This is a genomic window from Paenibacillus xylanexedens, assembly GCF_001908275.1.
Taxonomy (GTDB): Bacteria; Bacillota; Bacilli; order Paenibacillales; family Paenibacillaceae; genus Paenibacillus; species Paenibacillus xylanexedens_A.
The window spans coordinates 5,248,106-5,478,791 of record NZ_CP018620.1 but is presented as its reverse complement, the minus strand read 5'-3'; the positions used below and the strand labels follow the sequence as shown (position 1 = coordinate 5,478,791).

The 230,686-nt window shown below is 45.8% G+C and carries 195 protein-coding genes and 1 pseudogene (2 of these 196 cut by a window edge); 159 read left to right on the top strand and 37 right to left on the bottom strand.

The window, feature by feature from the left end; all coding sequences use genetic code 11:
* Both BS614_RS23880 and ptsP read left to right on the top strand, forming a co-directional pair.
* A protein-coding gene (locus BS614_RS23880; protein ID WP_074095787.1) for a glucose PTS transporter subunit IIA crosses the window boundary here: on the top strand, nt 1-1,596 show its 3' portion. Its footprint begins 285 nt before the window's first position; 1,596 of the gene's 1,881 nt are visible here — the last part of the coding sequence; the start codon falls outside the window, past its left edge; the stop codon is at nt 1,594-1,596.
* Nucleotides 1,593-3,353, top strand: a complete 1,761-nt coding sequence (gene ptsP, locus BS614_RS23875) for a phosphoenolpyruvate--protein phosphotransferase (RefSeq protein ID WP_036614699.1) — start codon at nt 1,593-1,595, stop codon at nt 3,351-3,353. The genes BS614_RS23880 and ptsP overlap by 4 nt, the downstream gene beginning before the upstream one ends.
* A 120-nt stretch (nt 3,354-3,473) precedes the next feature.
* On the opposite strand, the gene BS614_RS23870 is transcribed toward ptsP, so the two are convergent.
* Complete coding sequence (locus BS614_RS23870; protein WP_036674874.1) at nt 3,474-3,998, bottom strand: type 1 glutamine amidotransferase domain-containing protein; 525 nt, start codon at nt 3,996-3,998, stop codon at nt 3,474-3,476.
* Between the two features lie 276 nt (nt 3,999-4,274).
* Between BS614_RS23870 and BS614_RS23865 the strand changes: the two genes are divergently transcribed.
* The 4 genes from BS614_RS23865 (at nt 4,275) to BS614_RS23850 (ending at nt 7,080) form a co-directional block, all read left to right on the top strand.
* Entirely contained in the window at nt 4,275-4,688 is a 414-nt protein-coding gene (locus tag BS614_RS23865; RefSeq protein ID WP_084174710.1) for a hypothetical protein, read from the top strand.
* Between the two features lie 122 nt (nt 4,689-4,810).
* A complete protein-coding gene (ytxJ, locus tag BS614_RS23860) occupies nt 4,811-5,158 on the top strand; it encodes a bacillithiol system redox-active protein YtxJ (RefSeq protein WP_074095785.1) in 348 nt (115 codons plus the stop codon).
* A gap of 92 nt (nt 5,159-5,250) precedes the next feature.
* Nucleotides 5,251-6,264 (top strand): catabolite control protein A, encoded by a 1,014-nt coding sequence (ccpA, locus tag BS614_RS23855; RefSeq protein WP_036614690.1) that lies wholly within the window; start codon nt 5,251-5,253, stop codon nt 6,262-6,264.
* 120 nt (nt 6,265-6,384) lie between these two features.
* Nucleotides 6,385-7,080: a 5'-methylthioadenosine/adenosylhomocysteine nucleosidase gene (locus BS614_RS23850; RefSeq protein WP_074095784.1), complete on the top strand. Its 696-nt coding sequence runs from the start codon at nt 6,385-6,387 to the stop codon at nt 7,078-7,080.
* A gap of 136 nt (nt 7,081-7,216) precedes the next feature.
* On the opposite strand, the gene BS614_RS23845 is transcribed toward BS614_RS23850, so the two are convergent.
* Nucleotides 7,217-7,849: a GNAT family N-acetyltransferase gene (locus tag BS614_RS23845; protein ID WP_074095783.1), complete on the bottom strand. Its 633-nt coding sequence runs from the start codon at nt 7,847-7,849 to the stop codon at nt 7,217-7,219.
* A 296-nt stretch (nt 7,850-8,145) separates the two neighbouring features.
* Between BS614_RS23845 and acsA the strand changes: the two genes are divergently transcribed.
* Complete coding sequence (gene acsA, locus BS614_RS23840) at nt 8,146-9,870, top strand: acetate--CoA ligase (RefSeq protein WP_074095782.1); 1,725 nt, start codon at nt 8,146-8,148, stop codon at nt 9,868-9,870.
* Between the two features lie 238 nt (nt 9,871-10,108).
* Here the strand turns inward: acsA and BS614_RS23835 are convergent, their stop codons facing one another.
* The 3 genes from BS614_RS23835 to rpsD all read right to left on the bottom strand — a co-directional run bounded on the left by BS614_RS23835 (nt 10,109) and on the right by rpsD (nt 16,327).
* Complete coding sequence (locus tag BS614_RS23835) at nt 10,109-13,204, bottom strand: transglycosylase domain-containing protein (RefSeq protein ID WP_074095781.1); 3,096 nt, start codon at nt 13,202-13,204, stop codon at nt 10,109-10,111.
* A 229-nt stretch (nt 13,205-13,433) separates the two neighbouring features.
* Nucleotides 13,434-15,539, bottom strand: coding sequence for a methyl-accepting chemotaxis protein (locus BS614_RS23830; RefSeq protein ID WP_074095780.1), 2,106 nt, complete (start codon nt 15,537-15,539; stop codon nt 13,434-13,436).
* A 188-nt stretch (nt 15,540-15,727) separates the two neighbouring features.
* Nucleotides 15,728-16,327: a 30S ribosomal protein S4 gene (gene rpsD, locus BS614_RS23825; RefSeq protein ID WP_017687421.1), complete on the bottom strand. Its 600-nt coding sequence runs from the start codon at nt 16,325-16,327 to the stop codon at nt 15,728-15,730.
* 465 nt (nt 16,328-16,792) lie between these two features.
* Here rpsD and BS614_RS23820 point away from each other — a divergent pair, with 465 nt between their 5' ends.
* The 5 genes from BS614_RS23820 (at nt 16,793) to BS614_RS23800 (ending at nt 21,862) form a co-directional block, all read left to right on the top strand.
* Nucleotides 16,793-18,784 carry a sensor domain-containing diguanylate cyclase gene (locus BS614_RS23820; protein ID WP_074095779.1) on the top strand — a complete coding sequence of 664 codons (1,992 nt, stop codon included), beginning with the start codon at nt 16,793-16,795 and terminating at the stop codon, nt 18,782-18,784.
* 100 nt (nt 18,785-18,884) lie between these two features.
* Nucleotides 18,885-19,775: a hypothetical protein gene (locus BS614_RS23815; RefSeq protein ID WP_074095778.1), complete on the top strand. Its 891-nt coding sequence runs from the start codon at nt 18,885-18,887 to the stop codon at nt 19,773-19,775.
* Between the two features lie 111 nt (nt 19,776-19,886).
* The gene (locus tag BS614_RS23810) at nt 19,887-21,002 is read left to right on the top strand and encodes an aminopeptidase (RefSeq protein ID WP_074095777.1); all 1,116 of its coding nucleotides are present in this window, start codon (nt 19,887-19,889) and stop codon (nt 21,000-21,002) included.
* A gap of 96 nt (nt 21,003-21,098) precedes the next feature.
* Nucleotides 21,099-21,344 carry an HPr family phosphocarrier protein gene (locus tag BS614_RS23805; protein WP_036614658.1) on the top strand — a complete coding sequence of 82 codons (246 nt, stop codon included), beginning with the start codon at nt 21,099-21,101 and terminating at the stop codon, nt 21,342-21,344.
* A gap of 224 nt (nt 21,345-21,568) precedes the next feature.
* Nucleotides 21,569-21,862, top strand: coding sequence for an Fpa/YlaN family protein (locus BS614_RS23800; protein ID WP_017687426.1), 294 nt, complete (start codon nt 21,569-21,571; stop codon nt 21,860-21,862).
* A 378-nt stretch (nt 21,863-22,240) separates the two neighbouring features.
* Here the strand turns inward: BS614_RS23800 and cax are convergent, their stop codons facing one another.
* On the bottom strand, nt 22,241-23,311 hold the full coding sequence (gene cax, locus BS614_RS23795) for a calcium/proton exchanger (RefSeq protein WP_074095776.1): 1,071 nt from the start codon (nt 23,309-23,311) through the stop codon (nt 22,241-22,243).
* A gap of 183 nt (nt 23,312-23,494) precedes the next feature.
* Between cax and BS614_RS23790 the strand changes: the two genes are divergently transcribed.
* Nucleotides 23,495-23,857, top strand: a complete 363-nt coding sequence (locus tag BS614_RS23790; protein WP_017687428.1) for an Asp23/Gls24 family envelope stress response protein — start codon at nt 23,495-23,497, stop codon at nt 23,855-23,857.
* Between the two features lie 129 nt (nt 23,858-23,986).
* On the opposite strand, the gene ftsW is transcribed toward BS614_RS23790, so the two are convergent.
* Nucleotides 23,987-25,276, bottom strand: coding sequence for a putative lipid II flippase FtsW (gene ftsW, locus BS614_RS23785; RefSeq protein WP_074095775.1), 1,290 nt, complete (start codon nt 25,274-25,276; stop codon nt 23,987-23,989).
* Between the two features lie 13 nt (nt 25,277-25,289).
* On the bottom strand, nt 25,290-25,637 hold the full coding sequence (locus BS614_RS23780; protein ID WP_074095774.1) for a YugN family protein: 348 nt from the start codon (nt 25,635-25,637) through the stop codon (nt 25,290-25,292).
* Nucleotides 25,638-25,847: 210 nt separating this feature from the next.
* On the opposite strand from BS614_RS23780, the gene BS614_RS23775 reads away from it, so the two are divergent.
* The 8 genes from BS614_RS23775 to BS614_RS23740 all read left to right on the top strand — a co-directional run bounded on the left by BS614_RS23775 (nt 25,848) and on the right by BS614_RS23740 (nt 34,141).
* Nucleotides 25,848-27,017, top strand: coding sequence for a M20 family metallopeptidase (locus BS614_RS23775; RefSeq protein WP_074095773.1), 1,170 nt, complete (start codon nt 25,848-25,850; stop codon nt 27,015-27,017).
* Between the two features lie 194 nt (nt 27,018-27,211).
* Nucleotides 27,212-28,906, top strand: a complete 1,695-nt coding sequence (locus tag BS614_RS23770) for a DNA repair helicase XPB (RefSeq protein ID WP_074095772.1) — start codon at nt 27,212-27,214, stop codon at nt 28,904-28,906.
* A 36-nt stretch (nt 28,907-28,942) separates the two neighbouring features.
* The gene (locus tag BS614_RS23765) at nt 28,943-30,661 is read left to right on the top strand and encodes a helicase-associated domain-containing protein (RefSeq protein ID WP_074095771.1); all 1,719 of its coding nucleotides are present in this window, start codon (nt 28,943-28,945) and stop codon (nt 30,659-30,661) included.
* Nucleotides 30,662-30,813: 152 nt separating this feature from the next.
* Nucleotides 30,814-31,251, top strand: a complete 438-nt coding sequence (locus BS614_RS23760) for a YlbF/YmcA family competence regulator (RefSeq protein WP_036614642.1) — start codon at nt 30,814-30,816, stop codon at nt 31,249-31,251.
* A gap of 30 nt (nt 31,252-31,281) precedes the next feature.
* Nucleotides 31,282-31,545 (top strand): YlbG family protein, encoded by a 264-nt coding sequence (locus BS614_RS23755; protein ID WP_026080981.1) that lies wholly within the window; start codon nt 31,282-31,284, stop codon nt 31,543-31,545.
* A 165-nt stretch (nt 31,546-31,710) separates the two neighbouring features.
* Nucleotides 31,711-32,148: a hypothetical protein gene (locus BS614_RS23750; RefSeq protein WP_017687436.1), complete on the top strand. Its 438-nt coding sequence runs from the start codon at nt 31,711-31,713 to the stop codon at nt 32,146-32,148.
* Between the two features lie 132 nt (nt 32,149-32,280).
* Entirely contained in the window at nt 32,281-33,204 is a 924-nt protein-coding gene (locus tag BS614_RS23745) for a selenium metabolism-associated LysR family transcriptional regulator (RefSeq protein WP_036614641.1), read from the top strand.
* A gap of 67 nt (nt 33,205-33,271) precedes the next feature.
* Complete coding sequence (locus BS614_RS23740) at nt 33,272-34,141, top strand: PHP domain-containing protein (protein WP_074095770.1); 870 nt, start codon at nt 33,272-33,274, stop codon at nt 34,139-34,141.
* Between the two features lie 142 nt (nt 34,142-34,283).
* Here BS614_RS23740 and BS614_RS23735 read toward each other — a convergent pair whose 3' ends face one another.
* Nucleotides 34,284-34,730: a GNAT family N-acetyltransferase gene (locus tag BS614_RS23735; protein WP_074095769.1), complete on the bottom strand. Its 447-nt coding sequence runs from the start codon at nt 34,728-34,730 to the stop codon at nt 34,284-34,286.
* Nucleotides 34,731-35,109: 379 nt separating this feature from the next.
* Complete coding sequence (locus tag BS614_RS23730; protein ID WP_074095768.1) at nt 35,110-36,882, bottom strand: Rqc2 family fibronectin-binding protein; 1,773 nt, start codon at nt 36,880-36,882, stop codon at nt 35,110-35,112.
* Nucleotides 36,883-37,237: 355 nt separating this feature from the next.
* Here BS614_RS23730 and BS614_RS23725 point away from each other — a divergent pair, with 355 nt between their 5' ends.
* From BS614_RS23725 to spoVM, 19 genes are all read left to right on the top strand, one after another.
* Nucleotides 37,238-40,096 carry a cation-translocating P-type ATPase gene (locus BS614_RS23725; protein ID WP_074095767.1) on the top strand — a complete coding sequence of 953 codons (2,859 nt, stop codon included), beginning with the start codon at nt 37,238-37,240 and terminating at the stop codon, nt 40,094-40,096.
* Nucleotides 40,097-40,278: 182 nt separating this feature from the next.
* Complete coding sequence (gene dapF, locus BS614_RS23720) at nt 40,279-41,112, top strand: diaminopimelate epimerase (RefSeq protein WP_036614947.1); 834 nt, start codon at nt 40,279-40,281, stop codon at nt 41,110-41,112.
* Nucleotides 41,113-41,326: 214 nt separating this feature from the next.
* The gene (locus tag BS614_RS23715) at nt 41,327-43,216 is read left to right on the top strand and encodes a bifunctional homocysteine S-methyltransferase/methylenetetrahydrofolate reductase (protein ID WP_074095766.1); all 1,890 of its coding nucleotides are present in this window, start codon (nt 41,327-41,329) and stop codon (nt 43,214-43,216) included.
* A gap of 19 nt (nt 43,217-43,235) precedes the next feature.
* On the top strand, nt 43,236-44,135 hold the full coding sequence (locus BS614_RS23710) for a YicC/YloC family endoribonuclease (protein WP_074095765.1): 900 nt from the start codon (nt 43,236-43,238) through the stop codon (nt 44,133-44,135).
* 51 nt (nt 44,136-44,186) lie between these two features.
* Nucleotides 44,187-44,447 carry an extracellular matrix/biofilm regulator RemA gene (gene remA, locus BS614_RS23705; RefSeq protein ID WP_006209218.1) on the top strand — a complete coding sequence of 87 codons (261 nt, stop codon included), beginning with the start codon at nt 44,187-44,189 and terminating at the stop codon, nt 44,445-44,447.
* A gap of 13 nt (nt 44,448-44,460) precedes the next feature.
* Nucleotides 44,461-45,033 (top strand): guanylate kinase, encoded by a 573-nt coding sequence (gmk, locus tag BS614_RS23700; protein WP_017687445.1) that lies wholly within the window; start codon nt 44,461-44,463, stop codon nt 45,031-45,033.
* 157 nt (nt 45,034-45,190) lie between these two features.
* Nucleotides 45,191-45,403, top strand: coding sequence for a DNA-directed RNA polymerase subunit omega (gene rpoZ / locus BS614_RS23695; RefSeq protein WP_036614619.1), 213 nt, complete (start codon nt 45,191-45,193; stop codon nt 45,401-45,403).
* Nucleotides 45,404-45,541: 138 nt separating this feature from the next.
* Nucleotides 45,542-46,777, top strand: a complete 1,236-nt coding sequence (gene coaBC / locus BS614_RS23690; RefSeq protein ID WP_074095764.1) for a bifunctional phosphopantothenoylcysteine decarboxylase/phosphopantothenate--cysteine ligase CoaBC — start codon at nt 45,542-45,544, stop codon at nt 46,775-46,777.
* A gap of 3 nt (nt 46,778-46,780) precedes the next feature.
* Complete coding sequence (priA, locus tag BS614_RS23685) at nt 46,781-49,330, top strand: primosomal protein N' (RefSeq protein WP_074095763.1); 2,550 nt, start codon at nt 46,781-46,783, stop codon at nt 49,328-49,330.
* A 115-nt stretch (nt 49,331-49,445) separates the two neighbouring features.
* On the top strand, nt 49,446-49,934 hold the full coding sequence (def, locus tag BS614_RS23680; protein ID WP_017687449.1) for a peptide deformylase: 489 nt from the start codon (nt 49,446-49,448) through the stop codon (nt 49,932-49,934).
* A gap of 12 nt (nt 49,935-49,946) precedes the next feature.
* Complete coding sequence (gene fmt / locus BS614_RS23675; RefSeq protein WP_074095762.1) at nt 49,947-50,900, top strand: methionyl-tRNA formyltransferase; 954 nt, start codon at nt 49,947-49,949, stop codon at nt 50,898-50,900.
* A complete protein-coding gene (gene rsmB, locus BS614_RS23670) occupies nt 50,897-52,375 on the top strand; it encodes a 16S rRNA (cytosine(967)-C(5))-methyltransferase RsmB (protein WP_074095761.1) in 1,479 nt (492 codons plus the stop codon). Before fmt ends, rsmB begins: the two co-directional genes overlap by 4 nt.
* Nucleotides 52,376-52,627: 252 nt before the next feature.
* Nucleotides 52,628-53,668 carry a dual-specificity RNA methyltransferase RlmN gene (gene rlmN / locus BS614_RS23665; RefSeq protein ID WP_036614609.1) on the top strand — a complete coding sequence of 347 codons (1,041 nt, stop codon included), beginning with the start codon at nt 52,628-52,630 and terminating at the stop codon, nt 53,666-53,668.
* Nucleotides 53,669-53,675: 7 nt separating this feature from the next.
* Nucleotides 53,676-54,452 carry a Stp1/IreP family PP2C-type Ser/Thr phosphatase gene (locus BS614_RS23660; RefSeq protein ID WP_036614606.1) on the top strand — a complete coding sequence of 259 codons (777 nt, stop codon included), beginning with the start codon at nt 53,676-53,678 and terminating at the stop codon, nt 54,450-54,452.
* A complete protein-coding gene (pknB, locus tag BS614_RS23655) occupies nt 54,449-56,659 on the top strand; it encodes a Stk1 family PASTA domain-containing Ser/Thr kinase (RefSeq protein WP_074095760.1) in 2,211 nt (736 codons plus the stop codon). Before BS614_RS23660 ends, pknB begins: the two co-directional genes overlap by 4 nt.
* A 61-nt stretch (nt 56,660-56,720) precedes the next feature.
* Entirely contained in the window at nt 56,721-57,629 is a 909-nt protein-coding gene (rsgA, locus tag BS614_RS23650; protein ID WP_047843681.1) for a ribosome small subunit-dependent GTPase A, read from the top strand.
* A gap of 1 nt (nt 57,630) precedes the next feature.
* The gene (rpe, locus tag BS614_RS23645; RefSeq protein WP_017687456.1) at nt 57,631-58,290 is read left to right on the top strand and encodes a ribulose-phosphate 3-epimerase; all 660 of its coding nucleotides are present in this window, start codon (nt 57,631-57,633) and stop codon (nt 58,288-58,290) included.
* A gap of 3 nt (nt 58,291-58,293) precedes the next feature.
* Nucleotides 58,294-58,545, top strand: a complete 252-nt coding sequence (locus BS614_RS23640; protein ID WP_047843680.1) for a hypothetical protein — start codon at nt 58,294-58,296, stop codon at nt 58,543-58,545.
* Between the two features lie 167 nt (nt 58,546-58,712).
* Nucleotides 58,713-58,793, top strand: coding sequence for a stage V sporulation protein SpoVM (gene spoVM, locus BS614_RS23635; protein ID WP_017687458.1), 81 nt, complete (start codon nt 58,713-58,715; stop codon nt 58,791-58,793).
* 194 nt (nt 58,794-58,987) lie between these two features.
* Here the strand turns inward: spoVM and rpmB are convergent, their stop codons facing one another.
* Nucleotides 58,988-59,176 carry a 50S ribosomal protein L28 gene (gene rpmB / locus BS614_RS23630; RefSeq protein WP_017687459.1) on the bottom strand — a complete coding sequence of 63 codons (189 nt, stop codon included), beginning with the start codon at nt 59,174-59,176 and terminating at the stop codon, nt 58,988-58,990.
* A 637-nt stretch (nt 59,177-59,813) separates the two neighbouring features.
* On the opposite strand from rpmB, the gene BS614_RS23625 reads away from it, so the two are divergent.
* From BS614_RS23625 to glsA, 9 genes are all read left to right on the top strand, one after another.
* A complete protein-coding gene (locus tag BS614_RS23625; RefSeq protein WP_074095759.1) occupies nt 59,814-61,625 on the top strand; it encodes a DAK2 domain-containing protein in 1,812 nt (603 codons plus the stop codon).
* Nucleotides 61,626-61,701: 76 nt separating this feature from the next.
* Nucleotides 61,702-62,565 (top strand): DegV family protein, encoded by an 864-nt coding sequence (locus BS614_RS23620; RefSeq protein ID WP_074095758.1) that lies wholly within the window; start codon nt 61,702-61,704, stop codon nt 62,563-62,565.
* A gap of 10 nt (nt 62,566-62,575) precedes the next feature.
* Nucleotides 62,576-64,621: an ATP-dependent DNA helicase RecG gene (gene recG / locus BS614_RS23615; RefSeq protein ID WP_074095757.1), complete on the top strand. Its 2,046-nt coding sequence runs from the start codon at nt 62,576-62,578 to the stop codon at nt 64,619-64,621.
* Between the two features lie 115 nt (nt 64,622-64,736).
* Nucleotides 64,737-65,024, top strand: a complete 288-nt coding sequence (locus BS614_RS23610; RefSeq protein WP_036614589.1) for a stage VI sporulation protein F — start codon at nt 64,737-64,739, stop codon at nt 65,022-65,024.
* 944 nt (nt 65,025-65,968) lie between these two features.
* Nucleotides 65,969-67,621, top strand: a complete 1,653-nt coding sequence (locus BS614_RS23600; protein WP_074096974.1) for a sensor histidine kinase — start codon at nt 65,969-65,971, stop codon at nt 67,619-67,621.
* Between the two features lie 10 nt (nt 67,622-67,631).
* A complete protein-coding gene (locus BS614_RS23595; RefSeq protein ID WP_074095755.1) occupies nt 67,632-68,432 on the top strand; it encodes a LytR/AlgR family response regulator transcription factor in 801 nt (266 codons plus the stop codon).
* A 180-nt stretch (nt 68,433-68,612) separates the two neighbouring features.
* Entirely contained in the window at nt 68,613-69,848 is a 1,236-nt protein-coding gene (locus BS614_RS23590) for an L-lactate MFS transporter (RefSeq protein ID WP_074096973.1), read from the top strand.
* 260 nt (nt 69,849-70,108) lie between these two features.
* Entirely contained in the window at nt 70,109-70,591 is a 483-nt protein-coding gene (locus BS614_RS23585) for a GNAT family N-acetyltransferase (RefSeq protein WP_074095754.1), read from the top strand.
* A 142-nt stretch (nt 70,592-70,733) separates the two neighbouring features.
* Nucleotides 70,734-71,675 (top strand): glutaminase A, encoded by a 942-nt coding sequence (glsA, locus tag BS614_RS23580; RefSeq protein ID WP_036614565.1) that lies wholly within the window; start codon nt 70,734-70,736, stop codon nt 71,673-71,675.
* Nucleotides 71,676-71,890: 215 nt separating this feature from the next.
* On the opposite strand, the gene BS614_RS23575 is transcribed toward glsA, so the two are convergent.
* Both BS614_RS23575 and BS614_RS23570 read right to left on the bottom strand, forming a co-directional pair.
* A complete protein-coding gene (locus BS614_RS23575; RefSeq protein WP_074095753.1) occupies nt 71,891-72,232 on the bottom strand; it encodes a YolD-like family protein in 342 nt (113 codons plus the stop codon).
* Nucleotides 72,229-73,473 (bottom strand): DNA polymerase IV, encoded by a 1,245-nt coding sequence (locus tag BS614_RS23570; protein WP_017687476.1) that lies wholly within the window; start codon nt 73,471-73,473, stop codon nt 72,229-72,231. Before BS614_RS23570 ends, BS614_RS23575 begins: the two co-directional genes overlap by 4 nt.
* Before the next feature lie 857 nt (nt 73,474-74,330).
* Here BS614_RS23570 and BS614_RS23565 point away from each other — a divergent pair.
* The 6 genes from BS614_RS23565 to BS614_RS23540 all read left to right on the top strand — a co-directional run bounded on the left by BS614_RS23565 (nt 74,331) and on the right by BS614_RS23540 (nt 82,743).
* Nucleotides 74,331-76,550 (top strand): hypothetical protein, encoded by a 2,220-nt coding sequence (locus BS614_RS23565; protein ID WP_074095752.1) that lies wholly within the window; start codon nt 74,331-74,333, stop codon nt 76,548-76,550.
* Between the two features lie 26 nt (nt 76,551-76,576).
* Nucleotides 76,577-77,785, top strand: a complete 1,209-nt coding sequence (locus BS614_RS23560; protein WP_074095751.1) for a HEAT repeat domain-containing protein — start codon at nt 76,577-76,579, stop codon at nt 77,783-77,785.
* Between the two features lie 22 nt (nt 77,786-77,807).
* Entirely contained in the window at nt 77,808-79,208 is a 1,401-nt protein-coding gene (locus tag BS614_RS23555; RefSeq protein WP_210436946.1) for a glycosyltransferase family 2 protein, read from the top strand.
* A 276-nt stretch (nt 79,209-79,484) separates the two neighbouring features.
* Complete coding sequence (locus tag BS614_RS23550) at nt 79,485-80,288, top strand: response regulator transcription factor (RefSeq protein ID WP_074095750.1); 804 nt, start codon at nt 79,485-79,487, stop codon at nt 80,286-80,288.
* Nucleotides 80,289-80,443: 155 nt separating this feature from the next.
* Nucleotides 80,444-81,811 carry a nucleotide sugar dehydrogenase gene (locus BS614_RS23545; RefSeq protein WP_047843665.1) on the top strand — a complete coding sequence of 456 codons (1,368 nt, stop codon included), beginning with the start codon at nt 80,444-80,446 and terminating at the stop codon, nt 81,809-81,811.
* Nucleotides 81,812-81,819: 8 nt separating this feature from the next.
* On the top strand, nt 81,820-82,743 hold the full coding sequence (locus BS614_RS23540) for a hypothetical protein (protein WP_074095749.1): 924 nt from the start codon (nt 81,820-81,822) through the stop codon (nt 82,741-82,743).
* A gap of 257 nt (nt 82,744-83,000) precedes the next feature.
* On the opposite strand, the gene BS614_RS23535 is transcribed toward BS614_RS23540, so the two are convergent.
* On the bottom strand, nt 83,001-83,873 hold the full coding sequence (locus BS614_RS23535; protein WP_084174708.1) for a helix-turn-helix transcriptional regulator: 873 nt from the start codon (nt 83,871-83,873) through the stop codon (nt 83,001-83,003).
* Nucleotides 83,874-84,557: 684 nt separating this feature from the next.
* Here BS614_RS23535 and BS614_RS23530 point away from each other — a divergent pair.
* The 16 genes and pseudogenes from BS614_RS23530 to BS614_RS23455 all read left to right on the top strand — a co-directional run bounded on the left by BS614_RS23530 (nt 84,558) and on the right by BS614_RS23455 (nt 106,288).
* On the top strand, nt 84,558-85,742 hold the full coding sequence (locus tag BS614_RS23530) for an LLM class flavin-dependent oxidoreductase (RefSeq protein WP_074096970.1): 1,185 nt from the start codon (nt 84,558-84,560) through the stop codon (nt 85,740-85,742).
* Nucleotides 85,743-85,993: 251 nt separating this feature from the next.
* Nucleotides 85,994-87,268 (top strand): ABC transporter substrate-binding protein, encoded by a 1,275-nt coding sequence (locus BS614_RS23525; protein WP_074095748.1) that lies wholly within the window; start codon nt 85,994-85,996, stop codon nt 87,266-87,268.
* 3 nt (nt 87,269-87,271) lie between these two features.
* On the top strand, nt 87,272-88,144 hold the full coding sequence (locus BS614_RS23520; protein ID WP_017687487.1) for a carbohydrate ABC transporter permease: 873 nt from the start codon (nt 87,272-87,274) through the stop codon (nt 88,142-88,144).
* 49 nt (nt 88,145-88,193) lie between these two features.
* Nucleotides 88,194-89,009, top strand: coding sequence for a carbohydrate ABC transporter permease (locus BS614_RS23515; protein ID WP_036674932.1), 816 nt, complete (start codon nt 88,194-88,196; stop codon nt 89,007-89,009).
* A gap of 113 nt (nt 89,010-89,122) precedes the next feature.
* Nucleotides 89,123-90,340: an MFS transporter gene (locus BS614_RS23510; RefSeq protein ID WP_074095747.1), complete on the top strand. Its 1,218-nt coding sequence runs from the start codon at nt 89,123-89,125 to the stop codon at nt 90,338-90,340.
* Between the two features lie 509 nt (nt 90,341-90,849).
* Nucleotides 90,850-91,506, top strand: coding sequence for a cell wall hydrolase (locus BS614_RS23505; protein ID WP_074096969.1), 657 nt, complete (start codon nt 90,850-90,852; stop codon nt 91,504-91,506).
* Between the two features lie 230 nt (nt 91,507-91,736).
* Entirely contained in the window at nt 91,737-92,411 is a 675-nt protein-coding gene (locus BS614_RS23500) for a hypothetical protein (RefSeq protein WP_074095746.1), read from the top strand.
* Between the two features lie 179 nt (nt 92,412-92,590).
* Nucleotides 92,591-92,950: a hypothetical protein gene (locus tag BS614_RS23495; RefSeq protein ID WP_074095745.1), complete on the top strand. Its 360-nt coding sequence runs from the start codon at nt 92,591-92,593 to the stop codon at nt 92,948-92,950.
* Between the two features lie 62 nt (nt 92,951-93,012).
* Entirely contained in the window at nt 93,013-93,297 is a 285-nt protein-coding gene (locus BS614_RS23490) for a DUF3139 domain-containing protein (protein ID WP_074095744.1), read from the top strand.
* 118 nt (nt 93,298-93,415) lie between these two features.
* A pseudogene (gene yaaA, locus BS614_RS32630) lies at nt 93,416-94,167 on the top strand (peroxide stress protein YaaA).
* A gap of 395 nt (nt 94,168-94,562) precedes the next feature.
* On the top strand, nt 94,563-95,441 hold the full coding sequence (locus tag BS614_RS23480) for a prohibitin family protein (protein ID WP_084174706.1): 879 nt from the start codon (nt 94,563-94,565) through the stop codon (nt 95,439-95,441).
* Nucleotides 95,442-95,656: 215 nt separating this feature from the next.
* Nucleotides 95,657-96,409 carry a peroxide stress protein YaaA gene (yaaA, locus tag BS614_RS23475; RefSeq protein ID WP_074095742.1) on the top strand — a complete coding sequence of 251 codons (753 nt, stop codon included), beginning with the start codon at nt 95,657-95,659 and terminating at the stop codon, nt 96,407-96,409.
* A gap of 365 nt (nt 96,410-96,774) precedes the next feature.
* Complete coding sequence (locus tag BS614_RS23470; RefSeq protein WP_074095741.1) at nt 96,775-100,071, top strand: RHS repeat domain-containing protein; 3,297 nt, start codon at nt 96,775-96,777, stop codon at nt 100,069-100,071.
* Between the two features lie 31 nt (nt 100,072-100,102).
* Nucleotides 100,103-104,884, top strand: a complete 4,782-nt coding sequence (locus BS614_RS23465; protein WP_074095740.1) for an RHS repeat-associated core domain-containing protein — start codon at nt 100,103-100,105, stop codon at nt 104,882-104,884.
* Between the two features lie 26 nt (nt 104,885-104,910).
* Entirely contained in the window at nt 104,911-105,405 is a 495-nt protein-coding gene (locus BS614_RS23460; RefSeq protein ID WP_074095739.1) for a hypothetical protein, read from the top strand.
* Between the two features lie 289 nt (nt 105,406-105,694).
* Nucleotides 105,695-106,288: a hypothetical protein gene (locus BS614_RS23455; protein WP_074095738.1), complete on the top strand. Its 594-nt coding sequence runs from the start codon at nt 105,695-105,697 to the stop codon at nt 106,286-106,288.
* Nucleotides 106,289-106,836: 548 nt separating this feature from the next.
* Here the strand turns inward: BS614_RS23455 and BS614_RS23450 are convergent.
* Nucleotides 106,837-107,139, bottom strand: coding sequence for a hypothetical protein (locus BS614_RS23450; protein ID WP_074095737.1), 303 nt, complete (start codon nt 107,137-107,139; stop codon nt 106,837-106,839).
* A 120-nt stretch (nt 107,140-107,259) separates the two neighbouring features.
* Entirely contained in the window at nt 107,260-107,826 is a 567-nt protein-coding gene (locus BS614_RS23445) for a DUF4879 domain-containing protein (protein ID WP_074095736.1), read from the bottom strand.
* Between the two features lie 651 nt (nt 107,827-108,477).
* Here BS614_RS23445 and BS614_RS23440 point away from each other — a divergent pair.
* The 9 genes from BS614_RS23440 (at nt 108,478) to BS614_RS23400 (ending at nt 119,067) form a co-directional block, all read left to right on the top strand.
* The gene (locus BS614_RS23440) at nt 108,478-109,659 is read left to right on the top strand and encodes a WXG100 family type VII secretion target (protein ID WP_074095735.1); all 1,182 of its coding nucleotides are present in this window, start codon (nt 108,478-108,480) and stop codon (nt 109,657-109,659) included.
* A 19-nt stretch (nt 109,660-109,678) separates the two neighbouring features.
* Entirely contained in the window at nt 109,679-110,134 is a 456-nt protein-coding gene (locus tag BS614_RS23435; RefSeq protein ID WP_074095734.1) for a hypothetical protein, read from the top strand.
* A 330-nt stretch (nt 110,135-110,464) separates the two neighbouring features.
* A complete protein-coding gene (locus tag BS614_RS23430) occupies nt 110,465-110,716 on the top strand; it encodes a hypothetical protein (protein ID WP_074095733.1) in 252 nt (83 codons plus the stop codon).
* Nucleotides 110,717-111,458: 742 nt separating this feature from the next.
* Nucleotides 111,459-112,898, top strand: a complete 1,440-nt coding sequence (locus BS614_RS23425) for an ATP-binding protein (protein WP_074095732.1) — start codon at nt 111,459-111,461, stop codon at nt 112,896-112,898.
* A gap of 22 nt (nt 112,899-112,920) precedes the next feature.
* Complete coding sequence (locus BS614_RS31615; protein ID WP_157116186.1) at nt 112,921-113,082, top strand: hypothetical protein; 162 nt, start codon at nt 112,921-112,923, stop codon at nt 113,080-113,082.
* Between the two features lie 500 nt (nt 113,083-113,582).
* Complete coding sequence (locus tag BS614_RS23420; protein WP_074095731.1) at nt 113,583-114,530, top strand: hypothetical protein; 948 nt, start codon at nt 113,583-113,585, stop codon at nt 114,528-114,530.
* 1,174 nt (nt 114,531-115,704) lie between these two features.
* On the top strand, nt 115,705-116,778 hold the full coding sequence (locus BS614_RS23410; RefSeq protein WP_167544415.1) for a dsDNA nuclease domain-containing protein: 1,074 nt from the start codon (nt 115,705-115,707) through the stop codon (nt 116,776-116,778).
* Nucleotides 116,759-118,462 (top strand): hypothetical protein, encoded by a 1,704-nt coding sequence (locus BS614_RS23405; protein WP_074095729.1) that lies wholly within the window; start codon nt 116,759-116,761, stop codon nt 118,460-118,462. The genes BS614_RS23410 and BS614_RS23405 overlap by 20 nt, the downstream gene beginning before the upstream one ends.
* A gap of 323 nt (nt 118,463-118,785) precedes the next feature.
* A complete protein-coding gene (locus tag BS614_RS23400; protein WP_084174705.1) occupies nt 118,786-119,067 on the top strand; it encodes a DUF6809 family protein in 282 nt (93 codons plus the stop codon).
* A 132-nt stretch (nt 119,068-119,199) separates the two neighbouring features.
* Here BS614_RS23400 and BS614_RS23395 read toward each other — a convergent pair whose 3' ends face one another.
* Together BS614_RS23395 and BS614_RS23390 are read right to left on the bottom strand one after the other, a co-directional pair.
* On the bottom strand, nt 119,200-120,561 hold the full coding sequence (locus tag BS614_RS23395) for a right-handed parallel beta-helix repeat-containing protein (protein WP_084174703.1): 1,362 nt from the start codon (nt 120,559-120,561) through the stop codon (nt 119,200-119,202).
* Between the two features lie 555 nt (nt 120,562-121,116).
* Nucleotides 121,117-122,709 (bottom strand): catalase, encoded by a 1,593-nt coding sequence (locus tag BS614_RS23390; RefSeq protein ID WP_074095728.1) that lies wholly within the window; start codon nt 122,707-122,709, stop codon nt 121,117-121,119.
* A 206-nt stretch (nt 122,710-122,915) separates the two neighbouring features.
* Between BS614_RS23390 and BS614_RS23385 the strand changes: the two genes are divergently transcribed.
* Both BS614_RS23385 and BS614_RS23380 read left to right on the top strand, forming a co-directional pair.
* Nucleotides 122,916-124,880 carry an ATP-dependent DNA helicase gene (locus BS614_RS23385; protein ID WP_244898183.1) on the top strand — a complete coding sequence of 655 codons (1,965 nt, stop codon included), beginning with the start codon at nt 122,916-122,918 and terminating at the stop codon, nt 124,878-124,880.
* Between the two features lie 315 nt (nt 124,881-125,195).
* Nucleotides 125,196-126,314 carry an IS110 family RNA-guided transposase gene (locus BS614_RS23380; RefSeq protein WP_074092643.1) on the top strand — a complete coding sequence of 373 codons (1,119 nt, stop codon included), beginning with the start codon at nt 125,196-125,198 and terminating at the stop codon, nt 126,312-126,314.
* A 593-nt stretch (nt 126,315-126,907) separates the two neighbouring features.
* On the opposite strand, the gene cysK is transcribed toward BS614_RS23380, so the two are convergent.
* Together cysK and BS614_RS23370 are read right to left on the bottom strand one after the other, a co-directional pair.
* Complete coding sequence (gene cysK / locus BS614_RS23375; RefSeq protein WP_074095726.1) at nt 126,908-127,864, bottom strand: cysteine synthase A; 957 nt, start codon at nt 127,862-127,864, stop codon at nt 126,908-126,910.
* A gap of 133 nt (nt 127,865-127,997) precedes the next feature.
* Entirely contained in the window at nt 127,998-128,387 is a 390-nt protein-coding gene (locus BS614_RS23370) for a YhjD family protein (protein ID WP_074095725.1), read from the bottom strand.
* Nucleotides 128,388-128,839: 452 nt separating this feature from the next.
* Here BS614_RS23370 and BS614_RS23365 point away from each other — a divergent pair, with 452 nt between their 5' ends.
* On the top strand, nt 128,840-132,424 hold the full coding sequence (locus BS614_RS23365) for an S-layer homology domain-containing protein (protein ID WP_074095724.1): 3,585 nt from the start codon (nt 128,840-128,842) through the stop codon (nt 132,422-132,424).
* Nucleotides 132,425-132,965: 541 nt separating this feature from the next.
* On the opposite strand, the gene BS614_RS23360 is transcribed toward BS614_RS23365, so the two are convergent.
* On the bottom strand, nt 132,966-133,199 hold the full coding sequence (locus BS614_RS23360; RefSeq protein WP_017687536.1) for a hypothetical protein: 234 nt from the start codon (nt 133,197-133,199) through the stop codon (nt 132,966-132,968).
* Entirely contained in the window at nt 133,196-134,233 is a 1,038-nt protein-coding gene (locus tag BS614_RS23355; protein WP_051447360.1) for a nucleotide-binding protein, read from the bottom strand. The genes BS614_RS23360 and BS614_RS23355 overlap by 4 nt, the downstream gene beginning before the upstream one ends.
* A 950-nt stretch (nt 134,234-135,183) precedes the next feature.
* On the opposite strand from BS614_RS23355, the gene BS614_RS23350 reads away from it, so the two are divergent.
* Nucleotides 135,184-135,918 carry a YitT family protein gene (locus BS614_RS23350; protein WP_017687538.1) on the top strand — a complete coding sequence of 245 codons (735 nt, stop codon included), beginning with the start codon at nt 135,184-135,186 and terminating at the stop codon, nt 135,916-135,918.
* A 125-nt stretch (nt 135,919-136,043) separates the two neighbouring features.
* Here the strand turns inward: BS614_RS23350 and BS614_RS23345 are convergent, their stop codons facing one another.
* The gene (locus BS614_RS23345; protein ID WP_074095723.1) at nt 136,044-136,514 is read right to left on the bottom strand and encodes a DUF2188 domain-containing protein; all 471 of its coding nucleotides are present in this window, start codon (nt 136,512-136,514) and stop codon (nt 136,044-136,046) included.
* 427 nt (nt 136,515-136,941) lie between these two features.
* On the opposite strand from BS614_RS23345, the gene BS614_RS23340 reads away from it, so the two are divergent.
* Complete coding sequence (locus tag BS614_RS23340; protein ID WP_074095722.1) at nt 136,942-137,742, top strand: lipid II flippase Amj family protein; 801 nt, start codon at nt 136,942-136,944, stop codon at nt 137,740-137,742.
* 59 nt (nt 137,743-137,801) lie between these two features.
* On the opposite strand, the gene msrA is transcribed toward BS614_RS23340, so the two are convergent.
* Both msrA and BS614_RS23330 read right to left on the bottom strand, forming a co-directional pair.
* Nucleotides 137,802-138,764, bottom strand: a complete 963-nt coding sequence (msrA, locus tag BS614_RS23335) for a peptide-methionine (S)-S-oxide reductase MsrA (protein ID WP_036614455.1) — start codon at nt 138,762-138,764, stop codon at nt 137,802-137,804.
* A 180-nt stretch (nt 138,765-138,944) separates the two neighbouring features.
* Nucleotides 138,945-139,556 carry a TVP38/TMEM64 family protein gene (locus BS614_RS23330; RefSeq protein WP_074095721.1) on the bottom strand — a complete coding sequence of 204 codons (612 nt, stop codon included), beginning with the start codon at nt 139,554-139,556 and terminating at the stop codon, nt 138,945-138,947.
* A gap of 199 nt (nt 139,557-139,755) precedes the next feature.
* On the opposite strand from BS614_RS23330, the gene BS614_RS23325 reads away from it, so the two are divergent.
* Both BS614_RS23325 and BS614_RS23320 read left to right on the top strand, forming a co-directional pair.
* Nucleotides 139,756-140,694, top strand: coding sequence for a Gfo/Idh/MocA family protein (locus BS614_RS23325; protein ID WP_074095720.1), 939 nt, complete (start codon nt 139,756-139,758; stop codon nt 140,692-140,694).
* A gap of 32 nt (nt 140,695-140,726) precedes the next feature.
* Nucleotides 140,727-141,041: a hypothetical protein gene (locus BS614_RS23320; RefSeq protein ID WP_036614451.1), complete on the top strand. Its 315-nt coding sequence runs from the start codon at nt 140,727-140,729 to the stop codon at nt 141,039-141,041.
* A 25-nt stretch (nt 141,042-141,066) separates the two neighbouring features.
* Here BS614_RS23320 and BS614_RS23315 read toward each other — a convergent pair whose 3' ends face one another.
* On the bottom strand, nt 141,067-141,885 hold the full coding sequence (locus tag BS614_RS23315) for an AraC family transcriptional regulator (protein ID WP_017687546.1): 819 nt from the start codon (nt 141,883-141,885) through the stop codon (nt 141,067-141,069).
* Between the two features lie 190 nt (nt 141,886-142,075).
* On the opposite strand from BS614_RS23315, the gene BS614_RS23310 reads away from it, so the two are divergent.
* From BS614_RS23310 to BS614_RS23285, 6 genes are all read left to right on the top strand, one after another.
* Nucleotides 142,076-143,188 carry a Gfo/Idh/MocA family protein gene (locus tag BS614_RS23310; RefSeq protein WP_074095719.1) on the top strand — a complete coding sequence of 371 codons (1,113 nt, stop codon included), beginning with the start codon at nt 142,076-142,078 and terminating at the stop codon, nt 143,186-143,188.
* 200 nt (nt 143,189-143,388) lie between these two features.
* Nucleotides 143,389-144,357: a sugar phosphate isomerase/epimerase family protein gene (locus BS614_RS23305; RefSeq protein ID WP_074095718.1), complete on the top strand. Its 969-nt coding sequence runs from the start codon at nt 143,389-143,391 to the stop codon at nt 144,355-144,357.
* A 24-nt stretch (nt 144,358-144,381) separates the two neighbouring features.
* Entirely contained in the window at nt 144,382-145,110 is a 729-nt protein-coding gene (locus tag BS614_RS23300; protein ID WP_017687549.1) for a ThuA domain-containing protein, read from the top strand.
* A gap of 331 nt (nt 145,111-145,441) precedes the next feature.
* A complete protein-coding gene (locus tag BS614_RS23295) occupies nt 145,442-145,738 on the top strand; it encodes a winged helix-turn-helix transcriptional regulator (protein WP_074096966.1) in 297 nt (98 codons plus the stop codon).
* A gap of 195 nt (nt 145,739-145,933) precedes the next feature.
* Nucleotides 145,934-146,665 (top strand): hypothetical protein, encoded by a 732-nt coding sequence (locus BS614_RS23290; protein WP_074095717.1) that lies wholly within the window; start codon nt 145,934-145,936, stop codon nt 146,663-146,665.
* Between the two features lie 197 nt (nt 146,666-146,862).
* Nucleotides 146,863-147,576 (top strand): hypothetical protein, encoded by a 714-nt coding sequence (locus tag BS614_RS23285; protein WP_017687552.1) that lies wholly within the window; start codon nt 146,863-146,865, stop codon nt 147,574-147,576.
* A gap of 89 nt (nt 147,577-147,665) precedes the next feature.
* Here the strand turns inward: BS614_RS23285 and BS614_RS23280 are convergent, their stop codons facing one another.
* Entirely contained in the window at nt 147,666-148,382 is a 717-nt protein-coding gene (locus tag BS614_RS23280; protein ID WP_036614443.1) for a Crp/Fnr family transcriptional regulator, read from the bottom strand.
* A gap of 430 nt (nt 148,383-148,812) precedes the next feature.
* Here BS614_RS23280 and adhE point away from each other — a divergent pair, with 430 nt between their 5' ends.
* The 17 genes from adhE (at nt 148,813) to BS614_RS23195 (ending at nt 174,216) form a co-directional block, all read left to right on the top strand.
* The gene (gene adhE / locus BS614_RS23275) at nt 148,813-151,425 is read left to right on the top strand and encodes a bifunctional acetaldehyde-CoA/alcohol dehydrogenase (protein ID WP_074095716.1); all 2,613 of its coding nucleotides are present in this window, start codon (nt 148,813-148,815) and stop codon (nt 151,423-151,425) included.
* A gap of 1,281 nt (nt 151,426-152,706) precedes the next feature.
* Nucleotides 152,707-154,965: a formate C-acetyltransferase gene (gene pflB / locus BS614_RS23270; protein WP_074095715.1), complete on the top strand. Its 2,259-nt coding sequence runs from the start codon at nt 152,707-152,709 to the stop codon at nt 154,963-154,965.
* A gap of 89 nt (nt 154,966-155,054) precedes the next feature.
* Complete coding sequence (gene pflA / locus BS614_RS23265; RefSeq protein WP_074095714.1) at nt 155,055-155,807, top strand: pyruvate formate-lyase-activating protein; 753 nt, start codon at nt 155,055-155,057, stop codon at nt 155,805-155,807.
* A 219-nt stretch (nt 155,808-156,026) separates the two neighbouring features.
* Nucleotides 156,027-157,394, top strand: coding sequence for an extracellular solute-binding protein (locus tag BS614_RS23260; protein WP_074095713.1), 1,368 nt, complete (start codon nt 156,027-156,029; stop codon nt 157,392-157,394).
* 51 nt (nt 157,395-157,445) lie between these two features.
* The gene (locus tag BS614_RS23255) at nt 157,446-158,330 is read left to right on the top strand and encodes a carbohydrate ABC transporter permease (protein ID WP_074095712.1); all 885 of its coding nucleotides are present in this window, start codon (nt 157,446-157,448) and stop codon (nt 158,328-158,330) included.
* Nucleotides 158,330-159,160 (top strand): carbohydrate ABC transporter permease, encoded by an 831-nt coding sequence (locus tag BS614_RS23250; RefSeq protein ID WP_036614430.1) that lies wholly within the window; start codon nt 158,330-158,332, stop codon nt 159,158-159,160. The genes BS614_RS23255 and BS614_RS23250 overlap by 1 nt, the downstream gene beginning before the upstream one ends.
* A gap of 32 nt (nt 159,161-159,192) precedes the next feature.
* The gene (locus BS614_RS23245) at nt 159,193-161,028 is read left to right on the top strand and encodes a cache domain-containing sensor histidine kinase (protein ID WP_074095711.1); all 1,836 of its coding nucleotides are present in this window, start codon (nt 159,193-159,195) and stop codon (nt 161,026-161,028) included.
* Complete coding sequence (locus tag BS614_RS23240) at nt 161,025-162,656, top strand: response regulator transcription factor (RefSeq protein ID WP_074095710.1); 1,632 nt, start codon at nt 161,025-161,027, stop codon at nt 162,654-162,656. Before BS614_RS23245 ends, BS614_RS23240 begins: the two co-directional genes overlap by 4 nt.
* A gap of 28 nt (nt 162,657-162,684) precedes the next feature.
* The gene (gene nagZ / locus BS614_RS23235; RefSeq protein WP_074095709.1) at nt 162,685-164,322 is read left to right on the top strand and encodes a beta-N-acetylhexosaminidase; all 1,638 of its coding nucleotides are present in this window, start codon (nt 162,685-162,687) and stop codon (nt 164,320-164,322) included.
* 275 nt (nt 164,323-164,597) lie between these two features.
* On the top strand, nt 164,598-166,850 hold the full coding sequence (locus BS614_RS23230; RefSeq protein WP_074095708.1) for a stalk domain-containing protein: 2,253 nt from the start codon (nt 164,598-164,600) through the stop codon (nt 166,848-166,850).
* Nucleotides 166,851-167,188: 338 nt separating this feature from the next.
* Nucleotides 167,189-167,653, top strand: coding sequence for a Fur family transcriptional regulator (locus BS614_RS23225; protein ID WP_074095707.1), 465 nt, complete (start codon nt 167,189-167,191; stop codon nt 167,651-167,653).
* A 2-nt stretch (nt 167,654-167,655) separates the two neighbouring features.
* Complete coding sequence (yidD, locus tag BS614_RS23220; RefSeq protein WP_017687565.1) at nt 167,656-167,907, top strand: membrane protein insertion efficiency factor YidD; 252 nt, start codon at nt 167,656-167,658, stop codon at nt 167,905-167,907.
* Between the two features lie 499 nt (nt 167,908-168,406).
* Nucleotides 168,407-170,431: a methionine--tRNA ligase gene (metG, locus tag BS614_RS23215; RefSeq protein WP_244898182.1), complete on the top strand. Its 2,025-nt coding sequence runs from the start codon at nt 168,407-168,409 to the stop codon at nt 170,429-170,431.
* Nucleotides 170,432-170,668: 237 nt separating this feature from the next.
* The gene (locus BS614_RS23210; RefSeq protein ID WP_084174699.1) at nt 170,669-171,739 is read left to right on the top strand and encodes a metal ABC transporter solute-binding protein, Zn/Mn family; all 1,071 of its coding nucleotides are present in this window, start codon (nt 170,669-170,671) and stop codon (nt 171,737-171,739) included.
* 99 nt (nt 171,740-171,838) lie between these two features.
* The gene (locus tag BS614_RS23205; RefSeq protein ID WP_074096964.1) at nt 171,839-172,597 is read left to right on the top strand and encodes a metal ABC transporter ATP-binding protein; all 759 of its coding nucleotides are present in this window, start codon (nt 171,839-171,841) and stop codon (nt 172,595-172,597) included.
* 52 nt (nt 172,598-172,649) lie between these two features.
* Nucleotides 172,650-173,453, top strand: coding sequence for a metal ABC transporter permease (locus BS614_RS23200; protein ID WP_017687569.1), 804 nt, complete (start codon nt 172,650-172,652; stop codon nt 173,451-173,453).
* A gap of 49 nt (nt 173,454-173,502) precedes the next feature.
* Nucleotides 173,503-174,216 (top strand): cytochrome c biogenesis CcdA family protein, encoded by a 714-nt coding sequence (locus tag BS614_RS23195; RefSeq protein WP_074095704.1) that lies wholly within the window; start codon nt 173,503-173,505, stop codon nt 174,214-174,216.
* Nucleotides 174,217-174,361: 145 nt separating this feature from the next.
* Here the strand turns inward: BS614_RS23195 and splB are convergent, their stop codons facing one another.
* A complete protein-coding gene (gene splB, locus BS614_RS23190) occupies nt 174,362-175,432 on the bottom strand; it encodes a spore photoproduct lyase (RefSeq protein ID WP_074095703.1) in 1,071 nt (356 codons plus the stop codon).
* Nucleotides 175,433-175,624: 192 nt separating this feature from the next.
* On the opposite strand from splB, the gene mntR reads away from it, so the two are divergent.
* The 3 genes from mntR to BS614_RS23175 all read left to right on the top strand — a co-directional run bounded on the left by mntR (nt 175,625) and on the right by BS614_RS23175 (nt 178,968).
* Entirely contained in the window at nt 175,625-176,053 is a 429-nt protein-coding gene (gene mntR, locus BS614_RS23185) for a transcriptional regulator MntR (RefSeq protein WP_036614415.1), read from the top strand.
* Nucleotides 176,054-176,264: 211 nt separating this feature from the next.
* Nucleotides 176,265-177,875, top strand: a complete 1,611-nt coding sequence (locus BS614_RS23180) for a family 10 glycosylhydrolase (RefSeq protein WP_074095702.1) — start codon at nt 176,265-176,267, stop codon at nt 177,873-177,875.
* A gap of 91 nt (nt 177,876-177,966) precedes the next feature.
* Entirely contained in the window at nt 177,967-178,968 is a 1,002-nt protein-coding gene (locus BS614_RS23175; protein WP_074095701.1) for a patatin-like phospholipase family protein, read from the top strand.
* 61 nt (nt 178,969-179,029) lie between these two features.
* Here BS614_RS23175 and BS614_RS23170 read toward each other — a convergent pair whose 3' ends face one another.
* Both BS614_RS23170 and BS614_RS23165 read right to left on the bottom strand, forming a co-directional pair.
* The gene (locus tag BS614_RS23170; RefSeq protein WP_074095700.1) at nt 179,030-179,362 is read right to left on the bottom strand and encodes a hypothetical protein; all 333 of its coding nucleotides are present in this window, start codon (nt 179,360-179,362) and stop codon (nt 179,030-179,032) included.
* A 5-nt stretch (nt 179,363-179,367) separates the two neighbouring features.
* A complete protein-coding gene (locus BS614_RS23165; protein ID WP_074095699.1) occupies nt 179,368-180,360 on the bottom strand; it encodes a DUF1385 domain-containing protein in 993 nt (330 codons plus the stop codon).
* A gap of 213 nt (nt 180,361-180,573) precedes the next feature.
* Between BS614_RS23165 and BS614_RS23160 the strand changes: the two genes are divergently transcribed.
* From BS614_RS23160 to BS614_RS23140, 5 genes are all read left to right on the top strand, one after another.
* Nucleotides 180,574-181,152, top strand: coding sequence for a YqhR family membrane protein (locus BS614_RS23160; RefSeq protein WP_074095698.1), 579 nt, complete (start codon nt 180,574-180,576; stop codon nt 181,150-181,152).
* Between the two features lie 76 nt (nt 181,153-181,228).
* Nucleotides 181,229-181,672 (top strand): type II 3-dehydroquinate dehydratase, encoded by a 444-nt coding sequence (gene aroQ / locus BS614_RS23155; protein WP_036614400.1) that lies wholly within the window; start codon nt 181,229-181,231, stop codon nt 181,670-181,672.
* Nucleotides 181,673-181,711: 39 nt separating this feature from the next.
* Nucleotides 181,712-182,785 (top strand): M24 family metallopeptidase, encoded by a 1,074-nt coding sequence (locus BS614_RS23150; RefSeq protein ID WP_074095697.1) that lies wholly within the window; start codon nt 181,712-181,714, stop codon nt 182,783-182,785.
* Between the two features lie 312 nt (nt 182,786-183,097).
* Nucleotides 183,098-183,655, top strand: coding sequence for an elongation factor P (gene efp / locus BS614_RS23145; protein ID WP_017687580.1), 558 nt, complete (start codon nt 183,098-183,100; stop codon nt 183,653-183,655).
* 190 nt (nt 183,656-183,845) lie between these two features.
* A complete protein-coding gene (locus BS614_RS23140; protein WP_047843625.1) occupies nt 183,846-185,099 on the top strand; it encodes an aspartate kinase in 1,254 nt (417 codons plus the stop codon).
* Between the two features lie 87 nt (nt 185,100-185,186).
* Here BS614_RS23140 and BS614_RS23135 read toward each other — a convergent pair whose 3' ends face one another.
* Nucleotides 185,187-185,936, bottom strand: coding sequence for a 2-phosphosulfolactate phosphatase (locus tag BS614_RS23135; protein ID WP_047843624.1), 750 nt, complete (start codon nt 185,934-185,936; stop codon nt 185,187-185,189).
* A 263-nt stretch (nt 185,937-186,199) separates the two neighbouring features.
* Between BS614_RS23135 and spoIIIAA the strand changes: the two genes are divergently transcribed.
* The 26 genes from spoIIIAA (at nt 186,200) to BS614_RS23005 (ending at nt 209,549) form a co-directional block, all read left to right on the top strand.
* Complete coding sequence (gene spoIIIAA, locus BS614_RS23130) at nt 186,200-187,204, top strand: stage III sporulation protein AA (protein WP_036674989.1); 1,005 nt, start codon at nt 186,200-186,202, stop codon at nt 187,202-187,204.
* Nucleotides 187,197-187,715 carry a stage III sporulation protein SpoIIIAB gene (gene spoIIIAB, locus BS614_RS23125; protein WP_036614389.1) on the top strand — a complete coding sequence of 173 codons (519 nt, stop codon included), beginning with the start codon at nt 187,197-187,199 and terminating at the stop codon, nt 187,713-187,715. Before spoIIIAA ends, spoIIIAB begins: the two co-directional genes overlap by 8 nt.
* 29 nt (nt 187,716-187,744) lie before the next feature.
* Complete coding sequence (gene spoIIIAC, locus BS614_RS23120; RefSeq protein ID WP_017687585.1) at nt 187,745-187,948, top strand: stage III sporulation protein AC; 204 nt, start codon at nt 187,745-187,747, stop codon at nt 187,946-187,948.
* A gap of 31 nt (nt 187,949-187,979) precedes the next feature.
* Complete coding sequence (gene spoIIIAD / locus BS614_RS23115; RefSeq protein WP_017687586.1) at nt 187,980-188,369, top strand: stage III sporulation protein AD; 390 nt, start codon at nt 187,980-187,982, stop codon at nt 188,367-188,369.
* A 68-nt stretch (nt 188,370-188,437) separates the two neighbouring features.
* Complete coding sequence (spoIIIAE, locus tag BS614_RS23110) at nt 188,438-189,580, top strand: stage III sporulation protein AE (RefSeq protein ID WP_397376270.1); 1,143 nt, start codon at nt 188,438-188,440, stop codon at nt 189,578-189,580.
* A gap of 30 nt (nt 189,581-189,610) precedes the next feature.
* Nucleotides 189,611-190,441 carry a stage III sporulation protein AF gene (spoIIIAF, locus tag BS614_RS23105; protein ID WP_074095696.1) on the top strand — a complete coding sequence of 277 codons (831 nt, stop codon included), beginning with the start codon at nt 189,611-189,613 and terminating at the stop codon, nt 190,439-190,441.
* Between the two features lie 15 nt (nt 190,442-190,456).
* Nucleotides 190,457-191,095: a stage III sporulation protein AG gene (gene spoIIIAG / locus BS614_RS23100; RefSeq protein ID WP_036614381.1), complete on the top strand. Its 639-nt coding sequence runs from the start codon at nt 190,457-190,459 to the stop codon at nt 191,093-191,095.
* A gap of 66 nt (nt 191,096-191,161) precedes the next feature.
* Nucleotides 191,162-191,992: a SpoIIIAH-like family protein gene (locus BS614_RS23095; protein ID WP_074095695.1), complete on the top strand. Its 831-nt coding sequence runs from the start codon at nt 191,162-191,164 to the stop codon at nt 191,990-191,992.
* A gap of 139 nt (nt 191,993-192,131) precedes the next feature.
* Nucleotides 192,132-192,596 (top strand): acetyl-CoA carboxylase biotin carboxyl carrier protein, encoded by a 465-nt coding sequence (accB, locus tag BS614_RS23090; protein WP_074096963.1) that lies wholly within the window; start codon nt 192,132-192,134, stop codon nt 192,594-192,596.
* Nucleotides 192,597-192,651: 55 nt separating this feature from the next.
* Nucleotides 192,652-193,995, top strand: a complete 1,344-nt coding sequence (gene accC / locus BS614_RS23085) for an acetyl-CoA carboxylase biotin carboxylase subunit (RefSeq protein ID WP_036614375.1) — start codon at nt 192,652-192,654, stop codon at nt 193,993-193,995.
* 217 nt (nt 193,996-194,212) lie between these two features.
* On the top strand, nt 194,213-194,623 hold the full coding sequence (locus BS614_RS23080) for an Asp23/Gls24 family envelope stress response protein (RefSeq protein WP_017687593.1): 411 nt from the start codon (nt 194,213-194,215) through the stop codon (nt 194,621-194,623).
* A gap of 146 nt (nt 194,624-194,769) precedes the next feature.
* Nucleotides 194,770-195,309 (top strand): alkaline shock response membrane anchor protein AmaP, encoded by a 540-nt coding sequence (gene amaP, locus BS614_RS23075; RefSeq protein ID WP_017687594.1) that lies wholly within the window; start codon nt 194,770-194,772, stop codon nt 195,307-195,309.
* Between the two features lie 14 nt (nt 195,310-195,323).
* Entirely contained in the window at nt 195,324-195,557 is a 234-nt protein-coding gene (locus BS614_RS23070; RefSeq protein WP_017687595.1) for a DUF2273 domain-containing protein, read from the top strand.
* Between the two features lie 222 nt (nt 195,558-195,779).
* Entirely contained in the window at nt 195,780-196,232 is a 453-nt protein-coding gene (gene nusB / locus BS614_RS23065; RefSeq protein WP_017687596.1) for a transcription antitermination factor NusB, read from the top strand.
* Between the two features lie 117 nt (nt 196,233-196,349).
* Nucleotides 196,350-197,207: a bifunctional methylenetetrahydrofolate dehydrogenase/methenyltetrahydrofolate cyclohydrolase FolD gene (folD, locus tag BS614_RS23060; RefSeq protein ID WP_017687597.1), complete on the top strand. Its 858-nt coding sequence runs from the start codon at nt 196,350-196,352 to the stop codon at nt 197,205-197,207.
* Between the two features lie 61 nt (nt 197,208-197,268).
* Nucleotides 197,269-198,582 (top strand): exodeoxyribonuclease VII large subunit, encoded by a 1,314-nt coding sequence (xseA, locus tag BS614_RS23055; protein WP_244898358.1) that lies wholly within the window; start codon nt 197,269-197,271, stop codon nt 198,580-198,582.
* Nucleotides 198,572-198,829, top strand: coding sequence for an exodeoxyribonuclease VII small subunit (xseB, locus tag BS614_RS23050; protein ID WP_017687599.1), 258 nt, complete (start codon nt 198,572-198,574; stop codon nt 198,827-198,829). The genes xseA and xseB overlap by 11 nt, the downstream gene beginning before the upstream one ends.
* Nucleotides 198,822-199,727 carry a polyprenyl synthetase family protein gene (locus tag BS614_RS23045; protein ID WP_074095693.1) on the top strand — a complete coding sequence of 302 codons (906 nt, stop codon included), beginning with the start codon at nt 198,822-198,824 and terminating at the stop codon, nt 199,725-199,727. Before xseB ends, BS614_RS23045 begins: the two co-directional genes overlap by 8 nt.
* Nucleotides 199,728-200,009: 282 nt before the next feature.
* Nucleotides 200,010-201,917 carry a 1-deoxy-D-xylulose-5-phosphate synthase gene (gene dxs, locus BS614_RS23040; protein WP_036614362.1) on the top strand — a complete coding sequence of 636 codons (1,908 nt, stop codon included), beginning with the start codon at nt 200,010-200,012 and terminating at the stop codon, nt 201,915-201,917.
* A gap of 22 nt (nt 201,918-201,939) precedes the next feature.
* The gene (locus tag BS614_RS23035; protein ID WP_074095692.1) at nt 201,940-202,785 is read left to right on the top strand and encodes a TlyA family RNA methyltransferase; all 846 of its coding nucleotides are present in this window, start codon (nt 201,940-201,942) and stop codon (nt 202,783-202,785) included.
* Between the two features lie 84 nt (nt 202,786-202,869).
* Nucleotides 202,870-203,355, top strand: coding sequence for a hypothetical protein (locus tag BS614_RS23030; protein ID WP_074095691.1), 486 nt, complete (start codon nt 202,870-202,872; stop codon nt 203,353-203,355).
* 84 nt (nt 203,356-203,439) lie between these two features.
* Complete coding sequence (ahrC, locus tag BS614_RS23025) at nt 203,440-203,889, top strand: transcriptional regulator AhrC/ArgR (protein WP_017687604.1); 450 nt, start codon at nt 203,440-203,442, stop codon at nt 203,887-203,889.
* 277 nt (nt 203,890-204,166) lie between these two features.
* Nucleotides 204,167-205,885: a DNA repair protein RecN gene (gene recN, locus BS614_RS23020; RefSeq protein ID WP_074095690.1), complete on the top strand. Its 1,719-nt coding sequence runs from the start codon at nt 204,167-204,169 to the stop codon at nt 205,883-205,885.
* 120 nt (nt 205,886-206,005) lie between these two features.
* Complete coding sequence (gene spoIVB / locus BS614_RS23015; RefSeq protein ID WP_036675010.1) at nt 206,006-207,334, top strand: SpoIVB peptidase; 1,329 nt, start codon at nt 206,006-206,008, stop codon at nt 207,332-207,334.
* A 195-nt stretch (nt 207,335-207,529) separates the two neighbouring features.
* Nucleotides 207,530-208,336 (top strand): sporulation transcription factor Spo0A, encoded by an 807-nt coding sequence (spo0A, locus tag BS614_RS23010; protein ID WP_017687607.1) that lies wholly within the window; start codon nt 207,530-207,532, stop codon nt 208,334-208,336.
* 568 nt (nt 208,337-208,904) lie between these two features.
* Nucleotides 208,905-209,549 carry a diguanylate cyclase domain-containing protein gene (locus BS614_RS23005; RefSeq protein ID WP_244898357.1) on the top strand — a complete coding sequence of 215 codons (645 nt, stop codon included), beginning with the start codon at nt 208,905-208,907 and terminating at the stop codon, nt 209,547-209,549.
* Nucleotides 209,550-210,018: 469 nt separating this feature from the next.
* On the opposite strand, the gene BS614_RS23000 is transcribed toward BS614_RS23005, so the two are convergent.
* On the bottom strand, nt 210,019-210,831 hold the full coding sequence (locus BS614_RS23000; RefSeq protein ID WP_074095689.1) for a FlxA-like family protein: 813 nt from the start codon (nt 210,829-210,831) through the stop codon (nt 210,019-210,021).
* Between the two features lie 204 nt (nt 210,832-211,035).
* Between BS614_RS23000 and BS614_RS22995 the strand changes: the two genes are divergently transcribed.
* The 5 genes from BS614_RS22995 (at nt 211,036) to BS614_RS22975 (ending at nt 218,227) form a co-directional block, all read left to right on the top strand.
* On the top strand, nt 211,036-212,997 hold the full coding sequence (locus tag BS614_RS22995; RefSeq protein ID WP_167544414.1) for an AraC family transcriptional regulator: 1,962 nt from the start codon (nt 211,036-211,038) through the stop codon (nt 212,995-212,997).
* Nucleotides 212,998-213,184: 187 nt separating this feature from the next.
* The gene (locus BS614_RS22990; protein WP_074095687.1) at nt 213,185-215,158 is read left to right on the top strand and encodes an AraC family transcriptional regulator; all 1,974 of its coding nucleotides are present in this window, start codon (nt 213,185-213,187) and stop codon (nt 215,156-215,158) included.
* Nucleotides 215,159-215,317: 159 nt separating this feature from the next.
* Nucleotides 215,318-216,355, top strand: a complete 1,038-nt coding sequence (locus tag BS614_RS22985; protein ID WP_074095686.1) for an NAD(P)/FAD-dependent oxidoreductase — start codon at nt 215,318-215,320, stop codon at nt 216,353-216,355.
* A 210-nt stretch (nt 216,356-216,565) separates the two neighbouring features.
* Nucleotides 216,566-217,216: a hypothetical protein gene (locus BS614_RS22980; RefSeq protein ID WP_074095685.1), complete on the top strand. Its 651-nt coding sequence runs from the start codon at nt 216,566-216,568 to the stop codon at nt 217,214-217,216.
* A 534-nt stretch (nt 217,217-217,750) separates the two neighbouring features.
* The gene (locus BS614_RS22975) at nt 217,751-218,227 is read left to right on the top strand and encodes a hypothetical protein (RefSeq protein ID WP_017687614.1); all 477 of its coding nucleotides are present in this window, start codon (nt 217,751-217,753) and stop codon (nt 218,225-218,227) included.
* 117 nt (nt 218,228-218,344) lie between these two features.
* Here BS614_RS22975 and BS614_RS22970 read toward each other — a convergent pair whose 3' ends face one another.
* A complete protein-coding gene (locus BS614_RS22970; protein ID WP_017687615.1) occupies nt 218,345-218,944 on the bottom strand; it encodes a thymidine kinase in 600 nt (199 codons plus the stop codon).
* 176 nt (nt 218,945-219,120) lie between these two features.
* Here BS614_RS22970 and BS614_RS22965 point away from each other — a divergent pair, with 176 nt between their 5' ends.
* Complete coding sequence (locus tag BS614_RS22965; RefSeq protein ID WP_074095684.1) at nt 219,121-219,333, top strand: hypothetical protein; 213 nt, start codon at nt 219,121-219,123, stop codon at nt 219,331-219,333.
* A gap of 8 nt (nt 219,334-219,341) precedes the next feature.
* Here the strand turns inward: BS614_RS22965 and BS614_RS22960 are convergent, their stop codons facing one another.
* Both BS614_RS22960 and BS614_RS22955 read right to left on the bottom strand, forming a co-directional pair.
* Nucleotides 219,342-219,689, bottom strand: coding sequence for a potassium channel family protein (locus tag BS614_RS22960; RefSeq protein ID WP_062835249.1), 348 nt, complete (start codon nt 219,687-219,689; stop codon nt 219,342-219,344).
* Nucleotides 219,690-219,752: 63 nt separating this feature from the next.
* Nucleotides 219,753-220,070 carry a DUF2627 domain-containing protein gene (locus tag BS614_RS22955; protein WP_017687618.1) on the bottom strand — a complete coding sequence of 106 codons (318 nt, stop codon included), beginning with the start codon at nt 220,068-220,070 and terminating at the stop codon, nt 219,753-219,755.
* Between the two features lie 224 nt (nt 220,071-220,294).
* On the opposite strand from BS614_RS22955, the gene lpdA reads away from it, so the two are divergent.
* The 5 genes from lpdA (at nt 220,295) to lipB (ending at nt 226,176) form a co-directional block, all read left to right on the top strand.
* Nucleotides 220,295-221,719 (top strand): dihydrolipoyl dehydrogenase, encoded by a 1,425-nt coding sequence (lpdA, locus tag BS614_RS22950; protein WP_074095683.1) that lies wholly within the window; start codon nt 220,295-220,297, stop codon nt 221,717-221,719.
* Nucleotides 221,720-221,858: 139 nt separating this feature from the next.
* A complete protein-coding gene (locus BS614_RS22945) occupies nt 221,859-222,887 on the top strand; it encodes a thiamine pyrophosphate-dependent dehydrogenase E1 component subunit alpha (protein ID WP_036607878.1) in 1,029 nt (342 codons plus the stop codon).
* A gap of 2 nt (nt 222,888-222,889) precedes the next feature.
* Nucleotides 222,890-223,876 carry an alpha-ketoacid dehydrogenase subunit beta gene (locus BS614_RS22940; protein ID WP_017687621.1) on the top strand — a complete coding sequence of 329 codons (987 nt, stop codon included), beginning with the start codon at nt 222,890-222,892 and terminating at the stop codon, nt 223,874-223,876.
* Between the two features lie 47 nt (nt 223,877-223,923).
* Nucleotides 223,924-225,357 carry a dihydrolipoamide acetyltransferase family protein gene (locus BS614_RS22935; RefSeq protein WP_074095682.1) on the top strand — a complete coding sequence of 478 codons (1,434 nt, stop codon included), beginning with the start codon at nt 223,924-223,926 and terminating at the stop codon, nt 225,355-225,357.
* Nucleotides 225,358-225,468: 111 nt separating this feature from the next.
* Nucleotides 225,469-226,176: a lipoyl(octanoyl) transferase LipB gene (lipB, locus tag BS614_RS22930; RefSeq protein ID WP_074095681.1), complete on the top strand. Its 708-nt coding sequence runs from the start codon at nt 225,469-225,471 to the stop codon at nt 226,174-226,176.
* Between the two features lie 26 nt (nt 226,177-226,202).
* On the opposite strand, the gene prli42 is transcribed toward lipB, so the two are convergent.
* A complete protein-coding gene (gene prli42, locus BS614_RS31610; protein ID WP_017687624.1) occupies nt 226,203-226,304 on the bottom strand; it encodes a stressosome-associated protein Prli42 in 102 nt (33 codons plus the stop codon).
* A gap of 305 nt (nt 226,305-226,609) precedes the next feature.
* On the opposite strand from prli42, the gene BS614_RS22925 reads away from it, so the two are divergent.
* Complete coding sequence (locus BS614_RS22925) at nt 226,610-227,743, top strand: M20/M25/M40 family metallo-hydrolase (RefSeq protein WP_074095680.1); 1,134 nt, start codon at nt 226,610-226,612, stop codon at nt 227,741-227,743.
* A gap of 156 nt (nt 227,744-227,899) precedes the next feature.
* Here BS614_RS22925 and BS614_RS31605 read toward each other — a convergent pair whose 3' ends face one another.
* Nucleotides 227,900-228,034 carry a Z-ring formation inhibitor MciZ gene (locus BS614_RS31605; protein ID WP_100527202.1) on the bottom strand — a complete coding sequence of 45 codons (135 nt, stop codon included), beginning with the start codon at nt 228,032-228,034 and terminating at the stop codon, nt 227,900-227,902.
* 122 nt (nt 228,035-228,156) lie between these two features.
* On the opposite strand from BS614_RS31605, the gene BS614_RS22920 reads away from it, so the two are divergent.
* The 3 genes from BS614_RS22920 to spoIIM form a co-directional block, all read left to right on the top strand.
* The gene (locus BS614_RS22920; protein WP_051447058.1) at nt 228,157-228,750 is read left to right on the top strand and encodes an NUDIX domain-containing protein; all 594 of its coding nucleotides are present in this window, start codon (nt 228,157-228,159) and stop codon (nt 228,748-228,750) included.
* A 2-nt stretch (nt 228,751-228,752) separates the two neighbouring features.
* Nucleotides 228,753-229,973, top strand: coding sequence for an endonuclease Q family protein (locus BS614_RS22915; protein ID WP_074095679.1), 1,221 nt, complete (start codon nt 228,753-228,755; stop codon nt 229,971-229,973).
* 161 nt (nt 229,974-230,134) lie between these two features.
* Nucleotides 230,135-230,686, top strand: partial view of a stage II sporulation protein M gene (spoIIM, locus tag BS614_RS22910; RefSeq protein WP_074095678.1) — the 5' portion only. Its footprint extends 78 nt past the window's final position; 552 of the gene's 630 nt are visible here — the first part of the coding sequence; it begins with the start codon at nt 230,135-230,137; its stop codon lies beyond the right edge, outside the window.

Sequence of the window (230,686 nt, the reverse complement as noted above, 5' to 3'; positions counted from 1 at the left end):
GGGGATGGCACCGTTCAGCCTGCTTCCTTAATCGGAATCATACTCGGCGCGCTTGCCGGTGGGATGCATAATCGGTTTAAAAGCATTAAACTGCCTGAAATTTTACAATTTTTTGGAGGTTCAAGGTTTGTTTTGCTCATCGTCGGACTCTGTTCGGCATTGTTCTCCTGTTTTATGTTATGGCTCGCTCCGATCCTACAGCATGGATTGAACGGCATTGCTACCTGGGAATACAGTCTCGGGGGGTTTGGACTGTTCATCTACGGAGTGTTATACAGGGTGCTGGTTGCTTTTGGGCTTCATCACCTGCTTAACAATGTGTTTTGGTTCCAGTTAGGGACGTTTGAAACGCCTGATGGTAACATTGTGCAAGGGGATTTGCCCCGATTTTTTGCAGGTGATCCAACAGCAGGATTCTTTATGGCGGGTTTGTTTCCCATCATGATGTTTGCCATTCCGGCAATAGCCTTTGCTATTATTCAGGAAGCCAGGGAAGATCTGAAACCAAAAATCAAGAAAACTTTTCTGACATCGGCACTCGTTTGTTTTCTAACCGGGGTATCGGAACAGATTGAGTTTGCTTTTTTGTTCGCGGCACCTTATCTGTTCATCGTGCATGCAGTGATGTCCGGCGTTGCCATGTGGATTAGTTACTGGCTTGATATCCGGCATGGATTTTCTTACTCCGCAGGTATTATTGATTACATACTCAATTTCCATCTATCGGAGAATGCTTGGAAGCTCATTCCGATTGGCATACTATATGGACTGGTTTACTACTTTCTGTTCCGATGGGCGATTCGTACATTCAAGATTCCAACACCAGGACGTGAAGAGGGCTCCATGCTGGAAGATTGGGTAGGTAACATTCCTTATCAGGCACCTTTAATCCTCGAAGCATTGGGCGGGAAGAGTAACATTGTACAGGTTGAAGCATGTATTACACGTCTTCGTCTGACTGTGCATGATGACCGCTTGATCGACACGGGTGCCATGAAGAGTATGGGGTCTGCTGGACTGATCAAGCTGGGTGGCGGTAACGTACAGGTGGTATTCGGGACCTACTCGGAATTGATTCGGGAAGAAATCGCGAAGCTGCTGGAAAGAGACCTGCAACAGGTTCTGTTCTGTGCCCCTGTTCAGGGCAAAATGCTCCCGATTGAAGAGGTGCCGGATCAGATCTTTGCAGCCAAGCTTGTCGGTGATGGTGTAGCCTTTGTTCCGGAAAAGGGAGAGCTGGTCTCACCCGTGTACGGAACGATTATGCACTTGTACCCGACCATGCATGCCTTGGGTTTATCTACCCGTGAGGGGCTTGAAGTGTTACTGCATATCGGCATCGATACCTCTCAGTTGAAAGGCCATTTTGAAGCTTTTGTTCAGGAGGGCGATACGGTGGAGCCAGGGCAGTTGTTGATCAAGTTTGATCTGGCAGTACTCCGCGAGCAAGCGGCGTCACTGACAACACCAATGGTAATTACGAATCCGGATCGTGTAAAATCATGGAGTTTTGCTCCATTTAAGCAAGTTAAGAAAGGTCAGGCATCCGTTATGTCCGTGGTGCTCTATGACAGGAACGTTGGAGGGGTAGAATGAAGATACAAGGCATCAACGGAGCTGCAGGCATTGCCATCGGCAAAGCATTTGTCCTGCCCAGTTGGGAATGGGATCTGCCGGATCAGAAGATGGATTCGGTGGATCTTGCCCAAGAGTTCGAACGGCTGTATGAGGGCATACGGACATCAAAGGATGAGATCGAATATATCAAAAATGAGTTCAAGGAAGTCGTTGGTCCAGAGGAGTCCAGTATCTTTGATGCACATCTGGCGATCCTCGAAGATCCGGTATTCATGAACGAAATTCGCGGCATTATCGAACGTCAGTACAAGGCGGCAGAAGTGGCGGTCAAAGAAGCCATTGACCACTTTGTCACGATGTTTGACTTGCTGGAAGACGAGTATATGAAGGAGCGGGCCATTGACATCAAGGATGTGGGTAACCGTCTGCTCAAGCATTTGCTCGGTGCACCGGAGATTACACTTCCTTCGGATACCCAGCCGTATGTACTCGTTGCCAAAGAATTATCGCCATCTCAACTGGCGCATCTGAATCCCACTCATGTACTAGGCATTGTAACCTTGATTGGCGGGAAAACATCACATTCTGCGATTATGGCTCGTGCCCTTGGCATTCCTCTCGTTTCCGGTCTGGAAGCGAGTCTTGGCATGCCGGTAGAGACAGGGGATATGCTTGTTGTGGATGGTGACAATGGCTTGGTATTTACGGACCCGGATCGCAAGACCATTGAACGGTATACCATGCTTCGCAGCAAGCAACTGAAGAAAAAGGAACAACTTCAAGTCCTTGCTACCGTGGATGCCGTAACCAAAGATGGGGCCGTTTTGCACTTGGCTTCCAATATCAGTTCGGTGAAGGAATTGGACCTTGCTTTGAAACAAGGAGCCAAAGGGGTAGGCTTGTTCCGAACAGAATTCTTGTATATGGACCGTGCTACGTTCCCGGGTGAGCAAGAACAGTATGAGGTGTACCGTCTTGTGGCAGAGAAAACAGCAGGACAATCCGTTGTTATTCGTACACTGGATATCGGTGGTGACAAGCAACTCGATTATTTTGAATTGCCGGAGGAAGATAATCCGTTTCTGGGTTACCGTGCCATTCGGATTAGTCTCGACCGCAAGGATCTGTTCAAAACACAGCTTACAGCCATTCTGCGCGCCAGCGCTGCCGGAAATGTCAAAATCATGTACCCGATGATCTCTTCGGTGGAAGAACTTCAGCAGGCCAATGAGATTCTTCGTGAGGCGATGTCTGATCTGGACGAGCGCGGATTATCATACGACCCTCACATTCAGGTGGGAATCATGATTGAAGTTCCTGCAGCGGTGATGATTGCTGACCTTCTGGCTGAGGAAGCGGATTTCTTCAGTATTGGTACGAATGATCTGGTTCAATATGTACTGGCAGTAGATCGAATGAATGAGCAGATCGCTCATATGTATCACCCCTATCATCCGGCTGTTCTGAGGATGCTTCGTGCCACAGCGGATGCGGCTCACACGGCCGGAATTGATGTTAGTGTGTGTGGTGAGATGGCAGGGGACGAACGTGCCATTCCGCTTTGGTTGGAGCTTGGCATCCGCCACTTGAGTATGTCTCCACAATCCCTGTTACGTGTGAAGCACAGAGTGTTGAACACAACAGCATCGGCTGCCAAAGAAGAAGCGCGAAAGTGCTTCGCCCTACGGACCAGCGGAGATATTGAGGAGCGACTGCAAGTTTTTAATGACTCCACGGGAAGTCCGGATGAACAAAGTGGTTCGAACGCATCGTAATTGGGGAAACTGGATATAAATACCTTTAATTTAATATATTTACATTTGTGATAATTATTTATTGGAGTACTTGTTATATAAAACAACCCCACTGTGCATGAGAGCACAATGGGGTTATTTTTACTTGTCAGCGAGTGCATCACAGAATGCCTTGCCATAAGGGGGAAGGTCAGGCGGACGACGTGCTGAGATGATATGTCCATCAACAACAACGGCTTCATCTTTCCAGATAGCACCTGCATTTTCCATGTCATCCCGAATGCCTGGTGTAGAGGTTACTGTAACTCCGTCCAGAATTTTGGCAGAAATCAGTACCCAGCCCGCATGACAGATCTGTCCAATCGGTTTCCGATCTGCATTCATTTCCTTCACAAGCTCCAGTACCTTGGGATAACGACGCAGCTTGTCCGGCGCCCAGCCGCCTGGCACGAGAATGCCATCGTAATCTGAACTGTCAAGTTCATCGAAACTGTATTCGGCTTCAGCAGGCACACCATATTTGCCAATATAGGTTTTTCCTTTTTTCTCTCCAGCAAGATGCACTTCTGCACCTTCTTCACGAACCCGATGTACAGGGTACCACAATTCCAAATCCTCGAATTCTTCATCGACCAGAGCGATGACTTTTTTACCAGTTAATCTCATGTCCATCTCTCCTTTTTGCGGTGATTAGGTCTGTTGCGTCTTTAATTGTAACAGATTCTCCAAGGGACTTCATGGAAGTGCATATTCAGTTTGGAGGAAGCGATTACAAGTCAGTGACTGCCTGCATTCGACAACCTTCATCTGGAGGGAGTGGTAATTTGTGCAACCTTTCGTTAATAGCAGGATTTGAGCCGAAATAGGTCGAATGGTACTTATATAGAGTACAGAACGAATGAGGTGATGGTGGTGCGCAAGTCGTGCAGATGTGGACATGTAATGGAGTTGGAATTAAGAACAGTGGTATACGCCAAAAAAGTGGAGATTCGAAACGTACCCGTATTTGCGTGTACAGACTGTGTATCATACGAAGTGCTTCCGCCGGTCAAGCCGGACTTAACAGAATGCATAAGCACATTGGGTGAACAGCCCGTGAAGCAAGACGTATCTTTTGGTGAACGTAATGAACTGGCAGACCTGTTTCATGAGTTACTGCTGGCCTGGCCGGATGCGACCGATCGGGAGATGGAATATCGAATGCAGCAAGCAGTGGAGGAGCGTATCAATCTGCTGCTGGACATTATGGGTTACGCAACGAAGTCTGGTGATGCAGCGTGGATTGAGACCACGGAGCGTAGATTAAGTCAATTATCCGGATTTGTGTGGCAGGAGTACTTCTCAAATGCTGTCTAATTTTGACGTGTAAAATGCTTGTTTTCATGAAAATTGGCTTTTTCGCGCACTTTTTGTTAAGATATCGAAGAGTGAAAACGCTCAACATAGCGGTATTCCTGGTAAAGGGGGATGTATATCTAATGGCTGACATGACTAAAATGACAAGTATTGAACAGCTAAACTCCGCAGTGGAGGCTACCAAGGATCAACCCTTGCTTCTGTTTAAGCATAGCACGCGCTGTCCGATCAGCTCGAACGCTTATCAGGAGATGAACGATTATTTGCTTAACAATGCCAATGAACAAGTGAAATATGGCATCATCTATGTTGTGGAAGATCGCCCGGTATCGAATGAAGCAGCAGAAAAGCTGGGTGTTAAGCACGAATCTCCACAGGCAATCCTGATCAAAAAGGGAATTCCTGTATGGCATACTTCCCATTCAGATATTACTAGAACCACACTTACGAATGTTTTGAGTGAGTCCTAAAGCCTATTTTAATTGATTAATGCAAAAATTTGTCGTAATATAAATCTTAATGAAAATGGTATGAAAATTTACTGGTAATGGAGAGAAGTACTGTGACGGTAACCATTTATGATGTGGCACGTGAAGCTGGAGTGTCTATGGCAACGGTATCACGGGTAGTTAACAATAACCCTAATGTCAAACCGCAAACGCGGAAAAAAGTATATGAAGCCATCGAACGGTTGGGATATCGTCCGAATGCGGTAGCCAGAGGTCTGGCAAGCAAGAAAACAACCACGGTCGGGGTTGTTATTCCGGATATTTCGAACTCAACCTTCGCGGAGATTGCCCGCGGAATTGAAGATATTGCGAATATGTATCACTACAATATTATTTTGTGTAATGCAGATAAGAAGAAAGAAAAAGAAATTCGTGTTATTAACACGTTGCTCGAAAAGCAAGTAGACGGACTGCTCTTCATGGGTGGAACAGTAACGGACGAACACATTCAGGCGTTCCAGTCTGCGGCTGTGCCGATCGTACTTTGTGCAACAAGTGATGAGAAGGGCACATTTCCTTCAGTGGATATTGATCATGAGGCGGCTGCGTTTGACGCGGTAAACACCCTGATTCGTCATGGACACAAGGAAATTGCGATGATCAGTGGTACACTGCAAGATCCGGCGAATGGATATGCCCGTTTCCAAGGATACAAAAAAGCACTGGAAGCAGCGGGGATTGAATACCAGGAGGATCTTGTTCGAATTGGTAACTATCGATATGAATCCGGTGTGGAAGCAATGAAATATTTCCTTGGACTCAAGAAAAAACCATCAGCTATCTTTGCTGCTACAGATGAAATGGCCATTGGTGCCATTCACAGCATTCAGGATGACGGTCTGAAAGTACCGGATGACTTCTCCATTATTAGTGTGGATAACATCCGTATGGCTTCCATGGTGCGTCCTCAGTTGACAACAGTGGCTCAGCCAATGTACGACCTTGGCGCAGTAGCGATGCGTTTGCTGACCAAGTTGATGAAGAAAGAAAATGTGGAGAACCCACGGGTTATTTTGCCGCATGAAACGATTCTTCGTCTGTCTGTAAGTCACGCAGATGTAGTTTAATCGGGATTATATACAGTAAGGGAGAAGTCATTCTCTCTACATAGTGGATATGCGAAAGCTCCGGAGACGGAGCTTTTGTGCTGAATTAGTTTAAAAATGAAAAACAGGGGGTATCGGAAGATGCGTGAAACGATTGGGATTATCGGAGCGATGGATGAGGAAGTCGAGCTTTTGCTGGCAGGTATGAAGCAGCTTGAGACGGTCAAACAAACCGGCATTACATACGTTGCAGGTGAGTGGCTTGGCAAGCAAATTGTCGTGTGCAAATCTGGCGTAGGTAAAGTAAATGCAGCGGTTACGACGCAGATCTTGATTGATCGTTTTCAGGTTAATCGGATTATCTTCACAGGTGTTGCGGGTGCAGTTAACCCGGAGTTGAACATTGGGGATATGGTTATATCGTCTGTATGTGTTCAGCACGACATGGATGTAACGCCACTGGGGTTCGCACGCGGGGTTATTCCTTACCAGGAGACATCTGCATTCCCTGCCGAGGCTTCGCTTATTACACTGGCTGAAGAAGCGTGTAAAGCACAGGGAGCCAATTACCTGATCGGTAAAGTGTTATCTGGAGACCAATTTATTGCAAATAAAGATACAGTTAACATGTTATATACTGAGATGGACGGTGCATGTGCGGAGATGGAAGGGGCTGCAGTTGCTCAGGTCTGTTACATGAATCGAGTACCGTTTGTTGTCCTGCGTGGGATGTCAGATAAAGCGGATGGTTCGGCGCATGTTAACTTTGCTGAATTTACCGTGGAATCTTCGCAGCGTTCACATCGTATTGTGGAGCATATGTTAGAAAATATGTAATGACATAAGCTTATATTGCAATACCCATCCGAAATCCATGAAAAACCGCCTTCGATTAGCTGTTCCATGAGGTATGGAGCAACGCTGCGAGAGGCGGTTTTTGTTATGTATATCGTTTTTCGAACAGATCATCGAATTAGTACATGAACCGATGGCGGAAGCGTACCCGATCAAACTGTTCTTCCGATGTGATGGGCACCTGACTTCCGATACGTACCATCAAACAGTTCGCAGGATGTGAACAGATTTCGGGGTCGTCTGTTGCATACCAGGTCATGTCGATCGTTTCCATCAGCCTCTCCATCATTTTGCGATAATCCCATACGTTTAGTCCGCTGCCCTTCAGATCCCAATGCCAATAATATTCTGTGGTGAAAATAATGTAGTTCTCCATGTATTTATCTTCCAAAGCGGTAAGTAACATCTCACGTCCAATGCCAAGCGAGCGATAGTCGTCCGCAACCTCGATTGCCCCAAGCTCTATCAGATCAGTCATATTGCCCTCGGACCAGCGTTCACAATCATCCGCATAGTGAAAGGTTACATAGCCGATAATCGTTTCATTTTCATGTGCAATGATAATTCGCCCTTCAGGCAATGCTGCGATCTCGGCCAGAGCTTCTTGCTGCTCCGTTGGGCGCCGAAAGGCATCCAGATCCGGATGGAAGGCAAGACGGGTTATCTCCTCGGCCTGCACGGGGCCTTCAACAGTAATTCGGTGGCCGTACTTGAAGATGGAACGCATATGATGTTCTTTGATATGTTCCATGGTTCATGCTCCTCTCTTTCCTACTTATAGAGGTTGTTCCAAAAAGAACGCTATAGCAAAAATCCAAAAAATTGAAAAGCCATAGACGACAATTGAAAAGATTTGCTATAATTGCGTAGACAAAAAATGTTCACAATTCAATACAGTATAGTTAACATCTGTTTGGCCGAGCAAGTACATGATGAGAAGTTCTCTCTACTAATGTAAGCGCTAACTGGAAGTTCAGTCAACACAAAGGCAATGAGAAGTGACCCCTAACGGGAATCGAAATGTCGAGTTGAAGGAGGCTGGCAAGCATGAGTCAAGCACATGGTGAGATGCTGCAAACGGTTGTGTCTGAATCTAATCTGGGCGATTACACGGAGGCGAGAAGCCGGTTCGATTGGGAATCGGTGGAAAGGCACTTTACGTGGCACGCCAGCGGAAAAGTAAACATGGCGCATGAAGCGATTGATCGTCATGTACTGGAAGGAAGGGGCGGAAAAACCGCTTTATTGTATAGCGATGCTTCACGTGAAGAGTCCTATACTTTTGCTGATCTGAGTGAACAGTCGAGTCGGTTCGGGAACGTTCTCCGCAAATATGGCATAGCCAAAGGGGAACGAGTGTTTATTTTTATGCCTCGAAGTCCTGAGCTGTATTTTAGTCTCCTGGGTATATTGAAAGCTGGAGCCATCGCGGGCCCGTTGTTCGAAGCTTTTATGGAAACGGCTGTGAAGGATCGGCTGGAGGATAGCGGAGCAGTAGCGCTCGTCACCACTCCGGAATTGCTAAAACGCATCAAACGTTCCGAATTGCCCGAGCTCAAACATATATTTATTGTGGGTGGGGGCGCGCAGACTGAGGAGGGACTCATCGATTTTGATGCAGAGATGTCTGCCGCTTCGGATGAGATGGAAGTAGAGTGGCTGAATCGTGAGGATGGTTTGCTTATTCATTATACCTCAGGCTCTACGGGTAAACCCAAAGGGGTGTACCATGTTCAAAATGCCATGATTCAGCACTATTATACAGGTAAGGTTGTTCTGGATTTACGTGAGGATGATGTATACTGGTGCACTGCTGACCCTGGTTGGGTGACGGGCACCTCTTACGGTATCTTTGCTCCATGGCTCAACGGAGTAACCAATGTGATACGGGGTGGTCGTTTCAGTCCTCAAGATTGGTACAGCACCATCCAGAAGAACAAAGTCACGGTCTGGTACAGTGCGCCAACGGCCTTCCGTATGCTGATGGGAGCGGGAGAAGAGACCATTGCCCAGCATGATCTGAGCAGTCTGCGTCATGTCATGTCTGTCGGTGAACCGCTCAATCCGGAGGTTGTTCGTTGGGGGTGGAAAGCCTATGGTCAGCGGATTCATGATACATGGTGGATGACGGAAACAGGTGCACAGCTGATCTGTAACTATCCCGGAATGCCGATTAAGCCTGGCTCCATGGGACGTCCGTTGCCTGGAATCGATGCAGCGATTATTGATGATCGCGGGCAGGAATTACCGCCGTACAGTATGGGTAATCTGGCCATACGGGCACCTTGGCCATCCATGATGGCGAAGATCTGGAATAACCCGGTGAAATACGAGGAGTATTTCAGGCTTACGGGCTGGTATGTATCCGGTGACTCCGCTTATATGGATGAAGAAGGATATTTCTGGTTCCAGGGACGTATTGATGATGTGATTAATTCGTCAGGCGAGCGTATCGGCCCCTTTGAGGTCGAGAGCAAGCTTGTGGAGCATCCTGCGGTAGCAGAGGCGGGTGTAATCGGTAAGCCGGATGTGACACGTGGGGAGATCATCAAGGCCTTTGTGGCGCTTCGTGAAGGATATGAGGCGACACCGGAGCTGAAAGAAGAGATCTATCGTTTTGTCAAAGAGGGCCTGTCTGCCCACGCTGCTCCGCGTGAGATTGAGTTCAAGGATAAACTGCCCAAGACACGTTCCGGCAAGATCATGCGCCGTGTGCTGAAGGCCTGGGAGCTTGATCTGCCAACAGGAGATCTATCCACCATTGAAGACTAACGCGACAGTGCTAGGATCATCAATGTGTTGGTATCGATGGTGATACGAATGACTGTGGGGAGAAGTTAATACTCTACGAAGCCAAATACAGTGACTCTACCCATTAAAATGGATTGTAAAAGCCTGCTTTATGCCAATGGCATGAAGCAGGCTTTTTGGCTGCTGTAAATACAAATAAAAAGCCGCACACTCAGATACAGTCTGAGGATGCGGCTTGTTTTGGAACGCTATGCCTGAATCAGGGTAGAAAATGTATGGCTGCAGAAGGTTCGGATTCACCCGCACTGTTGCTGGCAGATACCTTGAACCATCCACTGGTCGATGCGGGTACTCCATAATCCATGGTATTTCCCGCTGTTGTTCCGATTTTGGTATAAGGAGCCGAGCCTGTTTCACTGTAATATACAGTATAACTATCTGCGTTTGGACTGGACGCCCATTGAATACGCAGTCCTTGAGTGAGGGCAGATACGCTGACTTGACCAGGTGTGCCTGGGGCTGTCGTTGTTGTATTATCGGTCTGCGTTTCTCCCGGCGTAACGACTGTACCTGGAACTTCAATCGGTTCATCAATCTCTTCTTCCACAGGAGGAGCTACACCAGCACTATTTACTGTAGCGCTAGGAGCAGACTCTCTGCCGGCAACATCCACTGCCGTTACATAGAAGGCGAAGTTACCGCCTTGCGCTGCATATGCAGAGAATGATCTGGATTCACCAGTCAGGACAACCTGACCCTGGTTCTGGAATCCTCCACCGTTTACAGAACGGTACAGACGATAACCCACGACATCATTTTCAGGTGTGGCATTAAATGTAATGACAGCTCTGTCACCCGAGGTTGAGATGCGTACGTTGCCTGGTGCATCAGGAGCTTTGCCGTTATCTGTCCTTGGATCAATCTGTGTTGGCATGTCTGCACCAGCATCTTCAGGAAGATAATAAGCAAGTGACTCATGTCGACTCATACGTGAGAATGCATTTTGCAATTCTTTGATGAGATCCGAGATTGGTTTTTTACGCTTGATTACTGTTTTTTCCTTCAACATGTCCGAAGGTGTTCCGTCACGCGGAATATAGTTTACACCATTGTAAGTAATGTACCTGGCTTTGGCTACACCGTCATCGCTATCCTTCGGCACAAACTTGCTGTTGAAAATATCCGTAACAAATTTGTCAGTCATGGATGTTGGCAACTTGCCACTGTATGCAGACACCGTGCGCGTTTCGATGCCAGACGGTTTTTTGAATGAATCCGTAACGAACAGATCTTTTTGCGTATCGATCACTTCGTTCAGGATTTTCGACCACAGTTGCTGCGCACGTTTTCTCTGTGATTTACTTTCCAGCGTATTCACTGGCTGTTTGTATCCAACCCACACGCCAAGTGTGACATCTGGGGTATAACCTTCAAACCAGACATCTGCGTAGTTTTGAGTGGAACCTGTTTTACCTACGATTGGCACACTCTTGGAATATTTGTAATTTTCACGTACTTTATCTGCCGTTCCTTCTGTAATAACGGTCCGCAGCATATCGGTCATCAGGTATGCTGTCTGCTCCGAGAAGGCTTGGACAGGTTCAGTATCATGTTTATAAACGATGTTTCCTTTGGAATCTACAATTTTGCTAATCATGTAAGAATCGTTATATACACCATTATTGGCGATAGCACCATAGGCACTGGTTAATTCTTCAACGGTTACACCGTATTGGAGACCACCGAGAACACCGGTCTGAGCCTGATAGTCTTCCTTCTGAATGGTGGTAATCCCCAGTTTTTTGGCGAAGGTCCAAGCCTTCTCGATCCCTACTTCTTCATTAAACAACTTCAGAGCCGGTATATTAAGAGAATAATTCAGTGCTCTGCGCGCAGTGACCAGTCCCTGATACCGGTTGTTGGCATTCTTGGCAATGTGGTAGCCGCTCGGACCATTTTTGAGAATGATCGGTGAGTCATCAATAATTGAAGCTGGCTGAACAAGACCTTCATCTAGCGCAGGAAGATAAGCGGCTATAGGTTTCATCGTTGAACCTGGCTGACGTATCATCTGCGTTGCGTAGTTCATCTGTTCATCCTGGAAATCCCGGCCCTCAATCATACCCAGAATAGCACCGGTTTTGTGATTAATCAGCATGGCAGCAGTTTGTTCTTTTCCTTTGACAGGATCATCTACTGAGAAATTGCTGTCATCTTCCGCAATGGTACGCATCGTTTTGTAGATACTTTTGTTGATGGTCGTGTATATACGATATCCACCTGTCCGCAGTTGCGTCTGAGCTTCCTCTAATAATGCACTGCTTTCCTTCTGAGGTGTGTCTGCATCCGTAGCTTTGTCTGTAGATTCAGCTGTGTCGGAATTCATCTGTTTCATCAAAATCTGTGCAGCTTGTCGTTCCGTTTCCATCATAAGATATGGATAAGTGTTGTAAGCCTTGATGGTCTTCGGAGCGAGTGAGCTTTTGATATCAAAAGCTAGAGCTTCGTCATGCTCGGACTGATTGATTTTGCCCAGTTCAAGCATACGGCGTAATACCAGATGCTGACGGTTGATTGCGCGGTCAAAATTTTCCTCTACAAAATCGCCTTTACCGTTAAAGGCAGAGTAAGAGGAGGGGAGTTGTGGCAATCCAGCAAGATAAGCAGCCTGAGCGATGTTGATTTTTTCTAGATCGTTAATATTGAACAATCCTTTGGCGGCCGCTTTGATTCCGTAAACGTTGTATCCGCTGGAACCATTACCAAAAGGAACTTTGTTCAGATAGGCTGTCATAATCTCGTCTTTGGTCAGGAAACGTTCGAGTCGGAGTGAGAGCAAGATTTCTTTCACTTTCCGATCTTCCGTGCGATCCAGATTCAAAAACACACGACGCGCCAATTGCTGAGTCAGTGTACTACCGCCGGTTTGTACTGATTCTTTCAGCACTTTTTGTTTCACGGCACGTAGTGTCCCGCTCATGTCTACACCTTTATGTTCGTAAAAATGATTGTCTTCAATCGAAATGACAGCATCAATAACCTTTTGTGGGATCTGGTCCGTAGTGACCGGACGCCTGTCTTCTTCCGTACGTAATTGACCGATCGGACTGCCGTCGGCAAAGTAAGCAAAGCCTGTGATGGAGTTTTCGCTGACTTTTTGTTCAATCAGGGCCCTTGAACGGACAGGCTCGTCTTTCACAATGGAACTGACGTATCCCATCAAAGCACCGCCTACAAATAGTGCCCCCATAAATCCAAGGACAACCATCCATTTGACGAAACTTCCCAGTCTGCGGGCAAAGCTGCGTTTGCGTACAGGCTGTTCATCGGGCTTTTTCTTATTAACATCAACCATTCAGTGTCTTCCTCCTTTTAACAGCACTTATTATAGCATAAAAAGGCGGGTTTGCATGCCTGAGAAATACAAGTAATGGTCGAAATTTGCCATTCTGCCATGCATTATGCTATATATCATGCGATATTGAAGCACATTTCATGAGTTGTAAGCCAAAATAAGCAGGCCACCTCCATGCTGAGGTGCATAGGGTGACCTGAATGATTAGTCGTATTGGAGGTCTTCTACATTAGGTTTTGAAGCGTTGAATCAGCTCTAATAGTTCCTGGGTAAGATTAGCCAGTGAGGCAGATGCCGCCGTAATCTCTTCCATGGATGCGAGTTGTTCTTCAGAGGCAGAGGCAACACGAGTTGCGTGATCTGCTGTCTCATGACCAATGGTTTTGAGTTGCACTAACGTGGCATCAACCTGTTGTGATCCAGCTGACATCTGCTGCGCAATGGCTGAGACATGCTCAATCTGCTCATTAACATCTGAAATCTGTGATGAAATCGAGAGGAATAGTTCACCACTCTCATTAATCACTTCCGCTATATGGCTCACCTCGGCATTCCCATGTTCCATATTTCCAACGAGAGAAAGGACCTCTTGCTGAACGCTATGAATTAACTCTGCAATCTGCGCTGCTGATACTCTGGATTGTTCAGCCAGATTACGAATCTCGGAAGCAACAACACCGAATCCGCGCCCGTGTTCACCTGCTCGCGATGCTTCAATGGAAGCATTAAGGGCAAGTAGGTTGGTTTGACGGCTAACTTCCGTGATCATGCCTGTAATATGGCCAATCTCTTCCGAACGTTGGCGGAAATTCTCCAGTGCGGTCATCGACGTCTGCACAGAAGAAGTGGCACTATCGACCATACGCATGGCGGACTGAATCTTATCAGTTCCGATGGTTGTTCGTTCGGCCACAGTTCGCGATGAATCGGATACATCGGAGGCGGCCTTTGCAATTCTTCCGATCCCTGCAGATATTTCATTCATGGAACGGGAGGACTCTTGCAGCTCCTGCACCTGTTTACCTGCTTTATCTGCAAGTTCGACTCCTGTTAATGCAATCAGTTCGGCTGCTTTACCTGTTTCTTCGGCACCTGCGGTCAACTGTTGAGAGGTGGAGCCGACAGATAAAGCATGTTCGGATATAACCGATATGGTATGACGCAGGGTATCCATCATCTGATTCATATGACCCGCCATGATGCCAAATTCATCTTTGGATCGTACAGGTAACTTTTGTGTCAAATCTCCGCCAGCCAGCTGTCCAGCGACGATATTGACTTGATTCAACTGTCTAACAATGGAGACGATGGTGTAGGTAACCACACCTGCAAGCAGAAGAACTGCCAGTGCGGCAATCAGTATGGACCAGTTCAAGCTGTCATAAAAGGGTTGAAGGATATGGCTCTTTGGCAGCGCCGATACAAGGTACCAGTTTGAATCTGTTCCTTGTAACTTGGCAGGCTCGGCAATAAACAGTTCTTCCCCTACTTCAGGGTCTGTAGCGTAAAACTGAGACTCACCAGATTGTATACGCTGAATGATCGTCTTCATCTCAGATGGAATTACGGCTCCTTCATGAGCCAGTTCCGGTTTGGAGCCGTGTGCAGCAATCTGTCCTTCACTAGTAATAAGCATGGCATAACCTTGATCCGGATTAAGTGATGCTATATTTTGCTGAAAACGATCAATGGTAAAGTCGGCCCCAACAATGCCCAAGAATTTTTTGTTTTCATCTAATAGAGGGAGGACAATCGAAACGAGTAGTGTTTCTTTTCCGCCAACCGTGTAGGTAACAGGCTCGGACCAATAGATGGATTTGGTTTTCTTTGGCTGCTGATAGTAAGTACTAGTTTCACCGCTTCCCTCATAAGTGGGCATAGGCTCAAAATGCAGGGAGTTGCCATCACGTATAACGTATGGAACGAATCGACCCGTAGCATCATCATATTCTTTTTTGTTGATGTGCTCCGCATCGTTTCCATCAAAGGCATTTGGTTCCCAGCCCGTATAAAAGCCAAAAACTTTCTCGTCCTTCTTCAGATATTGTTCAAGGAGTCTGACGACTTCTTCACGGTTGAGTGATCCGTTCTGAGCTGCATCCAATAACGTGGTACTCATGGTGTCCAACGTGTTTTTCACCTGATTAATGTCAGTCATAAACTCATTCGTAGCCCGGTTTGCTGCCTGTCCAGCAACGGTTTCGCCGTACTGGAGGCTTTTGTCGTAAATGGATTTGGTATTAAATGCAATCAGGGCTCCAATACAACAGAGTAATACGATCCCGAGTAAAAGTCCAAGCTTAACAGCGAGCTTGCGATTGCGAAAAAAATGCATGTTTTAATCCCCCTCGATGTCATTCTTGTGATGTATATATGGATGTGTGCTTCTCCTGAAGGGAGTCTATATTTTATATCGTTATTTACGTTCCTATAATGAAGATAATTAAAAAAAAGCATAGAAAAACAGCTGTCGAGAAAATCTCGACAGCTGTTTGGGTTGAAACTTTAATGTGATTGCAACGATTAACGGTTGTAGAACTCGACGATTTGTTTTTCATCGATGTCTTGGGACAATTCAGCACGCTCAGGCAAGCGGATGAATTTACCTTCTACAGCTGCTTCGTTGTATTCAACGTATGCTGGAAGATGCGAACGGCCTTCCAAAGCTTCTTTAATGGAAGAAAGAGCGCGGCTCTTCTCACGCAAGCCGATTACATCACCAGTGCTTACTTGGTAAGAAGCGATATCGACTTTTTTGCCGTTTACAGTTACGTGACCGTGTGCTACCAACTGACGCGCTCCAGCGCGGGAGTTAGCAAACCCAAGGCGGTAAACGAGGTTGTCAAGGCGGCACTCAAGCAAGAACATGAAGTTCTCACCGGCAATACCTTGCATTTTTTGAGCTTTAGAGAACAGTGTGCGGAATTGCTTCTCGCCCAAACCGTACATGTGGCGCAATTTTTGTTTTTCTTGCAATTGCATACCGTAGTTGCTGATTTTTCTGCGTTGGTTAGCTCCGTGCTGACCTGGAGGGAAAGGACGTTTCAATTCTTTGCCTGTTCCGCTAAGGGAAATGCCGAGGCGACGGCTCAATTTAAATTTAGGACCAGTGTAACGTGCCATGTTTAAAGTAGCTCCTTTTTAGTTAAAGTTCATATTAGGGCTCTGTTTGCGCTCCAATTTGTTGATGCGGGCTTGGCCTCGCATAGAACGATCAGGAAAGTTCAGCCGCTGTCCTGAAAGCAACAAAAAGAATGAGGGTGACACAACCGGTAATGCCCAAATTTAAAGACCCATTAGTAGTCTTCATCAACAATTTATATTACAGTTTAAGAGAAACAAAGTCAAGCGTAGAATAAAAGCAAAAAAACGTCTAAATTTGTCGATAGGTCATTGGGCCTAAAATAATGGGACAATTTTCTGAAATATGGATGCAAAAAAGCTTTAAACAGAGTAAAATAGATTGTATCTTAACTTTAAATCATCTTTATGTAACAAGGTTATCGCAACGAATTTGCAGGTTTGCGATAACGTCTGCAGATTAATGCATCCTGGTGGATGCAAAAACGGTGCAAAGGAGCGCCTGACATGTTAGAACATCTAAGAAGTTTACCTGCCAGCTTGAATTCACGAAGTTCGGGCGATTCCGCATCTTTTGCCGCTCCTCATTCTCATGAAGAGCATGTGTTGTGGATGCAAAAAATGGATATCACACCTTTTGATTTTTCATATTTAGGTAGCTTGCTAGAGCAGGCATACAGTGACTGGAACTCCAAAGTGGGTTCAAGGCTGGCCAGAACATCAACCTTTTACAGCGTGTGGAACACGGAAGGTGATTGCATAGGATACGATAGCGATCATGAAGCTGATTCGGGCGTAAATGCACGCAGGCTGGTATTGGAATGTTTGGATAAGAGACAGGTCCTGTCCCTTAAAGGGACAAGCGAACACGGAGAATATCTTATAATAACACATCCCTTATTCTCCAGAACTAACAAGGATATGTTTGCCGTATTCACTGCTGTGATCTATGAATCCAATGGATATGAAACGTCTGAAGCTGTGGTTCAATCTGAGGCATTGCATTATCACACCTGCTTTTACCGAAGATTCGAATACATATTTATGACGGACCTGTTACATGCTCATGAACAAACAGCCCGTGAGGAACACCGGAGGTCCATCCTCTTTCAGATTGTTCAGCGAATGCATGACAAAATGGATGTCGAGGCCATATTGGATGAGGTATTTGACAGTATGGACTACTTGTACCCGGCGACTTATATCAAATTGTATATGTCTCAGGATCAGAGCAACTCTGATCCACGGATTAAACCGTTGCTTGTCCACGAGCGAGGAGAAGATATTTGTGTGCGTTCATTTATGGAAGGTAAGCTGATCGTTGCTCGCTCACATGATGCAGAGAACCGCATTGTAGATGTAGGGATTCCGCTGAAAGGCAAACAAGGCATATACGGTGTGTTCCATATCGAAATGAATGAAGAGATTATGGAAGAATCGGACTTGCAATTGATTACGATGATGGTAGACACTGCAGGAACGGCCTTTGAGAACGCCAAGTTGCATGAACAATCCAATATGTTAATTCAGGAACTTCGTTTAATTAATGATCTTACACAGCGGTTGAACAAGAGTCTGCATCTTTCGGAGATTTATCAACTATCCGAGCAAGAGTTAAAGGAAATATTCCAGGCCGAAACGTGTTGCATTCTTCAACTCAATGACAGTACCAATGACTTCGAAGTCATGTCATCTAACGTGAAAGATGTTTTTCACCAATCCTTTTCTGTAGACTACGGTATCGCAGGTTTGATCTATCGAACAGAGGAACCGCTTATTATAGTCAATTATGCGCAATATGATAAAGTGTCCTCCTTTTTCATGGAAGATACGGGATCCATGTCACTGATTGCATCACCGATCCGAGTCAATGGTGAAGTGAAGGGTGCCATTTTGCTGGGACACAGTAGAGAGCACTACTTTTCTTATGATAACTATAGGCTCTTGCAGATGTTATCCATTCATATCGGGCTTGCCCTGTCAAATGCCACGCTGCATGCCGAGGTTCGGCGCTTGGCTAATCTGGATATGTTGACAGGTCTGTACGTGAGGCATTATCTGGATAGTGTGATTCACGAGCGACAGGCTCATGAATTCTGTGGCTCCCTCATTGTGGTGGATATTGATCAGTTCAAACAGGTGAATGATACGTTCGGACACCAGACGGGGGATCAAGTATTGAAGCAAGTGAGTGAGATCGTTACCAGCTCTGTTCGCTCGGAGGATGTATGTGCCAGATGGGGTGGAGAAGAACTGGCGATCTATATGCCACAGGTGAGTGTAAGGCAGGCGTTAGATTATGCGGAAGTGATTCGAAAGAGAGTCGCAGAAGAGACCAGACCACCCGTTACGGTATCCAGTGGCATCGCAGAGTGGAATTGGATGGATGAAAAGGTCAGTGTAGAGTCCTTGTTTTATCGGGCTGATATGGCTTTGTACAGCGCCAAGAATGGTGGTCGGAACAGAATCGTTGTAGAGGAACAGGAAGTAACACGTTAAGAGAGAACAATTCCAATTGCGGAGTCGTTCTCTTTTTTTTGTGCATCGCAGATCAAGATGTGTATAGAAGAAGTATAAGCGTATACGGGCGGGGCAATCTATGGAGAAAGTTCATGGAAGGGTGAAGATAGACATGTTTAACCGCCATTCGGTACGTACATTATGGTTATTTGTGAGCATCGTGATTATTGGTGTTCCGGGTTGTGGATTAATCCAGCGAGATCAAACGCCTGAAGAGGTCTTTTCCTTGGCTTTATCGGGGATAGCGGGAAAAGAAACGTTGAGTTTTGAAGGAGAGGCAGGACTTCGACGGGAGAACAGTGGGCTGTTCGAAAATCAGTTCAAATTCGAAGGCAAGCTGGAGAATCATGATCGTCTGACCCTTCAGACTCGATTACCTGGAGAAGTAACTGCTGTGGGGACAGGCATTCAAGCAACTGCCGTAAAAAATAATGGACAGCCCAGTGGGTTTAGCGCCTCTTTCGAGCGGAAACAAGGGCAATGGATGGCATTGTCAGCGCAGCATGAGCCGCTGCGTGGGTCTCTTTCTCGTTTTAATCCAATTGCCCAATTGGAGAAGATCGATGGGATGCACAAAACCATTCAATCGGAGTATGGAGCTGGTCGTCGAACCAGAACATTACGGATTGAACTTGCACCGGAAGACGCCAAATCATGGGCTGTAACCCAGCTAAACGACGAGATGAACGCCATTCGGGCAGAATATATGCATAAGGCAGCTACGGTGAAAGGAGCGCGTAAGGAGAAGCTTGAGAAGGATCTGGAGAAAGTTTGGAAACAGGGCGAAACAACGATGCAACAGATGATGAAACAAGCGAGCGTGCAGACGGTATATCATCTCACGGTAGATCGGAAGAGCAGTCTGCCTCTTCGCTTATCCTCTGAAAGTCAGATGAGTTACACAGACAACAACCGTAAAAGTAACAAAGAAGCCCTTGTCACCGATGTTAACTTCAAGTCATATCAATAAACGAAGTGAAGGACTGCCTGCTGACGGGATGACTGTTCGCGTGCTACAATAGTATCGTAATTTACCGTTGTTCAATTCAAGTATGGCAGATGACAGGAGGATTTTACCAAGATGAAAGACCCAAGAATTCAAAAGCTTGCAGCAAACCTGGTGGGCTATTCAGTAGATGTACAGCCTGGTGAAAATGTATTGGTTGAGATGATTGGATCGGAACGTGATCTGATTAACGCTATTATTGAAGAGGTAGGCAAAAAAGGTGGTAACGTCTTTGTACAGTTGACTGATAAAACCGTACAGCGTGCGATGTTGAAAAATGCCACAGAAGAAATGATGAAAACATGGGCAGAGATTGATCTGAACCGTATGAAACAGATGGATTGTTATATCGGTATTCGTGCGGGAGAAAATGTGAATGATCTGTCCGATGTGCCGGAAGAAAAAATGAAAATGTACAATTCATTGTACTCCCACCCGGTACATAGTGAACAACGTGTCAAACATACGAAATGGGTTGTACTTCGTTACCCTAACGCAAGTATGGCGCAACTCGCCAATACAAGTACAGAAGCGTTTGAAGATTTCTACTTCGACGTATGTAACCTGGATTACGCCAAAATGGACAAAGCGCAGGACTCGCTCGCTAACCTGATGAAGCGGACGGACAAAGTTCGTATCACCGGACCAGGAACAGAGCTGAGCTTCTCCATTAAAGATATCGGTGCAGAGAAATGTTCTGGCCAAAAGAATATCCCGGATGGCGAAGTGTACAGTGCCCCTGTGCGTAATTCCGTGAACGGAACGATTAGTTATAACTCGCCAACCCTGTACAATGGAGTGACTTTTGAAAATATCAAGTTCACGTTCAAGGATGGCAAAATCGTCGAAGCGACAAGCAACGATACAGAGCGTTTGAATGAAATCCTGAATTCGGATGAGGGTGCTCGTCATATAGGTGAATTCGCGATTGGATTTAACCCGCATATACTGCATCCGATGAAAGATATCCTGTTCGATGAAAAAATCGCAGGCAGCTTGCACTTTACGCCAGGTCAGGCGTATGAAGAAACTGACAATGGCAACCGCTCGTCCATCCACTGGGATCTCGTATTGATCCAGCGTCCGGATTATGGCGGCGGGGAGATTTATTTTGACGATGTGCTGATTCGTAAAGACGGTATCTTTGTCATTCCTGAGCTGGAATGCCTGAATCCGGACCATTTGAAGTAGGAACAGGATTTTGCTGTTGCTAGGAAAGCGGATTCACGGTATCATGTAGTGGTAATTAATAGATGATACCAATAGTAAAAAGACGGAGGGATTCCTATGTCGAGTAATAACGCGGCTGTAGTAGAAATTGCTCAAACAGCAGGCAAGTTTACTTCTTCAATCGTGCTTCATTCGGAGAACAAGTATATCGATGTGAAAAGTATTCTCGGATTGTTTACAACGCTGATCAGCACGCACAGCTATGAACTGCATGTTCATGGTCCAGATGCAGTTGAAGCAAAAGCAGCCATGTCAGAAGTATTTGCCAAGCATGGACTGAATGTAAGCATCGCATCTGAGTAATAGCTCTCAAGAAGCACCTTTGCCTTTTTGGCAGGGGTGTTTTTTGGCATGGAATGATCTGAATACTCGTCTGGACGTGGCTGGAACAGGTGGATTAAGCTTCAACAAAAGGCTTAACTTTGCGGGCTTATTTTGGTCAGGTTCTTGTATTAGCTCTTCATTTCGTCTAATATTAGAGGTAGAACGTCTTTACGCGATTTTTGGGACATAGGGGGGAAAAATGCATGACTTCATCTGATCTGCAGGACCAGCTGAATTTGAAAGCGATCAGTCTTCTTCAAGAAGATGCAGATAAAATACAGAAGCTTATTGAAGTACAGATGGAGAATCTGGCTACCCGCTACTGCCCTCTCTATGAGGAAGTATTGGATACACAGATGTATGGGTTCTCCAAAGAAGTTGATTTTGCTGTTCGTGCAGGGCTCCTTCCAGAAGGTGCAGGTAAGCAGCTGGTTAGCGCGCTTGAGCGGAATTTGGCAATTTTATATGAAGCCTTGAACAAGAAGAATGAGCAATAGCCTGCAAATGCGCGGGTCAGAATAGAAGGCATGCAGGCGTTTATGCATGCTTTTTTTGTGCGTCTGAACGGGGGATGGAGATACAAGCCAGCCGGAGGGCTCATACAAGCAAAGAGACAGCACCGAATGTAAATTCGGGCTGCCTCTTGTGGCTTGTATATTTTAGTGTTATATAAATTTAACTAAACATTTACACAAAACGGAGAGGACAGAAATAACCTGAAGAAGCGGAGCGTTCGCCTTTATCCCCGGATTTACCCCTTTATAAAAGGAATCAAAAAAATCAGGGGATAACAGCGATCGGAAGGTTGTTCTGTCATCGGAGTGTCCAGTGTAAATATTCTTTAGTTTAACTTATATAGCTTGGTGAGGGCCTGGTTACACCAGGAAGAAGGATACACCGAGTATGATATATACCACGAGCAGGAGTAAACCTTCGTACCAATTCGTTGAACCATCTTGGGTAATGGACTTCGCAATAAATACGGATACGCCGATGGCGACCAGTTCAATCGTTGTGAATACGATATCCATGGTTCTGCCTGTGAAGTAGCTGACAAAAATCAGTACAGGAGCAACGAAGAGTGCGATCTGCAAGCTGCTGCCAACCGCAATTTCAACGGCGGCTCCAATTTTATTTTTCATGGCAAGCATGATGGCTGCACTGTGTTCGGCTGCATTACCGATGATGGCGACAAGGAATGCACCGACAAACAGTTCGCTAAGTCCAAATTCCGAAGTGAAGACTTCGAGCGTGCCCACCAGCCATTCACTGACGAAGGCAACCATGACTGTTGCGAGCACCAGATAGAGAATTGATTTTTTCTTGGACCATGCCGGAGCATGCTCATGAGGTAGCTCTTCATCGCGATCCTCAGTGACGTCTGCGAGGTAGTTCTTATGTGTCACCATGGAGAATAGCAACCACGCAATATACGCGAGGATGAGCAATCCGGCCACGATGAGACTAAGTGTATTTGTGTCTTTCTGTGTAATGGAATGTGTGTTGAGAAAGACTGCCGGAATAAACAGGGCAATGATGGCAACAATCATCAGGGAACCATTCAGACCTGCAAGTGAAACATTATAATTCTGAATTTTGAACTTGAGTCCTCCGGCAAAAATACTTAACCCGAGCACTAACAGCAGATTTCCGATGATGGAACCTGTCAGACTAGCTTTGACCATGTCGAAGAGTCCCTCTTTGACGAGGAAAATGGCGATGATCAATTCGGCAGCATTGCCGAAGGTGGCATTCAAGAATCCACCCAGCCGCTGTCCGGCGTAGTGGGCCACATTTTCGGTGGCTTTGCCTAAAAAACCGGCCACAAAAATAACCGAAATGGCTGATATCACGAACTGTAGAATCGAATCCCATTTCATGTAGTGGGCGATGGCACTGAGTGCAAAGAACGCAATCAGCAAAATGGATGAAATCCGGTTTCTCACAACAAACACCTCGGTTATAAATTATTTTGTTTTGAATAACACTGTAAATCGCTTATGAGATTATTTTCATATTTCAATATAACCAAATGGTGGTAGGTTGTAAACGCATCTTTTTGAGTTTAATTTGCTTTTTGGGGTGGAAAGGATTTAAAATACGAGTAACGAAGTGAAGGAGGATGTGGCATGGCAGAACAACTTCAACTGGAGAGCGGAAACATCCGGATTGCCGATGACGTGGTTGCAAAAATTGCCGGAATGGCTGCAATGGAAACACCCGGAATTGCCGCAATGTCTGGAGGATTGTCAGAGGGCTGGGCGAAGCGACTCAGCGGTAAAAACGTACAGAAAGGCGTGAGCGTTGAGGTCGGCCAGCTGGAAGCAGCCATTGACCTGCGCATCATCGTCCTGTACGAAACCCCGATTCATGAAGTTTCCCGTATGCTTCAGCAGAATGTAAGAGAAGCGGTAGAGACCATGACCGGATTACGCGTGGTTGAAGTCAATGTAAAGGTAGAAGGCGTATCTTTCAAAGGCGACGATCTGTAGAAATCGCAATCCGCAATGGAGGACAGAGCGATATTGACCTGTTCTTCATCTTGATAGACAGAATAGTAACGAGTACACAGAAAAAGGCTGCGCATCCATTGGGTGCACAGCCTTTTTTGAGTTGCTTTTTTACCGAATCCGACGGATGGACTCCCGTGAACGAAGAGCAGGAGAGGTACGAGTCTGTGTCTGTACAGTCACTGACTTCGTTTTCTCTTCCTTGATCACGTCCAGATTGTTAGTACGTGAGATACTGAGCAGAATGCCCATGGCAACCATCATCACAAAGAGTGAGGTACCCCCATAACTGATAAATGGAAGCGTGACCCCCGTCACCGGAATGGTCTGAGTTACACCACCAATGTTGATAAATGCCTGAATCGCGATCAGTCCCATGATACCTATGCCGACCAGTGTTCCGAATGGATCGGGACAGCGAAGAGAGACAATGATTCCGCGCCAGATGAAGTACAGGTAAACTAGCAGGAATAATGCACTTCCGATGAATCCGAGTTCTTCCCCGATTACGGAGAAAATAAAGTCATTATACGCGTTTGGCAAATAATGCAGCTTCATCGTACCTTGTCCAATCCCGGAACCTGTCATGCCGCCATCACCAATGGCAACAAGAGAACGGTAGAGGTTAAGACTTCCGCCATTAATATCGGACATTGGATCAAGGAAAGCCTGAATACGTCCGATCTTGTAGTTCTGCTCCGCAGTGACTGCTGTTGTAGCAGTCGTTGTGTCGGAAGGAGACATGGAAGAAAACAGGGAATTCGCTCCGAACGCCAGTGCCCCACCGAGTACAACCAGGAGAATTGAACCCAGGATATGTTTCATACTGGCTCCACCGGCATAGATCAAGAGACCACAGGTGGACACCAGAATGAAGGTGGTACCGAAGTCTGGTTGCAGCATAATCAGCCCTGCGATGAATCCGACGATAAACAGGACGGGAAAATACCCTGTCTTGAAAACCCTGAAGCCTTCACCTTTTTTGGTGATCAGTGCAGAGAGGTATAGAATGATAGCAATTTTTGCGAATTCCGCAGGCTGAAGACTGAAACCAAAAATGTGAATCCAGCTTCGTGCACCGTTCAATACTGCACCTGAGATCAAAACAATCACCAGCATGACCGTAGTGAGCAGGAAAAAGGGTGCATAGAGCTTTTTGTACTTGTTGAAACGGATATTCATGGCAAAAAACATGCCAAATAGACCGATAATCGCCCACATAAGTTGTTTTTTCGTGAAGTAAAGGGCATCATTGTTAAATTTATCGCTTGCGATTGCAATGCTGGAACTGGAGCTGAATACCATCACCAGTCCAAAGCCCACCAACAATAAAGTGAGGATTAGCAGTTGAAAATCCGGCGTGCCTCTCTTCGTTTTCGTTTGGGCCGTTTGTTGTTTCATCGTTTGGCCCAGCCTATGCTTCCAGCAGTTCTTTAAGCTGCTGTAATTTTTCGGCTGCCAGCTTCACGACTGGTTGCGGAACGGAAGAGTCATAATCCAGGCCGTGAGGGAAAGTGGCTTTGCCAAGGTATACTGCTTCAACAGCAAGAACGGTATCCGGTTTTTCCAATTTGCCTTCCACAGCGCGGGTATTAATGCGTACAAAGTATTCTGAGTTGGTTTGTTCATCTTCAATTTTGTAGTCATATGTAGCACGGTAATATTCCCATTGCCACCGGACAAATCCGACTTTCTCGGCGCTCTCATCCAGGTATGCCAAGTCGCTCTTCAAGCCATCCAAGCCTGTATTCTCAAAAATCATAAGCGTTTGATCCTCCTCATAAGCTTCCGAGTATAATTTCTCGAGTATTTCTCTAGTTCATGATAGTATGTTTCCCCTTCCCGTGCAAGCTTTCCAAAGGCGTTTCGTATCGGTTTTCTTCCAATTCTGCTACAATATACAGCAATAGGTTTGAAGAGGTAGGTTCGGGCTTGATCCAAGTCCCGTTTAAGATTGAAAGGGTGGAGAGACATGACTAATAATGTATGGTGGGAAGATCTGCAGATCCACATGGTGGAATGGCGGCGTCACCTTCATCGCAATCCTGAGGTTTCCTTTCATGAGGAGAAGACATCCTCTTTTGTAGCGGATATGTTGGAGAGTTTTGGTGTTGAAGTGAGGCGTCATGTTGGTGGTCACGGGGTCATCGGTACCATTCGTGGGGACAAGTCGGGTCCTGTCGTCATGCTGCGAGCTGATATGGATGCACTTCCAATTCAGGATGAAAAGAATATCGAGTATGCATCACAACAAGTAGGAGCGATGCATGCATGCGGCCACGATGGTCATATCTCAATCTTGCTCGGTACGGCATTGTATTTCAGCCGTCACAAGCAGGAGATCCAAGGAGAGATTCGTTTTTTGTTCCAGCCAGCAGAAGAACTGCTTCCGGGCGGCGCAGTTCAGGTCATTGCGGATGGTGCGCTTGAAGGCGTGGATGTCATATACGGCATTCATCTGTGGACCCCGCTACCTGTAGGTGTTGTTGCCAGTAAAGCAGGACCGATGATGGCGGCGGCGGACGATTTTTACATTGAGATCAAAGGCAAAGGTGGACATGGCGGGATGCCACAATCCACGATAGATAGTCTTATCGCGGGTTCTGCGCTTGTGATGCAGCTTCAGACCGTTGTTAGTCGTTCGGTTGATCCATTGCAACCGGCGGTGCTGACCATTGGTACAATGCAGGCGGGCTCGGCTCAGAATGTAATTGCAGAGCAATGCAAAATGAGCGGTACGGTAAGAACGTTTGATGAAGAGACCCGAAACGGGATGAAAGAGCGCGTGCTTACCATGGTAGCCCAGACAGGGGCAGCGTATGGGGCAGAGACGCAAGTGAAATATATTATGGGATATCCGCCTGTGGTGAATGATGAACAGGAGACAGCACGTTTCTTCAGAGAAGCTACAGAACTATTTGGGGCAGAACGAGTGCAAGCTTCCCCGATGCTGATGCCAGCGGAAGATTTTGCCTATTATCTGCAGAAGGTTCCAGGGTGCTTTATGTTTGTTGGAGCAGGCAACCCGGATAAAAATGCGATCTATCCGCATCATCATCCGATGTTTGATTTTGATGAAGACGCGATGCAGACTGCCGTGAGATTATTTATCGCAATGGCCAAGGGTTACACAGCCGAATGACTTTATAGCTAGTTGGGCATCCTGTTCATACCGAGGTATGGGCAGGATGTTTTTTTTGTGGATTTTTATAGATGTTGTCCAAAAAGTCCACTTATCGGTACTGAAAACCAAACTTTTTGAATTCGCAATTATACAGGTTCATTTTCGGAAGCTGCCGGAACTGAACTTTTTTTGTGATAGGAGGAATGCTCCAAATGGAAGAAACAGAACATACGGTAAGGACAGATGCTTGTATCGTTCAGCGAGATTTTACAGTTTTGCTGGAAGTTGGTCACCCCGGATTTGAAAGAGCAAGAGAGCAGCTTGGGATGTATTCAGAACTGGTTAAGACACCGGCAGCGTTTCATACCTACCGAATCACTCCGTTATCGCTCTGGAATGCGGCTGCGCTGGGATGGAATGCAGATCAGGTCATCGCAAGTTTGGAGCTGGTATCCCGCTGGAACGTGCCTGCTGCACTGATACAGGATGTTCGGAGAATCATGGATCAGTATGGCAAATTAAAGCTGCATTCCGAAGCAGATCACACCAGAATGCGCCTTTACAGTGAGGATGAGCGGTTGCTGGATGAATTAAGTGGATTGAAAACAATAGCTGCCTTTCGCATGGAACGTAAGGACGCTCATGAACTTCTGCTCCCAGGAGAACAGCGAGGGTTATTAAAAAGGGAATTAACACGATTGGGTTACCCCGTACTTGATTACGTGGGATATCGGGAGGGAACCAAGCTTTCATTTGATTGGCGGTCTAATGATCCGGGTGACCACTCTGAGCGGTTTGCGCTGCGTTCTTACCAGAGAGAGGCTGTGGATGCATTCGAAGGCAGTGAGGGCATGGGAGGAAGCGGTTTACTCGTACTTCCTTGCGGGGCAGGAAAAACAGTCATTGGCATGGCCGTGCTGGAGCGGCTTCAATGTGAATGCCTTATTTTGACGTCTAATACAACGTCTGTGCGACAGTGGATTCAGGAAATTCAAGACAAAACCACGATTACCAGCGAACAGATCGGTGAGTATTCTGGTCAGAAAAAACAGGTGAAACCTGTGACTGTAGCTACATATCAGATTCTTACACACCGGAAATCAAAGGATGCTGATTTTACCCACATCAAACTGCTCAGTGAGCGGCAATGGGGGCTGATCATATATGATGAAGTACATTTGCTGCCAGCACCAGTGTTTCGTGCAACTGCGGATATTCAAGCTACGCGAAGGCTGGGATTAACGGCTACATTGGTTCGAGAGGATGGCTGTGAACAGGATGTTTTCTCGCTGATTGGTCCGAAGCTCTATGATATGCCGTGGAAACAACTGGAGCAGCAAGGGTGGATTGCGGATGTACAATGCCAGGAGATACGTATCCCATTTTCCTCGGAACTAAGATCGAATTATCTGCAAGCAGAGGTTAAGCACCAATTTCGATTGGCTGCCGAGAATCCGGCGAAGGTACGTGTAGTCAAGCGTTTGCTGGAACGTCATCGGGATTTGCCTGCGTTAGTGATTGGACAATATCTGGATCAACTTGAGTTGATTGCCCGGGAAATTGAAGCACCTTTGATCTCGGGAACCATGTCACAGCAAGAGCGAATCAAGTGGTTTGCCGCTTTTCGACGTGGAGAGATTAAAACAATTGTGGTATCCAAGGTTGCTAATTTTGCAGTGGATTTGCCCGATGCTGCTGTTGCGCTTGAGATATCCGGGAGTTTCGGGTCAAGGCAGGAAGAGGCACAACGTTTGGGGAGAATTCTGAGACCAAAAGATGGAGAAAACAAAGCATATTTTTATGCGTTGGTATCAGAGGATAGTAAGGAACAGGAGTTTGCATTAAACCGTCAGATGTTCTTGGTGGAGCAGGGATATGAATATGCCATCGTTCATGAGAACGAATAGTCCATTTATACTCGCGAAAAGAGGAGGGATTGGGATATGTCTTCATTTGAACCAATAGATGAGCCTGTGATACTGAACCTTGATTCATGGTCAAAGCTTACTTTGGTGGAACAAAAAGTGCTTGGTGCAATTTTTCACAAACATGCCGGTCAGTCTTTTTCCTCCCTCCTGCCGCGAGAACAGTGGGCCATCGAAGGACTAAGTGTCGCAGAAGCCAATTCTTCATTCGCCAACCTTAGGCAGCAAAGATGGATTGAATCTGTATATAAAAGTTGGGGGGAGCGATTATTCTATATTCCTGCTTCGCTGTTGGAGACATTGACGATTGCTTACGCACAAAGAGTGGGTATGACCGTTAAACAGATGGTACAGCATGCTCATGTAATACAGGAAGGAAAGCCGGATACTGCTGCGGAGCTTCTTCATCTGATCGCGTGGATTGAAAGAGAAGGACTTCCTTTGACAGGGAAGGGCACCATACATAAGAAAAGTGTTCAAAAATTAAGTGTGATCACGGTATTATCTTCGACAGACTTTGAAGGTCTGGGCATCAGATATAAACATTCGGATTTGTATCCGACCCACGTAGCAATCCTTCTCGATCTACTGCTCAGTCTGAATCTGGTTCAGAAGTCAGATGGCCAAATTCAGATTGTAGAACATCGATTACAAAAATGGTTGAAGCTCTCGTGGAGACAGATGCATCGGGAAATATATCAAGCGTGTATGGAAAGATACGGAGAAGCTGAACCTGCGTTGCAGCATTTCCGTTATCAATTGGCAGTGTTTGCTCCAGAAAAAAATATATGGTGCCATATAGAGAATTCGGAGTTGAAACCACGGGTCAGGGGCTGGCTCTGCGCACTGGCTGGCTGGGGTTATGGTGAAGTAGGAGAAGATCAGTCGGGAGAGCTGGTATTCCGCTGGCTGATCGAACCGCAGAGCCTGTTAAATCGTGAACAAGAGATGGCAAGTGAAACGGAGCCTTGTGGATTTTACATGCAACCTGATTTCGAAATGTTGGTACCGCCCGAAGCAGGGCCTGATGTGATCTGGATGCTGGAGCAATGCGCAGAACGGGTGACGCGTGATCGAATGTCCATCTACCGTCTGACAAGAGAACGATTCATTTCTGCCCTAGCCAGAGGGTATGAATTACATGAAGTGATGGAGTTTCTGGATCAATATGCGCTGACAGGCATACCGGAGAATGTACGGATTGCATTAGCAGATTGGGGCAAGGAGACGGGTGCTACACCGTTGACTGTAGAGCGGAACAGGGAGGTAGTGGAGGTAAGTACAGGCTCCGCAGATGATCCGAATTTATTAGAAAAAGATATGTTGAGCGATGTATATTCTTCTTTCTACACTCCCGATAATCTAGGTCTGGTTGATGTCTCTGCTTCTCTGCATGGGTTGGAGCGTGATCATTCTGTCATTGAGAAGAAGTTCTCTCTGTTGGGATTTGAGGAGATACCGGAGACCTGGTACAAGGAGTGGCGTCGATATCATAGTTCAACCGCCCGACAGATTGCTGCCAAAGCCATTGAGTGGCAGACCAAGCTGGGGATACAACAGGAAAATCGTACGCAATACCTCATTCCACATCAGGTAGAGGGTCATGAACAATGGACTTTAAGCGGTTGGTGCATGTTGGATTCAAGTGAAAATACATCAGAGACGGAATGGCGTACATTCTCCCCGTCAGAGTGGGATACAATGCGTCTTATCCTGCCAGATGATGTCATAACCTGACTATTTCACGTGAATATCAGGTTGAAAGGCGAATTTTAGAGTTCCCCCTATTTCTAATTGCAGGAAAAACTCTTCTTAACTATTCATGGATATGCTATGATGAGGTAGTCTACGTTAAGTAGAACTTTATATATAGATAGGATGAATATTTCATGAGCGTAGCGGAAATGAACACGGTCGATATGGCCCAAGTGTTAACGGGCGCATATGAACTGGGCGACATGATTAACCAATCTGCCGAAGTATCGGATTATTTATATTGGAAGCAGCAAGTCGAGACTACCCCTGAGATTCAGATGGGGATTCGGAAGCTGAATGCCAAGAAGGAATTGTTTGAAGAAACACAGCGTTTCGGTCATTTTCACCCGGATTATCATGCAGCAAAAGACCAGGTGAAGGCTCTGGAACAGGAGTTGGAAAATTTCGAGGCGGTAATCCGCTTCAAACAGGCAGAGAAGTCCCTGGATGATATGTTATTTCAGATGTCAGAGACCATTGCATTTGCAGTGTCAACGACCATTAAGGTACCGAGTAATGACCCGAATCCAAAGGGCGGCTGCGGTAGTGGCGGCAAGTGTGGTTGCAGTTAAGTCATCATTATAGAAGGGCGGGGAACGATGATGTTTGCGGAAAGGACAGGATTCATTATTTGGGTCAGTGATTTGAAGGCTGCCCGTAATCTCGAAAAATATGGCACCGTGCATTATATTTCCCGCCGTATGCATTATGTAGTCATGTATGTTAATGCAGAACGGGCAGATGATACGATGAAAAATGTGAAGCGACTTTCCTATGTGCGCAAGATCGAACGCTCGTATCGTAATGAGATCAAAACCGAGTATGCCAGCAAAACGATGGACAAAACGAGCTTTTACGGAATATAGACGAGAAACTGGAGGGACCCTTTGGGGTCGCTCTTTTCTTGAATTATACACAAATTGGCTATTGTGAAAAAAAGTTAAACTTACGCCTTGAGGTTGCGGGACTAATGTTGTAATATATTTGGTAATAAATAGATAGAAAGTCCTATCTGGTGGAGAGTGATTCCCATGCGTGATAAGGTGATGCAACGTTGGAGCACCTACGAGCCGTTTTTCGTGGCTCTTGGAGACAAGAAAGTGGCCGACATCGTCATTACCCATCATGCCAAGATGCGGTATGCAGACCGTATTGAGCCTGCACGTAGTGATGATGACCATATTGCGGCGTGGTTATGGGAGTGTCTGAAGCAGGACCGTATAACACCATACTACCGTAATGAACAGGACGTCTACCTGATTGATGAGGATCTGGTGGTGGTCGCCGAATTTTCCGAACTTGAAGGAGAATATGATATTGCGGGCAACCCGCTGCACAAAATGATTGTGGTTACGTTTCTGGGACGTATGTCGGAGACCATTGAGTTGAGGGACCTGAAATCATATTATTCATGGTTAAGACATTCAAGAAGAATGACGCTGGTCAAAAATAGCCGCAAGCATAAGTAAGCCTGAGTAGATTCAATATGTTGAAATCATAGATTCAAGTATTATCGCATGCAGACAAGCTGCATGCTTTTTTTGTTGCCAAGCGGGAAATCGGCTACAATGTAGAGAGTGTAATCGAAGAGGGGCGAAGATATGAATTTTCACCAATTGCATATTTTTTATACGGTAGCAGAGAAAGGGAGTTTCTCGGCTGCGGCACAAGCATTACATATGACTCAACCGGCAGTAACGATGCAGATTCAATCATTGGAGGACTATTTTGGCACCAAGTTACTGCATCGTTCCACCAAAAAAATAGAATTATCCGAGGCTGGCCGGACTTTATTACCTCATGCGAAACGGAGTGTAGAGCTGGTCAGACAGACGGACGAAGCGATGTCGGCGTTTACCCAGATGTTACAGGGCAGACTCCAGCTGGGAGCCAGCTTAACAATCGGGGAATATGTGCTTCCACGCATGCTCGGACCATTTGCACTTCAGTATCCCGATATTTCAATTGTCATGAAAGTGATGAATACAACGCAAATTATGGATGATATATTGAAGCACCAGCTTAATTTTGGTCTGATTGAAGCGCCAGTGCACCACCCGGACATGATTGTGGAGCCTGTCATGCAGGACGAGCTGAAACTGATTGTACCTGCCGGACATGATTTGGCTAAGCGTAGCAAAGTGAATATTGAGGATGTAATGAATTATCCTTTTGTGCTGCGTGAGAAGGGCTCGGGTACTCGTCAGGTGATGGAAGACCAATTGCAAAAGAAAAAGATTGATCCACAGGATATGAATGTGGTGATGGAACTTGGCAGTACAGGAGCGGTAAAATCGGCCGTGGAGGCAGGGGTAGGTATTACGATGTTATCTCCTTCTTCGGTGCAGCATGAACTGGCTCTGGGACTTGTTCATATTGTGGATATCCGTGGACTCGAATTCAAAAGGCAGTTCTATGCCATCCATCTAAAATCGTCCTTGTTGCCCTTGTCAGCAGTCGCTTTCCTGAATTATCTGCGTCAGCAGGAGCAGCCTAAGTCGGTACATAAGACGGGGAAGGCATAATCGTTGGCAACATCAATGGTAGATAAGATTGAATCATAATCAATTTTAAACAAAGGAGCTGTTGATCATGGATCAGCGCCAAGGACGCTGTGATCTTCATACGCATAGTCAGGCTTCCGATGGAATGCAGCCACCTGCTGATAATGTGAAGCTTGCCAAACAAAAAGGGCTATCTGCGGTTGCCCTAACAGACCATGATACAGTAGCCGGTGTAGCGGAAGCACAACAAGCGGGAAAAGAGTACGATATTGATGTTGTTGCCGGAGTGGAGATCAGCACCCGGGCTGGCGGGAAAGATATTCATGTGCTGGGCTATTACGTTAATACGGAGAATGAGATATTCCTGCAACGGTTGGCCGGATTACGAGAAGCGCGAGATGAGCGAAATCATCTGATTATCGCCAAGCTGCAGGAACTCGGGCTTGATATAAGCTGGCAGGAGGTACTGGATGAGCTGGGACGACCGTTAGAGCCGGATGAGAGTATTGGAAGACCTCATATGGCCGATGTGCTGGTGAAGAAGGGATATGCGGTCGACATGCGGGATGCTTTTGATCAGTATCTTGCTGAAGGCAAGCCAGGCTTTGTATCTGTACCCCGCGTTGCACCAGAGGATGCTTGCGAGTGGATCAGAGCCGCAGGTGGAGCCGCTGTAATTGCCCATCCGGGTCTCTATAATGATGATGAATTGGTGCGACGTATCATCGAAGACTCTCGTCCAGATGGCATTGAGGTGTTTCATTCGGACCATGGCCCAGAAGAGGAACGCAGGTATGGTAAGCTGGCCAAGGAATACGACCTCATTGAAACAGGTGGATCTGATTATCATGGCAAACGGCAAGGTGTTGTTTTCCACGGAGATCTTGGTAGCAAGACCGTAACGGTTGATGTGTTGGAAAGGTTGAAGGCAGCTGCTTCACAGCAAAAGGGAGAGTAAGCGAGACGTTGCAACGCTCTATCTGACTATAATAAATTCTGTATTACTGGATACATTTAAGATCGAAGGAGTAAAGGACATGCAAGCATGATAGGGCTGAACCTTCATGTTTGCATGTCCCTTTTTTTGTTCTGAAAATAGTCTATGTAATGGAATAGTTTACCCAAGCGCCACGTGTAGCCCCAAGACGTTCGAATAATTGCTGTGCCCGCTCATTGGTCACTGCTGTGATCCAAGACATATATGCACATCCATGGTTACGCGTATACTGCTGACAGTGTGCAAATAATTTAGCTTCTGCTTCGCCCTCTCTGAATGTTTCCGTAACAAATAGGTCATTCATGATGGCGACACGTTCTGCTTTCATCGTGCTGTATGTAAAGAACAGGGTGGAAAATCCGATAAGCTTCCCGTCCTCTTCTGCCACGAATTGAGCACCGATCTGCTGATTAAGCAGGTTGTTGATCAAAAGCTGGATGGATTGATCACCAGGCCAAGGGTTGTTGTAGAATCCCACAACATAGTCATGCATTAATGCCATCAAGGGTTTCAGATCATCAGGTTGAGTTTCTCTAATATGTATGGTCATGGTACACTTCCTTTAACTATAAATTTTATTCATCACAATTGAATCATTATACATATAAATGAATTAATATTCAAAGAGAAAGCTAAATAAGCTGAGCTTCACATATCATTCAAACATGTAGTGCAACCACAAAAATCCCCTGAACCGTTAATGGTCAGGGGATTTTTCTATTGTTACTATTACATCTATATAAGTTGAACTAATCATTTATTCGTTAACGGAGAGGACAGAAAAAACCTGAAAAAGCGGAGCGTTCGCCTTTATCCCCGGATTTACCCTTGAAAAAGGGGATCAGAAAAATCTGGGGATAACAGCGATTGGAAGGTTGTTCTGTCATCGTAGTGTCAGTGTAAATAATCTTTAGTTCAACTTATATATACTATCCATTTTTAATCGTGGATGGCAGACTCTTGATCAATTCATCATTTGGCGTGACAAACAACGTCTTCTGATGATCATAGATCACAAAACCAGGCTTCGCACCACTTGGTTTGCGCACATGACGGATAAACGTGTAATCCACAGGCACACTGCTGGACTCCTTGGCTTGGCTGAAGTAGGCAGCAAGCTGAGCTGCTTCTTCCAATGTAGCTTCACCAAAGTCTGTACTGCGAATAACGACATGTGAACCTGGAATGTCTTTGGTATGCAGCCAGGTGTCGTTGGAAGAAGCAAGACGGTTGGTCACATACTCATTTTGCAGGTTGTTTTTGCCCACAAGAATATCAATCCCCTCGGAGGAGGTGAACTGGTGTACGGTTGGACGGTCACTTTTCTTCTTCTTTTTACCCTTTTTATTACGGTCACGAAGGTATCCTTGCTGTACAAGCTCGTCCCGTATTTCCTCAATATCGTTCATCGATGCAATGGAGAGCTGCTGTAACAGGTTATCGAGATAGTCGATCTCGTCTTTGGTTTTGCCAAGCTGCTCATGAATGACAGCCAGACTGTTCTTATATTTGTTATAACGCTTGAAATAACGTTGTGCGTTGTCAGACGGTGTGAGCAGTGGATCAAGCTGAATGGTAATGTTGGCTTGGTCTTCATCGTAGAAGTTCACAAGCTCCACGCTCTTGTCCCCTTTGTGAACCTGATGCAGGGAGGCAAACAGCAACTCACCCCATAGTCTGAACTTGTCCGCATCGTCCGCTTCCAGCAGATCCTTGTTCAGGTTGTCCAGCTTTTTGATGTTTTTGCTTCGCTCATTCTGCAGAAAACGGAGCAGATCACTTACTCTCTGTTTAACCGTGTCCCGTTCTGCCTTGTCTCCGTAGTAATCCTCCATGCACTTGCTCATCGTGTCATAGGTTTTCTCCAAGTCCTGAATGCTCTGAAGATGAACGGCCGAGAAAATCATTTTGCCTTTGGCGTTCATTCCGGTTACAGGTGTGTAGATATGATCTCTGACAGGCCCCATCACGGCTTCAAAAGCGTTCCAGAGTGCACCAGCCTCAACTCGGCTTTCACCCTCAACCACAGCTTGAGTACTCACTGTGCCTTCAGCAGCAATTCCACGAGCAGCAATCTCTCCCGCAATTAACGGGCTAAGACCGCTAAAGGAGTTCACAAGCCAGCGTGATGCATCTTCTTCAGCGGCATGATAGCTGTCCTCGAATGCTGTACGACTCACTTCGAGCGGATTACTTTTATGTTGCTCGGGTGGGGCAGTATACGCGAATCCAGGCATGATTACCCGGTAGCTACTGATGGAAGGAGTCACATGATGAATGCCATCCAGAATCGTTCCTGTAACAGGATCAAGCAAAATAATATTACTGTGACGCCCCATCAATTCAATGATGATCCGTTTAACCGAAACATCCCCCAGTTCGTCGCGCTGGCGCACATTGATGTGGATAATACGCTCCATGCCAATCTGACGGATCTCCTCAATGATTGCACCTTCACAGTGCTTACGGAGCAACATGCAGAACATGGGTGCTTCCGTAGGGTTAAGGAATGTCTTTTCCGTATAATGCACACGGGGATAGGTTGGGCTTGCCGAAACAAGCAATTTACTATTTCCGCGCTGAGCACGCAGGGTGAGAACTACGTCATGGCCATTCGGCTGATGGATTTTGCTGATACGTCCACCAATGCAGCCTTGCAGTTCATGAACAATGGCCCGTGTTACAATGCCGTCCAATGCCATTTTTTCCACTTCCTCTCTCTATCGAGCATCTGCATTTATCATGCCAAATGCTTCATCTATATAACTGAAACGTGCAACCAGGTATGTAAAAAACAAGGACTGGCTACAGATTCTTCGTTGCTTGCCTGTTGAACGCTGGAATTGGTACTGCGCAGAACATCGCAGACTTTTATTTTAGCCTATTCTGTCCATCAGGGAAAGGATTCACCTTCCGGGTGCTAATCACAGACCTGTCCGAATACATATAGAGCAGGTAGTTTGTCCGGCATAGTGTACAGCCTGTCGACCAGCGCGCCGGTGAGTCATGTGAGCTTATTTTGCAGATGAAATACAGACTGGGAGGGAAACTTGAAGCATGGAACATACCAAGTGGCATCAACTTAGTGATGAAGAGCTTCGTAACACTCTTGGCGTCAGCCCGCAGGAAGGATTGACGGATGAAGCTGTAGCAGAGAAGAGGAAAGTGGTCGGTTCGAATGAGCTGAGCGAGGGGAAACGCATTTCTCCAATTACATTGCTCTTGAATCAGTTCAAGGATTTTATGGTGCTGGTGTTGATGGGAGCAACGTTGGTATCCGGATTACTGGGTGAGTATCTGGATGCGGTAACGATTGTGGCTATTATCGTACTGAATGCTATTCTGGGGTTTGTACAGGAATTCCGGGCTGAACGATCTCTTCGTGCATTGAAACAGTTGTCTGCACCTCTTGCCAAAGTGCTTCGTTCAGGCCAGGAAGTACACCTTGCCGCCAAACAACTTGTCCCCGGGGATATTATCATGGTGGAGAGTGGGGACCGCATACCCGCTGATGTGCGCTGGCTGCAAACGAACAGTCTGGATGTCGAGGAGTCGGCACTTACCGGGGAATCGGTTCCTGTAAGCAAACATTGCCTTCCGATTGCGGACGAGGACGTTCCGCTGGGTGATCAGAAGAATATTGGTTTTATGGGTACCATGGTCACTCGTGGCACAGCCAAAGGTGTGGTTATCCGTACGGGGATGAAGACCGAGATGGGCAAAATTGCCGATCTAATCCAGAATACGGAGGAGCAAGAAACACCGTTACAGCACAGGCTGGAGCAATTGGGCAAAATTCTGATTTTTGTCGCATTGGGATTAACCATTATGGTTGTCGTCGCAGGGATATTGCACGGACAACCAGCCGTTGGCATGTTTCTGGCAGGGGTCAGCCTCGCGGTGGCTGCCATACCGGAGGGTCTGCCGGCAATTGTAACCATTGCACTTGCACTAGGCGTACAGCGTATGATCAAACGTAAAGCCATTGTACGCAAACTGCCTTCTGTCGAGACCCTTGGTTGTGCATCCGTAATCTGTTCGGATAAGACTGGCACGCTCACCCAGAACAAGATGACGGTAACGGATGTGTGGCTGGAGGGACGCAGCATCAAGGTTACCGGGGATGGTTATGCACCTGAAGGTCAGATGCTGGAGAACGGTCGTACGGTGGAACTGAAGAGTGACCAGTCCCTGCGCAGAATGCTTCAGATCAGCGCGCTTTGCAACAATGCGAGTATTGTGGAAAGTGCTGCAAGCGAGGTGGGGAGCAAGAAAAAGGGCAAGGATAACAAAAAGGACGTCAAGAAAAATACGAAAAAAGGTGATCTCCAAGAAGAAACCGTTCAACGAGACAATGTATTCTGGGAGCTGAAAGGCGATCCGACGGAAGGGGCACTCGTCATACTGGCCTCCAAAATGGGGCTTACTCCTGCCGGACTCAAAGAGTTGTATGCCCGCCAGCAGGAATTCCCGTTTGATTCGGAGCGTAAACGCATGTCGGTCCTGGTTCATCATCAGGGAGGCCGAATGATCTATACCAAAGGTGCACCGGATGTGTTGATCGGACACTGTAGTTATATTTTGTGGGAAGGCAAGGTTGTACCTTTCACTGGAACACTGCGACAGAAAGTAATGGCTGCAAATGAGAGCATGGCCGGAGCAGCACTACGTGTCCTCGGAATGGCCTACCGTGAAGTGCGGCCGGAAGAAAAAGTGGCTGACGAACACGCCGCCGAAAGTCAGCTTGTTTTCGTAGGACTTGCAGGTATGATTGATCCGCCGCGTCGTGAAGTGCGAGATGCGATTGCCACATGCCGCAAGGCGGGGATTCGAACTGTCATGATCACAGGTGATCATGGAACAACGGCAGAAGCCATTGCTCATCAGTTGGGGATTCTTCCCCGCGGAGGGGCTTCGTTAAGTGGTCAGCAACTGGCAGGCATGACAGACGATCAACTGGATAAACAGGTAGAGGGCATATACGTGTTCTCAAGGGTATCTCCGGAACACAAGCTTCGCATCGTGAAATCGTTACAGCGCAAAGGGCATGTCGTCGCCATGACGGGTGATGGAGTTAATGATGCTCCAGCCATTAAAGCAGCAGACATCGGGATCGCGATGGGCATTACGGGTACAGATGTCACGAAGGAAGCTTCGGCGCTCATTCTGAGTGATGATAACTTCTCAACCATTGTGGCTGCCATTGAAGAAGGCCGTAATATTTATGAGAACATTCGCAAGTTTATCCGTTATTTGCTGGCATCAAACGTGGGCGAAATATTGACAATGTTCTTTGCAATGATGATGGGCCTACCGCTACCACTCGTGCCTATTCAGATTCTGTGGGTTAACCTGGTGACGGATGGTTTGCCTGCAATGGCGCTCGGGGTAGATCAGCCTGAGAAAGATTTGATGGAACACAAACCCCGTGGAGCCAAGGAAAATATTTTTGCGCGGAGACTGGGTTGGAAAATCGTTAGCCGGGGTGTGTTGATTGGATTATGCACACTCGGAGCGTTCTGGCTTACCCTTCAGGCTGCACCGGATAATCCGGGGCAACTGATCAAGGCACAGTCGGTGGCATTCGCGACACTCGTTTTGGCGCAACTCATTCATGTCTTTGATTGCCGTAGTTCGCGGTCGATCTTCCACCGGAATCCACTACAGAACAAATATCTGGTTCTTGCTGTGATTTCATCGGTTGTACTGATGCTGGTTGTCATGTACGTTGAACCCTTGCAGCCGATCTTCAAAACCGTACCGCTTGGTTTGCGTGAGTGGGCGATCTGTATCGTTGCTGCGGGCATTCCCACGTTCCTTATGGGCGCAGGCAGCGTCTGGGGTGGTCGTCGTAACCGCCGCCGTATGGGTGGTTCTGGCCGCTTCGTACCGAAAAGTACAAAGTTTTCAGCATAAAATCAATACCTTTTCCTTACCTATTTCGTTATGCTATCCTCAAAATGATTCAAAGCGGCAGCTTTGGCATTTTGCAGGATAGCTTTTTTGTGTAAATGCTGAATATGAATTTCTATGGTAATCCTGTAGAAGAGCAAGAATATAGCTTTGGCAGCAGACTGCCAAAAGGAGTGGGCAAGATTATGGAATTTACGAAAATGCATGGACTTGGTAACGATTTTATCGTTGTATTTGGTGAAAAGGAGCTTCCGGCAGATGCTGCAGAATTGGCTGTGAAATGGTGCAACCGGTTCTTTGGTATCGGTGCGGACGGCCTGGTTTATATACTGCCTTCAGAAAAGGCAGACTTTCAGATGCGTATCATGAATTCGGACGGTTCGGAAGCAGAGCAGTGCGGTAATGCCATTCGCTGTGTATCCAAATACGTATACGATCATGGTCACGTGAACCAGGAGCAGATCACCATTGAAACGATTGGTGCAGGGGTACAACCTGTAAGTCTCAACATTCGTGATGGTAAAGTGGAAACGGTTCGTGTTGACATGGGTGAGCCGATCCTGAACGGCCTTCAAGTGCCTACAACGGTGGATGCCAACCCAGTGGTTGATCACTACATTGAAGCGAATGGACATGCGTTCAAATTCACTGCCGTATCCATGGGTAATCCACATGCGGTTATCTATGTAGATGACGCTGTGAATTTTGACCTCACGACTTGGGGCCCACTTCTTGAAGTGCATCCGATGTTTCCGAAAAAAATCAATGTGGAATTCGCCACAGTTCGTGACCGTGGATATGTGGACATGCGTGTATGGGAACGCGGAGCGGGTCCAACACTAGCTTGTGGAACCGGAGCTTGTGCAACACTGGTATCCTCTGTCCTGAATGGACATACAGATCGTACAGCAGTCATCAGCCTCAAGGGTGGGGATCTCCACATTGAGTGGAATGAAGCTGACAATCATGTGTACATGACTGGACCTGCTGAAGTTGTTTTTAAGGGAATCACTTCATAAAAAGTGAAAGGTTTAACCAAAGGGGCCTGCGGGCCTCTTTTTTTGTCAAAAAGGATAGGTCGTGTCTCCTGTACAGAGACATATTGGGGGCTGTATGGCAAGAAAGTCCATATGAGCTGGATACTCATTAAAAACCTGTGTTTTTCTTCGTTTTTTAGCGTTTTTTGTGTTACATTAGTATGTAAATGATCACAGCTAGGCGGGGGGAAATAGGATGAAGGCGGATTTGCGCAAAGTTATGCAGGAACGGGTTCTCGTTGGAGATGGGGCCATGGGAACATTTCTGTACCAAATGGGGTTCCCGGTGGGGATTTCATATGAAGAATTAAACTTGATTTCACCTGAAGTAGTGGCGGATGTACATCGCCGTTATCGGGATGCAGGTACAGAAATATTTGAAACAAATACGTATTCTGCCAATTACGACAAGTTGTCCAAGTTCGGTCTGGAGTCCAAGGTGGAGGACGTGAACCGTGCCGGCGTACGCATCGCCAAAGAGGTAGCTGGAGATACCGGTTATGTGCTTGGTGCAGTTGGTTCCATTCGAGGTGGCAAGCGGACAAACGTGTCAACGAGTGAACTGAAACGCTTTTATCAACAACAGATCTCTGCACTGCTAGATGAAGGCGTGGATGGCATTTTGCTTGAGACCTTCTATGATATCGAGGAAATGGATATTGCCCTTTTGCAAGCGCGCAAGCTAAGTGATCTGCCCGTAATTGGACAGTTCGCGGTAGAGGATGTAGGACACACACTGGACGGATATACAATGCCTGAAGCCTTCCGTATTATGCGGGAGCAGGGTGCGGACGTCATTGGTTTTAACTGTCGCTCAGGTCCAAACGGGATTATGCGTGCCATGGAAACCGTCTCCGGACGTATTGGTATTCCAATGTCCGTCTACCCGAACGCGGGTGCCGCAGATTATGTGGATGGTCAGTTCCGTTATGGTGCGACTCCGGAGTACTTTGGTCAGACGGCAGTGCAATTTGCTGAACTGGGCGCTCGTATTATCGGCGGTTGCTGTGGTACGACACCTGATCATATTACCGCTATGAAAGAGGCGCTTGCTGACTATGTGCCTTCGCCCATTCTGGAGCCTGATCCGTCAGAATCCAAACCGCGTATTGTGTTGCATGAACATGTGGATGAGCGTTCCGGACGTGGCGGACAGCCTACGATCGTTGATCTGGTCAAGCATCGTCACACCGTTATCGTTGAACTTGACCCGCCACGTGACTTGGACATTGCCAAGTTCATGAAAGGTGCCGAGACACTGAAAGCAGCCGGAGCCGATGCCCTGACACTGGCCGATAATTCACTCGCGGTTACACGCATGAGCAACATGGCGCTGGGTCACCTCGTTCAGGATCGCACGGGCCTTCGTCCACTGGTGCATATTGCCTGCCGTGACCGGAATCTGATTGGAACGCAGTCCCACATGATGGGATTTGATGCTTTGAGTATTAATCATGTACTGGCTGTAACAGGAGATCCTGCAAGATTTGGCGATCTGCCTGGTTCGAGCTCGGTATACGATCTGACTTCTTTTGAAATCATACGCATGATCAAACAGTTGAACGATGGAGTGGCTTTCTCAGGTAAACCGCTGAAGCAAAAAGCTGGTTTTGTCATCGGAGCGGCATTTAATCCTAATGTGAAATATTTGGAGAAAGCTGTACAACGTCTGGAGAAGAAAATTGCCTCTGGCGCTGATTACATCATGACACAACCGATCTATGATCCTGAGTTGATTGTAGCAATGCACGAAGCGACCAAACATCTGGATGTGCCCATTTTTGTAGGTGTAATGCCGCTGGCGAGTGGACGGAATGCAGAGTATCTGCACAACGAGGTTCCCGGAATTCAGCTCTCGGATGAAGTGCGTTCCCGTATGGCCGGTCTGGAAGGCGAAGAAGGCCGTGCGATGGGAGTAAAAATTGCCAAAGAACTGCTGGACGTAGCAACAGCGCATTTCAAAGGCATCTATCTCATGACACCGTTTATGTTCTACGGCATGACTGCCGAACTGACTCAATACGTATGGGAGAAGTCGGAGCATCAATGTCCTACTTGTTTCAACCCTAATAATCAATTACAATAGTAAAACGGATGTGATGCCGATGTCATTCAGTATGACCGGATACGGTCAATCCGCCTTTCATTTTGGCGGCTATAAGGTACAATTAGAGATCAAATCTGTTAATCATCGTTATTGCGAAGTGATGATGCGTCTGCCAAGAGAGTGGACGTATTATGAAGACGGTTTGAGGAAGATCGTACAGAGTCGTTTGAAACGTGGGCGGATTGATGTTTATGTAATGAAAGAAAAAGAGGAAGACCAGGCTCTTCCCGCTGTTCTGAATGAACAGACGGTCAGGGCCTATCTGCAGGCTGCAGAGCAACTGGAGACCCAATATGGATTGCAGGGCAAACCAAGTATTGTGGATATGCTTGGGCTGCCGGACGTCATGGTTCATTCGGATGGGACAAGTTCCATTCCCGAAGAGCAGAAGGACGAATGGGAGCGAGTTCTGCAGGAAGGATTGAAAGAGGCTCTGTCCAGCCTTGAACAGATGCGCGCTCGCGAGGGTCTTCATCTGGCCAGTGATCTGGAACGGCGGATTTCCCGTCTGGAGTCACTGCATACCGAGATGCTTAATCTTGCACCAACTGTAGTAAGTGATTATCGCAACAAGCTAAGACAAAGGCTTACGGAAATGCAGGAAGAAGGCTCTTTCCCTTTTGATGAGCATAAATTGGGTATGGAAATTGCAATGTTTGCCGATCGTTCTAACATAGAAGAGGAGCTTACGCGTCTACAGAGTCACTTTGGACAGAGCAGGGAACTGCTGAAGAATGATGAGCCCGTAGGTCGTAAGTTGGACTTTCTAATTCAAGAGATGAATCGGGAAGTCAATACGATTGGATCAAAAGCCAACCATTTGGCTCTGGTGAATCGTGTTGTCGAGATGAAGGCGGAGCTGGAGAAGATTCGTGAGCAAGCTGCGAATATCGAATGAACGGCCACATTTCGGCAAAAGAGTCGCATGTATAGGGGGAAGAACCTGATTATGGCAATCAAACTCATTAACATTGGATTCGGTAACATCGTATCGGCGAACCGGATTATATCCATCGTGAGTCCGGAATCGGCGCCGATCAAGAGAATTATACAAGAGGCAAGAGATCGTCACATGCTGATTGATGCAACGTACGGAAGACGTACTCGTGCCGTAATTATTACGGATAGCGATCATGTCATTTTGTCTGCAGTTCAGCCTGAGACGGTCGCCCATCGTCTTTCTTCGAAAGATGATGATAACGACGAATAAAATGGAGTGTAATATGTCTAAGGGATTACTGGTAGTGTTGTCCGGCCCATCTGGGGTCGGGAAGGGTACTGTATGCAGCGCTTTGCGCAAACGGGTGCCGGAATTGATCTATTCTGTATCGGCGACAACCCGTCAGCCTCGTCTTGGTGAAGAACATGGTGTGAACTATTTCTTCAGAAGTCATGAAGAGTTCCAGAACATGATTGCTGAAGATCAATTGTTGGAACATGCGGAGTATGTTGGTAATTATTACGGAACACCGCGTGATTTTGTAGAGAAAACGATTAACGAAGGCCGCGACATCATTCTGGAGATTGAGGTTCAAGGCGCGTTAAAAGTGAAAGAGAAATTCCCGGAAGGGATCTTTGTTTTCCTGCTTCCTCCTTCATTGGACGAGCTGAAAGATCGCATTCAGGGCCGTGGTACCGAAAGCCAAGCGACCATTGATCACCGGATGTCCGTGGCGGTTGATGAGATCAGTCTGCTGGAGCAGTATGATTACGCTGTTGTTAATGATGAAATTGATTTGGCGTGCAAGAGAATAGAAAGCATCATAATCGCCGAACATTGTAAGATCAATAAATAATCCCTTTTGCCGCTGCAGAATGCGATATAAGTGGGGCAGTTGTCATATCATATACTGAAGCACTCCTTCTCGGAATGCCCGGGTGTGAAGACATGCCACATCAGTTCTGTCAGGCGGCAACTTGTGATTATACTAATGCGAAGAGGTGTTTGTTAATATGCTGTATCCTTCTATTGATGAAATGATGAACAAAGTCGACAGCAAGTATTCCCTTGTTGTTGCTGCTTCCCGCCGGGCTAGACAGCTACGTGAAGGTGAAAAAACGGATTTAAGAGGTGCGAGATCCCATAAGCAAGTTGGCGTTGCACTGGAAGAAATCTATGGAGACCTGCTCGTTGTCATCAAAGGACAGGACGAAGAAGAAGAGTAAGCCGCCTGCGGCTGCTCTTCAACTGCATACGGCGCAAGCCGGATTAATTGACAACCGCGAGGTTGTTATTTTTTTACGAATAAGCATATTTTAACGGAATCTTACTTAGACGTCGTATAAATATCGGGGGAAATAAACATGTTGAACGGTAAAAAAATCGTGCTTGGTGTGACTGGCGGCATAGCCGCTTACAAAGCGGCAACATTATGCAGCAGACTGGTGCAAAAGGGAGCGGATGTTCATGTGATCATGACAGCTTCTGCTACACAGTTTATTACCGAATTGACGCTGCAAACGTTGACCCGAAACACCGTATATACCGATACATTTGATGAGCGTGAACCAGCAGTCGTATCTCATATTCATCTGGCCGATCTGGCGGATCTTGTTCTGGTTGCTCCGGCAACAGCCAATGTCATTGCCAAGATGGCGCATGGCATGGCAGATGATATGCTCTCAACGACTCTTCTTGCCACGACAGCCCCTGTCATGATTGCTCCAGCGATGAATGTACATATGTATGATCATCCAGCTGTAAAGCATAATATGAACCTGCTTGTTGAACGGGGCGCCATGATGATTGAACCGGGTGAAGGTCTGCTTGCGTGTGGATATGTGGGCAAGGGACGTCTGGAAGAACCGGAGAGCATTGTGGATGTGGTAGAACGTTTCTTTGAACAGCGAGAGTCTGCAGGCATTAGTCGGCAGGGACAAGCTCCATTGTTACAAGGCAAGAAGGTTGTTGTTACGGCTGGAGGTACGATTGAGCGCATTGATCCAGTACGATACATTACGAACGATTCATCTGGCAAAATGGGATTTGCCATAGCCGCAGCTGCGCGTGATCTGGGGGCAGATGTGAAATTGGTTATGGGCAGTACCCAATCCAAGCCACCGGAGAACGTGGAGTTGATCCCTGTACAGTCTGCACAGGATATGTATGAAGCGGTAACACGCGAGTGGGACGATGCTGATATCGTGGTTAAGGCGGCGGCAGTTGCCGATTATCGTCCAAAGGAAGTTTATACCGAGAAGATCAAGAAGAAAGGCGACACGCTGTCGCTCGAACTTATTAAAAATATAGATATTCTTGAAACACTGGGCAAACAGAAAACCCATCAGTTTTTGATTGGTTTTGCTGCGGAGACTCAGTCAGTTGAGATGTATGCACGTGAGAAATTGGAACGGAAAAACTGTGATCTGATCGTAGCCAATGATGTAACCCGCACGGGTGCAGGATTTGGAACAGACACCAACGCGGTACATATCTATGACCGGGAAGGTTTGGTGGAGGAGCTTCCAGTGATGGCCAAGGACGATGTGGCTCATCGGTTGCTCCGGATTGCGGCGGAGCGCATTGCCGGGAGGAATTAGGATATGGAGATTGCCAAGGTCATAGTCGATGTTCCCGTGAAGGAAACAGATCGGCCGTTTGATTACCTGGTACCTGAATCGATGAGAGAATGGATCGAGATTGGCAGCCGGGTGGGTGTGCCTTTTGGTCATCGGACGGTGCAGGGATTCGTGATTGATCTTGTGCCGCGTACCGGAGAGGAAACATTCAAGCTTAAGCAGATTCAGGAGTTACTGGACATTGTTCCCCCGTTGTCAAAGGATTTGGTTGAGTTGGCCGAATGGATGAGTGGACGTTATGCCAGTAACCGGATTTTGTCATTGCAGGTCATGGTGCCGACGGCATTGAAAGGGAAAGCAGAGCGATACATCTCGCTGGGAGATGCACTTGATGGACAGATGGCGGGAGCACAACCGGATGATGAGATGTTATTTGTTTGGGGAGAAGAGTCTACGACCGAGAAAGTACAGCAGGATATCATCCGCTTTGTCAAAAGTCGGGGTCAGGTACCGCTGCAACAACTGAGTCGAAAATATCCCAATCATGCTGCACTAATTAAGAAATTATTGCTTGGTGGCGTGCTGCTGGAAAGTCAGGCCATCAAGGACAAGTTAAATAAAAAAACGATGAAGTCCGTTGATCTGGCTGTAGATATTGCTGCTGCTCAGGAAGCACTTGCTTCATTCCCGGCGAAAGCACAGCGGCAGAAGGAGATTCTGGCTTTTTTGCTGGAAATGAAAGAACTGCTGCCCATGCCGATGAAAGAAGTGTTATCTACACTACAGGTATCGGCTGCGACGATTAAAGGGCTTGAGGAAAAGGGATTAATCGTAACCGAGGACGTTGAGGTCTTTCGTGACCCTTACCAGGGCAGGAAGTTTAAAGCGACTGAACCGCTGGTTCTGACTGAAGAGCAAAAACTTGTCTACGACAATATCAATGGCCGATTGCAGGAACAACGCCATGGAGTGTTTTTGTTACATGGTGTTACGGGAAGTGGCAAGACGGAAGTCTATCTTCAAACCATTCAACAATGCATCGAGCAGGATCGGCAGGCTATCGTTCTGGTGCCCGAGATTGCACTCACACCACAGATGGTAGAGCGCTTCAAAGGGCGCTTCGGTGACCAAGTTGCTGTTATGCACAGTCGTCTGTCTGGCGGTGAACGTTATGATGAATGGCGCAAGATTCGTGAGGGTCAGGTGAAGGTTGCGATTGGGGCGCGTTCAGCCGTATTTGCTCCATTCAGTCGGCTTGGGTTGATTATTATGGATGAAGAACACGAGACTTCCTACAAACAGGAGGAAACTCCGAAATATCATGCTCGTGATGTGGCGGTAAAAAGAGCACAGCAGCACCAGGCCGTGGTTGTTCTGGGTTCAGCGACACCTTCGCTGGAAAGTTATTACGCGGCACGCTCGCAGAGTAATGATGATTTTGCACCACTCTTGCTGGAGATGCCAACACGGGCACTGGGGAACAAACTACCCGAAGTGCGGATCGTTGACATGCGTGAAGAGTTGAAGGATGGCAACCGCTCCATGTTCAGCAGGGCTTTGCACAAAGGGCTGGAGGAGCGCTTGGAACGTGGTGAACAGACGGTGCTTCTGCTGAATCGCCGTGGATATTCGACCTTTGTCATGTGCCGAAGTTGTGGATATGTGGCAGGTTGTCCCGAATGTGATATTTCATTGACGTACCATCAGCGCTCGAATAATCTCCGTTGTCATTACTGCGGGTATGCGGAAGCGGCTCCGGAGGTGTGTCCGGATTGTGGAAGTGAGCATATTCGATACTTTGGTACAGGTACACAGCGAGTCGAGGAAGAGCTTGCCAAGCTCTTTCCGGGTATTCGGGTCATACGAATGGATGTGGATACAACAACGGAAAAAGGGGCTCACGAGAAGCTGCTGAAACAGTTTCGTGAGAAAAAGGCGGATGTATTGCTGGGCACCCAGATGGTTGCGAAGGGACTTGATTTCCCTGATGTGACTCTGGTTGGCGTGATAACAGCGGATTCAGCATTGAATTTGCCTGATTTTCGTGCTGCCGAAAAAACGTTTCAGTTACTAACTCAGGTAGCAGGCCGAGCGGGTCGGCACCAATTGCCTGGTGAAGTGTTTGTTCAGTCCTATACGCCGGAGCACTACTCCATTGGCCATGCGAGTCAGCATGACTATGTGTCGTTTGTACGTGAGGAATTGCTGCACCGTCGCAATTTGCAATATCCGCCATACTGTCGCCTGATTCTGGTGACCTTTTCGCATGAGCAACTTCCGGTATTGATTCGTCTTGCCGAGAACTATACGCGAATACTGAAAGAGAAGGCTAATGCGGCTGGATGGCTCGGCAGTCTGGATCGATTCAGCAATGATGCCTTTGATGTACTGGGGCCGGTAGCGTCTCCGATTCCTCGGATCAAGAATAGATACAGATTCCAATGTATGATAAAATGGCGGGGGGATGTAGACGCCATAGGACTCGCTCTGGCTACGGCCCGGCGCATGGACGATGATGTTCAGGCGCAAAAATTGCTTATTAGTCTGGATGTAGACCCGCAAATGTTAATGTAAGCATTTTGCAGCAATGCGGATGTAAACAAGCGGTATAAACATAGATTAAAATGAATACCCCAAAATACAGATATCGTCCTGAAATTATGATGAGGATTAGGAAGGTGCTTACAACATGTCGATTCGCATTATCGTGCAAGAACCAGATGAGGTGCTCCACAAGAGAGCCAAAGAAGTAACCAAAATTACACCAAATGTACAAAAATTGCTGGATGATATGGCTGATACCATGTACGATGCAGAAGGTGTGGGTCTTGCTGCGCCGCAGGTCGGTATTTTGAAACGTCTGATTGTTATCGACGCAGGTGATGAGCAAGGGCTGATCAAGATGATTAACCCGGAGATCATTGCGAGTGAGGGAGAACAATTTGGACCGGAAGGTTGTCTGAGTATCCCTGGAATTAATGGTGATGTTCGCCGTTTCGAGACCGTTACGGTTAAAGGTCTGGATCGTGAAGGTAAAGAGCTGATTATTACGGGTAGTGGCTTGCTGTCCCGTGCATTCCAGCATGAGATTGATCATCTGGATGGCGTACTCTTTACGGATGTCGCCGAGAAAGTGTACGAAATTGCAGCCGATCAAACGGGACCGCGTCGTAATTAAGGAGTGATCGATTTGAATATTGTTTTTATGGGAACACCTGAATTTGCAGTTCCTTCTCTCGATATGCTGATGGCAGAGGGATACAATGTGGTGGGTGTGGTGACTCAGCCTGACAAACCACAAGGACGCAAAAAAGTACTTACGCCAACACCGGTTAAGGCCGCGGCAGAACGCCACGGTCTGCCGGTGTTTCAACCTGTTAAATTGCGTGATCCGGAAGCGGTAGCCCGCTTGGCTGAATGGAAGCCGGATCTGATCGTAACCGCGGCCTTTGGACAGATTCTGCCCAAAGCCGTGCTGGATATGCCTGTTCGCGGTTGTGTGAACGTGCACGGCTCTCTTTTACCGAAATATCGGGGAGGAGCCCCGATCCAACGTTCCATTATTAACGGAGAATCCGTGACAGGAGTCACATTGATGTATATGGCTGAAGGCTTGGACACCGGAGATATGATTTCGCGTGTGGAACTGCCAATTACGGATGAAGATACATCAGGATCGATGTTTGATAAATTAAGTGAGGCTGGTTCCAAACTGCTTCAGGCAGAAATGCCACGATTGATTGCAGGCGAGACAACGGCGGTCCCTCAGGATGATGCCGAGGCTTCGTATGCTCGCAATCTGACTCGGGATGACGAGAAAATGGACTGGAGTCGTACTTCACGTGAACTGTTCAATCAGATTCGTGGTCTTGTGCCGTTCTCCGGTGCATTTACGATGTGGGATGATCAGGTCTTCAAAGTCTGGGCAACGGCTAACCCCGATCAGGTGGATCTGGCAACTTCTTCGGATGCTGGACAAGCAGAGCCGGGAACCGTGCTGCAATTGAACAAGGCAGGGATTGAAGTTCGCACTGGGGATGGGTCTCTGTGGTTGACTGAAGTGCAACCTGCAGGCAAAAAGGTGATGCAGGCCGCTGACTTTGCTCGCGGTGGTACACTGAAACCTGGAACGGTGCTGCGATGAGCGGTAACATACCAGGTCGTTCGTCAGGAAAAGGCCAGAAAGCTAATGGGAATTCATCCGGACGTGAAGGAAACCGTCGTCCGAATTCGGGTAAATCGGGTGGTGCATCGCGCTCCCAGCAACCCAAAACATCTGCTCGTACATTGGCAGTCAAGGTTCTGAGTGCTGTTGAGCAAGATGGAGCATACAGTAATCTGGAGTTGAACCGCCGTCTGAAAGAGGCGGATTTAAGCCCCGCAGATGCTGGACTAGCTACCGAATTGGTGTATGGAACAATCGCGAGATTGAATACACTTGATTATTTTCTGGAACGTTACGTCGCCAAAGGAGTATCCAAACTGCAACCATGGGTTCGTAGCCTGCTGCGGATCAGCGTATATCAGATGATATACCTGGATCGTATTCCGGAGCATGCCGTGGTGAGCGAAGCGGTTAATCTGGCGAAGAAACTGGGCCATCAGGGAATCTCGGGTATGGTGAATGGAGTGCTCCGCAATATGATCCGCAATCGGGATGAACTTCGTATTCCAGAACATCTGCCCGTTGCAGAACGTATTTCACTGGAGCATTCCCACCCGTTATGGATGGTTGAACGCTGGATTGCCCAGTACGGCGAAGAGACAGCGGAAGCGATCTGTCGTGCGAATAATGAGCCGCCAGCGGTGAGTGTCCGGGTCAACACAACAATGACCACACGGGAGAAACTGATGCATGAGATGACCCGTACAGGTGCAGTCGTTGAAGCTTCTCAGCTGAGTTCCGATGGAATTCTTGTACGTAGTGGCGGAAACATGGCTCTAACGTCCTGGTATCGGGACGGGTTGTTCTCTGTACAGGACGAAAGTTCCATGCTTGTCGCTGAAGCAGTTGCGCCAGAAGTAGACCAACTTGTATTGGATTGCTGCGCAGCTCCAGGTGGTAAAACAGCTCACATGGCTGAGAAAATGCAGGATCGCGGTCGTATTGTCGCGAATGATGTACATGCTCACAAGCGCCAACTGATTCTGGATCAGGCGGAGCGTCTCGGTCTGACTTGTATCGATGCTGTAACTGGAGATGCGCTAGACCTGAATGAACGGTATCCGGAAGCGTCGTTTGACCGCATTTTGCTGGATGCACCATGTTCAGGTCTGGGTGTTATTCGCCGCAAGCCTGATGTGAAATGGACCAAAACCATAAAAGATATCGAAGATATCGCAGGCTTGCAGCGTGAATTGCTTGATCATGTTGCGCCGTTGTTAAAACCAGGTGGTATTCTGGTGTATAGCACGTGTACGATTGAGCCTGCTGAGAATGAGGATATGGTTGCAGACTTCTTGAATCGACATCCGGAATACAGCCCAGCAGAAACATCCGTCTGGTCTGAATCGGAGACAGCGAACTTGAAGGTTGTGAACGGTGGTATTCAGATTTTGCCACAATACGCTCACAGTGACGGATTTTTCATCGCACGGTTGACAAAAACAGCGGAATAACAGTTTAATAGAGCACGGAAGTATGACCGCCGAGGGGAACTTCGGCGGATTTCTTTGTGATGGGACTTCGATATAATTGTCAGAGAATGTGATGACAGGGTGCGATGGCGGCATTGAGATGTTATAATGCATGAAGTACAGATATCAAGGGTATACATGGATGTAACGTGGTCTTTGTGATAGAATAGGACGAATGGAACGAAAAGAAGGAAGCCAACGAAAAGAAAAGAAGGAATAGGTGTTGACAACAAAATGAAACCTTTTATATATGATTATTCTCTGGAACAACTGCAGCAATGGGCTGTGGAGAATGGGGAGCCGGCGTTTCGCGGTGGCCAAATCTTTGACTGGATTTATGTAAAACGCGTGAATGATTTCAGTGAAATGACCAATCTGTCCAAGCCGTTGCGTGAAAAGCTGACAGAGCAATTTGAATTTGTAACGCTTAAGGAAATTACCAAGTTTGAATCCAAGGATGGAACGGTTAAATTCCTCTTTGGTCTTCATGATGATCATGCCATTGAGACAGTAATCATGAAGCATAACTACGGGAACAGCATCTGTGTAACCACACAGGTTGGTTGTCGTATTGGTTGTACGTTCTGTGCATCCACCTTGGGTGGTCTCAAGCGTAACCTTACGGCTGGGGAGATTGTTGCCCAGGTTGTGCAGGCTCAGAAAATTCTGGATGAACGAGGCGAGCGTGTCAGCAGCATCGTGATCATGGGTTCGGGTGAACCTTTCGAAAACTATGAAGCTACGATGACTTTCCTGCGCATTATGATTCATGAAAAAGGGCTGAACATCGGTCAGCGTCACATCACGGTATCCACGAGCGGAATCGTTCCGAACATCTACAAGTTTGCAGATGAAGATACACAGATTAACCTCGCCATTTCGATCCATGCACCAAATGATGCGTTGCGTTCGAAATTGATGCCGGTTAACCGGCGTTTTCCTTTTGAAGATGTGATGGAGTCCCTTCGTTATTATTTGGCCAAAACAGGTCGGAGAATTACGTTCGAGTATGCACTTATTGGTGGGGTAAACGACCAGCCAGAGCATGCAGCAGAACTGGCAAGTGTGCTTAAGAACATGTTGTGCCACGTGAATCTGATTCCGGTTAACCATGTACCTGAACGCAAATACGTAAGAACATCGAGAAGCGACATTTTCAATTTTCAGAAGATTCTCTCGGAACAGGGTGTTAATGTAACCATTCGTCGTGAACAGGGACATGATATTGCTGCCGCTTGCGGTCAGCTTCGTGCAAAGCATATGGAGTTGAGGTGAGAACGTTTTGATCAAAACAGTTCATGTGAGCCATATCGGACGAGTGCGTTCGGTGAATGAAGATTCAGCCTGGATTCGTAATCTCGATACAGGATATATTCTGGGTATTGTTGCCGATGGCATGGGTGGACATCTTGCAGGGGATACGGCAAGCCGCTTGGCAGTAGAGACGTTGGTGAAAGATCTGGGAACACTGGAACCAGGTCTGTCACATGCGTCTCTGTCTGCGGCTCTCAGCGATGCTATTTTGCATGCCAACGAAGTTATCTTCCGCACGGCATCAACAGATGACAAGTATCACAACATGGGAACAACGGTGGTTGCGGCTTTATTGAACGATACGGAAGGTGTTATTGGACACATCGGTGATAGCAGAGCCTACAAAATTGCGAACAAAGCTGTGATCCAGCTAACCGAGGACCATACACTGGTGAATGAATTGTTCAAAAATGGTCAGATTAGCAAAGAGGATGTGTCCCATCATCCACGTCGCAACGTACTAACTCGTGCGCTTGGAACAGATGCCGAGGTGAAGGTAGATCTGGATACCGTCAAGCTGGAGGAAGGCGAAGTTCTTCTCCTGTGCAGTGATGGTCTCAGTAACCTGGTCAGCAATGAGCAGATTATTCAGGTTGCTGGCAATCTGGAACTGGCATTGGAAGATCGTGCAGACCGACTGCTTCAGTTGGCTTTACTTGCTGGGGGAGACGACAACATCACGGTTGCATTGTTCGAGTTGCAGAGGGAAGGTTCCGTGGATACGGAAACGGGGTGTGAGTCATGATTGGGCACCAGCTAGGCGGACGCTATGAAGTGATTGAGCGTGTCGGCGGTGGCGGCATGGCTCTTGTGTACAAAGCCCAGGATCTTCTGTTGAACCGGAATGTAGCGATCAAAGTCCTTAGACAACAGTTTGTGCATGACGAAGAGTTTATTCGCCGTTTCCGCAGGGAAGCACAGTCGGCAGCATCGCTGTCTCATCCGAATGTAGTTAGCATTTATGACGTGGGGCAGGAAGATGACGTTCATTATATTGTCATGGAGTACGTGGAAGGCAAAAACTTGAATGAAATTATTAAAGAACGCGCCCCTCTGCAGGTGGACGAATCGGTGCGAATCGCTTCCCAGATTGCAGATGCTCTTGATCATGCACATCATAATCAAATCATTCATCGGGATATCAAACCCCACAATATATTAATTGGCCGGAATGGCCGTGTGAAAGTAACGGATTTCGGGATTGCCCGTGCGGTTACATCTACAACGATTACGCAGACGGGTTCCGTAGTTGGTTCTGTACATTATTTCTCACCGGAGCATGCCAAAGGCATCGTTACTGGTGAAAAATCGGACTTATATTCTCTTGGGATCGTACTTTACCAAATGCTTACCGGGCAACTTCCGTTTCTGGGTGAAAGTCCAATCAGTGTGGCATTGAAGCATTTGCAGGAAGAGTTCGATGAACCACGCAAATTCAATCCATTGATTCCGCAAAGTGTGGAAAATGTCATCTTAAAATCCATGCGTAAAAATCCGCAGGAACGTTATCAGTCGGCCAAAGAAATGCAGACCGATCTGGAAACTTGCCTGATGCCGGAGAGACGTAATGAAACGAAGATTGATTTTCCGGATGAGGATGATATAGACCAGACTCGCGTAATGCCAGCGATCAAGCCTGAACCGCGTGGAGTTACATCCACGGGTGCGGTGCCAGTGATGGAGTCTAACGAAGAAACTGGCAAGGGTAAGGCAAAATCCAAGAGCTGGAAGAAGCCAGCACTACTCATTTCATTAACCGTTCTTATTCTAATCGCCATGGTGGGCGTTGTATGGTATGTCAAGGGTATGCTGGTTGTACCTGAAGTAACCGTGCCTAACGTGATCACCCAGACAGAAGAAAAAGCTCGGGAAATGCTTGAGGAGAAAGGACTCGTCGTCAGTGATGAGGTCATCCGTCTGTACCAGGAAGGTGTCGAACCCGGTATCGTCTATGAACAGAGCAGAAAAGAAGGCGATGTTGTCAAAGAAGGATCCGAGGTCCAGATCAGTGTTGGTGCAGAAAAAGAACTTTTGAAGATGATTGATGTCAAACAAGTAACTTATGATGAGGCTGTCAAGAAGCTGACTGCGCTTGGTATTAAGGAAGATCAGATTCAGCGGAAAGAAGAGTTCTCCAATGATGTGGCTTCAGGTTCTGTTATTTCCCAGACACCGGGTGTGAATGAGGAATTTGATCCTGCTATAGTTCAGATTGAGTTGACCGTAAGCAAAGGTACTGAAACGGTCAAAATGCCTGATCTGAAAAATCTTACCCGCAGTGAAGCCGAAGAAAAACTGAAATCTGCTGGACTTGTGCTTGCTCAGGTACAGGAAGAATCAAGTTATACGGTGGACCAGGGCAAAGTGACGCAGCAATGGCCTGTGGAAGCGGGCACAGAGGTGAGTCCTGGTGATAAGATTACAATCTTTATCAGTACAGGGTATCCGCCCGAAGCGCTGGAATATCCTTTTAATATCAATGTTTCACCCAAAGAAGAGGGCAAAAACAGTAAAATCCGTATCACGTATGAAGACGCACGTGGCAAGAATCAGGAATGGGGAACCCGCACTGTGAACTCAACCCAAACCTTGACCATTCCACTTGTGCTAGCTCCAAATGAAAATGGGGCTGTGTCTGTATATCGTGATGGGCAGTTCCTGGATACGTATCTTGTCTCCTACAGTGAAGCCAAAAACGGAACAGTGAATGTACCTTCCATTGACCCGGAACAAACCACGGAGACGCCGCCAGAAAATGAGCCTGATCCAGGTGAAGGTAGCGTTGATGAGGGAAGTGTTGATCCCAATCAGGAAGGTGAACCTGAGTCCACACCGGCAGACGGTGAGGGTGACAGCGTAGATGAGGACACTTCTGCCATGAATAATGGTAAGGGGCACGGCAAGGAAAAAGAGAAGAAAAAGGAAGTCGTTAACGCATCAAGCCGTCCATAAGGGCGGCTTATGCTGGCGTCTGGAGTAAATGTACCACCATCTAAAGGAGGGCGTCGGAGCTATGCCAGAAGGTATCATCGTTAAAGCGCTAAGCGGTTACTATTATGTCATGCCAGTGGAAGACAACGGGGTTCCTTCGGTTGAAGGTTCCGCCGTTCAATGTCGAGCCAGAGGTATCTTCAGAAAGCGGGGAACGTCACCGCTTGTAGGTGATCGCGTCAGCTACATGTTGACTGAGAACGGAGAAGGAACGGTTGATGAAATTCGGAAGCGTGAGACGGAACTTATCCGTCCTCCTGTAGCGAATGTAAGTTTGGCTGTTCTCGTGTTCTCTGTGAAGGAACCGGATATGAACCTGAACCTGTTGGACAAGTTCCTTGTTCACATCGAGCAGGCGGGGCTGGATGCACTCATTGTGTTGACCAAACTGGATTTGGCTGATCCATCCAAAGACACTGTTGCTGAAGTGAAAGCATTGTATGAACAGGTTGGTTATGAAGTGATCTCCACAAGTTCACGTACCGGTGAAGGAAGTGAATTGCTCAGAGATCGTCTGGCTGGTAAGATCAGCGTATTCTCCGGACAATCCGGTGTAGGCAAGTCTTCGATGTTAAATGCATTGATGCCGGGCCTGACGCTGGAGACAAATGCAATCAGCATGCGACTAGGACGAGGGAAACACACCACTAGGCACGTGGAACTTATTCCGTTGGATAATGGTGGATTTGTTGCGGATACGCCAGGATTCAGCCAACTGGACTTTCTGGAGATCGGTGTGGAGGAACTCTCCACTTGTTTCCGCGAATTCGCCCAGTTTGCAGATCAGTGCAAATTCCGAGGTTGTACCCATACACATGAACCAGGCTGTCGTGTGCTTGCGGCGAAGGAGGAAGGTCTGATCTCCGAAAGCCGATATCAGCACTATGTGCTGTTCCTGACCGAAATGAAAGATAAGAAGCGGAGGTATTAACATGATTAAAATTGCCCCATCGATATTATCAGCTGACTTTGCCCGCCTTGGTGCGGAAGTTGCAGAAGCCCAAGCTGCAGGAGGAGACTGGATTCATGTTGACGTTATGGACGGTCATTTCGTCCCTAATATTACGCTTGGACCTGCGATTGTGAAAGCAATCGCTCCACATACAAGCTTACCGCTCGATGTGCATTTGATGATTGAGAATCCGGAGCGTTATGTTGAGGAATTTGCCAAAGCGGGTGCAGCGGTAATTACCGTTCATGCTGAGGCTTGTGTGCATTTGCACCGCGTTATTCATTTAATTAAGGAGCAAGGAGTGAAGGCAGGAGTTGCCCTTAATCCAGGAACGCCAGCGTCTGCCATTCTCGAAGTTCTGGATGATGTGGACATGGTTCTTGTTATGACGGTCAATCCTGGCTTTGGTGGACAGGCTTTCATCTCGGGTACCATGAACAAAATCAAGCAGATTCGTACCTGGTTGAACGAAAAGGGACGCCATGATGTACATATCGAAGTAGATGGCGGAATTGCTGCCGATACAGCCCCGCTTGTGGTGGAAGCTGGAGCAGATGTGCTCGTTGCTGGGAGTGCCGTATTTGGACGTGAGGATCGTGCTGCCGCGATTACTGAAATTCGCCGTAGCTACGGAGGCTGATCTATGACCCTCAAGGAGACACTGTGGACGATGGCTGCGAGTCTCGTGACGGGACTTGTGCTTGCTTTGTTTGCGGTTATTCAATCCCCGTTTAATGCTATTACGTCATTAATCGGGGTAGGCGTTGTTATTATGTATTTCCGCAAATTTGATCGTACGGGACATCGGGTTACTTTTGTCATTTTCGGCATACTGTATTATTTACTGAGTGTTTTCATGATCGCTGCCTATCAATATATTCCTGCCCAAACGTAAATGACCTGATCTTCGGGCTTGTCATTGTGGAATAGGGATCGAAGGTTCCGCATAAATATGGTTACATGAGCAGGTTTCTCATGTAGCCTTTTTTGTCGTGTTTGAGGTAAAGAAGGCCTGAAGCATAGGATACGGCGGACGCATGAGCATGATGGGGAGGGTGAATTATGAAATTTTACACATTCAAACTGCCGAAGTTTTTGGGAGGGTTTGTAAAGGCGATTCTTAATACGTTTCAAAAGCACTGATCCGATTGATAAGGTAACAGGGAATACCGCCGCTTTGGCTCAGGCTTATCTGGAATTCGTACCTGCGAAGCGCCATGCGGCGGCCATTCACATGTTAATGAGCGTATTCAAGAATCCCTTTTTTGAATACCAAAAAAGCACCTGCAAGGAACAAGGTGCTTTTTGCTTACCCGATTTATAGTAGCTTTGCGTGATTATACGCGAGTCACTTTACCGGCTTTCAGTGCACGGGTGCTTACGTATACACGTTTTGGTTTGCCGTCAACGAGAATGCGGACCTTCTGAACGTTTACGCCCCAAGTACGACGGTTACGGTTGTTAGCGTGGGATACGTGGTTACCGGTGCCCGGTTTCTTACCTGTCACATAACATTTGCGAGACATAGATTACACCTCCTATCCTAAAATAACCAGTTGCCTTCAGAAACGAAAAGTCATTCCATAAGGACTAAATTGTTCTTCCTGATCATAAAGATCAGGTTTCAGTAGCTAATGGCGTTGTTTAAGCCGGCATGAACCGGATCATTTCCATTACTTAACCTGCATAAAACAATACTTGAATATAATATCATAATTAAAAAAGCTTCGTCAACTGATCCAAAAACTTTATTTATTTCTCCTGTCTAATATAGTACAATGTTGAGTAGTCCATAATACAGTGGTGAACAGGCTGTTGCCGCGAGGAAGTCGGAGAATAAACCGTACTTAGAGGTCGGTGGTCTGCTTTTTGGCAACGCTGTGAGCTGCGGCATTCCATCATTGGCACCAGTCTCCATGCGGCATTCATGCCGGCTCTTGATACCGGTGCATATCCGTATGCCCCGAAGTTAGGGGTGCAGAGAGTGCAGGATATTGGTAGCCCGGCCGCCCAGACCGTTAATCCGGCTGACATGTTGTATTGTATGCCTGTGCCGGACAAGGTATGGACGAAGAATAACGCAGTCCGCGTTAGCGCATGAACAGACCAGACACATCTTGGTGCAAGGTGTTCGTGTATCAAGCTAGGAAGGGGAATTCTCACTTGAGTATACGTTCTTTAAATGGAACAGATTTCACCGCAATGGTACTTGCCGGAGCGGAACAACTTGGACAGCATGCAGAGCACGTCAATTCCCTGAATGTTTTCCCTGTGCCGGATGGTGACACGGGAACGAACATGAATTTGACAATGAGTGCAGGAGTCGCAGAGATTAAAAGAAAAAGTTCTGCCTCCATCGGCGAAGCTGCCGGTATTCTATCGAAAGGCCTGCTTATGGGCGCACGGGGGAATTCAGGAGTTATTCTGTCGCAATTGTTCCGTGGTTTTAGTCGTTCAGCTGCTCCCTATGAGGAACTGAATACGCTCCAATTTGCAGCAGCCCTGCAGAACGGTGTTGACGCAGCTTACAAAGCAGTCGTAAAGCCCGTTGAAGGGACCATTCTTACCGTAGCCAAGGAAGCGGCGAAACATGCCAACTACTACGCAAGACGGACGAATGATATTACTGAATTAATGAATGAAGTTTTGTTAAAAGCAAAAGAAGCACTGGCAATGACTCCGGAATTACTGCCTGTACTGAAACAGGTTGGTGTTGTGGATTCAGGTGGTCAGGGGCTTGTATATATCTACGAGGGCTTTATGGAAGTATTGCTGCAAAGTGACGGAGGGAGTCGTACTTCACTGAACAAAGAAGTAACCCCATCCGTGGCAGCATCTGCTTTGAAACCGGCTGCACCGACAGAAGTGGATATCAAGAAGCCTGCACAGCAGCAGGTGATTGCACCAGAGATGCCATTGTCTGCTCAGGCGAGACTGGAAACGGAAGATATTGAATTCCTGTATGATATGGAATTCTTCATTAATCGTGAGCTTGGAGAGAACGCAGGAGTGGCATTTGATGACGAAGCATTCCGGAAAGCGTTGTCAGTTAATGGGGATTCGATCATCATCATTGCCGATGATGAAGTCATCAAAGTTCATGTCCATTCCAAGACACCAGGCGATGTATTAAACTTGGCGCTGCATTATGGTGAGATTACACAGATTCATATTCTCAATATGCGTGAACAGCATCGGGATCTCCTGACAGCAGGCATGGACATTGCTCCATCACCTGAATTGTTTGCAGACATTCCACCTGAGGCAGCGCGCAGTATGGAAGAGGCTGTGCTTCCAGCAGATGAGATGGCACCGTATGGTTTTATTGCGGTATCCTCCGGTGACGGTATTGCAGAGATTTTCCAAAGTCTTGGCGTTGATGTTGTTCTGTCCGGTGGACAGACGATGAATCCGAGTACTGAGGATTTTGTGAAAGCCGTTCGTTCCATTGCTGCGGAGCAGGTATTTATACTCCCGAATAACTCGAATATTGTACTGGCTGCGGAGCAGGCTCGTGAATTGCTTGAAGATGAGCGCCGGATTACGGTTATTCCAAGCAAGACCATTCCACAGGGGATGGCTGCTGCCTTTGCTTTCCAGGAAGATGAGTCTGCGGAAACAAACCGTGATCAAATGTTGGAGGCCATCAGCCGGGTACAGTCCGGTCAAGTGACTCATGCGGTTCGTGATACGCAATATGATGAATTAGATATTAAGGCGGGGCACTATATAGGTATTCATAACTCCAAAATTGTAGCGACGGATGAAACCATGCTTCAAGCATGTGAAGGTCTGCTCAAACAGATGATGGAGAGTGGAGATGAAGTGGTGACGATCCTTGAAGGGGACGAAGCTGACCCTGAGGTTACTGCTGCCCTCGCTGCATGGCTTGAAGTACAGTATCCTGATGCTGAGGTAGAGGTACATCTTGGAGGACAGCCTGTGTATTATTATTTGTTCTCCGTAGAGTCCTAATAAAGGTTGTTCAAAAAGTCTCTGGTTGACTTTTTGAACATGTACTTATAGCACTCTAGCGAAGAGGAGGAGAGTCATGAGCCACAAGGTTGCGATTGTAACAGACAGTACGGCGGATATTCCCGAAGAACTCATTCGCAAATACGGGATTCACATTGTTCCGCTGCGCCTTCTGTTCGGTGAAGAGACCTATGCAGATGGCGTTGATCTGACTTCGGAACAGTTCTACGAAAAGTTGAAGAAGGTATCGGTGTTGCCTACAACTTCACAGCCATCTCCAACCGATTTCATGAATGTGTACCAAGCATTGCTTGATGAGAACCCGGAACGCCCGATTGTATCGATCCACCTGTCATCCGGCATGAGTGGTACCTATCAATCGGCCATGCTTGGCAAGTCTTTGCTGGAGCGTGAGGGTGACATCACCGTGCTGGATTCGAAGTCAGCATCGTATGGATACGGTCTAATGGTGGTACAGGCTGCTGAACTTGCCGAACAGGGCAAGTCAGCAGTCGAAATCGCTGCTGCTATTGAAGGGATGCAAAAATCTCGTAAATTGTTCTTTCTCGTGGATACCCTTGAGTATCTGCAAAAAGGCGGCCGGATTGGCAAAGCTTCAGCCATCTTGGGAACGTTGCTTAACATTAAGCCGATCCTGTCTATTGATGAAGAAGGCGTTATCTACGCAGTTGAGAAAGTCAGAGGTCATAAAAAAGCAATGGCACGCATTATTGAGCTGTTCCAGAAGGATCTTGCAGGCAAACGGGTGAACCTGGCGGTAGGTCATACCGCTGACCCGGGATCAGCGATCGCTTGTGCAGAGCAGCTGCGTGGTCATTTTACACTGAATGAAGTGGTCTATACCAATATTGGAGCCGTTGTAGGCAGCCATGTTGGACCTGGTGTCATTGCGATCTTTATGTGGCCTGTTCCGGAATGAGGGATTAGACATGAAATTGGAAGAAATATCAGTTAAGCAAATTAACGGCGTGAGTGCTCTCAAAGAGGGAGAGCTTCACGCCTTTGGCATCTCTACTGTTAAAGACCTGCTTGAATATTATCCGTTCCGTTACGAGGATTATCGTCTGCGTTCACTTAGTGAAGTGAAGGATGGGGACAAGATTACGGTCCAGGGACAGGTGATGGGTATTCCTGTATTACAGCGATACGGTAAAAAGTCTCGTCTCACCTGTAAGATCATGACGGAAGAGTGGATGATTACAGCCACCTGGTTCAATCGCCATTTCCTCAAAGAACAGCTTACCCCCAATCGGGAGATTGTGATTACGGGAAAATGGGAACAAAAACGCATGCAGATGACAGTGACTGACTCGGAGTTCCCCGATAAAGGCGATGGGCGTTCAGGTACACTTCAACCTGTATATTCGGTAACCGGCAAGCTGACGCAACAATGGATGCGGAAAACGATCAATCAGGGATTAATCCAATTCGGAGATATGATTCCTGAGATTTTGCCTCAGTCCTTGATGAAGAAATACAGCTTGATGCCACGCAAGCAGGCGATTGCAGGAATTCATCGTCCACAGGACAACCGGGAAGGTCAACAGGCTAGACAGCGGATGGTGTATGAGGAGCTGTTTCTGTTCCAGTTGAAAATGCAGGCGTATCGCGCGCTCAACCGGAATCGCATGGATGGTGTGGTGCATACCACGGACAATACGACAATCCGTGAGTTTGTACGCAGTTTACCTTTTGAATTAACAGATGCTCAGAAAAAGGTGGAGCTTGAAATTCTGCGTGATATGCGTTCGCCCTATGCAATGAACCGGTTATTGCAGGGTGATGTCGGATCGGGTAAAACGGTTATTGCAGCAATTGCGCTATACACGACTGTTCGATCTGGGTTCCAAGGGGCTCTGATGGTGCCTACAGAGATTCTGGCGGAGCAGCATATGCGGTCACTGCAAAAGCTGTTTGAACCGTTTGGGGTAACCGTAGGGCTGTTAACGGGCAGTGTAAATGGACGCAAACGTAAAGATCTGATCGCCTCGTTGCAAATGGGCATGATTGATATCGTGGTGGGTACACACGCCCTGATTCAGGAAGATGTTTTCTTCCGTGATCTGGGTCTTGTGGTGACGGACGAGCAGCATCGCTTCGGGGTGAATCAGCGCAGCGTTTTACGACGCAAAGGATATAATCCGGATGTGTTAACGATGACGGCTACGCCAATTCCGCGGACACTTGCGATTACGGCTTTTGGGGATATTGAAGTATCCACGATCTCGGAACGTCCGAAGGGACGGATTCCCATCTCTACGTATTGGGTTAAGCACGATATGATGGAGCGGGTGCTCGGGTTTATCTCCAGAGAAGTGGATCAGGGCCGTCAGGCCTATCTAATCTGTCCGCTTATTGAAGAGTCGGAGAAACTGGATGTGCAGAATGCCATTGATCTGCATGTGCAGATGCAGCAGAACTTTCCGAAATATCGTGTAGGTCTGCTGCATGGACGGATGACGGCTGCGGAGAAAGAAGAGATGATGCGGGACTTCTATAGCAATGATATTCAGTTGCTTGTCTCCACCACCGTTGTCGAGGTCGGGGTCGATGTGCCAAATGCCACGTTGATGGTCATTATGGACGCGGACCGTTTCGGTCTCTCCCAGCTGCATCAGCTTCGTGGTCGGGTCGGTCGTGGTGCGCATGCTTCCTATTGTGTACTCATTGCTGATCCCAAGACGGAGGTTGGACAGGAACGCATGAAGGTCATGACGGAAACGGAGGATGGATTCGAGGTATCCCGGCGTGACCTGGATCTCCGGGGTCCGGGTGATTTCTTTGGTACCAAACAGAGCGGACTACCTGAATTCCGTCTTGCCGATATGGTTGCTGATTTTGCTGTGCTGGAACAGGCCAGAGATGACGTGACCCACTTAATTGAGGATGCGACTTTCTGGACCTCCATGGACTATGCACCTCTGCGTGATTTCCTACAGCAACAGCAAGTATTCAAGGGTGATCTGATTGACTAAAGCTTGCCATAATAGCGGGTTTTTCGTATTACCTTTGTAAAAAAAGACAAGTGTACAAGCCCTCCCGACATATGAATAAGAAGTGAGTTCATTCTTTTGGGAGGTGCTATACGTTTTGGGTTATCAACAATATGGAATTAGTCCGCAGCTGGTGGAGCGGATCAAATTAAAGATGAAAAATCCCGCTGTCAAAGAGCGTATCAAAAAGTTGATTGATGGCGTGACCAAGTCTGATCTGCAAGATAAGGCCAAGGTCAGAAGGTTGGTCAAGTCTTCCGCTGTCATTATGAATGAGAATTTCTCTCCGGCGCAGGAGGAGCAGTTTGTTGCGTTTGTACTCGCGCAGAAGATTGATCCGAACAATACGTTTCATTTGATTAAGCTGTGGGGGATGTTTAGGTAGGGATTCTATGTAATGTTGGGTGGGGTAAAATGAACTACAGGGTGTTACACGTGACCACTCCGAGTGCAGTACCATCTTCCGATCGCTGTTATCCCCGGATTTTTTTGATTCCCTTTTCTAAAGGGTAAAATCCGGGGATAAAGGCGCACGCTTCGCTTCTTCAGATTGGTTCTGCACTCTCCGTTGTTGTGTAGCTGGAGTTCATTTTATAAAAACCAAATTACATCGAATGATTGTTTGGTAATTAAGAAGGGGTGTTCCATTAGTCATGTATGACATGATGGAACACCCTTTTTTGTGGTGAAGGCATGCTATAGAGAATTTAGTGGGGCTTTAAATTGTGTTTATATGTATTTTTATCTTTTGGTACTCTTGCTTTTATCTTGAAAAGAGCTGATGAATATTAAGGTTATGAGTAGAACTACAATTATAGTGCTGTTATAAGGATCTTCTTTTAGAATGTAGTCCTGTACAATTAAAATTAGGATTGAAATAAATAAAATAATTTGTAGGACAAGCTTTGTTGATCGTTCAGGATCCTTGGATCGTCTGGCGACACAATAAATGGTGAGCCATAGAAGAATAAAAAACAGAAGCAAACCTAAAAGTAGAATGGCAAGCATGTATGAACACCTTTCTGTATTAATTTCATTGAATAATTGGAATAACATGACAACTGATTATAACATAGGTTTTTCTGGAGTCGGACATTTTCATGGAAGTTAAAGGATGAACTATCATATGCATACTTGGTGTAGTCCTGTAGAATTTTTTTCACAGGATGGACTTTGCTTTCCTCTGGGGGGAGCGGTAAACTGTTTCATACGAACGTACTAGCCTTATGGATTAATGTCCTTGAAGTTATGTCAAAAAGGCGTGGCTGTGTCGGTATGCATTTTATTTTTCAAACAGATGTGGAGGAAGTACGATTGGAGATGTTTACGATGCTGCTGGGTTTATTTGAACGGGCGGCGCTGTTGATTATATTTTTATTCTTTCTGTCGAGGGTGCCAAGGTTTAGGCAGATTCTGCAAAAGGGGAAATTAAGGTGGCAGGAGTCTATTGCGGTTACCTTGTTATTCTGTGCTTTTGCCATTTTCGGGACATATACGGGCATTAATGTTGAAGGTTCACTGGTGAATGTACGGATCATCGCCGTGTTATCGGGTGGTATTTTGTTCGGAGCGCCTGTGGGTATTATTACGGGTATTGTTTCAGGGGTACATCGGTATTTGATTGATATGGATGGAGTCACAGCTATACCGTGTCTGATCACAAGTATCCTGGCGGGTCTGGTCTCCGTATATATACATAAGTACACGCCCAAGCCCAAGCGATGGATTATCGGTATTGGTGCTGGAATGATCTGTGAAGCACTCACGATGTTATTGATTCTGTTATTTTCCTATCCCGATCCACTGGGTGCCGACATTGTTTCGAAGATTGCGCTGCCTATGATTCTGGGTGAAGTCAACATTGGGCTAATTGTGCTCTTGGTGCAGAGTGTTGAAGGGGAAAAGGAAATGATTGCGGCTCGTCAGGCGAAGCTAGCACTGGAGATTGCAAACAAAACCTTGCCGTATTTCCGTTCGATTGATGAGGATTCTCTGCGCAAAATTTGCCGGATTATTCAGGAGGATATTCAGGCCGATGCGGTTGCAATTACGGATACCCGGAATGTACTGGCTTATGTAGGATTTGGTGAGGAACGATATCATATCGGTAATGAAATTATAAGTGAGATGACCAAGAAGACGATATCCAGCGGGGAGATTACGATCAGTAATGATGTGATTGATGAAAAAACACCCGATATCCACTCGCTGTTAATCATTCCGCTCAAAGAACGAGGAGACATTACAGGTGCGCTCAAAATCTATTATCGCAAAGCGTACAAAATTACGTATCCTTTGCAAACGATGGCTGTAGGTTTATCGCAGATCATCTCAACTCAGATGGAAGTATCGCGGGTAGAAGAGATCAAGGCTGCTGCCAACAAAGCAGAGCTGCGTGCGCTACAGACAACCATTCATCCTCATTTTCTGTTTAATGCGTTAAATGCGATTGCTTCATCCATCCGAACCAAACCGGATCGAGCGCGGGAGTTGATTGTGAATCTATCCGGGTACATGCGTTATAATCTGGAGCTGTCGGATGAGTTAATTGATATTCATAAGGAACTGGAGCAGGTCCGTAATTATGTGGAGATTGAGAAAGCTCGCTTTGGCAGCCGACTTAACGTGATCTATGAGATTGATGAGGTCGCGGTGCATATTCCGAGCCTTGTCATCCAGCCGCTCGTGGAAAATGCAATTATTCATGGCATTCTCAAGGTCAAAGGACCCGGGACTGTTCGAATACGGGTACAGGATTATCCGGAGTTTGTGCGAATCAGTGTCAGTGATACAGGAGCAGGCATCAGTGCAGATATTATTGAACGTGTCTACCACGACCGTATGCCTGGTAACCAGATCGGGCTATATAATGTGCATCGCCGGGTCAAGCTTATCTACGGACAAGGTGTAACCATTACTAGGCTGGAACAAGGAACCGATATTTTATTTGATGTGCCCAAAGGAGATGTCGTAACAAGGTGATGATGGATCAATGAGAGCTCTTATTGTGGAAGATGAGATTCTGGCAAGTGAGGAATTGAATTATTTAATCCAGGAACATAGTCAGATTGAAGTGGTGGACCGCCTTGAAGATGGGCTGGATGTACTGAAGTTTTTGCAGGAACAAGAAGTAGATGTTATTTTTCTCGATATCAATATTCCCTCGCTGGACGGTATGATGCTGGCCCATCATATTGGGAAGTTTGCAACGAAACCCTACATTGTATTTACTACGGCGTATAAGGAACATGCAGCGGAAGCCTTTGAGTTGGAGGCGTTTGATTATATTCTGAAGCCGTATGACGAGAAACGAATTGCTGCAATGCTCCATAAGCTGGAACTTGCATTCAAACGTGATCATGCGCCGGTGGAGCAACATGTTGAGGATGTACCAGCCCCTACGGCGGATGGATCTGCTGCGTATGGTGAACTGGTACGAGAACGAGATACGAATTCCCATACGGACAGAAGAATTAATCTGCTGCGGAATGACAATATTATTGTTACGGATACGGCAGATATCTACTATGCGGAAGCACAAGAGAAAGTGACGAAGGTATATACCAAAAATGGGGAGTTCACCATGCCAGTGAGCATATCGGATTTTCACAGCCGACTGCCACAGGATACGTTCTTTCGCTGCCACCGTTCGTACGTCGTAAATCTGTCGCAAATCCGTGAAATTGTACCTTGGTTTAACAATACGTATCTGCTCCGTCTGCGCGATCTGGAGGCTGAAGTACCTGTAAGTCGCGGTAAGGTCAAAGAATTCAGGCAACTCATGCGCATCTAGAAGCATTTCATTCCGCATCTGATGCAACTCATGCTCAAAACGGTGTAATGAATCCCCTTTCATGTATGATTAGCTTGTGAACGCATTCATGTATATGACATCGGCAAAGGGGAGATCACGATGAAAGCAACCATTTCATCCGTTTCATCAACACCTGAATCAACATCTGCACCTACAAAAATGAACCGCTGGCTTATTGTGTTGGGGACCATCATTGTACAAATGGGTCTTGGAACCATCTATACTTGGAGTTTATTTAATCAACCGTTGTCTGATCGTTTCGGATGGGACGTCAGCTCGGTCGCGATAACTTTTTCAATTACCAGTTTTGCTTTGGCATTTGCCACATTGTTTGCAGGCCGGTTGCAGGAACGTTGGGGTCTTCAGCGCCTGATCCGTGTAGCCGGGGTTGTGCTTGGGCTGGGTCTTATTCTGAGTTCCCAAGTCACCTCGTTAACACTGCTGTACATTTTGGCTGGATTTGTCGTTGGTTTTGCAGATGGTACGGCGTACATTACGTCGCTGTCTAATCTGATCAAATGGTTCCCGGAGCGCAAAGGTCTGATCTCGGGGATCTCAGTCGGCGCCTTTGGTACCGGTAGTTTATTGTTCAAATATGTGAACTCGGCATTGATTGGTGCCGTTGGTCCTGCTCAGGCATTTATGTACTGGGGCATTATCGTTCTGGTTCTGGTCGTTGCGGGATCATTCCTGATCCGCGAAGCGGTTGTTCGTGAACAGGCTCCGGCAAGCAAGGAAGGATCCAAACAAGTCGTAGCACGTCATGACTATACGGTGAAAGAGATGCTGCGTACAAAAGAAGCGTATATGCTGTTTGTTATTTTTTTCACGGCGTGTATGAGTGGCCTGTATCTGATCGGTATTGTCAAAGATATCGGTGTACAGCTTGCAGGTCTTGATGTAGCTACCGCTGCGAATGCAGTGGCCATGGTTGCGATCTTTAACACGGCAGGACGTATTATTCTCGGTGCGCTGTCGGATAAAGTAGGACGAATGAAAGTCATCGCTGGTGCATTGCTGGTTACAGCCGTAGCTGTCATGACACTTAGTCTGGTTCCACTGACCTTCGGGATCTTCTTTGCCTGTGTGGCGGCCGTTGCATTCTGCTTTGGCGGTAACATTACGGTATTCCCGGCGATTGTGGCTGATTACTTCGGACTGAAAAATCAGAGCAAAAACTATGGTGTGATCTATCAGGGATTTGGATTTGGTGCTTTGGCTGGATCATTCATCAGCGCCCTGCTGGGCGGATTCCATCTAACCTTCATCGTGATTGCTGTACTCTGCGCTGTCTCGCTGTTGCTCGCACTGATCATTACCCCTCCAGGTGAAGGTCGTCGTGCACGTCAACGTGAGAAACAGATGAACCTTAACCCTTCATCACGGGCAAGCTAACAACATGCACTGGAAGTACGGAACAGAGAATATTTCTTCATCTTAAAAAGCAAATTAAAAAACAAAGTAAACAAAGCGGTCTCCAGATGAGGCCGCTTTTTGGTATCTACAGTTGTCAGATTGCTGACTTGTTGGCCTAACGGATCATCTGGCTGCCTGCAAGCGTGTTGCCTTATGTGCATTCCATCATTCGCATCTGTTATACTCTAGGTGAATTCAACAAGACCAAGATAAGTTATGTACCCCAGAGGAGGCATATCATGAAGTTCATTAAATACACACAACCTGATTTTGATGATTATTATGCATTGGTTTCCAATATGGAAGTAATGAAACAGATTACAGAACGTGCAATACCTGAGCAAGAGGCGAGAACGCAATTTGAGACCATGCTGGAGTTTAATGAGCGTTCCACATGCGGACATTACCGGGTATTTAGTGAAGATGGTGCCGGTGTGGCGTATGCCAAATTGATTCCGGATCAGGAGGACCCGACCAAGGCTGAGATAGGTTACATGATCCTGCCTGAACATTGGGGCAAAGGTCAAGGCACATCTATAGCGTCACGGTTGATTATTCAGGCACAAGCCGCAGGGATTGGATCCCTCTATGCAGTTATCGATCCGGGTAACGCTGCTTCCCGCCGGATCTTGACCAGACAGAACTTTGTATCCACCTGGACAGGCGATTACGATGGTCTTCCCGGCGAGATTTTGGAGTTAAATCTTCAAATGAAGCGGTAAAGAGACTATTCTGAGGGTAATCAGATAATATAGGGCATCTTGCATGATGTAGATGGAGCTCATTATCATCATGGTACATGGGTTCACCATGCACATTTCATGCAAGATGCTTGCTTATATAGAGATGTGGAGGAGATGACATATGTCCAATTCAACCATGGAACGTCTGAATGCATTACTGCCGGAGTGGCTGGAGACCAGTCGTTTGCACACCGGGCAGGGTAAGGTGGCTTCGTATATCCCGGAGCTTGTCAAAGCCTCTCAGGATGAGCTCGGTATACATATCATGGACGCCGAAGGAAACTATGTGTCGGCAGGGGATTGCGGTGTCCCATTTACGATGCAAAGTATCTCCAAAGTATTTACCCTTATTCTGGCCCTGATGGATCATGGGGAAGAAGCGGTTTTCTTTAATGTAGGAAAAGAACCGACAGGCGACGATTACGATTCGATGATCAAGCTTGAACTAGTCGAACCCGGTATTCCATTTAATCCATTGATTAATGCGGGTGCGATTACGGTGTCCTCGCTTGTTGGAGGAGACTGTAAGGAAGAGAAATCACGTCGCATTCTGGAGTTTTTCCGCAAACTGGCGAATAATGATCAGTTGGGTTATAACGAAGAGGTATTCCAGTCCGAATCGGAGAGCGGTCATATGAATCGTTCACTTGGCTACTTTTTGAAGCACAACGGGGTCATTAAGGATGACGTTGAAGACGTGCTTGCCGTGTATTTCCGTCATTGCTCCATTGAAGTGACGTGTGCAGATCTGTCTCGAATGTCACTCGTTCTGGCCTATAATGGAACAGATCCAATTACGGGAGAAGAACTCATCCCTCGTCGCTATGTTCAGATTGCCAAAACCTTCATGACCACCTGTGGTATGTATAATGCATCAGGCGAATTTGCAATCGAGGTTGGTTTGCCCGCCAAAAGTGGAGTATCCGGAGGGATCTTGACCCTTGTACCGGGACAATTCGGCATAGGTCTTGTTGGCCCGGCTCTGAATCGCAAAGGCAACAGTATTGCCGGCGTGCATCTGCTGGAGCGTCTGTCCAAGGAATTTGACTGGAGCTTTTTCTAAGAAGTTTTTCAGAAAAAGAAGCTTTACCCTTATATGTAGCCGATGAATCACATATCTGATATTTTGCTTCTTTAGAACGAAGTGAATGGTCTGGATATGTCTCGTCGGCTGCTTTTGGTATTCACCTGGAAGTGTAGGAAGACAGTCCTGCATGGCAACGGCTATGCTGCATCTATCATGGAATATCCACAACATCGGGGTGGGTACATCTCCCTTCAGTCATCGGCTAGGGCCACATCTGTAATGAGGTTCATCTGAATATCCCGGGACCCATCTTCCATCAGCAGTCTGAGGGTACGGGCCGGACGGTCCAGTCGAAGCACTTGCCCCGTGTAACGGATATCATCATGTTCGTGAAACAACGTAATAGTGACCCTATCTCCAAGCATCATCGAGTTGCTGAGCAAACGGGACATTTCTTCCGCGGCCTGGGCATCCAGAGATGGGCGGGTACGAGGAGCAAGTTGTTCCTGATGAAGAATGTAGGCTTCCCGGTGTTCGGGGAGCATCATGCGTGAGGATTCGAAGATACCATTTTGCTGCAATTTTTTACTCATTTATAATGACCTCCAATTTTATGAGAACGTTCATGGGCTTGCGCGGACGAGCAGAGGGAGGATGCCCGCATGATGGCGGTATCTCCGTACCTGCGCTTGATATCATCTGTCGCACGTTCCAGTTCTCTTTTGCGTTCGCGGTCATCAAACCAGGACAGCTGCACTTCGGAATCGGGTACAAGTCCGGTCAATGACACGCTGATGCGGCGGATGGGTAATCCGTCCCAATGACGCAGGAACAGAGCTGCCGCCGCATCGTATACTTCATCCGTAATGTTGGTGGGTTCATTCACCTTCATTTGGCGGGAGAAACCGGTTGGCCGATCATAATCCTGTCCGCGACATCCAACCGAGACCACATGGCCCATGAGTGATTTGTCCCGGGAACGCCGACTGACGAGTTCCGCCAGTTCAAGCAGTACCACTTTGATATCTTCCCAGGAGTCATAGTCCCGGGGCAGCGTCATCTGATGTCCGATTCCCTGCTGCTGATGAGCATAGGTCCCGGGTTTGACCGGGGAATCGTCAATACCGCGGGCGATACGCCACAGTACCTCACCATTTACACCCCAACGTTCTCTCAGTCGGGACAATGGGGTCTGGGCCAGATCACCGATCGTATGCACGCCCATCTTGTAGAGATGTTGCGCCATGCGGGAACCAACCATGAACATGTCTCGCACAGGTTTTTCCCAGATCGTTGAAGGCAGATCTTTGCGAGGTAGCGTACAGATGCCTCCCGGGACTTTCTTGGCATACAGATCACAGGCCATCTTGCTAACGACCTTGGTATCACTGATGCCGATCCGAATGTACACACCCGTCTCATCCATCACCCTTGATTGAATGCTACGGGCAATCGTCTCGGGACTACCGAACAGATCCAGGCTTCCGGTGACATCGAGAAACTGTTCGTCAATACTATAGGGTTCCACCAGATCCGTGTAAGACTGAAGGATACGCGTAATATGAAGGGACACCCGAATGTATTCGGCCATCCGGGGGCGAACAACAACAACATCCGGACATTTGGCGAGCGCTTCGCCCAGTCGTTCTGCTGTCGTAATTCCATAGGACTTGGCGAGTGGACAGGCCGCAAGAATAATACCCGAACGGCGCGCCGGATCTCCCGCGACTACGAGGGGGCGGTCCTTGTATTCGGGATGTGCAGACTTCTCCACACTGGCATAGAATGACTGGCAGTCTGCCAGCATGATGACACGTCTGTCTTGGCGAGGCATAAGACTTCTCTCCTTATTCGTGATGCTAAGCTATTATGTTAAGAAGCAATTATTTTCATTTGAACATCGATAATTAACAGTTTATTTACAGTATGGAACAAGTGTTCTTGTTTTATAAGCATATCCGACAATTCGAAATGCAGCAACCGGAATTATTTTGCAAATTGGACACAATTATGGATTAGCTATATTAGAGGCAGAAATTAGGAAATAAGATGTGCTTTTTTACATTTAATGTGAGAGATCTGTGACCTCTGGGTGATGACCGGGCGTTCATTTAGGTTTTTGTAAAAGGTTTATAAATGGGTACAGTCCTATAGAGGGGGACTGACGTCCTTTTTTGGTTTTCTGCATTTTTCAGAAAACCTTGATGTGACGCGGAATATCGCTGATGCGTTATCGGACTATAGTATCAATTTTGTAATCTTTATGGTTAATACTGTAAAAAGGTCCGCAACTTTAAATAATGACTCGCGTTTAATGGGGTATGTGTTCAAACGGCAAACGTTGCCTGTACCCGCGTTGCACATAACAATATAGGTTCCAGAATTGCAAGATCAGCAGGGCACCAATACCATGCGATTCCAGCAGATATTAGTGTTCGGGAATCAGACGTATCTCAGAGGCTTCCCGGTGCTAGTTGATGGCTCTTTTTACGAATTATGGGCAGAATGTTCCATTTCATGTTTGCTTCCATCAGCCTAGTTACAAATGCAGAGTCTTAGCGCTATAGTGAGAACTACACCGCTGACATCTCTACCAAGCGGACATCCGAAGCGGAAAGATTCGTAAACTTCATGTTGGACCATTCGATGTTGAAGCAGGATGCATATTAGAGAGGTGAGCAATCTAAAGACATGAGCAGACAAAGACGAAGACGCTGGTTATTAACGGTGTTGACAGGAGCAGTGGTGGTAACCGGTGGGATATTTGCCGGATGGCACTATATGCAACCCAAGCTCGTTACGTACACAGCGGAGAACGGCACGGAGATGAAATTCAAGACCGATGGAGACCGGTTCATGGAATACGGGCCAGATGGAACGTGGAGGGAGATGTTCGTCAAAGGTGTCAACCTGGGCGCAACTTCACCGGGGCATTACCCGGGAGAATTCCCGCTGACCAAAGAGGATTACTTGCGGTGGTTCCAGCAGATCGAGGATCTGGGAGCCAATGTAATCCGGGTATACACGGTTCACGAACCGATTTTCTACTCCGCATTGGTCGAATATAACCGCGGCCGGGAGCAACCGTTATATTTTATACAGGGCATATGGTCACCTGAAGAAGAGTTGATTGAGAAACAGGATGCCTATGCGGCCCATATTGAGCAGACGTTCAAGCAGGAGATTGAAAAGGCCGTATCTGCTGTCTATGGTGATGCGGACATTCCTGCCAAGCAGGGAGAGTCCAGCGGCAAATACAAAACGAATGCAGGAAAATACCTGATGGCCTGGCATGTGGGGACGGAATGGGACCCGGCAATGGTAGACAACACAAATGCAAAACATGCGGACGTGCCGCAGTATAAGGGAGTTCATTTCTCGGCGAGTCCAGAAGCGTCACCGTTCGAGAACTGGCTGGCAGAGCTGCTGGATCATACGGCGGTCCTGGAGAAGAAGTATGGGTGGGAACATCCGATGACTTTCACCAACTGGGTAACGACCGATGTGCTGGATCATCCCGGCGAGCCGCTGTATGAAGAGGATCTCGTCAGTGTGGATGCCCGACATATTCAGCCGGAGGCGTGGCAGGGAGGTTATTTTGCAGCCTACCATGTGTACCCGTATTACCCGGATCTGTTCCATATCGATAAAACGCTCCAAACCATCAAGGATGAGAACGGTGAGTACAACACGTACAAAAGTTATCTGCGCAAGCTGAAAGCCGAGTTTTCCGATATGCCTGTAATGATTACAGAGTATGGCGTACCCTCTTCTCTTGGTATTTCCCATCTGGGTATGGGAGGACGGAATCAGGGTGGACATAACGAAGTAGAGCAGGGAGATATCGACGCGTCACTGACGCAGGATATCTATGATGAAGGATACTCGGGAGCAATTGTGTTCATGTGGCAGGATGAATGGTTCAAAAAAACATGGAACACGATGCCACTGGAAATCCCGGCTGATCGCCGTGCATATTGGCTGAACGTACTGACAAACGAGAAGATGTTTGGTCTGCTTGCCATGGACCCCGGTAAACAGGAACAGTTGACTATCGACGGATCACTGGATGACTGGGATGATCTGAAGGATGAAGAGGTCACGACCTGGCAGGGCCAAGTGGACGGCATTCAGGAAATGAAGATGACTCATGATGAAGCCTATCTGTATATTGGGCTGACCTTGGATCAACCGTTTGACCCGGAGAAGACAGTGCTGCGAATTGGCACAGATACACTTGCTGGAGGCAGTCAACCTGATAAGTTACTCCCGGGCCGGACACTCAGTGATGGTCTTGAGACAGTAATTACACTGGGACAGGATGAAGAATCACAGGTGGAGATTGCCAAGGATTATGACTTTAATCAGCGCCTGTACGGCAAAGAAGGATACGACATGCTGCCAGATCAAGCCTCCGCAGTTTTGTTCCACCCATGGAATCTGGCAGTCAGCCTGAGGATGACACCGCCGGATACCCGATCTGCTCAACCGTTCATGAATGAAAAGGTCGGAACATTGAAGCGAGGAACGACGGCTCCCGGCCAACCTGATACGGATTCATTAACGGCATGGCAGTATAACGGCAATCAGGTGGAAATGCGAATTCCCTGGATGTTACTCGGGTTCGGTGATCCGAGTTCGCTGCAAGCGATCGACTATGGACCGCTCAAGAACGGACGTGAGTTCTCTACAGTTGCTGTGGAAGGCGTTGCCCTCATTCCGTGGTTAACGGACCGCGCCACGAAGAAAGTATCTTGGCCTGGGGGTGAACAGACGACCCTGGACCTGAAGACTTTGCCGGTATATAGCTGGCAACCTTGGGAGCAGGTGCAGTATAGTGAACGGCTGAAGCTAAGCTACGAAAAAATGAAGAAGAGTTACGAAAAAATTCCTAGTTTTCAGATCGAATAAATGAGTATAAAGGAGGACCTTTTCACATGTTTCCAAGTTTGGCTTTGGCCTATCTGTTTTTGTACATCTGTATCGCACTTGTTGTTGTAGGCGTCATCGTATTGTTTGCCATGAAAATGTCCCACAATGGCAAACGACGCAAGACGGCGTTTTATGAATTGAAGCAGCGTGACTACTTCACCTATCTGCAAACAGCCTTGACCGAGAATAGTCCACTCAAATTGCCACCAGGCAAACTGGCTCCGCTGGAACGCAGAGTCATTCAGGACAGAATGATTGAATGGATCGACCAGTTCAAGGGTGAGTATCGCGACAAATTAATTGCACTGTGCCGTGAAGCAGGATTCGTAGAGCATGATCTGAAGGAACTGGGCCGTCTGCGGTACGGTCGCCAGATTGATGCTGCTTATCGCTTGGGTGGCATGCGTTGTTCCGAAGCCGTTCCGGGTTTGATGGAGTTGCTGAAGGATGAGAAACCGGGCCCGATGGCCATTATGATTGGTCGGTCCATCTCCAGATGTACGACTCGGCAAGGTGAACTGAAAGACATGCTGGCGTTGCTGTTAACCAAAGGTAAGTCCATTCACCATCTGGCGGCAGATATTTTGCTCGAAACGAGTCTGGATACGAGCAGAATTCTAATTGAATTGCTGGAAGACCGAAATCCTGATTTTGTTAAAGTCGGACTGGTTGCCATGTGGGGACAGGCTGTACCTGAAGTGATGCCTGCACTCGACAGACTGGTAGGCGCAGAACATCAGGATGTACGTGCCGAGGCGGTGAAGCTGTATCTTAGCGCAAGTCCGGCACTCCGGGATGAGACAATCCTGAAGCTAATCCAGGACCCCGATCCGGAAGTTCGCGCCGAAGTGGTACAAGCGCTTGGTTACAAGCATGCATCTGGTAGCATTCCATTGCTGCGCAAAGCGCTTCGGGATGAAGACTGGAGAGTTCGATATAACAGTGCGGAGAGTCTGAGCAAGCTCGGTGAACCGGGATTCGAAGCGCTGTGTCAGGCTGCTGTGCAAGGTACAGTTGCTGAGCGCGAGATTGCGATGCAGCAGATTGAGAGTACCATGCAGCACACGAGAACCGATGACAGAGCTGTAGAGCAGATGATTGCACATAACAAAAAAAGACTGCTGTACGATCGCTATTTTGGCCCTGTACGAGAGAACAGAACCAGCAAGAAGCGCACAGGTGTCGCTACGGTAGGAGGGGATTACACTGCTTAGGGATCTACTATTAATCTACGGCATGGTCGCAATCTACTATGTTGTTTTTGTAAATACGCTCTACTTTTCCATTTTGGCCTTATCGTTCCGTAACATCTGGACGATCTTCCGGCGGTCGCATTATTCCAAATACAATACATTGTCAGGCTCGGAACTGGTGCCTTCCGTTTCTCTGCTGGTACCGGCATACAACGAGGAACTGACGATTATTGAAAATGTGAACTGCCTGATGACGCTGAATTATCCAACGTATGAAGTCATTGTGGTGAATGATGGCTCCAGTGATGCCACGCTGAATATCCTGTTGGAGGAATATCGGCTGAAGCCAGTACCCAATACGAAGATTCGGGGCAAGATCGCCTGTCAGAAAATTCGTGGGATCTATCATAACCCGGAGTTCCCGGATCTGTATGTCATTGACAAGGAAAACGGCGGTAAGGCCGATTCCCTCAATGCCGGGATCAACCTGTCCCATTATCCGTTGATCTCTTCCATCGATGCCGATTCGTTGCTGGAGAAGGATGCCCTGATCCGCATGGCACGCATGTATATGGAGAATCCGGAAGAGACGGTAGCTATCGGTGGAGATGTAAGAATCGCCAATGGCTGCAAAATTGAAAATGGGGCAGTGCAAGATGTATCACTGCCACGCAAAATCTGGCCCATGTTCCAGTCGATTGAATATCTCAAAGCCTTCCTGGGCGGACGGATTGGCTGGAGTCACATGAACGGTCTGATCATTGTCTCTGGTGCCTTCGGCATGTTCCGTAAGGACGCTGTTATCGCCGTAGGTGGATACCGGGATGGTTATCCTGGGGAAGACATGAACATCATCATTAAACTTCACCGTTATATGCTGGAAAACAAATTGAAGTACCGCGTTGCCTTCTGTCCTGAGGCTGTATGCTGGACGCAGGCACCGGATTCATACCGGATCTTGTCCAGTCAGCGCAAGCGCTGGGGCCGTGGGAACCTGAAGAACATGATCGAGAATCGTGGCATGTTGTTCAATCCAAAATATAAGGTTATGGGTATGGTGACCATGCCATATAACGTCCTTTTTGAAGCGCTGAACCCGTATTTCCGGATTACCGGACTTCTGGCTCTCACTGGATATGTGCTTCTGGATATGACGCAATGGCCGATTCTGGTTCTGTTCGGACTGCTGAACTTTGTGAGTGGTTATCTGCTGAGTGTAGGCGCACTTGTCCTGGAGGAGATTGCTTTCAAACGTTACAACAAGCTCTCCGATCTGGTCAAAATGCTGGTCTACTCCGCGTTGAAATTCGTGGGTTACCACCAGCTCGGCGTACTGTGGAGATTGCAGGGACATGTGCAGTTCATGCAAAACAACAACTCATGGGGTACCATGACACGCCAAAGCTGGTCCGAGGATGAGAAGAAAACAAGCGAAGCCGCTTGATTAAAGAATAATCAAAGCAATTATATGTCCAACTAGACATTTACACGATAACGGAGAGGGCAGAAAAAGCCTGAAGAAGCGAAGCGTGCACCTAAAAGCTTTCTGAAAGAAAGCTGCATCGAAAGCATACGCTTATCTCCGGATTTCCCCTTGTATAAAGGAATCAAAAAATCTGGGGATAACAGTGATCGAAAGGCTGTTCTGTCATCGGAGTGTCAGTGTAAATAATATTTTTTGGACTTATATAGATAATCGAGGAGAAGGGTGGAAAAGAACATGCCAAATACGGCGACATTGCAGCGTGAGGCTGCCGTTAATGTGTACCGAAGTGTAGAACAGGGATTGAAGGAAACGGGTGCCGAAACATGCGGCTTAATGTTCATCCATTGTGCAGGAAACTCTCAACCTGAGCAGCAGGTCAGGACACATCTGGAGCAAACGAGTGAGTCTGCCTTCCAGGTGTGGAAGGATGGGGCCACCCAGGCGATTGCCGTCCTGCTGCCAGGGTTGTCACTGGATGAAGTTCACTATGAAGGGCTTCGGATCAAACATGAGCTGCAAGAGACTCTGCCCGGTGCCGATCCACAGATTACACTGGCCAGTTTCCCGGAAGGGGAGCGCCCTTCGAAGGCAACTATTCAGCATATGGCTGAGTCCTCGAAGCTCGTAGATTCGTCGGAGATTCATATCTACACGCTGGACAATACGGCGGACGAGCCGGAACGCATTTTGATTGTGGACAACGATCCTACGGTACGCGAATTCCTGCAATTGCGGTTGAAGATGCAGGGATACGAAACCTATGAAGCCGTCGATGGACTGGCTGCACTGGAGTTGATCGAGAAAGTCACACCTGACCTGGTGCTCACCGAACTGAATCTGTATGGCATCGATGGTCTGCCCTTCATCCATCATATTCAGAACCTGGAGATGGAGCAGCCACCCAAAATTGTCGTGTTGACCGAACAACGTGTCGAGCAGACGATTAGTCAATGCTTCCGCAGCGGCGTGGATGATTACATGACCAAACCGTTCTCACCTGTAGAGCTGGATGCACGAATCAGACGTTGCCTGCACTAGAAGACAGCTTGGAACAACTGATTGTGTGAAGTGCAAAGTAAGAGCTTTTTTTTACACTATGAATCAGATAGATTAGAGCAACATTTAGAGCACAGACACTCATCTATTTATATGGATTTTAAGCACCACCAAATACACTGCCCGGAGGGAATATCATGGAGAATCAACAATTCCACACATTACTGAATGCGATTGAAAATAAAGAAGCTGTACTCGGCGTCGTCGGGCTCGGTTACGTAGGACTTCCACTTGCCGTGGAAATGGTCAATCAAGGTTTCACGGTAATCGGAATTGATCTGGATGCGTCCAAAGTAGAAAGTATCTATCAAGGAGATTCCTATATTCACGATATTTCGTCCGATGAGTTGAAAAAAGTAATGCAAAGCGGTCGTTTCCAGCCAACGACAGATTACAGTATGCTGCGCGTGATCGACGCACTCAGTATCTGCGTACCGACACCGCTTAGTGAGAATCAGGACCCGGATACGTCTTACATCGAGACTGTTGTGGATCAGATCAAACTGCACATGAAACCAGGCATGCTGATTACGCTGGAGAGCACCACTTATCCAGGTACAACCGAAGAACTGATCCAGCAGCAGCTGGACAAAATCGGACAAGAAGCAGGTAAAGACTATTTCCTCTGCTTCTCGCCTGAGCGTGTGGACCCGTCGAACGGACGTTTCACAACATTTAATACTCCGAAAGTAATCGGGGGCACAACTGAAGCTTGCTTGAAGCTCGGAACAGCGCTATATGGAAAATATGTAGAAACCGTAGTACCGGTATCTTCACCAAAAGTGGCTGAGATGTCCAAACTGCTGGAGAACACATTCCGCAGTGTGAACATTGCCTTTGTAAATGAAATGGCGATGATGTGTGACCGCATGGGCATCGATATCTGGGAAGTTATTGACGCGGCGGCGACGAAACCATTTGGTTTCATGCCATTCTATCCAGGCCCAGGCATCGGTGGACACTGCATTCCGCTGGATCCGATGTACCTGTCATGGAAGGCCAAAGGCTTCCGTTTCTATAGCAAATTCATTGAGCTGGCGCAATCCACCAATGACAACATGCCATATTATGTATTGAACAAAACGTCAACAATTCTGAACGAATACGCTAAATCCGTACGTAAATCAAATATTCTGCTCCTTGGCATGTCGTACAAGCCGAATATTGCCGACCTGCGTGAATCACCAGGACTGGAAGTATATGAACTGTTCAAGGAAAGTGGAGCTAACGTTAGCTACTACGACCCACATGCGGATTCCTTCCAGGACAAACATGGCGAGACCGTTCACAGCGAAGTGTTCAATCTGGAGCAGTTCAAGAAGTACGATTGCATCGTGCTGATCACCAACCACAGCGATTTACCTTACTTTGATATTGCCGAGATGGGTGTGCCGATTCTGGATACACGTAATGCATTCCGTTCGTACACACATCCGCATATCTACAAGATTGGTCACTCGGTACAGCATCCTGTGCTTGAACCAAGTGAAGCGTTGCTCGTCTGAGGAAATATATGAGGCAACGGGGCAAGCTGGTGGGTATGGCGAAATGGGCCATTCTGGCTGTGGTGTTGTGCCTGCTGCTTCTGTCCTGGATGTTCAAATGGTTCCAGGCAGAGGAGCATAAAGCGACCTGGCTGTGGGACGCGTCCATTATTGCAGAACAAACGCCTGAGATTATTGCCTTTTCCAAAGAACAGGGCGTGGATACCATCTTCCTGCAAATCCAGGATGAGGTGCCTGACGCAACATACCGCAAATTCATTGCGGCTGCAGGGCAGGCTGAGATTGAAGTGCATGGACTTAACGGTCATGCAGACTGGGCCTATGAGGAGAAGCGGGATGAAGGAATTGCTTTTATCGAGCGAGTACGAGCATACAATGCAGCTTCGGCCAAGAATGAACGTTTCGAAGGCATTCAACTGGATGTAGAGCCGTATCAGCTGAAGCGCTGGGAGAACGAGGAGAGCAGCATCATTGCAGAGTGGCAGAACAACATGAAGGCCTGGACAAAAGCCGGCGAGGATGCCGGACTGTACATGAGCGCTGCCATTCCGTTCTGGCTTGATGCCCGTCAGTCGGCTGAAAGTGAGGGTACATTCAGTCGCTGGGTGATCTCCCACTTCGATGCGGTGGCCATTATGGCTTACCGGGACAGTGGACAGCAGATGTATGATCTGTCCAAGGAAGAACTGGACGAAGCGGATGATCTGGGCAAGAAAGTCTGGATCGGAGCGGAACTCGCGGATACACACGAGGGGGATCACCTGACCTTTTTCCGTAAACCGGTTAGCAATATGAATGAAGAGATGGCAAAGGTGTTTGATCTCGGTACCTCTCATTCTTCTTTTGCAGGTGTGGCTGTGCATCATTATGAAGCATGGTATGCCAAGGAGAACGGTATTCCGCTTGCGCGTAAGAATGAGGAGAAGGAATAGCGTTACGTCAATGTAAAAAGTTCCTGGTTTCGAGTACGTGCGTCAAGACTGTAGTATAGAAAGAAGGCAAGTCCCGGGTAGATGGGGCTTGCTTTTTTTGGTGGTGGATTAGTGCTGGATTTTGCAGCACCATGATGTACAGGATACGAATCTCAGGAGTCCATTGCAATTTGGTAAAGGAGACATCTTACCTAACCGTACACAATGCGTGGTGCATGAGGCATGGATTATAGTCTGGGGAGCGAAAGGTCGCTCCCTTACTCTTTCGTGCTCTCCGCTGTCCGATAGCGATTGGGCGGCAGACCGACTTGCTTTTTGAACGCCTTGGAGAAGGAGAACAAGTCCGGGTAACCTACGGAATGAGCCACTTCAGTTAAGCTTAGCGGCGTCTGCACGAGTAGACGTTTGGCTTGGGTCATTTTCAATTGCTGGATATATTGCACAGGGGACAGACCATAGGCTTTGCGGAACTGTTTGGCAAAATGGGTTCGATCCACACCCGCATGAGCAGACACACCTTCCACGGAGATGCCGCCTGCAAAATGAATGTCCATGTATTCCTTGCCTTTCTGAAGCCAAGGTGTGGCTGAATCCGGTTGCAATCCTTTGGTTGCCGGGGAACGGGCTATCCGGTCAAAGAGGTTTAGAAACCGGGTGAGTCGTCCCAGATCACTCGCTCCGTCCTGTGGTTGGCGAACATCCTCCATAAATGCGCGCATCGCACTTGCGGTCTCCGGTGTCAGTACACCTGAACGGTATGGTGAGTCGGGTGTAAGTCCGATCCGAGACAATAGTTCGGCTGCATGTGCGCCGTCAAAGGCAATAAATATTTTCTGCAACGTGTTCTCTGGATCAGTCCAGTACTCATGGGTAACATGTGGAAACAGACAGAATGCATCCCTGGAACGAAGGGCATGACGCTGTCCGTTCTGTATGAATGTACCTTCCCCCTCCAGCACAAATAGCAAATAATGATAAGGTGTGGTACGAGGGCCAATATGATAGTTGGTCTTGGCTATATTACGGCCGATGCGAATCGGCCAGGCGCCACCAGCTTTCTCGAATTCAGATGGAGTGAAGAAAATAATATCCAAAAACTCATGGTGGTCTTCCTTCATGCTCTCGGTCATCAGGAACACCTCTTTATTATATAAGTATCGTTTGTACATTCTAAAAGTTTCGCTTATAGATGTAGTTCAAAAAGTCCACTTTTGATTACGAATCATGCCTAGTGGCATCATCAACATCGAAGCTGAAATTCAGCCGAAATAAGCGGGAGGCTTACGAAGTATGTTTCCTTTGGAAACATTGTGGTTGCTCACGTAGTTTTCCTACGCTCCGCTACTCCATTTCTAGCTTCATTCCATCTTCTCGGTACTGAAAACCAGACTTTTTGAACACGTATTTAAACCTATTATACAGGTGGGTTTTATATATATTCAAGATCAGGAAGACCTAAATCTGAGAAAAGACCACAAAATGACAAAATAAAATTGCCGCGAAATGACATTGCTCACAGACAAATCAATTGATATGATGTCCATACCTATTAAACAAAGTTAATTAATCGGCATTTGATTCTGAATATGTCTAATAAATCAATTTAAAGAATGACACGACAACGGAGGGGACAGAAAGGACCTGAAGAAGCGAAGCGTGCGCCTTTGTCACCGGATTTCCCCATGAAAGGGGAATGAGAAGAAATCTGGGGACAAGAGTGCTCGAAAGGTTTTCTGTAACCGAGTGCTTGAGTGAAACATTTTTAGAGCAATTTATCATAGAAGGGATTGACTTTTGTGAGCGAACAGGAAGAAATGAAGTTTGGATGGTTTTTGCCTACAGCAGGGGATGGTAAGTATGTAGGGGTTGCCCCGGAGCGGGAGCCAAGTTTGGATTATCTGATCGATGTGGCACAGACGGCGGAGAAGGCAGGATTCGAATTTGTACTGATTCCGACAGGGGGAGCCTGTCTGGATGCATGGGTAGTTGGCTCGGCTGTGATGAGTCACACGAAGACATTGCGTCCCCTTGTCGCCATTCGCCCGGGATTGGTTACCCCCGTACTCGCTGCACGAATGGGAGCGGCACTGGATCAGCTATCGGGTGGTCGCGCCATGATCAATGTGGTGACAGGCAGTTCTGTTCGCGATCTGGAGGAACTCGGCGATCCACTGGCACATGCGCATGATGAACGGTATGTGCGGGCGAGCGAGTATATGGAAGTGATGAAGCGTTCATGGACCCAATCGACGGGCTTGAATCTGACGGAGTTTGCCGGAAATGGTTCAAAATCTGGTGCAGACGCACCCAGCGATCCCAATCCTGAATTCAACGGCCAGTATTACAATTTCAAAGGACCAGTAGGTATGCCGGAGACGGTGCAAAATCCACATCCACCATTCTATCTGGGAGGAAGTTCCCCGATTGCGAAGAAGGTCGCTGTTGAACATGCGGATACGTTCCTCATGTGGGGCGAGCCTCATGACTGGATTCAAGAGCAGATTGAAGAGATTGAGGTCATCCGTCAGCAGGTGAAAGAGGAAACGGGACAAGATCGTCAGCTCCGATACGGCATGCGTGCTCAGGTACTCATTCGGGATACCGAAGAAGAAGCATGGGCAGCAGCTTGGGAGATTATTAGCAAAGTACCACCAGAAGCGATCGAAAAAGCCAAAGCCGCTTTTGCCGAGACGGATGCAACCAACCAACGCAGACAGAACGAGCTACGGGAACTGTCCGAGAAGCAGCAGTTTGTCGTAGGTCCCAACCTGTGGACAGGCTTGTCCGTTGTGCGTTCCGGCGGTGCGATCCTTATTGTAGGTAAAGCCGAACAGGTTGCAGAACGTTTGATGGAATATGGAGATCTGGGCGTAACAACCTTCATTCTGTCCGGTTACCCGCATCTGGAAGAGGCAGAAATCTTCGGCTGGACCGTGATGCCGATCATTCGCGAGAAATGGAAAAAAAGACAGAAGCAGCATCAAGTTACTACCAATTAAGTAAGTTAACTTTTTTTTACACTTTAACGGAGAGGGTAGAACCGATCTGAAGAAGCGAAGCTAAAAGCTTTCTGAAAGAAAGCTACTTCGTAAGCATCATCTTGCCTTTATCCCCGGATTTTAACCATTGAAAGAAATGATTCAAAGAAATCCGGGGATAACAGCGATCGGAAGATGGTACTGCACTCGGCGTGCCCCGTGTAAAAACTTTCGTGCAACTTACATCAAGCATCCTCAGGAGGTCGTCTTTCATGAAAAAAAATAAAAAATTGATCCTGCCGCTTGTCAGTATGCTGGTGATGTCCATCCTGCTGTCAGCTTGCGGCGGCGGGGATAACGCGTCATCTGGAGAGAACGGCTCCTCGGGTTCAGGTAAAGTTACGATCAGCTTCATGCACTGGCGTGGAGAAGATGTGGAAGCACTCAACAAGACTATTGACGCATTTGAAAAAGAAAACCCGAACATCAACGTGGAGATGCAGACACTGCCCTCCGATCAATACCAGTCCACTGTACAATCCAAAATCAGTGACGGTTCGGTAGGAGATGTATTTGCTTCCTTCCCGGGTGCACAGTTTGAAGCCTTTACCAAAGCCGGATTGTTCACGGATCTGACTGGATCATCGTTCTTGTCGGCCTACAATTCAAAGCTGATTGAATCAGGACAGCATGATGGCAAGCAATATGCGATCCCGTATCAACTCGTATATAACGATCCAATCTATAACGTAAAACTGTTTGAACAATACGGCTTGACGCCACCAACCGATTGGGAGGGCTTCCTGGCACTTTGCCAGAAGCTGAAGGACAATGGCATCATTCCGATTGCTTTTGCCGGAGCTGACATTGGCCCAGGGCAATTCATGAATACGATGGTGATGAACAATGCACCGAGTGACGACATTTTTACCAAAGTAGAAGCGGGCGAAGCCAAACTGACAGATGAGTTTTGGGTGAAAACGTTGACTCAAATCAAGGAACTGAACGATAAAGGTTACTTCCAGCAGGATGCACTGGGTACCAAAGACCCTGCGGCGGGCGCACTGTTTATTCAAGAGAAAGCAGCGATGCTGGCGAGTGGATCGTATCAATTGGCTCAGAACAAACAGCAGAATCCAAATCTGGAGCAAAAACTGCTTGCACCAATTACGGTAAGTGCAGATCAAGCGAAGTATGAAGGGGTGCATACGACTACATTCATGCTCGCCGTGAACAGCAAGTCTAAACATCCGGAAGAAGCGAAGAAATTCATCGAATTCCTGAGCAATCCGGAAGTGGCGAGTGACTATGCCAACCAAACGGGACAAAATGTAACGGTGAATGATGTGAAGTACGACACGCCTGAGCTTCAGGTAGCCGGAGAATGGGCAACCAAAAAGACCGTGTTCCAGCCACGGTTCACCATCCTGAACGGAGACAATCAAAAAGCAGTAACCAACTCCATTCAGGCTGTGCTGAGCGGCACTTCTCCGGAAGAAGCAGCACAGCAGGCACAAGCGATCATTGATCAGCATATCGGGAAATAAACGATGAAAAACCGTCTTCAGCTATCCCTGTTTCTGATCCCCGGGTTGCTGCTGTACGTTGGATTGTTCGTATTTCCTACATTGACGGGGCTGTTCTACTCCTTTACGGATTGGGATGGGGTATCCCCGTCGTATGCATTTGTAGGGCTGGATAATTACAAGGACAGTCTCAGCAGCATCGTATTCCGCAAAGCCTTTGGCAATAACGTGGAGTTCATGTTAACGGTTGTTATTGCACAGACCTTTATTTCACTTGTCCTGGCCCTGCTCTTGGTACGCAATACCAAGACACGCATTGTGCTTCGGGCATTGTATTTCCTGCCTGCGATTCTCTCCTCCGTATCGGTCGGACTGATCTGGGCATTCATGTATGATCCATCCATTGGATTGATCAACTATGGATTGAATGAAGCCGGGATGAGCAGTATTGCTCGCAACTGGATTGGTGATCCTAAGATCGCCATCTATTCCATTGCTGCGGTACAAGTCTGGGCCCATGCCGGGCAGATGATGATTGTATTCATCGCAGGTCTGCAAGGCATTCCGGCAGAACTGTACGAAGCGGCTCGCATGGATGGCGGTAGCAAATGGCAGGTATTCCGTACCGTGACCTGGCCGCTGCTGGCACCTTCGGCAACGATTGTTGTGGCCTATACGACCATTCAGTCGTTCAAGGCATTTGACCTCATTTTCACAATGACGGACGGAGGCCCGAATTACGCAACTGAAATTTTGACAACATATATCTATCATACCGCCTTTGGCAGCTATTCATTTGGTCTGGCTTCTGCCGGTTCCATGATCTTCCTGGTGTTGCTCGCGCTCTTGACGCTGTTGCAGTTCAAGGCACTGCGTGCCGACCGGGTAAGTTATTGAGGTTGATGTTGGAGCATTCATCCTGCAATCGAGGCAGAAGGGAGTTCACATGTTTTTAAAATGGTTCAATCGCCTGATCTTATTGGTGTACGCGCTGCTGATTCTGGTGCCGCTGTACTTTGTATTTGTATCCTCGTTCAAAACAAGCAGCAACTTCTTCACCAGTCCATTCAGCTGGCCGGACCCGTTTACGTGGGATAACATCACCGGCATGTTCCGCAATCAGCCGATGTGGCAATATTTCGGAAACAGTCTGGTCGTGACGCTTGGCACGGTTGCGATTGAGTTATTGCTGAGTAGCATGATTGCTTACGCCATTGTCCGTTGGGGCGGCAGTGTAGGTAAAATCGTGTTTGCTCTGTTCGTAGCAGGGCTGATCGTTCCTTCCCAAGTGAGTATGCTGCCGATCTATTCCCTTACGCGTACACTCGGCTGGTCGGACAGTCTGACAGGATTAATTGTCGTATCCGCCGCGATGCTGATGCCAGTCTCCGTATTTATGCTGACAGGTTTCATGCGCATGCTTAATTCGGAGATTCTGGAAGCGGGCAGTATGGATGGAGCAAGTGAATGGAGGCTCTATACCCGGATTGCACTGCCACTGGCTGCACCTTCGCTGGCGGCAACGGCTACGTTCCTGCTCGTCATGGTATGGAATGATTTGCTTATTCCGATGCTGATGCTCAGCAGTAAGTCCAAGCTCACGTTACCGCTCGCGCTTATGCAGTTCCGCGGGGAATACGTGACGAACTATCCGATGATGCTTACAGGGGTGCTGGTAACAGCCATTCCGATGATTGCGTTGTTCCTTCTGCTCCAGCGTTACTTTGTTGCCGGTCTGACAGCGGGTTCACTCAAGGGGTGAGGTATCGCAGAAATCGGAAGGAAAAGCTTATTTTGCATTGATTTCTGGAGCATTCTGCATAATAATGATTGAGTGTCAGAATGACTACATAGAGATCAAGGGAGCTATAAGTGATGAGCAAACTGGAAGTATTGCGGAATCCCAAGCAGCGTAAGCTGCTGTTCAGTGCCGGCATGAGCTGGCTGTTTGATGCGATGGAAGTTGGTATGATTTCCTTTATCGTGGCTGCACTCGCCAAGGAATGGAGTCTCAGTCCCGGACAAGTCGGGGTGCTTACGAGTATTAACTCGATCGGTATGGCGCTCGGTGCTTTGCTTGCAGGTGCACTTGCGGACCGTTTTGGACGGAAGGCCATTCTGATGTGGACCTTGCTAATATTCACGATTGCAAGTGGTCTGTCTGCACTTGCGACTGGATTTGCCGTGTTGTGTGCACTGCGTCTGGTTGCAGGGATTGGACTTGGCGGAGAGCTGCCCGTGGCATCCACACTGGTATCGGAGTCGATGCCTACAGCGGAACGCGGACGTGCCGTTGTATTATTGGAAAGTTTCTGGGCAGGGGGCTGGATTGTATCAGCGCTCATTGCCAACTTTGTCATCCCGGAGTACGGATGGAGAATTGCTTTTGCCATTGGTGCACTTCCGGCGTTCTATGCACTGTATCTGCGTCGTGCCATTCAGGACCCACCGCGGTACAAGAATCATACCAAGCTTCATAAAATCACGTTCCGCGAGAAAGTGGCTACCGTCTGGTCAGCACCACATCGCCGTACAACGTTGATGCTCTGGATTTTGTGGTTTACCGTCATTTTCTCTTATTATGGAATGTTCCTGTGGCTGCCTTCGGTCGTGATGGCAAAAGGATTTACGTTGGTTAAAAGTTTCCAATACGTGCTGATCATGACGATCGCACAGTTGCCAGGTTACTTCACCGCGGCGTACTTCATTGAACGTTACGGTCGCAAGTTCGTACTTGTTGTGTATCTTACCTTGACTGCATTCAGTGCGATTGCGTTTGGACTGGCAACAACCGAAGCGACGATCTTGGCCGCAGGAATCTGCCTATCTTTCTTCAATCTGGGAGCCTGGGGTGGTCTGTACGCCTACAGCCCGGAATTGTATCCGACTTCCGTTCGTTCGACAGGTGTGGGTCTTGCCACATCCGTTGGCCGGATCGGTGGCGTACTTGCTCCATTAATGGTCGGTATGCTGGTTCAACGCGAAGTGGCCATTAGCCTGATTTTCACGATTTTCTTCGTGACCATCCTCATTGGCGCAGCGGCTGTACTGTTCTGGGGCCGGGAAACGAAGGGTCAGGAACTGGCCGAGTAATTGTCAATAAATACAACGCAACTTTTGTACGGGTCTGCCTGCCTACGGAAATAACGGGTTGGACAAGCGGTATAAGGTTGATACAAGAAGGGGCATGACCATGGTGTGACCATGGGCTCATGCCTCTTTTTGCTATGTTCAGCGTCGTTTTTTCACTGCGTCATCGGTCCGATAGACTTCATTTTTTCTATATCCTATAATGACACTCGGGATGTAGGGCCGTGAGGATTCAGGAGGAAGATGTGGGATCTGGATTCAGAAAAGTGGAGGTTAATAGCATGATGAAGAACAACATTGGAATGGAACAACCGAATGAAATGAATGAAAAGAATATGATAATTGAATTAGATAGCGTGAGTGAGATGAAAGAGATGAAGGTGGTTAGCCATATGAACAGTAATGAACGTACTACAGTTGATAGCACGAATGAGGAGTTGGATCTATTAACGTTTGCTGACACCATGGAGCCCATCACTGTCAGTCGGAAAGTCACTCATGGGAAGGGGAAAATGGCTGGCAAAAGAGCAGGGCGGGTCAGCATGCTCCTAGGTGCCTGCGCATTGACTCTGGGATTGACCGTGGCAACTCCTTCTGCGGGAGCGCAGAAGCTGGAACAGGGCGTTCGCAGCGAACATGTGCTGCAATTGCAGGAGCAATTAAGTGATCTGGGGTACTTTGACGCCGGATTGACCGGATATTACGGTACGATTACCAAAGGCGCTGTCCGCAAGTTCCAACAGGCACAGGGGCTGAGTGCAGACGGCGTTGCAGGTCCGGCGACACTGAACAGACTGAACAAAAAGGCCAAAGCCGAAGGCGAGACGTTACGCCAGTTGGCGAAGCTGATCCACGGTGAAGCGCGCGGAGAATCTTTTGAAGGACAAGTCGCTGTAGGAGCAGTTGTCATGAATCGAGTGCATTCGGATTTATTCCCATCATCGATCTCGAAGGTCATTTTCCAGAAAGGGCAGTTCACGGCTATTGACGATGGACAGTTCAATACCAAACCGACGGCGACCTCTTATAAGGCAGCACGCAAAGCATTAAATGGCGTTGATCCAACGAATGGAGCACTGTATTATTACAATCCGAAGATTGCCACTTCGGTGTGGAGTAAGAGCAGGCCGACGTTGCTGACCATTGGGCAGCATGATTTTACGAGATGAGTTAAGTTGAGATAGGTAGTGTAACATTTGAAATGGTAATGGTGAACCTCGGCTGTACGCTGCTGAATGCAGACGTGTACCGGGGTTTGTTTTATATATTGGTTGTGTGGGCGAGGATTGTGCATAGAACCGTTTTAGTGGAATATCAATAAAATTATTCTGAGGAACAGATCGAACAGGCTGGATCGACTGTGTTAGAATATAGGAATTATGGAAGTTGGAGGATTGAAGTGGGAATACATAATGAGTTAAGTCAAATTAGAGTCGAAAACCAATCAACTACTAAACAAAAAGTTTTTTCAATTGTATGTGCGATAACGATCGGATTGATTTTAGGTTTAGCAGCAAAGCTTGTGGATGCTCAGGGGATTAACCCCATATTTGACGCGATTGGTGGACGTCTAGGTATTTGGATTTTTGTTGCAACACTCATATCAGTTTTTAGTTATTCTCCTAAACTAGCAGCAGTTAAGGTATTCTTCTTTTTTGTGTCGCTGCTAACCGTTTATTACCTATACACCGTGTTTTTCCTACATTTCTTTCCAAGGAGAGAAATTGTTTTTTGGGGGATGTGTGCAGTAGTATCTCCAATGTGTGCTTATGTGATGTGGTATGCACGTGGCAATGGAAGGGTATCTAGTTTAGTTGTATCCCTTCCAATCACAGCTCTACTGTCCGAAGGGTATCAATTGCGCGACGCTTACTTGCCCGAGCATACTCATTACTATTTGATCCCAATACTTATGGTAATATATCTAATCATGGCCATTGTTCTATTATTTATTATTCCTACAAGTAGACTTAAATTTTTGATTATACTACCAATATCTATATTATTGTCTTTCATCATAATATATTTTAATGTTCTAGGGCAGTTATTCGGTGGCTTGAACGGAGTGTTATAGTTCACTTTGGCAGATTGTCATACAAATGCGACAGTCTTTTTTACAATAGTATATTTGCTTGTGTCAAAGTCTGGTTCGTCCTGTGTTGCCATAACAGGATTAACATTTGAAAAGATGAGAGCTACTGCAAAAAAGGGTGACTATAATCTTCTTGAAATTCATAATAAAGGGGGATTTATATGAAAAGAGTATCGTTTTTTTTGCTTTTTCTTCTTCTATTGACAGCATCCGCTTGTTCAAACAAAGTCACTTCATATACAGGAGAGAGTGAGAATTGGCGTGTCTCATGTACAGTTCAAAGTAATAGCGATGTAGCAAGCTATGAATATGAAATTAGGTACTTAGGAGATAATCCTTCATTAATCGAAAAAATTAATTACAAATTTATGAGCGAAAATATTCATTCTAAAGGAGAAGTACATTTTAATAATGTAATCAGAGGAAAAGCTGAAGGGATGTCCCCGTTTTTGGATGAGAATGAATTTCTAGTTCAGATTGATTGGGAAGGAAAATCGGAGAAGATAATTGTTACTAAATAATTGTTTTACAGGCAGAAATATTAGTGATAATACAAATTACAGGCTAAGTGAGGTGAGTAGAAATGAAGTTGCTAAAGACCTCATTAGTTATAGTAGCACTAGTGGTCATCGCTTCTTTTACATGGTATGGCTCTTATAAGAGTGATATGAAGCAGCTTGAGGATGACTTGAGAACATATTTAACCGCCGAAAAAGGAATAGATGGAAATAAGATTATAAGCATCACTGCTCGTCGAAGCAAAATGCCGATGTATCCTGTTGTCGTCAAATTCAAGGACAATCCGCAGGAATATATCTACTATAGAGCAGATGAATGGATTCAGCTGACGCCTGATCCGCATGAATAATTCAATCATACGTACTAAGATAATAGAGGATAATATGCAACACCATTGGATTTACCCATCCAATCCTGTACAATGAATAACGACAAAAACAAAGGTAGATTAAGGATGGACTAGCACGATGAGAATTATCATATCACCAGCTAAAAAGATGAAGATCGACACCGATTTGATAGCTATCGCGCAGATGCCGCATTTTATAAATGAATCAGAACAGCTATTGAGTCTGCTTCATAAGTTATCTTATGACGAGCTCAAAGCGATGTGGAAGTGTAACGATGCAATCGCTGAACAGAACGTGGAGCGGATTCGGAATATGAATATAAGAGCAAATCTTACGCCAGCCATTTATGCCTACGAGGGCATTCAGTATCAATATATGGCACCGGGCGTTTTTCAAAATGAGGAACTGGCGTATCTTCAGCAGCATTTACGCATATTATCCGGTTTTTATGGCATTTTACGGCCTTTAGATGGCGTTACGCCGTATCGGTTGGAGATGCAGGGTAAGCTGCAAGGTCCAGGTTTCAAATCGCTCTATCAATTCTGGGGCACAAGTTGGCGGATCAACTTCAATCTGAAAACAATTGTATTCTGAATCTGGCTTCCAAAGAGTATAGCAAGAACATCACGCCTTTCCTGAAAGAGGAAACCCGGATGATCACTTGTGTTTTCGGACAAATGGTCGATGGTAAACTTGTTGAAAAGGCAACCCGGGCCAAGATGGCCAGAGGTGAGATGGTACGATATATGGCTGAGCGGAAGATTACAGATGTGGAGGATATCAGAAGCTTTGATCGGTTAGGTTTTGTTTTTTCAGAAGAGAAGTCGGATGAGTATACTTATGTATTTATATATTCAGAGGGACATTAGCCTGTTGTACAATGGTTTATAAATTTTGGTTCGTATAGGTTACGCATTCGTAAAATGCCATCAAATAATTTGATGGCTCTTTTTTTTTAGACTAAGGCAGTTTTATTCGGAATATGTTGTACCTACAGAGGTCTACAGGAAGTGACGCCGAATATCATTGAAACCTAATATGAATTTACAAAGTATATATAAAGAAGGATATAATTAGTTGCTATTTATAAATTTGTACTCGGTTACATCCATAGAGGGGAGGTCGAATATGCCATTTATTGGGGGAATCATTTTAATTTTTATCCTAGCATTTATTCTATGGTCATTAATGTTCCCGCTATTCAATAAAATAGGTAGTAGAATTTTGAAGAAATACAATAAATTCAAACAAGAGGAGAATGGTGATGAAAAATTCAAAGACGTTTAGGGTAGGGGCAATTGCGGTTGCATTAGTTATTATTGTGGGAGTATTACTGGTGACCTTCTTTTTAACACGAATTCCTAACGGATATGTTGGGGTCGTATATTCACCCAATGGAGGGGTAAAAGATAGTACACTGAGTCAAGGGTGGAAACTTGTTGGAGCGTTTGATAAAGTGACGAAATATCCGATCCGAATTCAAACGGTGGAATACAGAGATATTCAGATTGCTACTTCTGACGGGAAAAACATCACAATTGATTTTGCTTACAACTACCAAGTAGAACCAAGTAAAGTATCTTCTATCTTTAATACATTTGGGCCAATTAGCATTCAAGAAATTGAGGATACATATCTCAAAACACGTTTCCGTGACGCAGCTCGTAAAGGTATCTCCAAGTTTACAGTCATTGATGTGTATGGTGAAAAGTCATCCGAAGCAGGAGTAGACGTGCAACAACGTTTTTCTGATGACGTTAAAGAATTAGGCTTTATTGTATCAAACGTTACTGTAGGTGTTCCTCAACCTGACGCTAAGACGCAAGAAGCAATCGATAAGCGTGTCGAAGCTTCTCAAGAACTGGAACGTAAAACGACTGAACTTGAGATCGCCAAAAAAGAAGCAGATCGTAAGCGCGTGGAAGCGCAAGGTAATGCAGACAAACTATTGATCGAAGCAGAAGGTCAAGCTAAAGCAAATAAAGAGCTTCAACAATCCTTATCGAGTCAACTCGTTGAATATGAAACCATCAAGAAATGGGATGGAGCCCTTCCATATGTAAGTGGGTCAAACACGCCAATGATTCAATTGCCGACTACAAAAACAGAGCAAAATAGCGGCGCTGGGAGCGTATCTCCCTAATCTCGGTTTGAAATGCACGCCTTGCTTTCTCACCAATTTAATGTGTTGAATTCTAATGAACAAGCCGGTCCAATCGTGGGCTGACTTGTTCATTTTTGAGTCTTTTCAAAGGTACCATGAGGGATTTAGTTAAGCCTTGGCATTGGATTCGCCTGTCCAATCCTGTACAATGGATAACGACAAAAACAAAGGTAGATTAAGGATGGATTAGCACGATGAGAATTATCATATCACCAGCTAAAAAGATGAAGATTGATACCGATCTTATGGCTATCGCGCAGATGCCGCAGTTTATAAACGAGTCAGAACAGCTATTGAGTCTGCTTCAAAAGTTATCCTATGACGAACTCAAAGCGATGTGGAAGTGTAACGATGCAATCGCCGAACAGAATGTGGAGCGGATTCAGAATATGAATATTAAAGCAAATCTGACACCAGCAATATATTCTTATGAGGGTATTCAGTATCAATATATGGCACCAGGTGTTTTTCAAAATGAGGAATTAGAGTATCTTCAACAGAATTTACGTATTTTATCCGGTTTTTATGGCATGTTACGGCCTTTGGATGGCGTTACCCCTTATCGGTTGGAGATGCAGGGCAAGCTGCAAGGTCCAGGCTTCAAAACGCTCTATCAATTCTGGGGTAGCAAACTCGCAGATCAGCTTCAATCTGAAAGCAACCACATCCTAAATTTGGCTTCCAAAGAGTATAGTAAAAATATTTTACCTTTTCTGAGTGAGGAAACCCGGTTCATTACTTGTGTATTCGGACAAATGGTCAATGGGAAGCTTGTTGAAAAGGCAACTTGGGCCAAGATGGCCAGAGGTGAAATGGTACGTTATATGGCAGAGCACAAGATTACAGATGTGAAGGACGTAAGAAACTTTGATCGGTTAAACTTTGCCTTTTCAGAAGAGCGATCTGACGAGAGTACGTATGTATTCTTACAAGCAGAGGGCAAGTAGCCTGCTTTGCGCTGATCATGTACCAGAATGATAACTATTTGATTCACTTAAAAGTCGCCAACTGGCGGCTTTTTTATTTTTCAGATATTAAATCTAAGTCCTAATCAAAATAGGAAAGACGATTAACTCAGTTAAAATAGCATTTGAACTACATCTAATCTATTATTCTATTTCGTATCAGGATAATTACAGGTTATATTTTAAATTGTTATCTGAGATATAAAAGGAAAAAAGTCCCTGAATTTAGGGGCTATTTTACTATGTCCTAAAATAAGGAAAATGACGATAATGATTTATTAGGCTCCATTTATACATCTGTTGAGGGAGGAAATGGAGAAAAAACATAAAGGAGGAATATGAATTCCATGAGTTTAAGAAAAGGTTTTATTGTTTTTCTGATGGCTTTGTTGTTGATTGGAACCATCTATCCGACTAGCGGTTATGCGCTTTCGAATCAATTGGATGCCATAATAACAACTGAAAGTAGCACGGAGAAAGTTGATGTTCCTATGGAGGAATCAACTTTAACAGACAACGAATATCTGGAAGATATTGATCCGGATTTCTATGAAGAACCGGAAGGTGTAGACGAATTTATCGAAGAACCGGAAGATGAATCGACGGTTACTGATGATACATACGGGGAGAACTCTTTCTCTGCTCAAGCAATGGCCATGGCAGACGAAACTTTGACCATGAGTCCTGGAGATTCCTATACGTTCACGAATAACGGAAGTGCGACAAGATCGTTAAGTACGAATGCGGCGACCTCAAGAAGTAGTGCGTACGATTACGTTATTTATAGACCAGATGGCAGCATCATGGGCGAAAACATGGACTCTACTAGTAGTTTATCAGTAGGTTCAGGCTATACAGCTGTGATCACCTCGACGGGTCAGAATCCTTTTACGGTGACAATTCGTTCAGAATTTTCCTACAGTGTATCAGCTAACCCAGCCATGCTTAGGGTTACGTTATCCAAAGGAGAGAGCTATCGATACTTTAATGAAGGGACACAGTCAAGAGTTCTAAGTGCCGATACTTCCACAGCTCAGGACAGGAAGATAGATTACGCTTCATACAAAGAAGATGGTAGTCTTGTAGCTTCCAATTTCCAAACGACTGGGAAACCTTCACTTGCGGGAGGGAACGAAATCATTATTACTGGTGCGGGCTCACAGCCTGTTAGTGTTGGTTTTCCCTATGAAGTCTATACCGGTGAATGGAGCGATGAGCCAGCCTATACGCGTACAACGCTATATCAGGGAGATAGCTACCAGTTCACTAATATCAGTTCCAAATCCGATGCACTCCAAACGGATGGAACGACCAAAGATAAGCATGATTACGTTGTTTATCTTCCGGATGGAACGGAAAGTTCTACAGGGACGAATACGACCACTAAACCTACTGTAGCAGCAGGAAGAACCGCCGTTGTAACTTTGGTTACAGCAACGCCTGTAACATATGGTGTGCCCTATCGGACATTTGATGTCCAAAAAGCCGGTGGCGATGCAATTACTCGAATCACTGTATATCCTGGAGAATCTATGATTTTCAGTAATAATGGTTCGTTGGCCAATCCGATAAAAAACAATGCCAGCAGTACCAATGGAGCCCTTTTTGACTATGTTCTTTATACAGCAGAAAACGTCGTTCATTCGGATGGATTCAACAAAAATACAAATCCGATCATTCGTTCACAAGGTTACGCAGTCGTGACTGTAGTTGGGCAAGTCCCAATTGAGTTTAGTTATACGGATGATTTCTCGGTTGAAGAAAGCATGGAACCTGCGTACCATCGCGTAACACTCAAACAGGGAGAAAGCGTGACATTTTGGAATAACACTACTGATCGGGAATATCTCGACAGTGATGCGTCCACCACCCAAGGGCGGATCTTTGATTACGTCACCTATTATCCAGATGGTACAGAACGCAGTACAAGAAAAGCAACAACGGTTGAACCCGTTGTTTACTATGGAAATAAAGCAGTAATCACAGGTGTATCTGCTCAACCTGTAACCATAGGGGCGATTTACACCATTTTTGATGTAGAGGATCGACCAAATGAAGCACTAACTAAGATTACGGTATCACCGGGTCAATCGGTCAAATTCCATAATGGAGGCTCACTCAGCAACCCAATACGGAGTAACGCCAAAAAATTAGGTGCACTGTTTGATATTGTGGTGTATAAGGCAGACGGCAGAGCACATAGTGACAAATTCAATAGCAATGTAAGTCTCGCTACCATTCCTTCTGGTGGTGAAGCCGTCGTTACGGTAGGGGGAAGTACACCTGTAACATTTGAATACACGGATGATTTCTCTGTCGTGGACAGCCAGGAACCAGCTTATCTGCGCGTTACGTTGAACAAAGGCGAGAGTTATGCCTTTACCAACATAAGCTCAGATGCGAAAAGGGTCCGAAATGATGCTTCCAGCAGCGAGGGGCGGGTGTATGATTACACGATTTACAACGTAGATGGAACAGTGTCAAGCAGTAGAACAGCAACAGCGATTGAGGCGTATGTCTTGGGTGGTAAAAAAGTTGTTGTTACCAACATCTCGGATCAACCCATAACGTATGGTGGGATTTACCGTGTTTTCCGTGGACAAGATGATCAAGTCCCTTCACCAGAATCGGAAATCACTGTTAACCAAGGGCAGAGCGCAGTATTTACAAATCCGGGTTCGGAACCTGCTCAAATTGAACGAATCGCAGGAGTAGCATCCGTTGTGGATTATACAGTCTACGATAAATCTAATAAAGCATTGTATTTCGTGGAAGGTATGAGTCATGCAACATGGGATATTCCAGCAGGTGCAACGCTTGTTGTTACCGTAGTATCTACGGAACCTGTAACGATTAAATATCAATCTCCTGTGACAGCCAGCTCAAGTCAGGAGCCTGCACTTATCAAGCGGAATTTGACGCCAAATAACACGCTCTTGTTCTCGAATACCTCACCTTATGAGGCTATACTCGTTGGTTCTCCTTCTGAAGGAGGAACCTATGATTACGTTATTCGGAATCAGAATCAAGTGGTTATTAAGGAAGGAAAGAACGCTACAGGAGGACAATTTGTACCTGGAAAGTCTGACATTCAGGTGCATAACGTGTCAGCTCAAACGCTGAAATTTGTAGGTGCTTATCGGCACTTTACGGTCAAGGAAGTGGAAGTGGAGTTTCTGACTTTGTATGAAAACACAGAGACGGCGCTTCCGACAGTTCAGCAAGGGAACGTATACTACCGTTTTAGTCCGTATAGCTCTGACAAGTATCGGATTGCCATAAAGGAATCAGGTGATTTTTCCATTGAACCTCGGATCGAATTGTATTCAGATAAGGAACTCAGCATTCCGGTAGCTGCTTCAATAGAGCAAGAACAGGTATATGGTGAGCAATATACCGTTCTTGAATGGGAGCTTGAAGGTGGACAGAATTATTATATCAAGCTAAGTGAAAAAGAAGGAAAACCGATTCAGGGAGCCATAAAAGCAGCATGGATGAACATTCGTAATGACAATAGCTATGAGTACGGCTATGGCAATCAATTGCTTAAAGTCGTTCTATTTACAGGAGATCAAATTGTGTTTGAGTATGATCGCAACGGTAATTTAACGAAACGAACGAAAAAGATTTTCCCATTTAATTAATGATTGTCTAAATCTAGGTTGAGGTGATGGAGTGTTTAAGAAAATAACGATTGTTTGGTTATGCGTCATATTGGTTCTTAGTGGGTTCGGTTCCTTTGGATATGGAGGACAAGCAGCAGCGGCGGCAGAAGGTAGGGATTCCCTCCCTTCCGCTACCTACATTACAATCCATAGTTTAAAAGAGCAATTTGGTATTAAAGAAGATTGGATTGAGAAAAAACTAGATCAAGGTTACTCGCTGTACCAGTTGTATAAAGCTTTACAGACAGATCGCACAGGCGGCGAGGCTGCTGAAAAATGGCTAGAAGCACAAGAAATAAGCGAACCGATTCAAATGGAGGGGCTACGCCCTTCCGGATCATCACAGCAAAATAACTTCTCGATTAATGCTCTTAATGAGGATGCTCCAGGTACAGGAACAACCGTGGACGAAACTGGACTTAACCATGTAGATATCCGAGATGACGCATCGCTTTATATGACATCTTATGGGGCAGAATCCATCTCAACTGCTACAGGGGAAATGATGATTCAAAGTACTGACCTTTCTCTACCTGGTCTCATTCCGTTTGATCTGACACGCGTCTATGACAGTGCTAGAGCGAGTGGACAGCTGGGCGTTGAATATGACGAAACTACACAGACATATTCCAATATGGTTACGCCACGCAAGGAAGAACTCTCTGCTGGATTGGGGCAAGGCTGGCGTTGGGACATTCCTTTCATGGAAAAGCGTGGTGATCATCAGTATATTCAGATTCCAGGCGTGGGCTATTACCGCTTAAACGCGAATCTAGAACTGGAAGGTTACGTATGGAATGACTTAACCGTTAAGCGAGATGCGACCGTGACTGTTAATGGCGTATCTAGCAGTTATCGTTTATCCATCCGAAACGGCTACGATTATCTATTTAATGAAGCCGGAGAGCTGTTGCAAATTACAGATGGCTACCGTAATACCGTGAATTTTCACTATACGACATTGAACGGAAACCAAGTTATTGCACGAATTGAAAACAGCGAAGGTCAGGCGCTGACATTTGCTTATGACAACCTGAAGGTTACTGTACAGCTTGCAGGAACGGATCGGAAAGCAACATACACGCAACGCGAGGACGAAGGCATTCGCATTTTGCGAGAATACACGGATGCTCTCGATCGCACAACGACGTATACGTACTATTATCCGGAATCCAAATTCAATTTTCTGCCTGAGTTGCAAAGCAACCAAAATGCTCAAGGTGTGATGCATACAGCGTTGCTATCGCGCATTACAAGCCCCTCATCAGCTATAACGGATTATGCATATATTCCGGCGCTGAAGCAGATTGGCGAAGCTTCCTCTCATTTCGTATTCCAAGTAAGAGAGCGCAAGAGCCAGTTTAGTACAACGGATGGCGAAGGCGTTCTGGACAAGGTTAACTTTGAGTACTCTGGAGAAGATCTGGACTCTTACGGTCAATCCGCATTATGGACAACGAAAGTGAAAGCAGAGAACACCGCAGATACTTGGACGTTTTCCAAAACGTTTAGCGCTGCAGCTCATCCAGATTTGGTTCGCGCAGATAAGCACACGTTAACTGGAGATGACGTGACTTATTCCACGGAGTTGCAGTACGATAACCAGACGAAGCGAAACCTTCCGACTCAAATGACGGAGTGGGTTAGTGAGGGGGGACGTGCAGGCGAGAAGCTAACCACGACCATGACCTATGATACCAATGGAATGGTGACTTCAGAAAAGCGCAGTACCGGACAAGAATCCACTTATGCGTATGAAACGAGTAAGGCTCCATATCACTGGATCAAACCTATTCGTTCGACCAGCAAGATTAATAGTACCTTGGAGAGATACACCGAAACAACCTATAACAGCCAAGGTTCCGTTCTGCGGAGCACAACTAAAAATGGATACGGCGGGCAGTTGCTCACTGAATCGGAAGTGAAGTTGGATGATAAAGGAAGAGTCACCAGCACCACGGATAAAGGCGGCTATTTAGCTAAAGACAGCGTAGCGACGTTGAGTTATCAGGCTAATGCAGGGCATTTGGTGAAATCCAAGTCCATAACCGTGAATGATGCTGCTGGTAAAGCAGAAGCCCTCGTGGAATCGTATCAATATACGAATGCTGGTGAACTGGAAAAGACAACCGATGCATCCGGGGAACAGGAATCGTATCAGTATGATAAGAGAGGGCGACTTCTACAAATTGTCCATGCTGATGGTACGAAATCAACTACGGCGTATGATGATGTTAAGAACATCATTACAAATACATCGGCTGATGGCATTGTCACAACCGAGCGGTATAATCCGTTAGGTCTTTTGGTAGAAGAGCAGACGGCTGAGGCTACGTATAAATACGCCTATGACCGCGAAGGTAATGTAACGGCTGTTGAGGATGCTGAAGGCAATGTTACGAGAGTTGTAGTCGACGCGTTTGGGCAAGTGATAGAGACGAAGTATCCAGACGGGACCACCGGAACAACCAACATTGATGCTGTGGCCCAAACGGTGACCTATAAGGATGCTGCTGACAATCGCACACGAGAGAAGAAGGATTTAATTGGTCGAGTGACGGCGGTGGAAGAATATAGGAATGGTGCATATGTTCCGTTACAACAAACCGAGTATGATATCGATGGTAACGTAATTGCATCTATCGATGGTAACGGTCAACGAACGACATATACGTATGATGCGCTTGGACAAATCACGACGGTAACCACACCGAAGCAAGAGACAAGTCGCTACTTCTATAGCTATCAAGGCCAAGTGACACAGATCGTATCACCGAATACGCAAACAGTCACAAAACAGTATGATGAATTGGGAAGACTCATCAAACAAACGCATCCGAGTCCAGCCGGGTATGCGACAACGTTATATTATGATAAGAAAAGCAATCTGATTAAAAAACAGGATCGACTTGGGAAAGTAACAGAGTATACGTACAACAGTGACAATATGCTCACAGGTATGAAAGCACCGGATACGAATGTATCCTATACGTACGACGAGATTGGCCGCAGAACATCGATGACCGATGATCATGGAAAGACCACGTACAGTTATAGAGTGGCAGATGGGATGTTGAACGGACTGACGTTCCCGGATGGGACACGACTTGATTACGAAAACAATACCCAGCAACGTCTAGGGTATACCTTAACGGATGCCAAGGGACAATCCTTGCGCATTCACGGCGAAGTAGACGGCATGAATCGGGTAACCTCCATGGATATTACCTCGGGTTCAGGAGGGGCTTCTGCACTTGCAGCATCGGGAACGACGCCTGTGGATCGTATGACATTCAGTTATGCGTCCAATAGTTTGCTGGAGAAATTGTCGTTTGGCAAGGGCCTCAGCACAAGCTACCAGTTCAATGGCTATGACCTGTCGGGAATCACGATCTCTCAAGGGACATCTGCGGTGCAACAGTTCGCCTATGAATATGATGGGAATAAAAACATCACGTCCCGTACACAGAACGGGGAAACCGATCAATACACATACGATGAATTGAGCCGGATTCAGACCGAAACGGGCACACAAAAAGAAACGTATACTTATGACCCGAATGGTAACCGGTACAGTACCGGAAGTGGTAAGGTATACGGTCTAAAGGATGCACAGTATACGTATGACAGCCAGAATCGTCTGATTAAAGCTACGGGTGAAGGCAAAACGGTAACCTACAGCTATAATGGAGATGGACTGTTGTATGAACGTACGGAAGGCGACCAAACGATTCGTTATTATTACGATGAAGAAGCCAAACTCATGGCTGAGGCCACTGTGACGTCTGGAAAAGCTGAGCTGACATATGCCTATATCTATGATCTGTATGGGCAATTATGGGCCCGCCAGGACAAGCAAACAGGTAAACTGGAATACTATCAATTGAATGGTCATGGCGATGTCGTTGGCCTTGTGGACGATGCAGGGAAAGTGCTGAACAGTTACACCTATGACATCTGGGGCGGACCGTTAACAATAGAGGAAACCGTACCGAATATGCTTCGCTATGCCGGAGAATATTGGGACGATACGGTAGGACTGCAATATTTGCGAGCACGTTGGTATGATCCAGGCATGGCACGTTTCATCGGTGAGGATACGTATGAGGGAGAATTGAATGATCCATTAAGTTTGAATTTGTACTCCTATGTAAGTAATAATCCTCTAAAATATGTAGATCCGAGTGGGCATGTGGCCGTAGATGTAGATGTTTTCAACATTAACTGGAAATTAAATTCCTTAAAAGCAGATTGGGTTTACTGGGATGGGGTTTTTAAAGGATCCAAAGACAATTCATCAATGTGGGTTCACGCACACAAAAAAAGAAACCAAGCTGCAAGTCAAGCAAAAGCGATAAGAAACAGCAATAAAGGAATGCAAGGACTTTTAAAGCAAAGTGATCCCGTCTTTAATGCATTTGTTTTACAAAATGATACTTCAAGAAATATGAAAGTAATGGTAGACCCTAAAAGTAATATAGTTTATTATGCGGACGCGTCAAAATATAATTGCACTGGTTGCATTTACGATGAGACAACGTACACGAAGGGAAAAGCAGATGCAATTATGGGGGATGTTTCCTCACGACTTACAAGTCTAGTTACCAGTGAAAAATTCGGGAATGTAAACTATTTAGTAGCATCAGTTTTTGGCAATGTTGAAGTAACTAAAAAGGGTACGGTAACTACTATGATCTATGTGGCCAACCCCAAAGGGTATACTATGCAAACTGTAATTGTTACTAGTGATGGTAAACCTACTGCATGGACTGGTTGGAATCCATACTATTAAGTATTTTGTAGGGAAGAGGTGTTATTTTGAGAAAGGTATTAATAATAGGTGTTTTATTAATGATTACCATATTCATTTTTTTTATTTTTATTAAAGATTCAGCTCCAGTACAAACTAGCAGGCATATAATATCAGTCGACCTTAAAGATAATTCATGCAAGGTAACTGTTAATGATCCACCAAAGCCTATAAACAGGAGTACTCAAACAGAACGATTTGAAAGTCCATCATGTAACAAATTAAAAGAAGGTGATTCAATAACCTATCGGTATCTGAATGAAGGGAAGTATCTATACATCGTTTCAATTAATAAAGAACCAACGAAAGATCCTTTGTCAGGAGTGGTAACTAAAAAGTTAGAAAATGAAGGAGCCTTCTATATTAAAGTTAAATCAAACAGTTTTGGAGATGAAACATTTCCTATAGACAAGAAAGTTTGGAACAAAGTAAATATTAGATCCAATGTTATTTTTTATCTAGATAATTGGGACACCCCTATTAACATAACAAAAATACAGTAAAAGATTGTTTGAAAAAATGAGAGAAATGAGTTCATTCTTATATTGCATTTTAATATAAAATTGCCGTATCTTTCTTAAAGAAGATGACCTCGTTATACATCGGGGCATCTTCTTTAATATTAATGAGAGTATGAGTTGCAACCTTCGGCATATCCGTTGTATTAAGAAGATTGGAGATACTAGCATGATTGAATATAGGTATACAATTGAATATAAATAACTCAACGCTGAATTTTGGGCTAAGGGTGCTAAAGGGGTCGCAACTAAGATTCTATTGGGGACTGACAAATTGAGCAAAATGATTAAAAGCTCAGAAGAGTTTGAGAAAGCATCACGTTTGGTTTCAAAAGTAATTTGTGTTGACGAGAGGTTACCAAATCCAGTATTTAAAGTTTCCTTTCCAAATAAAGTTGTTTTTGATTTTGATTATGTAATGAGCTGTAAATTTTGGGATGAATTAGAGAAAATCATGGATGCTTTTGGTGACCCCTCTGTAATTATGGCTGTTTTAGATCCAGACCCTGTAAATTATTACTACAGTGATTTTTCCCAATATAACTGGTGCGTTTTACAAAAGGGTACCACCGCTGATGAGTATTGGAATATCCTTAATCATGGACCAGAAGAAAGCCCTGCTGATGCTATTCTATCTAATTCTGAAATAGTTATATGGTTATCGTCGTCGCTGAATTGGGCAATATGGGGAGAAAGAAGTTACGGCATTTGTATTTTAGGTTTTAACGATGAAATGAGCAAGTACAGTAGTGACTCATGTTTTTCAATAGACAGGGCTATTACTGATTTGGTGGCCTTAAACTTTACCAAAGGTATACCCGAAGATGTGACTAATAAGTTAATGAAACATTATAGTATTAAGAACTAGGAACTGATAAGACCTTGAGGACTCTAATCCTCAAGGTCTTTATTTAATATCCCCTCCTTTGTATGCCTCATATAAAAAGGATATGAAGGATCTTGAAGATGGTTTAAGAACGTATTGAACCGTTAAAAAGGGATAGATAACAAATAATATTGTTAGCATTAAAGCTCGTCGTAGGAAATTCTTCAGTGTCCTATTGTGGTTAAATTTAAGGACAACTCACAAGAATATGTGTACAACTACAGAGAAGAGCAATGGGTGCAACTAACGCTTTAAAGTATTCCAAAATCAATTGAATGTTATGAATTGTAATGCGACATTGAATTCACGTAGCGAATCCTGAAAGTCGGATTAAACGTATTGAGACCATACGTTTAATAATGAGCAAATTAAAACAAGTGGAACTGGAAGGTTTGACCCTATTGAACTAGACACTCGGCAATTTCCTTGAAAAGTGTCTCTGCTACTGCTCTTAGGGTAATCTCACAACGAAAAAAAGACGCAGGGGATGTGTATCCCTGCGCCTGATCAAGAAATCAAATCGGTGTCCATCAATCCAGATAGGTTAAAAAAGACTCTAAAAAAAGTTTTTCTAACGCAAGCTGGGCAGAGCCTTTAGCACTTGTTAACGGATGATTAGCTCGTTCCAAAGCCGCACGAATTAGAGACTTGGCGGAATCTTTGTCAGCAAACACATTGTCCATGCGTATACGGGCTTCCTTAGCATCATAACGAAGCATCAGGTTGTATTCCATCTCCATATGTCGCACCAGCAAGGAGGAACCTGCAATTTTACCATCAGCATCGGTTAAGGGATTGAAGCCACTGTTTTTCCTCTGCTTTGTTCCACGCATCCTGGACCTTCTTGAGACGCATTCTTCAAGGCCGTCTGAGCAAATGTACTAACACAATTGTTAGCAGAAGAGTGAGCTGTCATAGCCAATTCCTCCAATATTCATATTACATCCTTCCTGTTAACGAACATTAATCCAAGCGGTCCACTGTGTTGGAATGTTAATGGAATAGACCGTACCTACAAATTGCCCGCCTGTTGTATTAGGGGATTCATAAACCCAAGAATGGGCAAAAGCATCTATGACACGATCACCATCCAGATCAATAGCTTCAGACCAGTTGTTGGTCATTGTATTGCCGGCGAGTTTGCCGTAGTGACTGCTGTCATAACCGATCTGGAACGTAATACACTGAATCCAAGCCCCACCATGATCATTGGTCGTGGAGAGCGGATTGTTATTGAAGCCGTAAATTTCTTGACCGCCATTAGGAGATACAACACCATATACATTAATGTGAGATACTTTCGGAGCAGGAGCAAACAGAACTGGACCACCCGCATTATCAGCCCTCTGCGATTCAAATTCAGCCTTAGCCGCTTTCACAGCTTCACGGAATTCTTTGGAATTAATAATTTCTTCCTTTGTCAACGGTTTGGCTTGAGTCACGTCACCGTCTGCATAAGCAGCAACATTAAACGAAAGCACTAGAACAAGAATAAGAGCTAAACTAATCAATTTTCTCATAGCAATAAATTCCACCTTTCTTGTTATGGGTATTCATTTACAAAAACGTGCGGTTACGACAAATAGACCTGCTTGCAGATTAAAGCCTCTTGCCCTCCTCTCTTTTAAAGATGGTTCTTCCCCTTTTTTCTTTACTGAAAAAGAAATTAAGGAGGTAGAACTCTACAGGCTAGAAAACTCTATGAAGTAGGAATGTATATAAAATGAATGCCTGCCAATGATTATGTGTTACAGACAAAATGTAAAACTCATTTATTCGCATTGATATCTTAGCTGTGGTAGGCCCTTATACTCATGGTAAAAATATAAGATTTCAAAATAAGTATTTAAATTGAAATATATTCCATTTATATAAACATATAGTACATCTGATTATCAATTCAAGTCAAGTTTATTCATTAATTATATGAATTGTTAAAGCGTGTTGCTCGTCGCAGTAAAAATGCTACAGTATCCTGTAGTCGTCAAATTGAATGACAACCCTCAAGAACATGTATACACTTGCATAGAGATCGTATGGGGCTGAAGGACGGATATAGATCATTCTGAGCGTGGATTCATGCAGTGAAATCAGGAGGTTAGCCGGATGTAATTGCCATTAAACTTCTGCTAACATAGTTTTATCATATATTAGATGAGCGGTGAAAATGGATGAATACCATTAAAGTTACCCCTGAACAGTTACATCACGTATCGAATCAAGTGGATCAGGCGAGACAACAATTGGAGCATATACGGGAGAATCTCACAAGACAGATCATGTTCCTTCAGCAGATGTGGCTGGGTGTGACGCAGGAGCGTTTTTATGATGAGTTTGCGCGGTCACGACCTGTATTGCAGAAGGCGCTGGAAAGTATGGTGAACACCTCTAAGGAATTGAAGGATATCGCCACGCGATTTGAGAATATCGATGCTGAAAAGGTGAGTCTTGGCAATGCTGTTGGCGCTGTAGGTGCGGTAGCGATGATGAAGACCTTGGGTAATGATGCGGGTTCGGAGGATAAAGGCTACCGGATGGCACAAGTCAATGTGTATGGGAAGCTGATGTGGATGCCTGTGAACGAGAATGGTGTTACGGATCAGGCAGCCCTTCAGGCATATAAGAAGGATCAGGGGCATTTGGATATCAATCGGATGCAAGCTACGGATGCTGAAGCGCCAGGAGAAGATATTTATGCGATGCAGATCAAAGCCTTTGAAAATGGAATTCATCCCTTCACAGGTGAGCCTGTATCCGATAAGTATGCTCAGCTCATGTTGACTTCTCTAAAGTTCAGCCAGCTATTTATGGCATTTCAGATGGTTCGCGGGAGTATGCCGGGTGGCAAAGGGCCGTTTCGCGTACCTTCTTCTCATCCAGCTGTGGCGAAGATTAAAAAGAATTTGGAATCGGCTGAGGCAAGGAAAGCGAATGCGTACCAGAGTAGTTGGAAAATCAATGAATTAAAGAATACTGAGGGTTTTAAAAAAGGAACTACAAGTAATGCATTGAATCATATCTTCGAGGGTGAAATAATAAAGGGACAAGCGGTTGGATTTCATTATGAAGGTATGCCAAATACCAAAGGGAAAGTTGTTGGAAATATTGATCCTCCTAATGAGTATGGTGTGTATAGAGCCAATGTAGAGGTAGATGGAATACTAAAAAAAGCGAAGACCACGTTTTTTTCGAAAGATTGGACACCACAACAAGTAATTGATGAAATAAATATAGCTTTCGATAACAAAGTTCTTTTCAAAAATAATAGATATAGAGGGACTTCCAGTACAGGAGTGACTATCGAATTTGTTATAAAAAATGAGAAAATCACATCGGCTTATCCGTTGTATTAAGAAGATTGGAGATACGAACATGATTAAATACAGGTATACAATCGAATATAAAGAAGATTTCAACGAAGTTATCGTGGACCTAGGCATCGATTCATCATTAAAGAATGGTTATCTGATTAGTAATTCTTTGGGATCGGATATATTTGGAGACTTCGCCACGATCCAGGAAGAGATCGGAAACTTAATCGAATTACTGAAAGGGAAAATAACGTTATACGAGGGTGGAGGGAATGTGAACTTAATAAAATCTGATAAGTCTTTCACAACTTTTGAAGATATCTTTGCAGAAGAAGATGAAGAGGACAGTACATGTGAAATTGAAACATTAGAATATGTAAAGATACTATTGTTGTGGGCAAAAGAGAACTTTCAGTATAAAAGCCGACGAGGCGTTATCTTGAAAGAAGAAGCGGAATTAGCATTAGATTGGATAAACAAAAAATATATTGAAATCTGTGAGATTGAGAGTCAATAATCGCAAAAGATCGTTGACCATGCCGATCGTTTATTAGAAAAGATTAATGTTGAGTTTCAAGATTCTTTCTGCCGATCCTATGTGTGATGATGATGTATAAAAGATTGATCCTGTTGAATCCAATCAACCCGTCCTACTATGAATGGTTTACAGATTACCTTTTACAGTGTGGTCCCGATTGGCAGGAAGAGGCGAATAAGTTAACGGATCTTTATACGAAAGCAGATTTTCAACGTGCTTGCGATTCTGTACAAAAGATTGAGTGTGATGAGGATTATTGGGGTATATAAATGTCCAGACGTCATCTCAAATTGTTATGGAGGGAATGTGGTGGCTTCGTTTGTATTATTGTTGAAAGATTATGAAGATGAGGGAAAGGTTATTTATCATTTTGGGCCGAATGAACAAATTATGGGAAAGATAGAGTTAAATAAAAAGAATGAAACGATACAAGAAGTGACGCCAGTAGTAAATGCCAATAACGAGTCGAAATTTTATTTTGATAGAGCGGCTCAGAAATTGGCAATGTGTCTGTATCGTGAAAACGGACAATTTCCAAATAGAATAACATTTGAATCGTAAGAACAACGCAACCTCGATTGTTATCCCACTTTCGAGGTTTTTTTGATTTAAGTATATACTTCTAAAAGTCTAATTAGTTATTAAGTTTATTGATATGTAATGTATTTTAAACAGATCATGCTACGCTCCAAGCTTTTCAAAAGTATCGTTTAGACACATCAGGGGCGGTAGAAGATACAAGAGTTAAAGAACGAGTTATTTAGTGTCCTTAAAAAAACTGGTGCAGTTATGAACGTGACCAACACAGAAGAATGTTAAAACAATTAAATTTACATCATCAGATGAGCGGAAAACGTATAAGTACAATCCCAAAGGAGGTATTAAGTCTGTTACTTGATGTAAATTTAAAAGTTGCTGCCGAGTATCCTAAATTAAATATGAAGTTATCTGAAATTTGACCTCATAAAAAGAGAGTGGTAGGCCGCATCGGCTAATTGATGATTCACAATTGAATCTAGTCAACTCAAAAACTTACATGAGTAAGTACAGGTATATCATTGAACTCTACCAAGCGTTAACCTTAACATCTCAAAAATGGGAATCTTTACAGGAAGGTGTTTTGTGAATTAAAATACGAAAAGTAGGATTAGATTTTCTTTATTTGAATCACAGTTTATTACAGTATGAGTTGATGAAATGATCATCAGTTCATTGTAAGCTTTTATAGTTTTGCTGGCAGTTGAGTCTCATTCATGACCATACATAACGACAATATGAAATATATCTTAGGAGGAGAATAATAATGGAAGTCGCACGTCAGTTTGACTTAAATATTGAAAAAGTACTTGAACATTGGACCCCTGCCTACGCTTTACGAGAACTAATTGCTAATGCCTTCGATGAATATTTACTATCAGAGACGTCTGTACCAAATATTTACAAGGATGAGCAGGGAGCATGGCATATTCGTGATTTTGGCCGTGGTTTGCGATATGAGCACTTTACACAAAACGAAAATAAGGAAAAGTTAAATAATCCTGAGATGGTTATTGGAAAATTTGGCGTAGGATTGAAGGATGCAATGGCTACGTTTGACCGTCAAAATATCCAAATCTTGATTCGTTCTCGTAATGCAGATATCACTATGGACAAGAGCAATAAGCATGGATTTGATGATATCGTTACCCTGCATGCTGTAATTCAGTCACCATCTGATCCTACCCTTGTTGGAACTGATGTAATTTTATACGGAGTCAACGATGAGGACATGGAACAAGCTAAAGATTTCTTTCTACATTTTTCAGGAGATGAAATATTAGAAAAAACGTCTTACGGTTCGGTTTTAAAACCAAAGAAAGAGAATAAAGCAAGAATTTATGTGAACGGGCTGTGTGTAGCCGAAGAAGAAAATTTCTTGTTTAGCTATAATATTACCTCTACCAATGCGGCGCTACGCAAAGCTCTCAACCGGGAGCGCACGAACGTCGGGCGCAGTGCTTATACAGATAGAGTGAAATCTATACTGCTTGCATGTACTGATTCAGTCGTTGCTAATGAAATGGCTGCGGATCTGAAAAATTACGAAACAGGTTATATTCATGACGAACTTCAGTGGACAGATGTCCAACTCCATGCATGTAAAATTTTAAATGCTAACGAAAATGTAATTTTTCTCACGCCTGACCAAATGAGGAATGGTGGTTCTTTAGTCACTCATGCCCAGGATGATGGTTACCGAGTTGTGGTCGTCCCAGAGTCCATTGCTTATAGACTTACAAAACTCCAAGACATAGAGGGGAGTCCTATTCGAGATTTAGAAGGTTATCGAGAAGAGTTTAATACAAGTTTTCATTTTACTTACATACCTGTCTCTAGTTTGTCAAAAGAGGAACAAAAGGTTTTTGCTGTAAAAGATTTAATCTTAAATTGGCTACCCAGTAGTCAGACAAAAAACATAAAAGAAATTAGCATCTCGGAGACGATGCGGGTCGATTATTCTGGTTTTGAAGCACTTGGATTGTGGGAACCTTTAGAAAAGAGGATTACGATCAAACGGAGCCAATTACGTAATGTAATCGATTTTTCAGGCACTCTGTTACATGAAATAGCCCATGCGTATACTGGTGCAGATGATAAATCTTTAGAGTTTGAGAACGGATTAACTCAATTGCTTGGTCAACTAACATCTTATGCTATTAAAAATGAACCACGAAAGAAATTTTTAGGTTTATTTAAGTTTTAGATTGAAAACAGGAGGGAAGTCCATGGGAAACGATGAGATCGAAGAATTTAAAAATTTAGACAATCCTAATGTATTATTGAAAAATGTACTTATTGGGAACAGATTCTCAATGAGAATTTCAGCTAATTATGGGTATAAGACTATACTCAATGAGTGTAGTGAGATAGATGGAACATTTATTTGAATAATTAAATTAACAACTAGAGTGGTATTAAGGGGGATCATACAGGAAGTTATGACAGAATCAGAACTTTAAATTGATTCAAACGATTAGAAAAATTCACCTCAAGTTGACTGGTTAGTGAAATCCATATGGGTTACATACTTATGGCAAAACCTGCTCCAAGCGTGGTCAGGTGGAGCTTGTGCCCAAAGAAGAACAGATTAAAGACTTGGGAATACATGAAAAGTTGAAAACATCGTAAAGAAAATGAATCGATCATGGAGTGAATTGTGTATCATCGGGAAGGGAATAGGTGAATTCGGAGGTTTGATATAGGTAAAAATATAAGATAAACGATACAAACCTCTAGGATTCGTACCAGAGGTTTTTTCGACTTTTATGGAGAAATTTAGTTGTTTTTGGAGGGGGAAAGAAAACTATGTCGAATATCTAAATTAAAAGAGTATCTCATAACAGAAAACGGAGTTAATTATATTCTTTGATAATTTTTGGAGGTAACTGTGAAATTTGAAAAAGCCTATTGTGAAGAACTGAATGATTGTATTAATCCATATGAAGCTAGGGATTTATATTTTAGCAATGATTCGAATTATTATATGAGAAAGCTTACTTTTCATTGTCCAAGCGAACATTGTAGAGTACCATTACTTCCAGTTGCAATTTATAGAAAAGAAAAGACCAAAACCAAAATCCATTTTAGAACAAAAAGTCTCAATAATCATATTATTTCTCCGAAAAAGTGTGATTTTTATTATAATATAGACCAAGATTTTACTAGTGAAGTAAATGCTAAAAAGTCAAATCATAAGAAAAAAAGCGTACTACCTTCTGAATTTTTGCTCGTAAAACCAATTCAACTCAAGAAAACTCTTCGAAAAGTTGAGGATACGATGAATATTAATAACAATGTAAACAGAGTTACACGATCAAAAAGTACTGGTTCAATTACAAAAGGGTCTTCAAATGTAAAAACTCCTTATTTTGAACAAATCATTGATTGTTATGAAAACAATGATCCTAATACGCTAAAAACAGAGACTCTTACTATAAATGGGAAGAAGAAGTCATATTCTTCATTTTTTAAAAAATGCGAATATTTTTTAGATGAAGAAGGACTTATTTATTGGGGAGAAGTTACGAAATTAAAAAAATACGGAAATAATTATAGAGTTAAATTCAAAAAGAAAGTTCGGGTTAATGAAAAGGGATTAGAAATAACCATATATCTTAACTCTGATTTGATTCAATCATATAACAAGAAAAATCAGCTACTCGAAGTGCTAGATAAACTTACAACTTTTAATGGAGAAATTAGATGTTATTTTGTTGGAGTATATCCTACCTTTGAAAAAGTAACTGGTAAAGGCAATGAATTTGAAGTTATTAGTGTGAAAATTGAGAATTTGGATCATTTAGTTTTTAGGTTTGATTTTGAAGTTGAAGAATAATTGATTTATCTATTCAATTATAAGGAATGGGTTAAGGGGAAATCATGGTTTAATTGATTTTTTCAAAAATTTTAATGTTAAAGTTTATGCTAAAAGTAAGACAATGGAGACACAAGAATTTGAAATTGCTTCAAAAGAATCCTTGTCTATTTGGTATCTGATGGTTTAGGGCGTGTCTTCAAACTCAGGAAAGCCAAATCATAAAGGACGCCAGAATTAAAAGGCTTTGAACGTACATGCTAATTTAAATTGAGTTCTCAGACGTTTTTTACTTTGTTGAAAAAGTAATCCGCAAAATGACGTTCTCTGTAGACTACTCAATCATAAGTTGAATCTCTTAACGATTCTTCTTGCTTGGAATCATCGAGATAGCTTTTTGTTCGCCGAGCAGCGATAGGATCGCATTCGTATAATACGCTCGATCAGCCAATACTTGTTTCATAGTCAGTTTCATAGGTTGTAGAAGTCATAGCCCTGAACGGCGAGCTTCACCACCTATTAATTCGAAACGAAGCGGGGCATCAACTACGACATGGATTTTGGTGCTTAGTACGCCGAGGGAACGATTGCATGTTCCCCCCCCTTTTTTTTGAACCGATCCTATGCTGTTGGACGCAAACAATCGTATCATCATTTATGACGCTTTCCTCATCCGCATCTATGGAGACATACTTTAGCACCTCATCCCAAATTCCCACTTTCTGCTAGTGTAGAACGCGGGTGTAGAAGATTTTTCAATGCGGAAAGTGTTCAGATAGAGTACACCATGGGGTGCCTAAAATTTGCAACCTAAAGCATTGTATTTAACATGATTCGGCTGTCCAATGCGTGAGGTCCTCCTTGCTGTGTTCGTTCAGGTGGAAACAGTTCTTAGACCCGCTGCCACCTAACCTTTTTGATTTATTATCGTGTCTTCATCTAATATGTTTAACCTATGTATTACCATTTGATAGTTTGAAGACACACTTTAGATAAATACAGCAATTATAAATTATATTCATAATAATTATGGCTAGCTTTAATCTAGTAGAAAAACTCAACTTGAGAATTAAGCGAGGAGAGTTCGAACAAATAATCCTGATGCATAGCAATTTAAAGGGAATTAAGTCAAAAATGTTGTATAATAATTTTGTTATAAACATAAAAGTACTTCTCAATGAATGGAGGGAAACAATTGTCTGTTCCGGATTACATGAACTTGCCTTACGACTTATCAGGATCTATGGCAAAAAATAGATTTAGAATAGAAATGTTATGGGGACTAAAAAAAGTATTAGAATTACTTAAGAACAATAATGAATTTATTATCTTATTCGACTATAAATGTGATATTGAAATTCATCTTCCGAATAGCAATTTTGAATTTTATCAGTTAAAGACTAGCAATACAGGAAACTATACTATAAACAAACTTCTTAAAAAAAATGATGTAGGGCAATCGGTATTAGGAAAGCTTTATTTACTTAAATATGATAGAAGTGGTGTGGAACAGGATGAGATCAAACTTGCAATCGTTTCAAATGTTGCTCTAAAGGATACAACAAAGCTACATACAAATCTAGAAAGTGTCTTATTAAAAAGTATAGATGGAAATGACGTAACAAAAATAAAGAACGACGTGACAAAAGAACTGTCCCAACAAAGTGAAATAAAACTTGAGAATACATTCTTCATAAAAACCACAATAGATCTTACTAACCCAAATGAGACACTAATGGGGGAGTTAGCTTCTTTTTTTGTTAGCTTCTACGACTGTGAAGTAAAAAGACTTAGGTCATTATTTTCTACTTTGCAAACAATTATTACTGATAAAGCCTCTTACGAATTTGAATTATTAACTTATGATGACCTTATTATCAAAAAGGGAGTTACCAAGAAAGATTTTGAAAAGATATTCCAATCACACATGGATAATTCAGATACTGCTTTAGAAAAATCAAGTGCCTATATAGAATCAGAATACAAAGCCTTTTTTGGAATGAGAGTAAAGCTATCAAAAGCATTGAAACAAGTATTTTTCTCTCTGAAAATAAGTAAACCGCTTCAATTAATAGAGAACAAGATCGCAAAATTTATTTTAGAGAACATTCATTACTTAAATGGGACAGATAAAGAAATTATAGGGTTTATCTCTGAAAGATTCATGAATGAAAAACCATTAGAAGTTGAAAACCAGGAATTCGAGATGTTGATTCTGCTCATTTTGAAAAAGTTTGAGGAGGGTTTATATGAACAACTTAATCATTAATAGTTTGCTTATATTGGATTTGAAAAATAAAAAAGCAAAAAGAGTTGAGTTTACAAAAGGAATTAATATTATAACGTCTGATTCAAAAGATGGAAACGATGTAGGGAAATCAGTATTGATGAAAAGCATATATCACACAATGGGAGCGGACGCTATATTTGATGATAAATGGACGTTTGAAGAGAAAAGTTATTTTATTAACTTCAGTATATCTGGAAGTATATATCAAATTTACAGAAACAAAAATCTTTTTAAGATTTATAATCATAATTTCGGGAAATTATTTAGCACTACAAGTAGAAAAGCACTTGCAGAATACTTAAACAGCATATTTAAATTCAATATCAAGTTACCAAACAGACATGATGATATTTTAGAAATAGCTCCTCCGGTTTTTAGCTACTTGTTAAATTATGTAGACCAAGATCATATGGAGGGGACTTCCTTCAGTTCGTTCAAAGGTTTAGGCCAATACTCTGGATTCAAAGAAAACGTTATTTACAGTCATTTTGGAGTATTTAACGATGAATATTTCGAATTAAAGAAAGATCTAGAAGATTCTAAACAAGAGCAAAGACGCTTACTGCAGGATCAATCTACAATTAACAATATGTTGGCTCGTTTAGCAATATATTTGGAAGGAATGGATGCACCTACTAAGTTAAATACTTTAAATATTGAATTAGAGAAGAGTAAAGAGGAGTACTCTGAGATTGTGGCTGGATTGAAGAAAGTAAAAAACAAATTAATTGAACTTAGAAATAATAAATATGATTTGGAAGTGAGCATTGAAGAAGTAGTTAAAAAGCGTGGGAAAGATACGAAATACTTTAAACTTATTGAGGACCACACATGTTTAGTTTGTCAACAGAAAGTCGAAGACGAAATACAAATGAGAATAAAGCAAAGTAATCAGCTAGAAGACTATTACATTCTTCAAGATGAATTTGAAAGACTTTCGATAGATGTTGACAGGGAGCTTAAAAGAAAAGAAGAAGAATATCAAACTTTTCTTTACAAACTTGAGGTATATGAGAATAAATTGAAAATTAAAGAATCCAGAGTGTCAGATTCATTGAAGCATCTAGGATATATTGAGGCAAAGGAAAATATGCTTCACGAATTAAATGAGATATTAACACAACTCGGAGAGATAGAGAAGGATATTAAAATTTATAATACTAAAATAAGAAAGTACACTGACTTAAAGACGACAGCAAATTCTTTATATTCAGAATTGATGACTGAATCCAAGTTTGAGTTCGATTTAAAAGAAATAAGGGAGGATAAAATTAAAAATATAAAACAAAATTATGAAGCACGAGGAAGTAATAAAGCAATATCAACAATTATTTGGTATTTTAATTTGCTGAAAGTCAAGGTACAATTAAATACAAAAGTATTAAGGTTTCCTGTTGTTCTGGATAGTCCAAATAATGTAGAGTCTGATGAAAGTAAAGAAAAAGCATTATTTAATCTGGTGTTCAAGGATATTAATGATCATATAAAATCACAATTAATTTTATCGGCCCTCGGATTTAATTCAAATGATTATGAGGAGATAAGTATAGACAATATTATTCACTTGAATAATAAGAAATATAGTGTCCTCAATAATGAAGATTATGTCCGAAATAGTTGGATACTACATCATTTGTTTGATGATGAAGAGGAACTGATATAGACGGTCTATTATATTTGTTGATTGTTGATGGGGTTATCAATTTAATTGTTACATAATATTATCTTATGTTTTTTTACGCTATTTAGTTATTGAAATTGATCGGGAAGTAGGATGAAACGGTCTTCATATTGCAAGTCTTATTCCACAACGTAAGGATTCACACACTCGTATAATGATGCTTGAAATGAAAGGGCTTAGGGACATGATTCAACTTTAACTTCGACTCAATCTTACCAAAAACGAAAAAAACACTAGCGCATTTCCCGCTAAATCCCCATCTCACCTCATCCCTTGATGTACAATCTTCCAGAGGTGACCTTACCATGAAGGATAACATGTCAAACCTGATCGAGGATTTGTTTCACGGAAACCTGCGGTTGGACGAGTCGATTCATCCTGAGCAAGCTGAGTATCAGGAGATCAATCGCCAGATATCGGACCTGATGCAGGATTACAAAACACAGCTTACGGGGAACGAATACGATGCTTTGGAGCAACTGATCGACTTGATCGGACAATCCACGTCGATGTATGTGGAAGCGGCGTTTGAGCAAGGTTTTCGTACAGGCGGCAGACTGATGATTGAGGTTTTAGCCAAAACATAAGTATTTATCTATCTACCTCATAAGCCAGCAGACAATACAAAGCAATTCAAAAATCCCCTCCTCCATTACCACCGATCAGGCTGGAATGGGAGAGGGGACCTTGCTTTCAAATTATACTTTTCTAACTACAACCTATCTCGCACCAATATTCGTACCCGATGGCGTACCTGACCCTACCAGATCACTGCCACCCGCAAGCTTGAGGAAATTGCCCAGGACAGGCGTTCCGTCCGCACTACGCGTTACCGAAGGCACGAGGGAGACAAAGTCGGCTGCGCTGGCGAGCAGGCCTTTGGCGTTCTCGCTTTTTTTGTTTTTCCACCAGACGTTGGTGCTGCTGACGTCGGTTCCACTTGTTTTGTCGCTGGCGCCGCCTTGGAATGACAGGTTGTTGGTGAAGATATGGGTGCCTACATCAAAGGCAAAGTTGCTTTGCCCATTGTTCCAGGAGGTGTTATTTTTCATCTGGATCGAACCGGGATTGCTGTTGTAGGTGAAGCCGTGCTTTTTATTGTTAAACGCAATGCTGTTCTCAACGATATGATTCACTGCAATCTTCTCGCCACCCAGCTTGAAGCCGTTACCGTCACTGTTGGAGGTAGAAGTGCCGTCTGCGGTTGCACCGTTCGCGTAGGCGATGCTGTTACGGATCGTAACCGCGCCAATGGCACCTGTGTCTGTTTTGCTATACAGATCCCAACCATCGTCCACGTTATAGGCCGCGATACAACCGTCGAAGACATTGCCCGGGCCTACGGTCAGTTTGGCCGCAAAACCGTCTGCATCCTCGCCGTCATCCGGGTCATAGTTGTTGTGGGAGTAAGAACGAATCACTTCATTATATGCAGGCCATTCACTCTTGGCGGCTGTGGAAGCATAGCGTCCCATTTGAATACCCGTATCCCGGTTGTGATGAGCTTCGATCTGCTCCAGACGGTTGTAACTGCCCCCGATGAAGATACCGTTATCGCCCGCACCCTTCACCTCAAGCCCTTTGACGAACCAGTAGTCTCCGAACATTTGCAACCCCCGATTGGTGGAAGCGAAGGCTTGAGCGGAGAAATCAAAGACCGGTTTTTCCGATCCATACGCCACCAGGTTTTTGCGTTGGCTCGATGTGCCGCTATTGCCACGTTCAATGGTAATGGTCTGGGAGAAGCTGTAGTTGCCGCCGCGCAGATAGATGGTCTTGCCTGGGGCGATCTGGGTCAATGCGTTAGCGAGTGACGTAGGGCTGTTCAGTGTTCCCGGATTGCTGGCTGAACCGCCAGGAGACACATACAGATCACCCGCAGCAAGCGCGATATTCGAAGTCGCCACCGATTCAGAGGGATTTTGCAAATTGCTCTCGATCAGCTCTTCAGCACCAGCCGCTCCACCACCAATCAATAATAGAGGGAACGCGGCGCTCAGACAGATCTGGGCCATTTTCGATTTCAGAGAACGTTCGGATCGTACAGATGCATGAGTAGATGTAGATGGGAATAATTTCATTACGCAAACCTCCTTGGTTAATTGGGAATAGAATGAAGAGCATGTGGTAGCCGTGTACCAGACCGTTACCTATGAGATAGAATCATGCCGGCTGGCTCGATGCAATCTCTAGGACACAGCTTTATGGTAAATGTTGTAACCGTTATCATCAATAATCATCTGATCAGATGGAGGTACATGCAGGCAGGTCAGGCCTGCAAGCTTCCAATGCCTTTAATATCACGTGAATTATGTAATCTTTCCATTGGGTGATAGCTCTCATTTAACGAAGAATCATCTGAAATGAACGTAGAGAAGTACGCTTTTCCATCCCCAGAGCACAAGTCTTACCTTTGATCCACTCATATGAACTTCTTTTAATTTAAAATACATAGCTGTATGCAATCCTGAAGTGGAGATTACACTAAAACTAGTCATGAAAAAGCCCTGATAGCAGCTGCAACGGGCAACTTGACGATCAGGGCTAGGTTTAATTCAGAACGTAATCTGCTTACTCAAAATACTCAAATGTACTAACAGTGTCAGACTTATCAGTTTAAACGCTGTCCAGCTATTTTAATATCCGTCCGTCTCACGACTGCGTTTCTCTGCTTGCTCGATACTTGGTTCATGTTTCGGTTGGACCGTTGTACTATCATCGGTTGGAACAGAGGCCAACCCTTCAGAGACGCGCCGACCGTAATCCGCATCCGCTTGGGTGAAGTAAGAGATCATGCGCTCCCGGATATCCGGTTTGCATTGTGCCAACGCGCCGACCATGTTGCTGATCAGCTCATCCCGCTCCCAATCTTCGAAAGCCCTGTACGTATCACCCGCTTGTCCAAAGTCATTGGTACGCTCAATCTTCTCACGAACGAGTCGCCCTTCAATCAGAGGTTCATGTTCCGGGCCGCGCGGTGTAGCTTCTTTAAGTCCACCAAGCGAGGAGGGTTCATAGTTCACATGCGGATTCTGACCCGGTGCACGATCCACCTGATATTGCATCTGTCCGCCGCTCTGATTCGTGGCTACCCGATTTTTCGGTGCATTCACAGGCAGTTGCAGATAGTTCGCACCCACCCGGTGACGCTGGGTATCCGAATAGGAGAAGGTCCGTCCTTGCAGCAGTTTGTCATCTGAGAAATCCAGCCCGTCTACCAATACACCTGTGCCAAACGCTGCTTGCTCCACTTCATTGAAATAATCCTCGGGATTACGATTCAACGTCATTTTGCCCACAGGTAGAAAAGGGAACTGATCTTGCGGCCATAGCTTGGTTGGGTCCAGCGGGTCGAAGTCCAACTCTGGATGCTCGCCGTCCTCCATTACTTGAACGCACAGCTCCCATTCGGGATACTCCCCTTTTTCAATGGCGTGATACAGATCCAATGTCGCATGATTGAAATTCTGTCCCTGAATCTCGCTCGCGTCTTTTTGCAGCAGGTTGCGTATCCCTTGATTGAGCGGTTCCCAGTGGTATTTGATGAGTACGCCCGTGCCTTCCTGATTGACCCACTTATATGTATTGACACCCGAGCCTTGCATCTGCCGATAATTCGCTGGAATGCCCCATGGAGAGAAGAGGAATGTCACCATATGGGTAGCTTCAGGGCTCAGCGAGACAAAATCGAAAAACCGCTCCATATCCTGTGCATTGGTCAACGGGTCTGGCTTGAAGGCGTGTACCATATCCGGGAATTTGAGCGGGTCGCGAATGAAAAAGATTTTCAGATTGTTACCCACCAGATCCCAGTTGCCATCTTCGGTATAGAATTTTACAGCAAATCCGCGCGGGTCCCGCAGGGTCTCCGGTGAATGTCCGCCATGTATAACGGTAGAGAAGCGAACGAAAACGGGCGTTTGTTTGCCTTTTTCCTGAAATAGGCGTGCACGTGTGTACTTCGATACCGGTTCATCCCCGGCCGTTCCATACGCTTCAAATACGCCATGAGCACCAGCACCACGGGCATGGACCACACGTTCCGGAATACGTTCACGGTCGAAGTGAGTAATTTTTTCGAGAAAATGATAGTTCTCCAGCGTAGTCGGTCCCCGGTTGCCAACGGTTCGTACATTCTGATTGTCCGTAATGGGATGCCCTTGTCGATCCGTTAATGTCTCAGCTGATTTGTCTGAGGAATGCTCTGGTTGTGAAGACTGATGATTCATGGAGTGGAGCACCGCCTTTCCTTAAAGTGGATTCCTGTATATATTTTCCCTGAAAATTGGTTCTATACATTAAACCTCGCAAATAATCTCGTAAAAAAAGCTTGTCACCCGCTTCATCGCGTGAGATAATTAACTTTTGCCCTGCGGCCTTTTTTGAACGGAAAAATGAAAGAGGACCGCGTCTAAGAATGGAGGCTGACCTAGGATTGTCTACACAACGTTATCCTTTTGCATATGATCCGGCTGAACCTTTTGTATCCCGTCTCGGGGAATGGGTTGCCGATGTTTTTTACGATATTTTGCCAGAGTCCGGCTTCGAGGTACGGGATGAACAGATTTTTATGGCGTACCAGCTCGAACGGGCCTATGGAGATAAAAAGACCATTATGGCGGAGGCCGGTGTAGGAACAGGCAAGACGTTAGTCTATCTGCTCTACGCGGTCTGTTATGCACGTTATACGGGCAAACCGGCAGTGATTGCCTGTGCCGATGAGTCCTTGATTGAACAGCTTGTGAAGCCCGGTGGAGATATTGCCAAGCTGGCTGCACATCTGAACTTGGAAGTGGACGCACGTCTGGGCAAGTCGCCGGACCAATACCTCTGTCTGAACAAATTAAGTGCGATGCGATTCGCGGACGAGGATGCGCAGGTGATCGAAGAGGTGCATGAGAGCCTTCCAGACTTCGTGAACACACCTGGGACACTTCAGGCTTTCCATCCGTATGGTGACCGCAAACAGTATCCACATCTGAATGATCGTCAGTGGAACAAAATCAACTGGGACCCGTTCCAGGATTGTTTTGTTTGTCCCAAAAGACAACGCTGCGGCCTTACGCTGTCACGTGACCATTACCGTCGTTCCAAAGACATCATCATCTGTTCCCATGATTACTACATGGAGCATGTGTGGACGTATGATGCGCGCAAACGCGAGGGACAATTGCCACTGCTGCCTGACCACAGCTCAGTTGTATTTGATGAAGGCCATTTGCTGGAAGAAGCAGCCCTGAACGCACTGAGCTACAAGCTGAAACACCGTATCTTCGAGGAACTCGTCACTCGCTTGTTAGAAGGAGAGATTCGTGAATCCCTCGCGGAGTGTGTAGATGAAGCGATTGAGAGCAGTGAGCGACTGTTTGCGTTGCTGGATACGTATACGGTCGCGATTCCGGGATCTGAACGGAAAGAAGTTCGGGTAGAAGCACCGCTTCTGCGTGAGATTGAACGTCTGACGAGTGTGCTGGATGCAATCGGCGAAGAATTGGTATTTGAGAGCGGATTGTTCTCGCTAGACGGTTACCAGATGCGTGTCGTGGAAGAACATCTCGATATGATTCAGTCTGCGCTTGCCTTGTTCCGCAAGGAAGATGGTTACATCTGTTGGGCGGAAGAGAGCGAGGATGAGACGACCTTATCGATCATGCCGCGCACCGTGAAGGAAATGCTGAACGAGCGTGTGTTCAACACAGGCATTCCAATTGTATTCTCCTCCGCAACGTTATCTGTGGACAGTTCATTCCGTTATGTGGCGGACAGCCTGGGTATTGATGATTTTGTATCGTTCTCGGTAGCTTCCCCGTATGATTATGCGGATAAAATGAAGATGAAAATTACCAATGAAGCTGTGCCGGGGCACCCGGAGAACGAAAATCGCATGCGTGATGCGGTGTCGTTACTTCAGGAGAGTGGAGGACGTGCGCTGATTCTGTTCCGTACGATGGAAGAGCTACGCGCGTTCAAGCAGGACATCGTTCATGTACCTGAAGCAGAAGGTTTGCGCTTTATGTATGAGGGCGACCGTGAGATCAGTGATCTGATCGCGGCGTTCCAGCAGGATGAGGAGAGTGTGCTGTGCTCCGTTAATCTGTGGGAAGGTTTGGACGTTCCAGGCCCGTCATTATCCAATGTCATGATCTGGTCGCTTCCGTATCCACCACAGGACCCTGTCTTCAATGCAAAACGAAGTGCGTCGGCAGCACCATACGAAGAGATCGATCTTCCGTATATGCTCCTGCGTGTGAAGCAAGGTCTCGGACGTCTGATTCGGACAAGCACAGATTCCGGTTCCGCGGTCATTCTCGATGAATCGCTGTATACCAAAAAGGAAGCCAAAGACCGCATTGCGGCCCTGCTTCCTGAAGGTGTGGAATGGACAACCCTGACACACTAACCAGCTTACGTTAAATATTCTTGCTTTATTTTTGATGATAAGGTTTCTTGCCAAAATAAGTTCTTGTTCTCTGCGGATTCACCATCCGTATGTGAGCATGAGCTTATTTTTTTATTTTGATGGTTTCTCCAATACTTCTATTCCTTTTTTTTGAGGGATTTTCCCTCGCTCCTCGCTACCAATCGCTCCAACATTCTAGCTATGATGAACGTAACCACAAAAAAATAGCCCTCCATATTGCTGCATATCGTAGGTTAAAATGGACAGTAAGAAGACCACCATTTCAGAGCTACACAGCAAAGGAGAGCTATCCCTATGAAGTCTACCACAAAATTCATTGGTTTAGATGTATCCAAAGAAAAAATTTCTGTCGCTATTGCTGACGAGGGTCAAGACAAGCCGCGGTATTACGGCACCATTGCTCATGCGCCTGCTGCCTTACGCAAACTCATCAAAGAATTGGGTCCGGCAAGCTCCCTCTCGTTTTGTTATGAGGCCGGTCCTACAGGATACGAAACCTACCGCTGGATCGAATCCATGGGAGCCACCTGTGTCGTCATTGCGCCTTCACTCATCCCGAAACGCTCCGGCGATCATGTGAAAACAGATCGACGAGATGCCGAGCAACTGGCACGTCTATTCCGTGCAGGCGAACTTACGCCAATTTACGTTCCAGCACGTGAAGATGAGGCACTGCGTGAATTGGTTCGTGCACGCGAATCGGCGAAAGAAGATGCTCACCGGGCCCGTCAACGTGTACTCAAGTTCTTACTGCGCCACCAGATCCATCCACCGGAGAATATCAAACGTCGCTGGACGAAAAAATATCGCGTATGGCTTGGAAAACTGATGTTCCCGCATGCACCCATGCAGATCGCGTTTACAGAGTACCTTCATGCCATGGAAGAGATTGAGCAACGCATCGGTCGACTGGAAAAAGCCTTGATTGAAGAGGCGGCGACCAGTTCCAAAGCCGATTTGATTCAGATTTTACAGTCTCTGCGTGGCATTGGATTTCTCACGGCCGTCACGCTTGCTGCGGAGATTGGTTCCTTTGCCCGTTTCCGTTCCCCTGCTCAGCTCATGGCTTACTTGGGCCTGGTTCCGCGTGAGCATTCGTCTGGAGTCCGTACCCAACGAGGCTCGCTCACCAAAGCGGGAAATGGACGATTGCGTCGCACCTTGATTGAATCGGCATGGAGTTACCGCCATCGGCCTGCGATTAAAGGGGACTTGGCCCGCCGTTTGGAAGGTCTGCCTGCGGACATACAGCTCATTTCCTGGAAAGCTCAGGAACGGCTGCACCGAAAATTCCGCCGTTTAGTTTATGGATTAAACAAACACAAAAATGTCGCGGTCACCGCGGTGGCCAGGGAACTGACCGGGTTCATTTGGGCGGTCGCCCGAACGTTGGAGCTACCGAACGCTCAGTAATCTGTTATTCATCTTGAAGAGACGGATGGTTTAAAAGGAAAAAGGGGAAAACTCCGGAGCCTTAGGCCCGGGAGTTCATGGAAGGTTCAGGAGAGAATGTACGAGGTTCGTTTGCACTAGGCTTTTAATGGGCTGAACGTGCGTGGCTAGCTTGTAAAAGCTCTCCTTGACGAAGGCATACCATGTGGTAACCAACCCACGGATAGCAGCGTGCCAACCGTCGCTCGCATATGGACTCCCGCGCTTAGGGCTTCGGCGAAAAGCAGCATTTTGTGATGGGCTTGACAAAAACGTTCATAGCAACGAACCTACCGCACCTTATTAGGGTGATAATGAAGAGATGTAAATTCTAACGAATCTCAGTAACGTTATCCCGCCGAAAATGACTTTTCAACCTGTAAATCAACCGAATTTGGAGAAATTACGTCGCTGTGATTCATTAGCCGTCAAACCCGCGCAAATAGGAGCGAATAGCGTGTGTCAGGTTCATTAGAACCAATGACCAATGAGCGCTAATAAGGGAGGGCCTCTGTCATGCTCATGACTTATGGGACATGGAAGCCCCTTTTTGATGTGTATAGATTTTTGCTGTGTTAAAAAATACCCATGCTCAGATACCGTTCCCCGGTATCCGGCGCAATGCAGAGCACCCGGTGCCCCGGCCCCAGTTCCTTCGCAATGCGAAGGGAGGCCCACACCGAAGCGCCAGAGGAAGGGCCGAGCAACAGCCCTTCCCAGGCAGCAAGCTGCCGCATCGTATCCAGTGCGTCCTCATCGGACACCTGGATGATGGCATCCCACACGTCGGTATTCAGGATGTCCGGAATGAACCCCGGACTTGTACCGACGAGCTTGTGTGGTCCGGGCTCGCCACCGGACAACACCGGAGAACCTTTGGGCTCCACCGCATAGATGCGGATATCGGGTAACTGCTTGCGCAGTTCTTCTCCCGTCCCGGTAATGGTTCCGCCAGTTCCCGCCGTAGCGATGAAGGCGTCCAGCCTGCCATCCATCTGTTGCATAATCTCGGGAGCCGTCGTGATCCGGTGAATGTCCGGGTTTGCCTGGTTCTCGAATTGCTGCGGAATGAAACTTCCTGGAATGTCTGCCTGAAGTTCTTTCGCTTTGCGAATCGCACCAGGCATCCGCTCCGCAGCGGGAGTGAGCACCACATATGCGCCGTAGGCTTTCAGAATGTTGATGCGCTCCTTGGACATATTGTCCGGCATAATCAGAATGGCTTTATATCCTTTGGCGGCGGCATTCATCGCAAGACCGATCCCTGTATTGCCACTGGTTGGTTCGATAATGGTAGCACCAGGGAGCAAGTGTCCCGCAAGTTCAGCCTGAACGATCAGGTTATAGGCGGCACGGTCTTTGACGCTGCCACTCGGGTTAAAGTATTCCAGTTTCACATATACGTCAGCGGAGTCGCTGCCTGTCAGTCTGTTCAGTTTAACGGCAGGTGTCTGGCCGATCAGTTCTGTTACATCTGCGGCAATACCTGTATGTGCGGTTGTTTGTTTAATCGAATGTGTATTCAAATCCATGAAGTACAGCTCCTTGATTGATAAGACGTTGAGAGTATATCCGGTTGGAATCAATTCATGACTTATTGGAATGGTTGGATATCTCTTCTCCATCTTAATGAACACAGCTAGCGATGGTCAACCCGTTCATTTGTCAAACCTGTTGTGTCAGATCCATCTGCAGATGGTGACTCAGCTCTTTTTTGACCTCATTGCGTGCAAATGTCCAGAGCATATAGAACCGTTGCATGTATCCCCTGCACAAATAAACGGTTTCAATGCCATCCTTTCCCCGCGTTTCCTCCAAAACTTTTACTCCACGGGTTCTCATCTGTTTGCGCAGTCCCAGCATCTCCTTAAGTACTTCATTCTGAATGCGGGTGAGCGACAGGATATAGACCTCGGGCATTTTCAGAAGCAGCGTATCCAGCGTTCGAATATCCCGTTCCAGTACATCCAGCAAAAGCGTACGCACAACCATCCCTTTGATCAGACGATGATCTTCATCCGCAGGAGTTGGGGCTGAAGTGGAAGAGGAGGCCATATAGTCACTTCCTTAGCCATAAATATATCGTTCTAATTAAGAACAAATGTTCCTGTTTGTAGTATAGTCAGCATATTCCTGAACCATGCAGGTTTCAACCTGAAAATATTTACATTCTCTCTTCAAGGCAGTTTGAATCATTTGAAAACCTTTATGAGATAAGGCACATAGGCAATTTCACATTATCGAAATGAAAAACATGGAGGAGACGTTACTCACCGTGTTTAGAGTTTGTTTATAGTAGCTCGTTATAATATCTGTAAAATTTAAAACCACATCGAAAGGAGTTCTAACATTCAAGAATACATATTCCAATGGAATGTACGTCTGATGAAAACAAGACCAAAGTAGTAGATTAGCTCTCAATTAGATATGTAGGTTGTTTAGACGGGGATCGAGCTGGATGAAATAGAGTATCGCACTAAAAAAGGACGAACGGAAGGATGATAGTGATGAATAAGCGCTTACTGCAGCCTAAAAAAGTGATAACGATGTTAATTGTGGTTGCTTTAATATTTGGAGGATTTCCAGGGTTTCGGGCGTTGGGCGTTGAACGAGCCTATGCGGCGAGTGGAACATGGGTAGATGTGGGTGGAGCCGGAATTACATCAGGGCAGGCGGAGAATATTACGTTGGTCTTTGATCGGGAAGGTACACCGTACACCGTATTTAAGGATGGAAACAATGGCGGAAAAGCAACCGTTCTAAAATACGTTTCTGGAGCATGGCAATCCGTGGGGCCTGCCGGTTTCTCTACTGGCGTGATACATAACAGATCATCGCTCGTATTTGATTCCCATAATACTCCATACGTGGCTTATCAGGATGGTGATAATGGAAGTAAAGCAACAGTTATGAAATTTAACGGAGAACAATGGGAGATTGTAGGTAGTGCTGGTTTTTCAGCTGCGGCAGCGGTTTATGTATCAATTGCACTTAGTCCTGATAATATCCCTTATGTCGGGTACCGTGATCAATCTGTGAGTAATAAGATTACAGTGAAAAGATTGAATGGAAATCAGTGGGAAAATGTTGGCCCAGTCGGATTTACAACAAATAATGCTTCTGGATTATCTCCAATAGTGTTTGATAATGCGGGAATTCTTCATCTCGCATATACAGATTCAACGAGTAGAAAAGCAACTGTAATGAAGTTTGCAGATGGTTCATGGAAAAATGTAGGGAATGCAGCATTTACAGCAGACTCAGCATCATATCTTTCACTTGCATTTGGTCCGAATAATGTGCCTTATGTTGCTTTTGAAGATGGTTCGAAAGTTTTTAAAGCAACCGTAATGAAATTGAATGGCAGCGAGTGGAAAGTGGTAGGGAATGAGGGATTCTCATCAGGAAGGCTAAATAGTATGTCACTTGCTTTTGACCCTCAAGGTATTCCGTATACAGCTTTTAAAAATCTTGTTAATTTTAGCATGGAACCGCAGGGTGTAATGATGAAGCTTGACGGAAGTCAATGGACTGTGGTTGGTGGTAAACCGTTCTCTGCAGGTCAAATAAACGACACTTCGCTTGCTTTTGGTCCAAACGGAATGCCTTATGTTGCTTATGCAGACAACACAAAAGATAATAAAATGACTGTCATGACGCTTTCTACGGAACATTCGGTGACTTACAATTCGAATGGTGCGACTTCGGGCAGCATTCCAGTAGATAATCAGAAATATGAAAAAGAAGCTATAGTTACAGTGTCAGATAACACAGGAACGCTTGAAAAAGAAGATTATCAGTTCACGGGATGGAATACAGCGGCAGACGGCAGCGGAATCAGCTACAGCGCAGCAGATACATTCTCCATGAACGATAGTGATGTTACGCTCTATGCACAGTGGCAACCACTGTATGTAAATATTAGTTTTGAATCCAACGGTGGAACCGAGATTGACAATCAAAAGGTGAACTACAATAGCTCGGCAGTGAATCCTGATGCTCCGGAAAAAGCGGGATATACGTTCTCAGGCTGGTATCAGGATAGCCAGTTGCTTCAAGCTTTTGACTTCAATATGAGTCTGACGCAGAATATTACGCTTTATGCGAAATGGATGTCATCTACAGCAACACTCTCCACCCTTACGGTAAGTTCAGGGCAGCTGACACCGGACTTCTCTGTAGATGAGCTTGATTATCGCGTAGATCTCGAATCTGACGTGATGAGTGTGAGTTTCTCCTTGAGCAAAGCCAATGAAGGACAAGTTGTACATGTAACAGGGGCTACAGACGAAACAGTGACAGATGGTGTTTACACATACACGGTTACGGATCTGGTATACGGTTCAAACCCTGTAATTATCGATGTTCAAGCAGAGGATGGCAGCAGTAATAGCTACACGCTTAACTTTAATCGCATTGATATCAGTAACGCCAAACTAAGTGGAATCACTTTGCCTCTAATTACTTTATCACCGGACTTCAATCCAGACATAGAGGTCTATGAAGCAACAGTCAGTAGTTCCGTTAGCACGACTGAAATTAGCGTTAAACCGGATCAAACTGGAGCCGTAGTGAAAATTAATGGTGTCAGTGGTAACAGTACAGTCGTGCAATTAGTCAGTGGTATGAACACAATTACCATCGAAGTGACTGCATTGGATGGAGTAAGCAAGAGAACATATACGCTGAACATCAAGCGCAATAGTGATAGTTCAGGCGGATCAGGTGGCAATGGAAACTCCGGTGGAGGATCTGGCAACTCTGGGGGTTCCAGTTCTGGTGGAAACAGTGTAAGTACACCAGTGACTAATCCCGTCGTAACTCCACCATCCACAGGTGCTAAGGTGCTCGTGAACGGTAAAGCCGAGAACGCTGGAAGCTTAGCCACTACTGAAGTGAACGGGCGAAAAGTTGTAACCCTTACAGTGGACGCAGCTCTCATTGGACAGAAACTTCAAACCGAGGGGAACAACGCTATTGTGACGATCCCTGTGACAGGTAATGGCCAAGGAGATCTGGTTATTGGTGAACTGACAGGGCAGACAGTCAAACTCATGGCTGACAAACAAGCCGTATTGGTGCTTCAAACGGATATTGCCTCTTACACGTTACCTGCACAGCAGGTTAATATTGAGAAGCTCGCGCAGCAACTGGGTGTGAATTCTGACAATTCCTTGGAGAACATCAAACTGGGAATCGAAATTTCACAGCCAACAGAAGCTGTCATACAGACAGCACAATCAGCAGCTCAGCAAAATGGATATACTCTTCTGGGATCACCAGTTGATTTCAAAGTAACAGCCACCTTCGATGGCAAATCCGTGAGTGTGGATAAGTTCAATAGTTATGTATCGCGTACGATTGTATTAGCAGCGAACGTTGATCCTAACCAAATCACCACAGGTGTTGTGGTGGATGCAGAAGGAACTGTGCGCCATGTACCCACAAAAATTACACAGGTCAATGGGATGTACCATGCACAGATTAACAGCTTGACCAACAGTGTGTATGCCGTTATCTGGCACCCGCATACCTTCACTGATGTAGCCCAACACTGGGCCAAGACAGAAGTGAATGATATGGGTTCACGTATGGTTATCGAGGGAATCACGGACACCACATTTGAACCAAACCGTGGAGTTACACGTGCAGAGTTCGCTGCCATTCTGGTACGTGGATTAGGATTAAAACCTGGAGAACGGGTTAACTCTTTCAAAGATGTGAATGGAAACGAATGGTACGCGGATGCTGTGACCACGGCGGCTAGCTATGGCCTAATCGATGGATATGAAGATGGAACATTCCGTCCACAGGCACAGATTACTCGTCAGGAAGCGATGGCGCTCATTGCACGCGCTATGACAGTGACTGGAATGGAACCAGCTGCGTCTGCCGGGAACGTTCAGCAATGGTCTGATTACGCAGACGCTGAGCAAGTAGCAAGTTGGGCCAAGGAAGCAGTAGCATCCAGTATCTCTACCGGACTGGTGTCCGGACGTGGAAAAGATACCATTGCTCCGAATCAATCGATTACGCGTGCCGAAACAGCTGCAATTATACGCAGATTGCTTCAACAGTCTGGTCTGATTTAGACAGCCCCAACTTATATGTACGAAATTAATGACTAATGAAACAGGCAGCGCGAGGTTATGCGTTGCCTGTTTTTTTATAGAAAAAAATAAATTCTATTCAACTCTTATTGAAATTATTTTAGATCAAAATATATTTTCTTTTTTTATTTACAGAACATATGTTCTTATATTATAATTAGAAATAGCAAGTAGCAGGAAAGACGTGAACTATTACGATCATTCCTCGTCTTCTTTAGTTTGTTGAAAGCAACAATCAGGACAAGCCTGCTCCAAAATAAGGTATAATTTATGGGTTTTGCAGGAAACCTAAGGCCATAAACCAAATAAACCTTATGCAATGCAGTCTGCTACAGAAGTAATTACAAGCAATGAATTGCGATCATGATTCAAGGATGCCTTGCCTTAACACGATGGCACCAGTCAACGAGTAGAAGCAGTTTTATTTTTAGCGAAAATGAGCAACAAAAAAGCCCCTGCCTTGGGCGGCGGGGCCTATGGAATACTGCCGATTGAGCGGCAGGTTTGATGATGTGTTCAGAAATTAAGCAAGATATTGAGGCTTTTCGTAGAACGCCTCTTTTTCAAGGATGACCTTATACGGTCTTTCCTTGCCCTTCAGGGAGGGCCCAATGGTAGTTAGCGGTACGGCCGGCTTGTGGAAACGATCTTCTTCCTTGGGTTCCGGAACCGGTCGTGATGATTCGGGCGCAGAACTGAGGCGTACCTTTTTTTCGCTGCCCCAGCGCTTGCTTATTTTTTTCGTTTCCGGTTTCATTCCGGTTCGCCTCCTAACAAATCGTTGATGGCGTTGAACAGTTGACGATTCTGTAGGTCAATCTGCTGAAATACCGCCTCATCCGCTTCAATATGTCCAATAATGTGAACGGTGATAACATACCTCTTGGCTACAGGATAGCATAGCAGATACTCTTTCTCAAGGTAATCATCATACAGGTTAATCTTGATTTTATTCTCCCGGTAAGAATCAATCACCAGAATGCGCTTGGGATCATCCGGTTGTTTGTCGTCGTTAGCGGACAAGTCATACTTTCTCCCCGGTTCTCCAACATTACCACATAATTGCTCAATGTAACCACTGTCATCTGTACGGTATATGGCTGTGCCACGTACAGCGAATGGAGGATGAGAGACAAAGGCAGTACGCAGGGCATCGCTCATTCGTTCCAGCATCTTGGCATCTGCTTTGCGGGTACGCAGCAATTCCCTAAAGAACCGCAGCAACTTAAGCAGTTGTAACCTTGCTTCTCCCTCAGTGCGTTTATGCTTCTCAATGATGTTCTCCAATTCTGGATCACTCCAGCGCCCTTGTTCCTCAATACTGTCTGCGATTTTGGAACATGCCACGGACACGGCTGGTGCCCACTTTCCGTCAGAACGGATTTCATATACGAGTGGATTTAACCCCAGCAGATCTGTGGGCATACGCAATCCTTCGACCTTGGTTGTGTCCTTGATGTCTGTAATATCCTCAGGAAGAATGAAAAAAATACGTTTTCGTCCCAGACGACCCATAAACAGACCCATTTCCAGCATTGTATTATCCCGGACCGACGCGTAGTACTTCCCGCGGATTTTGGATATATCATCCGGATGAAAAATAAAAATGGCAAAGTCAGTCGTACGGACCTCTACTTCCAGATCGTCCATGGTATAGCTGCTTGGATTAAAAACCCCGGAATACCAAGGGGTAACTTCGGCTGAAAAACGTAAGTTTTCGTGTACTGCGGCTGCAATCGGCTTCGCTTCCAGCGAGCAGCCAATAAAGACTCTTGGCTTTAACGTTTTCATCAATCCGCCTCGCTTAAACGGTAGTGGGATTCAATTGTTATATTATACCATAAACAGCAGAGTAAGTCTGGAAACGTCTGAACTGGACAAAGAATAAGCCGATTACGTTTGCTATAGTGTATGTGTGAAAGGAAAATGATTCCTTTAAAAAGCGCAAGAAAATAAAAAAAGGCCCCAATTTGTCACAGTTGGGTGACTGACAGTTATTTTTGGAAGCTTTGGTCATAGAATAAAGGAGCAGGTTGCACCATTAGCAAGCATTGCTTATCCTGGTGTTGCCGTATGACTGCTGGAGCAGTCCAAAGGCTGCTTTATGCCTGTTTTTGAGGGGTCTACTGTTTAGACCCGGTCACGTTGGTGTTATATAATAGAAGAACAAGCAAGTTAGCTTTGGTGTTTAAACTGAATGAACTTGCAACTGCTGTAAGTTGGATTTACAATTTACACAGGAACGAAGAGTGCAGAACCCATCTGTAGAAGCGAAGCGTTCGTCTGAAAGCTTTTTGAATGAAAGCAGATTCGGAAGCATAAGCGATCACCGGATTTTCCCCAGAGGGAAAATGGAATTCCAAAAATCCCGGGGATAACCGCGATCAAAAGAGGGTACTGTAATCCAAGTGTAAGTGTACAATTAAATGTTCAAGCTTATGCATTGTAGTTATTTTTCAGTTTAACTGAGCACAGCTAACCACAACAGAACAGAAAGGATCAGGATACCATGAGTTCCCGAAGGACAATCTCCCCAAGGACGATCTGGAAACGTTACGATCTCTCATACACATAGCGCCCCTTGTAGAGTACACCAACCGGTTCAAAAAAACGGCTGACTCTGCGAAAGAGGGGATTGGAATGAATATTCGAAGGACGTACACGATGATTTCTTCCAGGCTTACCTTTTGCAGGGTACGGTCGGTCTAAAAAACCAACCTACAAACTGCGAGGGAACCTGAATGAAGAGAACATCGTTAACCTTACAACACGTTAAAACAGAGGCGATCAAATTCGCCATTATGCTACTCGGTACATTTATTTTAGCTTTTGCTTATTATCACATTAACTTTCAGAATCATTTATCGGAGGGCGGATTTGTTGGTCTGGCCCTGCTCGGAAAATACGCAACAGGCTTATCACCTGCTATCGGTATGTTGTTACTGGACATTCCGGTCATGATCCTGGCTTGGTTCCTCAAAGGCTGGAAATTCATGATTCAGGCATTGCTTGGCGTCGGTGCATTTTCCCTATTCTATGACGGCTTTGAACGATACTCCACACTGGTATTGTCGTTTAACGGAAATCTGTGGATTCCGGCCGTTCTATCCGGTATATTGACAGGGGTAGGCGCTGGAATCGTGCTTCGATTCGGTGGAGCGACAGGCGGAGACGATATTCTCGCCGTGCTGGTTAGCCGCTGGAAGGGATGGAAGCTGGGAACGGTTTTCTTTGTCAGCGATGCTTTTGTATTGGGATTGTCGCTTTTCTTTCTTCCGGTAAAAGAAACTTTATATACGATTCTGGCCGTATGGATTGCCAGTAAAGTCATCACGTACGTCGTTAGTGTTCCGGCTCGCGGAACCGTGGTTACAACTTCGGCTGTGAAATTGCCGATGCCATCGGTTGCAGCCAAGGCAGTTAACGCTGCTGCTATTTCACAACGGACTACGGTGGCTAGAGGGGTATCCAATTAACCATACGTTTCAGAACAACCATAACCTGTATGCGTCATATTCAGGTCTTGATAGTTAAAGTTCATACAAAATCCCTTTTGACTGCTCTTCAGCAGCAAAAGGGATTTTGTTGTTTTCCGATTCATTCAAGACTTGATCGAAGAAGCAATCTGACCATCCTGATTATGGATAATCGCTCGAATATTTTGTTTGCTACTCAGTTCTTTGGCCTTATCTACAGCTTCTGCCTTAGTATCAAATGTGGACAGATAGGTAGACTTTCCTTCTTCCTTGATCGCCCAACCGGAGTCGGTAGGCACGACATGGATGTTGTCATGACTTTTGGACGAAGAAACGGGCTCGGAATGACGACGATCCGTGGAAGACGACTTTTTGTGGTCCGAATGATCGGAAGAAGATGTGGAGTCCGATTTCGAACTTTCCGGTGCGGGATGATTTTCATCCCATTCTTCCGCCTTAGCTGTCGCTATGGCAATCGAGCGCCCTTCCTCATACCCGTCATCGAGCAGAGCATTGGCAATCTCAATTGCTTTATGTCTAACACGTGGTTCCAGGTTCTTCATGGATACCGGATAATCCTGTTTGTTCCAAGGCATATAAACCCCTCCTGTACGATGATGGATTAGTTGTATATTACCCTGTGAGGGGAGGGATAAACGATGAACAACTGAGGTCGTAAGTGCATTTACCGATGATCTATATAAATTGAAATAAACATTTACACAAAACGGAGAGGACAGAAAGAACCTGAAGAAGAGGAGCTATGAGCTTTCTGTGGAAAGCAACTTCGTAAGCATAAACTCGCCTTTATCCCCTGATTTACCCCTTTCTAAAAGAAATCAGAAAATCTGCGGATAATAGCGATCGGAAGGTTGTTCTGTCATCGGAGTGTCCAGTGTAAACATTCTTTAGTTCAACTTATATAAAAGGATCTCGTTCCTATACTTTTGCAAGCCAGAGGAGTATAATGCTGTCCATGTAAGAAATAAGTTCAATAACAGGAATATAAAGGAGTACATACATATGTTTAGTCTTAGCTTGGCAATCCCTATGCTGTTCACCATGCTGATTCATGCCGCAGACAGCTTGTCATACGCGCTACGCCTTGGTGGTTTACGCACTCGCAGAATCGCGCTAGCCATTTCTTTGGCAGGTATCTTGCTGTTGGTTTCTCGAACCTCGAATATGGCCCAGGGTCCAATGGTAGGTAATCTGGTGGATACTGCAACACGGGGAGCCAATCCACACTTTGCGGCACAGCTACACTGGTTAATGGGTGCGGCAACGATTGGAACGGCATTAGCCATATTGTGTTTTCCAACCATGGTGAAGCTGTCTTCGAGAATGGTCGTGCATTTTGAAGCAGCCGGGTCTATCCCTGCAATGGTTCGCGGTATGCTGAAGCGAAGCAAGATTAGAAATGCAACGTATTACATCACCCCGCCATCCTGGAAGATGGCCAAACGATTGGTACAACATGGGATGCCAAGACGGTTAATGCTGCTTAATGTAGCGGTAACTGCAATCTACACCACAGGTGTCCTGTCCAGCTTATACGCAGCGTATCTTTACCCAGGGCGGGCTGTAGCTGCTTCCCAATCGACCGGGTTAATTAACGGAATAGCAACGATTTTGTTAACCATCCTGATTGATCCGCGGATCTCCCTGCTCAGTGACCGATCATTACGTGGCGAGATCCGTTTGGATCGCATGAATCAGATTTATGGCTGCATGCTTGTATCTCGTTTATTTGGTACTCTGTTGGCGCAGATGTTATTAATTCCATTTGCGTATTGGATCGGTTGGATTGTAAGTATGATGTGAATGTTAATGTACAAAAAAAAAGCAGCGGGATCATCGCGCTGCTTTTTTTGTATTATAACTTATTGGAAAAGGACGGCGTACTCACCGTATCCTTCTTTTTGCAAGTCTTCTTTGGGTACAAAACGAAGTGCCGCAGAGTTGATGCAATAACGCATTCCACCTGCTTCGGCAGGACCATCGTTGAAGAGGTGACCCAGATGGGAATCACCCTCACGACTTCTCACTTCGGTACGAATCATGAAGTGGCTGAGATCGGTTTTTTCCTTCACGTTGTGGTCACGTAATGGACGTGTGAAGCTCGGCCAGCCACAGCCGGAATCGTATTTGTCAGTAGAACTGAACAATGGCTCGCCAGATACGATGTCCACATAGATACCATCACCGTGGTGATCCCAGAATTCGTTATGGAATGCAGGCTCGGTCGCGCTGTTCTGCGTAACTTCATATTGAAGCGGCGTCAAACGCTCTTTCAGCCCGTCTTTATCCACGTTACCTGTCCAGTTGCGTTCGATGAAATCTACACGTCCAGAACCTTTGCTGTAGCGTTTGTAATGGGCAGGGTTCTTCCGGTGATAATTTTGGTGATGTTCTTCCGCTTCATAGAACGGTTTGGCTGGCAAAATGGGTGTGAAGATTGGTTTGTCAAAACGCCCGCTCTGTCCCAGCTCCGCTTTGGAAGCTTCCGCAATCTGGCGCTGCTCTTCGCTGTGATAGAAGATGGCCGTCTGATAGGAAGATCCGCGGTCATGGAATTGTCCGCCTGTATCCGTAGGGTCAATCTGCTGCCAGAACAGTTCAACCAGTTTCTTATAAGGGAAGATGGCAGGGTCGAACGTAATTTGTACAGCCTCTACATGTCCTGTTGTCTCCGAGCAGACCTCTTCATATGTTGGATTCTCGGTATGTCCTCCTGTATAACCCGATACGATCTTATGAATACCGGGCAGTTCTTCAAAGGGGGATACCATACACCAGAAGCATCCGCCTGCAAAAGTTGCTAACTCACTTGAATGTTGTTCCATGCTATAGTCACTCCATTTCTGATGAAGATTTAGCGCTCGTGTTCGAGCTCCAGCAATCTACCGTTTTATTAAACTTGTTACACAAGCATTAGGCTTGCTCTTCTATTATATCCTGAATTGGCAAGCCAACCAAGCCGGAATGAAAACAAGCTGAATCTGAACGGTTTGCGAATTCTGAATTCAGGCTTTGTTGCGTGACCGAAAGCGAAATAAGAGCAATACAATGGCCATGAACACCAGATATCCGGCAAGGATCGCCAGGCTCAGCCAGATGGAGGTTTCAGCTTGTGCACCTGCATAGGCAAATACAAAAATCGCTGGCATTTTCCCAATGGCCGTGGCAACCATGAAGACCCAGAATGGCGTGTACGTTATACCTGCGTAGATATTAACGGCCATCTGAGGCACGATCGGTAACAGTCGCATCGACATGACGCCCATGAACGGATGTGCTTCCATCCATGTGGTAAAACGGTTCAGACCCCGAATGCGTTCGAGGTACGATCTCGCCTGATGTCTGAAAATGGTTCTTGCTCCGCCATAAACGAGCATGGCTGCAAGTGTGGTGCCAAGCCAGCATATCCAGGCTGCCGTGGTAGTACCGTAACTGTAACCAAAGGCGATAATAACAAACTTATAAGGAATCACTGGCACAAGAGCAAACAATGTTGCCATGGCGAGTAACAGCGGGATGGACTGATGAAGATCGGTCCAGGCCAGCAGTTCATATCTGTAAATAAACGTGACTCCTGCAAGTAAAACATATAACAGAAGCCATAACCATTTTCGCAAAATCCCAAACGCTCCTTTCAGATCAGGCAGGTCTAGTCGTATCCCGATCTGTACTGCTGTTCCTCCTAAGTTTACCACGTTCGCCCATTGTCTGAACAATTCGAGCGAAGTCTGCTGCAATCACTGGCAAGTTGCTGTCCGAAGGGTTACACTATAGGACGTGGAAATATAGAACCGAACTGAAGGTGGAATGATCATCATGGAAACAACCCAACGTAAACGAGTTGCAATTATCGGCCTCGGCGATATTGCACGTAAAGTATATTTGCCGCTGTTAACAGCTCATCCGAACGTGGAGATTGTAGGCATTATGAACCGATCTCCGGAACCGGTCAAAGCCGTTCAGGAGGCGTATCGATTAGAACGGGGAACAACGGATCTGAAAGAACTGTTGTCCTGGGATCTGGATGCGGTGTTTGTACATACAGCAACGGAAGCACACTTTGACATTGTCATGCAATGTCTGGAACAGGGATTAGCCGTGTACGTAGACAAACCGTTATCCTATACCATTCGGGAGTCGGAAGAGATGACTGCTTTTGCCGAGGCACAAGGGCTGCTACTGGCAGTGGGCTTCAACCGCAGATTCGCACCGATGTACCAAAAAGCCAAAGAATGGATGCAGGGTGGAAAAGGTTTTGAATCCTTGACAGTGACCAAACATCGTACAGGCATACAGGATCGTCCTGCGGCAGAAACCATCTATGATGATCTCATCCATATGCTGGATCTGATGTTGTGGTACTCGGATCATAATGTGGAGTTGCTTCATCAATGGATTCGGAAGAATGATCTGGACAGACTGCTGCATGCAACCGGAACGGCCAAGCTGGGTAGAACAGCCTACGGTCGATTCGATATGGTGCGTGAAGCTGGGGCAGATCTGGAGAAGATCGAATTGCATGGTGGTGGACGATCTGTTGAAGTGGTGAACATGGACATGATCAGCTACATGGAACAGGGGAGACCGGAAACCAAAGAAACGTTCGGGAGTTGGGACACCGTGTTAGCACGCAGAGGTTTTAGCGGAGCAGTGGACAATTTCCTGGCTTGTCTGGACTCACCTGATGATTGCCTGATCAGTGCAAGTCATGTCATGGACAGTCATGAACTGGCGGAACAATTGATTCGCAAATAATTGCAGAATACACATACGGAGGAATACAAGTCATGGATGAATATGAAAAGGAACGTAATAAACAGATCGAGGAAGCTGTTGTAGAAACCTATAAACAGGAAGAAGAGATGATGATCCTCGTATTTGCCCAGTGGTGTGTCAATAATGGTTTGGACCCGGAAGAGATGTACCGGCAAGCCTACCCGAATCAGCAGAGCAACGAGCGTTTGCAGCAGGTGCAGAAGCTGATTGTATCCAAGGAGGAAGCCGGTGAGATCCCGGATGATACTGTACTTGGCGTGTTGTCCATGTTTGGCAATGAAGATCTGGCGATGGTTGTATCCGAGGCCATAGCCGCGCGCAAATAAGTTCAACTTACGTATACTGGTATGATTACATCTGTTCCCGGTGAATGACGCGGAATTCCTTCGGGGACATGCCGAACCGGGAACGGAATACCCGATGAAAATAGGTATAGTTGTTAAAGCCGGAAGACTCAGACACTTGCTCCAGGGTCATTGGACTGAAAATAATCCGTTCCCTGGCCATGTTGAGCCGTACGTCAAGCGTGTATTGCATGATGCTTTTGCCAAACGCTTCTTTGAAGAGATGAACACCCCGTGAGACACTGATGCCAATATGTGTTGCCACATCATCGAGCTTGAATAAAGAGGAAGCGTTTTCTTCAATGTAGTTTTTGATCTCATAAGCCACATAATTGGTGTTGGTTATCGTTGGATGCTCCGCGAGCAGACGATCCACTTCGAGACATAAAATTCGCATATAATAACTTGAAATTTCCGGATAAGGATTGGAGATGCGGCGCTGTTCCAGTACGAGCTGTCGAAACAGGACCAAAAGACTTTCCGTCAGTTCGACTTTGATCCGGGTCGGCCGTTTGTGACGTTTCCACCACTCATCCACCCAGGAACCATTAAAGAAGATGTGATAGTCACCACTCTCCACCAGTCGTTCTCCCATCGGATTGGTTTCATTGTCTATTCTCAGCTCATAGGGTTCATCAGGATCAAAAAGAAGCAGATCGCCCGCATCCACCAGGGACATGTCCCCGTCTATGCGTGCACGGCAACGTCCGTCTGTTTGCAGTCTTAACAGGTAGTTCTTCACCCCTTCAGGCTGCACCATAGCGTAGGGTTTACGATGAAATGAAAAGCCTGCTGTAAGAACTTGGCAGGATTGATCTGTCGGCATGGGCATACTCCTTGCAATTTGAAAATTATGACCAGATAGTTCATGTTTCAATCATATTATTCATTTTAATTGAAGCTGAAACGGAATACCATAGTATTAGATTTAAGGAACAGGAAACATCCAACAAAACATATGTATCTCAACCATTCAAACGCAGATTTTCACCATGCGTAAGGAGATGAACGTCACAGTGGAGAAAATGAAAGCAGGCATCATCGGGTGTGGTAACATCAGCGCCATCTACTTGGAAAATCTCAAAAACAACCCGGTCATTGAAGTCGTGGCTGTTGCGGATTTGATTCGTGAACGCGCTCAGGAACGGGCAGATGAATTTAATATCGCAAACGTTTACAATGTAGATGAGTTGCTGCAAAATAACGAAATTGAACTTGTGTTGAACCTTACGGTTCCTGGCAGTCATGCCATGACCGATCTGGCTGCACTCGAAGCAGGCAAACATGTGTATGCCGAGAAGCCGCTGGCAATTTCTCTTGAGGATGGTCGCAAAGTTGTTGAGTTGGCTGAGGAAAAGGGATTGTATGTTGGTTCTGCACCGGATACCTTCCTTGGTTCAGGCATACAGACAGCTCGTAAAGCCATTGAGGATGGGCTGATTGGCAAGCCGGTTGCAGCGACTTCATTCTTTATGGGTGGAGGACCAGAAGCTTGGCATCCTAATCCGGAGTTCTTTTATGTCGCAGGTGGCGGACCGATGTTTGATATGGGACCTTACTACCTGACCGCTCTGATTACGTTGCTTGGACCGATACGCAGAATCAGTGCCTCGGCAGGCATACAGATTGCAGATCGCAAGATTGGCTCCGGACCGAAGGAAGGTACAGCGCTGCAAGTAGAGACGCCTACTCACTTGGCAGGAACCATTGATTTTGCAGAAGGTGCCATTGCAACCATGATTACCAGTTTCGATATTCGCGGAGCTTCAGATCTGCCACGTATTGAAATCTATGGTACAGAAGGTACGCTTAGTGTACCGGACCCCAATTATTTTAACGGGGAAGTAAAGGTTCGCAGATACGGTCAAGACACTTGGGAGACGGTCAAACCAGTCTTCGAAAGTGGACAAAACGAACGAGGCATCGGCGTAACCGAAATGGTTGAATCCATTCGTGCCGGACGGGAACACAAAGCCAGTGGCAAGCTTGCTTATCACGTACTGGAAGCCATGCATTCATTCCAGCGTTCTTCACTTGAAGGCAAGCACATACATCTGGAGAGCAGCTATGATTCTTTTACAGTAACTCGCACAGTTCAAACTGAGATTGAAACCGTGGAATCCCACTAGTCTGAGTAAAAGTGTTCGAAGCTTGATGCTCTTACGAGTGAAGCAGAATAACCAGTATTCTTACGTTCAATTTCAGGATAGAAACACTCTCGATTTTCCACACTAATCAAACAGGCATGTGATCTGAACGGTAATTGTATACAGTTCAATATTCATGAATTCAGCAATCATACGATATCTAATCCAGGGAGGAATCGCACTTGAAACTCGGCGTATTTTTGGTACTATTCGGAGGACGTAAATTGGAGGATGCTCTTGATTATGTAGCATCCAAGGGATTAAAAGCAGTAGAGATCGGAACAGGCGGACATCCAGGCAATGCACATTGTAAGCCAGATGAGTTGTTAAGCAATCCTACAGCATTGAAAAACTTCAAAAATGCAGTGGAATCACGTGGTTTGACGATCAGTGCACTCAGCTGTCACGGTAACCCGCTACATCCGCAAAAGGATATTGCCAAAGGATTTCACGATGATTTTGTTAAATCGGTAGAACTGGCTGAGAAGCTGGAAGTACCTGTAGTGAATACATTCTCCGGTTGTCCGGGAGACCATGAGGATGCCAAATATCCGAACTGGCCTGTTGCACCATGGCCAAATGACTTCCAGGAGATCCTGAAGTGGCAGTGGGAGAATAAAGTGATCCCTTACTGGGCAGAGTGGGGTAAATTTGCAGCAGATCGTAACGTAAAAGTTGGATTGGAGCTGCACGGTGGATTCTCCGTTCATACACCAGCAACCTTGCTGAGACTGCGTGAAGCAGCAGGTGAAGTGATCGGAGCCAATCTGGACCCAAGTCACATGTGGTGGCAAGGTATTGATCCAGTTCAGGCAATTCACATCTTGGGACGTGAAGGAGCTATCCATCACTTCCATGCAAAAGATACAACAATTGATCCGGTAAACGTGAACAAACACGGTGTAACGGATATGCAGGACTATACCAATATGCTGGATCGGGCTTGGCAGTTCCGCTCGGTCGGTTATGGACATGATAACAAGACTTGGGCAGATATTATGAGTGCCTTGCGTCTGGTCGGATATGATTATGTAGTAAGTATTGAACACGAAGACGGTCTGATGTCGGTTGAAGAAGGATTCTCTAAAGCCGTGCAAAATCTCCAGCAAGTATTGATCGAAGAACCGCTGGGCGATATGTGGTGGGTTTAGAGCTACACTAGGGGGAAATTGAACATGATCAACGTCACCATTTGGAATGAATTTGTCCATGAGAAAATTCACGATGAAGTAAGGGAAGTCTACCCGGATGGTCTGCATCGAGCACTGGCTGACGGACTTGGCGGCGAAGGCTTTGCTATTCGCACAGCTACACTGGATCAGCCTGAACATGGATTAAGTGATGAAGTGCTGAATTCCACAGATGTGCTCATATGGTGGGGACATATGGCACATGATCGCGTAAGCGATGAGATCTCACAGAAGGTTGCGCAGCGAGTGCTGAACGGGATGGGAATGATTGTGCTCCATTCAGGTCATTTCTCCAAACCATTCAAAGCGCTGATGGGAACAAGCTGCGATCTGAAGTGGCGTGTAGCTGACGAGCAGGAAATTGTATGGTGTGTTAACCCATCTCATCCGATTGCGGATGGCATCGAAGGCAAGATTGTATTGGAAAAAGAAGAGATGTACGGTGAATTCTTCGATATTCCAGTACCGGATGAACTGGTGTTTGTGAGCAACTTCCAGGGTGGGGAAGTATTCCGGAGCGGATGTACGTTCCGGCGTGGTGAAGGTAAAATCTTTTATTTCCGACCAGGTCATGAGACGTATCCGACCTATTACAAACCGGAAATATTAAGAGTGATCAGCAACGCTGTGAAATGGGCATATCCTGCCCGCAGCTTTAAGCCGGAATTTGGCAAGAGCGAACCTGTAAGACCATTTGGTGGCGTGCTGGTCTAATTCACTAACTCAATCGTGTAATGGAATTTATAAGTTTTATTCAAAAAGAACCCTTCTCCGAGTCATTGATGACTGTGGCAGTTGGGTTCTTTTTGGGTAAGATAGTACTATGGGGAAGTTATACGATATTTCCCATGGTGACGACGTAGCGTGTAATGTATACTGGGATGTATGATCCATTTTGGATGATATGCTTCTAAAATTTAAACTTTTTAGTTGCAGGCGTTTTCTTTGAAGCTTAAATATGTTATTATGAAATATACTAACAAAATGTAAGTTGATTTGAGTGATCTCTAAAGAGGTGATTAATGTGGAAGGTCAAGACTTGCGGATGTGTCCGCGTTTTGAGACGGCGTTTTCTTTTTTGGGCAAGCGCTGGAATGGTTTAATTATTCAAACATTGATGAGTGGTTCGAAGCGATTCAAGGATATCTCCAATCTGATTCCATCCATGAGTGATAAGATGTTATCCGAACGGATGAAAGATCTGGAGAGTGAAGGTATTCTGGTTCGTCACGTCTATCCCGAGACGCCAGTTCGTATTGAATATGAACTGACGGATAAAGGTAGAGCGCTCCAGCCTGTCATGAATCAAATTCAAGACTGGGCTGAGCAGTGGGTTGACTAACGCATAAGCAAATATCACCCACTTTTGTTGCATGAATGACATAGACTCCTGATTTCTGTGGAAATCAGGGGTTTTTGTCTTAAGTACTATGTTGATCGGCGTTTTTCTCTTGGGCTATGCACATGTTGTCATGAGTTGTAGTATAATCTATAGAAAATGGCCACAGACGGCCGGAGCGAAGGAGGCCCACTTGTCATGAGAGAAGAAAGCTTATCCCGTGAAGTACGCTACGGCAAAAAAGATATTGCAGAACTTGAGAGCGCATCCATTCAGGTCCATCTAATTTACAAAAAAGCTGCAGAGTTGTTTAAGCGCACAGCATATTCCCGTTCGGTTAAGGATGATCTTGCCGAAGTGAATACGCATTCTGTGAACAGCGATGGTCCGAAATTAGCTCCGGCGGTGCTGCAAAAATGGATTCAAACGTCCAGGGGCTGGAAGTGTATCGGATGTGAGCTGGGACAACCTGATTCAACGATGTCTCAGATGGAAGAAACTATCCGTGGTAAGCAATTGGCTTTAGATGTGGGAGAAGGTCGGCTGGTTCAGGCAGAAATGCTGATTCAGGCGGTTGTCTGGTCACAATATGAGAAGATTCGAATGTTTGCGCCATGGCTTGGTGATGACCCCTTTTATAGCGTGCAGGAGCTGGATGTCATTGCCCGTTACATTGTGCCTACCTATTTCTCGGAACGGCCTTTGCATGAGCAAGGGAAGGTATTTAAGGTCCATCAACAATATGGGCAGATTCCGTTGTATCAGGAGTATGTAGACGCACCTTCATGTTGCGTGCAGGTTGACGGTGGATTGCTTGAAGGGCGATTGCTGACAGGTGTATACGTATCTGAGGAGCAATTCTTCGGGCTTAATCCATATCTGAAAGATGGCGATGGAGGACGGACATACATGCAGGCTAGTGTCCAATGATAACGTAACCAATTAGAACATAAAAATGATATAGATTGGAGAGCCTGTGTGCAGGCTCTCTTTCTTGTACAAGCCTTATTTGCAGGCGGTACCCTATAAAAGTAACGGCTTTGACACTTTTTTTTGCCGAAAGTTGTGCCATAATAGAGGTTATGGACAACAGGGTGAATGATTTTACGCAGGGTGGTGTTACCTACATGATGAAGAAAATCCCCGGTTACATAGGTGTATGTTTGCTCCTACTGGCGATCTTGGCTGGTTGTAGTGAGACACAGCCTTCTGAGCAGCCAATTGTTAAAGAGACAGAAACAGCGAATACAATCACAGTGGCTGTAGATGGCAGTACGTTTTTGCCTGATGCAACAAAGTCCATTAAGCGAGATTTTAGTGAGGGTTTGACACTCAAAAAAGCATTACTCAATAGCGGACTGGTTGATTTTACGGCAGATGGCAAACGGATTCAATCCGTGGGTGAAGTTTCTCTGGATTCTTCGCTGAGCTGGGCTGTCAAATTAAATGGCAAGGATATTGAACAGGAAGATTGGGACATGGAGCTTCATGCCAAAGATGAAGTGATCATTTACGTGAAAGCCGCTGACAGTGGGGGGGATGGCGTTGCATATCAGACAACGTTACTCAAGGTTAGCGGTGGAAACATTATGCCAACCCTTAATCGTCAATATGCCGGCGTCTACGTTCAGGAGTGCACAGTTCGTGATGTGTTGAAGTCCAGCGGCATTGTAAGAATGTCGGAGAATAACAAATTTGTCGTTTCGGTCGAGAATGTCACGCCTCGTATGAATGAGCGGTGGGTCATTATGGTGAATGACAAAGAATTAATGGAAAATGGTCTGGACATGAAATTGAATCCACGTGATGCGGTAAAGCTTGAATTGACCAATGCATCCTAAGTATACCAAGAAGCCCAATCTCTTTTTAGAGAACTGGGCTTTTTTTCATTAAATATATATAAGCAATTTCCGATTAGCATAGTCAAATATTAAATACGACAGATCTCGTTCGGGCAAAGCTCACAGTGACAGATCCCTTGCAGCATCTTCAGATCTTTGATGACAATCATGCCATTGTCATATTCAATCCCATCTTTCTTACGCAGGTCGCTTAACATGCGGTTTACACTTTCACGAGTGGCTCCAATCATATTGGACAGGTCCGTGTGGGTAATTTTTTTGTGAATAATGACATGCTCTCCATGAGGCTCACCATACGAATTCGACAACCGAATGAGGGTGGAGCAAAGTGCACCCGGTTTGCCATATAACATGAGATCCCGGAATTTGGTCTGTGTTAACCGGTGGTGGATGCCCATCCATTTCATAAAATCGATCGCGAAGTCACAATGCTGGCAGATTAACATTTCCAGGTCTTTATGCTCCAGTACACCGATCTCACTATCCTCCAGCACTTCCGCTGAGAAGCTGTGTTTAGAGCCAAAGAAGGGATCAGCCTGCCCAATCATATCACCGGATTGATACATGTACATGATCAGTTCCTTGCCTTCATCCGTGGATTTGGTGATCTGGGCACGGCCCCGTTTCATATAATAAAGTTTGTCAGAGATGTCGCCTTCCCAGTACAGATGTGTACCTTCCGGATAGGTTCTATCTTTCATGGTAACCAGCAGATGGTTGAAATTTGCTTCCGAGAAACAGTTAGTATTGCCGCGCTTTTCCAGTACAGTTGTTAGTTCTCTCATAAGTCTATCTCCCCTTTATGTCCATCGGACGACCTTCTGTAGTAAGCAGTAGCCTCCGAGGTTCGCCGCAAACCGTTGCCGTCCTGATCAGGGTCATCTCGGCCGGGAGGAAGGACGGTACAAATTGCGGTGGTTCAATTTTTAAGTTCAGTATATACCTAATCTTACCGTTTGAGGGGGAAGGAAAGGGGGCAAAAATGACGAAATTTCAAACATTGTGATAAAATTCACTTTTAATGGAGAGGATGAATTTTACAGCTCTATATTTTAAATAGGAAGTGAAAATGGTCGTATGAAGGACACTACAAAACTTAAATTAAATTTGTTATACTTTGTGAAAAAAATCACATAATTAAGTTTATTGTCATGTTACGATGTGAATGTAAACGAGAGAGACAAACTAATACGAACCTTTAGGAGGATGAGGGAGATGGCTGTAAAGAACGAAGTCGCCCCAGCAAAAGAACCGACAGCAGGTCAGTATATTCAAACGTTAATCGACAAAGCGAATAAAGCACACGCCGCATTCATGAAGATGGACCAGAAGCAGATTGACCGGATTGTGCAAGCGATGGCGCTTGCGGGTCTGGATAAACACATGATGCTCGCCAAGATGGCCGTAGAAGAAACAGGCCGCGGAGTGTATGAGGATAAAATCACCAAAAATATATTTGCAACAGAATATGTGTACCACAGCATCAAGTATGACAAAACCGTAGGTGTGATTGAAGATAACGAGTATGAAAGCTTCCAGAAAATTGCGGAGCCGGTCGGCATCATCATGGGTATTACACCAGTTACCAACCCAACATCAACGACGATGTTCAAAGCACTGATCTCCATCAAGACGCGTAACCCGATCATCTTTGGTTTCCACCCATCTGCACAGAATTGTAGCCGGGAAGCTGCTAAAATCCTACTGGAAGCGGCTGTGAAACATGGTGCACCAGCGGATTGTATTCAGTGGATTGATGATCCTTCCATGGATCGTACAAACGAACTGATGAATCACAATGATGTGGCTCTCATTCTGGCAACAGGCGGATCAGGCATGGTACGTGCAGCGTACAGCTGTGGTAAACCTGCACTGGGCGTAGGACCGGGTAACGTTCCTTGCTTTATCGAGAAAAGCGCGGATATCAATCAGGCAGTGACGGATTTGATCCTGTCCAAATCTTTCGATAACGGCATGATCTGTGCTTCCGAACAAGCGGTCATCATTGAAGAACCGATCTTCGATCAAGTGAAGAAAAAAATGATTGCGAATGGCTGTTACTTTGTTAACAAAGATGAAGCAGCAAAATTGACAGCAGGTGCGATTAATGCCGAGAAATGTGCGGTGAATCCGGCGATTGTTGGTCAATCTGCGGTGAGCATTGCGAAATTGTGCGGTATTGAAGTTCCAGCAGGCACCAAAATTCTTGTGGCCGAGATTGAAGGGGTAGGTACTAAATTCCCATTGTCGGCTGAGAAATTAAGCCCGGTACTGGCTTGTTACAAAGTTAAAACGGCAGCAGAGGGAATTGAACGTGCAGCAGAAGTGGTTGCTTTTGGCGGCATGGGTCACTCCTCGGTTATCCACTCCACAAATGAAGAAGTGATCGGTAAATTCGCAGATCGTCTGCAAACTGGACGGATTATTGTGAACTCACCATCCACACACGGTGCCATCGGGGATATCTACAACACAAACATGCCGTCATTGACACTGGGATGCGGATCATACGGACGTAACTCGACTTCTTCCAACGTAACCGCTGTGAACTTAATCAATGTGAAAAGGGTGGCTCGCCGTACCGTGAATATGCAATGGTTCAAAGTGCCGAACAAAGTCTATTTCGAAAAAGGGGCAACACAGTATCTTGCCAAAATGCCTGACATCACACGTGTGGCCATTATTACGGATGCCATGATGGTGAAGCTTGGATATGTTGAAAAGGTAGAACACTATCTGCGTCAACGCCAAATGCCAGTAGCGATCGAAGTGTTCTCCGATGTTGAGCCAGATCCATCCACAACAACGGTAGACCGCGGAACCGAAATGATGCGCCGCTTCCAACCGGACTGCATTATTGCACTCGGCGGTGGATCACCGATGGATGCTGCCAAAGCCATGTGGTTGTTCTATGAATACCCGGACACGGACTTCAACGATCTGAAACAGAAATTCATGGATATCCGCAAACGGATCTACAAATATCCACGTCTAGGCGTAAAAGCGAAATTTGTAGCGATCCCAACCACATCCGGTACAGGTTCTGAAGTGACATCGTTCGCGGTTATCACAGATAAAAATCAAGGTAACACCAAATATCCATTGGCCGACTATGAGCTGACACCAGACGTAGCGATTGTTGATCCGGAGTTTGTATACTCCCTGCCTAGAACAGCGGTTGCCGATACAGGTATGGACGTACTGACGCATGCGATTGAAGCTTATGTATCTGTTATGGCAAATGATTACACGGATGGACTTGCGATCAAAGCAATCCAACTGGTATTCCAATACCTGGAGCAATCTGCGCTGCAAGGAGATAAACTGGCACGTGAGAAAATGCATAATGCTTCCACAATTGCAGGTATGGCGTTTGCCAACGCATTCCTGGGCATCAACCACAGCTTGGCGCACAAATGGGGCGGTCAGTATCACACCGCACACGGACGCACCAATGCAATCCTGATGCCGCACGTCATTCGTTACAACGCAAAAAAACCGACCAAATTTGCATCGTTCCCGAAATATTCGCACTTTGTAGCGGATGAGCGGTATGCCGAAATCGCCCGCATCTTGGGATTGCCTGCTCGTACAACAGAAGAAGGCGTAACCAGTCTCATCAATGCGATTCGCAAACTGAACAAAACATTGGGCATTGAAGAATCGTTCCAGGAAATCGGATTTGATGCCAAAGACTTTGAAGCACATGTGGATTATCTGGCAGACCGTGCCTTCGAAGACCAATGTACAACCGCCAATCCGAAGCTGCCGCTGGTAACTGAACTGGCTGATGTATACCGCAACGCTTTCTACGGAAAGTTTGAATAACAAATTTAGAACGAAGTGTGCCTTACGGCAAGAAGATCAGGGTTCCCCGAGAGGGGAGCCCCGATTGCCGTCTTTCACGCCATAACGAGAGGGCAGAAAAACAGAAGAGCGAGCATCTGTTTTTCAGGATTTATTCTAAGATTTATTTTGCTCCGAGTATAGAGGAGCAATGGTTCTTAAAGAGGTTACACGGAATTCGTGATCTGGCTGTTTGAGCCGGATGTTCACACAATAACGGAGTGGGCAGAAAAACAGAAGAGCGAAGTATCTGTTTTTCAGGGTCTATTTTAAGTTTTGTTTTGCTCCGAGTATAGAGGAGCAATGGTTCTTAAAGAGGTTACACGGAATTCGTGATCTGGCTGTTTGAGCCGGATGTTCACACAATAACGGAGTGGGCAGAAAAACAGAAGAGCGAAGTATCTGTTTTTCAGGGTCTATTTTAAGTTTTGTTTTGTTCCGAGCATAGAGGAGCAAAAGGTTCTTAAAGAGGTGGCGCGGAATCCGTGATGTGGCCGTTTGAGCCAGATGTTCGACAATAAAGAAAAGGGCAGAAAAACAGAAGAGCGAGCATCTGTTTTTCAGGATTTATTTTAAGATTTGTTTTGCTCCGAGCATAGAGGAGCAAAAGGGTTCTAAAGAGGTGGCATGGAATTCGTGATGTGGCCGTTTGAGCCAGATGTTCACACAATAACGGAGAGGGCAGAAATAACCTGAAAAGCGAAGCTTGCGTCTTCGAAATAAATATTGAATTTTATTGTTTTATTAGTAGAACTACCTAATGTACACGATAACGGAAAGGAGAGAAAAAACCTGAAGAAGCGAAGCGCTCGCCTTTATCACTGGATTTTCACCTTTGAAAAAAATGAATCAAAAAATCCGGGGATAACAGCGATCGGAAGGTTATTCTCTCCTTGTAGTGGCCAGTGTACATCATCTATGGTTCATTCGCTTTTTCAGTAAATTTAAATAATGAACAGCGATCGGAAGTTGTTCTGCCCGCGCAGTGGCTAAGTGTGAATTTACAGGGGTCAATGGGACACAGCGCAGGTGGAGTGAGTTAGTTCACTGGCTTTGTGACAAAAATCACAGATGATGAAAGCCCCAAGTCGTATACTGAAAATGTAAGAAAAACATTCATCCCGCGGTTCCGGTTCCCAAGTAGAGAGAACATGTTCCGGTTTATGTGAAACAATTCACATTAATCGCGGCTCTGGGCACACAATGCTACGAATGAAGCAAGATGTTATGTGTCCAGAAATCCAAATTAGTGGAGGGATTAAGATGTCGGTGATTGAAAAAGATGTCAAACAACAAACAGGCTGGAGAAACTTTACCAAAGGAACATGGACCAAATCCGTAGATGTGAATGATTTTCTGGCACACAACTTGACTCCGTATTACGGCGATGAAGCATTTCTCGCAGGTGCAACCCAGAATACCAAAGAATTGTGGGATATCGTATCTGATCTGACCAAAAAAGAACGGGATAACGGCGGTGTACTTGACGTTGATGTGAACACACCAGCAACTATTGTTTCACACCAACCAGGTTACCTGGATCAATCCAAAGAGCAGATTGTCGGCGTTCAGACCGATGCTCCGTTCAAACGTTCCATTCAACCAACAGGCGGAATCCGGATGATGATTGATGCATGTGAAGCATACGGCTTCGAATTGCCTCAAGGCGTCATTGATATATTTACGAACATTCGCAAAACACATAACCAGGGTGTATTCGATGCTTATACTTCCGATATGCGCGCAGCGCGTAAAGCAGGGATTATTACAGGTCTGCCAGATGCGTACGGCCGTGGCCGGATCATCGGTGACTATCGTCGTGTAGCTTTGTACGGGGTAGACTTCCTGATTCGTAACAAAAAAGGTGAATTGAATGCACTCGAAGTCGATGTCATTGATGAAGATGTCATTCGTCTGCGGGAAGAATTGTCTGAACAGATTCGTGCATTGCAAGAATTGAAGCAATTGGGCGATATGCACGGGTTCGATATTTCCTTACCAGCGACAACAGCAAAAGAAGCATTCCAATGGTTGTACTTCGGTTATCTCGCTGCGATCAAAGAACAGAACGGTGCTGCGATGTCCCTGGGACGTGTATCTTCTTTCCTGGATATCTACATTGAACGTGACCTGCAAGAAGGCATTCTGTCCGAAGAACAGGCTCAGGAATTGGTTGACCATTTCGTAATGAAACTGCGGATTGTCAAATTCCTACGTACACCGGATTACAACGAATTGTTCAGTGGAGATCCAACATGGGTGACGGAGTCCATCGGTGGTATGTCCGTGAATGGTGAAACACGCGTAACCAAAAACAGCTTCCGTTTCCTGCATACACTGCACAACTTGGGTCCCGCACCAGAGCCGAACCTGACTGTTCTCTGGTCCACGAAACTTCCGGAAGCTTTCAAAGATTATTGCAGCAAAGTATCCATTGAAACCAGCTCAATCCAATATGAGAATGATGATCTGATGCGTCCGATCTACGGTGACGATTACGGTATTGCATGCTGTGTGTCGGCTATGAAGATCGGGAAACAAATGCAATTCTTCGGCGCTCGTGCCAACTTGGCTAAAGCTCTCCTGTATGCGATCAACGGTGGTCGTGACGAGAAATCCGGAGCACAAGTTGGACCAGAGTATCCTGCCATCACTAGCGAAGTGTTGGATTACAATGAGGTTATGAAACGTTTCAAACCAATGATGGAGTGGCTGGCTAAGCTGTATATGAACACCCTCAACGTCATTCACTACATGCACGATAAATACAGCTATGAGCGTATCGAAATGGCATTGCATGACCGTGATATTGTACGTACGATGGCTTGTGGTATCGCTGGTCTGTCGGTTACAGCAGATTCACTGAGTGCAATCAAATATGCCAAAGTAAAACCAATTCGTAACGAGCAAGGCATCGCAGTTGATTTCGAAATCGAAGGAGACTTCCCTTGTTACGGTAACAATGAAGACAGCGTAGACAGCATTGCTGTTGAACTGGTTGAGAACTTCATGGGAATGATTCGCAAACACAAAGCTTACCGTAATGCAGTGCCAACACAATCCGTTCTGACGATCACTTCCAACGTGGTATATGGTAAGAAAACAGGGACAACACCGGATGGTCGTAAAGCAGGTGAGCCATTTGCTCCAGGTGCAAACCCAATGCATGGTCGTGATAAAAAAGGTGCACTGGCATCCCTTGGCTCGGTAGCCAAATTGCCTTATGAACACAGTCTTGACGGGATTTCCAATACCTTCTCCATCGTGCCAAAAGCATTGGGTAAAGAGGAGACTACACGTAAATCCAATCTGACTGCGATGATGGATGGTTACTTCGGTCAAAACGCTCATCACCTGAACGTTAACGTATTTGATCGTCAGCAATTGATTGATGCGATGGATCACCCGGAAAACTATCCACAACTGACTATACGGGTATCCGGATATGCTGTTAACTTCATTAAATTGACTCGTGAACAACAGTTGGATGTCATCAACCGTACGTTCCATGGCTCGATGTAAGTAATTTGCAAGTAGAAGACCGCTAGAGCAAGGCATTCCAAATCATATTAAACGCACAGCGGATGCGGATACAGAAAGGAAGAGGCAGCATGGTTAACGGACATATTCATTCACTCGAAACTTTCGGGACGGTTGACGGCCCAGGCATCCGCTTTGTGCTTTTCATGCAAGGATGTCTACTCAAATGTCAATATTGCCACAACCCTGATACTTGGGCGCTGGATGGTGGAAAAGAAATGACGCTTGAGGAGGTACTGGCTGAAATTGAGCCTTACCTGTCTTACTACCGCAGCTCCGGAGGCGGACTCACGATATCTGGCGGAGAACCAACGTTACAGGCCCACTTTGTAGCCGAGATCTTCAAGGAAGTGAAGCGTCGGTGGGGATTGCATACGACATTGGATAGCAACGGATTTAACGAACCGGATCGGATTCACGATCTGCTGGATCACACAGACCTGGTTCTGCTGGACCTCAAACATATTGATGATGAGAAACACATCAAGTTGACAGGCAAATCCAACGAGAGAACGTTGAAAACGGCCAAGTGGTTATCGGAGCAAGGTCGGAAAATGTGGATACGCCACGTGTATGTTCCTGGCATTCATAACGAGGAAGAGGATTTGCTTAACCTCGGACGGTTTATTGGAACATTAAATGGCGTCGAGAAGTTCGAAATTCTTCCATACCATCAGATGGGGATCTACAAATGGGAGGCGCTCGGTAAAGTATATCCACTGGATGGAGTTCCTTCACCAAGTGAAGAAGAAGTGGAGCGGGCGTATCGTCTGATCGAACAAGGTCGCCAGGAAACAGCTGGCGTGGCTTGTTCCGGTAAGTAACTACAGTTATATAGTAAAAACAATCAACCAAGCAGTCCTTGCGAACATGTTTCGCAGGGGCTGTTTTTTTGCTGTTATCCATTGTAAATGCAAGATTATGGGTCCAGTGAAGGATTTTATCCCTCCATTGATGAATTGTCATCCTTACGATGTAAGCTCCGGCTTTTTATAATCAGAGTGTAAAGCCAAATGCTCAATATCTTGAGGAGGGTCAACCAGATGAAAAAAAGAATGACATTACTACTTTCGTTATTGCTTATCACTTCATGGACTTTGGCGGGATGTGCAAGCTCAAGTAACGAGCCACAGCAAGGCGCAGGCAATACACCTGTGGAGGAAACAAGTAAGGAACCGGTTGAAATGCTTCTCCGCCACACACAGGTGGGAGCCGACAAACAGAAAAGACTGGCCATTCTGCAGGATGTTGTGGACAAAGTTGAGGGAGAGGTACCCAATCTGACCTTTACGCTGGATGGCGTCGAATCCGATGTGAATCGTAAGGAAAAGCTTCGCGGAGAGATGGCGGCAGGCAACCCGCCGGATATATTTGAACTGTTCGGTAGCCCGGATTCCAAAGTTTATGCCAAGGAAGGTATGTTGCTTGATCTGACCCCAATCCTGCAAGAGCTGGGCATTCAAGACCAGTTTACATCCCTTGAGCCGTTTACGTACGAAGGCAAAGTATATGGACTGCCAATTGGCGGTTCGGGAGAAGGTTTTTTCTATAATAAAGAGTACTTTGAACAAAAAGGATGGAAAGCCCCAACCACCATGGCTGAACTGGACAATATACTGGCCGAGATCAAGGCAGATGGCAAAGTGCCGCTTGCTTCCGCATCCAAGGCGGGCTGGGTGCCGCTTATGTTAACCAACCATCTGTGGTCCCGTTATGCCGGGCCGGAGATTACCGCAAAGTTTGCAACAGGTGAAGCGAAGTGGACCGATCCGGGTGTTGTGCAAGGTTTTGCCAAACATAAGGAATGGGTGGATAAGGGTTATTTCAAAAAAGGTGAACTTGGCTTCGAGTATGCCGAATATACCACGCAATTTACAAGTGGAGAAGTGGTGTTAATGTATGACGGAACGTGGAAATCATCTGTATTCAAAGAAGGGCAGAGCGGTGAATCGCTTATTGGCAAGGTTGGATTCTTCAATATGCCTCCGGTAGAGAACGGCGCAGGCGATCAGACGTCTTTGATGAGAGATGTGAACAATGGATACGGATTCTCGGCAACTGTGGCGGATGACCCGCAGAAGCTGGAAGCAGTGAAAGCTTTTATCAAAAATTTCTACAATGAAGATATGCAGGTCCGCGGCCTTGTGGAAGATGGTGTGTTGCCTGCGATGAAGCTGGACGAGAAAGTGCTGACCGACAGCATTACCGATGATCTGATGAAAGAAATTGTGGCTGTGCTTAATGCGTCCAAGACATCGTTCCCGGCATTTGATGCACTCGTTCAGGCCGATGTGACGACAGAGATCAGCAATCTGCAGATTCAGAAGTTGATTGGTGGGCAGACTACGCCAGAGAAAATGGCAGAAGAGCTGCAAAAGGTGCAGGAGGAAGCAAACGCTTCCGTGGAATAAACCAATTCAAGTTGAAACTGCGATCGTTGAAGTGACTGAAGGAGGCTGACCATGAATACTTCACTCCGCAGCCCGTTAATCTATACGTTGTTTGTAATGCCAGCCCTAATTCTGTTTGTAATGTTCTTTCTATACCCTATTGGTAGCTCCCTGTATTACAGTCTGACGAGTTGGAATGGGGTATCGGCTGAGCCACGTTTTGTGGGTTTATCCAACTATGTGAAGGCACTGACCGATGAACGTTTTTGGATTTCCACACGGAATAACGGCTTTTTCATCGGATTTTCGGTACTGATTCAGGTACCCCTGATCGTCCTGTTTTCGCTTCTGATTGCCAATGTGAAAAGGCTGAAAGGTCTTTATAAAACCGCTGTTTTTTTACCATCCATCATGTCGACAGCCGTTATCGGTATCTTGTGGGGGTTCATCTATGAACCCAATATCGGACTATTAAACAAAATACTTCATGTGCTGGGCATCGATCCAATCTACTGGTTATCGGATAACCGATTTGCCATGTTGTCCATTTTGGTGACCAATGCCTGGCAGTGGACGGGATTTTACATTGTCATGGTACTGGCGGCCATACTGGCGATTCCGCGTGATCTGGATGAAGCGGCTGCAATTGATGGGGCAACGGCAGTACAACGTGCAATGCGAATTACGTTGCCGCTGATCCGGCCGATCATTTCAGTGGTGATCATGTTGTCCATCGCAGGTGCCATGAAAGCAGCCGACATCGTGATTGTCATGACCAAGGGTGGGCCCGCCGGGTCCACCGAGGTTCTGGCCACATATATGATCAAATACGCGATTACCAACTTCAAATATGGCTATGGAAATACCATTGCAGTGCTGATCTTTGCTCTGACGCTTGTGCTCACTGCGGTGTATCAACTGCTAGTGGTGAGGCGGAGCGAGAAGGTGGAATATTGATGCCGAAAAGCATAAAAAGTAGTATACCTCATGTGTTGTTAATGTTGTACTTGATCGCGATTTTGTTTCCATTTTTATTTGTAATCTTTTCTTCATTTAAGCAGGATAACAATGAAATCGCCCTGAATCCATTCGGTTTGCCTACAACATGGGAGTTTAACAATTACGTGGAGGCCTGGGTGAATGCAAAGATTGGCACGTATTTCTGGAACAGCCTGTACATTTCGGTTCTATCATCGGCGTGTACGATTGTACTCGGTGCCATGTTTGCTTTTGCCGTAACCCGGATGAGACACCGGAGATGGAGTCTGTTTCTGTACAGTTTGATTCTGGCGGGTATGCTTATTCCCAACAATGCCCTCATGTTGCCGATCTATCTGCTTGTACGCAAAATGGGCATATTGGATACCCATCTGGCATTGATCGTGCCCTATGTGGCCAATGCGATCCCTTTTACCATTATTATACTGGCGGCTTTTATGCGTTCTCTGCCTGGAGAAATTGAGGAAGCGGCGGTCATGGACGGCTTGAGGGCCCCGGGTATCTTTGCTAAAATAGTGATACCTCTTACGGTTCCGGCTATTGTTACCGTTTTTATCGTTAATTTCCTCGGCAACTGGAATGAATTTTTACTCGCCAACTATTTCTTATCCACCGATAAATTGCGTACGCTGCCTGTGGGCATGGTTCAGTTTCGGGATCAATATCAGATGAACTATGCCCAGATGTCGGCAGGTATTGTATACAGCGTTGTACCTGTACTTGTGATCTACGCTATACTCCAGGAGAAAATTATAGAAGGAGTAACTGCAGGTGGTGTCAAAGGTTAATACCATGAACCAGTTGATAGGGAGAACGGGATATGAACTTGCGAATGAAGCTGGCCTTGGCATTTCTGCTGCTGATTATTGTACCGATGTGTGCGCTGGGCATTGGCATGTTTCTGGTCACATCACATACGATTGAGAAAAAATACAATCAACAGGCCGAATATGCGCTTCAGGCCATTAGTTACAATATCGAGAATGTATTTCAGCAGATTAATAGTGTTACCGACAACGGGATAGCGACATCGGTTTTTCAAATGGCGCTGAACGCCAAAGATCCGACCAAGCAGGATCTGGGAACCGGTAATCAATTATCCCTGAATGCCAGCCAGCGCAATTTCCGTTCCCTTCTATATAATTATCCGTTCATCAGTTATGCCTTTTTATATGATTTGCGTTCGTCCGAGAACAACCAGATTGTCTCCATCTTCACCAAAGAAAATTTTCAAGCCCTTCCTTTTCAACAATTCAAAGTGCATCCCTTATTCAACGAAATTCAGCAACTTAATGGCGTGCCTAAATGGCTCGCACCTCTGGAATATCCTGAATTAACCGGGGTAGAACCTGTCTTCACCCAGATCAGACTGGTCAAAGAACTCAGTTATTTTCAAAATATCGGCGTGCTTGTTGTTCAGATCAAAAAAGGAGAGATCGACCGGATCTTCCGTCACCTGCAGATCAGCGATTCGGCACAGGATACATCTTTCCTGTTAATTAATGAAGAAGGGCTGATCGTCTATGATCCTGCTGGTATTTATAACGGTGAAAACATGCAAAATCTTGGTGCTGAATCCGGCAGTTACGGTCCTGGCTTTAGCAGTGTCAGAACGGTCTTTGACGGCAAGGAAAGCATCATTTCGCAATATCATCTGAAGAACTATAACTGGAGTCTCGTCAGTGTGACTTCATGGGAAGCCTTATCTGCGGAAACCAATGCCTTTGCAGGTTGGTCTGTCATCATTATTTTGTTATGTCTGCTTGCAGCAATGATCTTTAATCTTTTTTTCATGAATCGCATTACGGGCAACATTGCTGTACTTGTAAGGTTTATGCGTCGTGTGGATGATGGTGATTTTAATGCGAGGGTGGAAGGAAAAGGATTCGATGAGATGCAGCTGCTTGCGCAAGGGTTCAATGAACTATTGGATCGGATCGGGGGATTATTCCGTCGTGTTCGGGCAGAGCAGGAGCAGAAGGCCCAAGCGGAACTACGTGTACTACAAGCCCAGATTAAACCCCATTTCCTGTTTAACACATTGGAATCCATTAATGGATTAGCGCTGCGTGGGGAGGGCCGCAAAGTAAGCGAGATGGTGACCAGACTTGGCAATATGCTTCGTATCAGCATTCAGGATCAGGAGGAGATTCCGCTGGGTGAGGAAATCAGGCATTTGCAGAGTTATCTGGAGATTCAACAGTACAGGTTCAGTGATTTGTTCACCTATGAGATTGACATTCCACCCCATCTATACAGCTCAATTCTGCTCAAGCTTACCCTCCAGCCTCTGGTGGAAAATAGTATTCAACATGGGTTTGAGGGGATCACCTATGCAGGTGTACTGCGGATAAGCGCATATGCAGAACGGGATCATCTGGTGTTATGTGTTGAGGATAATGGGATCGGTATTCCCCAGGAAATGCTCGCACGATTTGAGTATATGGCAGAAGATCCGCCGGAAGATATGCTCGCGGAAGGATCGGAATCATTATCGTCCATAACGGAACGCAGGGGATTGGGATTACGAAGTGTGGCAGATCGAATTCGTATTCAATACGGTGCCGGGTATGGCATATTTATATGTTCAGCACCGGGGTATGGCACAGTTATTCGATGCATCATTCCATTATATGAGCAGGAGGAAGCCGGATGAATCTGACTGCAATGCTGGTTGACGATGAGCTGCCGATTCTGGAGAATCTGAACTACATTTTACCCTGGGAAGAGATGGGGATTGAAATCACAGGTACAGCGAGAAGTGGTGTAGAAGCGCTGGGGAAAGTAACAGAAAGTCATCCGGACATTCTCTTGTGTGATATTCGGATGCCGTCTATGGATGGATTGGAACTTATTCGTTTGCTGCGAGAGCAGGGGGAAACCTGTGAGATTATTTTGCTGACCGGGTATCAGCAGTTTGAATATGCTCGAACCGCTATCAAGTATAACGTACATGAATACATATGTAAGCCAATTGATTATTTGAATCTGGAACATAAACTGCGTGAGCTTGCCGGGCAGATCCTGAAGAGACGTCTGGAAAACGATTCACAACGTTATCGCAGCCAAGAGATGGAAAGCTGGATCAGACACAAACGGTTGATTGACCTGTTGCGAGGAGAAGCACCATTGAAGGTTGCCTATCCTGCCTCTGTTCCAGAATTCATAACAACTACTGCACCGTATACGTTGCTGCTGGTGGATGCAGTCGGTTATTTTCGCCATTCTATTGGTTGGTCCGAGCTTCAGCACCAACGATGGCATGAGACCGTAAGTTCCAGCCTTAGGGAAGTGGCAGTGAGAATTACGGGTGACTGTCACATTCTTTCGACCCGCAAAGGGGAGTGGTGCATCCTGCTGGAGGCATCGGGGGAATGGGAACGTCGCTCAGAGGAACTGGCCCATCAACTGTGTCTGGAATTAAATGTGATATCATCTTTGGATTCAAGTGTGAAGGTCAGGGTTGTTCAGGATATTGTGCCCGTGAACCTGGAAAGTCAAATTCTGGAGCGATACAGGCATTGTCAAAAAATACTGATGTCCCATGCGGAGAGTGAAGACAGGGTGCTGAAGGTGAATTGTCCCGAAACCACCTTATCGTATGAACATACGGCCTCCAAAGGGGCGAACTCATGGATTACAAGAGAAGATCTGGAGCTTGTTACTCGGTGGATTCGACAAGGGAACAAGCAGGGGTTACGTGATGTATTGGATCAGCTTAAACAGCAAATGGGGAATTCGGGAGAATCCTTCAACAGGATAGATGAAACCAATCTTCGGTTTATGCTTGTACACATGCTTCGGGAACTGCGCGAAGTACAGGCCCTCGCTGAAGAGCACGAAGTGAATTATTGGAATGCACTGCAAGGGGCCGTCTCCATGAGGGAACTCCTTGAACTTGCAGAGGTCGTTATCCATGCCTGTCAGGGCAAACAAACGCAGCCACGTCCTTCCGTATCGGAACTGATCCTGTCTGCATGTGAGTATATGGACGCACGGCTGCAACAGGACTTGGGAATAGATGAAGTCTCAGATTGGCTCGGAATCAGCCCGGGATACTTCTGCCAGCTGTTTAAAACCCAAATGGGTGTTACTTTTGTGGAATATATGACGCAGAAACGGATGGAAAGTGCCGCTTTATTGTTGAGTACAACCGAATGGAGCATTACAGCGATTGGGGAAGCCACAGGTTTCAAGGAGCGCCGGTACTTCTCCAAGGTGTTTCATAAACACTTCCACATGAAACCCTCCGAGTACAGGCAGAGTAAACAATTGGGTTTGTAGTAGCAAGGGAAACGGGAGGAGAGGTCGAATGAAACCCTTGAATGATCTGACATTGGGGCAAAAGGTAGGCCAATTGTTGATGTGTGGATTTCACAGTCAGCACGCAGATGAACAGGTTACTCGCTTAATCCGTGACTATCACGTCGGCGGCGTCATTTATTTCCGGCGTAATGTCGAAAGTGTAGATCAATTGACACGGCTGTCCGCCGAACTGCAAGATATGGCTGCTGAAGCGGGGGCTCTACCACTCATGATTTCGGTGGACCAGGAAGGTGGCATGGTTGCACGGATTGACCAAGAGGGAATGACCCAAGTGCCGGGTAATATGGCACTTGGTGCGACAGGCAATCCGGAATATACACTGGAGTGTGCTCGAATTCTGGGTTGTGAGTTAAAAAGCATCGGTATTGATATGAACCTTGCGCCAGTGGTCGACGTGAATAACAACCCGCTTAACCCGGTTATCGGTGTGCGTTCGTATGGTGAACATGCTGAAAGTGTGGCCGCTCATGGCATAGCAGCCATCACCGGATATCAATCACAGGGCATAGCTGCTACTGCCAAACATTTTCCGGGGCACGGAGATACCGCCGTAGATTCTCATCTTGGTATGGTTACGGTACCTCATGATCGAAACAGGCTGGAACAGATGGAGTTGTTGCCGTTCCGCAAGGCGATTGAGGCCGGAGTTGATGCTATTATGACAGCTCATGTGATGTTCCCTTCGATTGAGCCCGAGCCCATTCCGGCAACGTTGTCGCATAAGGTGTTAACGGGTCTGCTACGTGAGGAAATGGGTTTTGAAGGCATTATTATTACAGACTGTCTTGAAATGCATGCGATATCCAAGCCGTATGGGGTAGCTGAAGCTGCCGTTCGTGCTGTGGAAGCAGGAGCAGATCTGATTCTGGTGAGTCATACCTTACAAGATCAGGTTGCTGCGCTGGAAGCCATTGTGGAAGCAGTTCGAACGGGGCGCATTTCGGAAGAGGTTATTCATCAGGCGGTTGAACGCATTATGACATGGAAAAGAAAGCGCTGTGGGCAGCAGAATGATCATCTTGTTTCACCGAAAGCGAGCGAAACGGTCGAAGCAACCGATGTTGAACCTGTTGATTGCACTGAATCCACTAAACCCACTGAGCCCAACGAATTGACGTTGTTCAAGATTGCTTCAAGCAGTATTACCATCGTTCATAATGATGGGCTGCTGCCGTTGGACCGAGAGAAGGACGTATATGTCATCTGGCCTGAGGTTGTGCAACGGACAGAGGTGGATGAACCATGGTCCCATACAGAATCGCTGGGTATGGCGCTATCGCAGCTGCGAGGCAGAGTTCGTGAGCACATCATTACAACTCAGCCCACTTATGATGAAGCAGATCGGATATTGGCGGATGTGTCGGAGAGTGAACAAGTTATCGTATGTACGTACACATCGGCAGGTCATCTTCCGAAAGGGCAACAGTATTTGGTTGAAAAGCTTAGTAAGAATCATTCGCTGATTGTAATTGCTCTGCGCAATCCATATGATCTGCTGGAGATTTCGAGGCCGGGAAGTTATGTGTGTACGTATGAGAATACACCTGCAGTTGTTCGGGTACTGTCCCATGTGTTAACCGGTGGACTGCAGCCAACAGGAAGTCTGCCTGTCCGTTTGCGCTAGACCTATTCAATCCTTACATCTCTCTGTGATATGGTGCTGATTGACCATCTCCTGGAGAGATTTTTTTGTTGGAATTTTCTATTGGTTAATTTTGGGATACGAATGCCAAAAAGATAATTAATAGATAACTATTTTCATAGTATTTTCCTTCTATTAAAAGTTTACAATTCTCCTCTTAAATTTTTAGCAACTTTTCCCGGTTCCAAGCGTCTAATAATATGACTTTTTGAGGGGGATATTTATAAAATGGGAGCAGAAGGAGCCAAAGACAAAGAATGAATTTGAAGAAGAAATTGTCCATACTTACCGCTTTTGCTGTGTTTCAGGCGTTTGCAGTGATTCCTGCCAATGCACAATCAGCAGATCAGAGCGATACTACATCAGTGAATACAGCCAAAGTTAAATCCGTGGAGGTTGTGAAGAAAGAACAAACCATCGCGGAATCCGAAGTGAAATCCGGAACAAACACTCCAACATCAAATAATGAAACAACTGAAGAAGTGAACCCTGAGACAGATGTTCCTACAGGAACAGACGCGACTCCTGTTGAGCCGGTAATTGAACCTACGGACGAAGAAGGTACAGCTGAGGAAACACCTGCACCTGCACCAGTCGAAGTGGAGCAACCATCTACAGGCGGTTCATCTGTTGCTGGAGGCGGGGGTGGAGACCTCACTCTTTATATAAACAGTAATAAAATGATGCAAGATGGCAAAACGTATCTTGCTGGACAGCCGATGGCTGTTAAAAATGGTGTATCCTATGTAGCGATCCGTGCTCTCGTTGATCGGGTTGGCTATGATGTCAAATATGATAACACAACTAAAGAAACGATCATTATTAGTGGTGAAGATGAGCTGCGTTTCAAAACAAACAGCAAGATCTATACCGTTAATGGCGTGTCCAGAACGATGAAGGGCGCGGCTTATCAACAAAAAAATACGTTCATGGTGCCATTGACTTCAATTACCCAAGCTCTGGACATTGCGTATAAAGTAAATCAATCTGCCAAAACGGTTGTATTGAATCTGAGTACCAAACCGGTGGCGAGCTTCACGGTACAAAAAGAGGTCTTTGCCGGAGATCAGGTAACCTACACAACCAGATCCAGCTCTCCCAAGGGACTCAGCATTGTAGATGAGCGTTGGACAGGCCGTCAGGATTCATTCGACCAACCAGGTGTATACACAGTAACCTATGCGGTCCAGGATTCAAGTGGTCAATGGAGTGATCCGTATTCGGTTACGATTAAGGTTGAAAGACCGAATCTGCCACCTGTCGCGATGTTTACGACAGATAAAGAAGAATACAAAATGGGTGAGAAAATCACTTATATTGATCAAAGTACAGATGATGAAAATGCAATTGTAAAAACAGAATGGGATAACAATGCACTTGCATTCTTTGTTCCAGGACCCAAGACCGTAACGATTACAGTTACCGATAAACATGGTGCTAGCAATAGCTATACTAAGATGATCAATATTACGGGCGAAACACTTTATAGTGTGACTGACTTCAATCAATTGTTCACACCAGTCGGTGAGAAGTTCACTTTTGACGGTGGTGGAGTACCGGCATTGGAGAAAGTACCTTTCACTTATTATGATGAACCAAGTCTGCTGATCCGCAGTAACAGCCCGGAAACCGTGAATACAGAAGGCATTGTGTACAAGGAATCTTCCTTCGGACAGACACGCTTCATGATTCACCATGTGAACAACACGGGCAAAAACGTAAAAATGTATGTTGTAGCGACAAACAACAATGCTTACACGGCGTCCATTGACCAGCAAAACATGGGTTTTGCAGGACCGTCTCCTTTTGCAACGGTAGCTGGAAAGCTGTCGATTGACCGTTGGTTCCAGTCCATGCAGAATGGTACCGGACAAAAGAAAGTGTACATCCAGCCAGGAGAAAGCAAGCTGATTCTCAATGATCTGAGCGTTCTTCCGATGAAACAGGGACAAGTCATTTCCTTGTATTCGGATGTATTCAGTGACTATGAACTGGATTACAACATTATCATGATTGAAGAAAACAAGGACCCGATGGAAGTGTTGTCGAGGCTGCCGGTTCTGGATCGTGATGGAGTTCACAACCGTGGTACCTATCCAAATGCAACACGGATTATTACGTACGATCAAGAAGTAGGGTCGAAACCTGCACGTCTTCCACTTGGAGACAATGCAAGTGATCCAAACCTTGTGGGAACGGACCCTATGGCTTACACGGAAGCGTCCAACGCAGGTAACTTCGGTGTATTGTACAAAATTACATTGAATAATGTTGCTCCGCGCACGTTGATTTCATTCAACCCTCGTGGAGGCAGATACTCTGGTGTGGCGCTTGTGAATGGACAGGTCGTTCAGATTTCCACAGGTAAATCTGTAACTGTACCTAATGAGCAAAGTGTTATGTATCGCACAGGTTCGTACGGCGAGAGTGTAACCATTCTCTTCTCGGCGGCACCAGGAAGTAACTTGCCTGTTAACCTGCTGTTCACGCCGCTTCCGGCTGAAAAGTAATAACATGAACATGCACGGACGGTTTGGAGTGAAAGCTTATATCATATATACCCGTTCACCCCAAAAGTCGCCCGAACGATTGATCATCTGAACCGTCAGGAAGGGACTCCATCAAAATGTAATGTCATTAGCTCAAGCTAGACTAATGGCAATGCATGTGCATGGAGTCCTTTTTATGTGATGTTGGAATGACCTAACCCGGTGTCTTCGTTGACTCTAATCGTAATTTGATGCATTATTAGAGGTATACAAGAAAGCAAAAGTTTTCGCTTTTGCCGAATAAACTGTCGCTCTATGAATGATGCAAAATGCTCGTATGACAGGAGGTGCTTTAGATCATGCTGTCGACAGAACAGATTATTTCTACCATGTCCTCACAGGGGCTTCGCATTACCGATCAGCGGAAAACACTGGCCCGGTTATTTGCCGAGTCTCCCGGGTATCTTACACCCAAGGACGTCTATGAATATATGGGTAAGACTTACAGCGGACTGAGTTTTGACACAGTATATCGTAATTTGCGGGTGATGCAGGAACTGGGTGTACTGGAACAGGTCATCTTCGAAGATGGCGTTAAATTCAAAGCGCACTGTAGTGAAGATCATCATCACCATCATATGATCTGTCTGAAGTGTCAGAAGACATATCCTATTATTTTTTGCCCGATGCAGCTTGCGGATGCGCCTGAGCAATTTCAGGTTGTAGACCACAAGTTCGAGGTATTTGGATATTGTAAGGACTGTGCAGAGCATGCTCCGGCCAAAGCGGCATCGGGACATCAACACGCTCATGGGAAGCACTGACCATGAAGTTATCTCGCAGAATTGCTCAGGCACCCATTCGGGTGTACCGCAACTATATCTCTCCATTAACACCGCCAACATGTCGGTTCTATCCGAGCTGTTCGGCTTACGCCATGGAGGCGATTGAAGTGCACGGTGCGCTCAAAGGTTCGTTGTTAACAGCGAAACGTATTGCCAAATGTCACCCGTTTCATCCAGGCGGTGTAGATCTGGTGCCACCAAAGGCGGAGAAGTCCATGATGGTATCAGAGTAACGATGTAGCTTGAAGTATTCGGGTGGCCTGGAAGCAGGCCAGGATTGACTTGAGGATGCTGTCCACTTGACAAAGGGGTCCGCATTTCAGTATATTTTCCTATATATGCGAGTTCAAAAAGTCTAGTTTTACTTTTTGAACAACTTCTATATGATTTCCAGTGAAGGGATAAGTACAGACACACCCCCAGTGCAGAGAGCCGGATGAGCTGAGAACCGGTCTGGGAGGAGGATGGAATATGGTCCCGGAGGAACCTCTTTCGAGCGTGCAGACAGTGATTTCAGAGCTGCTGTCGTAAGGCTGAGGCGTGATCCAGCGTTAATGGGCGGTCGAAGGACCGACAGAGCCTGTGTTTTGCGAAAAACATGGGGAATTTGGGTGGTAACACGTGAGAGCAACTCTCGTCCCATAGGGGCGGGAGTTTTTTGTGTTCTTTTTTAGTTGTTTTGGACGAAGGGATCACATGAAGCAGGAACATTTGAAGGAGGAGAAGTCATTCATGGCTGACCAAAAAACATTTTATCTGACAACCCCGATTTATTATCCGAGTGACAAATTGCATATTGGGCATGCGTATACAACTGTGGCAGGAGATGCGATGGTTCGTTACAAGCGTCTACGCGGTTATGATGCTCATTATCTGACAGGAACCGATGAACATGGTCAGAAGATTGAGCGCAAGGCACAAGAGAAAGGACAGACACCGCAAGCTTTTATCGACGATATCGTTGTGGGGATCAAGGAACTGTGGAACAAGTTGGATATTTCCAATGACGACTTTATCCGTACAACCGAAGAGCGTCACAAAACCATTGTTCAGGATATCTTTGACCGTTTGCTGAAACAGGGAGATATCTACAAAGGTGAGTACGAAGGCTGGTACAGCATTCCGGATGAGACGTATTACACAGAGACTCAACTGGTGGATGTAGAGAAAAATGAGAAGGGTGAGATTATCTCGGCCAAGAGTCCGGATAGCGGACACCCGGTTGAATTGGTCAAAGAAGAATCTTACTTCTTCCGTATGAGCAAATATGCAGATCGTTTGTTGAAATATTATGAAGAGAACCCGGGTTTTATTCAGCCGGAATCCCGTAAGAACGAGATGATCAACAACTTCATCAAGCCAGGTCTTGAAGATTTGGCCGTATCACGGACTACATTTGAATGGGGCGTCAAAGTTAAAGGCGATCCAAAACACGTGGTTTATGTCTGGATTGATGCGTTGTCCAACTATATTACAGCACTGGGCTACGGTTCATCCGATGCATCCCTGTATAACAAGTTCTGGCCTGCGGATGTACATCTGGTAGGTAAAGAAATTGTCCGTTTCCATACGATCTACTGGCCAATTATGTTGATGGCGCTGGACTTGCCTTTGCCGAAGAAAGTGTTTGCACATGGCTGGTTGTTGATGAAGGATGGCAAGATGTCCAAATCAAAAGGCAATGTCGTTGATCCGGTTACCCTGATTGACCGTTACGGTCTCGATGCACTGCGTTATTACCTGCTGCGTGAAGTACCGTTTGGTTCCGATGGTACATTTACACCGGAGAGCTTCGTAGAGCGTGTCAACTCCGACCTCGCGAACGATCTGGGTAACCTGTTGAACCGTACCGTTGCTATGGTAGACAAATATTTTGAAGGCAAAGCCCCTGCGTTTGCATCGAATGTAACGGAATTTGATGCTTCGCTGGAAGAAGCAGGCCATGCTACAGTGGAAAAAGTGGAACAGGCGATGGAAAACCTGCAGTTTTCCGTAGCACTGACAGCGATCAGCCAGTTTGTCAGCCGCACCAACAAATATATTGATGAGACGCAGCCATGGGCGCTGGCTCGTGATGAAGCAAAACGCGATGAATTGGCATCCGTTATGGCTCACCTGATCGAAAGCTTGCGAATTGCTTCGATTCTGTTGCAACCGTTCCTGACACGTGCTCCTCATAAAATCTGGGCACAGCTCGGCATTCAGGAAGGTGAACTTACGGCTTGGGATACAGCCAAGCAATGGGGTCTGGTTCCAACTGGAAACGCATTGCAAAAAGGTGATCCAATCTTCCCGCGTTTGGATTCCGAACAGGAGATTGCTTATATCTCCGAAGCAATGACTGGTGGCCAAAAAGCGGCACAGCCTGAAACAAGTCAAGCAGATGCTGGAACTTCAGCAGCTGTTGAACCGGTAGCTGCACCTGAGAGTACGGAAGAGATCGGGATTGACGATTTTGCCAAAGTTGAACTGCGTGTGGCGCAAGTCATTGCCTGCGAACCTGTCAAAAAAGCGGATAAATTGCTGAAATTACAGCTCGATCTGGGTTATGAGCAGCGCCAGGTTGTCTCTGGAATCGCGAAGTTCTATTCGCCAGAAGAGATGGTTGGACGCAAAGTCATCTGTGTGACTAACCTCAAACCGGTGAAACTTCGTGGTGAACTGTCTCAGGGTATGATCCTTGCAGCGTCCCATGGCGACCAGCTTACCCTTGCTACAGTACCAGAAAACATGCCTAATGGCGCACAAGTAAAATAAAATATAAATGAATATATAAATACTGTCGTAACTATGACTCAAGGTGGCCCGATGTATTTCGGGTCCCTTTTTTTGTTGATATAATTCGTATCTGACGGGAAGAGAACAAGCATATACTGTTATGAACTCCGTACTTCAGGAAAGAATGTATAGGACGGGATAGCTTGACAAGTAGGTTCAGGTTACCTATAATTCTTTCAGTAATGTTTACGATTAAGAGATGCGGAGTGAATCATAATGACATTTTATAAAGTGCAACATCAAGTTCAGGATAACCGGACAGGGAAGACGAGCAAAAGAGGCAACATGAAGTTACTGTGGACGGGTTTGCTTATTCTCACTTTGCTGGTATTGTCAGCGTGTGGGCAGGATAGTTCCAATAGTGCGAAGATTGTGGAAGGCAAGGTAAACGTTGTGACGACATTTTATCCTGTATATGCTTTTACGACTGCAATCGGTGGTGAGGATGCCAATGTCATTAACCTGCTGCCAACGGGAGTAGAGCCACATGACTGGACTCCGAAGAGTCAGGATATCGTTAATACGTCCAAGGCACAGCTGTTTCTCTATAATGGAGCTGGACTGGAAGGATGGGTGCCGAATTTCCTGAAGTCGCTGAATAGTGATACACAGGTGAAGTCTGTTGCCGTCAGTGAAGGTGTTAAGCTGTTAACCGCTGAGGGTGATGATGGGCACGGTCACGGCGAAGAGCACGAAGACGAGCATGCAGATGAACATACAGATGAACATACAGATGAGGCTACCAGTGAAGATGTCGCTGATCATCATATTGATCCACATACGTGGGTTAGTCCGAAATCGGCCATGATCATGGCTGAAAACATCAAAAATAGCCTGGTCGAGGCAGATCCTGATCACAAAGCAGGTTACGAACAACGTTATGAAGAGCTTCGTACGAAGCTTGAGACGCTGGATCAGCGTTTTACAGATGAATTGGCTAATGTACCAAACAACGAGATTGTTGTCTCGCACCAAGCGTTTGGCTACCTTGCACGTGATTATGGATTAACCCAACATGCCATTATGGGACTTTCCCCGGATGCTGAACCGACAGGACAGGATATTGTGAAGCTTGCGAAACTGGTTAAAGATGAAGGCATTAAGTACATTTTCTTCGAAGAGCTGGTATCTGACAAATTGGCGAAAACACTGGCAAGTGAAGCAGGAGTGGAGACCATGGTCCTTAATCCGGTTGAGGGATTGACCAAGGAGCAGGCAACAAACGGGGATGATTATTTCACCCTCATGGAGAAAAATTTGCAAAATCTGCTGATCGCATTAAAATAAGATAGAATGAAGGATTCAGATCGAAGAGTCTTTACCGTTCACGGTGAAGGCTCTTAGGACGCTATGGGATTCTTATATATAATGAAGGGCGGCTTTGCCATGCAGCAAATCATGCCACTATGTCATGATCCAATTATAGAGATCGAGAAACTATCATTTTCCTACGGGGACCAGCGAGTGATTGAGAATCTCGATTTTATGGCCCAGGAGCGGGACTTTGTCGGGATTATCGGTTCCAATGGGGCGGGTAAAACGACATTGCTGCGCATGCTGGTAGGACTTCTTCCTCCTGCGCAGGGAGATATCAAACTATTCGGACAGTCGATCCGCAGGTTCAAGGACTGGGACCGAATCGGGTATGTGCCGCAAAAGAATGCATTTAACCCGTTGTTCCCTGCGACCGTTCGTGAAGTGGTCATGTCAGGCTTGTATAATAACAAAAACATGTTCCGTCGTATGTCTCGTAAATGTCAGCAGCAGTGCACGGATGCTCTGCAAGTCATGCGGATCGAGGATCTGGCGAACAAACGTATTGGTCAATTGTCCGGCGGACAGCAGCAGCGTGTATTTTTGGCACGAGCGCTTATTAATCACCCGGATCTGTTGATTCTGGATGAACCTACCGTAGGTATTGATGCTGAATCACAGGCCAGTTTCTTTGAACTGATTACCCATATGCATGAACATCATCGAATGACTTTTCTAATGGTGTCTCATGATATGGATCGGATGGAGAGTTATCTGGGTTCTGAAGCTGTGGTAACGAATGGCAAAATTAATTTTCATGTCCGTCATTCGCATGAGGTACAGGATTGTGCTGAGACCAATCTGCAACATACCACTGCACAGGTACGCTAGCCGTATTTATGGCCCATTAGATTAGAGTAAGGCCGAAGGAGTCGTGTTTGTTTTGGAAATATTAATGAGTGATTTTTTTCAGCGTGCCCTGGCGGGTGGGTTGTTAATTGGCATTACCGCTCCGTTAATCGGACTGTTCCTGGTCTTGCGGCGGTTATCCATGATCGGAGACACCTTGTCTCATGTGACCATTGCCGGTGTTGCACTTGGATTCCTGATTGAAGTGTATCCCATTGCAGTGGGCTTGATATTTGCCGTGCTTGCTTCATTTGCGATAGAGAAATTGCGCAAAGCGTACAAGAGTTACGCCGAATTATCGATTGCCATTATCATGTCCGGTGGCGTGGCTCTTGCTTCCTTGTTCTTCACGCTGGGCAAAGGATATAATGCAGATGTCATGAGTTATTTGTTCGGCAGTATATATACATTAGACGCTACGGATCTGAAGCTTGTAGGTGTGGTTACGCTGATCGTGGTGATTGTAGTGGCATTGTTACATAAGGAATTTTTCCTTCTTAGCTTTGAGGAAGATGCGGCAGCGGTTACAGGGTTGCCTGTGAGAATTCTGAACATGTTAATCACTGTGATGACAGCACTTGTCATAAGCACGGCGATCAAGATTGTCGGTGCGCTTCTGGTGTCAGCACTATTGACCATTCCGGTAGCGGTCAGCCTGTTGATGGCCCGAAGTTTCAAATCCGCCATTATTTTGTCCGTGGTGATTGGCGAAATTGCCGTAGTCCTTGGACTGGTCGTAGCAGGTATCTGGAACCTCGCACCTGGAGCAACGATTGTATTATTGCTGATCATGATGCTGATTCTGACGATGATTGGAAAAAAAGGGTTCCGAGCCTGACGGCTAAACGAACAAGCACGAGAGCCCGGGGAAGGGAGACATCCGCTTCATGCCTGATGTTAATGTATGGATGGCTTTTGTAGCAGGTTTGGTCTCATTTATATCACCATGTTGTCTTCCGTTGTATCCATCATACCTCTCCTACATTACAGGTATGACGGTGCAACAATTGAAGGATGACCGCAATCAGCGAGAAGTCCGTTTTAAGACGATGACGCATACGCTGGCGTTTATTTTAGGCTTCTCGGCTGTATTTTATTCGCTTGGCCTTGGTGCCGGACTGTTTGGCCAATTTTTCAATGATAACCGCGAACTGATTCGGCAATTGTCTGCGATTCTGATTATGCTTATGGGGTTATTTTTGCTTGGAGTGTTCAAGCCACAGTTTCTGATGAAGGAACGCAAGCTGGATATGAAATGGAAACCTGCAGGTTATCTGGGCTCTTTTATATTTGGTATTGGTTTCTCAGCAGGGTGGTCGCCTTGTATTGGTCCCATTCTAACAGCGATCATTGCGATGGCTGCAAGTGAGCCCACAACCTGGTTGGCGTTAATTACAGGGTATACGGCAGGGTTTGCAATCCCGTTCTTCATTTTGGCGTTTTTCATCGGTTCGACACGCTGGATCTTACGGTATTCCAATGTCATGATGAAAGTCGGGGGAGCATTAATGTTGTTTCTTGGCATATTGCTTTTTACAGATCAGATGACGAAGATTACGATCTGGTTGCAGCAGATTACACCAGACTGGATGATTATTTAAACGGATGAACTGACATGAATTTAAAAATGCATGACAAAGCAGGCTACATGTTACCAGAGTCAATCTGGGTCATGTAACCTGCTTTTTAATCGTTTGTTAGGAATGCTTTTAACTGCATATGATTTTGGGCAATCCTGTTTTTCGTTTAGGTGAAGTAATCAATTTTGGCTAGTGGGAAATGTTCAAAGATTCGTTCCGTAATGAATTCGCGCAGCGCATCTTGCTGGTCATCCTTATACACATACTTGTACTGGCCCCAGCGACCCCATTTCATCTTACGTTTCTCGATATCCATCTCCAACTTGGTTTTAGGATAACGTTTCTCAATGGTTGCTTTGGCCGTTTTGGTAAAACGGTGCTGGATCATCTCAAAGGTAAGATCCTTGGTTGCTTCCTCTGGAAGTGTATCTGCCAGCTTCTGCAACAGATCCGAGTATCCTTCTTCCCAGCCTTCATACCACATGATCGGAGCGATAATGAATCCCAGGGGATAACCGGCGTGTGCAATTTTACCAGCAGCTTCAATGCGTTCCTCAAATCTGGAGGTAGCCGGTTCAAAGTTTTTGATGACATAATCCGAATTGACACTAAACCGGATACGGGTGTGGCCGTTATGCTTAATGTTCAGCAACGGATCAACGTGATGATATTTGGTTACAAACCGCAAGCGTCCATATTCTTCTTCCGCCATAAAACGAATCAGGTCACTTAAATTCTCCGTGATATGCTCGAGTCCTACGGGATCAGACGTACAGGCAGCTTCAAATCGTGTGATTTCAGGCGCGCGTTCTTCAATGTATCCTTTTGCAGCCTGAATGATCTCCTCGGTATTAACATAGACACGGACATAAGGTTTCGCACCAAGTGTAGTTTGAAGATAACAATAATGGCAGTGCCCCATACAGCCTGTAGAGATGGGAATGGCATATTCCGCTGAAGGTTTCGACTGGTCAAACTTGAGTGTTTTGCGCACACCAACGACCAGAGTACGCTTTGCCATCCGATATTTTTCTTGTTCGGTTTCACCAGGCAAGTTTGTGATTCGGTTATGGGATGTGGTCATCTGATAAGGTATGTTTTTGGATGTCACCCATTCCATAATCCGTTTGCCTTTGTCATATTCCAACGCACCGGGTTCAAAATACACCAAATCGGGAATAAAGGGTTTAGTACCTTTTGCTTTACGAACTGGCGGTGAGGCTACACTTGTACTCACGAAATCACTCCTTTCGATGCGGAACTTTGCTTAGTTTGCCTCGTTTGGGGAGAAGTCACGCCTGCCAATTACTTGTGTAACAACGCGCTCCGAACTGTGCAGGACTTGCCAATGCGTATTGATAACATGTATCATTATAAGATAGGGACCAGGCACGAATAGGGGCCGGTCAGAGAGAAAAGAGGGAAGCAGATGCCAACGCCCAGTATGGAAGATTATTTGGAGCGTATATACAAATTAATTGATGAAAAGGGCTATGCTCGTGTGTCTGATATAGCTGAAGGACTGGAAGTACATCCTTCATCGGTGACGAAGATGATCCAAAAGCTGGACAAAGACGAGTACCTGATCTATGAAAAGTACCGCGGACTGGTGCTTACGCCAAAAGGCAAAAAGATGGGCAAACGTTTGATGGAGCGCCATCATCTGCTTGAACAATTTTTGACAACGATTGGTGTTCAGGAACAAAATATCTACAATGATGTTGAAGGCATTGAACATCATCTGAGCTGGGACTCCATTACATGCATCGAGTCCTTGGTTGAATACTTCCGTCAGGATGAGAGCCGGTTGCGTGACCTCAAAAACCTTCAGGACGTCATGAGTAATACGGAGTCTTAAGTTTCAGCAGTGGAATACACAATGGTGATATACAATGAATTGTATCCCGTGATCAAAGGATGCTTCTTGCCGTTTCAATGGCAGGAAGCATTTTTTTTGTGTGCAATCACACCATAATTTGGTGATTTTCGCAACTAAACGAACGGTAGGAGCGTCTATTAAACTAGTAGAATTTACCGCAAATTTATAATGATTTTGGAGGACTGCACTAATGAACGTTCGTAAAGGATTGATGCTGCTGCTCATTTTTGTACTTGGATTACAGACAGCAGGCATGACGGCACAAGCAGCCGGGCAGAAGGAAATCGCTATTTTTCTAGACGGAAACCGTTTGGAATCGGATGTATCACCCTACATCTTGCCCAAAGTAAATGTAACGATGGTACCTCTGCGTGTTATTAGCGAAGGACTGGGTGCGTCTGTTCTATGGTCTCAAGCTACTCGTACCGTGACCATTCAGAAATCCGATTCGGTCATCTCTATGACAAGCGGACGCCAGCAGGCGACTGTGGATAACGCTGTAGTTGGTCTGGATGCATCGGTCGAATTGAAACAAGGTCGGGTCATGGTACCCATTCGTTTCGTCAGTGAGAACCTTGGCATTCGAGTGAACTGGAATCAGTCAGCCCAGACCATTGATCTGTACACAGGAGACGAATCAGTCCCAACTCCTGAACCAACCCCGGCAACCCCAGCGGAGCCTGGAGGCACGGGCACTGTACCAGCTTCTGAAGAGATGCGGGGAGCCTGGATTTCCACTGTGAATGGAGACTGGCCTACATCCGGTGCCAAGGGAAATGTAGAGAAGCAAAAACAGGAGTATACAAAACAGCTAGATACGTTGCAAGGTATGGGCATTAATGCCGTATTTGTCCAAGTGAGAGCCAATGGGGATGCCATCTATCCTTCAGGTCTGGTACCTTGGAACAGCGTATTAACAGGAACACAAGGTAAAGATCCAGGTTATGATCCCCTCGCGTTTATGGTTGAGGAAGCACACAAACGGGGCCTGGAGTTCCACGCCTGGTTTAATCCGTTTAGAGCAACGAACTCAGCAAGTACATCAAACTTGGCTGCAAACCATATCTCCAAGCTTCATCCCGACTGGATTGTGAATGCATCCGGCAAAATGTACATTAACCCGGGTATCCCGGAAGCCAGACAGCATATTATCGATACGATCATGGAAGTGGTCAATCAGTATGATATTGATGGTGTACATTTGGATGATTATTTCTATCCATCCAATGTGACTTTTAATGATGATGCAGCTTTCAAAACTTATAACACATTGAATACCAAAGACCGTGCTGAATGGCGTCGGGACAATATCAATCAGTTCGTTAAGCAGCTCGGACAGAGCATTCACAGAGCGAAAGCTAACGTTGAATATGGAATTAGTCCATTTGGTGTGTGGCGTAACAAATCCGTTGATCTGACAGGTTCTGATACCAAAGCAGGAGTAACCGCATATGACAGCATGAATGCAGATGTGCGGACATGGATTAACCAAGAGTGGATCGACTATGTCGCTCCGCAGGTGTATTGGAGTATGACACTGAGCGTAGCCCGATATGACAAAGTCGTCGACTGGTGGGCGAATGAAGTGGCTAACACAAATGTAAAATTGTATATCGGTCACTCTCCTTATAAGTTAGGTACTCCAGAGATTGGCTGGCAGACTTCACAGGAGATCATCGATCAGCTGAACTACAACAAGAAGTATGGTTCGGTCAAAGGGGATATTTTCTTTAGTTCACAGTACTTGACGAAGAACCCTCTAGGCTTGATTGCCAAATTAAAAGCCTACTATGGTCTATAAAACATTTTAACAATACAGTGATAAGACAAACCCTTGTTCTCATAGAGTGGCAGTAGAAACGTGGCTGCCTGGAGAACGGGGGTTTTTTGTTATGTTAATTAACGCGGTGTTTGAAGGTGGAGGCGTCAAAGGGATCTCGCTTGCAGGTGCTGTGCAGGGTGCTCAAGACTGCGGCATTCAGTTTAATCGAGTGGCAGGCACATCATCCGGTTCCATTGTTGCTGCTCTGCTAGCGGCCGGTTACAGGGCAGAGGAGATGAAAGTCATTATTGAAAATACCCCCTTTGTTTCATTGCTGCGTCGTTCCCCCATATTTAATACCCGATGGATCGGACCCGCCGCGAGGCTGTTCTTGAAGAAAGGACTATATTCGGGAGAAGCGCTGGAATCATGGATTCGCAAGATGCTGGAGCAGAAAGGGATTCGCACATTCGCTGACTTGCCACAAGGTAAGTTGCTTATTACCGCATCCGATATATCCAATGGGACCATTCTGGTGCTGCCGGACGATATTCGGCGGTTCGGCATTGACCCTGCGAAGCTGGATGTTGCAAAGGCGGTACGTATGAGCTGCAGTATCCCGTATTTTTTCGATCCGGTAGTCATACGCAAATCACCAGTATTCTCCAAAGGGCTTCCTTTTCAAGATCAGTTTGTGTATGTCGTGGATGGTGGATTGCTTAGCAATTTTCCGTTGTGGCTCTTCGATGGTGATCGCTCGGAACGAGGAGGAGACGTTATTCCGGTTGTCGGATTCAAAATGGTGGGGAAAACGGAAGTGGAACCTGCCCGGATTAAAGGACCGCTAAGCATGCTTCAGGCCCTTGTAGAGACGATGCTCACAGCACATGATGAACGCTACATCGAACAGATTAACCGGTTTCGGACAGTGAAGATACCAACGCTTGGGATTAAACCGACGCAATTTCATTTATCGTTACAGGACAGCACAGCTTTATATCGATCAGGCGCTACCGCAGGGAGTGAATTTTTCAACGGGTGGAATATGAAAGTGTATGGTGAACAGCTGGACAAACAAAGAAAAGAATTGCGCAAGAAACAGGCAGAAGCTCCACCTCTGATTCCTGTATAAACGCGAAAAAAGCAATTCTCCGCATGTTGGGAGAACTGCTTTTTTGTATGTTCAGTACCTTTTAGTGAAATTTCGGTATATCTTCATCGCTTTTCCCTTTTTGTCCCTGAATCACTTGGAAAGGATAATCCTTGCGTTTCTTTGAAGAGCCGCTGCTCTTTCTGGCACTGGACTGTGCATTGACTTTCGCCATGGTTCGTGCAGATGGCTTAATCTTTGGTGATTTGGCTTTTTGTGCCCAGCGACGGGGCGGATATTTGTACAGCAGGAATACGGCTCCGAACACGACCAGAGGAATAATGATCCTGGATGGACTAGCGTTCCTCAGCCAAGTCAAGACTCCAACAGCAGCTAGTGCGATGAACGTCCAAAATAAGATTGCCTGCTTGTTCATATCATTCACCCTTTCACAGGATCGAGTGTTGCAACAGGTACTTCTGACGTAGCAGAGACATTGGCAAGCTTGGCATCCAACTCACGCATGCGGTTAAACGAAGCAATGGATACTTCTACCTGTTCGTTGGTCGGTTCTTTTGTTGTCAGCAATTGCAGCCACAATCCCGGGTATCCGAGATAACGCAGTACAGGAATATCACGTACTGAATTCGTGAGCTTTAACAGTTCAAAAGAAATGCCTAGCACAACTGGCAATAACAACAGACGCTGACCCATCCGTTCCCAGAGGTTATCGTACGTGAAGAGGGAGTATAGAAACACTCCAATAATGACAGTCAACATAATGAAACTGCTTCCGCAGCGGTAGTGCAGTCGGCTGTACTTTTGCACGTTCTCCGGTGTCAGTTCTTCACCAGCTTCATGTGCGCTGATTACTTTGTGTTCCGCTCCATGATACTGGAAGAGACGTTTAATCATCGGCGTCTGTGAGATTAACCACAGATAAGCGAGTAACAGGATCAGCTTAATGCCGCCTTCCAGTAAATTATGCAAAAACTGATTGTCGAATGCATTTTTGAATAGAAAATTCTCGATAACAACAGGAAGCAATGTGAGCACAACTTTACCAAAAAGGAATGAAAGGATGGCAACGGCGGTCACACCAATGATCATGCTTAGGCTCCAGCCCGAACCTTCTTTCTCTTTTTGCTGGGCTTTCTCTTCAGGTTCCAGTTCATCATCAGCATAGGCGTCAGCAGAATAATTGAGATGTCTGCTACCTTTGACACTTGAATCTATAATGCTGACAATTCCGCGTAATAAAGGAATCCGCCGCAATTTCGTGACCCAGGACTTGTCTTGCTTGGGAACTTCCAGATACGTAATTTCGCCGTCTTTTCTACGAACAGCTGTAACGTTGACATGTTTCCCACCGAACATTACGCCTTCAATGACAGCTTGCCCCCCATAGCTGACAGGCTTGGATTGTTGAGGCAAATTATTCACCTTCCTATTCTGTTCTAGGCCTTCGCGATCAAAGGCAGTTTAATAACCCTATTGTATCGAATTTTGAGACCAATTTCTAGTTTGTGAGTCAAACCTTGAAGGATGTTGTTAAGATTGTCCTGTTTTGAACATACTACCTCGTAGAATCGGAGCGAAAATTCGAGGCATAATGCGGGATTATCAACTGAATGAAGGAGAATATCGATGACAGAACGTAAGCATGAAGATACATCACAAGATGAAGGTCAACGTCCCAATGAGCGGCAGCAAAAAGACAAGGGCAGGCGCCCTACCCAGAGGCAAGGTCAAGCACACTACTACACCAAGCCATTTTCCTTTGCGTTAGAGCTTGGCTTTTTTGCCGGTTTTATCTGGGGTGGGCTACATTGGCTATTCTATCTGTTGCATTTTACGATTGTACCTGTTGGATTTCTGGCCGAGCCTTTTTTCAAACATGAATATATATATACCGCAGCAGGACATTTGACAGGCTGGCTGTTTTTTATCGTCTTCTCCATCTTGGCATCCTTACTCTACACGTTCACGATTAGAAAACTGAAAGGGCCGTTACCCGGCATGGTATATGGAATCGTCTGGTGGCTGATTCTCTTTATACTGGTCGGACCAAAACTGGGGATGATGAAACCTTTGAACGGTTTAACGTGGGATTCAATCATCACGGAACTCTGTTTCTTTTTGTTATGGGGGCTGTTCATTGGTTACACGGTAGCCATGGAGTACACGGACGAACGCAAACGCGAGCCGGAGCAAGCGGGGGCATAGCGCAAAAAAGCTTCTCAATCCGGCAATGCCTGTGTTAAAATAGCAGATGGTTATTTGCAGAGAGGGTGGAGCAGCGATGAAACGAATTATTGTGATCAATGGTCCGAACCTGAACATGCTTGGTGTACGCGAACCGGGCATCTATGGAACGCTTAGTCTGAAGGATATTGAGGACAAAATTCGCAGACAGGCTGATGAAATTGGCGTCTCCATCGCTTTTTATCAATCGAACCATGAAGGGGACATCATTGACCGCATTCATGCAGCTATGGGTGAGGCAGACGGAATAATACTGAATGCCGGAGCATTTACCCATTATAGCTATGCTATACGTGATGCAATCAATGCTGTAAAAGTCCCTACGGTTGAAGTACATCTATCCAACATTCATGCACGCGAAGCGTTCAGACATCATTCAGTGATTGCAGCGGAAACAATCGGGCAGATTGCCGGATTTGGCGAAGTAAGCTATGAACTGGGATTGCTGGCTCTTGTGCGTCATCTGGACAAACAAACCTGAGCCGGGAACCCGGGAATGTGAGAGAAAGAAGGGTTACCGATGGAAAACAAACGAGTAAATAAGTTGCGTGAAGCCATGCGTGAGCATGAACTCACTGCAATGCTGATTACAAACCCGATTAACCGTCGTTATATGACGGGTTTTACAGGCTCGGCGGGATATGTGCTGATTACGGAACAGGATGCATATCTGCTGACTGATTTCCGTTATATGTCACAAGCGCCTCAACAAGCCAAAGGATTCACCGTTGTGGAGCATGGAGCCAAGCCGATGGATACAGTGCGTGAACTACTGGCATCCGCGAATATCAAAGCAGTGGGCTTCGAGCAGGATAGTGTCACATTTGGCACGCATTCCGCTTATGCTGAAGCACTTCAATCTATTGAACTGAAAGCTGTATCCGGGATCGTGGAACAACTTCGTATGTTCAAGGATGAAGATGAGATCGCGGTCATGCAGAGAGCAGCAGATCTGGCGGATGCCACGTTCAGCCACGTTTTGCAGTTTGCAAAACCAGGTATGACGGAGCGTGAAGTGGATCTGGAGATGGAGTTTTTCATGCGCAAGCATGGAGCAACGTCCTCTTCGTTTGACACCATTGTAGCATCGGGTGAACGTTCTGCTATGCCTCACGGTGTAGCGAGCAGCAAGGTCATCGGACAAAATGAGTTAATTACATTTGACTTTGGTGCACTTTTGGACGGATACTGTTCAGATCTGACACGTACCATTGCAACGGGTACACCTGTACCTGAACTGCGCAAAATTTATGACATTGTACTGGAAGCTCAGTTACATACGCTGGAGAACCTGAAACCGGGCATGACCGGACGGGAAGCAGATGCATTGGCTCGTGATATCATTGCAGGTCACGGATATGGAGATCAATTCGGACACAGCACAGGCCACGGTCTGGGTATGGAAGTTCACGAAGCTCCTCGTTTGTCCAAGCTTAGCGACGATGTATTGAAACCGGGTATGGTTGTTACCGTTGAACCGGGTATATATATTGACGGGCTTGGCGGCGTGCGTATCGAGGATGACGTAGTGATTACCGAGACGGGTATTCATATTCTCACGAAGTCGGACAAGAAGTTCACCGTAATCGGCTAAATTACAGCCACAGGGATATAAGACGATTTTTAATATAAAGGTACAGGTTATTGCTGATTGTTATGGACCATTGCAAAAGTAGTGAAGGGAGCGGAATCGATTCTGAAGAAGCGAAGCGCTCGCCTTTGTCTCCTCATTTTAAACCTTATTAAAATCTAGTTGGGAAAATGAGGAGACAACAGCGATCGGAGGAACGATCCGGACCCGTAACGGTCACATCGCACATGGTCATCAATTCAGAATAAACCCACCTTTACATTAACTCATCGTCTTATATCACCTACTTTTTAACCATATCAGGAGGGATTTTTTGTGATTTCAGTAAACGATTTTAAAACAGGCTTGACCGTGCAAGTAGATAACGATATCTATACCGTGCTTGATTTCCAACACGTTAAACCAGGTAAAGGTGCTGCTTTCGTACGTTCCAAATTGAAAAACCTGCGTAACGGTAACACCGTTGAAAAAACATTCCGTGCAGGCGAAACGATTGGTCGTGCCATCATCGAAAACCGTGGCGTATCCTACCTGTATGCAAGCGGTACAGAGCACACGTTCATGGATAACGAAACATATGATCAGTTCACATTGACTAGTGATCAACTAGAATGGGAATTGAACTTCCTGAAAGAAAACATGGTCGTTAAGATCGTTAGCTACCAAGGTGAAATTCTCGGAATTGACTTGCCAACAAGCGTTGAGTTGAAAGTCATCGAGACTGAGCCAAGTGTTAAAGGTAACACTGCACAAGGCGCTACCAAAAATGCAAAAGTGGAAACAGGCTTGAACGTACAAGTTCCTTTGTTCATTAACGAAGGTGACGTTCTCCTGATTGACACACGTGAAGGTAAATACTCTTCCCGTGCGTAACTTTCACAGCTTGTAAGCTAAAAAAGGTTATTAACAACCCTTTGCCATTCCTTTGGCAGAGGGTTTTTTCGAAAAAAGATTAGCCTATCAGGCGCTTTCGTAATATACTGGGTTAAAGTCATTTCTCGTAGAGAATAATGACGATGGACATTAATTATGCATACTGCACAAGGTAGGGAGTGGATTTGCGTTGTCATTGTACGTCATGAAATTTGGGGGCAGCTCGGTCGGAGATACAGAACGCATGAAGCGTGTAGCCGGACGTGTTGTAGAAAAAGCTGATGAAGGACATCGGTGTGTAGTTGTGGTTTCGGCCATGGGGGATACAACAGATGATTTGATTGATCAGGCAAAACAACTGAATAGTGATCTGCCTGCTCGTGAGATGGATATGCTCTTAACGACAGGAGAACAGATTTCCATCTCTTTGTTATCGATGGCTATTCAAGCGCTTGGACGTAAGGCAGTATCGTTTACGGGCTGGCAAGCGGGATTCCGCACAGAGCCGGTTCACGGAAAAGCACGTATTCATGATATTCAACCTGACCGTGTGAATGCAGCACTTGCCGAGGGCAACATTGTTATTGTTGCAGGCTTCCAGGGCATGACGGAAGACGGCGAGATCACAACGCTGGGTCGTGGTGGTTCGGATACAACAGCTGTAGCGCTGGCGGCAGCAATTAAGGCTGATGCGTGTGAGATCTATACGGATGTAGACGGAATATACTCTACGGACCCGCGGATCGTTAAGGTTGCGCGCAAGCTGAAGGAAATATCGTATGACGAAATGCTGGAACTTGCTAATTTGGGAGCAGCGGTGTTGCATCCGCGTGCAGTAGAGTACGCGAAGCATTCCGGTGTACCTTTAATCGTAAGATCCAGCTTTAACCATAATGAAGGAACGGTTGTGAAGGAGGAAGCAGCAATGGAACAAGGCGTAGTGGTTAGTGGTATTGCCTATGACAAAAATGTGGCTCGCATCAGTATTCTGGGTGTGCCGGATGTACCAGGAGTTCTGGCCGAAGTATTTGGTGCGCTTGCATCCAATCAGCTGGATGTGGACATTATCGTTCAGAGCGGTGTGATGGATGGCAAAGCGGACTTCTCGTTCTCTGTGGCGCTGTCTGATCGTGAGAACGCATTACGTGTCATTGAAGGCCTTCACAGCCGCTTGCCTTACCGTGAAGTCACATCTGAGGAGAACCTCGTTAAAATCTCCATTGTTGGCGCAGGCATGGTCAGTCACCCAGGTGTAGCTGCCAAGATGTTCAAAGTCATTTCCGCTGAAGGCGTGAGTATCAAGATGGTGAGCACTTCCGAGATCAAAGTATCTTGTGTTATTGACGGAGATAAGCTGCATGACGTCATTAAGGCATTGCATACAGCATATGATCTCGACACTGCCGAGCAAGCCGTTATCGGTGGACCTCAAGATCGCAGATAAGTATCTTCTATGTATGTAAATTAGCAAAGGTGTACTGTTGCCAACGGGCAGCAGTACACCTTTTTATTGTTTTTCTCATGGCAATTCTCACATCAACTTGAACATCTTTCCGCCGCGTATGCCTCTATAAGGCTGCATGCGGTTCCCCTCCCCCATCTCGGGAACACAATCCAGCAGGTTTAATTGAGAACAATACGAAATATCATGAACTCTGCCTAACTTTTCAAGCCTCCGCCCGCTAACAGACCCCTGCACCAACTCCGGGATGCTCTCCTGACATTGGGATACCGCCTGATGAAGCACTATGCCGAGATCGTTAAGTTGGAGGGGAGAACAGGATTGACGGTGCAGTTCATCGATGATACATCCAGCACACAAGCCGTCCTCCAGAGCAAATTCATCCTGGTTCCCCGCACATAACAGCAATACATCTCGTTGAAGTTCACATAGGGCTGCTGCAACAGCCTGCACATTGAGAAATGAACCAGCGAATACATGTTTCCCCTTGGAAGCCTTGATCAAAGCTCGGGTTCCATCGGTTGTGGTTAGAATGATTGTTTTATCTGCAATGCCTGCAGTCATATATTCATAGGGGGAATTCCCCACTTCGAATCCGGTGATTTTTTTGTCAAAACGTTCCCCGCCTCGAATGCAATCTTTCACTTCCATTTGTTTGGCTTGTGGAACGGTCTCTACGGCAATCACAGCGGAAGCGTCATACGCCAGAGCCGTAACAATCGTACTGGTCGTACACAATACATCAATGACAACTGCACTTCGCCCTGCAATATCAATGGTACGTACTTCATTCACATTGCCAACGACATCAACTCGCACTCCCCACAACTCCTTTCTGTATCTGGGGATCGGTAGTTCTGTTTTGAACCGAAATGGAACTTACCTATCTGCAATTACTATATGCATGCACATCTAGACGGGTGCCTAGAACAGAAGGTGCATCTATGGTTTCAACTCTCAACCGTATTCTAAAGAATTGATAGATTTCAGCGTCATAAATTAAATGTACAGGCATAAACTTGAGATATGAACAAGCGCCAGAAGTGTGAACCAAATGATCTCAAGGTTGGAGGAGCCTACTCATGAAGGTGAACTGGAGGGAACTTTTTCCGGAACCGATCCGAACCATTCTCGGAAGAATGCCACCCGCTCTATTGGAACAAGTGGAGGAAGTACGTATTCGTGAAGGCAGACCCCTGGAGATTAATGCAGGCAACACATACCACTTCCTGACACCTCAAGGTTGTCCGACCGGGAATCCTGAAGAAGCGTATGTTCCTCAGAAAGAAGTGACGCACAGGTTGCTGGACCTGATCAGTAACCATTCACTTTATACATTGGAAGAGGAACTGCGCAAAGGGTTCATCACCATACCTGGGGGACATCGAATTGGGCTTGCTGGACGAACGGTACTAAGCGGTGGGCGTGTCGAATACCTGCGTGACATCAACGGGTTTAACGTTCGGGTAGCCCGTGAGGTACATGGAGTAGCTGATCGTATTCTTCCTTATCTTCTCGATATGAAGAGCGGACAGGTCCTGCACACGTTGATCCTATCACCACCACAACAAGGGAAAACGACGTTGCTGCGAGATCTGGCGAGACAAATTAGCAGTGGTACAAAGCTTACAGGGGGAACTGAACTGGTTCAGGGAATACGTCCGCGGCTGAAAGTGGGCATTGTGGATGAAAGGTCCGAAATCGCTGGCAGCTACAAAGGAGTGCCTGGCTTCGACGTAGGTCCCCGAACAGATGTGATGGACGGTTGTCCGAAGGCTGAGGGCATGATGATGATGCTTCGCTCCATGTCGCCTGATGTCCTGATTGTGGACGAGATCGGTCGTCCGGAGGATGCCGAAGCGGTGATGGAAGCCCTGCATGCAGGAGTCTCAGTGATTGCGACTGCGCATGGCCGTGACCTATCGGAGCTGTCGGCCAGACCCGCACTCAGAACCTTAATTACGGAGCAGATGTTTCAACGTTATGTCCAGCTGCAACGGACGAGCCGGGGCATGACCTTTCGGCTGGCTGATGGCAAAATGCGTGGGTTGCAGCAGACCGGGGCAGGAGGTGAAGCCTTTGGTTAACATGTTTGGTGCGGTAATTATTCTGTTAGCCAGCACCCTCGCCGGTTTTTACAAGGCCAGACAGTATGCATTAAGACCAAGACAATTGCGAGAACTCATTGCAGCCCTCCAGCGACTAATGACGGAGATTAATTATGGGCTCACTCCGCTTCCCGATGCCATGGGCAAGATGGGAGCACAGACCAAAGAACCTGTAAAGACGCTGTTCCTTCATGCAGCTACACAGATGGAACCTCCTCATGGACTCACTGCCCGGGAAAGTCTACAGTCAGGCGTGGATCTGGCGTGGGGAAGATCGGCCATGAAGGCTGACGAGAAGGAAGTGATGCTGCAATTAAGCTTCAGCCTTGGCACAAGTGACCGTCAGGATCAGACCAAACATATATCGTTAGCCATTCAACAACTAATGCATGAGGAATCCCGTGCCCAGGCCGATCAAATGAAATATGAACGAATGAGCCGAAGCCTCGGGATGCTTGTCGGAGCGTTAATCGTCATTCTGATCTTCTGAAATAGCCGGGATAGTGAGGTGCCAAGGTCATGAATCTAGAAGTGAACGCAATCTTTCAAATTGCGGGTATCGGAATCATCATCGCCATGATTCACACGGTACTGAAACAAATGGGAAAGGAAGATATGGCTCACTGGGTGACCGTAATCGGATTTGTCGTTGTATTGTTCATGGTGGTCCGTATGCTGGACAGCCTGCTACAAGAGATCAAATCGATATTTCTTTTTCAATGAAATCGGTCATGAAGCCGGATGGTGGTGACCTGTGGAAATTATCCAAGTTGTAGGTTTGGCGCTCATCGCAACAGTGCTCATTCTGGTCATTAAGGAACAGAAACCGATGTTTGCCTTTCTGATTGCTGCCGCGACCGGCATTGTCATCTTCATGTTGTTGATTGGCAAAATCGGAGCAGTCATCGAAGTGTTGAAGCGGCTTGCCGAGAATTCAGGCATGGAAAGTATTTATCTGAAAACGGTGCTGAAAATTATTGGCATAGCGTACATCGCTGAATTTGGCGCACAGATTGTCAGGGATGCAGGTCAGGAGAGCATTGCGTCCAAGATCGAATTGGCTGGTAAGGTACTGATCCTTGTACTTGCTATACCGATCATCAGCATTATTATCGAAACCGTCATGAAGCTGATGCCGGTGTAGAAAGGGCGTGCGGACTTCATATGAAATCAATGCATCATAAGCCGCAGTGGCGCCTTACGGTTGTGCTGATGCTCTGTTTTCTGTTTGGTATCCTGGGACAGGTTACTGCAACCTCGCCTTCCGGTGAGTGGATGGAGCAGCAGGCCGATCAGCTTCCCAAGGATCAGGTGGAGAAATACTGGGATCAACTGATGCAACAATACGGTGGTTTCTTCCCGGATGGGAAGACCCCTTCCTTCATGGATATGTTAATCCCCGGCAATGAAGGGTTCAGCCTGAAATCGGTGTTTGTAGCGATAGGAACCTTCATGCTGCATGAAATTTTATATAATGGCAAACTTCTGGTCACGATTGTGATGTTAAGTGTACTCAGCATGATTCTGGAGACTCTTCAGACCGCATTTGAGAAAAATAATATTAGCAAAATCGCCTATTCCATCTGTTATATGGTCATCATCATTATTGCGATCAACAGCTTCAGTGTGGCGATTGGATACGCCAAGGATGCCATAACCGGCATGATCAACTTCATGATGGCCATGGTTCCCTTGTTATTCACACTGCTTGCGTCCATGGGTAATGTCATCACCGTCTCGGTGACACATCCACTCATCATTTTCATGATTCATCTGGTGAGTACGTTGATTCACTTGCTGGTATTCCCGTTACTCTTCTTCTCAGCTGTTCTGCATCTCGTCAGTTCATTGTCTGACAAGTACAAGCTGACACAGCTGGCAGACCTCCTGCGCAATATTAGTGTGGCACTGCTGGGTATCCTGCTGACGATGTTTTTGGGTGTAATCTCGGTTCAGGGAGCATCGGGCTCCGTAGCGGATGGAGTTAGCCTGAAGGCCGCCAAATACATCGCAGGCAACTTTGTCCCTGTCGTGGGCAGAACATTTGCGGATGCGACGGATACTGTAATTACAGCTTCTTTACTTGTCAAAAATGCAATTGGACTCACCGGAGTGATCATCATTTTGTTTCTATGTGCCTTTCCGGCACTCAAGATTCTGGCTCTTGCCTTGATATACAACGTAACTGGTGCCATTATGCAACCGCTAGGAGACACCCCGATTGTAGGATGCCTCCAGGCCATCGGCAAGAGCATGATCTACGTATTTGCGGCGCTGGCAGCCGTCGGGCTGATGTTTTTCCTGGCCATTACCATCTTGCTGACCGCGGGCAATCTGACTGTCATGATGCGCTGAATGTATGTTGGCAAGAAAGGGGGGGAAAGGATGGGGTGGCTGAGCAACTGGCTCCAGGATTTGATTATGATCGTTCTGCTAGCGACTTTTGTGGATATGTTGTTGCCCAATCGATCCATGGAACGTTATGTCAAGCTTGTGCTGAGCCTTCTCATCCTGCTGACCCTTTTATCACCCATAACCAAGCTACTCAAAAGTGATCCGGTTGGCGAACTGAAACGGGCAATGTCTGCAATGGATGCTCCATCGAATGGGAATGCGACACTCGAACAGATATTAGCTCAGGGCAAACGGCTACAATCCAATGAACAGGAACAATCCTTACAATGGACAGCCAAAGAACTGGCTAATGTCATGAAAGGTCAGATTGAAGAAACAACAGGAGCGAGGGTGCGGTCCGTAGAGGTACAGCTGGCCATGAGTAAATATGAAACCGAGATGGAAGCTGCCTCATCAGTCGAACTGCCTGTGATCCAGCGTGTGTTGGTCGAGATGGCCGGAGGGGGTGCAGAAGGAGAAGTGAAAGCAGGACAGCAAGAAGTCGCTGCTAACACACAACCCATATTTGGAACAGACACAGAATCCGAGAAGGATAAATCACATCAAATACAACAGCCCATCCAGATCGGTCAGATTGAAGTGCCTGATGTACAGATTGATGTGAGTAGAGGGCAACGTGATGGAAATGAAGCGTCTTCCGAGCCTGTTATACGTGATCAGGCAGATGAGACGAAGCAGCAAGGTGTGACATCCACAAGGTCCGAACATGCGGTGCAGATTATTACATTGTTGACTGAAAAGTGGGATGTTGATGCAAACAACGTTCAAGTGACAGAACCAAAAAGTGCTGAAGTGCTCTGAGAAGGAGGGTGTCCGATGAAACAATGGTTCAAAAAGATGGAAACCTGGATGGGTGGCGGAGAGGGTGGGGCAAGGCGAAGTCAAACCTTCCGCTGGCTGATTATCCTGGGTTTGATCGGGGTGGGAATCATGCTGTTCAATTCCTTCGTCAATGTCAAAAAAATTGATTCCGAAAATATCGGTCGGGAACCACCGGACCCGGCAACATCCATGGCATCCATACAGAGTGATCCGTCGGAACAGAATCCTTTTCAGGCGATCGAAATTGCATTTGAAGACAAAATCAAAGGTGTGCTGGAAAACATTGTTGGTGTGGGAACGGTTGATGTGATGGTTACCGTGGATTCCACAGAAGAATTGGTCGTTCAGCGGAACGTGAAGGATTCTCAGCAACTTACCGAAGAAACCGATGCTAGCGGGGGCAAACGGCATATGACGCAATATACCCGTGATGGCGAGATTATTACTTACGAAATAGCAGGGGATCAGACACCTATAGTGACCAAAAAGCTCAAACCGCAGATCCGTGGGGTGCTTGTGGTTGCGAGGGGTGCAGAGAACAAGGTTGTGAAGGACCTGATAACCGATGCTGTGGAAAAAGGACTGAATGTGGCAGCCTACCGGATCTCGGTTGTACCGCGCAAACAAGACTAATCTGATGTGTTGAATCACAAGATTCAATTCTCATAAGATTGAAGCCAATTTGAGGAGGAAGTTCTAATGAATAACAAACGTCAAACGGTATGGCTCGTTTCCATGCTGAGTCTGATGGTCATTTTGTCCGCGTATTATCTGTTCACTGAGGATTCCGGTCCAGTCAACGCGCCGGTGGCTGACAGTCAGCAAGTGGATGGAATCAAGCAAGGGGAAGCAAAGGAGACGGCAGGTATTCTTGATCCTACAGAAGGTTTGGTTGTGAATGAAGTGGTGAATAGCGGCGAAGTTGAAAGTGATCCAAGTGCGGCTGGCGCTGTGGAAGAACCGGCGGCTACGGAAGGTAAAGAAGCTGGAAATACAGAGAAAACACCTGCTGTCGAACCAGGCGAGAATAAGGGTGAGGCAGGCAAAGAAACCAACAAAGAGACCGACAAAGGGGCAACAACTACACCGGAGACAGACGGTCAGGCAGGCGGCACTGCAACCAAGACAGATGAGGAAGTCCTCAAGGAAATGGAAGAGCAGAATACGACAGCATCTGCGAGCAGCCAGTTCCAGAACTACCAGTGGCAACGTGAGGAAAGCAACAATCGTAAGTATGAGGAACTGATGACCGTGGCAGGTGATCTGAGCAAAACGCCAGAGGAGAATGCCAAAGCAACGGAGCAACTCCGTACACTGGAAGAAAAAGAAGCTAAAATCACTGGCATTGAGGAGACGCTCTCTCAACAGTTCGCTAATGCGATCGTTGAAGAAGATGCCGACAAGTATAAAGTTGTGGTTCTCAGTGACAAACTGGATGTAAAACAGGCGGTATCCATTGTAGATCTGGTTATGAAAGAATTGGCGGTTTCACAGAACAAAATCAGCGTGCAATACGTCACAGAACAGTAATCCAAATCATGGAAATACAGTCCCGGGAGCTGGTTGTACTCTCGGGCTCTTTCCATTTTTAATGATTATGATATAATACATAAAGCCATATGACCGTCCTAGTGAGACTGGCATGATGCCGAAGGAGTGAATAATGGAAATGTTTAAATTGAGTGAAATCAAAGAACTGATTAAACTGGTAGATGAAAGTTCCGTTCAAGAGTTGGAAATTGAAAATGAAGGATCACGGTTATCAATCCGCAAACCGGGCAAAACGGAGTATGTTCAAGCAGCTGCTATGCAACCGCAAATGATTGCTGCTCCGCAAGTACAGCCGGCAGCAGTGGTAAGTGAGGCTGCACCGCAGGTCGATACTACAAGTCATTTACATAAAATTGTATCTCCGATGGTAGGTACTTTTTACAGAGCTTCCTCGCCGGAAGCGGGTCCTTTTGTGAGCGCTGGTGATAAAGTTGTTGAGAAAACAACGGTATGTATCATCGAAGCTATGAAGCTGATGAACGAGCTTGATGCGGACATCAAGGGAGAAATCGTTGAAGTGCTGGTTGAGAACGGACAGCTGGTCGAGTATGGGCAGCCCCTTTTCCTGGTGAAACCGGAATAACCGTTATAGCTGGTTAACAGCTAACCGCATGAGCTTCGAAGGAGGACAAAACGAAATGAAATTTCAAAAAATACTGATTGCGAACCGTGGAGAGATTGCGGTACGTATTATTCGTGCCTGCCGTGAAATCGGTATCTCAACGGTAGCCGTCTATTCGGAAGCGGACAAGGATTCTCTGCATGTTCGTCTTGCAGATGAGGCTTATTGTATCGGACCGACACTGTCTAAGGACAGTTACCTCAACTTCACAAACCTGATGAGTGTAGCCACGCTGACGGAATGTGATGCAATCCACCCTGGTTATGGTTTTTTGGCGGAGAATGCTGATTTTGCGGAAATTTGTGAGTCTTGCAATATTACGTTTATTGGACCTTCTCCTGAAGCCATCACCAAAATGGGTGACAAGGCTGTTGCCAAACAGACGATGAAAGATGCAGGAGTACCTGTTATTCCTGGATCAGACGGCCTTGTTGAAAATATGGATGAAGCCATCATGATTGCTAGAGATATCGGATATCCTATCATTATCAAAGCTACTGCTGGTGGCGGAGGTAAGGGAATTCGTATTGCCGAAGATGAAGAAACGCTGATTAAGCAGATTACCGCTGCTCAGCAGGAAGCACAAAAGGCATTTGGCAATGCAGGTGTATATCTGGAGAAATTCCTGACAGGTATGAAACACGTGGAAATTCAGATCATTGCTGATAAACACGGAAATGCAGCACATTTGGGAGAGCGTGATTGCTCGGTTCAGCGTCGTCGCCAGAAATTGGTAGAAGAAGCTCCGTGTCCGATTCTCTCCGAAGATGTGCGTACACTGATGGGTGAAGCTGCGGTACGTGCTGCCCTTGCTGTGGATTACTCGGGAGCGGGTACATTGGAGTTCCTGCTCAGCCCGAATGGCGAGTTCTATTTCATGGAGATGAATACGCGTATTCAGGTAGAGCACCCGGTAACTGAGATGGTTACTGGCGTGGATCTGATCCGTGAGATGATCTCGGTAGCTGAAGGCAACCCACTCTCATTCCGTCAGGAAGACGTGGTTATCAATGGCTGGTCCATTGAATGTCGTATTAATGCAGAAGATCCGGACCGTAACTTTATGCCATCACCAGGCAAAATCGGATTCTACCTTGCACCGGGAGGACCTGGCGTTCGGGTAGATAGTGCTGCTTATCCGGGTTATACCATTTCACCTTTCTATGACTCCATGATTGCAAAATTGATTGTGTGGGGAGCGAATCGTGAAGAGGCGATTGCCAAGATGAAACGTGCGCTTGGGGAATTTGCAATTGAAGGCATATCTACAACTATTCCTTTCCATCAGAAATTGCTGGAGCACCCAACGTTCATTCGTGGTGACTTTGATATCAAATTTCTTGAAGAAAACGAGATTTAAAAGGTATATTGGGCTTGTTTGTCATAATGTAGCCCAAATGATATAGTATGAATAATAAGAGCGCATGTCTCCTGCAAAGGATAAGCCCGCACCTTGCGGATGTTTGCAGGAGTTCCGGTAAAGCCGGACCGGAAGGGTTCTGAAGGTCGATTGACCTGATTCCAGCGCCCTGACGGATGGCCGCAAACTTATCTCGCGAAAGGTGTGTTGAACAGTTATGAGTACACTACCGACTGAATTTGAACGAACGGATATAGGTGAAATCCAGATCGCACCTGAAGTTATTGAAGTGATTGCTGGATTGGCGACCCTTGAAGTGAAAGGTGTTGCAGGCATGAGTGGCGGATTCGCTGGCGGATTTGCTGAATTGCTTGGTCGCAAAAACCTTTCCAAAGGCGTTAAAGTTGAAGTGGGCCAACGTGAAGCTGCAGTTGATGTTTCTGTAATTATCGAGTATGGATACCGTCTGCCACAAGTAGCTACGGAGATTCAACAGAACGTGAAACGTTCCATCGAGAACATGACAGGATTGAATGTGAATGAAGTGAATGTGCACATTCATGACGTTCAGTTCAAGAGCACCGAGAAAGTGGAAGAGATCGACCTGAACAGTCAGCGCGTAAAATAAAAGAAGACAGTTTCCCCCGGCATCATCTGCCGGGGGTTATCCCGTCTTGGACAGGTCTTCATTATAGCGAAAGCTAGATGAGGATCTGATTTTTTGCTAGTGAACAGGTTAAGTCATGTTAGTGAGCAAGGGAGGCTGTGCAGTTCGTGGCTAAAATACTGGATCGGCTTCTGTTGTTTATATACAGCATAAGCGTTGGAGCAATATCGGCAGCCGTCATTCTTCTGATTAGCGGTGTGCTGCCTTACGAATTGAATTACCAGCAGGAACAAAACGTTATTGTTGCGTCGGTTATTGCAGCAGCGATTTTGTTTATCCTGAGTTTGCGATTTTTCTACATCTCGGTTCGACGTGAGCGTGCATCGTTGCCGTCTGTAGATCAACGTACTGAGTTTGGTGATGTACAGATTTCGATGGAGACGATTGAGAATCTCTGTTTGAAGGCAACTTCCCGTTTCCGGGGAGTACGTGATGTCAAGGCACGCATACGTGTGGTTGAGTCAGGACTGGAGATTATGATCCGTGCGGTAGTGGATGGTGAGACACCTATTCCTGCGCTGACTTCTGATCTGCAAAAGGCGATTCATGATCATGTACAAGAGATTACGGGCATCCCGGTTTCTTTTGTCACGGTGTATATCGCTAATGTAACCCAGTCGCCTAACTACAAGAGTCGAGTGGAATGAGGTGAGTTTCACTGATGCTGTGGAAAGAGATTTGGGATAGTCACAGAGGCCGAATTACCGGTATTATCGGCGGCATCTTTTTTGGATTTCTTTATGTATGGATCGGTTTTTGGGATATGTTGTTCTTTGCACTCTTGGTGTTCATCGGTTATACGTTAGGCAGACGAAGCGATTCGAAGCTGGGTTCGTCCATTCCCTGGAGGGAGTGGGGACAATGGCTGGGCGATCGCTGGCGTCCGTTTAAGTGACCTACCTGAACCCTGCAATATGTTTCTTCCGAAAATAGAGCTGTAGTTTAGGTTGCCCGTTTTTTGGAGGAAACGTATTGCAGGTTTTTTTGTGAAAAGGGATAACAATAACAATACCGTGGAAGCCATCGATCAATCTATTAAAGGATTTGATGAGATGGTTGCATGGATTATAAAATAAGCATGATGACGCTCCAGACGGAGCGCTGCAGGAGGCAGGACATGAAAAGACGTTTGGCAAGGGAAATTGCAGTACAAAGTCTGTATCAAATGGAAATGAATGAGGTAGGCGCAGCAGAAGCTGTAAACATGTTGATTAATGAAGCCGCTGAAGATAATGAAACCGAAGTGGTTATCCGCGATGCAGATGTAATGCGTACCTATGTTACTGAGATTGTACAAGGAGCATGGAACAATAAAGAAGCGATTGACGGGCTGCTGGTGGATTATTTGAAAGGTTGGCAGATCAGCCGTCTATCACGTGTAGATCGCCAGATTCTACGACTGTCTACGTATGAAATGGTGTTTCGTGATGACATTCCGGCAAAGGTATCGGTCAATGAAGCGATTGAACTGTCCAAATATTTTGGTACAGAAGAATCCGGTAAATTCGTCAATGGTGTACTTGGACGCATGATTCAGGAAGTAGACGCGATTAAAGCAAAATTATCTTAAGTTAAGATTAATTATAGTGTGTGTTCAAAAAGACCGGTTTTCAGTATCCTTCGTAATCAAAAGCGGGCTTTTTGAACAACCTCTAAATTTATATTCACATAAGGGAGAGAGAGTACAATGACAGCATCTATTATTAACGGTAAAGAAGTATCCCAAGAGATCCGCGCAAGCATGACAACAGAAGTAAAACAGCTTAGCGAACAGGGGGTAGTACCTGGTCTGGCTGTTGTGCTCGTCGGGGAAGATCCGGCATCCCAAGTATATGTGCGTAATAAAGAAAAAGCATGTCACGACCTCGGTTTTTACTCCGAAGTGCATCGCTTGGATGCAGATACGTCCCAAGAAGATCTGCTTGCGCTGGTGGACAAGCTGAACAATCAACAATCCATTAACGGAATTTTGGTTCAACTCCCACTACCGAAACATATCGAAGAGAAAGCGGTTATTGATGCAATTGCCGTGGATAAAGACGTAGACGGGTTCCATCCAGTCAATGTTGGTAATCTTGTTATTGGGGACGATAGTCTGCTTCCATGTACCCCAGCGGGTGTAATTGAACTGATCAAGCGCACTGGATTGGAAATGTCCGGTAAACATGCGGTGGTCATCGGAAGAAGCAACATCGTTGGTAAACCGGTATCCCTGTTGCTGCAACGTGAGAATGCGACGGTAACCATGTGTCATTCCCGTACAGCCAACATGAAAGAAATTACACGTCAGGCGGACATTTTAGTTGTAGCCATCGGCCGTGCTAATTTTGTGGATGCTGATTTTGTGAAACCAGGTGCTGTTGTTATCGATGTCGGCATGAACCGTTTGGAGAATGGCAAACTGGCAGGAGACGTTGATTTCGAGAGTGTGAAAGAAGTTTCTGGTCCAATTACACCCGTTCCTGGCGGTGTTGGTCCGATGACAATCACAATGCTGATGCAAAATACATTGATCGCTGCCAAGCGCGCTCACGGATTGGCCTAGGGTTTTGTCTGTGGCAGATCAAAAGATCTACTCCATCAAAGACCTGAACCGATACATCCGGATGAAACTGGAATCGGATCAGGTCCTGTCGGACGTCTGGCTGCGCGGGGAGATTTCGAATTTCACACATCACTCCAGCGGCCATATGTATTTTACATTGAAGGACAAGGACAGCCGGATCAAGTCAATTATGTTTGCGTCCCATAACCAGCGATTACCCTTTGTACCGAAGGAGGGTGCAAGGGTTATTGCCCGTGGTAATGTTTCGGTGTATGAACGGGATGGGCAGTATCAATTCTATGCTACCCATATGCAGCCGGACGGAATTGGAAGTCTGTATCTGGCTTACGAACAGCTGAAGAAAAAGCTTGAGGATGAAGGGTTATTTTCACCTTCTCGAAAAAGACAGATCCCTCGTTATCCACAGACCATCGGGGTTGTAACTTCACCGACGGGAGCGGCGGTGCGAGACATTATGATCACACTCCAGCGCAGATACCCTTCTGCCAAAGTTGTTTTATATCCTGTTCTGGTTCAAGGGAAGGGTGCAGCACCTTCCATTGTCAAAGCGATTGGCAACCTGAACCGGATGGGAGAAGCCGATGTACTTATCGTTGGACGCGGAGGCGGTTCACTGGAGGAGTTGTGGGCCTTTAATGAGGAGATTGTGGCAAGAGCAATAGTTGCTTCGGATATTCCTGTCATTTCTGCGGTTGGGCACGAAACGGACTTCACTATTGCTGATTTTGCAGCCGATTTGCGTGCGGCTACACCTACAGCAGCTGCTGAATTAGCTGTACCTAATCGAGCTGAGTTGCTTGATCAGATCGGACAACGTCAGCGCCAGTTACAGCACAGCTTACGTCAGCGTGCTGTACATAATCGTGAACGGCTCGCAAGATTACAGCGTTCGCCAGTGCTGGTGCATCCAAGACGTACCTTGATGCAGCACACAGAACGACTGGATATGATGCACCAACGTCTTTTGAGAACAGTCGATACACGTATGAAATGGACAGGAGAGAAGCAGGAGCGTCTGCGGGCAGCACTGCAACGATTCAATCCTCGTGAGCAGGTCAATGTAGCACGCCGTGAGAATGCGGCAGCACGCAGACAACTGGAACTTGCGATCAGGTCTATAGCCAGATCGAAGCAGCAACAGTGGAAATCATCTGTGCGGCATCTGGACGCGCTTAGCCCTCTCAAAGTCATGTCACGGGGATACAGCCTTGTCTATGATGAGCAAGAACAGCGATTGATCAAGTCAACGAAAGATGTACAGCCTGGAGATTCAATTAAGATTAAATTAACAGACGGACAGCTGGACTGTCAGGTTTGGGGAATGAAGGAGGACGACAATACCCATGGCGAATGAACCGGAATTGAATTTTGAAGAGGCAATGGCGGCATTGGAAGACATTGTAGGTCAGCTGGAACATGGTGATGTTCCATTGGAACAGGCCATCGATCTGTTTCAACGCGGGATGAAACTTTCGCAACTTTGCGGTCTGAAGCTGGAACAAGTGGAACGCAAGATCGAGATGATCGTAGAAGAAGATGGAGAGCTTCGCAAGAAGCCTTTTGGAACTGCTGACGATGAGAGCGGTGAAGTCCATGAGTAATCGTCCTTCGTTTCAAGCATATCTCGAAGAGGTCACAGCTGAGGTGACAGAAGCGTTGAAACACACGCTTCCCGATCACTGGGATGTACCCCAGTCGCTGACGGATGCGATGCAGTATTCACTTATGGCCGGAGGCAAACGCCTTCGTCCTCTTCTGGTCGTTGCTGTGGCGGAAGCCTTCGGTGCACAGCGTACAGCTGCAATGCCGGTAGCCTGCGCCGTGGAGATGGTTCATACGTATTCACTGATCCACGACGACCTGCCTGCTATGGATAATGATGATTACCGCAGGGGAAAGTTAACGAATCATAAGGTATATGGTGAGGCAACAGCCATATTGGCAGGTGATGCGCTGTTAACCCATGCTTTTTATAGCATTGTTCAAGCTGGACGCCGTAGCGGTGTAGCGGCAGATGCGTTGCTGTCCATCGTAGAGGACATGTCCGAACTTGCTGGAGCAAGAGGCATGGTCGGCGGCCAAGTTGCGGATATGGAAGGCGAGCAAGGCATGACCGATCTTTCACAGCTCCAATATATTCATTTGCACAAAACGGGTGATCTGATTGTTTTCTCACTCATTGCTGGAGCACGAATTGGTGGAGCAACGGAGGGACAATTGGAAGCCTTACGTGTGTTTGGCCGTGATCTGGGGCTGGCATTTCAGATTCAGGATGATATTCTCGACCTGACGGGTGACGAGCAGAAGATGGGCAAGAAAACACAGAGCGATGTGAATCAGCAGAAGGTAACATATCCTTATTTTATTGGCATGGAAGCTTCTGTAGATGAAGTGAAATCCCTTACCCAATCTGCCAAAGACGCACTTGAAAGAGCCGAGTTACCTGATGCATCCAGATTGCTGGAAATTGCAGATTATCTGATGAGTCGAGACCATTAGATTCTGACGGAGCGGTCTGTTTCAAAACCTGTATAGCCGTGTAATGAATGTAATGTCCTTTTTCCGAGTAGATGGAAAGAGCTGTCCCGAGTGGATGCGGGAATACATATGGAGAAGAATTTTAAATAACTTGCTGGCGAGAATGCTCGTTATCGGGAGTATAGTGCAGTAAATTATGATTCTTGTTCTTTTATGTTATAATGATTTAATGTCATTTGATTCATAATGTATATATCGATTTACAACAATAACTAAACAATCTAGGAAAGCGGGGAGATTCTCGTGCTGCTTCCACAAATTAAACAACCCAGTGATCTAAAGTCGATGTCTCAGGATGATCTTGCCCTTTTGTCGGCAGAGATCCGGCAGTTTCTGATTGAGAAACTGTCTGTTACAGGTGGGCATCTCGCACCCAACTTAGGCGTGGTTGAGCTCACGGTAGCCCTGCATTACTGCTATAACAGTCCAGCAGACAAAATGATTTTTGATGTAGGGCATCAGGCTTATGTGCATAAAGTCCTGACAGGGCGTATGGATCGCTTTGATACATTGCGTCAACATAACGGCCTGTGCGGGTTTGTCAAACGCAACGAAAGCGAACATGATGTATGGGAAGCTGGACACAGCAGTACTTCATTGTCCGCTGCGATGGGGATGGCCCTTGCACGTGATCTGAAGGGTGAGGACAACCAAGTTATCGCGATGATTGGTGATGGAGCGCTTACAGGTGGTATGGCTTTTGAGGCCCTCAATCATATCGGTCATGAGCAGAGAAAACTGATGGTTATTCTGAATGATAATGAAATGTCCATTGCTCCAAATGTTGGGGCCATGCATAAATATTTGAGCAAGATTCGTTCGGATCGTCATTATCTGAAAGCGAAAGATGATGTCGAGGGGATGCTTAAAAAAATTCCTGCTATTGGGGACCGTTTGGCCAAATCGGCAAGCTGGATCAAAGATAGTGTCAAATATATGATGGTACCAGGTGTTCTTTTCGAAGAACTGGGCTTCACGTATTTGGGACCAATTGATGGGCACGATATTCCCAAATTGATCGAAACCTTCAAACAGGCAGATAACGTTGATGGTCCTGTGCTCGTTCACGTGCTCACGACCAAAGGCAAAGGTTATCAGCCAGCAGAAGCCGATTCGCACAAGTGGCACGGGATTTCTCCGTACAAAATTGAATCCGGTCAAGTGCTGAAGGCAGTCGGAAAACCGATGTACACGGAAGTGTTCGGTCAAACGTTAATTGATCTTGCGAAGCAGGATAAGCGGGTCGTAGCTGTAACGCCAGCAATGCCTACAGGATCAGGTCTCATTCCTTTTAGTAAGGAATTTCCTGACCGCATGATTGACGTAGGTATCGCAGAACAGCATGCGGCAACCATGTGTGCTGCACTGGCTATGGAAGGCTTGAAGCCGGTCTTTGCCGTGTATTCTACGTTTATGCAACGTGCATATGATCAGATTGTACATGATATCTGCCGTCATAACGCCAACGTGATGTTTGCTATTGACCGTGCGGGGTTTGTTGGTCCGGATGGGGAAACACATCAAGGGGTATACGATGTGGCATTTATGCGCCATATTCCAAATATCGTTCTGATGATGCCAAAAGACGAAAATGAATTGCGTCATATGATGAAAACGGCGCTTGATTATAATGAAGGTCCAATTGCTTACCGTTATCCACGAAACAATGTGGTCGGTGTACCTTTGGATGATGTACTTGTTCCGATTCCAATCGGATCATGGGAGCAACTGCGTCCATCCGAGGGATATGCTGTCATCGCTTCAGGTTCGATGGTGCAGCTTGCAGAAGAAGCAGCAGAGATGGTGAAGCGGGAAGGTATCACAGCAGGCGTAATCAACGCTCGCTTCCTGAAACCTCTTGACGAGCAAATGTTGCGTGATTTAGCTGTTCGAGGCACCAAATTGATTGTACTTGAAGAAACATCTCAAGCAGGTAGCATGGGTAGTGCAGTTCTGGAGTTTTATGCAGAGCAGGGACTGCATGATGTTCATGTACAATTGATGGGGATTCCGGATCGCTTCATCGAGCATGGCAGTATTAAGGAACAACGTGAGGAAGTAGGTCTTACCGTTGAGAATGTATGTGCTGAACTGCGCAAGATGGCTGTTCAATCATCTTACGGCATACCCAAAACACGTTTTCCTTCGTAAATTTACATGATAGGAGACAGACATGTCACTCCCGAAAGAACGAATTGATGTTCTGCTGGTTGAGCAGGGCTATTATGAAAGTCGTGAGAAGGCAAAAGCTGCAATCATGGCTGGACTGGTCTATGCCAATAATGAGCCGATCGAAAAGGCGGGCATGAAAATTCCAAGAGAAGCCGAGCTGAAAGTTAAAGGCTCGGTACATCCCTACGTCGGCAGAGGCGGATTGAAGCTCGAAAAAGCGATCCGTCATTTCGACCTTGATATGAATGGACTTGTCATGCTCGACATTGGTTCATCCACCGGTGGATTTACGGATTGTGCACTTCAGCATGGCGCATCTCACGTCTACGCTATTGATGTGGGCTATAATCAGCTCGATTGGTCTTTGCGTAATGATGAGCGGGTTACTGTTATGGAACGAACTAATTTCCGCTATGTGACTCCTGAAGATCTGACGGGACCCGTGCCGAACTTTGCGAGCATTGATGTGTCGTTCATTTCACTGCGAATCATATTGCCGCCACTTCTGGCTCTTTTGAAACAACCTGCAGATATCGTTGCATTGATTAAACCTCAATTTGAGGCAGGGCGTGAAAAAGTAGGCAAGTCCGGTGTGGTACGTGATACGAAGGTACACAAGGATGTATTGCAGACGATGCTTCATTTTGCCAGTCAACTTGGTTTGCATCTGCAGAGTTTAACTTTTTCACCGATAACCGGTGGAGAAGGTAATATAGAATTTCTCGCACATTGGCGTCTGGAAGCACCAGAGGCAACACAACCAGAGATCGATCCAGCTTCACTTGACGCACTTGCGGAGCAAGTTGCAAAGGAAGCAGCTCATACATTTACGGGAAACTCATCATAAGATGGGTTTCTTTTCGCTGGAAAGGTGATTGACGTAAAGGAAAATCATTACTGAACCTCGAATATGTCTTCGAGGTGAGCGATAATGGATGGTCAATATGACACAATCTTTATAGGTGTACTTGCTGTCTGTTTGATCTTGTGGCTGTTCTTTGGCTTGCGTAATTGGGTGAACCGACCGATGCCGGTAAGCTTGTCTGGAATGCAACTGAACGTGAAGATTCAGGATTCGCCGGCCTTGGATTTGCTTGAAGCACAGGGTTACGAAGTCATCGGTGGCAAAATGAAAGTCCCTCTGGCTTTTGAGGCCAATGAATCCGTTTATTACAGCAGATTATTCATTGATTATGTTGCAGAACGTGAGGATCTCAGATACCTCGTGAAAACGTCTCGTCGCAGACAGCCAATTGAAATGACCGGCCCTGCGCTAAGGGATCGCTTCCTCAATTATCTGTTGTTATATCCTGGCTGTGAAGGATTGCTGTATGTTGACGTGGAGGATTCCGATATAAAGTTAATCAGGCTCATGGACTATCAGGAAGATGTGTATGATGGGGATGATCTGGACTAATATAAAAAGATGAACATTGCAGGGCAAAGTCTGCGGCGAATTACAAATGCTGCTTTATTGCAATACATTTAACTGGAGGCATGTATGAAAGGACAAAGGCACATCAAGATTCGTGAAATCATTAGTCAAAATGAAATTGAGACCCAGGATGATCTGGTTGAAGCACTGCGCAAATCAGGTTTTCAGGTAACTCAGGCGACGGTATCCCGGGATATCAAGGAACTTCTGTTAATCAAGATTCCGATGGATGACGGAAGATACAAGTACTCTTTACCAACAGATCAACGATATAATCCGATTCAAAAGTTGAAGCGTGCACTCGTTGACAACTTCTTGCACATTGATCACACAAACAATTTGGTTGTGATGAAATGTTTGCCCGGAACAGCCAACTCCATTGCAGCTTTGCTTGATAATATTGAGTGGAATGAAGTTATGGGGACGATCTGTGGAGATGACACCATTCTGATTATCTGCCGGACTGAAGGTAACAGTGTGACCGTTATTGAGCGGATCATGGGTTACATTGCTTAAAGTGCGTGTTCAAAAAGGTTGGTTTTCAGTACCGAGAAGATGGGATGAAGCTAGAAATGGAGTAGCGGAGCGTAGGGAAACTACGTGAGCAACTGCAATGTTTCCGAAGGAAACATATTTCGTAAGCATCCCACTTATTTCGGCTGAATTCCATATTCGATGCTGATGATGCCACCAGGCATCCTTCGTAATCAAAAGCGGACTTTTTGAACAACCTCTTGAATCAATGGTTCAAAAACATAATATCTGAGTTAGTCATCCGGAGGTGTTTTTGCAGATGTTAGTTACGTTATCGATTCGTAATCTGGCTGTGGTGGAAGAAGTGGACGTTGTATTCCATCCGGGATTCCATGTACTTTCAGGGGAAACGGGTGCAGGTAAGTCGATTATTATAGATGCACTTGGCTTAATTGCTGGTGGACGCAGTTCAGCTGATCTGATCCGGTACGGATGTGAGAAGGCAGAGATGGAAGCCTTGTTCGAGATGGAGCAGAGTCATCCGGTATGGAAGACATTAGAGAAATTGGGTATTCATTGTGAGCCTGAAGAGCATTTGGTTATTCGACGTGAGTTGAATACTCAGGGGAAGAGTACGTCCCGCATTAATGGGCAATTGGTCAATCTGACCATGCTGCGGGAAGTAGGCGAGAAGCTGATCAATATTCATGGACAACATGAACATCAGAGTTTGCTGCGCGCTGAGAGCCATCTGGGGCTTCTCGATACTTATGGCTCGGAAGTCATCGGACCGATCAAAGCGAAGTACCAGGAGCGCTACAGCAAGTTTATCACGGCGGAAAAAGAACTGCGTGCGCTTCAGGAGTCCAGTCAGCGGGCATATCAACTCTTGGACATGTATCGCTTTCAGCTTGAGGAGATCGCAGCAGCAAGCCTTACACAAGGCGAGGATGAATTACTCGGGGAAGAACGGGTCAAACTATCCCATAGTGAGAAAATGATGGACAGTGTTGCTGGTGCATATGATCTCCTCAGTGGTCAACGCGGACTTGAAGCTGTGAGCATTGCTCTTTCAAGAATTGAAGATATTTCTGGATATGATAACAAAGGACTGCAACCAATCGTAGAACAGCTGCAATCTGCATTTTATCAATTGGAAGATGCGACATTTCAGTTAAGGGATTACCGGGAGAAGATTGAATTTAATCCGGCAAGGCTGGAAGAAGTGGAGCAAAGGCTGAATCTGATTTCTGGCCTCAGACGGAAATACGGGGACAGTGTTGAACTTATTCTGAGTTATTATGATCAAATTAGCCATGAAACAGATCAACTGGAGAACAAGGACGAACGGCTGGAGAAATTGCGAGCTGAACGTGACAAAATGCTTAACCTTGTGATGGAGTCTGCTGAAGAGCTCAGCAAGGTTCGCAAACAATGCGCCGAGGAACTAGCTGCACAGGTGGAAAGCGAGCTCAAGGATCTGCAAATGGAGCGGACTACACTGCGTGTTCAGATTACTCCTTTCGAAGATCCGAAGGGCATTGAATGGAATGGGCGCCGTATTCGTCTGAATCGTCATGGTGCGGACAACGCGGAATTCCTGATCTCACCTAACCCGGGTGAGCCATTACGACCACTTGGCAAGATTGCTTCAGGTGGTGAGTTGTCGAGAATGATGCTGGCGATGAAGAGTATCTTTGCGCGACATGACCGGATACCTGTGTTGATTTTTGATGAAGTTGATACCGGAGTTAGTGGTAGAGCAGCTCAATCCATTGCGGAAAAACTGTTCCGCTTGTCTTCGACTTGTCAGGTTTTCTCAATAACTCACTTACCACAAGTGGCTTGTATGGCAGATCATCAGTATCTCATTGAGAAACATGTCTACGATGGACGGACGATGACGCAGGTGGAATCGCTGTCAGACGAAGGCAGAGTGAAGGAATTGGCACGTATGCTGGGCGGCGTGGAAATTACAGAAAAAACGCTGCATCACGCACAGGAAATGCTGAATTTGGCGGAAGCCAAAAAAGGGTGAAACGGACGGCTGGCGTAATGATTGACAGTAATAAAAGCCTGGGGGCGAGGTTATCTTATAGGTACGCAATTGGCGACCACCTTTCGTCAAGCGAAAGAAGCAAAGGGAGTGTGACAGCCATTGAATTCCCCCCTCAGGAAGAAATTGCTAGGTCTTTTATTTGCCTTCTTTCTTTGTGTGATTAGCCAGGCCATTCAGCCTGTGCAAAGTTATGCTTCACTGCCGGATGAATTGCAGGTGTTTGCTGGCAGGCAAGCGGATGTCCGGCTCGCTGTACCTGCTGTTTCAAGCGCCGTTGTAGATCGACCAGATATCGTTGGTTTGGATGATCAAGCAGCGATGCATGTTACCAGGCAACAACCTTTGCATCTTCACCCTCAACAGACGGGACATGCCAAATTAACGTTGAAGTTGTGGGGTAAAATTCCGGTCAAAACAGTCCATGTGAATGTGATACCGGATTTGCGTGTTGTACCCGGGGGACAAACCATTGGCGTCAAGGTTAAATCGGCAGGCATTCTGGTTGTTGGACATCATCTGGTACGTTCCGGTCAGGATGAGCGTGTATCGCCCGGAGAAACAGCGGGCATTAAGCTCGGAGATCTGATTACGCATATGGATGGCAAACGTCTGGATGGCGTAGCAGGTGTCTCTGAAGCCGTTGAACTTGCAGGGAAAAGCAAAAAAGGTATTGATGTTGTGTTAAAACGTGGCAAGGAAACGGTGAAGACACGATTAACTCCGGCGTATGACTCCGAGGATCAAGCGTGGAGGCTTGGATTGTACATTCGTGATTCTGCAGCCGGTGTTGGCACACTTACCTTCTATGCTCCCGATCAGGGCGTATATGGCGCACTGGGCCATGTCATTACAGATATGAACACACAAACATCTATTGTTGTAGGTAGTGGTCAGATCGTTCAATCCAATGTGACGTCCATTTCTAAAAGCGAGACCGGTGATCCGGGTGAAAAACGTGCTCATTTCCTCAAGGAAAGCAAAATTTTGGGCAATATTGAACGTAATACGGCTTTTGGTATCTTTGGTAAAATGTCCGGAAATCCTGAGCACAGTTTGTATTCGAAAGGCATTCCCGTCGCTTTTTCTCATGAAGTAAAGGAAGGACCGGCCGAAATACTTACCGTGGTTGACGGTCAACAAGTTGAACGCTTCTCCATTGACATTGTTCATGTGGCAGATCAAACCGAACCAGCAACAAAAGGTCTGGTGCTTCGAATCACGGACCCGAAACTGCTGGATAAGACCGGAGGTATCGTTCAAGGGATGAGTGGTAGCCCCATTGTACAGAATGGTAAGTTGATCGGTGCAGTTACTCATGTATTCGTGAATGATCCAAAATCGGGTTACGGTTGCTTCATTGAATGGATGTTACAAGATGCTGGCGTTATGATGAAAAAGGAAAACGATAAGAACCTCAAGGCTGGCTAAACAGCCCTGAGGTTCTTTTTTGTCGAAAGCAAACATAATATATCGGATAATGAAATAAATTATTTATTATATAGGATCAAGAAAAAAAAATAAAGAAAAATAATTTTCGACAGAAGGAATTCAACTGGCTGTGTCGAAAATTTAACCTGTAAGGAAATGTACGAAACGATGTTTAATTTAAAGGAGGATACCGTTTTGCAAAAAATTGAGGTATTGCTGGCCGATGATAATCGTGAATTTACGAATTTGCTTGCCGAATATATATCTGAGCAGGAAGATATGGAAGTAACCGGTATTGCATACAATGGAGAAGAAGTACTGCAATTGCTGGAGCAAACTCGGGATGTGCCGGATGTATTGATTCTGGATATTATCATGCCTCATCTGGACGGTCTGGGTGTGCTTGAGCGCTTGCGCGACCTGAACCTGTCTCCACAGCCTAAAGTCATTATGCTTACGGCATTCGGACAAGAGAATATCACACAGCGTGCCGTGCAACTCGGAGCTTCTTATTATATTCTCAAGCCGTTTGACATGGAAGTGCTTGCGAATCGTGTGCGTCAACTGGTGGGAACACAGACGGCGATGTCCACAAGCAGCGGATCATCCATGTTCATGAAATCCAATGTTGTGCCAATGGGCAAACACAAAAATCTGGATGCAAATATTACGTCCATCATACATGAAATCGGCGTTCCTGCGCATATTAAAGGATATCAGTATTTGCGCGAAGCGATTACTATGGTGTATAACAATATCGAAATTTTGGGAGCCATCACCAAAACACTGTATCCGGCGATTGCCGAAAAATTCAAAACCACGCCGTCCCGCGTCGAACGTGCCATCCGCCATGCCATTGAAGTGGCTTGGACACGCGGCAACATCGACAGCATCAGCCACTTGTTTGGTTACACGATCAATATCAGCAAGTCAAAACCAACAAATTCGGAATTCATTGCGATGGTTGCTGACAAGTTGAGAATTGAGCATAAGGTAAGCTGAAAGGGTCAGGAGTAGTGAGCTGGCAAGTATAGTTTGAATACAGATTAGATTCTAGTCTAATGGATTTTTGGCGTCCTATATCTGAATTCGTTCATTTCAGGTCCATAAACTTCTGTGAATTAATGCCAACGAATACCGTCATTTATTGGATTAAAGATATCCAGTAAATGACGGTATTTTTGCATAACGAAATAACACAGAACATGATGATGAAATTTAGTGTTGCATCATTGTTTCTGAATTTTGAGATCAAGCATTAAAATAAGCTCCCTATAGCAAAATTTAGAAAAGGAAATATTTCATAAACTTTTACCTTCAGTTAACGCTTTTTCAAGTAGAAAGTGGTACGATGTGACCATTGACAAAGACCTACATATATATTTGAAAAGTTCGGATTAGATGCTACGAACAGAGGGGTAGAATAGTATGTTTACGCAAATAGGCGAGATTGCTGAACCAATTCCTGTAGTACAATCTGATACAAAATGTGATATCGTCTATCATCTGTTCAAGTCCAATCCTAGTCTGGAAGGTATAGCTGTTATGGGGGGAGAAGTGTGTGTCATTAATGATGCGGCCCCGATTCTTTCAGCAGATTGGCACCCAGTATGGCTATAATCTGTACATGGGACGTCCTGTAGAACTGGTAATGAACACGCAGGCACTGGTCGTGGATTATTCGGAACAGATTACAGATGTCAGTGTTCTAGCCATGGACCGAGATGAAGGGGAAATATATGATCTTGTGTTGGTCACGTCAGGGGAAAGTTTCTTTGGAGCTGTGAGTATTCGGCGTTTGCTACTTGCTGTTGCTGATGTACGGGCTGAAATGGCGATTTTTATGAACCCGCTGACTGGTCTTCCAGGTAATCATATCATAGATGAAAGGCTGTCTCAGGCTCTTCAGATGGACCATTTTAGCGTACTGTACGTTGATCTCGATCAGTTCAAATCTTACAATGATAGCTATGGCTTCAAAATGGGGGATCAGCTTATTCAGGCGACAGCTAACTTGCTTCGTAAGCTATTTGTTCCGCCTGAAGCTTTTCTTGGACATATCGGTGGTGATGATTTTATTACAATCCTGAATCACCATCATTACAAACATATTAGTGAGGAAGTCATCTCAGGTTTTGAGGAAAGGAAAAAACGTTTTACAACGAACATGATTGGCATAATCAATATGTTCTGGGAGAAGGGCGTTCCGGGCTGAATCGACCCATTCCTCTCGTGTCGGTATCTATCGCCGTTGTAACCAACAGCAAGCAAAAATATGAAAACATTGATCAGATTATTGATGAGGCCACACGCATCAAAAAAGGTTGTAAAGCGATTGCTGGAAGTATCATCTGTGCCAATGATACCGCCAGTACTCCGTGCTAGACATAAGAAATAATCATACTATCTAAGTTGAAATATACATTTATATGAGAATGTAGAGGACACAAGGAACCTAAGGAAGTGATCTAAAAGCTTTTTACAAGAAAGCTTCTTTGTAATCCTAGGCTTCGCCTTAATACCCAAACGTTAAAATGCTGAAAAACCACTACGTATCAGGTATTAGTCACCTGTCATAGTGGTTTTTCTATCATTTGATGCGTGAGGGTCGAAGGCTGTGTGCCGAATAGAAAACACTTCAACCCCAATATGTATACATATAAGTTAGTGTAATCAGAGCGTGCTCAGATTCGAATATCGACGGATGGATATGAAGTAGCAGGAGATGCAGAAGCCGGAGTTTGCAGACCATTTCCTGATTTCTGATCTGTGGTTCCGCCATCTGATGGATGCTCCTTACTTCCCGTTTTCTTTCTTTCATTTACTTCCTGATCTTCTTTGTTCGTTGAGGTTTTATACGGAGGCGACTTAAGTGAATCTTTTGACGCAGGTTGATGGATTTCTTTTATCAGATCTCCAATTTTCTGATCCGTCTTGCTCAGCTGAGAGTTGATATCCTGAACCATTTCACGCTTCATTTTAAAAACAGTTTGCTCTGCGTTTTCTAGCATCATTGATTTTCCCATATCATTACCCGTGTCATTATCCAGAACGATCCGATCGAATCTGGTCTCTCCCTCAAGAGTTTTAATGGAACCATGCATTCGATCACGTAAGCCTACTAATTTACCCAACTGATCATATGTCTGGCTATGTTTAACAATATGATTCATGGATGGATCTAAGGACCCTTCACTAGATTGAGAAGGTTCTTCTTGCTGCTTAGGTTTCTCAGACTGATTTGTTTTATTTTTCTCTTGAAGTTCTTCTGATTGAATTTGGGAAATTTGGTTATCAACTTGTTGAATGAAACTAGTTAAAGATTTAACTCGTTCGGCTTTTATTTTGCTATCAAGTTGATCATTGGTTTTAACCGCCTGTAGATCCTCATTAAGTCGAGCCTTTTGTTTCATAAGTCCCTGAATTTCTTTATCCCGATTGGAGACTTGATTCCCGGGAGTGAAACTGCTTTTGGTTGCAGATGAGATTGAATTCATATCCTCTGTTCTCCTTCTCCGCTTTATCATGGTTCTATTTACATATATCGGATGTTAAGAGAAGGATTTGAATAGCTCTTTTTTTGTCTGAATGGATGCTTATACATCGGTTGTATTGCGTACTTCATCATAATAATTGATAATGGTTATCAATAAGTGAGTAAAGTACAGACACAATTTATGTAGACGGAGATGGGTAGCAAAATGTGGAATGATTATTATATCCTCTGGAACTATGCTGCGGTGAGTATAACAGATATCCGTTACATGGAATTAGAGGCGTATGAAGAGATGAAATACAAATTTCCGACGAGTACCTTTGTACTCACCATTCAGGGTGATGCCGGAGTGACCATTGACAACCAAACGTATGAAGTGAGTCGCTTTTATATTCTCCATGGGGGAAAAGGGAGTAAGTTGGTGATTCAAGCAGGCGAATCCGGATTGCGCCTATATTACTTGATGTACAAAGCAAACCTGCCTAGTGGAGGGAGAAACGATCTGGGAAGGTTAATGGAGCGTATCAATCCGTTCCAAATGAACTATGGCTTTACCCCCGATATGCCAACCATTCTATATGAGCAATTGAAAAAGATGCACTTTTTTTGGGATCAAAAGAACCCTATTCAGCACTTTCAGGCCAAGAGTTTGTTCTATGCATTTGTGGAGCAGATCTCATCACAGATTCCTCGTATATCCAATCGTTATCCAAGTATTATGGATCAGGTCAGCAAAGTCATTGAAATTGTAGAGTCTTCGTACACCCAGCCACTTACACTTCATGTTTTGGCAGAAATGATCGGCACCAGCCCAAGAAGTTTGTCACGCAAGTTCAAGCAGTCGACTGGAACCAGTCCCATCGATTATCTGATTCAGTTTCGTTTGTTCAAAGCCAAAGAGATGTTGCTGCAAACGGATGCCACGTTGGATGAGATCGCTGTAGGAATCGGTTATCCGGATGGATATTATTTGGGGCGTATGTTCAAGAAACATACAGGTCTTTCTCCTCTGCAATTTAAAGAAAAGACCTCAGCACCTCTAAAATGGCCTGATCTGACATCAGGTGTGGCGCGAAATGACATTTTCAGAGGTGGAAGTGGAAGGTATGTTTATACTGATGGTGATAATCATTATCAATATAAGCATGGAGGGTCAATAAATATGAACAGACAGACAAGAACGGGAATGTTGCTTAGTATTCTACTAAGTCTTACGTTACTGCTAAGTGCCTGCTCAACAGGTGTTGCCAGTAATTCGAGCGGGGATGCATCCGGAAGCAATAGTACGTCAAGTTCCACGAAGACAGTAACAGCGGAGAATCAAAGCAAATCATCGGTACCCCGCACAGTCTCAACGGTTAAGGGAGATATTACAATCCCGGCTGAACCTAAACGGATTGTGGTTGACTTGTATCTGGGAAGTCTGATCGCCCTGGGGATTAAACCTGTGGGTACACCCGAGATGAACCTGAAAAATCCTTATTTTATCAAATCACTTGAGGGCGTGCAGAATATTGGTGAATATGAAACCATTTCTCTCGAAAAGGTGTTGGAACTTGAACCGGATCTCATTGTGACAGGTAATCCTGATTTATTTGATTCCTTTAGCAAAATTGCACCTACCTTGGTTGTACCTTATGGCGAACTGAAAAACACCCACGAAGAAATTGCCTATTTCGGTGAAGTGCTAAATAAAGAAAAAGAATCTGAGGCATGGTTAACCGATTATGACGCAAGAATTGCAGATGCCAAGAAGCGTGTTGGTGAGGCGATTGATCCGCAGGCAGAGGTGTCGGTCATGCAGTTTTATGATAAAGCACCGTTGGCCTTTGGTGATAATTTTGGTCGAGGAGGTCAGGCAGTCTACAGCGCGCTTGGTTTGAATCCTCCTGCAGATAAAAAAGAGACTTTAATGAAGGATCAACTGGTTGAAGTTTCATCGGAAGCGATTCCTGAGTTTGCCGGAGACTACATCATTCTAACAGCGGACAATCTGACCTTGGAAGAGTTGAAATCGAAACCGGTCTGGAGTTCACTGGATGCGGTCAAAAATGATCGTGTGTTTATCTGGAGCCCGGATCGTTCATGGTACTTTGACCCGATTGCAACATTGGATCAAACAGAGGAATTGGCTGCGTGGTTTACGAAGATCTCTGAACCAAAATAAGTCTAACAAGTGATGGATGAGATGAAATCCAATTCCACTCTAAATTTCAGTTGATAATGAAAATTATTATCATTTATAATAAAGGTATATTAGTGAACCTCTGCTACGCATATGTTATCGGATGTGTGGCAGAATGATGACCTTGTAAGGTCTTTGTTACGGGTGTGCTGGGATTGGAGAGTATTCGATGCAATTAGACGAACAGATGAAATGCTGGAATCATGCCGCTGTTAAGGTTCTGGATATACGCCGGATCGTTATGGAGGCAGGAGCACAACTGGATGCCTATACACTTCCGGCAAATGGTTTTATATATACGATTCGAGGATCGGCTGTGCTTCAGTTGGATGGACAAACATACAAGGCAGAGCGGTTCTACATGCTTCATGGGGCCAAAGGATCTTCACTGGATATCCAAACCAACGAAGATTTCGAATATATTCTGCTCTATTACAGAGCATTCCTTGCCTTTCCTAGTTATCGTAAAAAGTGGTTATTGGCACAGCCGGAAGTTGCACCGTTCTCTTTGCAATATGGATTTGCACCGAGTAGCCCGCTGGGCTTGTTACGTTACCTTGATGAGCTAGAGGATTCATGGATTCAATCTGGCAGTCTGGATCTGCTTCATACAAAAAGTTTATTTTACCAGTTCATTCATGAAATGATGGTTCAATTGGCAGAGCAGGAGATCAAAACAGAGCTTGCTGACCCGGTGAAACAAACACTTCGTTATATCCAGAACCATTATAGGGAACAGGTCACGCTTGATTTCCTGGCTGAACAGTTCAACTACAGCTCCCGACATTTATCCATGCAATTCAAACGACAGACGGGTTACAGTCCCATTGATTATTTAATTCAGACTCGAATCGCCAAGGCTCGGAATCTGCTTGTACGATCTGATGCAACGCTGAGTGAAATTGCAGCAGAAGTGGGTTATTCGGATGTGTATTATTTTAGTCGTATCTTCAAAAAACATGTGGGGATCTCTCCGATTCAGTATCAACGAAAGATGAGAGAAGAAGCGAGAACAGAGGATCGTCCATTGGTAATCTCTGAATCGTCCATTGGCCGAAGATGGAAGTCGGGATATATTGATTATGAGAATCATTATCAATATATAGACGGAGGGTCTACACCAATGAAAAGAAAGAAAACAAGTTCCAGTATGATTATGGTTGCATTATTGAGCATAACGATGCTCCTCACAGCCTGCTCTTCAGGTACAGCTACAACACCAGCAGCTGGCGAAGGAACGGGTGCCAGTTCCAATAACAGCAGTACGGCAGTATCATCAGACACAGGAAGCCAGACGAACAAAGACAATGAAACACGCACGGTCTCAACGGTTAAGGGTGACGTAGTTGTTCCAGCAAATCCTAAACGGGTTGTTGTACTATATCTCCAGGGAGACGTCGTTGCGCTTGGAATTAAGCCAATTGCTACATCTGAAGTATTCAACGGGGCTGCCTACAAGAGTGAGCTTGAAGGTGTAAATTCACTAGGGACTTGGTTCGAACCGAATCCTGAAGCTGTCATTGACCTTGATCCGGATCTGATCATTGTTCCTTCAGAAGAGACGTATACGTTATTAAAGGATATTGCACCTACGGTATATATTCCGTACGAGAAAATGACAACAGAAGAAAGACTCCAGAGTATAGCGAGTATTTTTGGCAAAGAACAGGAAGCTGAGACATTAATCAATAATCTCAATAGCAAAGTCGAAGAGAGTAAGCAAAAACTAGCAGATGCAGGCATATTGGACAAAACGGTTTCCATTGTGGAGGGCGGTTTGAAAGGTATGGTCGTTGTAGAGAGCAAACAATATGGCCGAGGATCTCAGGCATTATATGAATATTTGGGGATGAAAGCACCTGAAGTGGTACAAAAGAAAATTGATGTAGTTTCGGAAGCGGGAGGCTCTAATTTATCCATGGAAGTGCTGCCTGAATATATCGGGGACTATGTGTTTCGTTCGGTGTATGAAGGGGCAGATAACTTGACGGATGATCCAATATGGAGTAGCATACCGGCTGTTAAAGAAGGTCGCCTAATTGAGATTGATTTTGATTTCTTCTACTATTCAGATATCTATTCAGTCAACAAACAAATTGATTTTGTTGTCGAAAAGCTGTTGGCGGCTCCAAGAGCGCAATAGTTAAGAGCGGAGTTGTTCATAAAATTTTTGTACAAGAAATGTTTGTTTTTTAGCCATTGTATTTTGATAAGATTACCATTACACTAGAATTTAAGTGATAATGAGAATCGATATCAAATACTCGATGTTCTGGATCGAATTAACGGAGGTATTTTTAATATGAATCAGCAGTTGGAACTTTATGATGTAACCATTATCGGCGGTGGCCCTGCGGGCATGTACTCTGCCTTTTATAGCGGCATGCGGGATATGAAGACCAAGTTGATTGAGGCACGTGACAGATTGGGCGGTCGCATGCTCTTTTATCCGGAGAAAATGATCTGGGATGTCGGGGGTGTGACGCCAATTCTGTGTGAAGATCTGATCAAACAATTGGAAGAACAGGCAAGGACTTTTGAGCCAACCCTCGTATTTGAACAACAGATCGAAGGATTCAAGCGTCAACCTGATGGCACAATTCTGCTAACTTCTGCAACAGGTGAGCAACACTGGACACGTACCGTCATTATGGCAATCGGATATGGTATATATAAAATGGCCAAGCTGGAGCTTGAAGGTGCAGACCGTTACGAGGTTAGCAATCTGCACTATACCGTGCAAGAGCTGGAGCCATTCCGTGGTAAACGCGTGTTGATCTCGGGTGGAGGCGACTCTGCTGTGGACTGGGCGAATGAACTGGAAGCTCTGGCAGAGCAAGTTACGGTTGTGCATCGTCGTGACCGCTTTGGCGGGCTGGAGCGTAATGTACTGCGTATGAGAGAATCCTCTGTAGATGTCCGTACACCTTATGCGGTAGAGACACTGCATAGTATGAGTGGTGATGTGATTGAACAGGTGACCATCTCACACGTGGACACAGGTGAAACTGAAATGCTTGAAGTCGATGCTGTCATTGTAAACCATGGCATGAAGAGTGACTTTGGTCCAATCCGGGATTGGGGACTTGATCTTGGCGAATGGCATGTCACTACAACGGAGAGATTACAAACCAATATTCCTGGTGTTTTTGCCGCAGGTGATTTTGTAGATTATGGTAGCAAACTGTATTTGATTGCTGGTACTTTCACTGATGCAGCCCTAGCGGTAAACAGTGCGAAGCTTTACATGGACCCTGAAGCGGAGAAAGTGGCTTATGTTTCTTCCCATAACAGCCGCTTCAAGGAGAAAAATAAAGCACTTGGTGTTGTAGAAGAATAAAGGTTTGCATTTGGATACGTTAAGATGACTTCGGGTTAATTTAATCCCGAAGTCATCTTTTTTTGCATAAAATGGTTAATAAGAAGGCATAATTTCACCAGACACAACGGCTATCGAATTGAATATACACTACCAAATGTCTATAATAAGCCTGAGAAACTGTAGAATAACATCAAGAAATAATAACTAGATCAGAGTGGAGTGCAGCGTATGAAAAAGGGATCACAGCCACAACGAGGTTTCACCTTCATCCAGCGGTGGTTCAAACGACCTGATAAAAAAAAGATCAAATGGTCTGAAATGTATCTCGCACTTGCTGGCGCGCTTCATCGCTTGTTGGTTGAAGGTCGGCGTGAACGCTCAGCAGCCAAACGGCTGCATCAGGACTTGCCTATTAACGTGTTGGGCGAGATGAAGCTAGAGCCAGGGGATATTGTGTACACGCCAAGCTCAGAATCAACCTATTACGCCGGGCATATGGGCATTATCGGTCTAGACGGAAAAGTGTATCATGTGCATCCTTATGGGCCTGTATTTGCTGATTCATTAGACTGGTATCTCACGCGTTTTTATGAAGGAGATCGCTTTATTATATTCCGTTCCAGACTGAATGAGGCAGGCATGAAAGCAGCCGGGTGGGTACATGACCATTACAAGCAGGTAAAATTCTACCGTTTGCAGACCAATCTGCGCAGTATTGAGCGCAATTATTGCTCCAAGTTTATATATCAGGCTTATCAGTTCACATCGGGACTGGATCTGTGGAGCCGCAAATTTACCCGAATGAATCAGGGGTATATCTATCCATTTCGAATTGAGCGCTCATCAGAGCTGGACGTTCTGGGAACTTTTTATAAATAAGGATGGAACCGACTAAAATACTGTTCTTCCGAAAAAAAGGAGAGCAGGTTCTGTCGGTTTTTTTTATATGTGTAGAGATTAAAAACAGGAAAAACGCCCAAAACGTCGAATAGATTATGAGATAGGCACGCACAACTTGGAATCGTATACATAAAAAAAGACGAGATGATTTTTAGCCCAGAGTAAAAAAATGACTACGAAGTAGACGAACAAGAAAGAGTGAAGCGAGATGAAATGGCCGGGTTTCTTACAACGATTCCGACCGAACAAAAACGTGGTTAAGCTATCGGACTATATCCCAAAAAAGGAAAGGAGGCACTACTGTTCCATATGCAAGAAAAACGTTAAATCGGTCGTGCATTATGCGGCGCCACAGGGAAATGTTTCAGGTGTATGCAGTTCTTGTAAGTCTTTGGCGGATGAACGTGGAATGTTTCCCATTTAATAAGAAGAGATGCGCTCAGGAAATAAGATTTTTTTGATTTATGCGCGTTTTTGTAGTACATTAGCAAATGTATTCGAAGGAGGATTCTAATGTACTCAGGTAGACAAGACGATACTTTATACATCATGACCTACACCTTAAACAGCGGTATCAAGGGTACGGTTCCACTGTCTAATAAGCAGATTATTGAGTGGCTGGATTGCTACAGAAATGAGAAGCGCTTCGTGACCGAAATCGGCAAGGAGTTTTTTGGATTGAATGCAGGATTGGTAGCAGACTTCAAGGTTCAAAATCATTTATCGGATTATCAGCAGACCATTATGCCTACACAGCAGCAGGATAACCTGGAACGCTTGTCCAGTGCTTATAAATCAACCGAGTTATTAATGAAGATTGATTGTAAATGTGGCACGGCTTATGTGACGGAATCCCCATACAAGCGCACAAAATGGTACTGTACAAAGTGTAAAGAGATTGTATTTTTGGATGCCAAAAAAGGAATGGTGGAAACGTCGCGTGGTGACGCTTACTACATGACCAACAAATATTTTGTTTCCCGTGACTAGCGGGAAGTGACTCTGAAAGCATCGCTGCGAAGCGGTGCTTTTTTGTGCGAATGTTTGCTCTATAACAAAAAAAGCCCCAAAGGGCCTTTTTGGAAGATATCAAAAATCTTTTAGAAATTATGATGAGCATTCAACTTTGTGAGGAGGAATGAAGCAGCAACGACAACGTGGCTCGTAAGCTTCTGAATCGCCAATCATGACAACCGGACCCAAGGTAACGGGCTCCCCATTGACGATACGTTGTGTAAAGGCTGCATCTGGGCTGCCACATACCGCACAGAAAGCCGAGAGTTTCTCAATGTCGTCTGCCATGGCAAGCAAACCACCGACATATCCGAATTCCTTACCACGGTAATCCATATTAAGTCCGTCCACAATGACATGTTTGCCACAATACGCTAACTCCGAGACAAGTTCCATAATGGCACTGCTGAAAAATTGTACTTCATCAAATGCAACAACATCAGCATCTATGGTTTGGTTCAAGATCATTTCTACGGATTCCGGGGTTAATTGCCGGGGAATGGAATGGGCAGGGAGTCGATAACCAATTCGGCTCACGATCTCGTCCTGGGCAAACCGATTATCCTCGGCTGGTTTGTAGGCCACAACCTTTTTACGGCCAAATTGTATTAATTTCTGACAACGGCGAATGAGTTCACCGGATTTTTCACTGAACATGGGTCCAGTAATTACGGTAATACGTCCTGTTTGCACGGTGCTGCTACTCCTCTCACATACGGGATTCAACAAAAAAAGCGACCATTACAGAGTACCACAAAATCTTTGGAAAGAGCCAGAACTAATCTGCGCAGCTTTGTGTTACTATATGGATTGTTAATGTATTGGTTACGGTAGCTAATTAACAGGAGTTGTGAAAAGAGGTGTTTAGTATGAGTGAAGCATTAACATCACTTCAAAAGCGATATGAAAGCTTGAAAGAGCAGGGGTCTCTAGATGAAGCGCCGCAGGCGTTATTTGCAGAACTGTTCGCAGAAGCGGAGCGACTGCAGGCAAGTAACCTGACGTTGCGTAGAACGATCTTGAAGTCTTCTTCCAAAGAATCACGTATGTCTACCAAACTGCGGGATGCCTTATACGAATGACCCGGAGATTACTCCGGGTCCTCTTCTGTCTTTAATTTGCGAGGGAATAGAATACCTGCTGTAATTCTGGCAATCATGGCAAAGGTGAGACCAATACCTGCAAACATGTAGATCACGGTAAAGGCTTTGCTGAATCCGGTGGATGGCACAAAATCAGGATGTCCCACCGTAGTCAGGGTAACCGCACAGAAGTATAACGCATCGATCCAGTGTAGACCTTCAACACGAGTGTAAAATAAAGTGCCTGATAGCAACGTTGCTGCCGTTAACGCGAACAGAGCCAGAAACTTAGGGTCTTTGAACGCATGGAAAATGCCTTTGAGCAATCGTTGTAACGTGATTAGAAATGATACCATGATGATCCATCCTGTCTATGTAAAGTAGGCGGTGTGTTGTATAAACACACAAAAAGCCCGGACTCATGGAGTCCTTCCGGGCGTCTCTGCTTTTTCGGGTACACTTTTGGACCGGAAACGGGGACCTACATAATTACGCTTGCGGTCACGGAACAGGATCCAGCCTCCCAGAAAACTCATACCTGCGGCAAAAAGGACAAGTCCACCACCAAAGGAAAGCCACTGGAATCCTGGTGAAATCAGTTCGTTCCCGTGCTCGGCATAATATAGGAACAGGGCATCTTTCATCATCAGAAAACCCTTCATTGCCATTAACCCGGGGATGACCAGAACAACAATTGCCAAAAATCGCGCAAAGACCAATCTTGTATTCATGAGCATTATACCCTTTCTGCCAAAGTCGACATTAAATAAAGGTTAAGCTTACAGATCATACCTGATTCCATCATAGCTTGGAATGCATAGGCTGTCCATGTGTGATTGGTTCAAACTTTGAGTTGACCGCTCAAGGAGAGTACAATGGCATATAGAGGGTATAAGCCAAACCATGATTTAAGCCATCATAAATTATATTGAAATTTGATTCATAGAGGAGAGCATGAGAGATGCCAATTACATGTGATGTTGCAATTCTTGGAGGAGGAACCGGTGGATATGTAGCCGCGATCCGGGCTGCACAGCTGGGAAAACAGGTCGTTATCATTGAGAAGGACAAGCTTGGCGGTACCTGTCTGCATCGTGGTTGTATTCCGAGTAAGGCTTTGCTGAAAAGTGCGGAAGTATACGCCGAGATCCAGGAGAGCGAGACGTATGGTATCGAGACAGCTGGAGCTACACTTGTATTTCCCAAAGTACAGGCGCGCAAGGATGCAATTGTCGAACAGCTCCATCAGGGCGTTCAGTATTTGATGAAAAAAAATAAAATCCAGGTTGTACACGCGAAAGGTCGCGTCATCGGACCATCCATCTTCTCACCGCAGAGCGGAGCAGTCGCTGTGGAGTTTGAAGATGGAGAGATGGATACGGTAGTTCCAACCAATCTCATTATTGCCACTGGTTCGCGTCCACGTGTGTTGCCGGGCCTGGAACCGGACGGCAAGTTTATTATGAGTAGTGACGAAGCACTGCGTATGGATGAACTTCCTGCATCACTCATCATTGTGGGTGGGGGTGTGATTGGACTGGAGTGGGCATCCATGCTGAATGACTTTGGCGTAGACATCACAGTAGTAGAAGCAGCCGCTCACGTGTTGCCTGCCGAGGATGAGGATGTTGCCAGAGAAATGCAGCGATTGCTCGGCAAACGAGGTGTTCGTTTCCTGACAGGTGCCACTGTTCTAACGGAAACATATAGCACAGATCAAGAGGGCATCCAGATTGATGTGCAGCTTGGTGAAGATAAGCAGGAAACGCTGAGAGCGGAGAAAATGCTCGTATCGGTTGGACGTCAAGCTAATGTCGAAAATATCGGACTTGAAAATACAGATATCAAACTGGAGCGTGGGTTCATCGCTGTGAACAAACAGTTACAGACCGGTGAAGGTCACATCTACGCCATTGGTGACTGCATCGGCGGTTTGCAGCTTGCACATGCCGCAAGTCATGAAGGCATTCTCGCTGTCGATCATCTGGCAGGAGAAACGGTACATGCCGCAGAATCCCATCGCATCCCGCGCTGTGTGTATACACGTCCGGAAGCAGCCAGCATCGGATTCACCGAGCGAGAAGCCAAAGAACGTGGCTATGACATCAAAACAGGCAAGTTCCCATTTTCGGCCATTGGCAAATCGCTTATTCACGGAAGTCGGGATGGATTCGTGAAGGTGATCGCAGATGCCAAGACGAATGATATATTGGGGGTACATATGATTGGCACCCATGTGACGGAATTGATCGCTGAGGCTTCTCTGGCTCAGATGCTGGATGCCACACCTTGGGAAGTTGGACAAACCATTCATCCCCACCCTTCTCTATCGGAAATTATGGGTGAAGCCATGTTGGCGGTCGATGGAAAGGCCATTGGAATGTAAGCCAAACAAGCTTATGAGAAAGGTCCTTTCCTTTTTTGGGTAAAAGGGATTATAATAAGGTTAAGCCAAGTCTTAGTACCAGGTTATAAGATCGGGTAGTAAGAGTGGCACAGGCTCTGATTAAAAGGAGGTACCTCATATGAGTTCACAAGGTACTGCAGACGCGGTCCACCGGCATCAACAGCTGGGACTTAGCGATGGTGAAGTATTGGATATGTACAAATACATGCTGCTCGCGCGCAAGTTTGACGAGCGTTGCTTGCTCTTGCAACGGGCTGGCAAAATTAACTTTCACGTATCCGGTGTAGGACAGGAAGCTGCGCAAGTAGGCGCTGCTTTTGGTCTGGATCGGGATCACGATTATTATTTACCTTATTACCGCGATTACGGCTTTGTACTGGCGGTAGGCATGACTCCGCGTGAGTTGATGTTGTCTGCTTTTGCGAAGGCAGAAGATCCGAATAGTGGCGGTCGGCAAATGCCGGGTCACTTCGGTCACAAAAAGCTGCGGATTGTGACGGGTTCCAGCCCGGTTACAACACAGGTTCCGCACGCTGTTGGATTTGCGCTGGCTGCCAAAATGAAGAAGCAAGAATTTGTTTCTTTTGTTACGTTTGGCGAAGGATCAAGCAATCAGGGTGACTTCCACGAGGGAGCCAACTTTGCAGGTGTGCATAAATTGCCTGTCATTATTATGTGTGAGAACAATCAATATGCAATTTCGGTACCGATTCACAAACAGTTGAGCGGCAAAATATCCGATCGAGCACAAGGATACGGGTTCCCTGGACTGCGTGTAGATGGAAACGATGCATTAGAAGTATACGCTGCAGTGAAGGAAGCGCGTCGCCGTGCTATAGCCGGAGAAGGCCCGACGCTGATTGAAGCGATGATGTATCGGTTGTCACCTCATTCCACCTCCGATAATGATCTGGCTTATCGGACCAAAGAGGAAGTTGAGGAGAACTGGAAGAAAGATGGCGTTCCTCGCATGAAGAACTACTTGATCGATTGCGGCATCTGGGACGAAGCCCGGGATGCGGATCTGGCTTCGCAGCTTGCGATGGAAATGAAAGAAGCAACTGAATATGCAGACAACGCGCCATATCCTAAACCTGAGGACACTCTGACGCACGTTTATGCGGACAGCGAAGAAGGGGGACGGTAAATATGGCAGTGATGGAATATATTGATGCAATCCGTCTCGCGATGAAAGAAGAGATGGAACGGGATGAAAATGTTTTTATCCTTGGTGAAGACGTAGGTCTCAAAGGTGGTGTGTTTACCACAACTAAAGGGCTGCAAGATCAGTTTGGCGAAATGCGAGTGATGGACACACCTTTATCTGAATCCGCTATTGCAGGTGTTGCCATTGGTGCAGCGATGTATGGCATGAAGCCAATTGCCGAAATGCAATATTCGGACTTCATGTTGCCGGCAACCAACCAGATCATTAGTGAAGCGGCGAAGATCCGCTATCGTTCCAACAATGACTGGAGTTGTCCGATTGTTATCCGTGCGCCGATTGGTGGCGGAATCTTCGGTGGTTTGTATCACTCCCAATGTCCGGAATCGATTTTCTTTGGTACACCTGGTCTGAAAATTATAGCACCCTACTCGGCATACGATGCCAAGGGACTGCTCAAGGCCGCTATTCGCGACCCGGACCCGGTACTCTTTTTTGAAAATAAAAAATGCTACAAGCTTATCAAGGAAGATGTGCCTGAAGATGATTACATCGTTCCGATTGGTAAAGCCAACGTACTTCGTGAGGGTGCGGATATTACGGTGATCGGTTACAGTCAGCCGCTACATTTTGTAATGCAGGCGGCTGAGGAGCTGGAGCGTGAAGAAGGCATTACAGCACACGTCCTGGATCTGCGCACATTGCAACCGTTGGATCGTGAAGCGATTATTGCTTCCGCTCGTCTGACAGGCAAAGTGTTGATTGTACACGAAGATAACAAAACGGGTGGTGTAGGTGCCGAAGTTGCTGCAATTATTAGTGAGGAATGTCTATTTGAACTGGATGCACCGATTCAGCGTCTCTGCGGACCTGATGTGCCGGCCATGCCAATTAGCCCAACATTGGAGAAATTCTACATGCTGAGCAAAGACAAAGCCAAAGCAGCAATGCGTACACTTGCCGAGTTTTAATTTCGTTTTTTGGATCGTTTAAAAGTAAAGTTTGGAGTGATAATCAAATGGCTGAACGTATGAAATGGATCGAGGTCATTATGCCGCAATTGGCGGAATCGCTGGTCTCGGCTACCATAGGCAAATGGTTGAAAAAACCGGGCGACCGTGTGGAACAGTACGAGCCGATCTGTGAAGTAATCACTGATAAAGTTAATGCCGAGATTCCATCCACTGTGGATGGAATTATGGGTGACCTTTTGGTGGAAGAGGGCACAACGATTGCTGTTGGTGAAGCAATCTGCCGCATGCAGGTCGCAGCTTCTGACGAAGAAGCGGCTGAGCAAGTAACACAAGTATCGCAGCAACAGGAGCAAGTGCAGCAACATGCGAGCCCCACTCCTCTTGCCGCGTCAAATACAGCAGGACATGATCCCAACCAGCCGATGCGTAATCGGTATTCCCCGGCAGTGCAATCCTTGGCAGCAGAGCATGGCTTGAACTTGCAAAGCATCCAAGGCACCGGTGCCGGTGGTCGTATTACCCGCAAAGATGTGCTGACATTTGTTGCACAGGGAGGTAACGCGGCTGGATCGTCTGCACCAGCATCATCTCCTGCAGCACAGCATGCGCCTTCTGCTTCTCCATTCAGCGGAGTGAATCGTGGAAATGGAGAAATGGGTTTAACCGCTGGAGAAGCGATCTCAGCGTCCGATGCAGGTGTTCCTGTGAGACATTCAGGCATTCATCTAACCGAAAGCCCGAAAATTCCGCAGATCGAAGTGGAAGGTGGCGGCCAGGGAAGATCAGAGTATTTCATCGATGTTACCCCTGTGCGTAATGCCATTGCCCGGAATATGCGTCAAAGCGTATCGGAAATCCCGCATGCATGGACAATGATCGAAGTGGACGTAACAAATCTTGTGATGCTGCGCAATAAACTCAAGGATGAGTTCAAGCGTAAGGAAGGCATCAATCTGACATATCTGTCCTTCATGATGAAGGGAGTCGTTAACGCGATTAAAGACTACCCAATCATGAACTCGGTATGGGCAGTGGACAAAATTATCGTCAAACGGGACATTAACCTGTCCATGGCGGTAGGAACCGAAGATTCCGTTCTTACACCCGTAATCAAACATGCCGATCAGCGAAATATTGCAGGTCTGGCCCGTGAAGTGGATGAACTGGCTCGCAAAACACGTGAAGGTACGTTGAAGCTGGACCATATGCAAGGGGGTACGTTCACGGTGAACAACACAGGTTCATTTGGTTCGATCCTGTCCCAGCCAATCATTAACTATCCGCAGGCAGCGATTCTTACATTCGAGTCGATTGTCAAGAAACCAGTGGTTATTAATGATATGATCGCTGTTCGCTCGATGGCTAACCTGTGTCTGTCGCTGGATCACCGAATTCTGGATGGTGTAATCAGCGGACGGTTCTTGCAACGTGTCAAAGAAAACCTTGAAGGATATACCATGGAGACCAAGGTGTATTAAGTAAATAGTTGTCGGGAAAGTGTATGTGCCGGAGGCCGTGCACTTTTCCTGCTGTCTACGGACAGGTGCTCCATTGTACACTGAACCTGAAGCAGAAGGGTGTGGGGAATCATGAGCAAGCCGCTGGATGTTGCATACATACCAATGCTTGATTATGAAGAGGCTTGGAACCGCCAGAAAGCGATTGTGCAGCGATTGGACGAGGGCGAGGGAGCGGAGCAGATGCTGCTTTTACAACACCCGCCTACGTATACGATCGGCTCACAAAATCATCCGGAGCATCTTCTTCTCAGTCCGGAAGAGTTGCGTGAGCAAGGGATTTCTTTGTTTCAAATTGACCGCGGCGGTGATATTACTTATCATGGCCCGGGCCAGTTGGTAGGTTACCCGTTATTGATTCTTGGTCGGGATGAAGACCTGGATCTGCACGGCTATTTACGGAAACTTGAGCAGGTACTTATGGATTATCTCGCAGACCAGGGCATCGAAGCAGGACGCAAAGAGGGTTACACGGGTGTGTGGATTGGCGATATGAAGATTGCTGCAATTGGCATCAAGTTTAATCGTTGCAAACACCGCCGCGGTTTTGTGACCAGTCACGGGTTTGCTTTTAACATCAGCTCAGGCATTCAACATGCAGGTTTTCAGGGGATTGTTCCTTGTGGGATTGAGCAGTATGGCGTTACCTCACTCGAGGATATAACGGGTAAATCCTATGCAGTGGAGCAGGTAGCGCAGGAGATTGTTCCGTACTTTAATCGTATTTTTCCATATGAGATTAATTGGGTCACCGAAAAAGAAGCCCTTCAACGTCTGTAAACAGATCGTCGAAAGGCTTTAGGTTGCTATCCGAACAGCAACGGTTCGAGAGCTATGAAAAGGGTGGACCCGATCATGGCGATCAGCATGAGATAGATGATGATTTTGAACCATTTCTTTTTTTGCATGATGAGAGAACTCCTTTCAACATAAAGTGTGTGTTCAAAAAGACTGGTTTTCAGTACCAAGAAGATGGGATGAAGCTAGAAATGGAGTAGCGGAGCGTAGGGAAAACTACTTGAGCAACCACAATGTTTCCAAAGGAAACATACTTCGTAAGCCTCCCGCTTATTTCGGCTGAATTCCATATTCGATGCTGATGATGCCGCGAGGCATCCTTCGTAATCAAAAGCGGACTTTTTGAACAACCTCATAAAGTAAACAAACCATAGTAATTGTATTGTACCGTATCCACGAGAGGGAGGAAAGTCCTATGATTAAACAACAACGTGTTATCGATCAGTTCATGGAACTGGTGCAGATTGATAGTGAAACGAAAAATGAACAGAACATCTCGAAGGTGTTAAAAGAGCAGTTTACAGATCTTGGGCTTCATGTCTATGAGGATGATACCATGGAGCAAACCGGACATGGCGCCGGAAACCTCGTCATTACCTGGGAAGCCGAAGGAACTGAAGGGGTTGCACCGATTTTTTTCACATGTCATATGGACACCGTGACGCCGGGACAGGGAATCAAACCTGAACTGGGTGAAGATGGCTGGATTCGCAGTGATGGAACAACGATCCTGGGAGCAGATGACAAAGCAGGGATTGCGGCATTGTTCGAAGCGATTCGTGTGATCCAGGAAAACAAGATTCCACATGGTAAAATTCAATTTGTCATTACGGTCGGCGAAGAGTCTGGCCTGGTGGGCGCACGTGCAATGAATCCGAAGGATATCGATGCCGAGTTCGGTTATGCGCTGGATTCTAATGGAGCTGTAGGCACGATCTGTGTTGCTGCACCAGCGAGAGCTGAAATTCAAATGAGCATCTATGGGAAGTCCGCACATGCGGGTGTGAACCCGGAAGACGGGATCAGCGCCATTCAAGTTGCAGCCAAAGCGATTGCAGCGATGACACTGGGCAGAATTGATGATGAGACAACAGCGAACATCGGTAAATTCCAAGGTGGATCAGCACTCAACGTGGTATGTGACTTTGTACAGCTTGAAGCGGAAGCTCGCAGTATTGTGCAGGAGAAAGTTGAATTGCAGGTTGCACAGATGCGTGAAGCGTTGGAAACGACATGTCGCAAATACGGTGCAACAGCTGAATTCAGAAGTGAGATCCTTTACCCTGCGTTTGGTTTCCATGATGAACACGAAGTTGTACAACTTGCACAGCGTGCCATCCGCAGTATTGGGCTGGAGACAAGTACGTTTGCTTCCGGTGGTGGCAGTGATGCCAATATCTTTAACGGATTCGACCTTCCAACAGTGAACTTGGCGGTAGGGTATGAGGATATTCATACAACCAAAGAACGCATTCGTGCTGAAGACATTGTGAAGTTATCCCAGGTAGTCGTAGCTATTATTCAGGAAACGGCAGCTGACAAGAAATAATATAGAGCACATGTTACCTCACATGTTGTTAAACAAAAGTCCGAACCCGGTTTGTACGGATTCGGACTTTTTGCGAATTCATGTTATATTTCAAGTGAGAAGACTCGTTAATTTAGGATCAAATTGAATCAATGGATGAATGGATCGATGACCCATTCATTTACGTCCAGCGAGCAGATCAATTAACTTGGCATCAGGGCCCCACTCGCGCAACCATTGTTTGAGTATGAGCTGTACTTGTCGGGCTTGTCCTACCACGTGTAAGGATTGAGGCGTCATATAACTGTTCATCGAAAGTCCCCCTGATTCGTTTATATTTGCTGTGAGAGTTCTATACGCTCACCATATGCCCAAAATCAGAGATATATACATTAACCGAATATATAATCCTACGATATGGAGTTGAAGAACAAATGAAACCAAATCAATCTGCCCAATCCATCCACGCGGCGCAACCTGCCAATCCAAAACTGGATGAAGTGACCGTATCCACCAAGCCAATCTTCGAGGGCAAAGTGATTTCACTTCAAGTCGATACCGTTAAACTGCCGAACGGCCAGACAGCTACACGTGAGATAATCCGGCACCCTGGAGCGGTAGCTGTACTCGCTCTGAATGGGGATCGCATGCTTGTTGTGGATCAGTATCGTCAGGCAATGGGACGCACCGAAGTGGAGATTCCTGCGGGAAAACTGGACCCGGGAGAAGAGCCGGAAGTTGCCGCAGCACGTGAATTGCGAGAAGAGACGGGATATGTAGCCAAGTCGCTGCGTCATTTGCGTTCGTTTTACACGTCACCGGGGTTCGCAGATGAGATCATTCATCTTTACATCGCTGAAGAGTTGGAAGCAGGGGACATGGCGCTGGACGAAGATGAATTCCTTGAAGTTGCCGAAATAACTCTGGAGGAAGCTTATGCGCTTATGGACGAGAACCGGATTAGCGATGCCAAAACGATGATGGCCGTGTACGCGTGGGACCTTTACAGAACGACAGGACGGTTCTAAGGATGCAAGATCAACTGGAAACGTCCACGATGTGGGAGCCCTGTTATACAGACCTGCATATCCACATCGGACGAACCTCTCGGGGTGAGGCTGTTAAAATCAGTGGCAGTCGTGATCTGACATTTGAGAATATTGCCCGGGAAGCATCGGATCGTAAAGGAATTCATTTGCTAGGTGTTATTGATTGTCATTCTCCGGTTGTACAGATGGATATTGAGCAATTGCTGGAGAGTGGTACCATGTCCGAAATTGAGGGCGGCGGTATTGCCTACCAGGACACGACCATTCTGTTGGGTACAGAGATTGAGCTGCGCGAGCCTGGAATGCGTGAGTTCCATATGCTGGCGTACTTCCGTGATCTGAAAACGATGAAGTCCTTCACGGACTGGATGAAACGTTATATGAAAAATGTGAATCTCAGTTCTCAGCGGGTCTACGTGCCCGCTCTTGAGATGCAGGCGGAGATTAAGGCCCGTGGTGGACTTATTGTTCCTGCACATGTGTTTACACCGCATAAAGGCATCTATGGCAGTACGGCATCCCGTATGGGCGATGTGCTGGATACTAGTCTCGTGGATGCGGTAGAGCTGGGGTTAAGCTCGGACTCATCCATGGCAAGTTATATTCGGGAGCTGGATCATGTTCCGTTCCTGACCAATTCGGATGCCCACTCTCTCGGTAAGATTGGACGGGAGTATAATGAACTGCAAGTGGCTGCACCTTCTTTTGATGAGTTCCGTATGGCACTTCAAGGAGAAGCCGGCAGGAAAATTGTGGCCAATTATGGACTTAATCCAAGGCTGGGCAAATATCATCGTACTTACTGTGCAGCATGTGGCAGCATTATGGATGAGCAAGCGATGTCAGCAGAGCGCTGTCCGCACTGTGGCAGTCTGAAGCTGGTGCAGGGGGTGCTGGATCGCATCCTGGCGATCTCTGATCGAGAGAGTCCTCATGTTCCTGCAAACAGACCAGCCTATCATTATCAGGTACCACTGGAGTTCATCCCCGGACTTGGCAAAGCCAAACTTCGCCAACTACTGGACCATTTTGGTACAGAAATGAACGTACTTCATCGCACGCGTGAGGAAGAACTTGCTGCGGTTGTTGGACCTGTGCTGGCAGGCCTGATTGTCGGTGCACGGAACGGACAACTGGAGCTGTCCTCCGGAGGTGGCGGTACGTACGGAAAGGTTGCTGTTCAGGAAAAAGCCTCGGAGTGACCGGTGTAAATAATCTTTAGTTCAACTCATATAGCTTTCGCTATACAGAGGTCCAATCTGGACAAGAAGTCATACAGGTGCATTCCGGTTCATAAGAATGACTATGAGGATGTAAATGAGAATCCTTGCAGCATGATACCGGAAAGGGGACTCGTACCTGTATGCGCTCTTCCTACTTTACATTTAAAGGTCAGACTTCGTTATACGTATTCGTAGCCGTCTTGTTTCTGGTCGGCGTCATTTTTGGCGCGCTCATGGTCAACGCATTGTCTCTTGAGCAACGTCAGGATCTGGAGGGTTATCTCGGTAATTTCTTCATGACCGTGCAGCACAGTGCAAAAGTGACTGAGACCGGGGCATATTGGGACATTGCCATGCTCCATCTGAAATGGGTGGGTCTGATCTTTATTCTGGGTTTATCCGTTGTTGGACTACCCGGTATACTGGTTCTGGATTTTTTGAAAGGTGTGCTCATTGGATTCACAGTGGGGTACCTTGTTGGACAGTATTCCTGGAAAGGGCTGCTGTTTGCACTGGTGTCCGTGGCACCGCATAATCTATTTGTCATTCCGATCCTCCTGATCTGCAGTGTAGCGGCGATGACGTTCTCGTTATACATCATTCGCAATCGTGTTTTGATGCAGCGAACACCTGGTCGACAAAGGCCTTTTGCTTCATATATAGTGTTAACTTTGGTTATGGCTGCACTGCTG

Bases quoted from the DNA above. Each gene is read 5' to 3' on its own strand.
- ptsP (WP_036614699.1), top strand. From the start codon at position 1,593: ATGAAGATACAAGGCATCAACGGAGCTGCAGGCATTGCCATCGGCAAA.
- BS614_RS23870 (WP_036674874.1), bottom strand. From the start codon at position 3,998: ATGAGATTAACTGGTAAAAAAGTCATCGCTCTGGTCGATGAAGAATTC.
- BS614_RS23865 (WP_084174710.1), top strand. From the start codon at position 4,275: ATGGAGTTGGAATTAAGAACAGTGGTATACGCCAAAAAAGTGGAGATT.
- ytxJ (WP_074095785.1), top strand. From the start codon at position 4,811: ATGGCTGACATGACTAAAATGACAAGTATTGAACAGCTAAACTCCGCA.
- BS614_RS23850 (WP_074095784.1), top strand. From the start codon at position 6,385: ATGCGTGAAACGATTGGGATTATCGGAGCGATGGATGAGGAAGTCGAG.
- BS614_RS23845 (WP_074095783.1), bottom strand. From the start codon at position 7,849: ATGGAACATATCAAAGAACATCATATGCGTTCCATCTTCAAGTACGGC.
- acsA (WP_074095782.1), top strand. From the start codon at position 8,146: ATGAGTCAAGCACATGGTGAGATGCTGCAAACGGTTGTGTCTGAATCT.
- BS614_RS23835 (WP_074095781.1), bottom strand. From the start codon at position 13,204: ATGGTTGATGTTAATAAGAAAAAGCCCGATGAACAGCCTGTACGCAAA.
- BS614_RS23830 (WP_074095780.1), bottom strand. From the start codon at position 15,539: ATGCATTTTTTTCGCAATCGCAAGCTCGCTGTTAAGCTTGGACTTTTA.
- rpsD (WP_017687421.1), bottom strand. From the start codon at position 16,327: ATGGCACGTTACACTGGTCCTAAATTTAAATTGAGCCGTCGCCTCGGC.
- BS614_RS23820 (WP_074095779.1), top strand. From the start codon at position 16,793: ATGTTAGAACATCTAAGAAGTTTACCTGCCAGCTTGAATTCACGAAGT.
- BS614_RS23815 (WP_074095778.1), top strand. From the start codon at position 18,885: ATGGAGAAAGTTCATGGAAGGGTGAAGATAGACATGTTTAACCGCCAT.
- BS614_RS23810 (WP_074095777.1), top strand. From the start codon at position 19,887: ATGAAAGACCCAAGAATTCAAAAGCTTGCAGCAAACCTGGTGGGCTAT.
- BS614_RS23805 (WP_036614658.1), top strand. From the start codon at position 21,099: ATGTCGAGTAATAACGCGGCTGTAGTAGAAATTGCTCAAACAGCAGGC.
- BS614_RS23800 (WP_017687426.1), top strand. From the start codon at position 21,569: ATGACTTCATCTGATCTGCAGGACCAGCTGAATTTGAAAGCGATCAGT.
- BS614_RS23790 (WP_017687428.1), top strand. From the start codon at position 23,495: ATGGCAGAACAACTTCAACTGGAGAGCGGAAACATCCGGATTGCCGAT.
- ftsW (WP_074095775.1), bottom strand. From the start codon at position 25,276: ATGAAACAACAAACGGCCCAAACGAAAACGAAGAGAGGCACGCCGGAT.
- BS614_RS23780 (WP_074095774.1), bottom strand. From the start codon at position 25,637: ATGATTTTTGAGAATACAGGCTTGGATGGCTTGAAGAGCGACTTGGCA.
- BS614_RS23775 (WP_074095773.1), top strand. From the start codon at position 25,848: ATGACTAATAATGTATGGTGGGAAGATCTGCAGATCCACATGGTGGAA.
- BS614_RS23770 (WP_074095772.1), top strand. From the start codon at position 27,212: ATGGAAGAAACAGAACATACGGTAAGGACAGATGCTTGTATCGTTCAG.
- BS614_RS23765 (WP_074095771.1), top strand. From the start codon at position 28,943: ATGTCTTCATTTGAACCAATAGATGAGCCTGTGATACTGAACCTTGAT.
- BS614_RS23760 (WP_036614642.1), top strand. From the start codon at position 30,814: ATGAGCGTAGCGGAAATGAACACGGTCGATATGGCCCAAGTGTTAACG.
- BS614_RS23755 (WP_026080981.1), top strand. From the start codon at position 31,282: ATGTTTGCGGAAAGGACAGGATTCATTATTTGGGTCAGTGATTTGAAG.
- BS614_RS23750 (WP_017687436.1), top strand. From the start codon at position 31,711: ATGCGTGATAAGGTGATGCAACGTTGGAGCACCTACGAGCCGTTTTTC.
- BS614_RS23745 (WP_036614641.1), top strand. From the start codon at position 32,281: ATGAATTTTCACCAATTGCATATTTTTTATACGGTAGCAGAGAAAGGG.
- BS614_RS23740 (WP_074095770.1), top strand. From the start codon at position 33,272: ATGGATCAGCGCCAAGGACGCTGTGATCTTCATACGCATAGTCAGGCT.
- BS614_RS23735 (WP_074095769.1), bottom strand. From the start codon at position 34,730: ATGACCATACATATTAGAGAAACTCAACCTGATGATCTGAAACCCTTG.
- BS614_RS23730 (WP_074095768.1), bottom strand. From the start codon at position 36,882: ATGGCATTGGACGGCATTGTAACACGGGCCATTGTTCATGAACTGCAA.
- BS614_RS23725 (WP_074095767.1), top strand. From the start codon at position 37,238: ATGGAACATACCAAGTGGCATCAACTTAGTGATGAAGAGCTTCGTAAC.
- dapF (WP_036614947.1), top strand. From the start codon at position 40,279: ATGGAATTTACGAAAATGCATGGACTTGGTAACGATTTTATCGTTGTA.
- BS614_RS23715 (WP_074095766.1), top strand. From the start codon at position 41,327: ATGAAGGCGGATTTGCGCAAAGTTATGCAGGAACGGGTTCTCGTTGGA.
- BS614_RS23710 (WP_074095765.1), top strand. From the start codon at position 43,236: ATGTCATTCAGTATGACCGGATACGGTCAATCCGCCTTTCATTTTGGC.
- remA (WP_006209218.1), top strand. From the start codon at position 44,187: ATGGCAATCAAACTCATTAACATTGGATTCGGTAACATCGTATCGGCG.
- gmk (WP_017687445.1), top strand. From the start codon at position 44,461: ATGTCTAAGGGATTACTGGTAGTGTTGTCCGGCCCATCTGGGGTCGGG.
- rpoZ (WP_036614619.1), top strand. From the start codon at position 45,191: ATGCTGTATCCTTCTATTGATGAAATGATGAACAAAGTCGACAGCAAG.
- coaBC (WP_074095764.1), top strand. From the start codon at position 45,542: ATGTTGAACGGTAAAAAAATCGTGCTTGGTGTGACTGGCGGCATAGCC.
- priA (WP_074095763.1), top strand. From the start codon at position 46,781: ATGGAGATTGCCAAGGTCATAGTCGATGTTCCCGTGAAGGAAACAGAT.
- def (WP_017687449.1), top strand. From the start codon at position 49,446: ATGTCGATTCGCATTATCGTGCAAGAACCAGATGAGGTGCTCCACAAG.
- rsmB (WP_074095761.1), top strand. From the start codon at position 50,897: ATGAGCGGTAACATACCAGGTCGTTCGTCAGGAAAAGGCCAGAAAGCT.
- rlmN (WP_036614609.1), top strand. From the start codon at position 52,628: ATGAAACCTTTTATATATGATTATTCTCTGGAACAACTGCAGCAATGG.
- pknB (WP_074095760.1), top strand. From the start codon at position 54,449: ATGATTGGGCACCAGCTAGGCGGACGCTATGAAGTGATTGAGCGTGTC.
- rsgA (WP_047843681.1), top strand. From the start codon at position 56,721: ATGCCAGAAGGTATCATCGTTAAAGCGCTAAGCGGTTACTATTATGTC.
- rpe (WP_017687456.1), top strand. From the start codon at position 57,631: ATGATTAAAATTGCCCCATCGATATTATCAGCTGACTTTGCCCGCCTT.
- BS614_RS23640 (WP_047843680.1), top strand. From the start codon at position 58,294: ATGACCCTCAAGGAGACACTGTGGACGATGGCTGCGAGTCTCGTGACG.
- spoVM (WP_017687458.1), top strand. From the start codon at position 58,713: ATGAAATTTTACACATTCAAACTGCCGAAGTTTTTGGGAGGGTTTGTA.
- rpmB (WP_017687459.1), bottom strand. From the start codon at position 59,176: ATGTCTCGCAAATGTTATGTGACAGGTAAGAAACCGGGCACCGGTAAC.
- BS614_RS23620 (WP_074095758.1), top strand. From the start codon at position 61,702: ATGAGCCACAAGGTTGCGATTGTAACAGACAGTACGGCGGATATTCCC.
- recG (WP_074095757.1), top strand. From the start codon at position 62,576: ATGAAATTGGAAGAAATATCAGTTAAGCAAATTAACGGCGTGAGTGCT.
- BS614_RS23600 (WP_074096974.1), top strand. From the start codon at position 65,969: ATGCTGCTGGGTTTATTTGAACGGGCGGCGCTGTTGATTATATTTTTA.
- BS614_RS23595 (WP_074095755.1), top strand. From the start codon at position 67,632: ATGAGAGCTCTTATTGTGGAAGATGAGATTCTGGCAAGTGAGGAATTG.
- BS614_RS23590 (WP_074096973.1), top strand. From the start codon at position 68,613: ATGAACCGCTGGCTTATTGTGTTGGGGACCATCATTGTACAAATGGGT.
- BS614_RS23585 (WP_074095754.1), top strand. From the start codon at position 70,109: ATGAAGTTCATTAAATACACACAACCTGATTTTGATGATTATTATGCA.
- glsA (WP_036614565.1), top strand. From the start codon at position 70,734: ATGTCCAATTCAACCATGGAACGTCTGAATGCATTACTGCCGGAGTGG.
- BS614_RS23575 (WP_074095753.1), bottom strand. From the start codon at position 72,232: ATGAGTAAAAAATTGCAGCAAAATGGTATCTTCGAATCCTCACGCATG.
- BS614_RS23570 (WP_017687476.1), bottom strand. From the start codon at position 73,473: ATGCCTCGCCAAGACAGACGTGTCATCATGCTGGCAGACTGCCAGTCA.
- BS614_RS23565 (WP_074095752.1), top strand. From the start codon at position 74,331: ATGAGCAGACAAAGACGAAGACGCTGGTTATTAACGGTGTTGACAGGA.
- BS614_RS23560 (WP_074095751.1), top strand. From the start codon at position 76,577: ATGTTTCCAAGTTTGGCTTTGGCCTATCTGTTTTTGTACATCTGTATC.
- BS614_RS23555 (WP_210436946.1), top strand. From the start codon at position 77,808: ATGGTCGCAATCTACTATGTTGTTTTTGTAAATACGCTCTACTTTTCC.
- BS614_RS23550 (WP_074095750.1), top strand. From the start codon at position 79,485: ATGCCAAATACGGCGACATTGCAGCGTGAGGCTGCCGTTAATGTGTAC.
- BS614_RS23545 (WP_047843665.1), top strand. From the start codon at position 80,444: ATGGAGAATCAACAATTCCACACATTACTGAATGCGATTGAAAATAAA.
- BS614_RS23540 (WP_074095749.1), top strand. From the start codon at position 81,820: ATGAGGCAACGGGGCAAGCTGGTGGGTATGGCGAAATGGGCCATTCTG.
- BS614_RS23535 (WP_084174708.1), bottom strand. From the start codon at position 83,873: ATGACCGAGAGCATGAAGGAAGACCACCATGAGTTTTTGGATATTATT.
- BS614_RS23530 (WP_074096970.1), top strand. From the start codon at position 84,558: ATGAAGTTTGGATGGTTTTTGCCTACAGCAGGGGATGGTAAGTATGTA.
- BS614_RS23525 (WP_074095748.1), top strand. From the start codon at position 85,994: ATGAAAAAAAATAAAAAATTGATCCTGCCGCTTGTCAGTATGCTGGTG.
- BS614_RS23520 (WP_017687487.1), top strand. From the start codon at position 87,272: ATGAAAAACCGTCTTCAGCTATCCCTGTTTCTGATCCCCGGGTTGCTG.
- BS614_RS23515 (WP_036674932.1), top strand. From the start codon at position 88,194: ATGTTTTTAAAATGGTTCAATCGCCTGATCTTATTGGTGTACGCGCTG.
- BS614_RS23510 (WP_074095747.1), top strand. From the start codon at position 89,123: ATGAGCAAACTGGAAGTATTGCGGAATCCCAAGCAGCGTAAGCTGCTG.
- BS614_RS23505 (WP_074096969.1), top strand. From the start codon at position 90,850: ATGGCTGGCAAAAGAGCAGGGCGGGTCAGCATGCTCCTAGGTGCCTGC.
- BS614_RS23495 (WP_074095745.1), top strand. From the start codon at position 92,591: ATGAAAAGAGTATCGTTTTTTTTGCTTTTTCTTCTTCTATTGACAGCA.
- BS614_RS23490 (WP_074095744.1), top strand. From the start codon at position 93,013: ATGAAGTTGCTAAAGACCTCATTAGTTATAGTAGCACTAGTGGTCATC.
- BS614_RS23480 (WP_084174706.1), top strand. From the start codon at position 94,563: ATGAAAAATTCAAAGACGTTTAGGGTAGGGGCAATTGCGGTTGCATTA.
- yaaA (WP_074095742.1), top strand. From the start codon at position 95,657: ATGAGAATTATCATATCACCAGCTAAAAAGATGAAGATTGATACCGAT.
- BS614_RS23470 (WP_074095741.1), top strand. From the start codon at position 96,775: ATGAGTTTAAGAAAAGGTTTTATTGTTTTTCTGATGGCTTTGTTGTTG.
- BS614_RS23450 (WP_074095737.1), bottom strand. From the start codon at position 107,139: ATGCGTGGAACAAAGCAGAGGAAAAACAGTGGCTTCAATCCCTTAACC.
- BS614_RS23445 (WP_074095736.1), bottom strand. From the start codon at position 107,826: ATGAGAAAATTGATTAGTTTAGCTCTTATTCTTGTTCTAGTGCTTTCG.
- BS614_RS23440 (WP_074095735.1), top strand. From the start codon at position 108,478: ATGAATACCATTAAAGTTACCCCTGAACAGTTACATCACGTATCGAAT.
- BS614_RS23435 (WP_074095734.1), top strand. From the start codon at position 109,679: ATGATTAAATACAGGTATACAATCGAATATAAAGAAGATTTCAACGAA.
- BS614_RS23425 (WP_074095732.1), top strand. From the start codon at position 111,459: ATGGAAGTCGCACGTCAGTTTGACTTAAATATTGAAAAAGTACTTGAA.
- BS614_RS31615 (WP_157116186.1), top strand. From the start codon at position 112,921: ATGGGAAACGATGAGATCGAAGAATTTAAAAATTTAGACAATCCTAAT.
- BS614_RS23405 (WP_074095729.1), top strand. From the start codon at position 116,759: ATGAACAACTTAATCATTAATAGTTTGCTTATATTGGATTTGAAAAAT.
- BS614_RS23400 (WP_084174705.1), top strand. From the start codon at position 118,786: ATGAAGGATAACATGTCAAACCTGATCGAGGATTTGTTTCACGGAAAC.
- BS614_RS23395 (WP_084174703.1), bottom strand. From the start codon at position 120,561: ATGAAATTATTCCCATCTACATCTACTCATGCATCTGTACGATCCGAA.
- BS614_RS23390 (WP_074095728.1), bottom strand. From the start codon at position 122,709: ATGAATCATCAGTCTTCACAACCAGAGCATTCCTCAGACAAATCAGCT.
- BS614_RS23380 (WP_074092643.1), top strand. From the start codon at position 125,196: ATGAAGTCTACCACAAAATTCATTGGTTTAGATGTATCCAAAGAAAAA.
- cysK (WP_074095726.1), bottom strand. From the start codon at position 127,864: ATGGATTTGAATACACATTCGATTAAACAAACAACCGCACATACAGGT.
- BS614_RS23370 (WP_074095725.1), bottom strand. From the start codon at position 128,387: ATGGCCTCCTCTTCCACTTCAGCCCCAACTCCTGCGGATGAAGATCAT.
- BS614_RS23365 (WP_074095724.1), top strand. From the start codon at position 128,840: ATGAATAAGCGCTTACTGCAGCCTAAAAAAGTGATAACGATGTTAATT.
- BS614_RS23360 (WP_017687536.1), bottom strand. From the start codon at position 133,199: ATGAAACCGGAAACGAAAAAAATAAGCAAGCGCTGGGGCAGCGAAAAA.
- BS614_RS23355 (WP_051447360.1), bottom strand. From the start codon at position 134,233: ATGAAAACGTTAAAGCCAAGAGTCTTTATTGGCTGCTCGCTGGAAGCG.
- BS614_RS23350 (WP_017687538.1), top strand. From the start codon at position 135,184: ATGAAGAGAACATCGTTAACCTTACAACACGTTAAAACAGAGGCGATC.
- BS614_RS23345 (WP_074095723.1), bottom strand. From the start codon at position 136,514: ATGCCTTGGAACAAACAGGATTATCCGGTATCCATGAAGAACCTGGAA.
- BS614_RS23340 (WP_074095722.1), top strand. From the start codon at position 136,942: ATGTTTAGTCTTAGCTTGGCAATCCCTATGCTGTTCACCATGCTGATT.
- msrA (WP_036614455.1), bottom strand. From the start codon at position 138,764: ATGGAACAACATTCAAGTGAGTTAGCAACTTTTGCAGGCGGATGCTTC.
- BS614_RS23325 (WP_074095720.1), top strand. From the start codon at position 139,756: ATGGAAACAACCCAACGTAAACGAGTTGCAATTATCGGCCTCGGCGAT.
- BS614_RS23320 (WP_036614451.1), top strand. From the start codon at position 140,727: ATGGATGAATATGAAAAGGAACGTAATAAACAGATCGAGGAAGCTGTT.
- BS614_RS23315 (WP_017687546.1), bottom strand. From the start codon at position 141,885: ATGCCGACAGATCAATCCTGCCAAGTTCTTACAGCAGGCTTTTCATTT.
- BS614_RS23300 (WP_017687549.1), top strand. From the start codon at position 144,382: ATGATCAACGTCACCATTTGGAATGAATTTGTCCATGAGAAAATTCAC.
- BS614_RS23295 (WP_074096966.1), top strand. From the start codon at position 145,442: ATGTGTCCGCGTTTTGAGACGGCGTTTTCTTTTTTGGGCAAGCGCTGG.
- BS614_RS23290 (WP_074095717.1), top strand. From the start codon at position 145,934: ATGAGAGAAGAAAGCTTATCCCGTGAAGTACGCTACGGCAAAAAAGAT.
- BS614_RS23285 (WP_017687552.1), top strand. From the start codon at position 146,863: ATGATGAAGAAAATCCCCGGTTACATAGGTGTATGTTTGCTCCTACTG.
- BS614_RS23280 (WP_036614443.1), bottom strand. From the start codon at position 148,382: ATGAGAGAACTAACAACTGTACTGGAAAAGCGCGGCAATACTAACTGT.
- adhE (WP_074095716.1), top strand. From the start codon at position 148,813: ATGGCTGTAAAGAACGAAGTCGCCCCAGCAAAAGAACCGACAGCAGGT.
- pflB (WP_074095715.1), top strand. From the start codon at position 152,707: ATGTCGGTGATTGAAAAAGATGTCAAACAACAAACAGGCTGGAGAAAC.
- pflA (WP_074095714.1), top strand. From the start codon at position 155,055: ATGGTTAACGGACATATTCATTCACTCGAAACTTTCGGGACGGTTGAC.
- BS614_RS23260 (WP_074095713.1), top strand. From the start codon at position 156,027: ATGAAAAAAAGAATGACATTACTACTTTCGTTATTGCTTATCACTTCA.
- BS614_RS23255 (WP_074095712.1), top strand. From the start codon at position 157,446: ATGAATACTTCACTCCGCAGCCCGTTAATCTATACGTTGTTTGTAATG.
- BS614_RS23250 (WP_036614430.1), top strand. From the start codon at position 158,330: ATGCCGAAAAGCATAAAAAGTAGTATACCTCATGTGTTGTTAATGTTG.
- BS614_RS23245 (WP_074095711.1), top strand. From the start codon at position 159,193: ATGAACTTGCGAATGAAGCTGGCCTTGGCATTTCTGCTGCTGATTATT.
- BS614_RS23240 (WP_074095710.1), top strand. From the start codon at position 161,025: ATGAATCTGACTGCAATGCTGGTTGACGATGAGCTGCCGATTCTGGAG.
- nagZ (WP_074095709.1), top strand. From the start codon at position 162,685: ATGAAACCCTTGAATGATCTGACATTGGGGCAAAAGGTAGGCCAATTG.
- BS614_RS23230 (WP_074095708.1), top strand. From the start codon at position 164,598: ATGAATTTGAAGAAGAAATTGTCCATACTTACCGCTTTTGCTGTGTTT.
- BS614_RS23225 (WP_074095707.1), top strand. From the start codon at position 167,189: ATGCTGTCGACAGAACAGATTATTTCTACCATGTCCTCACAGGGGCTT.
- yidD (WP_017687565.1), top strand. From the start codon at position 167,656: ATGAAGTTATCTCGCAGAATTGCTCAGGCACCCATTCGGGTGTACCGC.
- metG (WP_244898182.1), top strand. From the start codon at position 168,407: ATGGCTGACCAAAAAACATTTTATCTGACAACCCCGATTTATTATCCG.
- BS614_RS23210 (WP_084174699.1), top strand. From the start codon at position 170,669: ATGACATTTTATAAAGTGCAACATCAAGTTCAGGATAACCGGACAGGG.
- BS614_RS23205 (WP_074096964.1), top strand. From the start codon at position 171,839: ATGCAGCAAATCATGCCACTATGTCATGATCCAATTATAGAGATCGAG.
- BS614_RS23195 (WP_074095704.1), top strand. From the start codon at position 173,503: ATGCCTGATGTTAATGTATGGATGGCTTTTGTAGCAGGTTTGGTCTCA.
- mntR (WP_036614415.1), top strand. From the start codon at position 175,625: ATGCCAACGCCCAGTATGGAAGATTATTTGGAGCGTATATACAAATTA.
- BS614_RS23180 (WP_074095702.1), top strand. From the start codon at position 176,265: ATGAACGTTCGTAAAGGATTGATGCTGCTGCTCATTTTTGTACTTGGA.
- BS614_RS23175 (WP_074095701.1), top strand. From the start codon at position 177,967: ATGTTAATTAACGCGGTGTTTGAAGGTGGAGGCGTCAAAGGGATCTCG.
- BS614_RS23170 (WP_074095700.1), bottom strand. From the start codon at position 179,362: ATGAACAAGCAGGCAATCTTATTTTGGACGTTCATCGCACTAGCTGCT.
- BS614_RS23160 (WP_074095698.1), top strand. From the start codon at position 180,574: ATGACAGAACGTAAGCATGAAGATACATCACAAGATGAAGGTCAACGT.
- aroQ (WP_036614400.1), top strand. From the start codon at position 181,229: ATGAAACGAATTATTGTGATCAATGGTCCGAACCTGAACATGCTTGGT.
- BS614_RS23150 (WP_074095697.1), top strand. From the start codon at position 181,712: ATGGAAAACAAACGAGTAAATAAGTTGCGTGAAGCCATGCGTGAGCAT.
- spoIIIAA (WP_036674989.1), top strand. From the start codon at position 186,200: ATGAAGGTGAACTGGAGGGAACTTTTTCCGGAACCGATCCGAACCATT.
- spoIIIAC (WP_017687585.1), top strand. From the start codon at position 187,745: ATGAATCTAGAAGTGAACGCAATCTTTCAAATTGCGGGTATCGGAATC.
- spoIIIAE (WP_397376270.1), top strand. From the start codon at position 188,438: ATGCTCTGTTTTCTGTTTGGTATCCTGGGACAGGTTACTGCAACCTCG.
- spoIIIAF (WP_074095696.1), top strand. From the start codon at position 189,611: ATGGGGTGGCTGAGCAACTGGCTCCAGGATTTGATTATGATCGTTCTG.
- spoIIIAG (WP_036614381.1), top strand. From the start codon at position 190,457: ATGAAACAATGGTTCAAAAAGATGGAAACCTGGATGGGTGGCGGAGAG.
- BS614_RS23095 (WP_074095695.1), top strand. From the start codon at position 191,162: ATGAATAACAAACGTCAAACGGTATGGCTCGTTTCCATGCTGAGTCTG.
- accB (WP_074096963.1), top strand. From the start codon at position 192,132: ATGTTTAAATTGAGTGAAATCAAAGAACTGATTAAACTGGTAGATGAA.
- accC (WP_036614375.1), top strand. From the start codon at position 192,652: ATGAAATTTCAAAAAATACTGATTGCGAACCGTGGAGAGATTGCGGTA.
- BS614_RS23080 (WP_017687593.1), top strand. From the start codon at position 194,213: ATGAGTACACTACCGACTGAATTTGAACGAACGGATATAGGTGAAATC.
- BS614_RS23070 (WP_017687595.1), top strand. From the start codon at position 195,324: ATGCTGTGGAAAGAGATTTGGGATAGTCACAGAGGCCGAATTACCGGT.
- nusB (WP_017687596.1), top strand. From the start codon at position 195,780: ATGAAAAGACGTTTGGCAAGGGAAATTGCAGTACAAAGTCTGTATCAA.
- folD (WP_017687597.1), top strand. From the start codon at position 196,350: ATGACAGCATCTATTATTAACGGTAAAGAAGTATCCCAAGAGATCCGC.
- xseA (WP_244898358.1), top strand. From the start codon at position 197,269: ATGAAACTGGAATCGGATCAGGTCCTGTCGGACGTCTGGCTGCGCGGG.
- xseB (WP_017687599.1), top strand. From the start codon at position 198,572: ATGGCGAATGAACCGGAATTGAATTTTGAAGAGGCAATGGCGGCATTG.
- BS614_RS23045 (WP_074095693.1), top strand. From the start codon at position 198,822: ATGAGTAATCGTCCTTCGTTTCAAGCATATCTCGAAGAGGTCACAGCT.
- BS614_RS23035 (WP_074095692.1), top strand. From the start codon at position 201,940: ATGTCACTCCCGAAAGAACGAATTGATGTTCTGCTGGTTGAGCAGGGC.
- BS614_RS23030 (WP_074095691.1), top strand. From the start codon at position 202,870: ATGGATGGTCAATATGACACAATCTTTATAGGTGTACTTGCTGTCTGT.
- ahrC (WP_017687604.1), top strand. From the start codon at position 203,440: ATGAAAGGACAAAGGCACATCAAGATTCGTGAAATCATTAGTCAAAAT.
- recN (WP_074095690.1), top strand. From the start codon at position 204,167: ATGTTAGTTACGTTATCGATTCGTAATCTGGCTGTGGTGGAAGAAGTG.
- BS614_RS23005 (WP_244898357.1), top strand. From the start codon at position 208,905: ATGATGCGGCCCCGATTCTTTCAGCAGATTGGCACCCAGTATGGCTAT.
- BS614_RS23000 (WP_074095689.1), bottom strand. From the start codon at position 210,831: ATGAATTCAATCTCATCTGCAACCAAAAGCAGTTTCACTCCCGGGAAT.
- BS614_RS22995 (WP_167544414.1), top strand. From the start codon at position 211,036: ATGTGGAATGATTATTATATCCTCTGGAACTATGCTGCGGTGAGTATA.
- BS614_RS22990 (WP_074095687.1), top strand. From the start codon at position 213,185: ATGCAATTAGACGAACAGATGAAATGCTGGAATCATGCCGCTGTTAAG.
- BS614_RS22985 (WP_074095686.1), top strand. From the start codon at position 215,318: ATGAATCAGCAGTTGGAACTTTATGATGTAACCATTATCGGCGGTGGC.
- BS614_RS22980 (WP_074095685.1), top strand. From the start codon at position 216,566: ATGAAAAAGGGATCACAGCCACAACGAGGTTTCACCTTCATCCAGCGG.
- BS614_RS22975 (WP_017687614.1), top strand. From the start codon at position 217,751: ATGTACTCAGGTAGACAAGACGATACTTTATACATCATGACCTACACC.
- BS614_RS22965 (WP_074095684.1), top strand. From the start codon at position 219,121: ATGAGTGAAGCATTAACATCACTTCAAAAGCGATATGAAAGCTTGAAA.
- BS614_RS22960 (WP_062835249.1), bottom strand. From the start codon at position 219,689: ATGGTATCATTTCTAATCACGTTACAACGATTGCTCAAAGGCATTTTC.
- BS614_RS22955 (WP_017687618.1), bottom strand. From the start codon at position 220,070: ATGCTCATGAATACAAGATTGGTCTTTGCGCGATTTTTGGCAATTGTT.
- lpdA (WP_074095683.1), top strand. From the start codon at position 220,295: ATGCCAATTACATGTGATGTTGCAATTCTTGGAGGAGGAACCGGTGGA.
- BS614_RS22945 (WP_036607878.1), top strand. From the start codon at position 221,859: ATGAGTTCACAAGGTACTGCAGACGCGGTCCACCGGCATCAACAGCTG.
- BS614_RS22940 (WP_017687621.1), top strand. From the start codon at position 222,890: ATGGCAGTGATGGAATATATTGATGCAATCCGTCTCGCGATGAAAGAA.
- BS614_RS22935 (WP_074095682.1), top strand. From the start codon at position 223,924: ATGGCTGAACGTATGAAATGGATCGAGGTCATTATGCCGCAATTGGCG.
- lipB (WP_074095681.1), top strand. From the start codon at position 225,469: ATGAGCAAGCCGCTGGATGTTGCATACATACCAATGCTTGATTATGAA.
- prli42 (WP_017687624.1), bottom strand. From the start codon at position 226,304: ATGCAAAAAAAGAAATGGTTCAAAATCATCATCTATCTCATGCTGATC.
- BS614_RS22925 (WP_074095680.1), top strand. From the start codon at position 226,610: ATGATTAAACAACAACGTGTTATCGATCAGTTCATGGAACTGGTGCAG.
- BS614_RS31605 (WP_100527202.1), bottom strand. From the start codon at position 228,034: ATGAACAGTTATATGACGCCTCAATCCTTACACGTGGTAGGACAAGCC.
- BS614_RS22920 (WP_051447058.1), top strand. From the start codon at position 228,157: ATGAAACCAAATCAATCTGCCCAATCCATCCACGCGGCGCAACCTGCC.
- BS614_RS22915 (WP_074095679.1), top strand. From the start codon at position 228,753: ATGCAAGATCAACTGGAAACGTCCACGATGTGGGAGCCCTGTTATACA.